Annotated in this window: 216 protein-coding genes, 2 tRNA genes, 1 other RNA gene and 4 pseudogenes (2 of these 223 running past the window's edge); 101 read left to right on the plus strand and 122 right to left on the minus strand. The window is 55.2% G+C overall.

What is annotated here, in order from left to right; translation table 11 throughout:
• The 9 genes from recC to rppH form a co-directional block, all read right to left on the minus strand.
• A protein-coding gene (gene recC / locus U9O48_RS17890) for an exodeoxyribonuclease V subunit gamma (protein WP_285143755.1) crosses the window boundary here: on the minus strand, nucleotides 1-731 show its start. 2,644 nt of this gene lie to the left of the window's left edge; the window shows 731 of its 3,375 coding nt (coding positions 1-731); the start codon lies at nucleotides 729-731; its stop codon lies beyond the left edge, outside the window.
• A gap of 12 nt (nucleotides 732-743) precedes the next feature.
• Nucleotides 744-1,067, minus strand: coding sequence for a prepilin-type N-terminal cleavage/methylation domain-containing protein (locus tag U9O48_RS17895; protein WP_285150885.1), 324 nt, complete (start codon nucleotides 1,065-1,067; stop codon nucleotides 744-746).
• Nucleotides 1,052-1,453 carry a DUF2509 family protein gene (locus tag U9O48_RS17900; RefSeq protein ID WP_324722907.1) on the minus strand — a complete coding sequence of 134 codons (402 nt, stop codon included), beginning with the start codon at nucleotides 1,451-1,453 and terminating at the stop codon, nucleotides 1,052-1,054. Before U9O48_RS17900 ends, U9O48_RS17895 begins: the two co-directional genes overlap by 16 nt.
• Nucleotides 1,450-2,010 (minus strand): prepilin peptidase-dependent protein, encoded by a 561-nt coding sequence (locus U9O48_RS17905; RefSeq protein WP_324722908.1) that lies wholly within the window; start codon nucleotides 2,008-2,010, stop codon nucleotides 1,450-1,452. The genes U9O48_RS17900 and U9O48_RS17905 overlap by 4 nt, the downstream gene beginning before the upstream one ends.
• Nucleotides 2,004-2,465, minus strand: coding sequence for a prepilin peptidase-dependent protein (locus U9O48_RS17910; protein WP_324722909.1), 462 nt, complete (start codon nucleotides 2,463-2,465; stop codon nucleotides 2,004-2,006). The genes U9O48_RS17905 and U9O48_RS17910 overlap by 7 nt, the downstream gene beginning before the upstream one ends.
• A gap of 184 nt (nucleotides 2,466-2,649) precedes the next feature.
• Nucleotides 2,650-3,444, minus strand: a complete 795-nt coding sequence (gene thyA, locus U9O48_RS17915; protein ID WP_282494484.1) for a thymidylate synthase — start codon at nucleotides 3,442-3,444, stop codon at nucleotides 2,650-2,652.
• A gap of 6 nt (nucleotides 3,445-3,450) precedes the next feature.
• Nucleotides 3,451-4,326: a prolipoprotein diacylglyceryl transferase gene (gene lgt / locus U9O48_RS17920; RefSeq protein ID WP_285143760.1), complete on the minus strand. Its 876-nt coding sequence runs from the start codon at nucleotides 4,324-4,326 to the stop codon at nucleotides 3,451-3,453.
• 155 nt (nucleotides 4,327-4,481) lie between these two features.
• Nucleotides 4,482-6,728: a phosphoenolpyruvate--protein phosphotransferase gene (gene ptsP / locus U9O48_RS17925; protein ID WP_282494482.1), complete on the minus strand. Its 2,247-nt coding sequence runs from the start codon at nucleotides 6,726-6,728 to the stop codon at nucleotides 4,482-4,484.
• A 12-nt stretch (nucleotides 6,729-6,740) separates the two neighbouring features.
• Nucleotides 6,741-7,271, minus strand: a complete 531-nt coding sequence (gene rppH, locus U9O48_RS17930; RefSeq protein ID WP_095283210.1) for an RNA pyrophosphohydrolase — start codon at nucleotides 7,269-7,271, stop codon at nucleotides 6,741-6,743.
• 454 nt (nucleotides 7,272-7,725) lie between these two features.
• Here rppH and U9O48_RS17935 point away from each other — a divergent pair.
• The 4 genes and pseudogenes from U9O48_RS17935 to U9O48_RS17950 form a co-directional block, all read left to right on the plus strand.
• Nucleotides 7,726-7,803 (plus strand): annotated as a pseudogene (locus U9O48_RS17935) (hypothetical protein); the annotation flags it as partial.
• A gap of 152 nt (nucleotides 7,804-7,955) precedes the next feature.
• Entirely contained in the window at nucleotides 7,956-8,642 is a 687-nt protein-coding gene (gene mutH / locus U9O48_RS17940) for a DNA mismatch repair endonuclease MutH (RefSeq protein WP_282494481.1), read from the plus strand.
• 134 nt (nucleotides 8,643-8,776) lie between these two features.
• Complete coding sequence (gene ygdR / locus U9O48_RS17945; protein WP_112009758.1) at nucleotides 8,777-8,995, plus strand: lipoprotein YgdR; 219 nt, start codon at nucleotides 8,777-8,779, stop codon at nucleotides 8,993-8,995.
• Between the two features lie 133 nt (nucleotides 8,996-9,128).
• Nucleotides 9,129-10,169, plus strand: coding sequence for an NADP(H)-dependent aldo-keto reductase (locus U9O48_RS17950; RefSeq protein ID WP_282494480.1), 1,041 nt, complete (start codon nucleotides 9,129-9,131; stop codon nucleotides 10,167-10,169).
• An 80-nt stretch (nucleotides 10,170-10,249) separates the two neighbouring features.
• On the opposite strand, the gene lplT is transcribed toward U9O48_RS17950, so the two are convergent.
• Both lplT and aas read right to left on the minus strand, forming a co-directional pair.
• Entirely contained in the window at nucleotides 10,250-11,443 is a 1,194-nt protein-coding gene (gene lplT / locus U9O48_RS17955; RefSeq protein ID WP_324722912.1) for a lysophospholipid transporter LplT, read from the minus strand.
• Nucleotides 11,436-13,595, minus strand: coding sequence for a bifunctional acyl-ACP--phospholipid O-acyltransferase/long-chain-fatty-acid--ACP ligase (aas, locus tag U9O48_RS17960; protein ID WP_285154009.1), 2,160 nt, complete (start codon nucleotides 13,593-13,595; stop codon nucleotides 11,436-11,438). The genes lplT and aas overlap by 8 nt, the downstream gene beginning before the upstream one ends.
• Before the next feature lie 625 nt (nucleotides 13,596-14,220).
• Between aas and galR the strand changes: the two genes are divergently transcribed.
• The gene (gene galR, locus U9O48_RS17965; RefSeq protein WP_324722913.1) at nucleotides 14,221-15,237 is read left to right on the plus strand and encodes an HTH-type transcriptional regulator GalR; all 1,017 of its coding nucleotides are present in this window, start codon (nucleotides 14,221-14,223) and stop codon (nucleotides 15,235-15,237) included.
• Here galR and U9O48_RS17970 read toward each other — a convergent pair.
• The 4 genes from U9O48_RS17970 to U9O48_RS17985 all read right to left on the minus strand — a co-directional run bounded on the left by U9O48_RS17970 (nucleotide 15,198) and on the right by U9O48_RS17985 (nucleotide 19,314).
• Nucleotides 15,198-15,674 (minus strand): GNAT family N-acetyltransferase, encoded by a 477-nt coding sequence (locus U9O48_RS17970; RefSeq protein ID WP_285157487.1) that lies wholly within the window; start codon nucleotides 15,672-15,674, stop codon nucleotides 15,198-15,200. The two genes, galR and U9O48_RS17970, sit on opposite strands and share 40 nt — an antisense overlap.
• Entirely contained in the window at nucleotides 15,671-16,444 is a 774-nt protein-coding gene (locus U9O48_RS17975) for a GntR family transcriptional regulator (RefSeq protein WP_324722915.1), read from the minus strand. Before U9O48_RS17975 ends, U9O48_RS17970 begins: the two co-directional genes overlap by 4 nt.
• Before the next feature lie 97 nt (nucleotides 16,445-16,541).
• Nucleotides 16,542-17,969: a glycoside hydrolase family 1 protein gene (locus tag U9O48_RS17980; RefSeq protein ID WP_324722916.1), complete on the minus strand. Its 1,428-nt coding sequence runs from the start codon at nucleotides 17,967-17,969 to the stop codon at nucleotides 16,542-16,544.
• A gap of 7 nt (nucleotides 17,970-17,976) precedes the next feature.
• On the minus strand, nucleotides 17,977-19,314 hold the full coding sequence (locus U9O48_RS17985) for a PTS sugar transporter subunit IIC (RefSeq protein WP_282494474.1): 1,338 nt from the start codon (nucleotides 19,312-19,314) through the stop codon (nucleotides 17,977-17,979).
• Between the two features lie 283 nt (nucleotides 19,315-19,597).
• Here U9O48_RS17985 and U9O48_RS17990 point away from each other — a divergent pair, with 283 nt between their 5' ends.
• A complete protein-coding gene (locus U9O48_RS17990; protein ID WP_282494473.1) occupies nucleotides 19,598-20,614 on the plus strand; it encodes a LacI family DNA-binding transcriptional regulator in 1,017 nt (338 codons plus the stop codon).
• Here U9O48_RS17990 and lysA read toward each other — a convergent pair.
• Nucleotides 20,606-21,868, minus strand: coding sequence for a diaminopimelate decarboxylase (gene lysA / locus U9O48_RS17995; RefSeq protein WP_285150894.1), 1,263 nt, complete (start codon nucleotides 21,866-21,868; stop codon nucleotides 20,606-20,608). The genes U9O48_RS17990 and lysA overlap by 9 nt on opposite strands.
• A gap of 123 nt (nucleotides 21,869-21,991) precedes the next feature.
• On the opposite strand from lysA, the gene U9O48_RS18000 reads away from it, so the two are divergent.
• The gene (locus tag U9O48_RS18000; RefSeq protein ID WP_324722917.1) at nucleotides 21,992-22,912 is read left to right on the plus strand and encodes a LysR family transcriptional regulator; all 921 of its coding nucleotides are present in this window, start codon (nucleotides 21,992-21,994) and stop codon (nucleotides 22,910-22,912) included.
• A 4-nt stretch (nucleotides 22,913-22,916) separates the two neighbouring features.
• Here the strand turns inward: U9O48_RS18000 and U9O48_RS18005 are convergent, their stop codons facing one another.
• The gene (locus U9O48_RS18005; RefSeq protein WP_324722918.1) at nucleotides 22,917-23,609 is read right to left on the minus strand and encodes an aspartate/glutamate racemase; all 693 of its coding nucleotides are present in this window, start codon (nucleotides 23,607-23,609) and stop codon (nucleotides 22,917-22,919) included.
• Nucleotides 23,610-23,745: 136 nt separating this feature from the next.
• Here U9O48_RS18005 and U9O48_RS18010 point away from each other — a divergent pair, with 136 nt between their 5' ends.
• Nucleotides 23,746-24,069, plus strand: coding sequence for a cupin domain-containing protein (locus U9O48_RS18010; protein WP_324722919.1), 324 nt, complete (start codon nucleotides 23,746-23,748; stop codon nucleotides 24,067-24,069).
• A gap of 47 nt (nucleotides 24,070-24,116) precedes the next feature.
• Here the strand turns inward: U9O48_RS18010 and wzz(fepE) are convergent, their stop codons facing one another.
• Complete coding sequence (wzz(fepE), locus tag U9O48_RS18015; RefSeq protein WP_282494468.1) at nucleotides 24,117-25,238, minus strand: LPS O-antigen length regulator Wzz(fepE); 1,122 nt, start codon at nucleotides 25,236-25,238, stop codon at nucleotides 24,117-24,119.
• A gap of 557 nt (nucleotides 25,239-25,795) precedes the next feature.
• Between wzz(fepE) and U9O48_RS18020 the strand changes: the two genes are divergently transcribed.
• The 5 genes from U9O48_RS18020 (at nucleotide 25,796) to U9O48_RS18040 (ending at nucleotide 31,217) form a co-directional block, all read left to right on the plus strand.
• Entirely contained in the window at nucleotides 25,796-26,686 is an 891-nt protein-coding gene (locus U9O48_RS18020) for a carbohydrate ABC transporter permease (RefSeq protein WP_095283226.1), read from the plus strand.
• Nucleotides 26,679-27,581, plus strand: a complete 903-nt coding sequence (locus U9O48_RS18025) for a carbohydrate ABC transporter permease (protein WP_282494467.1) — start codon at nucleotides 26,679-26,681, stop codon at nucleotides 27,579-27,581. Before U9O48_RS18020 ends, U9O48_RS18025 begins: the two co-directional genes overlap by 8 nt.
• Before the next feature lie 12 nt (nucleotides 27,582-27,593).
• A complete protein-coding gene (locus U9O48_RS18030) occupies nucleotides 27,594-28,721 on the plus strand; it encodes an ABC transporter ATP-binding protein (RefSeq protein ID WP_324722921.1) in 1,128 nt (375 codons plus the stop codon).
• Between the two features lie 15 nt (nucleotides 28,722-28,736).
• Complete coding sequence (locus U9O48_RS18035; RefSeq protein WP_282494465.1) at nucleotides 28,737-30,023, plus strand: ABC transporter substrate-binding protein; 1,287 nt, start codon at nucleotides 28,737-28,739, stop codon at nucleotides 30,021-30,023.
• Nucleotides 30,024-30,089: 66 nt separating this feature from the next.
• Complete coding sequence (locus U9O48_RS18040) at nucleotides 30,090-31,217, plus strand: oligogalacturonate lyase family protein (protein WP_324722922.1); 1,128 nt, start codon at nucleotides 30,090-30,092, stop codon at nucleotides 31,215-31,217.
• 82 nt (nucleotides 31,218-31,299) lie between these two features.
• On the opposite strand, the gene U9O48_RS18045 is transcribed toward U9O48_RS18040, so the two are convergent.
• The 3 genes from U9O48_RS18045 to kduI form a co-directional block, all read right to left on the minus strand.
• The gene (locus U9O48_RS18045; RefSeq protein WP_282494507.1) at nucleotides 31,300-32,733 is read right to left on the minus strand and encodes a sugar porter family MFS transporter; all 1,434 of its coding nucleotides are present in this window, start codon (nucleotides 32,731-32,733) and stop codon (nucleotides 31,300-31,302) included.
• A gap of 294 nt (nucleotides 32,734-33,027) precedes the next feature.
• The gene (kduD, locus tag U9O48_RS18050) at nucleotides 33,028-33,789 is read right to left on the minus strand and encodes a 2-dehydro-3-deoxy-D-gluconate 5-dehydrogenase KduD (protein ID WP_324722923.1); all 762 of its coding nucleotides are present in this window, start codon (nucleotides 33,787-33,789) and stop codon (nucleotides 33,028-33,030) included.
• Between the two features lie 63 nt (nucleotides 33,790-33,852).
• On the minus strand, nucleotides 33,853-34,689 hold the full coding sequence (kduI, locus tag U9O48_RS18055; protein WP_282494462.1) for a 5-dehydro-4-deoxy-D-glucuronate isomerase: 837 nt from the start codon (nucleotides 34,687-34,689) through the stop codon (nucleotides 33,853-33,855).
• A 417-nt stretch (nucleotides 34,690-35,106) separates the two neighbouring features.
• Here kduI and U9O48_RS18060 point away from each other — a divergent pair, with 417 nt between their 5' ends.
• Nucleotides 35,107-36,282 carry an oligogalacturonate lyase family protein gene (locus U9O48_RS18060; protein WP_285143770.1) on the plus strand — a complete coding sequence of 392 codons (1,176 nt, stop codon included), beginning with the start codon at nucleotides 35,107-35,109 and terminating at the stop codon, nucleotides 36,280-36,282.
• Nucleotides 36,283-36,496: 214 nt separating this feature from the next.
• On the opposite strand, the gene U9O48_RS18065 is transcribed toward U9O48_RS18060, so the two are convergent.
• From U9O48_RS18065 to U9O48_RS18075, 3 genes are all read right to left on the minus strand, one after another.
• The gene (locus tag U9O48_RS18065; protein ID WP_282494460.1) at nucleotides 36,497-37,180 is read right to left on the minus strand and encodes an oligogalacturonate-specific porin KdgM family protein; all 684 of its coding nucleotides are present in this window, start codon (nucleotides 37,178-37,180) and stop codon (nucleotides 36,497-36,499) included.
• Nucleotides 37,181-37,507: 327 nt separating this feature from the next.
• Nucleotides 37,508-38,686, minus strand: a complete 1,179-nt coding sequence (locus U9O48_RS18070) for an acetyl-CoA C-acetyltransferase (protein ID WP_282494459.1) — start codon at nucleotides 38,684-38,686, stop codon at nucleotides 37,508-37,510.
• Between the two features lie 94 nt (nucleotides 38,687-38,780).
• Nucleotides 38,781-39,647, minus strand: coding sequence for a LysR family transcriptional regulator (locus U9O48_RS18075; protein ID WP_282494458.1), 867 nt, complete (start codon nucleotides 39,645-39,647; stop codon nucleotides 38,781-38,783).
• A 103-nt stretch (nucleotides 39,648-39,750) separates the two neighbouring features.
• Here U9O48_RS18075 and U9O48_RS18080 point away from each other — a divergent pair, with 103 nt between their 5' ends.
• Together U9O48_RS18080 and U9O48_RS18085 are read left to right on the plus strand one after the other, a co-directional pair.
• Nucleotides 39,751-40,209: a multidrug/biocide efflux PACE transporter gene (locus tag U9O48_RS18080; protein WP_324722926.1), complete on the plus strand. Its 459-nt coding sequence runs from the start codon at nucleotides 39,751-39,753 to the stop codon at nucleotides 40,207-40,209.
• 119 nt (nucleotides 40,210-40,328) lie between these two features.
• A complete protein-coding gene (locus tag U9O48_RS18085; RefSeq protein WP_285150902.1) occupies nucleotides 40,329-41,558 on the plus strand; it encodes an amino acid permease in 1,230 nt (409 codons plus the stop codon).
• Nucleotides 41,559-41,627: 69 nt separating this feature from the next.
• On the opposite strand, the gene U9O48_RS18090 is transcribed toward U9O48_RS18085, so the two are convergent.
• The 3 genes from U9O48_RS18090 to yjdI are packed head-to-tail and all read right to left on the minus strand — an operon-like array spanning nucleotide 41,628 to nucleotide 42,670.
• Nucleotides 41,628-42,173: a GNAT family N-acetyltransferase gene (locus tag U9O48_RS18090; protein ID WP_324722928.1), complete on the minus strand. Its 546-nt coding sequence runs from the start codon at nucleotides 42,171-42,173 to the stop codon at nucleotides 41,628-41,630.
• The gene (locus U9O48_RS18095) at nucleotides 42,157-42,429 is read right to left on the minus strand and encodes a GNAT family N-acetyltransferase (RefSeq protein ID WP_324722929.1); all 273 of its coding nucleotides are present in this window, start codon (nucleotides 42,427-42,429) and stop codon (nucleotides 42,157-42,159) included. The genes U9O48_RS18090 and U9O48_RS18095 overlap by 17 nt, the downstream gene beginning before the upstream one ends.
• 10 nt (nucleotides 42,430-42,439) lie before the next feature.
• Nucleotides 42,440-42,670: a 4Fe-4S mono-cluster protein YjdI gene (yjdI, locus tag U9O48_RS18100; protein WP_285143774.1), complete on the minus strand. Its 231-nt coding sequence runs from the start codon at nucleotides 42,668-42,670 to the stop codon at nucleotides 42,440-42,442.
• A 675-nt stretch (nucleotides 42,671-43,345) separates the two neighbouring features.
• Here yjdI and U9O48_RS18105 point away from each other — a divergent pair.
• The 9 genes from U9O48_RS18105 to U9O48_RS18145 all read left to right on the plus strand — a co-directional run bounded on the left by U9O48_RS18105 (nucleotide 43,346) and on the right by U9O48_RS18145 (nucleotide 58,095).
• Nucleotides 43,346-47,029 (plus strand): Ig-like domain-containing protein, encoded by a 3,684-nt coding sequence (locus U9O48_RS18105; protein WP_324722930.1) that lies wholly within the window; start codon nucleotides 43,346-43,348, stop codon nucleotides 47,027-47,029.
• A 68-nt stretch (nucleotides 47,030-47,097) separates the two neighbouring features.
• On the plus strand, nucleotides 47,098-49,197 hold the full coding sequence (locus U9O48_RS18110; protein ID WP_324722931.1) for a type I secretion system permease/ATPase: 2,100 nt from the start codon (nucleotides 47,098-47,100) through the stop codon (nucleotides 49,195-49,197).
• Nucleotides 49,197-50,447: an HlyD family efflux transporter periplasmic adaptor subunit gene (locus U9O48_RS18115; protein WP_282494450.1), complete on the plus strand. Its 1,251-nt coding sequence runs from the start codon at nucleotides 49,197-49,199 to the stop codon at nucleotides 50,445-50,447. Before U9O48_RS18110 ends, U9O48_RS18115 begins: the two co-directional genes overlap by 1 nt.
• Entirely contained in the window at nucleotides 50,447-51,958 is a 1,512-nt protein-coding gene (locus U9O48_RS18120) for a TolC family protein (RefSeq protein WP_324722933.1), read from the plus strand. The genes U9O48_RS18115 and U9O48_RS18120 overlap by 1 nt, the downstream gene beginning before the upstream one ends.
• A 107-nt stretch (nucleotides 51,959-52,065) precedes the next feature.
• Complete coding sequence (locus tag U9O48_RS18125; protein WP_282494448.1) at nucleotides 52,066-52,608, plus strand: response regulator transcription factor; 543 nt, start codon at nucleotides 52,066-52,068, stop codon at nucleotides 52,606-52,608.
• A gap of 54 nt (nucleotides 52,609-52,662) precedes the next feature.
• Nucleotides 52,663-53,940: an HlyD family efflux transporter periplasmic adaptor subunit gene (locus U9O48_RS18130; RefSeq protein WP_324722934.1), complete on the plus strand. Its 1,278-nt coding sequence runs from the start codon at nucleotides 52,663-52,665 to the stop codon at nucleotides 53,938-53,940.
• Nucleotides 53,930-56,086: a peptidase domain-containing ABC transporter gene (locus U9O48_RS18135; RefSeq protein WP_324722935.1), complete on the plus strand. Its 2,157-nt coding sequence runs from the start codon at nucleotides 53,930-53,932 to the stop codon at nucleotides 56,084-56,086. Before U9O48_RS18130 ends, U9O48_RS18135 begins: the two co-directional genes overlap by 11 nt.
• The gene (locus tag U9O48_RS18140) at nucleotides 56,083-57,624 is read left to right on the plus strand and encodes a TolC family protein (protein ID WP_324722937.1); all 1,542 of its coding nucleotides are present in this window, start codon (nucleotides 56,083-56,085) and stop codon (nucleotides 57,622-57,624) included. The genes U9O48_RS18135 and U9O48_RS18140 overlap by 4 nt, the downstream gene beginning before the upstream one ends.
• 174 nt (nucleotides 57,625-57,798) lie before the next feature.
• Entirely contained in the window at nucleotides 57,799-58,095 is a 297-nt protein-coding gene (locus U9O48_RS18145) for a hypothetical protein (RefSeq protein ID WP_282494444.1), read from the plus strand.
• 182 nt (nucleotides 58,096-58,277) lie between these two features.
• Here the strand turns inward: U9O48_RS18145 and U9O48_RS18150 are convergent, their stop codons facing one another.
• The 6 genes from U9O48_RS18150 to U9O48_RS18175 form a co-directional block, all read right to left on the minus strand.
• Nucleotides 58,278-58,931: a helix-turn-helix domain-containing protein gene (locus tag U9O48_RS18150; RefSeq protein WP_282494443.1), complete on the minus strand. Its 654-nt coding sequence runs from the start codon at nucleotides 58,929-58,931 to the stop codon at nucleotides 58,278-58,280.
• Nucleotides 58,932-59,073: 142 nt separating this feature from the next.
• A complete protein-coding gene (locus tag U9O48_RS18155; RefSeq protein WP_324722938.1) occupies nucleotides 59,074-60,150 on the minus strand; it encodes a type 1 fimbrial protein in 1,077 nt (358 codons plus the stop codon).
• Nucleotides 60,151-60,234: 84 nt separating this feature from the next.
• Nucleotides 60,235-60,798, minus strand: a complete 564-nt coding sequence (locus U9O48_RS18160) for a fimbrial protein (protein ID WP_324722939.1) — start codon at nucleotides 60,796-60,798, stop codon at nucleotides 60,235-60,237.
• Entirely contained in the window at nucleotides 60,782-63,367 is a 2,586-nt protein-coding gene (locus U9O48_RS18165) for a fimbria/pilus outer membrane usher protein (RefSeq protein WP_416382094.1), read from the minus strand. The genes U9O48_RS18160 and U9O48_RS18165 overlap by 17 nt, the downstream gene beginning before the upstream one ends.
• Nucleotides 63,345-64,031: a fimbrial assembly chaperone gene (locus tag U9O48_RS18170; RefSeq protein ID WP_285143785.1), complete on the minus strand. Its 687-nt coding sequence runs from the start codon at nucleotides 64,029-64,031 to the stop codon at nucleotides 63,345-63,347. The genes U9O48_RS18165 and U9O48_RS18170 overlap by 23 nt, the downstream gene beginning before the upstream one ends.
• A gap of 53 nt (nucleotides 64,032-64,084) precedes the next feature.
• Nucleotides 64,085-64,624, minus strand: a complete 540-nt coding sequence (locus U9O48_RS18175) for a fimbrial protein (protein WP_324722941.1) — start codon at nucleotides 64,622-64,624, stop codon at nucleotides 64,085-64,087.
• A 378-nt stretch (nucleotides 64,625-65,002) separates the two neighbouring features.
• Here U9O48_RS18175 and U9O48_RS18180 point away from each other — a divergent pair, with 378 nt between their 5' ends.
• The 8 genes from U9O48_RS18180 to U9O48_RS18215 all read left to right on the plus strand — a co-directional run bounded on the left by U9O48_RS18180 (nucleotide 65,003) and on the right by U9O48_RS18215 (nucleotide 71,301).
• Nucleotides 65,003-65,263: a hypothetical protein gene (locus tag U9O48_RS18180; protein WP_282494438.1), complete on the plus strand. Its 261-nt coding sequence runs from the start codon at nucleotides 65,003-65,005 to the stop codon at nucleotides 65,261-65,263.
• Nucleotides 65,264-65,414: 151 nt separating this feature from the next.
• Nucleotides 65,415-66,593: a site-specific integrase gene (locus U9O48_RS18185; protein ID WP_043876088.1), complete on the plus strand. Its 1,179-nt coding sequence runs from the start codon at nucleotides 65,415-65,417 to the stop codon at nucleotides 66,591-66,593.
• A 1,110-nt stretch (nucleotides 66,594-67,703) separates the two neighbouring features.
• Nucleotides 67,704-68,078 (plus strand): hypothetical protein, encoded by a 375-nt coding sequence (locus U9O48_RS18190; RefSeq protein ID WP_043876086.1) that lies wholly within the window; start codon nucleotides 67,704-67,706, stop codon nucleotides 68,076-68,078.
• On the plus strand, nucleotides 68,071-68,535 hold the full coding sequence (locus U9O48_RS18195; RefSeq protein ID WP_324722942.1) for a hypothetical protein: 465 nt from the start codon (nucleotides 68,071-68,073) through the stop codon (nucleotides 68,533-68,535). Before U9O48_RS18190 ends, U9O48_RS18195 begins: the two co-directional genes overlap by 8 nt.
• A gap of 10 nt (nucleotides 68,536-68,545) precedes the next feature.
• Nucleotides 68,546-68,980 carry an endonuclease domain-containing protein gene (locus U9O48_RS18200; RefSeq protein ID WP_043876084.1) on the plus strand — a complete coding sequence of 145 codons (435 nt, stop codon included), beginning with the start codon at nucleotides 68,546-68,548 and terminating at the stop codon, nucleotides 68,978-68,980.
• The gene (locus tag U9O48_RS18205; RefSeq protein WP_043876083.1) at nucleotides 68,977-69,183 is read left to right on the plus strand and encodes a hypothetical protein; all 207 of its coding nucleotides are present in this window, start codon (nucleotides 68,977-68,979) and stop codon (nucleotides 69,181-69,183) included. Before U9O48_RS18200 ends, U9O48_RS18205 begins: the two co-directional genes overlap by 4 nt.
• 117 nt (nucleotides 69,184-69,300) lie before the next feature.
• Nucleotides 69,301-70,524 carry a primase-helicase family protein gene (locus tag U9O48_RS18210; protein ID WP_324722944.1) on the plus strand — a complete coding sequence of 408 codons (1,224 nt, stop codon included), beginning with the start codon at nucleotides 69,301-69,303 and terminating at the stop codon, nucleotides 70,522-70,524.
• 390 nt (nucleotides 70,525-70,914) lie between these two features.
• Nucleotides 70,915-71,301, plus strand: a complete 387-nt coding sequence (locus U9O48_RS18215; protein ID WP_043876081.1) for a hypothetical protein — start codon at nucleotides 70,915-70,917, stop codon at nucleotides 71,299-71,301.
• A 4-nt stretch (nucleotides 71,302-71,305) separates the two neighbouring features.
• Here U9O48_RS18215 and U9O48_RS18220 read toward each other — a convergent pair whose 3' ends face one another.
• Nucleotides 71,306-71,767 carry a helix-turn-helix domain-containing protein gene (locus tag U9O48_RS18220; RefSeq protein ID WP_015386388.1) on the minus strand — a complete coding sequence of 154 codons (462 nt, stop codon included), beginning with the start codon at nucleotides 71,765-71,767 and terminating at the stop codon, nucleotides 71,306-71,308.
• A 108-nt stretch (nucleotides 71,768-71,875) separates the two neighbouring features.
• Here U9O48_RS18220 and U9O48_RS18225 point away from each other — a divergent pair, with 108 nt between their 5' ends.
• The gene (locus U9O48_RS18225; RefSeq protein WP_015386387.1) at nucleotides 71,876-72,190 is read left to right on the plus strand and encodes a hypothetical protein; all 315 of its coding nucleotides are present in this window, start codon (nucleotides 71,876-71,878) and stop codon (nucleotides 72,188-72,190) included.
• A 177-nt stretch (nucleotides 72,191-72,367) separates the two neighbouring features.
• Nucleotides 72,368-72,979 (plus strand): recombinase family protein, encoded by a 612-nt coding sequence (locus U9O48_RS18230; RefSeq protein ID WP_180240729.1) that lies wholly within the window; start codon nucleotides 72,368-72,370, stop codon nucleotides 72,977-72,979.
• 153 nt (nucleotides 72,980-73,132) lie between these two features.
• Here U9O48_RS18230 and U9O48_RS18235 read toward each other — a convergent pair whose 3' ends face one another.
• The 5 genes from U9O48_RS18235 to actS all read right to left on the minus strand — a co-directional run bounded on the left by U9O48_RS18235 (nucleotide 73,133) and on the right by actS (nucleotide 76,537).
• Nucleotides 73,133-73,540 carry a hypothetical protein gene (locus tag U9O48_RS18235; protein ID WP_155006780.1) on the minus strand — a complete coding sequence of 136 codons (408 nt, stop codon included), beginning with the start codon at nucleotides 73,538-73,540 and terminating at the stop codon, nucleotides 73,133-73,135.
• A 48-nt stretch (nucleotides 73,541-73,588) separates the two neighbouring features.
• The gene (locus tag U9O48_RS18240) at nucleotides 73,589-74,140 is read right to left on the minus strand and encodes a hypothetical protein (protein WP_180240730.1); all 552 of its coding nucleotides are present in this window, start codon (nucleotides 74,138-74,140) and stop codon (nucleotides 73,589-73,591) included.
• Between the two features lie 435 nt (nucleotides 74,141-74,575).
• A complete protein-coding gene (locus U9O48_RS18245; protein WP_180240731.1) occupies nucleotides 74,576-75,124 on the minus strand; it encodes an AAA family ATPase in 549 nt (182 codons plus the stop codon).
• 515 nt (nucleotides 75,125-75,639) lie between these two features.
• Nucleotides 75,640-75,713: transfer RNA gene (locus U9O48_RS18250), tRNA-Gly, on the minus strand.
• Between the two features lie 80 nt (nucleotides 75,714-75,793).
• Nucleotides 75,794-76,537, minus strand: coding sequence for an amidase activator ActS (actS, locus tag U9O48_RS18255; protein WP_324722947.1), 744 nt, complete (start codon nucleotides 76,535-76,537; stop codon nucleotides 75,794-75,796).
• A 158-nt stretch (nucleotides 76,538-76,695) separates the two neighbouring features.
• Between actS and idi the strand changes: the two genes are divergently transcribed.
• Nucleotides 76,696-77,247 (plus strand): isopentenyl-diphosphate Delta-isomerase, encoded by a 552-nt coding sequence (gene idi / locus U9O48_RS18260; protein ID WP_324722948.1) that lies wholly within the window; start codon nucleotides 76,696-76,698, stop codon nucleotides 77,245-77,247.
• 48 nt (nucleotides 77,248-77,295) lie between these two features.
• Here idi and lysS read toward each other — a convergent pair whose 3' ends face one another.
• From lysS to xerD, 5 genes are all read right to left on the minus strand, one after another.
• The gene (gene lysS, locus U9O48_RS18265; RefSeq protein WP_282494435.1) at nucleotides 77,296-78,813 is read right to left on the minus strand and encodes a lysine--tRNA ligase; all 1,518 of its coding nucleotides are present in this window, start codon (nucleotides 78,811-78,813) and stop codon (nucleotides 77,296-77,298) included.
• Between the two features lie 9 nt (nucleotides 78,814-78,822).
• Nucleotides 78,823-79,921 (minus strand): peptide chain release factor 2 gene (gene prfB, locus U9O48_RS18270; RefSeq protein WP_282494434.1). Its coding sequence is split into 2 segments (ribosomal slippage): nucleotides 78,823-79,845 and nucleotides 79,847-79,921, totalling 1,098 coding nucleotides; the frame shifts between segments, so codons are not numbered across the junction.
• Nucleotides 79,922-80,011: 90 nt separating this feature from the next.
• Nucleotides 80,012-81,745, minus strand: a complete 1,734-nt coding sequence (gene recJ, locus U9O48_RS18275) for a single-stranded-DNA-specific exonuclease RecJ (RefSeq protein ID WP_285143790.1) — start codon at nucleotides 81,743-81,745, stop codon at nucleotides 80,012-80,014.
• Between the two features lie 5 nt (nucleotides 81,746-81,750).
• The gene (dsbC, locus tag U9O48_RS18280) at nucleotides 81,751-82,464 is read right to left on the minus strand and encodes a bifunctional protein-disulfide isomerase/oxidoreductase DsbC (RefSeq protein WP_282494432.1); all 714 of its coding nucleotides are present in this window, start codon (nucleotides 82,462-82,464) and stop codon (nucleotides 81,751-81,753) included.
• Nucleotides 82,465-82,492: 28 nt separating this feature from the next.
• On the minus strand, nucleotides 82,493-83,389 hold the full coding sequence (gene xerD, locus U9O48_RS18285; RefSeq protein ID WP_282494431.1) for a site-specific tyrosine recombinase XerD: 897 nt from the start codon (nucleotides 83,387-83,389) through the stop codon (nucleotides 82,493-82,495).
• 100 nt (nucleotides 83,390-83,489) lie between these two features.
• Between xerD and fldB the strand changes: the two genes are divergently transcribed.
• Nucleotides 83,490-84,011 carry a flavodoxin FldB gene (gene fldB / locus U9O48_RS18290; protein WP_285157468.1) on the plus strand — a complete coding sequence of 174 codons (522 nt, stop codon included), beginning with the start codon at nucleotides 83,490-83,492 and terminating at the stop codon, nucleotides 84,009-84,011.
• 10 nt (nucleotides 84,012-84,021) lie between these two features.
• On the opposite strand, the gene U9O48_RS18295 is transcribed toward fldB, so the two are convergent.
• Together U9O48_RS18295 and sdhE are read right to left on the minus strand one after the other, a co-directional pair.
• Nucleotides 84,022-84,432, minus strand: a complete 411-nt coding sequence (locus tag U9O48_RS18295) for a protein YgfX (protein WP_282494429.1) — start codon at nucleotides 84,430-84,432, stop codon at nucleotides 84,022-84,024.
• Nucleotides 84,413-84,679: an FAD assembly factor SdhE gene (gene sdhE, locus U9O48_RS18300; protein ID WP_095283258.1), complete on the minus strand. Its 267-nt coding sequence runs from the start codon at nucleotides 84,677-84,679 to the stop codon at nucleotides 84,413-84,415. Before sdhE ends, U9O48_RS18295 begins: the two co-directional genes overlap by 20 nt.
• A gap of 266 nt (nucleotides 84,680-84,945) precedes the next feature.
• Between sdhE and ygfZ the strand changes: the two genes are divergently transcribed.
• Complete coding sequence (gene ygfZ, locus U9O48_RS18305; RefSeq protein WP_282494428.1) at nucleotides 84,946-85,926, plus strand: tRNA-modifying protein YgfZ; 981 nt, start codon at nucleotides 84,946-84,948, stop codon at nucleotides 85,924-85,926.
• 132 nt (nucleotides 85,927-86,058) lie between these two features.
• Here ygfZ and trhA read toward each other — a convergent pair whose 3' ends face one another.
• Complete coding sequence (gene trhA / locus U9O48_RS18310) at nucleotides 86,059-86,718, minus strand: PAQR family membrane homeostasis protein TrhA (RefSeq protein WP_103946619.1); 660 nt, start codon at nucleotides 86,716-86,718, stop codon at nucleotides 86,059-86,061.
• A gap of 154 nt (nucleotides 86,719-86,872) precedes the next feature.
• Nucleotides 86,873-87,193, minus strand: a complete 321-nt coding sequence (gene yqfB, locus U9O48_RS18315) for a N(4)-acetylcytidine aminohydrolase (protein ID WP_285150925.1) — start codon at nucleotides 87,191-87,193, stop codon at nucleotides 86,873-86,875.
• Between the two features lie 52 nt (nucleotides 87,194-87,245).
• On the opposite strand from yqfB, the gene U9O48_RS18320 reads away from it, so the two are divergent.
• A complete protein-coding gene (locus U9O48_RS18320; protein WP_282494505.1) occupies nucleotides 87,246-87,977 on the plus strand; it encodes a MurR/RpiR family transcriptional regulator in 732 nt (243 codons plus the stop codon).
• Between the two features lie 116 nt (nucleotides 87,978-88,093).
• Nucleotides 88,094-89,527 (plus strand): 6-phospho-beta-glucosidase BglA, encoded by a 1,434-nt coding sequence (gene bglA / locus U9O48_RS18325; RefSeq protein ID WP_285150926.1) that lies wholly within the window; start codon nucleotides 88,094-88,096, stop codon nucleotides 89,525-89,527.
• An 81-nt stretch (nucleotides 89,528-89,608) separates the two neighbouring features.
• On the opposite strand, the gene U9O48_RS18330 is transcribed toward bglA, so the two are convergent.
• The 8 genes from U9O48_RS18330 to U9O48_RS18365 all read right to left on the minus strand — a co-directional run bounded on the left by U9O48_RS18330 (nucleotide 89,609) and on the right by U9O48_RS18365 (nucleotide 99,685).
• Nucleotides 89,609-90,352, minus strand: coding sequence for an SDR family oxidoreductase (locus U9O48_RS18330; protein ID WP_285150928.1), 744 nt, complete (start codon nucleotides 90,350-90,352; stop codon nucleotides 89,609-89,611).
• A 70-nt stretch (nucleotides 90,353-90,422) separates the two neighbouring features.
• Nucleotides 90,423-93,296: an aminomethyl-transferring glycine dehydrogenase gene (gene gcvP, locus U9O48_RS18335; protein ID WP_285150930.1), complete on the minus strand. Its 2,874-nt coding sequence runs from the start codon at nucleotides 93,294-93,296 to the stop codon at nucleotides 90,423-90,425.
• Between the two features lie 127 nt (nucleotides 93,297-93,423).
• Nucleotides 93,424-93,813 (minus strand): glycine cleavage system protein GcvH, encoded by a 390-nt coding sequence (gcvH, locus tag U9O48_RS18340; RefSeq protein WP_100779029.1) that lies wholly within the window; start codon nucleotides 93,811-93,813, stop codon nucleotides 93,424-93,426.
• A gap of 23 nt (nucleotides 93,814-93,836) precedes the next feature.
• A complete protein-coding gene (gene gcvT / locus U9O48_RS18345; protein ID WP_285150931.1) occupies nucleotides 93,837-94,931 on the minus strand; it encodes a glycine cleavage system aminomethyltransferase GcvT in 1,095 nt (364 codons plus the stop codon).
• Between the two features lie 447 nt (nucleotides 94,932-95,378).
• Nucleotides 95,379-96,581, minus strand: coding sequence for an FAD-dependent 2-octaprenylphenol hydroxylase (gene ubiI, locus U9O48_RS18350; protein ID WP_285150933.1), 1,203 nt, complete (start codon nucleotides 96,579-96,581; stop codon nucleotides 95,379-95,381).
• An 11-nt stretch (nucleotides 96,582-96,592) separates the two neighbouring features.
• Nucleotides 96,593-97,771, minus strand: a complete 1,179-nt coding sequence (gene ubiH / locus U9O48_RS18355; RefSeq protein WP_324722949.1) for a 2-octaprenyl-6-methoxyphenyl hydroxylase — start codon at nucleotides 97,769-97,771, stop codon at nucleotides 96,593-96,595.
• Nucleotides 97,768-99,081, minus strand: a complete 1,314-nt coding sequence (pepP, locus tag U9O48_RS18360) for a Xaa-Pro aminopeptidase (protein ID WP_285150935.1) — start codon at nucleotides 99,079-99,081, stop codon at nucleotides 97,768-97,770. The genes ubiH and pepP overlap by 4 nt, the downstream gene beginning before the upstream one ends.
• 25 nt (nucleotides 99,082-99,106) lie before the next feature.
• Complete coding sequence (locus U9O48_RS18365; protein WP_123428885.1) at nucleotides 99,107-99,685, minus strand: YecA family protein; 579 nt, start codon at nucleotides 99,683-99,685, stop codon at nucleotides 99,107-99,109.
• A gap of 166 nt (nucleotides 99,686-99,851) precedes the next feature.
• Here U9O48_RS18365 and zapA point away from each other — a divergent pair, with 166 nt between their 5' ends.
• The 3 genes from zapA (at nucleotide 99,852) to U9O48_RS18380 (ending at nucleotide 101,027) form a co-directional block, all read left to right on the plus strand.
• A complete protein-coding gene (zapA, locus tag U9O48_RS18370) occupies nucleotides 99,852-100,181 on the plus strand; it encodes a cell division protein ZapA (protein WP_282494419.1) in 330 nt (109 codons plus the stop codon).
• A gap of 41 nt (nucleotides 100,182-100,222) precedes the next feature.
• Nucleotides 100,223-100,406, plus strand: a non-coding RNA gene (gene ssrS / locus U9O48_RS18375) — 6S RNA.
• Nucleotides 100,407-100,430: 24 nt separating this feature from the next.
• Entirely contained in the window at nucleotides 100,431-101,027 is a 597-nt protein-coding gene (locus tag U9O48_RS18380; protein WP_285150936.1) for a 5-formyltetrahydrofolate cyclo-ligase, read from the plus strand.
• 104 nt (nucleotides 101,028-101,131) lie between these two features.
• On the opposite strand, the gene serA is transcribed toward U9O48_RS18380, so the two are convergent.
• Both serA and rpiA read right to left on the minus strand, forming a co-directional pair.
• Nucleotides 101,132-102,364 (minus strand): phosphoglycerate dehydrogenase, encoded by a 1,233-nt coding sequence (gene serA, locus U9O48_RS18385; protein WP_285143801.1) that lies wholly within the window; start codon nucleotides 102,362-102,364, stop codon nucleotides 101,132-101,134.
• A gap of 264 nt (nucleotides 102,365-102,628) precedes the next feature.
• Nucleotides 102,629-103,288, minus strand: a complete 660-nt coding sequence (rpiA, locus tag U9O48_RS18390; RefSeq protein WP_285150937.1) for a ribose-5-phosphate isomerase RpiA — start codon at nucleotides 103,286-103,288, stop codon at nucleotides 102,629-102,631.
• A gap of 189 nt (nucleotides 103,289-103,477) precedes the next feature.
• Between rpiA and argP the strand changes: the two genes are divergently transcribed.
• Entirely contained in the window at nucleotides 103,478-104,371 is an 894-nt protein-coding gene (gene argP / locus U9O48_RS18395; protein WP_282494415.1) for a DNA-binding transcriptional regulator ArgP, read from the plus strand.
• Nucleotides 104,372-104,398: 27 nt separating this feature from the next.
• Here the strand turns inward: argP and U9O48_RS18400 are convergent, their stop codons facing one another.
• The gene (locus U9O48_RS18400) at nucleotides 104,399-105,148 is read right to left on the minus strand and encodes an oxidative stress defense protein (RefSeq protein ID WP_324722950.1); all 750 of its coding nucleotides are present in this window, start codon (nucleotides 105,146-105,148) and stop codon (nucleotides 104,399-104,401) included.
• An 88-nt stretch (nucleotides 105,149-105,236) separates the two neighbouring features.
• A complete protein-coding gene (gene argO / locus U9O48_RS18405) occupies nucleotides 105,237-105,872 on the minus strand; it encodes an arginine exporter ArgO (protein WP_285150938.1) in 636 nt (211 codons plus the stop codon).
• A gap of 184 nt (nucleotides 105,873-106,056) precedes the next feature.
• Here argO and dctP point away from each other — a divergent pair, with 184 nt between their 5' ends.
• Entirely contained in the window at nucleotides 106,057-107,106 is a 1,050-nt protein-coding gene (gene dctP, locus U9O48_RS18410) for a TRAP transporter substrate-binding protein DctP (protein WP_324722951.1), read from the plus strand.
• 48 nt (nucleotides 107,107-107,154) lie between these two features.
• Here dctP and U9O48_RS18415 read toward each other — a convergent pair whose 3' ends face one another.
• From U9O48_RS18415 to tkt, 11 genes are all read right to left on the minus strand, one after another.
• Entirely contained in the window at nucleotides 107,155-108,015 is an 861-nt protein-coding gene (locus tag U9O48_RS18415; protein WP_282494411.1) for a small-conductance mechanosensitive channel MscS, read from the minus strand.
• Nucleotides 108,016-108,203: 188 nt separating this feature from the next.
• Nucleotides 108,204-109,283, minus strand: coding sequence for a class II fructose-bisphosphate aldolase (gene fbaA, locus U9O48_RS18420; RefSeq protein ID WP_095283281.1), 1,080 nt, complete (start codon nucleotides 109,281-109,283; stop codon nucleotides 108,204-108,206).
• Between the two features lie 92 nt (nucleotides 109,284-109,375).
• Nucleotides 109,376-110,539: a phosphoglycerate kinase gene (pgk, locus tag U9O48_RS18425; RefSeq protein WP_282494410.1), complete on the minus strand. Its 1,164-nt coding sequence runs from the start codon at nucleotides 110,537-110,539 to the stop codon at nucleotides 109,376-109,378.
• Between the two features lie 49 nt (nucleotides 110,540-110,588).
• Entirely contained in the window at nucleotides 110,589-111,608 is a 1,020-nt protein-coding gene (gene epd / locus U9O48_RS18430) for an erythrose-4-phosphate dehydrogenase (protein WP_285143807.1), read from the minus strand.
• Nucleotides 111,609-111,852: 244 nt separating this feature from the next.
• Nucleotides 111,853-112,563: a nucleoside/nucleotide kinase family protein gene (locus U9O48_RS18435; protein ID WP_324722952.1), complete on the minus strand. Its 711-nt coding sequence runs from the start codon at nucleotides 112,561-112,563 to the stop codon at nucleotides 111,853-111,855.
• Nucleotides 112,560-113,069 (minus strand): MltR family transcriptional regulator, encoded by a 510-nt coding sequence (locus U9O48_RS18440; protein ID WP_285153973.1) that lies wholly within the window; start codon nucleotides 113,067-113,069, stop codon nucleotides 112,560-112,562. Before U9O48_RS18440 ends, U9O48_RS18435 begins: the two co-directional genes overlap by 4 nt.
• 15 nt (nucleotides 113,070-113,084) lie before the next feature.
• Nucleotides 113,085-114,056: a class II fructose-bisphosphatase gene (gene glpX, locus U9O48_RS18445; protein WP_324722953.1), complete on the minus strand. Its 972-nt coding sequence runs from the start codon at nucleotides 114,054-114,056 to the stop codon at nucleotides 113,085-113,087.
• Nucleotides 114,053-115,330, minus strand: a complete 1,278-nt coding sequence (locus tag U9O48_RS18450; RefSeq protein ID WP_324722954.1) for a zinc-binding dehydrogenase — start codon at nucleotides 115,328-115,330, stop codon at nucleotides 114,053-114,055. The genes glpX and U9O48_RS18450 overlap by 4 nt, the downstream gene beginning before the upstream one ends.
• A gap of 21 nt (nucleotides 115,331-115,351) precedes the next feature.
• Nucleotides 115,352-116,734: a PTS mannitol transporter subunit IICB gene (locus U9O48_RS18455; protein ID WP_282494404.1), complete on the minus strand. Its 1,383-nt coding sequence runs from the start codon at nucleotides 116,732-116,734 to the stop codon at nucleotides 115,352-115,354.
• Between the two features lie 27 nt (nucleotides 116,735-116,761).
• The gene (gene cmtB, locus U9O48_RS18460; RefSeq protein ID WP_285148373.1) at nucleotides 116,762-117,205 is read right to left on the minus strand and encodes a PTS mannitol transporter subunit IIA; all 444 of its coding nucleotides are present in this window, start codon (nucleotides 117,203-117,205) and stop codon (nucleotides 116,762-116,764) included.
• Between the two features lie 347 nt (nucleotides 117,206-117,552).
• Nucleotides 117,553-119,547, minus strand: coding sequence for a transketolase (gene tkt / locus U9O48_RS18465; RefSeq protein WP_095283284.1), 1,995 nt, complete (start codon nucleotides 119,545-119,547; stop codon nucleotides 117,553-117,555).
• A 271-nt stretch (nucleotides 119,548-119,818) separates the two neighbouring features.
• Here tkt and U9O48_RS18470 point away from each other — a divergent pair, with 271 nt between their 5' ends.
• Nucleotides 119,819-120,577: a M48 family metallopeptidase gene (locus U9O48_RS18470; RefSeq protein ID WP_095283285.1), complete on the plus strand. Its 759-nt coding sequence runs from the start codon at nucleotides 119,819-119,821 to the stop codon at nucleotides 120,575-120,577.
• Nucleotides 120,578-120,654: 77 nt separating this feature from the next.
• On the opposite strand, the gene speB is transcribed toward U9O48_RS18470, so the two are convergent.
• The 3 genes from speB to yqgB form a co-directional block, all read right to left on the minus strand.
• The gene (speB, locus tag U9O48_RS18475; protein ID WP_324722955.1) at nucleotides 120,655-121,575 is read right to left on the minus strand and encodes an agmatinase; all 921 of its coding nucleotides are present in this window, start codon (nucleotides 121,573-121,575) and stop codon (nucleotides 120,655-120,657) included.
• A 184-nt stretch (nucleotides 121,576-121,759) separates the two neighbouring features.
• Complete coding sequence (gene speA, locus U9O48_RS18480; protein WP_282494402.1) at nucleotides 121,760-123,736, minus strand: biosynthetic arginine decarboxylase; 1,977 nt, start codon at nucleotides 123,734-123,736, stop codon at nucleotides 121,760-121,762.
• A gap of 8 nt (nucleotides 123,737-123,744) precedes the next feature.
• Complete coding sequence (yqgB, locus tag U9O48_RS18485; protein ID WP_285143996.1) at nucleotides 123,745-123,876, minus strand: acid stress response protein YqgB; 132 nt, start codon at nucleotides 123,874-123,876, stop codon at nucleotides 123,745-123,747.
• Between the two features lie 231 nt (nucleotides 123,877-124,107).
• Between yqgB and yqgC the strand changes: the two genes are divergently transcribed.
• The 9 genes from yqgC (at nucleotide 124,108) to ruvX (ending at nucleotide 131,726) form a co-directional block, all read left to right on the plus strand.
• Complete coding sequence (gene yqgC, locus U9O48_RS18490) at nucleotides 124,108-124,392, plus strand: protein YqgC (protein ID WP_285143812.1); 285 nt, start codon at nucleotides 124,108-124,110, stop codon at nucleotides 124,390-124,392.
• 147 nt (nucleotides 124,393-124,539) lie between these two features.
• On the plus strand, nucleotides 124,540-125,694 hold the full coding sequence (gene metK / locus U9O48_RS18495) for a methionine adenosyltransferase (RefSeq protein ID WP_095283288.1): 1,155 nt from the start codon (nucleotides 124,540-124,542) through the stop codon (nucleotides 125,692-125,694).
• Nucleotides 125,695-126,129: 435 nt separating this feature from the next.
• Nucleotides 126,130-127,527: a sugar porter family MFS transporter gene (locus U9O48_RS18500; RefSeq protein ID WP_282494399.1), complete on the plus strand. Its 1,398-nt coding sequence runs from the start codon at nucleotides 126,130-126,132 to the stop codon at nucleotides 127,525-127,527.
• A gap of 81 nt (nucleotides 127,528-127,608) precedes the next feature.
• A complete protein-coding gene (locus tag U9O48_RS18505) occupies nucleotides 127,609-128,106 on the plus strand; it encodes a SprT family zinc-dependent metalloprotease (RefSeq protein ID WP_324722956.1) in 498 nt (165 codons plus the stop codon).
• Between the two features lie 94 nt (nucleotides 128,107-128,200).
• Nucleotides 128,201-128,908 carry a deoxyribonuclease I gene (endA, locus tag U9O48_RS18510; RefSeq protein ID WP_324722957.1) on the plus strand — a complete coding sequence of 236 codons (708 nt, stop codon included), beginning with the start codon at nucleotides 128,201-128,203 and terminating at the stop codon, nucleotides 128,906-128,908.
• 51 nt (nucleotides 128,909-128,959) lie between these two features.
• Nucleotides 128,960-129,691 carry a 16S rRNA (uracil(1498)-N(3))-methyltransferase gene (gene rsmE, locus U9O48_RS18515; RefSeq protein ID WP_282494396.1) on the plus strand — a complete coding sequence of 244 codons (732 nt, stop codon included), beginning with the start codon at nucleotides 128,960-128,962 and terminating at the stop codon, nucleotides 129,689-129,691.
• A gap of 20 nt (nucleotides 129,692-129,711) precedes the next feature.
• The gene (gene gshB / locus U9O48_RS18520; protein WP_282494395.1) at nucleotides 129,712-130,659 is read left to right on the plus strand and encodes a glutathione synthase; all 948 of its coding nucleotides are present in this window, start codon (nucleotides 129,712-129,714) and stop codon (nucleotides 130,657-130,659) included.
• A gap of 90 nt (nucleotides 130,660-130,749) precedes the next feature.
• Nucleotides 130,750-131,310 carry a YqgE/AlgH family protein gene (locus tag U9O48_RS18525; protein WP_103946638.1) on the plus strand — a complete coding sequence of 187 codons (561 nt, stop codon included), beginning with the start codon at nucleotides 130,750-130,752 and terminating at the stop codon, nucleotides 131,308-131,310.
• Entirely contained in the window at nucleotides 131,310-131,726 is a 417-nt protein-coding gene (ruvX, locus tag U9O48_RS18530; RefSeq protein ID WP_285143815.1) for a Holliday junction resolvase RuvX, read from the plus strand. The genes U9O48_RS18525 and ruvX overlap by 1 nt, the downstream gene beginning before the upstream one ends.
• A gap of 5 nt (nucleotides 131,727-131,731) precedes the next feature.
• Here the strand turns inward: ruvX and U9O48_RS18535 are convergent, their stop codons facing one another.
• Entirely contained in the window at nucleotides 131,732-132,712 is a 981-nt protein-coding gene (locus U9O48_RS18535; RefSeq protein WP_324722958.1) for a type IV pilus twitching motility protein PilT, read from the minus strand.
• An 18-nt stretch (nucleotides 132,713-132,730) separates the two neighbouring features.
• Between U9O48_RS18535 and U9O48_RS18540 the strand changes: the two genes are divergently transcribed.
• The 6 genes from U9O48_RS18540 to U9O48_RS18565 all read left to right on the plus strand — a co-directional run bounded on the left by U9O48_RS18540 (nucleotide 132,731) and on the right by U9O48_RS18565 (nucleotide 136,474).
• A complete protein-coding gene (locus U9O48_RS18540; protein ID WP_285157794.1) occupies nucleotides 132,731-133,435 on the plus strand; it encodes a YggS family pyridoxal phosphate-dependent enzyme in 705 nt (234 codons plus the stop codon).
• 18 nt (nucleotides 133,436-133,453) lie between these two features.
• Nucleotides 133,454-134,020 (plus strand): YggT family protein, encoded by a 567-nt coding sequence (locus tag U9O48_RS18545; protein WP_095283298.1) that lies wholly within the window; start codon nucleotides 133,454-133,456, stop codon nucleotides 134,018-134,020.
• Complete coding sequence (gene yggU / locus U9O48_RS18550; protein ID WP_285143818.1) at nucleotides 134,017-134,313, plus strand: DUF167 family protein YggU; 297 nt, start codon at nucleotides 134,017-134,019, stop codon at nucleotides 134,311-134,313. Before U9O48_RS18545 ends, yggU begins: the two co-directional genes overlap by 4 nt.
• A 3-nt stretch (nucleotides 134,314-134,316) precedes the next feature.
• Nucleotides 134,317-134,910 carry an XTP/dITP diphosphatase gene (locus U9O48_RS18555; RefSeq protein ID WP_095283300.1) on the plus strand — a complete coding sequence of 198 codons (594 nt, stop codon included), beginning with the start codon at nucleotides 134,317-134,319 and terminating at the stop codon, nucleotides 134,908-134,910.
• Nucleotides 134,903-136,045 (plus strand): radical SAM family heme chaperone HemW, encoded by a 1,143-nt coding sequence (gene hemW, locus U9O48_RS18560; protein ID WP_324722959.1) that lies wholly within the window; start codon nucleotides 134,903-134,905, stop codon nucleotides 136,043-136,045. The genes U9O48_RS18555 and hemW overlap by 8 nt, the downstream gene beginning before the upstream one ends.
• A gap of 63 nt (nucleotides 136,046-136,108) precedes the next feature.
• Nucleotides 136,109-136,474: an endonuclease domain-containing protein gene (locus U9O48_RS18565; RefSeq protein ID WP_285143820.1), complete on the plus strand. Its 366-nt coding sequence runs from the start codon at nucleotides 136,109-136,111 to the stop codon at nucleotides 136,472-136,474.
• Between the two features lie 102 nt (nucleotides 136,475-136,576).
• On the opposite strand, the gene U9O48_RS18570 is transcribed toward U9O48_RS18565, so the two are convergent.
• From U9O48_RS18570 to trmB, 3 genes are read right to left on the minus strand one after another with little or no spacing between them, the layout of a single operon-like run.
• Complete coding sequence (locus U9O48_RS18570) at nucleotides 136,577-137,296, minus strand: DUF2884 domain-containing protein (RefSeq protein WP_103946645.1); 720 nt, start codon at nucleotides 137,294-137,296, stop codon at nucleotides 136,577-136,579.
• A gap of 49 nt (nucleotides 137,297-137,345) precedes the next feature.
• Nucleotides 137,346-137,672, minus strand: a complete 327-nt coding sequence (locus U9O48_RS18575; protein WP_095283305.1) for a YggL family protein — start codon at nucleotides 137,670-137,672, stop codon at nucleotides 137,346-137,348.
• A complete protein-coding gene (gene trmB, locus U9O48_RS18580; protein ID WP_282494387.1) occupies nucleotides 137,669-138,388 on the minus strand; it encodes a tRNA (guanosine(46)-N7)-methyltransferase TrmB in 720 nt (239 codons plus the stop codon). Before trmB ends, U9O48_RS18575 begins: the two co-directional genes overlap by 4 nt.
• 144 nt (nucleotides 138,389-138,532) lie before the next feature.
• On the opposite strand from trmB, the gene mutY reads away from it, so the two are divergent.
• The 4 genes from mutY (at nucleotide 138,533) to U9O48_RS18600 (ending at nucleotide 142,659) form a co-directional block, all read left to right on the plus strand.
• Nucleotides 138,533-139,585, plus strand: coding sequence for an A/G-specific adenine glycosylase (mutY, locus tag U9O48_RS18585; RefSeq protein ID WP_416382095.1), 1,053 nt, complete (start codon nucleotides 138,533-138,535; stop codon nucleotides 139,583-139,585).
• A gap of 26 nt (nucleotides 139,586-139,611) precedes the next feature.
• Entirely contained in the window at nucleotides 139,612-139,884 is a 273-nt protein-coding gene (locus U9O48_RS18590) for an oxidative damage protection protein (protein ID WP_100778991.1), read from the plus strand.
• Nucleotides 139,885-140,006: 122 nt separating this feature from the next.
• Complete coding sequence (gene mltC, locus U9O48_RS18595) at nucleotides 140,007-141,083, plus strand: membrane-bound lytic murein transglycosylase MltC (RefSeq protein ID WP_285143822.1); 1,077 nt, start codon at nucleotides 140,007-140,009, stop codon at nucleotides 141,081-141,083.
• A gap of 319 nt (nucleotides 141,084-141,402) precedes the next feature.
• The gene (locus tag U9O48_RS18600; protein ID WP_282494385.1) at nucleotides 141,403-142,659 is read left to right on the plus strand and encodes a nucleoside permease; all 1,257 of its coding nucleotides are present in this window, start codon (nucleotides 141,403-141,405) and stop codon (nucleotides 142,657-142,659) included.
• 44 nt (nucleotides 142,660-142,703) lie between these two features.
• Here the strand turns inward: U9O48_RS18600 and citG are convergent, their stop codons facing one another.
• Genes citG through U9O48_RS18640 form a run of 8 tightly spaced genes read right to left on the minus strand, consistent with a single transcriptional unit; the run spans nucleotide 142,704 to nucleotide 150,057 of the window.
• Nucleotides 142,704-143,543, minus strand: coding sequence for a triphosphoribosyl-dephospho-CoA synthase CitG (gene citG / locus U9O48_RS18605; RefSeq protein ID WP_324722961.1), 840 nt, complete (start codon nucleotides 143,541-143,543; stop codon nucleotides 142,704-142,706).
• Nucleotides 143,521-144,060, minus strand: coding sequence for a citrate lyase holo-[acyl-carrier protein] synthase (gene citX, locus U9O48_RS18610; RefSeq protein WP_324722962.1), 540 nt, complete (start codon nucleotides 144,058-144,060; stop codon nucleotides 143,521-143,523). The genes citG and citX overlap by 23 nt, the downstream gene beginning before the upstream one ends.
• Before the next feature lie 2 nt (nucleotides 144,061-144,062).
• Complete coding sequence (citF, locus tag U9O48_RS18615; RefSeq protein WP_324722963.1) at nucleotides 144,063-145,583, minus strand: citrate lyase subunit alpha; 1,521 nt, start codon at nucleotides 145,581-145,583, stop codon at nucleotides 144,063-144,065.
• 10 nt (nucleotides 145,584-145,593) lie between these two features.
• Nucleotides 145,594-146,469, minus strand: a complete 876-nt coding sequence (gene citE, locus U9O48_RS18620; RefSeq protein ID WP_103948147.1) for a citrate (pro-3S)-lyase subunit beta — start codon at nucleotides 146,467-146,469, stop codon at nucleotides 145,594-145,596.
• The gene (citD, locus tag U9O48_RS18625; protein ID WP_285143827.1) at nucleotides 146,466-146,759 is read right to left on the minus strand and encodes a citrate lyase acyl carrier protein; all 294 of its coding nucleotides are present in this window, start codon (nucleotides 146,757-146,759) and stop codon (nucleotides 146,466-146,468) included. The genes citE and citD overlap by 4 nt, the downstream gene beginning before the upstream one ends.
• Before the next feature lie 16 nt (nucleotides 146,760-146,775).
• Entirely contained in the window at nucleotides 146,776-147,801 is a 1,026-nt protein-coding gene (gene citC / locus U9O48_RS18630) for a [citrate (pro-3S)-lyase] ligase (RefSeq protein ID WP_324722964.1), read from the minus strand.
• A gap of 13 nt (nucleotides 147,802-147,814) precedes the next feature.
• Nucleotides 147,815-148,678, minus strand: a complete 864-nt coding sequence (locus U9O48_RS18635) for a fumarylacetoacetate hydrolase family protein (protein WP_324722966.1) — start codon at nucleotides 148,676-148,678, stop codon at nucleotides 147,815-147,817.
• A gap of 17 nt (nucleotides 148,679-148,695) precedes the next feature.
• Nucleotides 148,696-150,057 carry a 2-hydroxycarboxylate transporter family protein gene (locus tag U9O48_RS18640; protein WP_324722967.1) on the minus strand — a complete coding sequence of 454 codons (1,362 nt, stop codon included), beginning with the start codon at nucleotides 150,055-150,057 and terminating at the stop codon, nucleotides 148,696-148,698.
• A 345-nt stretch (nucleotides 150,058-150,402) separates the two neighbouring features.
• Here U9O48_RS18640 and U9O48_RS18645 point away from each other — a divergent pair, with 345 nt between their 5' ends.
• Both U9O48_RS18645 and U9O48_RS18650 read left to right on the plus strand, forming a co-directional pair.
• Nucleotides 150,403-152,040 (plus strand): sensor histidine kinase, encoded by a 1,638-nt coding sequence (locus tag U9O48_RS18645; RefSeq protein ID WP_324722968.1) that lies wholly within the window; start codon nucleotides 150,403-150,405, stop codon nucleotides 152,038-152,040.
• The gene (locus U9O48_RS18650) at nucleotides 152,030-152,722 is read left to right on the plus strand and encodes a response regulator (protein WP_285153955.1); all 693 of its coding nucleotides are present in this window, start codon (nucleotides 152,030-152,032) and stop codon (nucleotides 152,720-152,722) included. The genes U9O48_RS18645 and U9O48_RS18650 overlap by 11 nt, the downstream gene beginning before the upstream one ends.
• Nucleotides 152,723-152,806: 84 nt before the next feature.
• Here U9O48_RS18650 and U9O48_RS18655 read toward each other — a convergent pair whose 3' ends face one another.
• A complete protein-coding gene (locus U9O48_RS18655) occupies nucleotides 152,807-154,942 on the minus strand; it encodes an ornithine decarboxylase (RefSeq protein WP_324722970.1) in 2,136 nt (711 codons plus the stop codon).
• A 190-nt stretch (nucleotides 154,943-155,132) separates the two neighbouring features.
• Here U9O48_RS18655 and U9O48_RS18660 point away from each other — a divergent pair, with 190 nt between their 5' ends.
• From U9O48_RS18660 to U9O48_RS18670, 3 genes are all read left to right on the plus strand, one after another.
• Nucleotides 155,133-155,846: a DUF554 domain-containing protein gene (locus U9O48_RS18660; RefSeq protein ID WP_282494373.1), complete on the plus strand. Its 714-nt coding sequence runs from the start codon at nucleotides 155,133-155,135 to the stop codon at nucleotides 155,844-155,846.
• Nucleotides 155,847-155,941: 95 nt separating this feature from the next.
• A tRNA-Phe gene (locus U9O48_RS18665) sits at nucleotides 155,942-156,017 on the plus strand.
• A gap of 295 nt (nucleotides 156,018-156,312) precedes the next feature.
• Nucleotides 156,313-157,086, plus strand: a complete 774-nt coding sequence (locus U9O48_RS18670) for a hypothetical protein (protein ID WP_324722971.1) — start codon at nucleotides 156,313-156,315, stop codon at nucleotides 157,084-157,086.
• Between the two features lie 150 nt (nucleotides 157,087-157,236).
• Here U9O48_RS18670 and U9O48_RS18675 read toward each other — a convergent pair whose 3' ends face one another.
• The 3 genes and pseudogenes from U9O48_RS18675 to tssM form a co-directional block, all read right to left on the minus strand.
• Nucleotides 157,237-157,716 carry an Hcp family type VI secretion system effector gene (locus U9O48_RS18675; protein ID WP_103948140.1) on the minus strand — a complete coding sequence of 160 codons (480 nt, stop codon included), beginning with the start codon at nucleotides 157,714-157,716 and terminating at the stop codon, nucleotides 157,237-157,239.
• Between the two features lie 21 nt (nucleotides 157,717-157,737).
• Nucleotides 157,738-159,078 (minus strand): type VI secretion system ImpA family N-terminal domain-containing protein, encoded by a 1,341-nt coding sequence (locus tag U9O48_RS18680; RefSeq protein WP_324722972.1) that lies wholly within the window; start codon nucleotides 159,076-159,078, stop codon nucleotides 157,738-157,740.
• A 10-nt stretch (nucleotides 159,079-159,088) separates the two neighbouring features.
• Nucleotides 159,089-161,995 (minus strand): annotated as a pseudogene (gene tssM / locus U9O48_RS18685) (type VI secretion system membrane subunit TssM); the annotation flags it as partial.
• On the opposite strand from tssM, the pseudogene U9O48_RS18690 reads away from it, so the two are divergent.
• The 6 genes and pseudogenes from U9O48_RS18690 to U9O48_RS18715 form a co-directional block, all read left to right on the plus strand.
• Nucleotides 161,977-162,912: pseudogene (locus U9O48_RS18690) on the plus strand (type VI secretion system Vgr family protein); the annotation flags it as partial. The pseudogenes tssM and U9O48_RS18690 sit on opposite strands and share 19 nt — an antisense overlap.
• 10 nt (nucleotides 162,913-162,922) lie before the next feature.
• Nucleotides 162,923-164,113 (plus strand): DUF2169 family type VI secretion system accessory protein, encoded by a 1,191-nt coding sequence (locus U9O48_RS18695; protein ID WP_285148324.1) that lies wholly within the window; start codon nucleotides 162,923-162,925, stop codon nucleotides 164,111-164,113.
• On the plus strand, nucleotides 164,104-168,450 hold the full coding sequence (locus U9O48_RS18700; protein ID WP_285148323.1) for a PAAR-like domain-containing protein: 4,347 nt from the start codon (nucleotides 164,104-164,106) through the stop codon (nucleotides 168,448-168,450). The genes U9O48_RS18695 and U9O48_RS18700 overlap by 10 nt, the downstream gene beginning before the upstream one ends.
• Nucleotides 168,447-168,878 carry a type IV secretion protein Rhs gene (locus tag U9O48_RS18705; protein ID WP_285148322.1) on the plus strand — a complete coding sequence of 144 codons (432 nt, stop codon included), beginning with the start codon at nucleotides 168,447-168,449 and terminating at the stop codon, nucleotides 168,876-168,878. The genes U9O48_RS18700 and U9O48_RS18705 overlap by 4 nt, the downstream gene beginning before the upstream one ends.
• 275 nt (nucleotides 168,879-169,153) lie before the next feature.
• Nucleotides 169,154-169,423: an RHS repeat domain-containing protein gene (locus U9O48_RS18710; RefSeq protein WP_285148321.1), complete on the plus strand. Its 270-nt coding sequence runs from the start codon at nucleotides 169,154-169,156 to the stop codon at nucleotides 169,421-169,423.
• Between the two features lie 384 nt (nucleotides 169,424-169,807).
• Nucleotides 169,808-170,047: a hypothetical protein gene (locus tag U9O48_RS18715; RefSeq protein WP_285148320.1), complete on the plus strand. Its 240-nt coding sequence runs from the start codon at nucleotides 169,808-169,810 to the stop codon at nucleotides 170,045-170,047.
• Nucleotides 170,048-170,052: 5 nt separating this feature from the next.
• Here the strand turns inward: U9O48_RS18715 and U9O48_RS18720 are convergent, their stop codons facing one another.
• On the minus strand, nucleotides 170,053-170,238 hold the full coding sequence (locus tag U9O48_RS18720; RefSeq protein ID WP_324722974.1) for a hypothetical protein: 186 nt from the start codon (nucleotides 170,236-170,238) through the stop codon (nucleotides 170,053-170,055).
• Nucleotides 170,239-170,434: 196 nt separating this feature from the next.
• Between U9O48_RS18720 and U9O48_RS18725 the strand changes: the two genes are divergently transcribed.
• The 9 genes and pseudogenes from U9O48_RS18725 to U9O48_RS18765 all read left to right on the plus strand — a co-directional run bounded on the left by U9O48_RS18725 (nucleotide 170,435) and on the right by U9O48_RS18765 (nucleotide 180,037).
• The gene (locus U9O48_RS18725; protein ID WP_285143935.1) at nucleotides 170,435-171,166 is read left to right on the plus strand and encodes a FadR/GntR family transcriptional regulator; all 732 of its coding nucleotides are present in this window, start codon (nucleotides 170,435-170,437) and stop codon (nucleotides 171,164-171,166) included.
• Between the two features lie 98 nt (nucleotides 171,167-171,264).
• Entirely contained in the window at nucleotides 171,265-172,164 is a 900-nt protein-coding gene (locus tag U9O48_RS18730; protein WP_285148319.1) for a 2-dehydro-3-deoxygalactonokinase, read from the plus strand.
• Nucleotides 172,164-172,811 carry a 2-dehydro-3-deoxy-6-phosphogalactonate aldolase gene (locus U9O48_RS18735; protein WP_324722975.1) on the plus strand — a complete coding sequence of 216 codons (648 nt, stop codon included), beginning with the start codon at nucleotides 172,164-172,166 and terminating at the stop codon, nucleotides 172,809-172,811. The genes U9O48_RS18730 and U9O48_RS18735 overlap by 1 nt, the downstream gene beginning before the upstream one ends.
• Before the next feature lie 5 nt (nucleotides 172,812-172,816).
• Nucleotides 172,817-173,686 carry an SMP-30/gluconolactonase/LRE family protein gene (locus U9O48_RS18740; protein ID WP_285148317.1) on the plus strand — a complete coding sequence of 290 codons (870 nt, stop codon included), beginning with the start codon at nucleotides 172,817-172,819 and terminating at the stop codon, nucleotides 173,684-173,686.
• Between the two features lie 15 nt (nucleotides 173,687-173,701).
• Nucleotides 173,702-175,141, plus strand: a pseudogene (locus tag U9O48_RS18745) (sugar porter family MFS transporter); the annotation flags it as partial.
• Between the two features lie 52 nt (nucleotides 175,142-175,193).
• Entirely contained in the window at nucleotides 175,194-176,582 is a 1,389-nt protein-coding gene (locus tag U9O48_RS18750; RefSeq protein ID WP_324722976.1) for an MFS transporter, read from the plus strand.
• Nucleotides 176,583-176,602: 20 nt separating this feature from the next.
• The gene (gene ilvD / locus U9O48_RS18755) at nucleotides 176,603-178,309 is read left to right on the plus strand and encodes a dihydroxy-acid dehydratase (RefSeq protein ID WP_282494348.1); all 1,707 of its coding nucleotides are present in this window, start codon (nucleotides 176,603-176,605) and stop codon (nucleotides 178,307-178,309) included.
• Nucleotides 178,309-179,211, plus strand: a complete 903-nt coding sequence (locus tag U9O48_RS18760) for a dihydrodipicolinate synthase family protein (RefSeq protein ID WP_324722977.1) — start codon at nucleotides 178,309-178,311, stop codon at nucleotides 179,209-179,211. Before ilvD ends, U9O48_RS18760 begins: the two co-directional genes overlap by 1 nt.
• Before the next feature lie 43 nt (nucleotides 179,212-179,254).
• A complete protein-coding gene (locus U9O48_RS18765; protein WP_285143942.1) occupies nucleotides 179,255-180,037 on the plus strand; it encodes an SDR family NAD(P)-dependent oxidoreductase in 783 nt (260 codons plus the stop codon).
• Nucleotides 180,038-180,046: 9 nt separating this feature from the next.
• On the opposite strand, the gene U9O48_RS18770 is transcribed toward U9O48_RS18765, so the two are convergent.
• On the minus strand, nucleotides 180,047-180,886 hold the full coding sequence (locus U9O48_RS18770) for an alpha/beta fold hydrolase (RefSeq protein ID WP_285143943.1): 840 nt from the start codon (nucleotides 180,884-180,886) through the stop codon (nucleotides 180,047-180,049).
• 190 nt (nucleotides 180,887-181,076) lie between these two features.
• On the opposite strand from U9O48_RS18770, the gene U9O48_RS18775 reads away from it, so the two are divergent.
• Nucleotides 181,077-183,908, plus strand: a complete 2,832-nt coding sequence (locus tag U9O48_RS18775) for an autotransporter outer membrane beta-barrel domain-containing protein (RefSeq protein ID WP_324722978.1) — start codon at nucleotides 181,077-181,079, stop codon at nucleotides 183,906-183,908.
• A gap of 706 nt (nucleotides 183,909-184,614) precedes the next feature.
• Here U9O48_RS18775 and U9O48_RS18780 read toward each other — a convergent pair.
• The 9 genes from U9O48_RS18780 to U9O48_RS18820 form a co-directional block, all read right to left on the minus strand.
• Nucleotides 184,615-185,247: a DUF1109 domain-containing protein gene (locus U9O48_RS18780; protein ID WP_324722979.1), complete on the minus strand. Its 633-nt coding sequence runs from the start codon at nucleotides 185,245-185,247 to the stop codon at nucleotides 184,615-184,617.
• Entirely contained in the window at nucleotides 185,234-185,794 is a 561-nt protein-coding gene (locus U9O48_RS18785) for a sigma-70 family RNA polymerase sigma factor (protein WP_324722980.1), read from the minus strand. The genes U9O48_RS18780 and U9O48_RS18785 overlap by 14 nt, the downstream gene beginning before the upstream one ends.
• Before the next feature lie 20 nt (nucleotides 185,795-185,814).
• The gene (locus U9O48_RS18790) at nucleotides 185,815-187,047 is read right to left on the minus strand and encodes a protein-disulfide reductase DsbD family protein (RefSeq protein WP_324722981.1); all 1,233 of its coding nucleotides are present in this window, start codon (nucleotides 187,045-187,047) and stop codon (nucleotides 185,815-185,817) included.
• Nucleotides 187,048-187,078: 31 nt separating this feature from the next.
• Nucleotides 187,079-187,630, minus strand: coding sequence for a peroxiredoxin (locus U9O48_RS18795; protein WP_390888254.1), 552 nt, complete (start codon nucleotides 187,628-187,630; stop codon nucleotides 187,079-187,081).
• Nucleotides 187,631-187,798: 168 nt separating this feature from the next.
• Nucleotides 187,799-188,143 (minus strand): phage holin family protein, encoded by a 345-nt coding sequence (locus U9O48_RS18800; protein ID WP_285143949.1) that lies wholly within the window; start codon nucleotides 188,141-188,143, stop codon nucleotides 187,799-187,801.
• 190 nt (nucleotides 188,144-188,333) lie between these two features.
• Nucleotides 188,334-190,103: a glycoside hydrolase family 19 protein gene (locus U9O48_RS18805; RefSeq protein ID WP_324722982.1), complete on the minus strand. Its 1,770-nt coding sequence runs from the start codon at nucleotides 190,101-190,103 to the stop codon at nucleotides 188,334-188,336.
• A 206-nt stretch (nucleotides 190,104-190,309) separates the two neighbouring features.
• Nucleotides 190,310-191,290: a LysR family transcriptional regulator gene (locus U9O48_RS18810; protein ID WP_285143951.1), complete on the minus strand. Its 981-nt coding sequence runs from the start codon at nucleotides 191,288-191,290 to the stop codon at nucleotides 190,310-190,312.
• A 121-nt stretch (nucleotides 191,291-191,411) separates the two neighbouring features.
• Nucleotides 191,412-191,948 (minus strand): glycoside hydrolase family 108 protein, encoded by a 537-nt coding sequence (locus U9O48_RS18815; RefSeq protein ID WP_324722984.1) that lies wholly within the window; start codon nucleotides 191,946-191,948, stop codon nucleotides 191,412-191,414.
• An 18-nt stretch (nucleotides 191,949-191,966) separates the two neighbouring features.
• A complete protein-coding gene (locus tag U9O48_RS18820) occupies nucleotides 191,967-192,410 on the minus strand; it encodes a winged helix-turn-helix domain-containing protein (RefSeq protein WP_285143953.1) in 444 nt (147 codons plus the stop codon).
• Nucleotides 192,411-192,876: 466 nt separating this feature from the next.
• Here U9O48_RS18820 and U9O48_RS18825 point away from each other — a divergent pair, with 466 nt between their 5' ends.
• Nucleotides 192,877-194,937 (plus strand): glycosyl hydrolase family 18 protein, encoded by a 2,061-nt coding sequence (locus tag U9O48_RS18825; protein ID WP_324722985.1) that lies wholly within the window; start codon nucleotides 192,877-192,879, stop codon nucleotides 194,935-194,937.
• A gap of 76 nt (nucleotides 194,938-195,013) precedes the next feature.
• Here U9O48_RS18825 and gss read toward each other — a convergent pair whose 3' ends face one another.
• The 6 genes from gss to U9O48_RS18855 all read right to left on the minus strand — a co-directional run bounded on the left by gss (nucleotide 195,014) and on the right by U9O48_RS18855 (nucleotide 202,474).
• On the minus strand, nucleotides 195,014-196,879 hold the full coding sequence (gss, locus tag U9O48_RS18830; RefSeq protein ID WP_324722986.1) for a bifunctional glutathionylspermidine amidase/synthase: 1,866 nt from the start codon (nucleotides 196,877-196,879) through the stop codon (nucleotides 195,014-195,016).
• 209 nt (nucleotides 196,880-197,088) lie between these two features.
• Nucleotides 197,089-198,066, minus strand: a complete 978-nt coding sequence (locus U9O48_RS18835) for an ABC transporter ATP-binding protein (protein ID WP_324722987.1) — start codon at nucleotides 198,064-198,066, stop codon at nucleotides 197,089-197,091.
• Complete coding sequence (locus U9O48_RS18840) at nucleotides 198,063-199,040, minus strand: ABC transporter ATP-binding protein (RefSeq protein ID WP_324722988.1); 978 nt, start codon at nucleotides 199,038-199,040, stop codon at nucleotides 198,063-198,065. The genes U9O48_RS18835 and U9O48_RS18840 overlap by 4 nt, the downstream gene beginning before the upstream one ends.
• Nucleotides 199,033-199,878, minus strand: coding sequence for an ABC transporter permease (locus tag U9O48_RS18845; protein WP_282494334.1), 846 nt, complete (start codon nucleotides 199,876-199,878; stop codon nucleotides 199,033-199,035). Before U9O48_RS18845 ends, U9O48_RS18840 begins: the two co-directional genes overlap by 8 nt.
• 6 nt (nucleotides 199,879-199,884) lie before the next feature.
• Entirely contained in the window at nucleotides 199,885-200,838 is a 954-nt protein-coding gene (locus U9O48_RS18850; RefSeq protein ID WP_095283355.1) for an ABC transporter permease, read from the minus strand.
• A gap of 46 nt (nucleotides 200,839-200,884) precedes the next feature.
• Nucleotides 200,885-202,474 (minus strand): ABC transporter substrate-binding protein, encoded by a 1,590-nt coding sequence (locus U9O48_RS18855; protein ID WP_324722989.1) that lies wholly within the window; start codon nucleotides 202,472-202,474, stop codon nucleotides 200,885-200,887.
• A gap of 247 nt (nucleotides 202,475-202,721) precedes the next feature.
• Here U9O48_RS18855 and yghU point away from each other — a divergent pair, with 247 nt between their 5' ends.
• Nucleotides 202,722-203,591, plus strand: coding sequence for a glutathione-dependent disulfide-bond oxidoreductase (gene yghU, locus U9O48_RS18860; RefSeq protein ID WP_285148292.1), 870 nt, complete (start codon nucleotides 202,722-202,724; stop codon nucleotides 203,589-203,591).
• 79 nt (nucleotides 203,592-203,670) lie between these two features.
• Here yghU and U9O48_RS18865 read toward each other — a convergent pair whose 3' ends face one another.
• Both U9O48_RS18865 and U9O48_RS18870 read right to left on the minus strand, forming a co-directional pair.
• Nucleotides 203,671-204,354 carry a molybdate ABC transporter substrate-binding protein gene (locus tag U9O48_RS18865; protein WP_324722991.1) on the minus strand — a complete coding sequence of 228 codons (684 nt, stop codon included), beginning with the start codon at nucleotides 204,352-204,354 and terminating at the stop codon, nucleotides 203,671-203,673.
• Nucleotides 204,354-205,406 carry an ABC transporter substrate-binding protein gene (locus U9O48_RS18870; protein ID WP_324722992.1) on the minus strand — a complete coding sequence of 351 codons (1,053 nt, stop codon included), beginning with the start codon at nucleotides 205,404-205,406 and terminating at the stop codon, nucleotides 204,354-204,356. The genes U9O48_RS18865 and U9O48_RS18870 overlap by 1 nt, the downstream gene beginning before the upstream one ends.
• Before the next feature lie 203 nt (nucleotides 205,407-205,609).
• Here U9O48_RS18870 and mscS point away from each other — a divergent pair, with 203 nt between their 5' ends.
• The 3 genes from mscS to U9O48_RS18885 are packed head-to-tail and all read left to right on the plus strand — an operon-like array spanning nucleotide 205,610 to nucleotide 207,889.
• A complete protein-coding gene (gene mscS / locus U9O48_RS18875; RefSeq protein ID WP_324722993.1) occupies nucleotides 205,610-206,485 on the plus strand; it encodes a small-conductance mechanosensitive channel MscS in 876 nt (291 codons plus the stop codon).
• On the plus strand, nucleotides 206,482-207,543 hold the full coding sequence (ydiK, locus tag U9O48_RS18880) for an AI-2E family transporter YdiK (protein ID WP_285143965.1): 1,062 nt from the start codon (nucleotides 206,482-206,484) through the stop codon (nucleotides 207,541-207,543). Before mscS ends, ydiK begins: the two co-directional genes overlap by 4 nt.
• 13 nt (nucleotides 207,544-207,556) lie before the next feature.
• Nucleotides 207,557-207,889: a glycine zipper domain-containing protein gene (locus tag U9O48_RS18885; RefSeq protein WP_282494500.1), complete on the plus strand. Its 333-nt coding sequence runs from the start codon at nucleotides 207,557-207,559 to the stop codon at nucleotides 207,887-207,889.
• Nucleotides 207,890-207,957: 68 nt separating this feature from the next.
• Here the strand turns inward: U9O48_RS18885 and U9O48_RS18890 are convergent, their stop codons facing one another.
• Both U9O48_RS18890 and U9O48_RS18895 read right to left on the minus strand, forming a co-directional pair.
• Nucleotides 207,958-208,581 carry a helix-turn-helix domain-containing protein gene (locus U9O48_RS18890; RefSeq protein WP_285143966.1) on the minus strand — a complete coding sequence of 208 codons (624 nt, stop codon included), beginning with the start codon at nucleotides 208,579-208,581 and terminating at the stop codon, nucleotides 207,958-207,960.
• An 8-nt stretch (nucleotides 208,582-208,589) separates the two neighbouring features.
• A complete protein-coding gene (locus U9O48_RS18895; protein ID WP_285143967.1) occupies nucleotides 208,590-209,240 on the minus strand; it encodes a hypothetical protein in 651 nt (216 codons plus the stop codon).
• Between the two features lie 201 nt (nucleotides 209,241-209,441).
• Between U9O48_RS18895 and U9O48_RS18900 the strand changes: the two genes are divergently transcribed.
• Both U9O48_RS18900 and fucR read left to right on the plus strand, forming a co-directional pair.
• Nucleotides 209,442-210,425 (plus strand): sensor domain-containing diguanylate cyclase, encoded by a 984-nt coding sequence (locus U9O48_RS18900; protein WP_324722996.1) that lies wholly within the window; start codon nucleotides 209,442-209,444, stop codon nucleotides 210,423-210,425.
• Nucleotides 210,422-211,138: an L-fucose operon activator gene (fucR, locus tag U9O48_RS18905; protein ID WP_324722997.1), complete on the plus strand. Its 717-nt coding sequence runs from the start codon at nucleotides 210,422-210,424 to the stop codon at nucleotides 211,136-211,138. Before U9O48_RS18900 ends, fucR begins: the two co-directional genes overlap by 4 nt.
• Here the strand turns inward: fucR and U9O48_RS18910 are convergent.
• From U9O48_RS18910 to yghX, 3 genes are all read right to left on the minus strand, one after another.
• The gene (locus U9O48_RS18910) at nucleotides 211,120-211,407 is read right to left on the minus strand and encodes a DUF2623 family protein (protein ID WP_282494323.1); all 288 of its coding nucleotides are present in this window, start codon (nucleotides 211,405-211,407) and stop codon (nucleotides 211,120-211,122) included. The two genes, fucR and U9O48_RS18910, sit on opposite strands and share 19 nt — an antisense overlap.
• A 180-nt stretch (nucleotides 211,408-211,587) precedes the next feature.
• Complete coding sequence (locus U9O48_RS18915; RefSeq protein WP_324722999.1) at nucleotides 211,588-213,144, minus strand: methyl-accepting chemotaxis protein; 1,557 nt, start codon at nucleotides 213,142-213,144, stop codon at nucleotides 211,588-211,590.
• 211 nt (nucleotides 213,145-213,355) lie between these two features.
• The gene (yghX, locus tag U9O48_RS18920) at nucleotides 213,356-214,243 is read right to left on the minus strand and encodes a YghX family hydrolase (protein WP_282494321.1); all 888 of its coding nucleotides are present in this window, start codon (nucleotides 214,241-214,243) and stop codon (nucleotides 213,356-213,358) included.
• Nucleotides 214,244-214,323: 80 nt separating this feature from the next.
• On the opposite strand from yghX, the gene U9O48_RS18925 reads away from it, so the two are divergent.
• Complete coding sequence (locus U9O48_RS18925; RefSeq protein WP_324723001.1) at nucleotides 214,324-215,364, plus strand: aldo/keto reductase; 1,041 nt, start codon at nucleotides 214,324-214,326, stop codon at nucleotides 215,362-215,364.
• Between the two features lie 107 nt (nucleotides 215,365-215,471).
• Here U9O48_RS18925 and U9O48_RS18930 read toward each other — a convergent pair whose 3' ends face one another.
• Complete coding sequence (locus U9O48_RS18930) at nucleotides 215,472-215,975, minus strand: ESA_00282 family adhesion-associated protein (RefSeq protein ID WP_285143970.1); 504 nt, start codon at nucleotides 215,973-215,975, stop codon at nucleotides 215,472-215,474.
• Nucleotides 215,976-216,077: 102 nt separating this feature from the next.
• Between U9O48_RS18930 and U9O48_RS18935 the strand changes: the two genes are divergently transcribed.
• From U9O48_RS18935 to U9O48_RS18945, 3 genes are all read left to right on the plus strand, one after another.
• Nucleotides 216,078-216,482, plus strand: a complete 405-nt coding sequence (locus U9O48_RS18935) for a hypothetical protein (protein ID WP_095283367.1) — start codon at nucleotides 216,078-216,080, stop codon at nucleotides 216,480-216,482.
• The gene (locus tag U9O48_RS18940; RefSeq protein WP_324723002.1) at nucleotides 216,475-216,939 is read left to right on the plus strand and encodes a cytoplasmic protein; all 465 of its coding nucleotides are present in this window, start codon (nucleotides 216,475-216,477) and stop codon (nucleotides 216,937-216,939) included. Before U9O48_RS18935 ends, U9O48_RS18940 begins: the two co-directional genes overlap by 8 nt.
• Nucleotides 216,940-217,034: 95 nt before the next feature.
• Nucleotides 217,035-217,931: an SDR family oxidoreductase gene (locus U9O48_RS18945; RefSeq protein WP_285158772.1), complete on the plus strand. Its 897-nt coding sequence runs from the start codon at nucleotides 217,035-217,037 to the stop codon at nucleotides 217,929-217,931.
• A 93-nt stretch (nucleotides 217,932-218,024) separates the two neighbouring features.
• On the opposite strand, the gene exbD is transcribed toward U9O48_RS18945, so the two are convergent.
• On the minus strand, nucleotides 218,025-218,450 hold the full coding sequence (exbD, locus tag U9O48_RS18950) for a TonB system transport protein ExbD (protein WP_324723004.1): 426 nt from the start codon (nucleotides 218,448-218,450) through the stop codon (nucleotides 218,025-218,027).
• Nucleotides 218,451-218,456: 6 nt separating this feature from the next.
• Nucleotides 218,457-219,188, minus strand: coding sequence for a tol-pal system-associated acyl-CoA thioesterase (gene exbB, locus U9O48_RS18955; protein ID WP_282494315.1), 732 nt, complete (start codon nucleotides 219,186-219,188; stop codon nucleotides 218,457-218,459).
• Between the two features lie 250 nt (nucleotides 219,189-219,438).
• On the opposite strand from exbB, the gene metC reads away from it, so the two are divergent.
• Both metC and yghB read left to right on the plus strand, forming a co-directional pair.
• Nucleotides 219,439-220,626 carry a cystathionine beta-lyase gene (metC, locus tag U9O48_RS18960; protein ID WP_285158774.1) on the plus strand — a complete coding sequence of 396 codons (1,188 nt, stop codon included), beginning with the start codon at nucleotides 219,439-219,441 and terminating at the stop codon, nucleotides 220,624-220,626.
• A 142-nt stretch (nucleotides 220,627-220,768) separates the two neighbouring features.
• Nucleotides 220,769-221,428: a DedA family general envelope maintenance protein YghB gene (gene yghB / locus U9O48_RS18965; RefSeq protein ID WP_324723005.1), complete on the plus strand. Its 660-nt coding sequence runs from the start codon at nucleotides 220,769-220,771 to the stop codon at nucleotides 221,426-221,428.
• A 50-nt stretch (nucleotides 221,429-221,478) separates the two neighbouring features.
• Here the strand turns inward: yghB and U9O48_RS18970 are convergent, their stop codons facing one another.
• Nucleotides 221,479-222,378: an AraC family transcriptional regulator gene (locus U9O48_RS18970; protein WP_282494312.1), complete on the minus strand. Its 900-nt coding sequence runs from the start codon at nucleotides 222,376-222,378 to the stop codon at nucleotides 221,479-221,481.
• Between the two features lie 195 nt (nucleotides 222,379-222,573).
• Between U9O48_RS18970 and yqhD the strand changes: the two genes are divergently transcribed.
• Both yqhD and dkgA read left to right on the plus strand, forming a co-directional pair.
• Complete coding sequence (gene yqhD / locus U9O48_RS18975) at nucleotides 222,574-223,737, plus strand: alcohol dehydrogenase (RefSeq protein ID WP_324723006.1); 1,164 nt, start codon at nucleotides 222,574-222,576, stop codon at nucleotides 223,735-223,737.
• Nucleotides 223,738-223,841: 104 nt separating this feature from the next.
• The gene (gene dkgA / locus U9O48_RS18980) at nucleotides 223,842-224,669 is read left to right on the plus strand and encodes a 2,5-didehydrogluconate reductase DkgA (protein WP_282494310.1); all 828 of its coding nucleotides are present in this window, start codon (nucleotides 223,842-223,844) and stop codon (nucleotides 224,667-224,669) included.
• A 99-nt stretch (nucleotides 224,670-224,768) separates the two neighbouring features.
• Here the strand turns inward: dkgA and U9O48_RS18985 are convergent, their stop codons facing one another.
• The 4 genes from U9O48_RS18985 to parC form a co-directional block, all read right to left on the minus strand.
• The gene (locus tag U9O48_RS18985) at nucleotides 224,769-226,940 is read right to left on the minus strand and encodes a YgiQ family radical SAM protein (RefSeq protein ID WP_282494309.1); all 2,172 of its coding nucleotides are present in this window, start codon (nucleotides 226,938-226,940) and stop codon (nucleotides 224,769-224,771) included.
• A gap of 166 nt (nucleotides 226,941-227,106) precedes the next feature.
• Nucleotides 227,107-228,519 (minus strand): cell division protein FtsP, encoded by a 1,413-nt coding sequence (ftsP, locus tag U9O48_RS18990; RefSeq protein WP_282494308.1) that lies wholly within the window; start codon nucleotides 228,517-228,519, stop codon nucleotides 227,107-227,109.
• Nucleotides 228,520-228,577: 58 nt separating this feature from the next.
• Complete coding sequence (plsC, locus tag U9O48_RS18995; protein WP_282494307.1) at nucleotides 228,578-229,315, minus strand: 1-acylglycerol-3-phosphate O-acyltransferase; 738 nt, start codon at nucleotides 229,313-229,315, stop codon at nucleotides 228,578-228,580.
• 124 nt (nucleotides 229,316-229,439) lie between these two features.
• Nucleotides 229,440-230,011: the final stretch of a DNA topoisomerase IV subunit A gene (gene parC / locus U9O48_RS19000; RefSeq protein ID WP_282494306.1), read on the minus strand. It continues 1,687 nt past the right edge of the window; 572 of the gene's 2,259 nt are visible here — the last part of the coding sequence; its start codon lies off the right edge, out of view; it ends in the stop codon at nucleotides 229,440-229,442.

Consider the following 230,011-nt stretch of genomic DNA (forward strand, 5'->3'; position numbering starts at 1 on the left):
CAGGGGTTGGTAAACAGAATGTGGATATCGACGTGTTTCCCGAGTGCTTTTAGGGCATTCAGGTAGACCGGCGGTAAGGCTGAAATCCCACAGATAAACACCCGCGACGGCAAGCCGACAGGCGGTTCAGAGGCCGTTTCCAGCGTCGAGATAAAACGCTCATACAGGTTGGCGCGGTGCCACTGCGGTTGCCCTAGTTTTTCCGTGTGTTCCACCAGCGCTTTCCACAGCGGAGCCTGCCAGATTTGCGCCTCCGGCAGGCCGTCAACCAGCTCTCCGGCTTCCCAGCGCGTCAGCCAGTCGGGGCGATAAACCAGATACTGGTCATACAGATCGGCGGTTCGCGAGGCCAGCTGGAACAGCTTACGTTTGTCGGTATCGTCGCTGAGGTAGTGGCGCAGCATGGCGAACTCATCGCTCGCCAGCATATCCGGCAACAGCGACATCAGCTTCCAGCTCATGCTCTGCTTGTTGAATTCACTTTTTTTGGGGATTTCCGGCAGGACACGGACAAACATCTCCCAGATGAAACTTGCCGGAAGCGGGAACTCGATATTGGCCGCGATGCCAAACTTTTGCGCCAGGGACATCTGAAGCCACTGGGCCATACCGGTGCTTTGCACCAGCACCATTTCTGGCTCAAAAGGGTCGGCAGGATGCTCACGCTCGACGATAAACTCCATCAGCGCTTCCAGCACATCCAGACGATTTGAGTGGTAGACCCTTAACATAGACGCTCCCGACTACTGGCTAAGCGGGCAATGCAGGCGTGTCATCTGACCCTGCCGCCCCAATGGCGAAATAAGTGTGACCGTGATGCTGACACATCCGGCCTGTGTTGTCTGCCCCCGGTTTATCCGCCAGCCAGCAGGTAAGGTCTCCTGCGATAGCTGGGACTCATTCCAGGCATAGTGCCAGAGCTGGCGATACTGATTAAACATCATAAAACGCGCCGCCAGCGCCCGATGATAGCCCGACAGCGCGGTGATGACGATGACCAGCAGCATCATGGCCAACAGGACTTCCACTATGCTAAATCCCTTTTGCCTCGCTAAGGTAACTGACATAACGCGGTCTCCTTCAGCGGGCAGAAATCGCTCCAGCCGTGGGGTGACAACACCACGCGGTTGTCCTGAATGGTGCCGCCACGCCACAGCAACAGTTCGCCGCTGCCGGCAATGAGCAGGACTCTGTCTCCACTCAAGACCCGCAGACAGACGCGGCCCGGCGGCCCGTTTCGGCACTGAACGTCCGGTGCCGCCGACCAGAGCTGACTTTTGCCCCACTCCAGCGCCGACTGTGCCTCCGCCTGCTGTACAATCGCCCCGCGCTCATTGCTGACGATTTGCGTAAAAACGTCGAGCCGTTGGTTGAGACCGGTCAGGATCAGGCTACCCATTACCAGTAGCAGCAGGACCAGCGCGAGGGATGACATCCCTTGCTGGCGCTTCACAGGTTGAACCCCGTGACTCGCCACCTTGCCTGAAATGACTCTGTCAATCGCCCTGCGCGCGCAGCATCCAGCGCTATATTCAGCTCAGGGGCAAAGCCGGGGTGATCGGTTTTGCTCACTGTGAACTGAGTCACCCAGATGCTTTCAGGCTCAGTCAGTTTTTCCCAGCCTTTTCCTTCGCAGTTCGTGGCTCCGCGCTGCGTCTCCAGCGCGCCTGCTTCCAGGCGATAACCCGTTTGCTCGGCATCCGTCGAGGGTGAGTTTTCCCAACGACCGTTGCTGTTGGCATCCCATTGCACAATCACACAGTGCCCGTCGCGACCCAGGGTCAGCGCCTGTCCCTGGCAGAGTCCGGCGCAATATCCGGCTCTCTGCAGCTGTTTGCCGATGGCGGTCGCTCTCTGCCAGATCGCTTCCTCCAGCTCCTGCTGTTGCTCCTGCATCAGGATCGCCCGCTGCAACCCCGGCAAAAAACGCGCGGTGCACAGGAGTAAAATACTGCCAATCGCCATGGCGATGAGCACCTCTGTCAGCGAGAACCCGCGTTGATTTAGCATGTCCCTTTCCCCGTGCTGTTGCACATTCTGATGCGCCCGGTGTTCGACACGATAACGAGCCACTCACCCGCAGAACTTTTGACGCGTATTCGCCCAGGCCAGGCGGTATCCCGTAGCCCATAAAAACCCAGGGAAGGCGTCAGCTCCGCGAGGGTCACTTCCGGCCAGTATGAGTTGAGCACCCGACGATCCCGGGACTGACAATCCACCATTTTGGTCGTCAACAGACACCAGCTCTCACCGTCCTTTTTGGCGATGATGAGATGATCCCGGTTGTAGCCGTTCGCGTCGTTGCGCAGCTGCACCAGGTAATCTCTTACCTGATGTGCGGTTTGCCACAGACGCTGCTGGTGCTGCCAGTTTTGCCAGCCGGACAGGCCCGTGGCGCTGAGAATGACGACCAGCGCGATGGCAAACAGGGTTTCGATAAGCGTAAAGCCGCGTTCTTTTTTCATGCTCGCAGTGTGACGAGAGCGGGCAATAAAAACGACTGGAGAAAGTGAAGGTTACGAGGCGCTTTCCGCGAAAACTCATCCGTTGCATTGCGTTGCAAAAACGCTGGAAAGCGCCTCGTAAAAGCGAAATCAGGGCAAAAAAAACCGGCGCTCAAGAGCACCGGTTGTGTGAGGATAGTCGTTATCAGATAGCGACAGGGGCTTTGATGCCAGGGTGCGGATCGTAGCCTTCAATCTCGAAATCGTCGAAGCGATAGTCGAAGATGGATTCCGGCTTACGCTTGATAACCAGCTTCGGCAGCGCGCGCGGTTCGCGGCTCAGCTGCAGATGCGTCTGTTCCATGTGGTTGCTGTAGAGGTGCGTATCGCCACCGGTCCAGACAAAGTCACCGACTTCGAGGTCGCACTGCTGCGCCATCATATGCACCAGTAAGGCGTAGCTGGCGATATTGAACGGCAGACCGAGGAACACGTCGCAAGAGCGCTGATACAGCTGGCAGGAGAGCTTGCCGTCAGCGACATAGAACTGGAAGAAGGCGTGGCAAGGTGCCAGCGCCATTTTGTCCAGCTCACCGACGTTCCAGGCTGAAACGATGATACGACGCGAATCGGGATCGTTTTTCAGCTGGTTCAGAACGGTGGTGATCTGGTCGATATGACGGCCATCAGGCGTTGGCCACGCCCGCCACTGCTTGCCGTAGACCGGGCCCAGGTTGCCGTTTTCATCTGCCCACTCGTCCCAGATCGAGACGTTGTTTTCGTGCAGGTACGCCACATTGGTATCGCCTTGCAGGAACCAGAGCAGTTCATGAATGATCGAGCGCAAATGGCAGCGCTTAGTCGTCACCAGCGGAAAACCTTCCTGCAGGTTAAAGCGCATCTGGTGGCCAAAAATGGAGAGCGTTCCGGTACCGGTGCGATCGTTTTTCGGCGTGCCCTCATCGAGCACTTTTTTCATCAGTTCAAGATACTGTTTCATGGTTCCTCAGGAAAGCTGTTGCTGTGGACGACGACGGTACGCCCAAATCATCATAATGATACCCGCGACAATCATCGGGATAGAGAGAATCTGCCCCATGCTGATGTACTGAACCCACTCACCGGTGAACTGCTGATCCGGCTGGCGGAAGAATTCAACGATGATACGGAACGCGCCGTAACCAATCAGGAACAGACCGGAGACAGAGCCCATTGGGCGTGGTTTGCGGATAAACAGATTCAGGATGATAAACAGCACCACGCCTTCGAGCGCCAACTCATACAGCTGAGACATATGGCGCGGCAGTGAGCCGTAGGTGTCGAAGATAGACTGCCATTCAGGGTGCGACGGCAGCAGCGCGATATCTTCTGCACGAGAGTTCGGGAACAGCATCGTCCAGGAGACGCTCGGGTCCACACGGCCCCACAGCTCGCCGTTGATGAAGTTACCCAGACGCCCGGCGCCAAGGCCAAACGGGATCAGAGGAGCAATGAAATCAGCCACCTGGAAGAAGTTGCGTTTGGTGCGTTTAGCGAAGATCACCATCACCAGAATCACACCAATCAGGCCGCCGTGGAAGGACATGCCGCCGTCCCAGACGCGGAACAGATAGAGTGGATCGCTCAGGAAGATTGGGAAGTTGTAGAACAGCACATAGCCGATACGCCCACCGAGGAACACCCCGAGGAAGCCTGCGTAAAGCAGGTTTTCAACTTCGTTTTTGGTCCATCCGCTGCCCGGACGACCGGCGCGACGGCCCGCAAGCCACATGGCAAAAATGAAACCCACCAGATACATAAGACCGTACCAGTGAAGCGCAACGGGACCAACTGAGAAAATGACCGGATCAAATTCCGGAAAATGCAGATAACCACTGTTCATCTGTCACCACAAGATGTTGTTATTCCGCTGAAAGTGGACAGCGAAAAATAGACGCGCGCAGGGTTAACCAACGCTCCAAAGTTGCGAATCATAGCACAAGGCAGGCGCAGAGGATGCGCCCGAGATGTAAAAGATGTGTATACGAAAAGAGAGTGCTAACGGCCGCCGCGGATCAAACCACCCATGCCGCGACGCTCCATAAAGGCCGCCACCTGATGACGAACTTCCGTCGCCAGCTGCGCCTCGAGGCTGCGTTTTGCCAGCTCCTGCGCGTCTTCAATCTCGATATGGCGCAAAAGGTATTTCACGCGCGCTACCGAGCGGCCGTTCATCGACAGATGACGGAAGCCAAGGCCTATCAGAATTGCTACGCACATGGAATCACCGGCCATTTCACCACACAGGCGCAGGTCGATTCCGTACTGCTCGGCGTCACGCGCAATCATCGCCAGCGCCCGCAGCATCCCAGGGTGCAGGCTGTCGTAAATGCTCGCTACGCGGGTGTTGTTGCGATCGACGGCCAGAATGTACTGCGTCAGGTCGTTGGTGCCGACGGAGATGAAATCCACGCGGGTCGCCAGCTGCGGCAGCATAAAGACCATTGAAGGGACTTCGAGCATCACGCCCAGACGCGGTTTAGGGATCGCATACCCGATCATCTCTTCCACTTCACGGCCCGCACGTTCAATGAGTCGACGCGCTTCGTCGATTTCATCGAGGCTGGTGACCATCGGCAGAAGAATGCTGAGATTGCCGGTAGCCGCGTTGGCACGCAGCATGGCGCGCACCTGCACCAGGAAGATCTCCGGCTGGTCGAGCGTAATGCGGATCCCGCGCCAGCCCAGGCACGGGTTCTCTTCGCTGATCGGCATGTAGGGCAGCTGTTTATCGGCCCCGACGTCCAGCGTGCGCAGGGTGACGGGTTTGTCGTTAAACATCTGCAGCATCCCCTGATACTGCGCCACCTGCTCCTCCTCGGAAGGGAAGCCGCTTTGCAGCATGAAAGGAATTTCCGTGCGGTACAGACCGATGCCGTCGATGCGGCTGCCGAGCTTCTCTTCGTGGGCCGGACTCAGGCCTGCGTTGAGCATCACCTTGACCCGCTCGCCGCTTTTCAGCTGTGCGGGCAGATCGACGTCGTCTTCGGCCAGGCGGCTGAGTTCGTTTTCTTCGCTGATTAAGCGTTGATATTCCTGCAGCAGCACCGGCTCAGGATCGACCAGCAGTTCGCCGCGATAACCGTCCACTACCAGGGTGCGACGTTGCAGCACCGAAGGCTGAATATCCGCGCCCATAACGGTAGGGATTCCCAGCGCGCGCACCATAATGGCCGCGTGGGAGTTGGCCGCACCGTCGCGTACCACCACACCCGCCAGACGATCGTGCGGCAGCTCAGCAAGCGTGGTAGCCGACAGTTCATCGGCGACCAGCACAAAGCGTTTCGGCCAGGCGTTTTCGCCCTGAATGGTATCGTCGAGATGGAACAGCAGACGCTGGCCCAGGCTTCGCAGATCGCCCGCACGCTCTTTCAGATAACCATCCGTCAGGGCGGCAAACTGCTCGGCAAAACGTTCGATAACCTTTTTAACCGCCCACTCGGCCACCGATCCTTTGTCCACTTCGGCGAAGAGTTCGCGGCGCAGACGGGCATCGGAGAGCAGGTGTGAATAGAGGTCAAAAATCGCCGCCGTCTCTTTTTGAGCACCGGCGGCAAATCGCTTGCTGTAGCGACGAAATTCGTTAGAGGCCTCTTCCAGCGCGCCGGTCAGGCGTTCGCGTTCAAGGGCTGCATCGAGGGTAGAGGCTTCGTACACCTGCTCCATCAGCGGCAGCGTGGCGTCCATCCAGCCTTCGGCGATAGCAACACCCGGCGATGCAGGCAGCGCGCGGATACGCGTCTGGCGATACTGACCAAACAGGGCGGCTAACTGAGACTGGGAGAGGATCGCGGCCATTTGCGTGGCCAGCGTAACGAGGAAAGACTCTTCGCTTTCGTCGAACTGACGCAGTTCGCGCTGCTGGACCACCAGCACACCAAGAAGCTGGCGGCGCTGAATGATCGGCACGCCGAGGAACGCGCGAAAGCGCTCTTCCTTCACCGACGGGATGTATTTAAAGCTGGGGTGTTTTTGCGCGTCGGCGAGGTTGATCGGTTCCGCCAGCCGTCCAACCAGGCCGACGATCCCTTCATCAAACGCGAGCGCAACGGTGCGGCCGCGCGGTTTTTTCAACCCGCGGGTCGCCATCAGGTAATAACAGCGCCGATCGTGGTCGGCCAGATACACCGAACAAACTTCGGTTTCCATCGCAAGACAGATGTCGGTGACCAGAATGTCCAGCGCCTCATTGAGGCGCGGGGCACTGGCAACCTTTTCGACTATTTCTCGCAAGCGGGTGAGCATGATTTGCGTTGCTTAACCTCTTTTACGTCGCCAGGCAGGTGTGCTTTGCGGCTTAGGAGGGGCCTCCTGAAACGCAATGACCACACTTGCAAACTCTTTCATCACCCTACGGTAAACATCGCGTTTAAATGAGACGACCTGACGAACGGGATACCAGTAACTCACCCAGCGCCAGCCATCGAACTCCGGCGTACTGCTGGTTTGCATATTGATTTCCGAGTCGTTACTCACCAATTGCAGAAGAAACCACTTTTGTTTCTGGCCGATACAAACCGGCTTTGTGTCCCAACGCACCAAACGTTTCGGTAACTTGTAACGCAACCAGTTGCGGGTCGAAGCCAGGATGCGAACATCTTTTCGGCTTAAGCCGACTTCTTCGAACAGCTCCCGATACATCGCTTGTTCTGGGGACTCTCCTGGGTTGATCCCACCTTGCGGGAACTGCCAGGAGTGCTGACCATACCGTCTTGCCCACATAACCTGGCCCTGACGATTACAAATTACGATACCTACGTTCGGGCGGTAGCCATCGTCATCAATCACCGGACTACCTCAAACTAAACCTTATATATGATCGATTGTTTCACACTCCAGTGAGGCGGTAAACCACTCTCTTACAGGGCTGCGAAGGAATAACATTTGAATAACTCACAATTTTCACTCGAGTTATAAACAGATGAGGCCGCCAGAAGGCCATTTTATTCACTTTTTCTGTGGATATAGTTGTGAAGAAGTATGGAATTACCGCTGGACAACATTCCCGGTGGATAATCTCACCCAGAAAGAGGATAACAATAACTCTCTATTTTTCATTCGGTTAAATACAAACAATGCTCGGGTGCACGCCATAACGTGACGATCATCACATCAGGGATCGTCGTGCTGATGAAAGATCGAACAGCGTCGGTTTTATCCACAGATTGTGCCAATAACTTAGGCACTATTTGTGTGAAAATTCGATTTTCGTCGCACGTCAAGGCTGTAAATCGAAACAGTAGTGGGGGTTATTCCCAGTTATCCCACTTTTCTGTGGATAACATGGTGTAAGATCCTGTTCATTGTCAGTGACCAGTTTTGAACAACCTGTTTTTGCCCTTTTCAAACGCAGGCAGATTCATCCTAAAAACGTCGATAAATCATAAGCCTGCCAATACGCCGCAGAAATAGTTAAACTCTATCCACAAGGTCTGTTTTTACGGTTCATTTTTTAATCAAAGGCTTATATTTATGCTTCCGCTCGTCCCACTGACTTCTCCTCCTGCAACAGAAGCGCAACTCTTGCACCAGGCGCAACGCGTCGCGGGCTATTCGCTTGGAGAACTGGCGGCGATGGCGGGCTTGCCGATACCCAAGGATCTGAAACGGGATAAAGGCTGGATCGGCGTGCTGCTGGAGCGCTGGCTGGGTGCAAGCGCGGGCAGCAAACCCGAGCAGGATTTTGCCGCGCTGGGCGTTGAGCTCAAAACCATCCCCATTGATAGCCAGGGAAGACCGCTCGAAACCACCTTTGTCTGCGTCGCCCCCTTAACCGGGAATACGGGCGTCACCTGGGAAATGAGCCACGTGCGCCATAAGCTCAAGCGGGTGCTGTGGGTGCCTATTGAAGGTGACCGGGCAATTCCTCTCGCTGACCGCCGCGTAGGCGCACCGCTGCTCTGGAGCCCCAACGAAGAGGAAGAACGCCAGCTTTCGCAGGACTGGGAAGAGTTAATGGATATGATCGTGCTGGGCCAGGTGGAGCGCATCACGGCGCGCCACGGTGAAGTGATGCAGCTTCGCCCCAAAGCGGCAAACAGCAAGGCGCTGACCGAGGCCATCGGTGCCCACGGCGAGCCCATCCTGACGTTGCCGCGCGGCTTTTACTTAAAAAAGAATTTCACCGGAGCCCTGTTGGCTCGACACTTTTTTGCGTAAAGGCTGATTTATGAGAAGTTTGAACTGAATCAAACATAATCCACTCCCAATTAAGATTTTACTGCTTCCTCCTGACGCATTCTCAGGTTATTACTACACTATGATGTGATACGAGACAGGTGAGGATGATAACGATGAAAAAATGGGCAGTGATAATCTCAGCGGTCGGTTTAGCGTTTGCTGTTTCAGGTTGTAGTAGTGATTACGTCATGGCGACAAAAGATGGTCGAATGATCCTGACTGACGGCAAACCCGAAGTCGATGACGATACCGGTCTGGTCAGCTATCACGATCAGCAGGGTAATAAAATGCAGATCAATCGCGACGAAGTTTCGCAAATCATCGAAAGATAACCCGTTCAAGGTCAGTTGCTTACTGGCCTTTTTGATTTTTTTCTTCCCCTTTTGCTTCCCCTCTGCCATGTTTATAGTCCTTCGTCGGGCAGGTTCCTGACGCCGTCATTTTTCACAGTAAAGGAAGCCGGCTATGCATTATCACCGTATCCCCCACAGCACTCTGGAGATCAGCCAACTGGGGTTGGGCACGATGACATTCGGTGAACAAAACAGCGAAGCCGATGCCCATGCGCAACTCGATTACGCCGTCAGCCAGGGAATCAACCTGATTGACGTGGCGGAGATGTATCCGGTGCCGCCGCGCCCGGAGACCCAGGGATTAACTGAAACCTACGTTGGCAACTGGCTGGCGAAAAGCGGCAATCGCGAAAAGCTGGTGCTGGCGTCGAAAGTTAGCGGCCCGTCGCGCAATAACGACGCGGGCATTCGTCCGAATCAGATTCTGGATCGCAAAAATATCCGCGCCGCGCTGGATGCCAGCCTGCAACGCCTCCAGACCGATTATCTCGATTTATACCAGGTTCACTGGCCGCAGCGTCCGACCAACTGCTTCGGTAAGCTCGGCTATACCTGGAGCGACAGCGCGCCGGTGGTGACGCTGCTCGAAACCCTGGAAGCGCTGACCGAGTGCCAGCGAGCCGGGAAGATTCGCTACATTGGCGTCTCGAACGAAACGGCGTTTGGCGTGATGCGTTATCTGCATCTGGCGGATAAGCACGATCTGCCGCGCATTGTGACGATTCAAAACCCGTACAGCTTAGTGAACCGCAGCTATGAAGTGGGTCTGGCGGAAGTCAGTCAATACGAAGGTGTGGAACTGCTGGCTTATTCCTGCCTGGCCTTTGGTACGCTGACCGGCAAGTACCTGAACGGAGCCAAACCGGCGGGTGCGCGTAATACGCTGTTCAGCCGTTTCACCCGTTACAGCGGCGAGCAGACGCAGAAAGCGGTCGCGGCGTATGTGGATATCGCGAAACGCCACGGTCTGGACCCGGCGCAGATGGCTCTGGCGTTTGTACGGCGTCAGCCGTTCGTGGCCAGCACCCTGCTGGGTGCCACGACGATGGAGCAGCTGAAGACGAACGTTGAAAGCTTCCATCTGGAGTTGAGCGAAGAGGTGTTAGCGGAGATTGAAGCGGTGCATCAGGTTTATACCTACCCGGCACCGTAACGCGCTGTTATGCCCGGTGGCGCTGCGCTTACCGGGCCTACAATGTGTGAATGCTGTGATTTTCGCCACCCGGCAATCCGTTACCGGCGACGCTGCCAGAGCCACAGCCCGGCAATCGCCAGCGCGAATAACCCGCCGAACCCGACACCGATTCCTACCACCGGTAATCCCGCTTTCACGGCCAGCGAATAAAGCCCCAGCATTAGCAGCATGGCGGTGTTTTCGCCGAGGTTCTGCACCGCAATCGCGTTACCCGCGCCCACCGTCTGTTTGCCACGCTCCTGCAGGAGCGCGTTCAGCGGCACCACGAAGAAACCACCGAGCATACCGATCAGGATCAGCAGCACGTAAGCCGGGAGCAGCGCATGTTGCAGGGAGAAAAACAGCACCCCGACGCCAATCAAAATCCCCGCCGGCATACAGCGCGCGACGGTCTCCAGGGTGACCAGCTTCGCTGCCGCCCCCGCCCCCACCACAATCCCGACGGCCACCATGGCGTTGAGATAGGTTGGCGTGGCGTTATCGGTGATCCCGAGCGCCGTCGGCACCCAGAGTACCAGCAGGAAGCGCAGCGTCACGCCCGCGCCCCAAAACATACTGGTTCCCATCAGGGAGAAACGCGTTTCGCCGTTGCGCCATAGCACGCGGCAGGCATTGAAGAAGCTGGCCGTCATTGGCGTAAAGCGCCAGGACTGCCCCGGACGCGCCACCGGCAGCGTCGGGATAAACAGGTTTGCCACGACCGCCCCGGCGTACACCAGCGCACACACGCCAAGCGCTGCCAGCACGTGCCAGTCCGCCAGCACACCGCCCGCGACGGAGCCGAGCAAAATAGCGGCAATCGTCGAGGACTCCATCAGACCGTTGGCTTTCACCAGTTTGTCGCCGGTGGTCAGCTCGCCCAGAATGCCGTACTTCGCCGGGGAATAGGCCGCCGCGCCAATCCCCACCAGCGTGTAGCCGATAAAGGGATTAAAACCAAAACAGATGCTCGCCGCCCCTAACAGCTTGAGGCTGTTGGCAAACATCATCACCCGGCCTTTAGGGAAGCTGTCCGCCACCTGTCCGACAAAGGGGGCGAAAATGATGTAAGCACCCACAAACACCATCTGCAGGATCGGCTGACTCCAGTCCGGGTAAAACTCGGCTTTGAGCAGCGCCAGCGTGGCAAACAGCAGCGCGTTGTCGCCGAAGGCCGAAAGGAACTGGGCGCTGGTCACCGCCATCATGCCCTTCGACCACAGGGAGGTGTTAGTGTGTACTGACTCACGCATTATGCTGTTCCGCCTCATCAACCATGCCTTTCAGCGCGACAAAATCAGGTTTACCGCTGCCGAGCACCGGTAGCTGTTTGAGATAACGAATATCGCGCGGCACAGCGAGCTCTGGAACACCCTGCTCGCGAGCGTAATGCAGAAGCTGTTCGCGTTTGAGTTCGCTGTCGGTGGTAAACAGCACCAGCGCTTCGCCTTTGCTGGCGTCGCTCTTGATCGCCGTAGCGTGCATTTTGTCGGCCGAGACCGCCGTCGCCAGCTGCTCCACCATCTCCAGAGAAACCATCTCCCCGGCGATTTTGGCGAAGCGTTTGGCGCGGCCTTTGATCTGCACAAAGCCCTGCTCGTCAAAGCGCACGATATCGCCCGTGTCATACCAGCCGGTTTCCACTTCGCCCTGCGCATTTTCCGCCGTCGGTGCTTCAAGCACACCTGGGTTTTCCACGCGCAAGTAGCCGTTCATCACGTTTGGCCCTTTGAGCTGCAGCCGACCACCGTCTTCAATGCCCGGCACCGCCAGCAGACGCGCGTCCATCCCCGGCAAAATGCGCCCAACCGTATTGGGCTTCGCCGCCATCGGCACGTTGATCGACACCACCGGCGCGCATTCCGTCACGCCGTAGCCCTCAAGGATGCGCAGGCCAAACTTGTCCTGCCAGATTTGCCGGGTGCTGTCCTGCAGTTTTTCCGCCCCCGCCACCACGTAACGCACGCGGAAGAAATCATAGGGATTGGCGAAGCGCGCGTAGTTGCCAAGGAAGGTTGAAGTCCCGAACAGCACCGTACAGTTGCGGTCATAGACCAGCTCCGGCACGACCCGGTAATGCAGCGGGCTCGGATAGAGGAACACCTCCGCGCCCGTGAACAGCGGTGTGAACAGCCCAACCGTCAGGCCAAAGGAGTGGAACAGCGGCAGCGCCGACATAAAGCGGTCGTTGGCGGTGAAATCAGCGATAGTTTTGATCTGCTCGACGTTCGCCAGAATGCTTTTATGAGAGTGAACAACGCCCTTCGGATGGCCTTCTGAGCCCGAGGTAAACAGAATAATGGCCGCATCTTCCGGCTGCTGTTTGACCTGCGCCAGATGCGGTGCCAGCAGATGGGCAAAAATCCACAGCTTATCGGCGAGGGTAACGTCGGCTTTCAGATCTTCGAGGAAGACCCAGCGCACCTGCTTGAGCTGTTCCGGCAGGTGCCAGAGCTTGCCCTTATCGAGGAACTGGCGCGAGGTGAAGACGGTTTTGATCTCCGCGGCGGTGATGGCGCTGGTCAGCCCTTTAACGCCCGCCGTGTAGTTCATCATCGCCGGAATACGCCCGCGCGATACCGCCCCGAAAATTACCGCCGCGCTGATCCCGGCGTTCGGCAGCATCAGACCAATTTTTTCACCCTGCTGGCTGTATTTTTCCAGAATACGGCCGACAAACAGCGTCTTGGTCAGCAGCTTGCGGTAGGTATCGGGGGTAAAGTTGATGTCTTCGACGCAATTTTTCTTGTCGCCAAAACGGTGCTGAGCCGAGAGGAGCGCCTCATATAAGGTTTCGCGCGGGCGCACGGCCATGCGCGCCTCCATCATGATTTGATGGAGCATTTCGCCCGCTATCTTGCGGCGATCCCGCGCGCGCGGCGCGTCAGGCATTGGTAGCGTCGTTGGCGGCAGAATATGCAGGGTGATTTGCGGGAACAGGCGCTGCTTCACCAGCCCTTTCAGACGACTGAAGTAGGTGAGTTCCGCCCCTTCAATGCGCAGCGGCACCACGGTGGCTTTCGATTTCGCCGCCACAAACCCCGCGCCGTCGTAGATTTTCATCAGCGAGCCGGTCACGGTGAGTCGCCCTTCCGGGAAGATCACCACCGGACGCCCCTGCTCAATAAGGCGCACCAGATGTTTGATCATCATCGGTTTGGTCGGGTCGAGCGGGACAAAGTCAATCAGCGGCGCAAGGCCCCGCATAAACCACTTCTGGCTGATGGAGCTGTAAACCGCAAACACCGGGCGTCCCGGCAGGAAAAGTGCCAGCAACACGCCGTCGATAAAGGAGACATGGTTTGGGGTGATGAGCACACGCTCGCCGCGCAGTGACTGAGTGTCACCCGTCAGGCGGACGCGAAAGAGGATACGAAACAAGGTACGGAAAAACCCAAATAGCATTTCAACTCCCTTTGCCTGTCAAATTTTAGGGTTACGCTAAATTGTGGCAGATTACACGAGAAGTGCAGGCGGGAGGAGTGATAGCGTATTTCAGGCGAAAAAAAACCTGCGCATCCGCGCAGGCTGGTGCAAGAGATGAGTACGAAACCGTACCAAGAATTCTCACCAATCAATACCTCTGGGATCTTGATTGTGGCTGTTGGCCCCTCGCTTCGCCAGCAGGAAAACGCAAGGGAATGAGCCTAAGTGCAACCAGGTGTGAATATTCTCGATTGCTGTTACAGATTGAAGTTACAGGCAAAAAAAACCTGCGTATGGACGCAGGTTGGTGTAATTCGTGTTAATCAACCGGAGCTGATTTCACCTATCAATACCTCTGGGATCTCGACTGTAGCAATCTGTTCACATTCTCCACCAGCGGACAATCGCAACAGCCTGCGGCAAAGTGTAACCAAAGGTTCGGTTTGACATTATTCTGACACGCTTGCCCGTGTAACGATTACACTGTTTTCCCATGTCCTCCATCACGTTTGCGAGCGGCTTTCCGGCGCAGGCCTTGAATGCACCTCACTTTTCCGCAACACTATTGTGTGTGTAAACGCTTACCCCCTAAAGAAGGTATTAAATGGCGACAATTAAGGATGTGGCTCGTCTGTCGGGTGTTTCTGTGGCGACCGTTTCTCGCGTCATTAACAACTCCCCCAAAGCCAGCGATGCTTCCCGTCAGGCCGTGCAGAGCGCCATGGAAACCCTGAATTATCATCCCAACGCCAACGCCCGCGCCCTGGCGCAGCAGTCGACGGAAACCGTCGGGCTGGTGGTCGGCGACGTCTCCGATCCCTTTTTCGGCGCGATGGTTAAAGCGGTGGAACAGGTGGCCTACCAGACCGGTAATTTTCTGCTGATCGGCAACGGCTACCACAACGAACAAAAAGAGCGTCAGGCCATCGAACAGCTGATTCGCCATCGCTGCGCGGCGCTGGTGGTTCACGCCAAAGTGCTTCCCGACGAAGAGCTGCTCCATCTGATGAAGCAGATCCCCGGCATGGTCTTGATTAACCGTATTATTCCGGGCTATGAAAAGCGCTGCGTGGCGCTGGACGATCGCTACGGCGCCTGGCTTGCCACCCGCCATCTGATTCAGCAGGGACACACGCGCATCGGCTATCTCTGCTCAAACCACCAGATTTCTGACGCCGAAGACCGCCTGCGCGGCTATTACGATGCCCTGCGCGAAAGTGGTCTGCCGTGCAACGATCGTCTGGTGACCTACGGCGAACCGGACGAGAGCGGCGGCGAGCAGGCGATGACCGAGCTGCTAGGACGTGGACGGAATTTCACTGCGGTAGCCTGCTATAACGACTCCATGGCCGCGGGTGCGATGGGTGTGCTGAACGATAACGGCATCGACGTGCCTGCCGAAATTTCACTGATTGGTTTTGATGATGTGTTAGTCGCGCGCTATGTGCGCCCGCGCCTGACCACCGTGCGCTACCCGATTGTGACGATGGCGACCCAGGCCGCCGAACTGGCGCTGGCTCTCGCGGAAAAACGCCCGCCGCCGGACATCACTCATTTGTTCAGCCCGACGCTGGTACGCCGTCACTCGGTGGTGGCACCCGCGGATCCGGTCAGCGAATAGCGATAGAGATGGACCGTTTTATTCGGGTATTCCAGCCCATCGCCGATGTACTGCCAGCCGTAGCGTTCGTAAAAGTCGCGGCAGGCGGACCAGAGATGTAGCTCGGAATATCCGGCTTTCGCGGCGTAGCCCATCACATGCTCCTGCAGTTGCCCCGCCAGCCCTTTCCCGCGCGCGGCTTCGTCTACGTACAGCGCCGCCAGCCACGGAAAAAGATCCTGACGCGTAATCAAATCACAGCGCCATAATCCTACGGTGCCCAGCAGCTGTTCGCCGTCGACCGCCACAAAGGTCATGGGCAGCGCGCCCGGCGTCTGGCTGTGTTCGATGACGCTGGCTAAAAATTCGCGCGGTAATCCGTCGCCAAATTCCTGCCACAGCCAGTCGGTGACGCGCTCCGCGTGGTGTGGAACGCAATGCAAGGGCAGGATGTTCATACCAGTTTCCCCTGGAAGAGCGGAACCGACTCAAAAAGATAGCCGTCGAAATCCGGCGCATCTTCATCGGATAACTCAAGCAGACTTTTTTTGACGTTCTCCAGGTGCTGGAACATGGCCTGCCATGCGCCCATCACGTCGCGTCGACGCAGGGCGGCCAGGATGGTCTGGCGGTCGCCCAGCCATTTCAGGCGGTACGCCCGGCTGGCGATGTGAACGTTAAACTGCTGCCACAGCGGGCTGCTGTCCATGTGGTGCCAGACGCTCTCGACGGTCGCGAGCAGCATCTGGTTTTGCGTCGCTCCCGCCAGCACCAGATGGAACATCTTGTTGTTATCCTGACTGTTATCGTCGGCGGCAATCGCGAGCTGCTCCTGCTCGATGATGCGACGCAGATTGTCGATATCCGCGCGGGTCGCCATTTTGGCGGCGAAGGCGGCGATGTTGCTTTCGAGCAGCTGGCGCGCCTGCAAAATCTCAAACGGGCCGACGTCGCTGTTTAAGAAGCGCTCTTCCTCGTTTTCATGCTCTTCCGGAATGCGCATCACGTAGACGCCGGAGCCCTGGCGGATATCCACCGTGCCCTGCAGCTCCAGCATGAGTAACGCTTCGCGCACGATGGTGCGGCTGACGCCGTAAGTCTCGGCAATATTGCGCTCAGGCGGCAGACGGGATCCCACAGGATAGTGGCCTTCGATGATTTGCGTGCGCAGATCATCGCCAATCTCCTGATACTGTTTTTTCTCTGGCGGAACGACGGCCTTCTCCACGATTTCACCTGCGCTGACGGTTGAGTTGACGCTCGGGCCGGGCATCCTCCCCCGGCCAGTTGGCGGCTATTTTACCAGAACCTGCGGCGTGTTTAGCCTATTTCCATTCATCATCGACGCTGAGCGTCAGCGTGCGCTCATCGCGCAGCTGGCGGAACCACGCCGCCGACTTTTTCGCCCGACGAGCGCGGTTATCGGCCAGATCGATTTCGATTAGCCCATAGCGATTTTTAAAGGCGTTCATCGGCGAGACGTTATCGGTAAACGCCCACAGCATATAGCCGTGGCAGTTCGCCCCCTCTTCGCGCGCCAGCAGCGTGTAGTAGAGGTGTTCGCTGATAAAATGGATGCGGTAATCGTCGGCAATGACGCCGTCGTTGCCCCTGAACTGCCCTTCGTTTTCCACGCCCATGCCGCTTTCCGCCACAAACCACGGGATGTTGCGATACTCATTTTTAATGCGCATCGCCATGTCATAGATGATCTTCGGGTAGATTTCCCAGCCGCGAGAGGCGTTCATTTTACGCCCCGGCAGCTCGAAAGGTTCGTAGTAGTACGCCGGATGGAATGGCGTTTGTGGGTGCCAGGCCCGCGACGGGGCTTTTACCCGGTGCGGGTAATAGAGGTTGATCCCCAGCTCGTCGACAGGGTTTTCAGCAATCAGCGCTAGCTCCTCTGCGCTGTACTCCCACGCCACCTGATGCTGCTCCAGCAGGGTAAACAACTCTTGCGGATAGCGCCCGTGAACCAGCGGGTCGAGGAATACGCGGTTGTAGAACAGGTCGTAGATCTCGGCGGCGCGCACATCGTGCGGGGCTTTCGAGCGCGGATAGGTCACTTCGGGATTCAGAATACAGCCCACGGTTCCCCGGTAGCCCTTCTCGTGGAACAGCTTCACCACTTTCGCCGTCGCCAGCACTTTGTGATGATTCCACTGCATCCAGGTGCTGGTGTTCTGCTCGTACGGCCAGCGCAGGGCGTCGAGATAAACGCGGGTTTGCACCACAATCGGCTCGTTGAAGGTAAACCAGCGCGTCACTTTCCCGTGGTAACGTTCAAATACCTTTTCGGCGTAGCGCACAAACAACTCAACCACATGCTTCGAGGCCCAGCCGCCATAGGTTTCCAGCAGCACGCCCGGCAACTCGTAGTGCTCGAGGCAGATCATCGGCTCGATGCCCTGCCGCTGCATCTCGTCGAACAGCGCGTCGTAATAGGCCGCGTACTCTTCATCGACGGTCGCGTTTTCATAATCGATCAAAAACCGCGACCAGTTGATGGAGGTGCGGTAGTGCGTCAGTCCCGCCTGTTTCATCAGCGCCACGTCTTCGCGGAAGCGGTTGATGAAATCCGTCGCCACCGCCGGGCCGTAGCCGTTATGCCAGACGTGACGATCGTTTTTGTACCAGAGGTCGATCCACGAATCCTGCCCCTCTTTTTTCCCGCTCCAGCCTTCCGTTTGCCAGGCCGACGCGGCGGCCCCCAGAATAAAATCCTGCGGGATCGCAATCTGTTTTGTGCTCATAACATCCTCATGCGTTGTTAGCGGCCTGCTGGCTCTGCGCCTGAAGGGCGGCCTGTTCCGCGCGGCGTGAGGCAATTTTCACGAACGGCAGATAGATAAGAACAGCGGTCAGAATACAAATCCCCTGAGTGATCACCGCGCCCATAGAGCCCGCCGTCGACAGCCAGGCGTTAATCAACGGCGGCGTGGTCCAGGGCACCATTACCACCGCTTTACCGGCAAAACCAGTCACCGTGGCGAAATAGCCAATCGAGCCAGTCACCAGCGGAGTGATGATGAAGGGGATCGCCAGGATCGGGTTGAGCATGATTGGCATACCGAAGATCACCGGTTCGTTAATGTTGAACAGCCCCGGCCCGATGGAGAGTTTGGCGATCTCGCGCATCTCTTTGCGTTTGGTGCCAATCATCACCGCGATCAGCAGGCCAATGGTCAAACCCGACCCGCCGATGCTCATGTACACATCCCAGAACGGCATGGTGATGATGTTGGGGATCTCTTTCCCCTGCTCGAAGGCGCTCATATTGACGGTAATTGCGCCGAGCAGCAGCGGCTCGCGGATCGGCTTGATCATCTGGTTGCCGTGGATACCGATCACCCAGAAAAGCTGCGCGACAAACATCAGCAGCAGAATACCCGGCAGGCTCTGCACCACGCGCTCGAGCGGCTGCTGCACCACCTGATAGACCGCATCATACAGGTACATGCCGGTCAGCTGATGGAAGATAAAACCGAAGGTCGCGATGGCGGTGGTGGTAATAATCGCCGGGATCAGCGCCGAGAAGGACGCAGCGACGTTGGGCGGCACCGTATCGGGCATTTTGATTTTCAGCCCAGGGCGATTCTCCAGCCAGCAGTAAATCTCCACGGACAGAATGGCGATAAACATGCCGAGGAACAGGCTGCGGGTGTCGGAGAACTGGCGCAGCAGCACATCTTTCACCACGTGCATCTGCCCGTCGACCATCATTTCAACGGTGGTCGGCGTGACGCAGATAAAGCAGATCACCGCCAGCAGCCCCGGAAATAGCGACTTGATGCCGTTGATGCGCCCGAGCTCAATGCCGATTAAAAACACCGCGCCAATGTTGAGGAAGTTCAGCGTGGCGTAGTTAATCGCGCTGGTGATCGGCTTCAGCGCGGCCAGAAACGAGAGGGATTCAAAGCTCGCGAGGCCATTTTTGGGGTCCAGCACCATGTTGGAAATCAGCACCGAAAAGGCGCCCACAATGATGACCGGCATTAAGGTAATGAAGGCGGACTTAATCGCCATGATGTAGCGATAGCTGTTGAATTTGGTGGCGAAACTGCCCAGAGAGTCGATCAGTTTTTCCTGTAATGCCATTAGGTATTACCTCAGTAAAAGGGCTTTTATCTGTCGAATAAGGTGGATAGCCGAATACTATTGGCATACCAAAAATAGCTTCTGGTGATTTATTGTTCTGTGACTGAACTCTCAGTGCGGCCAGAGGTATTCCAAATCATGATTTTTCACCACTTTGGTATGCCACTTACCCCGTTTTATGCTGAACCGTGATCCCGACAGGGATTTTCCGCTTCCCGCCTCGCTTATGCGCCTGAGGGTCTGTGATAAACTGCGGGCGATTACGTGAATGCAGGAATGTCTAATGGCAACAATGCTGGATGTCTCATTACGCGCGGGCGTGTCGAAAGCCACCGTGTCGCGCGTGCTGAATGGCACAGGTCAGGTGAAAGAGAGTACGCGGCAGCAGGTGTTTAACGCGATGGAAGAGCTGGGGTATCGCCCGAATTTTCTCGCGCAATCGCTGGCGAACCAGACCAGCAACAGCATTGGTCTGGTGGTCTCAACCTTTGACGGTTTTTACTTTGGTCGTCTGTTACAACAGGCCTCGCGCCAGACCGAAACCCACGGCAAGCAGCTGATTGTGACCGATGGTCACGACGCGCCCGAGCGTGAAGAGCAAGCGGTGCAGATGCTGGCCGACCGCCAGTGCGACGCCATCGTGCTCTACACGCGCTATATGAGTGAAAAGGCGATCATGAAGCTCATCAACAGCGTGAAAATGCCGCTGGTGGTGATTAACCGTGACGTCAGCCTGGCGCGCGATCGCTGCGTGTTCTTCGAGCAGCAGGACTCTGCGTTTAAAGCCGTGGATTATCTGATTAGCCAGGGCCACCGGGAGATCGCCTGTATTACGGTCCCGATCCATACGCCAACGGGCAAAGCGCGCCTGATGGGCTATCGCCAGGCGCTGGAAAAACACGGCATTGCCTGGGACGACAGGCGGGTGAAATATGGCGATGCGGGAATGACGCGGGGCTATGAGCTGTGCAACGAGCTGCTGAAAGAAAAGGTTCCGTTCACCGCCCTGTTTGCCTGTAACGATGATATGGCGCTCGGGTCGTCCAAAGCGATGCATCAGGCCGGGCTGCGTATTCCGCAGGATATTTCGCTGTTTGGCTTTGACGATGCGCCAAGCGCAAAATGGCTGGAGCCCGCCCTCTCCACCGTCTATCTGCCGATCGATAATATGATCGTCACGGCAATCGATCAGGCGGTTCGGCTGGCGAACAACCAGCCGATCGAGACGATCCCGCCGTTTACCGGTACGCTGATGATCCGCGATTCGATAACGACAGGCCCGTACTACGCATCAAAATAGTTCGAGCGCGAGCAGCTCTTCGATGGTCTGGCGACGGCGAATCAGTCGCGCCACGCCGTGGTCAAACAGCACTTCCGGCAGCAGCGGGCGGCTGTTGTAGTTCGACGACATCGACGCCCCGTACGCGCCCGTATCGTGCAGCACCAGATAGTCACCAGGCTGGACGGCAGGCAGCGCGCGGGTTTCCACTTTGCCGCCCTCCTGCTGAGTAAACACATCGCCCGACTCACACAGCGGACCGGCAACCACGGTTTCTACCCTTGGCGCCTGCGTTAAATCACGACCGTCCGCCGCCAGGGCCGTAATGTGGTGATAGCTCCCGTACATCGCCGGGCGCATCAGATCGTTAAAGCCTGCATCGACCAGCACGAAGTGACGGCTGCCCATCGCTTTCACACTGCGCACCTGCGTCACCAGCACGCCGGATTCCGCCACCAGGAAGCGTCCCGGTTCGATTTCCAGTTTGACCGCATGTCCCAGATGGGCGGCAATTTTGTCGCGCGCCGCGCTCCACAGGCCGTAGTAGTGATCGGTGTCGATCGCCTCTTCCCCTTCGCGATACGGGATCGACAGACCGCCACCGGCGGATATCGCCTCCAGATCCTGACCAAATTCAATCACCTGGCGCACCATCGCGCCGCACACCTGCTCAAGATGACCATAATCCACGCCAGAACCGATGTGCATGTGGATGCCTACCAGCGTCAGGTTGTAGCGTTGCAAGACTTCCAGCGCGGCTGGCAGATCGGCATACCAGATGCCGTGTTTGCTGTTCTCTCCGCCGGTATTGGTTTTCTGGCTGTGGCCGTGACCAAAGCCAGGATTCACGCGCAGCCACACGCGGTGGCCGGGTGAGACTTGCCCCAGCTGTTCCAGCATATCCACGGAACCGGCGTTTACCGGAATTTGCAGTTCATGCACGCGGGTGAGCGTCGCGCTATCGATCAGGTCGGCGGTAAAGACAATTGCATCGCTGTCGGTTTTCGGGTCGTACCCGGCCGCCAGCGCGCGTTCGATTTCACCCAGCGAAACGGAATCCACTTTAACGCCCTGCTCGCGCATCAGACGCAAAATATGGATGTTCGAACAGGCCTTCTGGGCGAAACGCACCACGTCAAACTGATGCAGCGCCGCAATCTTTTCGCGAACGATCTGCGCGTCGTAAACCCAGACCGGGCAACCAAACTCGGCGGGTAAGCGCAGCAGGTTTTCGGCGTTCAGATCGGTATCAGTACTGTTCAGCGGGCGTGGCATGGTGTTCTCCGGGTGACGTCATTTTTTAGCATTACGCCACAGCGTGATGAGAATAAAAAATATCGTTTTATCCTGAGTCTATGCAAAAATGATATGGTTTACCGATAACAAAACAGGTGTCCTATGCCCGCCGTTAACCTACGTCATATCGAGATTTTTCACGCGGTGATGACCACCGGCAATCTGACGGAAGCCGCGCAGATGCTGCACACCTCGCAGCCGACGGTCAGCCGCGAACTGGCGCGGTTTGAAAAAGTGTTGGGTTTGACGCTGTTCGCGCGCACGCGCGGGCGATTACATCCGACGGTGCAGGGTTTGCGGTTGTTCGAGGAAGTTCAGCGTTCGTGGTACGGCCTGGACCGCATCGTCAGCGCGGCAGAGAGCCTGCGGGAGTTCCGCCAGGGCGAACTGTCGATTGTCTGCCTGCCGGTCTTTTCGCAGTCGTTCCTGCCCCAGCTGCTTCAGCCGTTTCTCGCCCGCTATCCCGACGTCAATCTCACTATCGTGCCGCAGGAATCGCCCCTGCTTGAAGAGTGGCTTTCCGCCCAGCGGCATGATTTAGGTCTGACCGAAACACTCGCCACGCCAGCGGGAACCGAGCGCACCGAGCTGCTGTCGCTGGATGAAGTCTGCGTATTGCCTGAGAGCCATCACCTCGCCAGCAAAAGCGTATTAACGCCTGCGGATTTTCACGGCGAAAACTATATCAGCCTGTCGCAAACCGACAGCTACCGGCAGCTACTGGATACGTTGTTCCTGGAACATCAGGTAAAACGGCGCATGGTGGTAGAGACGCACAGCGCGGCGTCCATCTGCGCGATGGTGCGCGCGGGCGTGGGGATTGCGGTGGTGAATCCGCTCACGGCGCTGGACTACGCTGGCAGCGGAATTGTGATCCGCCGCTTCAGCATTTCCGTCCCTTTCACCGTGAGCCTGATTCGCCCGCTGCATCGCCCGGTATCGGCGCTGGTTGAGGCATTTACAGAGCATTTAGTGGCCCATTCCCGCCAGATCGCCCAGCGTTTGCCGGACCTGGAAAGCTAAGGCATCACGAGAGCATAAATTCGACCGCATCGACGGCATGGATCGCCGTGGTATCAAACACCGGGAGCGCGCTTTCATCGGCCGGCACCAGCAGGCCAATCTCCGTGCAGCCGAAGATCACCCCTTGTGCGCCCTGCTTCGCCAGTTTATCAATCACGCCGAGATAGTAGTGGCGCGAAGCGTCGCTGAACGTCCCGAGGCACAGCTCCTCAAAGATGATCTGGTTGATGCGCGCCCGGTCGGCTTCATCCGGGACCAGGCTTTCAATGCCGAACTGTGATTCCAGCCGCCCGCGATAGAAATCCTGCTCCATGGTGTAGCGCGTGCCCAGCAGCGCGACGCGTTTCATCCCGCTGGCGGCAATGGCGCGGCCGGTGGCATCGGCGATGTGCAGGAACGGCAGCGAGCAACTCTCCTCAATCTGTGACGCCACTTTGTGCATGGTGTTGGTACAGAGCAAAATGCCTTCCGCCCCCGCGCGCTCCAGGCCCAGCGCCGCCTGCGCCAGAATCTCACCCGCTTTTTCCCATTCCCCGCTCGCCTGACAGGCTTCAATCTCGTGGAAATCGACGCTGTGCAGTAAAAGGCTCGCGGAATGCAGGCCGCCGAGACGCTGTTTCATACCTTCGTTAATCAGGCGGTAATAAGGGATGGTCGATTCCCAGCTCATTCCGCCCAGCAGACCGATCGTTTTCATCTTCTCTCCTTTTCTCTTTCCCCCAGTGAAGCAAACTTGTGATCCTGTTTCCAGTTATTTGGCTTGCCGTTTCCTTTTCAGTTGCAGTGGGATAAATTAATTAAAACAATGTTTCACTATAAGGACAAAAACGACGATGTTTATTTTCCACAAAGAGACACGGCTTGAGGATCTGGGCAATGGCGTGACGCGTCGTATTCTGGCGCATGACGGCAAAATGATGGCGGTGGAGGTCAATTTTGAACAGGGCGCGATCGGCCCGATGCACAACCATCCGCACGAACAGCTGACCTACGTGCTGTCCGGCGAATTTGAATTCACCATTGGCGATGAGAAGCACGTGGTGACGGCGGGCGATACCCTTTATAAAGAACCGCACATGATGCACGGCTGCGTGTGCCTGAAACCCGGCACGCTGCTGGATACCTTCACGCCGGTGCGCGAAGATTTTCTGCAATAAATAAAAAAGGGCGGTTTTTCATCCGCCCTCCTCGTCATAGCTAAAACTTAATTCGTCGCCAGCTCAGGCTCTGGCATCGGTGAGCGCGCAAGCATGGCTTCACGCACCAGGATGCTCCCGCAGGCGAGGATCCCGCCGACCAGAGCGGCCAGAATGACAATCAGGGATTTACCCGGACCGTCTTTCTTCACCGGTATCGACGGCGAAAGCTGATACTTGAACGGTTCGAAATTCACATCGTTGATGGAGAGCTTTTCGAGCTGCGCCAGGTGATATTCGCGGTTCTGGAAATCGGCATTCAGCTCGGCCACATCTTTCAGGGATTTCTCAATCTGCAGCTTCTGCGCGATACCGTCTGCGCCCAGCGCAACGGAGTAATCCGGATCGTCTTTAACCGCCTGACCGTTGCTGTAGACCGGCTTTTTGATTCCGGCGGCGTTCGCCACTTCCAGCGAATAGTTGAGACGCTGAACGTTGGTGTTATGGATCGTCGTCAGGCGAACCCGATCCAGCTCCAGACGCTCTTTTTCCATCTGCGTTTTCAGCGCCAGGGCGTTTCGCACGTTGAGCATCGTCTCTTGCTCAACGATGGCGGAGATGTAGTCGATATACCCTTTCAGCACAATCTGAGCATCTTCTGCCGTCGGGGCGCTAAAGCTCAATGTCCAGGAGGTGTACGGCGCTTTCTCGGCATTTTTGCCCGCCGCGTTGTCGATAGCGGTCATACGCTCAGCAATATTGACCGCCGCGCGGTGTAAGTCCTGCGGATCGATGTCGGCGTCTTTCAGCTGCGCCATCACGAACGGTGAGCTCTTGAGATACTCTTCCAGCAGCGACTGGGACTGAAACTTTTTGATAAACAGGTTAAAGATGTCCGAGCGCTTCACGCTGATATCCACGTCCAGCACCTGCAGCGCGACGAGCATTCTCTGCACTTCACTCCACTGTGTTTGTTCTGCGGCCGTGACCACCGCTTTACTGGTCCACTTTTGCGGCATCAGGAAGGATGCGATGAGACCCACCATAGCGAAGGCAAAAACTACGGCGATAATCCGCTTTCTGGCGGCAAATAAGATGTCGAACAGACCCAGCAGGTCAATTTCTTTCTGGGCAACGACCGGGGGAGGATAACTGGCAAAATGCAGCTCCGTGCTTTTTTTGATATCCATAGCAGACTTGCTCATTCTTTTGGTTAAGTTGCAGTGAAATTCTGCCAATGACAGTTAGGAAAAAGGGATGATACCCGAAAGTAAGAATCATCTGAATGTTAGTTTGCAAAAAATGAGGAATGTGCTACGAAATTTGGTAGTTAGTCTCAGCCAGTTATTGAATGTTACAAAGACACCTGTCTGACCCATCACCGCTCTTCTCTCCTTCGGCTTTTCTTCTCCAGTAAAGTCAAAATTGCCAGCCACCTCACCTTATTGAAACAGCGTTTCGACCGCGATCACATTTCCACCATTTATCGAATGACGCAGAAACAAATCGCAATAAAATAAATTAAAACGATGTTTTACAAATTAAGGACAGCGGTTCGTCAGTTTTTGAAACCCTGAAAGATCGCGAACAAGGGTAACAAGAAAACATCTTACAAATCAGAAGGTAAATGGAGTAACACTCGTGCAACGCACAGCGAACACACGTTTTCCCGTCTCGTAAAAGAGACGCGGGAAGCAGCACCACCAGCAGATTCCGTTTTAAACCATTGATTGCCAGGTAGGTATGTATGAATGAAAACAAAATGCTGGGGCTAGCGTGGATATCACCCTACATTATCGGGTTGATAATCTTTACCGCGTTTCCCTTTGTCTCATCGTTCTTTCTCAGTTTTACGGATTACGATCTGATGAGCCCGCCGGTTTTTAACGGCATTGAGAATTACCGCTACATGTTTACAGAAGATACGCTCTTCTGGAAATCCATGGGCGTGACCTTTGCGTATGTATTTTTGACCATCCCGCTTAAGCTTGCCTTTGCGCTTGGGATTGCATTTGTCCTGAACTTCAAATTACGCGGCATAGGATTCTTCCGAACCGCCTATTATATTCCGTCCATTCTCGGCAGCTCCGTCGCCATTGCTGTTTTGTGGCGTGCGCTGTTTGCAATTGATGGCCTGCTGAACAGCTTTATCGGCGTATTTGGCCTCGACCCGGTGAACTGGCTCGGCGAGCCTTCTCTGGCGCTGATGTCCGTGACCTTACTGCGCGTCTGGCAGTTCGGTTCTGCGATGGTCATCTTCCTGGCCGCCCTGCAAAACGTGCCGCAGTCTCAGTATGAAGCGGCAATGATCGACGGTGCGTCTAAATGGCAGATGTTCATGAAAGTGACCGTGCCGCTGATTACGCCGGTGATCTTCTTCAACTTCATCATGCAGACCACCCAGGCGTTCCAGGAATTTACCGGACCGTACGTGATAACGGGCGGTGGACCAACCTACTCGACCTATCTGTTCTCACTCTACATCTACGACACCGCCTTCAAATACTTTGATATGGGCTACGGCGCGGCACTGGCCTGGGTTCTGTTCCTGGTCGTCGCGGTCTTCGCCGCTATCGCCTTTAAGTCTTCGAAATACTGGGTGTTCTACTCCGCCGATAAGGGAGGCAAAAATGGCTGATATTCAGGAACTCTCCACGGCGAGAAGCATCGCGGAACGCGAAGTGGCTCGCACGCTGCGCAAAGAGAAGATCAACGCCAGCATTCGCTACGTGATCCTGCTGTTTGTCGGCCTGCTGATGCTCTATCCGCTGGTGTGGATGTTCTCGGCGTCGTTCAAACCGAACCACGAGATCTTCACCACCCTGAGCCTGTGGCCCGCCCACGCCACCTGGGACGGCTTCGTCAACGGCTGGAAAACCGGTACCGAATACAACTTTGGTCATTACATGCTGAACACCTTTAAGTATGTGATCCCGAAAGTGATTCTGACCATTATCTCCTCCACCATCGTGGCGTACGGCTTTGCCCGCTTCGAGATCCCGTGGAAGAAATTCTGGTTCGCCACGCTCATCACCACCATGCTGCTGCCGAGCACGGTCCTGCTGATCCCGCAGTACCTGATGTTCCGCGAAATGGGCATGCTGAACAGCTATATGCCGCTGTACCTGCCGCTGGCATTTGCCACTCAGGGGTTCTTCGTCTTCATGCTGATTCAGTTCCTGCGCGGGGTGCCGCGTGACATGGAAGAGGCGGCGCAGATCGACGGCTGTAACTCCATTCAGGTGCTCTGGTACGTGGTAGTACCGATTCTGAAACCGGCCATTATCTCCGTCGCCCTGTTCCAGTTCATGTGGTCAATGAACGACTTTATCGGGCCGCTGATTTACGTCTACAGCGTGGACAAATACCCGATTGCACTGGCTCTGAAAATGTCCATCGACGTCACCGAAGGTGCGCCGTGGAACGAAATTCTGGCAATGGCGAGCATCTCCATTCTGCCATCCATCATTGTCTTCTTCCTGGCACAGCGCTACTTCGTACAGGGCGTAACCAGCAGCGGAATTAAAGGTTAAGAGGGAAATATCATGGCTGAAGTTATTTTCAACAAACTGGAAAAGGTCTACTCCAACGGCTTCAAAGCGGTACATGCTATCGACCTGAAAATCGCTGAGGGGGAATTCATGGTGATCGTCGGGCCATCCGGCTGCGCCAAATCCACCACCCTGCGTATGCTGGCGGGTCTGGAAACCATCAGCGGCGGCGAAGTGCGCATCGGCGAGAAGATCGTCAACAACCTCGCGCCAAAAGAGCGCGGAATTGCGATGGTGTTCCAGAACTACGCGCTCTATCCGCACATGACCGTACGCGAAAACCTGGCCTTCGGTCTGAAGCTGAGCAAAATGCCGAAAGATCAGATTGAGTCCCAGGTGAACGAAGCGGCGAAAATCCTCGAACTGGAAGAGCTGCTGGATCGTCTGCCGCGTCAGCTCTCTGGCGGTCAGGCACAGCGCGTGGCCGTGGGCCGTGCGATTGTGAAAAAGCCGGACGTGTTCCTGTTCGATGAACCGCTCTCTAACCTCGACGCCAAGCTGCGCGCCTCGATGCGCATCCGTATCTCTGACCTGCACAAGCAGCTGAAGAAATCCGGCAAACCGGCGACCACCGTCTACGTGACGCACGATCAGACGGAAGCGATGACAATGGGCGACCGCATCTGCGTGATGAAGCTCGGCCACATCATGCAGGTGGACACCCCGGACAACCTCTACCACAAGCCGAAAAACATGTTCGTGGCGGGCTTTATCGGCGCGCCTGAGATGAACATCCGAGCCACCCGTCTGGTCGATCAGCAGGGCCGTCTGGCGCTGAGCATCGGCAGCGAAACCATGCCGTTAAGCGAAACCCTGCACGACAAAGTGGTCAGCCATCAGGCCCAGGACACTTTCTACGGCATTCGCCCGGAATTCGTCTCGGTCTCTGACGAGCCGTTCGCCGAAGGCGGCTGCAGCGGTGAGCTGGTGCGTGTGGAGAACATGGGTCACGAGTTCTTCGTCTACCTGAAAGTGTCCGATTACGAACTGACCGCCCGAATTCCTTCCGATGACGCTAAACCGATGATTGATAAAGGCCTTCATCGTCAGGTGTATTTCAAGTTTGATATGAATAAGTGCCACATTTTTGATGCAAAAACTGAACTGAACATCTCAATCTAACTGGAGTTTATAAGAATGAAAAAAGTGCTTTTAAGCGCAGCAATCTCCGCTACCCTGGGTCTTACTGCCCTGCCAACGATGGCGCAAGATGTTGATTTACGTATGTCCTGGTGGGGCGGCAACGGTCGCCATCAGGTCACCCTGAAAGCGTTAGAAGAGTTCCACAAACAAAATCCGGACATCACCGTCAAAGCCGAATACACCGGCTGGGACGGCCACCTGTCGCGTCTGACCACCCAGATTGCGGGCGGCACTGAGCCTGACGTGATGCAGACCAACTGGAACTGGCTGCCGATCTTCTCGAAAACCGGCGACGGCTTCTACGATCTGAACAAAATGAAGGACGTGATCGACCTGTCTCAGTTCGATCCGAAAGAGCTGCAGTCCACCACCGTTGACGGCAAGCTGAACGGTATTCCGATCTCCGTCACCGCACGCGTGTTCTATTTTAACGATGAGACCTGGAAAAAAGCGGGCGTTGAGTACCCGAAAACCTGGGACGAACTGAAAGCGGCGGGTAAAGCTTTTGAGAGCAAGCTGGGTAAACAGTATTACCCGGTGGTTCTGGAACATCAGGACACCCTGGCGCTGCTGAATTCCTACATGATTCAGAAATACAACATCCCGGCGGTGGATGAAAAAGCCAAGAAATTCTCCTACAGCAAAGAGCAGTGGGTGGAATTCTTCCAGACTTACAAAGATCTGGTGGATAGCCACGTGATGCCTGATACCAAGTACTATGCGTCATTCGGCAAGAGCAACATGTACGAAATGAAGCCGTGGATCCAGGGCGAATGGGGCGGCACCTACATGTGGAACTCCACCATCAACAAATACTCCGACAACCTGAAGCCACCGGCAAAACTGGAGCTGGGTAACTACCCAATGCTGCCAGGCGCAACGGATGCGGGCCTGTTCTTCAAACCGGCACAGATGCTCTCCATCGGTAAGTCGAGCAAAAACCCGGAAGCGGCGGCGAAAGTCATTAACTTCCTGCTGAACAGCAAAGAGGGCGTGGATACGCTAGGTCTGGAGCGCGGCGTGCCGCTGAGCAAAGTGGCGGTGAAATACCTGACGGAAGACGGCACCATCAAAGAGAACGATCCGGCGGTCGCGGGCCTGCGTCTGGCGCAGTCTCTGCCAGCCAAACTCTCCGTGTCACCATACTTTGACGATCCGCAGATCGTGGCACAGTTCGGCACCTCTCTGCAGTACATCGACTACGGCCAGAAATCCGTTGAAGAGACCGCAACCGACTTCCAGCGTCAGGCGGAACGCATCCTGAAACGCGCGATGCGCTAATTCCATTGCCCTACCCTGCCCTGTCACTTCCGGTGGCAGGGTATTTTTTTATCCGGAGAATTTCCTATGAAAGGCAAAATCATCCCGCTGAATTTTCGCACGCGCCTGGACAGTCAAACGGGGCACGAAGTGATACGGATGACGCCCCCGCACATCATTTGTCATCGCAACTACTTCTACCAAAAGTGCTTTACTCAGGACGGCAGCAAGCTAATTTTTGGCGGCGCGTTCGAGGGGCACTGGAATTACTACCTGCTGGATATCGCCAGACAGCAAGCCACCCAGCTCACCGACGGGGCGGGCGATAACACCTTTGGCGGATTTTTATCGGCTGACGACCAGTCTCTGTGGTACGTGAAAAACAGCCGCGAACTGCGGCGCGTCTGCCTCGAGAGCTTCGAAGAGCAGATTGTGTATGACGTGGATGAAGAGTGGGTGGCATACGGCACCTGGGTCGCCAATTCCGACTGCACAAAACTGGTTGGGATCGAAATCAAAAAGCGCGACTGGCAGCCCCTGACCGACTGGAGCAAATTCCGCGCGTTTTACTTCACTCAGCCTGAGTGCCGCCTGATCAATATCGATCTGCGCACCGGTGAGCAGCAGGTGATTTTGCAGGAGAAACGCTGGCTCGGGCACCCGATCTACCGTCCGTTTGACGACAGCACCGTGGCGTTTTGCCACGAAGGGCCGCGCGATGCGATCGACGCCCGCATGTGGCTCATCAACCCCGATGGCAGCAACCTGCGTAAGGTGCGCCAGCACGCGGCGGGTGAAAGTTTTACCCATGAGTTTTGGGTGCCGGATGGTTCGGCGCTCTATTACGTCGCGCATAAAGAGAACGATCCGCAGCGCTATCTTTGCAGCGCCGATCCGCTGACGCTGGAAAATCGGCAGCTGATGGCGATCCCGCCCTGTTCGCATCTGATGAGCAACCACGACGGCTCGCTGATCGTCGGCGACGGCGCACCGCATAACACGGGCGATATCAGTCTGAACGACCCGTTTATCTGGGTATTTGATATTAACGCCGGAACGCAAAAGGCGATTTGCCAGCACAACACCAGCTGGAAAGTGCTCGACGGCGACCGTCAGGTGACGCATCCGCACCCGTCGTTTTCGCCGGACAATCAGTGGGTGTTGTATACGTCGGATGAGGAAGGGATGCCGGCGCTTTATCTGTCGCGGGTGTAAAAAAAGCCGGGTGGCGGCTACGCCTTACCCGGCCTACTCAGTACCGTAGGCCCGGCAAGCGCAGCGCCGCCGGGCAATAAAATTACACACCAATGTTTCTTAACTTCTCCCCCGCCATCAGCCTGCGTTCAATATGTTCCAGAGTGACGTTTTTGGTTTCAGGAATCAGCCAGAACGTGATGCCGATAAACGCCACATTCAGCACCGTATAGAGCCAAAATGTTCCCGCAGCCCCGATGGAGTCGAGTAGCGTCAGGAAGGTCGCGCCGATAATCATGTTCGACACCCAGTTGGTGGTGGTGGAACAGGTGATACCAAAGTCGCGGCATTTCAGGGGCTGGATCTCCGAGCACAGGATCCACACCACCGGTGCGGCACTCATCGCATATCCCGCAATACACATCATCGTCATCCCGACGGAAAGCCACGAAAGACTGCTGGACGCCGTGCCGTTATCGAACTGCATCAGGCAGTACCCGAGGATCAGCGTCCCGAGCGCCATCACGCTAAAGCCGATTTTCAGCGCCGGTTTGCGCCCCGCTTTATCGACGGTAAACACCGCGATAAAGGTGGCGAACATAAAGGTCAAGCCCACCACCAGCGTGGCGATCATCTGCTGTTCGGTGGTGGTAAACCCGGCCATTTTGAAGATCCGCGGGGCGTAATACATGATGATGTTCATCCCGGTGAACTGCTGCATCGCCTGCAGCAACATCCCAAGGAACACCGCCCGGCGCACGTTGCGGTTGGCTTTAAACAGCGACCAGCCGCCCTGCTTCAGCTTCAGGCTTTCGCGGATTTCATTCAGCTCTTCGCGCGCTTTTTCCGAGGTGTCTCGCAGCATGCGCAGCACCTCTTCCGCCTCAACGTGACGCCCTTTTTGCGCCAGCCAGCGCGGGCTGTTCGGCAGAAAAATCACCAATACCATCAGCAACACGGCAGGCAGGGCCAGCACGCCGAGCATCGCCCGCCAGTTGCCGCTGTAGCTGAAATACGTGTCCGACAGGAACGCCAGCACGATCCCCAGCGTCACCATCAGCTGATACATGCTGATCATTTTCCCGCGTACGTTTTCGCTCGCCATTTCAGAGAGATAGAGCGGCGCGGTGTAGGATGCAATCCCCACCGCCACACCCAACAGCACGCGGGAGAGCAGCAAAGCCTCGACGCCCGTCGCAAACGCGGAACCGAGCGAACCGGCGACAAACAGCACTGCGCCGACCATCAGGCTGTACTTGCGCCCGAGCCGGAACGAGAGCCAGCCGTTGAACAGCGCACCCAGCGCCGCCCCGAGCATCATGCTGCTTACCACCCACTCCTGCAGACGGCTGCTGAGGGTAAAGTGGTCGGTAATAAACGGCAGCGCACCGGCGATCACGCCGATATCCAGGCCAAACAGCAAACCGGCCACCGCCGCCGAAACGGAAACAAACAGATTCATTCTGCGGGTATCGCGCAGGGCGCGGGGCATTAAGGTCGAGTCATTAATTGAGGTCATCATTTCCTGCCTGAACAGCGTTAAGACGTTAACTGAAATTACGAGAAAGCCAGCAAAAGTGTCAGGCCGTAAAACGTGAAGTTATGGATTATCTGGCTGGGCAGTAGCGATCTGTGATGGACATTACAATTTCAACTCAGAGTAATTAATCACCATTTATTGTTAATGCGTTAATTTATAAGCCATAAAGTTGTGATACATCTCCATATGGGCTTTTCACTATGGATTTTATGACTTTATGAATATGGACAAGGCGATTTTTGGCCAAAAAAAACCTCCGCACCAGGCAGAGGTTTCTTCGCAGGGCGAGAATTAACGCGCCAGCCAGCCGCCGTCGACCGCAACGGTGTAGCCGTTGATGTAGTCAGATGCAGGCGATGCCAGGAACACAATCGGCCCCATCAGATCGCTCGGCAAGCCCCAGCGGCCCGCCGGGATGCGATCCAGAATTTCCGCGCTACGCGCTTCGTCCGCACGCAGCTGCTGGGTGTTGTTGGTCGCCATGTAGCCCGGCGCAATCGCGTTGACGTTGATGTTGTGCTTCGCCCACTCGTTCGCCAGCAGACGGGTCACACCCATCACCGCACTTTTAGAGGCGGTGTAAGACGGAACCCGGATGCCGCCCTGGAAGGAGAGCATCGAGGCGATATTGATGATCTTGCCGCCCTTACCCTGGGCGATAAAGTGCTTCGCCGCTGCCTGAGACATGAAGAACACGCTCTTAATGTTCAGGTTCATGACGTCATCCCAGTCGCGCTCGCTGAAGTTGATCGCGTCTTCACGACGAATCAGACCGGCGTTGTTCACCAGCACATCGATATGACCAAATTCAGCCACCGCGCGGTCCAGCAGCTCAGGGATCACGTCGATTTTACGCAGGTCAGCCGTCAGGCTCAGGAAGCGACGGCCCAGCGCGGTAACGCGCTCGATAGTTTCAGTAGGTTCAACAATGTTGATCCCCACGATGTCGCAGCCCGCTTCCGCCAGACCCAGCGCCATACCCTGGCCCAGACCGGTGTCACACCCGGTCACGACCGCTACTTTACCCTGCAGAGAAAATGCATCCAGAATCATGTTTGTTCCTTAATCTTTCAGAGCCTGTCACGAACAGGCAGGTTTATGCTCAACTGCCCGCGACTAGCGCAGATCCTTAACAGCGACGTGGTCCATGTCATCGAAGACCTGGTTTTCACCGACCATACCCCAGATGAAGGTATAGGCTTTGGTGCCAACACCGGAGTGAATGGACCAGCTCGGCGAAATCACCGCCTGCTCGTTTTGCATCACGATATGGCGCGTCTCTTGCGGCTGCCCCATCATGTGGAACACGCAGGCGTCTTCGTCCATGTTGAAATAGAAGTACACTTCCATGCGGCGCTCATGGGTATGGCACGGCATGGTGTTCCACAGATTGCCTGGGTCGAGTTCGGTCAGGCCCATGCTGAGCTGGCAGGTTTCCAGCACATCGGGAACGAAGTATTTGTTGATGGTGCGGCGGTTGCTGGTGAGGTTGTCGCCGAGGGTGACCGGCGCGACGTCCGCTGGCGTCACTTTTTTGGTCGGGTAGGCCGTGTGAGCCGGAGCGCAATTGTAGTAGAACTTCGCCGGTTTGCTGCTATCGATGCTCGCGAACACCACTTCCTGCGCGCCTTTGCCGACATACAGGGCATCACGATGGCCAATTTCAAAGCACTTGCCGTCAACGGTGATAGTGCCCGGCCCGCCGATGTTGATCACACCCAGCTCGCGGCGCTCGAGGAAATAGCTCACGCCCAGCTGTTTACCCACTTCGCCGCCCACAGAGACGGTTTTGCTGGCTGGCATAATGCCGCCGACGATGATGCGGTCGATGTGGCTGTACACCATGGTGTACTCATCAGCAACAAACACCTTCTCAACTAAAAACTCATCGCGCAGCCCCTGAGTATCCAGCGTCTTAGCGTGCGCGCTGTGGATGCTTTGTCTGACGTCCACATTTACCTCCAGAATTGATCGTGCCCGAGGGCCAGGATAATTAACGAAACAACGTTCCGTTTTCTCGATGGGGACATAGTATCCGCTGCGAAATGGGTTTTCAATTACATTTAAAACGTTGTTTCACTTTTTCTGCATGTTATTGGCAGAAGTGTAGTTTGGATCACGATTGTTGAGAGTTGACGCGGCTTGAGATGTGTTCGAAGGGAAAACAGGACAGAACATTTATCATAGTAAACAATAAATTATAAAACCTTTAAGTTTTGACAGCAGAGAAAACATTCGCTGTTCAAAATCAAAGATACTCATCACTGCCGACAATTAATCTTACAAAGTGCGCCATCAGTCACACACATTGAAACGATGTTTTGATAATTTAATACTCAGTTTTTAACTTATCGCTTGAAGGAGCACATCATGGCTAAAGGTATGCGGGTCACGCTGAACTATGACGTCAGCCAGGATCCGGATACGGGCGTGGAAATCACCCGCCTGACCCCACCGGAAATCACCTGTCATCGAAACTACTTTTATCAGAAGTGCTTCTTTAATGATGGCAGCCACCTGCTGTTCGCCGGGGAGTTCGACGGCCACTGGAACTACTACCTGCTGGATCTGAAAAAAGCCGAAGCGGTGCAGCTGACGGAAGGCGCGGGGGATAACACCTTCGGCGGTTTTCTGTCGCCGGACGATAAGTCCCTCTATTACGTCAAAAACGATCGCACCCTGCTGGAAGTGAATCTTGAGACGCTGGTCGAGCGCGAAGTCTATCGCGTCTCCGACGAGTGGGTCGGCTACGGCACCTGGGTTGCCAACAGCGATTGCACCAAACTGGTCGGAATCGAGATCGCAAAAAGTGACTGGACGCCGCTCAACGACTGGAAAATTTTCCACGACTTTTTCCACAAAGGGCCGCACTGCCGCCTGCTGCGCGTGGATCTGAAAACCGGCGAAAGCGCGACCATTCATGAAGAGAAAAACTGGCTCGGCCACCCCATCTATCGCCCGTTCGACGACAACACCGTCGCCTTCTGCCACGAAGGGCCGCACGACCTGGTCGATGCGCGGATGTGGATGGTGAATGAAGACGGGAGCAACGTGCGCAAAGTGAAAGAGCACGCCGAAGGCGAGAGCTGCACCCATGAATTCTGGGTGCCGAACGGCTCCGCGCTGGTGTATGTCTCCTATCTGAAGGGCCAGCAGGGCCGCACCATTTACAGCTTCAACCCGGACACCGGCGTTAACGAAGCGGTGATGCAGATGCCCGCTTGCTCCCATTTGATGAGTAACTTCGACGGCACGCTGCTGGTCGGCGACGGCTCCGGCACGCCGGTGGATGTGAAAGACACCAGCGGGTATACCATCGATAACGATCCTTATCTTTATGCTTTTGACGTGGCGAAGAAAGCGCACTTCCGCATCGCCCGGCATGACACCTCCTGGGCCACCGTGGCGAACAGCCGTCAGGTGACTCACCCGCATCCATCCTTTACCCCGGATGATAAAGCGGTACTGTTCAGTTCCGATAAAGACGGCAAACCGGCCCTCTATATCGCGAAACTCCCCGAGCAACCTGAAATGTTGCATGCATGATTAGTTAGTGTTTCTGTAACTGGCCTTGCCCTCCTCCTGGAGGGCTTTTTTTTGGTGTTTGTTGTTTTTCGTAGGCCGGTGCAAGCGAAGCGCCGCCCGGCAAAAACGCCCGGTGGCGCTGCGCTTACCGGGCCTACAAAACCACGGAATCGAAATGCAAAAAGCCGGCTCACAATGGAGTCGGCTTTTTCCCGGAGGTACTGCTTATTATTTTTTAGAAGGAATACGCCACACCTAAACGGAAACGGGTCTGACGCTCGTCGGTATCTTTCACGCCCACGTTGCCCACTTCCACATACGGCGCCCAGTTTTTATCCCATTTGTAAGCCAGCTTGGCATTATATTCGTTAGAATAATCTTTATTGTTATTACGAATCATCCCTTCTGAACTCTTCGCATAAACATAATTCAGCTCGGTACGGAAATCGCCCATCACCCAACCCACCCACGCATCGCCACGATTCACTTTATCGTCGTCTTTATTTGAGCTGGATGGGTAGCGGGTATATTCATAACGATAACGGGCAGCCACGTAGAATCCGCTGTCGAAACTGTATTGCAAATGCAGATTCGGTTTATAGATGGTACGGCTGTCATTACTTTCAATAGTAAATGCTGGTGTCAGCGCAATATTGTCGGTGGCTTTCCAGCGCCAGCTAATCTGGTCTTCATGGCCGTTACCCACGACATCAGCAAACGGCTGATCCGCTTTGTCGCCGCCGGATTTCCACTTCGCTTCCACGGAGAAACCTAAGCCATTGGCGAAGCGGTGTGACACGGAGACACGGTCGGCGTTAGAGCCGCTATCGATATATTCGTGACGTAAGTCAACGGTCACAGCCTGAGCTGCAAAAGACGCACCAACGAGAGAAGCAAGGACCAGAGATTTCTTAAACATGCAAAAACCCTCAAGTAAATAAAATGATGTTTCGTTTTTATGAAATTGCATTTTATTTTTTAACCAACGGTATTTTAGTGATAGAGATCGTAATTATTTGTTTCACTTTTTTTGGCAAAGATCGACGTGACAGCCATCAACAAACGCAGGGCATTAAAAGGGAATTTCAGGTTTAAGATCACACAATGAGGGTATTTGATCAGAACACGAAGCTTTTGGATTTAACCGGAGCCTTTAGAATCATCTCATAAGGGTAAAAATAGATTTCAGACGGATACAAAAAAGCCTCCAATAAGGAGGCTTCGCAAAAATGTTATTTTCTGCGGACTATCTTTCGATGGCTAGCGCCACGCCCTGCCCGCCGCCAATACACAGGGTGGCTAACCCTTTGCGCGCGTTGCGCTTGGTCATCTCATGCACCAGCGAGACCAAAATACGGCAGCCGGACGCACCAATCGGGTGGCCGAGCGCAATCGCCCCGCCGTTGACGTTCACCCGGCTCGGATCCCACTCCAGCATTTTCCCGACCGAGATCGCCTGGGCAGCAAAGGCTTCGTTCACTTCGATCAGATCCACATCGCCGAGCTGCCAGCCCGCACGCTCCAGACAGCGACGCGTGGCGTACACCGGCGCGATCCCCATCAGGGCAGGATCGACGCCCACGCTGGCAAAGGCTTTGATGCGCGCCAGCACCGGAAGATTCAACTCTTCGGCTTTGCTTTCGCTCATCATCATCACCGCCGCCGCGCCGTCGTTGATCGACGAGGCGTTACCCGCCGTTACCGAGCCGAGCGTTTCAAAGGCGGGATTGAGCATCGCCAGCCCTTCGGCGCTGGCGTCCGTGCGCGGCTGTTCGTCGGTGTCGACAATCAGCAGTTGACCGTTTTGATGCAGCGTATTCACCGGCACGATTTCATCGCGAAAACGCCCGGAATCGATGGCGGCGCGCGCTTTTTGCTGCGAACTGAGGGCGTAGGCATCCTGCAGCTCACGGCTGATGCCATACTCCCGCGCCAGATTTTCCGCCGTCACGCCCATATGATAATCGTTGAACGCATCCCACAGGCCGTCGTGTACCAGGCTGTCGAGCAGCTGGCTGTTGCCAAGCTGTGCGCCGGTTCGACTGTCGGTCAGGACGTGCGGCGCGCGGCTCATGTTCTCCTGGCCGCCGGCGATGATCACGTCGGCCTCTCCGCACTGGATCGCCTGAGTCGCAAGATGCAGCGCTTTCAGCCCCGAGCCGCAGACGTCGTTGATGGTGATCGCCGAGACCGTATTCGGCAGCCCGCCTTTCAGCGCCGCCTGACGCGCAGGGTTCTGCCCGGCGCCCGCCGTCAGCACCTGGCCCAGGATCACTTCATCAATTTCATGGGCGGCAATCCCACTGCGTTCGACCAGGGCTTTCACGACCACGCTCCCCAGTTCAACCGCCGAGTGGCGTGCCAGCGCGCCCTGAAAACAGCCGATAGCCGTACGCAACGCACCCACTATCACGACATCTTTCATCTCTACCTCTGCGCAAAATGACACCGCTGATAGTAGATGCATTGTTATCAACAATTAACGTAATTGTTTAAAAAAAGTGAGTTTTGTCACAGGATTAGCGCGCGTCCTGCAGATACTGGCGCAGCCAGCTTCCGGCGACGCCTGGCGGGCTGCGTTTGTTCCACAGAAGATCGATGGCGACCGAGCGCGGCCAGCCGGGAACGCTGATTTGCACCAGACTTTTGGCGGCGGCGAACTCCTCCACCAGCGCACAGGGCAGCGCGCACCAGCCGAAGCCCTGCACCGCCATGCTCAGCAGCAACAGATAGTTGGGCGCAGACCAGATCGGGCCGCGCACCTGGGGGGTTTCGCGTTCCAGATAGGTGCTGAGCTGAAGTTCGCGCCAGCCGTGCAGTTCATCGACTTCCACCCGGCCCTGCGCCGCGAGCGGATGGGTGGTCGAGACATAGATCGCCATCTGGGTTTGCATCGGCAGGCGGATCACCCCGATCCCGGTGGGATAAACGTCGCGCGCCTCCGTGAGGCCAATCTGCGCGCGCTCTTTTTGCAGGAGATCGATCACGTCTTCCTCCTCGCCAATCAGACACTCAAACTCCGTGTGCGGAAAGCGCCTGTCGAACTGGATCATCAGATCCTCCAGCACGTCCGGGTTGAGCGTGTCCGAGAGCACAAAGGTCAGCCGGGCTTCGGTCTGCGCCGTCAGGGAAACTGCCAGCTCATCCAGACGCGCGCTGGCAGCCAGAATCGACTGCACGTAGCCCAACACCTGTTCGCCCTGCTCGGTTAAAACCGGCTGGCGCGCGGAGCGGTCAAACAGCGCGAAACCGAGATCGGCTTCCAGATTGGCAATTGCGGTGCTGACAGTGGACTGGCTTTTACGCAGGCGTCGCGCCGCCGCGGAGAACGAGCCAGTGGCGACGGTTTCAACGAAGGCGTTTAGAGCTTCAGGGGAGTAGCGCATGAAGTATCTATTTTATCGATGGATAGTATCTTTTATATATCACAAATAACGATAAAAATAGCTCGCATCAACGCCCATTCCGGCGAATTCATGAGGTCAGGTTATGCAACACGATGTACAAAAACGAAAACTGCCGGAGCGCGTCTTCCACGCGGTGTGCTTCGAGGGGATTGCGACGGCGATCCTGGCGCCGACCGCTGCCTGGCTAATGCAGCGGTCGGTGATGGAGATGGGCGGGCTCACCATTATCCTGGCGACGACGGCGATGATCTGGAACATCATCTATAACTTCGGCTTCGACCGCTTCTGGCCAGTTCACCGCGTTACCCGTACCGCGAAAGTCCGCGCCCTCCATGCCCTGGGCTTTGAGTGTGGCTTTATCGTGATCGGGGTATCGATCGTTTCAGCGGTGCTCGGCGTGACGCTGCTACAGGCATTCACCCTGGAAATAGGTTTCTTCCTGTTCTTCCTGCCGTACACCATGTTCTATAACTGGGCGTACGACACACTGCGCGATAAATTTATTAAGCGACGCCAGCAACGACGCGCCCTGGCGAACTGATCCCCACCAGGCCGGAGGCCCCTTCCGGCCTCTCCCCGCGACGTCAACTACGCCTTCCATCCATAATTATGGTAAATTACGCTTCTTTTTGTTCGTTTTATAGTTGATACGTTGCTCTAATGTCGAAAATTTGGTCAAAAGAAGAGACTCTCTGGAGTTTCGCCCTCTATGGCACTGCCGTGGGCGCAGGAACCCTGTTCTTGCCCATTCAGCTCGGCTCCGCAGGCGCGATTGTCCTGCTAATTACCGCCCTCGTGGCTTATCCATTAACCTACTGGCCGCATAAAGCGCTGGCCCAGTTCATCCTGTCGTCGAACGCCAAAGGCAGCGAAGGGATCACCAGTGCGGTGACGCACTACTACGGTAAAAAGATCGGCAATCTGATCACCACGCTCTACTTTGTCGCCTTCTTTGTGGTGGTATTGATTTACGCCGTGGCGATCACCAACTCGATCACCGAACAGCTGGCGAAGCATCTGACCGTCGACACCACCGTGCGCGTGCTGGTGAGTCTCGGGGTGGTGATGGTGCTGAATCTGATCTTCTTAACGGGCCGCCACGTCACCATCAAAGTGATGGGGTTCCTGGTCTTCCCGCTGATCGCCTACTTCCTGTTTGTGTCGTTGTACCTCACCACCCGCTGGCAGCCGTCGCTGTTAACCAGCCAGATGGCGTTCGATCAGCACACCCTGCACCAGGTATGGATTTCTATTCCAGTGATGGTTTTCGCTTTTAGCCATACGCCGATCATCTCTACCTTTGCCGTCGACAGACGCGAAAAGTACGGCGATGCGGCAATGGGTAAATGCAAAAAAATCATGAAGGTCGCGTACCTGATCATTTGCCTGAGCGTGCTGTTCTTTGTCTTCAGCTGCCTGCTGTCGATTCCGCCGTCGTATATCGTGGCGGCCAAAGAGGAAGGGGTGACGATTCTTTCTGCGCTCTCGATGATGCCGTCATCCCCGGCCTGGCTGGGTATTTCGGGTATCGCGGTGGCGATTGTGGCGATGTCGAAATCCTTCCTCGGCACCTATTTTGGGGTGATTGAAGGGGCGACGGAGATCGTTAAGTCGTCGCTGAATCAAGTGGGGATTAAGAAGAGCCGCGCCTTTAACCGCGCCCTGTCGATCATGGCGGTGTCGTTCATTACCTTTGTGGTGTGCTGCATCAACCCGAATGCGATTTCGATGATCTACGCCATCAGCGGGCCGCTGATCGCCATGATTTTGTTCATCATGCCGACGCTTTCGACCTACCTCATTCCGGCGCTTAAACCGTACCGCTCTTTCGGCAATCTGCTGACGCTGATTGTCGGCGTGCTGTGCGTGTCGGTGATGTTTGTCGGGTAGCATTGATGTAGGCCGGGCAAGCGCAGCGCCCCCGGCAAAAAGCGCCCGATGGCGCTTCGCTTATCGGGCCTACACATTCCGCATTTTACGATAGAGCACATGCTCCGCCAGACGATGATCGGGCGGGAGTGCCGGATGTAAAAACTCCTCTGCTCTGATCATCCCCAGCCGTTTCATCAAACTCTCAGACGGCGTATTCAGCACCGAAGTAAACGAGACCACCTCACCCAGCGCCAGCGTATCAAAGCCAAACTCCAGCGCCGCCGCAGCCGCCTCGTGCGCCAGCCCCTGATGCCAGAAGGCTTTCGCCAGACGCCAGCCAATTTCGGTACAAGGCGAAAAGGCAAAACGATCGGGCTGAGGATGCAAACCGACGCAGCCGACAAACTCACCGCTCTCTTTTGCCTCAACGGCCCAAAATCCCCAGCCACGCTCGGCAATGCCCTCGCGGAATCGCCCGGCGAGAGTATCGCTCTCTTCGCGCGTTAAGGGCGCGGGGAAAAATCGCATCACCTCGGGATCGCCGTTCAGCGCCGCGAAAGGGGCCAGATCGGCGGGCGTCCACTGGCGGAGGAGCAGTCGGGGTGTCTCAATCTTCTCAGGCACGGATATCATCGTATTCCCGCGTCTTATCAAACTCGTGTTTGGCGAACGGACAGAGCGGGATAACCTTGCGATTTTCCGCCCGCATCTTTTCAACGACTTTCGCCACCAGCTGTTTGCCCACGCCCAGCCCTTTCAGGCTGGCGTCGACATCCGTGTGCTCGATGATGCTCAGGTGTTCTCCCGTCGGGACAAACACAATTTCGGCAACCTGATTACCCTGCGCATCGTTGACGTAAAACTTGTTATGGCCTTCCAGAATATCCATGGTTCCTCGCTTATTTCTGGCGGTACTTCAGCGCACCGCTCGGGCAGGTATCAATCACGCTCTTGACCGTTTCAACGTCCACTTCATCCGGAATGATCCACGGCTTACGCTTCAGATTAAACAGCTTGCTGCTGCCGCGCACGCAGTTTCCCGAGTGCTGACACATTCCCGTATTGAAGTAGACATCAATTTTCTCACCGGTATACGCCCGGTATCCCGCTTCCAGTAAATCCTTATCCACGACAGTCTCTCCGTTATTGTTATAGGTTCGGGATAAGCATAGCGCCGATAAAGACGAATGTATTGGGTAACAGTCTCATTGAGTTTCTACCTGGTAGCCGAATCACCTGTCGTTAAGCCATTACCGCATCCGCCTTTTTTTAGGTTAGCTGGATTAAACTTATTATCAAATTATCCCCACGCTTTATTTCAAGGCAAGAATACTCAATAGCATCCCATTTTATATTTATAACGGCTTTTGCATCATGAATGATTCATGCGTTATCTATTCATGATAAATATTAATTAATGAAAAACTATTGTAAAACACAAACTTAACCCCCTCACTTTATTTACCCTTATGCTATAGCGATGTCAACTCGCTTTATGTCTTTTATCGGGCCATTCATGTTCCTCCAGTACCTTATGCGACCCAATTTATTTCTTGATCTTTTGAAGCCACTACTATAATTGTAGCCTTTAAAAGTTTTCGCCAAAAAGTAAATAGTATTTACCCCGTTCCATCACGATATTTACGAAATAAGAGGATAAGATTCACCCTGTAAATTTCACTGTTATGCACTCTGTCTCGAATATATAGTACCCAGCGTCAAAAAGGCGTAACTGGATAATTTCTGGCAAAAGACTCTTACTTCAAAGTAACTCGACAGAAACATAGCAATGGATGGAATGAAAAATGACGTTTAAACTTTTGATGCAGCAAACCGGACAACATGCGCATGAAATAGCCCTGTCGCAAAATAACAACACCACGTTCGTATCCGCCATGCCGGGGTCACGTTTTTCAATTGAAAAACAGGCAGGCGATATTCAGAACATGACGCGAAACGGGGAGCAGTTAGTGATCAACAGTGCCGATGGAAAATCCGTTGTGATTGACCATTTCTTTGGCCCTGCAAATAAAGATATGAAATCCCTGACCATGAATGACGTTGGCACCGGACATAAAGAATATGTTCTGGGTGATGAACATATTTATGCCAACGGTCAGCCCGTGGTTTCTTATCCTCCGGAACAATTACGGCAAATGGTGTCCGGCCAGGAATATTATTCGCACCAGGCAGGTGAAGCCGCCGCGGCGGGGACGGGTGAACAAGAGGGTAAATCGGAAGTCGACCCGCTGTGGGTGGCGCTGGGTCTGGGTGGCATCGCTCTGATTGCCGGGACCATCGCCCTGCTGGCGAATAACGATGACGACGATGATGACCACCACAGCGACAGCAATGGTGGCGGCGGTGACGACGACAACGGCGGCGACACGCCGGTTCCGCCCGATCCTGATGCCAACAAAGGCTACGCCCATGCGGTAACGATGGATGTCTCCAATGGCTCTTCGCTGCATGGCACCACGGACACCCCCAACGCCAAAATCATGATCGACACCAACGGTGACGGGAAACCCGATTATACCGCCACCAGCGATGCGAAAGGCAGCTGGAGCGTGCCGTCGTGCGAGCCGCATCTGGCGGATAATCAGAGCGTCACCGCCTGGGTCGTCGACGAAAACGGTGCTAAAAACCAAACCTCCATTACCGTCGATTTCCACGCGCCGGACGTGGTGTCGCTGGATGTCACCACCGACCTGACGGCGTTGTCTGGCGTCACGGAAGCGAATGCGGTGGTTAGTCTTGATGTGGATGGCGACGGCAAAGCCGACTACTCCATCAAAGCCGACGCCCAGGGGAAATACAGCTTTGCTCTGGTCGATCAGGTCCTGATTCCGGGCACCTCGGTGCTGACCATCACCGACACCGCCGGGAACAGCACCACGGTACACCTGCCGCTGAACGCCGCGCCAACCATTCTCGGCATCAGCGATACGCCTGACGGCACCATCGAGATGACCAACAGCACGCTCAGCACCTCCCCGACGGTGCACGGGATGGGCGAGCCTGGCAGCGAAATTGACGTCGTGGACAGCAACGGCAACGTCGTCGCCACCACCCAGGTCGGCGCCGACGGCCAGTGGCAGATCACCCTCGATAATTTAGCGCAGGGCAGCAACACCTTCTCCGCCGTAACCCACGCGAGCGCCGAAGCGACCTCGTCATGCGATAACCAGACCTCTGCGATCACCGTTAACTACATCAGCGGTCAGGGCAATCTGAACGTGATCACCCCGAATGACGTGATCCACACGGTGGAAACCGATAACGGAATCAACACCACGCAGAGCATTACGCGCGCCATGCCTGGCGGCGGATATTTGATTGCCTGGGCCCAGCCGGAAAGCGCGGGCTCCGAATATTACGATATCAAAATCAATATCTACGATGATAAAGGCCAGGTGGTGAACACCCTGACAGTCGGTCAGGAAAACACCATGGACGGCTACACGACGACAGACGGCCTGCAGGGGCTGAACAACTTTGACGTGTCCGTCTCCCCTGTCGACGGCTCCATCACCGTGTTCTACGCCGAAGGCACCCCGGGCGATCTGGGCTACACCGGCACCACAGCCGTTTACGAGCGTTTCACCGCCGACGGCACGCCGATCACCGATGGTCCGCAGACCGTCGTGGCCACGGAAGATCAAGGCGGCCTGAACGGTCTGCTGGATTCGATTCTCGGCCAGCACATTGCCGATGCGATCAACGGCGCCGTGGATGTCGTCTGGAACGCCATCGATAAAGTGATTCAGCCGATCGGCGAGATTTTTGGCGTCGATATTGATGGGCTGGAAAAAACCCTGGTCGATGGCCTGAGCGATCGTCTCGCCAGCCTGCTCTACGGTTCGGGTACTTTTGGCGCGAACATTATCCAGATGGATGATGGCAGCGTGGTCTTTGTCGGCTCGCGTTATTCCGAAGGGCTGGATAGCGGCACCCTGATCGATCGTCTTGATATCAGCGGCTTTATCCACGATTTCTGCGATGACCTCGGGATGAGCAGCATCGGTGACTTCCTGTGCAAAGTGCTGGTTGAACCGATCGAGAACGTGGTCGACAGCATTCTTGAATGGGTGGATATCAGCACCGGCAGCGCCGGTAGCCTGGTCTGGGGCGTGGAATTTGCGCCGGACGAAAATGGCAACCTGGTGCAAACCACGGACTTCCAGTACGACCAGGTACGCAATATTGTCTCTGGCCTGGATGAAAACGGCTTTATCTCCGGGAGCGATCATAACGGCACGATCAACCAGATTGCCCAGTGGATCTTTGGCACCAATGGGGACTCCGTCGGCGCAAGCATCGGTCTGGACGGCACCCAGTGCGGGGAGAATACCTACGCGGTGATCTGGCAGTCGATGGGCAAAAACGCCGAGATGTCAGACACCACCACGCCGGAAATCAAAATCACGCTGGTGGACGCGACGACAGGCAAGCACATCACCAGTGACGTGGTGCTCTCGCATTCCGGTCTCGATCCCAAAATCGTGACGCTCGACGACGGCTCGCTGGTGGCGACTTACGTCAGCCTTAACCCGCAGGATCACGGCGATATTTACGCCCAGCATCTTAGCGTCTCTAACGGGCAGTTTATCGCGCTCGGCAACCCGCAGTGCGTGAACACCGTCACCGAGGGGACCCAGGGTCTGATCGACGGCACCTTTAAAGAGGCCTACGACGTCAGTGCGCTTGATAACGGCGGCTTTATCGTCACCTGGACCTCAACCGCCGCCGACGGCAAAGAGCATCTGGAAGCGCAGCTGTTCGATATGGACTGCGTGAAAGTGGGCTCGGAAATGCAGATTGATTCCGGCCACGGAAACGCCATCAACGACTCCAGCGTCACGGCTCTCGATGACGGCGGCTACGTGGTGAACTGGAGCGAAAGCAACCTGACCGACAACACCAGCACGGTGATGTACGCGATCTATAACGACGATGGCTCTTTACGCACCTCCGGGGCAGAGAGCGCCACGCCGGACAACGGGTCGGAATACCATCTGGCACCAGAGACCACGACCTTCACCGGCAGCGATGGCTCAGACGTTATTGACGCCCATCTGGCCTCCGCGACCGTCAACGGCGGCAACGGTGACGACCGTATTATGGTCGACAGCAACACCATTGCTCACGTGGACGGCGGCGCAGGCAACGATACGGTCGTTATCGCCAACGACGGCAACGTGAACAGCGACGCGCTGGCGAAATTCAGCCATATCGAAACCATCGATTTGAATGCCAGCAACGGGGCAAACACCTTAACGCTCTCCATCGACGACGTGCTTAAAACCACCTCGGGCGGCGATAAATTGTTTATTACCGGCGGGGCAAACGACACGGTGGATCTTGACCAGGAGAAATGGACGATGACCGCCACCGGGTGCAAAGACGGGCAATCTTACAATCTTTACACCTACGACGATGACCACCACACCCAGGTCTGGGTGCAGAACAACATGCAAATTGCGTAATCACGTTATCTGAAGCCTGAGCGTAGAGAAGCGATTTTCTCTACGCTCTCAATCACAGGTCAAAATGGATGTTATTGTCTCGATGGAGTGCCGGGCTGGCGATTGCAGCGCGGGAACTGAGCCTAAACGTTAGCGAAGATAATCTGGTCCACCTGGTTAAGCAGGGCCACGATGACGTTTCGCTTTTTAAAGCGATGGCAGAATATCTGGGGCTACAGTATCAGGAATGTCATCTTAAACTCACGGCCCTACCGGGAGCGTTATTTCCGCTCTGCATGCCGTTGCAGAATAATAAAATGGTGGTCGTCCACAGCGTTGAGCAGGATAAAGCGCTGGTCACTTTTGTGGAAACGCCAAAAATAAAAGTCGAGATCGCCCTCGATACCCTCGAATCCCAGCGGGAAGGCAGCGTCTGGATTGTTAAACGCACGCCCTTGTCGCAGGGATATAAATTACGCACTGCGGCCTATTCTGATAACACGCACTGGCTGTGGAAATTAATTCAAAAAGATCTTCGCTTTTATGTGCTGATTACCGTCAGCGCCCTGTTTGGCAATATCTTAACGCTCGGCAGTTCCCTGTTTTCCATGCAGGTTTATGACCGCGTCATTCCTGCGCAATCGTTCTCTACCCTGTGGGTGCTGTTTGGTGGTGTGATCATCGCCCTGCTCTGCGACATGCTGCTGCGGCTGGCGCGCAGCAAACTGGCGGATGCCATCGGCAAACGGGCGGATATCTCCATGTCCTCGCTCTTCTACGCCCGCGCCATGAGCATTAAGAACAGCGCCACGCCGGAATCCACCGGCGGGTTTATTGCCCAGATCCGTGAAATCGAACACGTGCGGGAACTGCTCACCTCGACCACGGTGCTGGCGATTGTCGATATGCCGTTTATCACCCTGTTCCTCGGTCTGATCTGGATGATCGGCGGCTGGCTGGTACTGCCGACACTGCTGGCGATCCCGCTGATTGTGGTGCCAGGCATTATCATTCAGTGGCCGCTGGCACGCCTGTCCGGGAAAGGCCACGAAGAGAGCGCCCAGCGTAACGCCATGCTGGTGGAGACCATTCAGGGTCTGGAAGATATCAAACTGACTCAGTCCGAAGACCGCTTTATCGGCCTCTGGGAGCACTGCGTCAGCACCGCCTCGCAAATCTCCCTCGAGCAGCGCCGCTGGGGACACCGGCTCAGCAACTGGTGTCAGTTCGTGCAGCAAAGCGTCTACTCCTGCGTGATTGCCCTCGGGGTGTATCTGGTGATCGACAATACCATCACCACCGGTACGCTCATCGCCTGCTCGATCCTCTCTTCGCGCACCGTGGGGCCGCTGGGACAAATTGCCGGGGTGCTGACCCGCTGGCAGCAGGCGCGTATCTCCCTGCGCGGGCTGAATGATTTTCTCGAGCGCCCTCTCGAACAGCGCGCCTTCACGGAATCCACCCACCTGCCGACCATCCACGGCAATTATGAACTCGCGAACACGCGTTTTCGCTTCCAGCCCGACACCCAATGGTCGGTGGATATCGAAAAACTCTCCATCAAAGCCGGGGAGAAGATTGCCATTATCGGCAGCATCGGCGCGGGAAAATCGACGCTGCTGCGCGTGTTGTCAGGCATGGCGGATAACGCCGAAGGAGAAATCGCCCTCGACGGCGTGTCGATGAGCAACCTCTCCGTCAACGATCTGCGCAACGGCATGAGCTACCTGCAGCAGGATGCCCAGCTGTTTCGCGGAACGGTGCGGGATAACGTGCTGCTGGGAAATCCGCATGCCAGCGCGGAGGAGATCGTCAAGAGCCTGACGCTCTCAGGCGCGGCCGGGGTGTTACGCAACAATCGCGGGCTGGACCTGCCTATCTCCGAAGGGGGAAAAGGGTTGTCCGGCGGTCAGCGTCAGGCGCTGCTGCTGGCCAGAACACTCATTCAGAACGGCAATGTATTACTGCTGGACGAACCCACGGCGTCGATGGACGAAGTCACCGAAATGCACGTGGTGAATGCCCTGCAAAAACATTGTCAGGCCAAAACTCTGGTGGTGGTGACCCATCGCCACGCGCCGTTAAAACTGGTGGATCGGATTATCGTCATGGACCGCGGAAAAATCGTTGCGGATGGCCCCAAAGAACGGGTGCTCCAGCAGCTGAATTCGAACAAAAGGATTGCCTGATGAGCTTCTCTTCTCAGACCCCGATCAGGGACAGCTATTACGCCCAGATTAAGGGCAGCATCATGGTGATTGCCATTATCGTGCTGACCATCACCGCGCTGCTCATCTGGAGCAAATTCGCGCTGCTCGATGAGGTGACCACCGGACAAGGTAAAGTCATAACCTGGAGCCGCTCGCAGGTGATCCAGTCCCGCGACGGGGGCGTGATCCGCGCCCTGCTGGTGCGTGAAGGCGACCACGTCAACGCCGGGCAGCGCATCGCGGTTCTCGATTCCACCCGTTTTCAGGCCGGTTTTAATGAAATTGGCTCGCGGGTCAAAGCCCTCGCCGTGGCGGTCGCCCGATTACAGGCCGAAATATCCGGCATTGACGGTCAGGCGGTCACGCCCGACTATGTGGATATCCTCAGAAAATATAACGTCGCCGAAAAAGACGCTCATCAATTATCTGATGAGGATATTCTGGCGGCCAACAAAGATATTATTACCCACGAGTCGTCTCTGTATACAATGCGCCACAAAGCGCTGCTCGAATCCATTACGGGCATGGAAAGAAGCCGCCAGCTGGCGCAAAACGAGTTGAATATGACATTACCTCTGGTGGCAAAAGGCGCCGTTTCAGAGGTGGAAGAATTACGCCTGCGTCGTGAAGTTTCCGATCTGGTAAATAAAATTAACGAGACGCGCAACAGCTGGTATGAACAAAGCAAAGCCGAGCTGGTAAAACAAAAAACCGAGCTCGACTCGCTTTATTATCAGCTATTACAGCGCGGCGATCAGCTATCGGGAACGACTATTTATTCGCCGGTGAAAGGCGTGGTGAAAGATGTGCAAATCACCACCGTGGGCGGCGTGCTGGAGCCGGGCGGGAAATTACTTGAGGTGGTGCCGTCCGAAGATCAGTTACTGATTGAGGTGAAAATAAACCCTCGCGATATCGCGTTTATCCATCCGGGTCAGAAAGCGGTGGTGAAAATCAGCGCCTATGAGTCCTCAATTTACGGGACCATGAAAGCCGTCGTGGACCGTATTTCCCCGGACACGCTGGCCGACGAAACCCATCGGGACCAGTTTTATTATCAGATTGACGTCCGCACTGCGCAGTCATCCCTGTTTAGCAAAGACGGAAAGGCCCATGAAATATCGCCCGGCATGATCGCCACGGCCGATATTTCGACGGGACAAAAAACAGTCTTCGATTATCTGGTAAAACCATTAAACAAAGCTAAAGAAGCTTTAAGAGAACGCTAATGAAAAAATGGATTGTATCATTATGTGGTCTGTTCTCTGGCATTGCCTCGCAACCGGCTACTGCCGAATCGCTGGTGCAGGCATTGCAGCAAGGGATTTCCCGTTCGCCTTCTTTGCAATATTCCTTAAGCCAAATCTCCGCCAGCGAAAGTTCTGTTAATCAGGCCCGCAGCGGGTGGCTGCCAAATATCAGCGTCTCCGCGGGGCAACAGGCGACGGGAGAAACATCTGATACCGGGGATAATCAGTATGCGCTGACGGTCCAGCAAAATTTATTCGATTTTGGCCGCACCGGCGACCGGGTGGATAACGCGAAATACAACAAAGGCTCGCAGATCTGGAAAGCGATTGACGATGCTGAAACCGTCTCCTCAAAGGTGGCGGAGAGTTATTTCAATATCCTGAAGGGCCAGCACCTGCTGCAAAACAATATCGCCGAAATGGTCGAGCATAAAAGGATCCTTGAGCTTGCCGTGGCGCGCGCCGAAGGCGGCGTAGATAACCAGGGCGACGTGCGTCAGGTCGAGGTGAGGATCCGCGGCCTGGAGGCGAGCGCCGAGAGCATTCAGGCCCAGCTGCAGGCAGCGGAAAACGAGTACCAGATTCTGGTCGGCGCGCCGTCCGGCGTGCTGGAAGACACGGACCTGACCTTTCTCGATCGGGAAATCAGCAAAGACCTGCGGGAGCTGATCAGGGTTTCGCCGCAGATCCGGGCGCTGCAGATGGAGCAGGCGGCTGTCAGCTCGCAGTATCAGTACGTGCGCAAAAGCTGGCTGCCTCAGCTCTCGGTCTCCCTGTCGCAGGGCAAAACATCCATTTATGGCGCGAATGATACTCAGGTGATGATCAACGTCACCAGCAATGTGTTCGACGGCGGGAATACCTTCTTCCAGGCGGAGAACGCGGCAAAACAGGTGGAATCTGCGCGCTGGAACGTGCAGAAATCGATGGAAGATAACGCCACCAACGTGTCCGAAAGTTTTCAGCAGGCGTTGGGCTATAAACAAGAAGCGGCTATCTACAAGGTGCGTGAAACCCAGTCGAAACAGGTGATGTCTCTGTATAACGTTCAATATCGCGTTAACCGCCGCTCGGTTCTGGATCTGTTAAATGCCGCTCAGGAGTATTACCAGACCATCGACAGCCAGATAAACAGCATGGCGAGTTACCAGATCACGATGCTCAGGGCGGTCGCAAAGCTTGGGAAAATAAACCAGGCCTTTGGCATTCATGTGGCAATAGATAAAGATCAGGATATTGAGTCTGCGCTGAACGATCAGCCTGATATCGTTGACAATCAAGAGACAGAATCGACGATTCCGCAAAACATCGTGGATAGCGCCCCGCCTTCTTTACCTGCGGTAACAGATCAGGTTGATACCTCCGCTGCAATGGAAAGCAGCGGACTTTCTGTTCCCACGACTCCGCCCGTTAGTGCGGTAAAAAATCAATCCGCCGCCTCCGGCGCGATAAAAGATATAGAAGATCCTTTAGCTATGTTGTCCCCCTAATGTAATTCACCATATTTTTATAGCGAGAATGGATAATGGAACTGTCTAAAAAGAAGATCTTTGTGTACTCGTCGAATAATTTTATAACCTTCACTATTAAGGAGATTTTGTCGAAAAATTTTGACTACGAAGCCATTTGTATGCCGTTGCCAAAAGAGAACGTCGCCGACATTCTTCATGACAACGCATGCGAGACGATTATATTTGATTCGTCGTTGCTGTTTGATACGACCTTCAGGAAAGATTTACATTCTCGTACCCATCTGAAAGCGATTATTTTAGTGAATGGCGAAGTGGATTATAGCCTGCGACAAATCATCAGCAGCCACGCGGACGGCATGATTGATTGCACCTTCGATATGGATATTATCGTGCTGATCATTACGGCGGTGATGAAAGGATTCCAGTGTCTGCCAAAATCTCCGCTTAAAGACGTCAATCTGAATTCACAGCTTTCACTTCTGACCCAGCGGGAAAGAGAAGTTCTGCATTTTGTTTCGCAGGGCGTTTCCAATAAGTCTATCGCTGACTTTCTGGGTGTGAGTTACAAAACCGTGTGCGTTCATCGCTATAACATTATGTACAAACTCAAAGTGGATAAACTCTCCGCCGTCTCCAGTACGGACAAATTAAGCAAACCTGCCGCTTAATTGCAGCGGGTTGAGAATCAACCTACGGATTCACTGTTTTATAAAGAAGGAACTATGGGATTATTTCGTCAGGAAGTGACTGAATCCAGAAGACGTCACTGGCTGGGAGAGGTGATTATTGCCTCTCCGCCATCGTTACGCCTGAGCGCGTATATTGCGCTGGGCATTGTCTTTGTGCTGATTTTATTTATCTACTTTTTTTCCTATACCCGAAAGCAGCAGGTTTCCGGGGTATTAATGCCGGATAAAGGGATTATCCGCATCTATAGCCCGCAGGCGGGATCCGTCAAAAACGTCTTCGTTAGAGAAGGGGACAAAGTCACGCTGGGGGAGCCTCTTTTCGTCCTTTCAAGCGACCGCTCCCTTGAGGGAAAAGATGCCACCCAGGAGACCATCAGCGAGCAAATCCGCACCCGGCTGAAACTGTTCAATAACACCCTGCGTGAAGTGGAGGGCAGCTGGATCACCGATAAAACGGCCTCCGAGCGCCAGATCCAGCAGTTGACCGAGCAGGTCAAACTCCAGGAGCAAGAGAGCAATAATCAGCTGATGCTTTCGCAGCTCCTCAATAAACGGGTCGCGCAATATCAGGAGCTGTGGGGGAAAGAGTATGTCTCGCTGGAGCAATTTCAGCGCGTCAAAGAGGAGAGCCTGCGCCAGAACGGCGCGCTTGAGACCAGCCGCAGCGCGCTGATTAATAGCCGCCGTGAATTAATTCAGCGCACCAACGAGCAGCTCCAGCTGGAGAGCAACTATCAGAAACAGCGCAATGACATCGCCAGCAAGATCGCCTCCACCGATCAAGAGCTGACGGAGAGCGAGTCCAAAAGGGAGATTATTATTCGCGCCACCAAGCCAGGCACAGTCACCGCACTGACCGCGACCGCAGGGCAATATTTTGATGGCCACGCCCCGCTATTAAGCATCATCCCGCAGGACTCCCAGCTGCTGGCGTATCTCTACGCGCCGAGCTACGCCGTCGGGTTTATTCGCCCCCACAGCGACGTCTGGCTGCGCTACCCCGCCTGGCCGTGGCAAAAATTCGGTCAATATCATGGCGTGGTGGTGAGCGTCTCAAAAGTCGCGCTGACGCAAAACGAAATGGATCTCTTTGAAAACAAAGAGGCGGGCGCCCCGCTCTATCGCATCGTGGTCCAGCCGGACGCGCATTACGTCAATGTCTACGGTCAGAAAATGGAGCTGCAGGCCGGCATGCAGCTCGAAGCCGACGTGGTGCGCGAAAACCGACGCTTATATGAATGGATATTTGAACCGTTGCTCAAAATGGCACCGTCAGAGTTAGTGAGTCAGGGGAAAGGGAATGCTCAGTAAATTACAGGCCATCAACTTTGGCTTTCGCAGCAAAGCACTGCCCATGGTGCTGCAAACCGAGGCCGCAGAATGTGGCCTCGCGTGCCTGTGCATGGTGTCGGCGTGGCATAACAACGTGCTGGATCTGCGTCAGATGCGCCGCGAGCATGGCGTCTCGCAAAAAGGGTTAACGCTCAATCAGCTGGTGAATGTGGCGCGCGACCATCAGCTTGCCAGCCGCTCGCTGCGCCTGGATATGGCCGAGCTGAGCCAGCTCCGGCTGCCCTGCGTATTGCACTGGGACATGGTGCATTTTGTCGTCCTGAAAGAGGTGGGAAGCAAACACTGCGTGATCCACGATCCGGCTATCGGCCCGCGCGTGGTCTCCCTGGCGGACGTGTCGGCCTCTTTTACCGGCGTGGCGCTGGAGCTGTGGCCGGACAAAGATTTCACCCATACCGCGCCGCCGCTGAAAGTGAAGTTTGGTCAGCTGATTGGCCGCATCGTCGGGCTGAAATCCAGCGCGGCTTACGTCATCGCGCTGGGGCTTGCCATTGAGTTTATTACCCTGCTGCTGCCGCTCTTTTCCCAGTGGACGATTGATGATGCGATCGTCTCGAGCGATCGCCATCTGCTGCTGGTTCTGATGCTGGGATACGCCCTGACGCTGCTGATCAAACAGGTGATGTCGATGATCCGCGCGTGGGTGATGATCTACATCACCACCTCAATCCGCGTGCAGTGGCAGGGCAGCGTGTTTCACCATCTGCTGAGACTCCCGGTCGCCTTTTTCGAGCGCCGACATCTGGGGGATCTGGTCTCGCGTTTTGGCGCGGTGGAAGCCATCCAGGGAACCCTCTCCTCCTCGTTCCTGGTCGCTGTGCTCGACGGCCTGCTCAGTATTATCACGCTGGTGATGATGCTGCTTTACAGCCCCATGCTGACACTAATCCCTTTGCTGGTGATCGGTGCCTATCTGTTGGGTCGTCTGATCTGGTATCGGCCGCTGCGCAATGCGTCTCAGGAGCAGATTATCCACGCCGCAAAGCAGAACTCGCACTTTCTGGAAACCCTGCGCGGCGTCAAAACGCTCAAGCTGTATCAGAAAACGACCCTGCGTTCCGACGAATGGTTAACCCTGCTGGTCAATCAGCTCAACGCGGGCGTGAGAACCCAGAAGCTGCAGATTTACTATCAGCAGCTGAACAGCATTCTTTTCTCACTCGATAATCTTCTGGTGCTGGGAATTGGCGCGTCGATGGTGATCGACCAGGTCTTCACCGTCGGTTTGCTGATGGCGTTTATCTCCTACAAGGGCCAGTTTCTCGAGCGCGTGCGCAATCTGATCGACAACGCCTTTGCCCTGCGCATGCTCTCGATTCAGACAGAGCGGCTGGCGGATATCGTGCTCAGTGACCCGGAAGAGAGCGAAATCAGCCACGTCGGGCTGCCAGTGGATCGCAGCGCCCCGGCGCTGACCTTTAGCGCCCTCTCCTTCCAGTACGCCCCGCAGGAGCCGCTGGTACTGGATGAGGTCTCATTCACGGTGGCAGCCGGAGAGTGTGTGGCGATCATGGGGACATCGGGCTGCGGGAAAACCACGCTCGGACAGCTTGCCCTCGGCTGCCTTCAGCCTACGCAGGGCGAGATCCTGATCGACGGCGTGCCGCTGCCCAAGTTTGGCGTGGAATCCCTGCGCAGTATCAGCGCCGCGGTGCTGCAGGACGACGTTCTGTTTGCGGGCACCATCATCGACAATATCACCTTTGGCGATGCCAGTGACGACATGGCCTTTGCCGTCCAGTGCGCGGAAATGGCGGCCATTCATCACGACATCATGGCGATGCCGATGAAGTACAACACCCTGGTCGGCGACATGGGGGCCGCGCTTTCCGGCGGGCAAAAACAGCGCCTGTTTTTAGCCCGCGCCTTATACCGCAGGCCCGCGTTTTTACTGCTCGACGAAGCGACCAGCCATCTCGACCTGTTCCTGGAGAAAAAGGTCAACGACGCCCTGCGCGAGCTGCGCATCACCCGGCTGATGATTGCGCACCGACCGCAGACGCTGATGATGGCCGACCGGGTCATCGTTATGGAGGCAGGCCGCGTGACCGGCGACAAAACCCCGGCAGACATTTTCAACCTGACGCAGGGAGAACGCCCATGATGCGCCTGTTTTCATTCGTGGCGCTGATGCTGGCTGGCGTCATCAGCGCGTTCGCCATCGCAGAGGATAACCTGCAGCAGCTTCTGGACAGCGGCGAGCAAAGACCCACCGCGACGAATGCCCAGACCACCTCGCCGGAAACCCTGGCGCTGCTGGATAAGCTCCAGCTGGAAAGTACCGATCGCGCGGCGCCGGTCGCCAAAGAGATCGCCATGCCCTCTCCGGTCAAAGCCCCGGAGTGGCTGCTGAACGAGGAGAATGATATCGAAGAGGCCTGCAACATCACCTCGACAACCAGCGTGAAGCATTTTGCCCAGGCCCTGACCCTGGCCCTGTGTCAGGACCCCGGCATGCGCAGCCTGGCGCTGAACATGCGCCACTATCTGTATGACTACAAAATGAGTCAGGCGAGCTGGATGCCGGATATCAACGCCATTTTCAGCTCCGCCAGCGAAAGCGACAGCTACGCTTTCCAGCATTCGGGCAGCCAAAAGCAGACCGACCGGACGATGAACTCCGGGGTGGAGCTCAACTGGCTGCTGTTTGATTTCGGCAAACGCGAAGCGCTGATCAGCCAAAAGCAGGATCTGTGGCTGAGCAATCGCTATCAGGCGCTGTCGGGCCTGCAGGATTTTGTCATCTCTTTTGCGCAGACTTATTACCAGGTACTGGCGAAGCGCACCATCCTCTCTGCCGCGAAGCAGAACGAGATGATTGCGCGCAAAACCTGGGACACCACGCAAAACAAATACCGCTCCGGCGTGGGCGTGCTGGCGGATGCATTGCAGGCGGAAAACGTGTTGCTCTCTGCCACCCAGGACCGGGTGCAAAGTGAGGGGGATTACCAGCAGTCCATTGGTCAGCTCGCCAGCGCGTTAAACTTCCCCGTCGACAGCCAGATCCATCCGGAAGATAACCTCGAGGTGCCGTCGGACACGCAGATGATGGCCCTGAAGCCGCTGCTGGACGAAGCGGTAAAACAGCACCCGATGATCCTCGCCGCCAGGAAAAACATCGAAGCCGCGGACGAACAGCTGAATCAGGCGCAGCGGGATTTTCTGCCGTCCATTTCGCTTCAGGCCGGGGTTAACCGGGAAGTGTCGTCGCTGGACCAGAACCGATACGAGCCGCTCAACCGAACCGACTCGATGTTTGTCGGCCTGAACGTCTCGGTTCCGCTGTTCTCGGGTTTTCGCCGCTATAACCAGCTGCAGGACGCCCACGTTCAGCAGGCGTTATCCCAAGAGGATTATCAGCGTGTAGTGAATGATGTCGGGTTGAAAACCTGGAACGCCTGGCAAAAACTGAATACCACTAACCACAACCTGCGGTTGATTTCCCAGCGCCTGAAAACGGCGCGCAGGGCCTACGATATTGCCAACGGGCGTTATTTAACCGGCGTGGGATCGATTATTGAACTTCTGAATACCCAGCAGCAATTATCGACAACCGAAATCGACGAAGCGAATATTCGTATCGCCTGGTATCTCCAGCGACTTTCGCTTTTATCGGCTGTGGGTAAATTAACTTTATATTGATAACTTACGCGCTAAATTAAAGGCAATGAAATATTCAGCCATGCGCCCCGAAATAATAAATACCTGTGAATTTGCCTATACAATATTTTTGATTTAGCGATAATTGCTCCTGTCATTCAAATACACGAATGACAGGTATTTACTGGCAATGGATATTATAAGGACATTAAAGAAATGCGTGAATTGAATCAAGCTGAAGTCGAAATGGTAAACGGTGCATGGGCATCTTCTCTTGGCGATGCGATTGAAGGTGCTGTATATGGCGCAGGTGCAGGTTTTTGTACCGGTCTGGCATTAGGTGGCATCAACACCAAATCCGATGGTCTGGGCTTTGGCGTGATCGCTCAAGGCGTTGGCGCGGTTGTCGGTAGCGTGGTCGGCACCGTTGTCGGTGGCGTGGGCGGCTTCCTGTATGGCAAAGACGACATCACCACTTTCGTTGACGGTTACACCGATCAGATTGGTGGCTAAGACCGCCTGACAGAATGGCGATTCTGGCCGCCATTCTGCGGGTGATGCTTAGGGAGGTGGCTTAATCAGCCACCTCCTTTTGTGTAGCCCCATAAAAAAGGGTCTCTGACCGAATAACCGAATCAGAGACCCTTTATTTTGTACACTAAACATAATGACGTTTGACCTCTTAATACCTTACCTTATTCGTTATCTTCCAGACCCTCGACTTTTATCAGTACTTTGTCATCCAGCACTATTTTCCCTTGGGCCTTCAGCTCTGCGACAATTTTCATGACGTAGCTACGCGACAATAAGGTTCGGTCAAGAATATAGTTCGTCAGCCCCACCTTCCTGCGTACTTCAATGGGCTCATCCATTAACGCATAAATCTGTTTGCAGATAATACTGAGCCCAGAACGGGCGGTCAGTTTGACATTGTGATCATTTAAACGGTAAGCGGTATACCCTATTAGGGTGGCTAAATGCTGCCACAAATTATTGTCACTAATGATCTGTCGCGCAGCGCTGGCATCTAACTTCATTGCGATACAATCGGTTTCTGGACGCCAGTAATATTCTTCATTCAGTGGAAACAGAATACTGGTGAGCCCCACAATCATCGGCGCTCGCGAGGTCGTGAGCACCAGATTATCCCGGTTTCGGCAAATTAACCCACGCCCTTCAAATACCAGATAGCAGACGGGTTTCCCGGACTGAACGAGCATTAACTTTTTATTTTTTGTACAGTCAAAGAAAGTCGCAAACGGCGCTAAAGCTTCCATGATCACCTGGTAATCATGTACAGGTTTTTTAATTAACTCAAATTTAGAAAAAACATAAGATTTATCGCACATAGTCAACTCATTTATATAAGTTTTTTAAGAGAGAGTGCGTAAATTAAGGAGCGTTACGCATATTTATTATAATTGAATTCCTCCATAAAACGAATATGGATCAAATTTTGTTTTAAGAACGAAACCAGTAAAGTGAGCATAATCAATTATAGGTCAGTGTCAGCGTCGCGGTTGCATTCGCATTTCCGGCAATCACGGTTGCAGCCGTTTTATAATAGACGGCGCTAAAGATGAGCTCTTCATGGGTCTGCGTACCACCACTGACATATTCGCTTCCGCTTCGGGTTGAACTGACAACGGCAACGTTTTTATTTAAAGGCAAACCGTCGCTTCCGCTATCATAGGTGCGGGTTTTCAGCCCCAGCTGCACACCGATGCCGGACGCAACATCGCTATTGCCAGCACCGGTCAACGCCATCACCGTATGGTTGGCATTGTCACCTGAGGCCTCCACGGCGGTGACCGAAAGGGACACATTCGTGCCAATCTCACACGAGAGATCCACCCCCTGGTCCGGCGCAGAGCCCGCCTTTGTTTGTGCATCAAAATCCGTTACGTTTAAGGTATTAAAATTAAAATTAATTTGCGACGTATCTGCGTTGCAGCCAACGGCTTTGATCACGATCTGCGTATTCTGTAACACGATATTCGACGCAATATCACCATCTGCACTGTGACTGGCGCTTTCACGGAATTCAACCTGTGCCAGCGTGCCGGTGACCTGCAGCGTTCCAGGGGTGATAGGCCCACCGGTGGCCACAAGTTCAACCAAATACTGAGAGTTACGCAGCGTGTGATCATCTTTTGTGCCGCTGCCGGAGTGCCAGTTGTTATCCACTACCGTCGCACCGTCATTGGGGCCCGCCTGGTTCATCGTCGTGACACGCACGCCCAGGCCATTGATATTGGTGGGCATAATTTGTGTTCCCGCCGCGGCATCCACCTGAGGCGAACCGAGATAAAAAAAGCCGACAACATAGGATCTGCCGCATCCCTGGATAGTCAGCTGATCGTTGTTGCCCGGGGACCAACCTGTAGTCGCAATCACCGTACCGGCAGTGTAATTATCATTCGTGATGACAATACTCGGCGGAAGACTCGCGAACGATGTTGAAATATCTTTATCATCGAAGAGCCCGCCCCCGCGCTTGCAGGCGGCGTGGCCAACCGTTGAGAAAAACAGCGCCAACGTCAGCACCAGAAATAATTTTATGTTCATAAATAAACGATTCTTCATAAGAGGGGAAGCAGATTTAACTTAAGCCGTCAGAAATACAGTTTTGTTAAACACTACAGTTATGCGTTACTGATACGTAAAGTTTACCGTTACCGCGGATTTAAAATCACCGGCCGTCGGAGTACCGTGAGGCGTATACATTCTGGCACCCATGGAAAATATTCCTGCATGGGTATCCGTCTGCACCGGGAATGAATATTCCACACCATTTGCCAGATTGACCAGCGCCTTTCCATCCAGATTAAAAAGCTGCAAACCGATATCCGTCGCACCGCCGGAGGCTTCATTGGCATATATCGCGCTCGAAAAAGCCGGGTCGGCGGTATAAGGTGAACCGGTAAAACTCACCGTGGCCTGGGAGACCTGCGGTGAGCACTGTGAAAGTTTTAGCAGCACGACCATGGTGCCGCTATTCCCGCCCGCCACGGAGAGATCCTGACGCGATATCTGGCCAAGATCCACATTCTGAGGAATATCGACCTGACAGGATGCCGCAATTATCTTTCCTGTTACCTGTATCTGGACGGTATCCGTAGAGCCATAGGCAAATAACGAGCCCGTCATTAAAATGGCGAACCAGACAAGGCCGAAAATAGACGTCCACCCAGGATTATTAATGACATTTTTCATGCAGGATAGTGACTCCGGATACTGTTTTCTGTTTCGGCAATGTGTAATTCACCACACACTGATTTTGGTTTCCCTCTCCCCAGCGCGCCAATACTGTGCCTTGTTCTGCCATGCCGGTTAAATAGACCAGCCCGCCGTCACCGACAATCCCGCTGTGGGGATCGTTAATGCCCTGACTATTATCCGGCTGGCTCACCGTTGCGCCAAAAGGCACCGGCTGATTGTTCTCTTTTAACAACGTGAGTAATACACGATTGCCCAGGCTGGTGTTATATCCCGCCTCAACCACCGCGCCGCGCGTTGGGATCACGCTCTTACTGGTCTCTTGTAATTCAACGTCATCACTTTCAAGATTTTCTGTATCCAGAGAAACGACATTTTTATGGTACGGGTTAGCGTAAGTCACGACGGCAAAGCCCTGTTTGTCGGTCTTGACGCCCGTCTGGCTGGAGACAGGCACATCCGCCGCGCCATGCGTATTCACCAGCACCACGGTATCGTTAAAGGGCTGGGAAAGGGTCACGCCCTGTTTGTGGACTAACACCCCGCCCTGAATACCGTAGTTCACGCGCTGGGAATTATTGTCATAAGAATATCCGCCATTCACCTGAGCATAGCGGCCTTTATAACCTGCGAAGGCGTTGCCATTGGTTTGATGCTCCGCATCGGAATAGCCCTCCTGGACGCTCCAGTTCAGGGAGCGGTCATCCAGCGAGGTGCCGGAGGCATTCACGTTATAGGTGGTTGGCCCACCTTTAGCACTGTTCATGCTGTAGCTGACGCTTGCCCCCGGCAGATATTTATCCAGCGGCACGCTGATATTAAACGACAGCTGCTGGTCGTTTTTATCATTAAGGCTTTGACCTTCCTGGCTGGATTGCTGGTTTAAATTATAAATATAGTTAAACCCGTAGCTGATCCCATTCCAGTTATTGTTGTAACTGAGACTCAGGGACGAGGTTCTGCTGTTATCCCAGTAGTTTTCATTAATATAACTGACCGAGACGGATCCATAGACAATATCCTGCGACAATGACAGCTCAGTACGGTTGCGTCGACGATCGCTCATCGATTCGCTATTATAAGAATCCAGGGTATCGCTCAGAGAATAATACCCTTTGGTGGAATAGCGATAACCCGCCACGGTCAGATTGGTGCCGGTATCCAAAAAGTTTTTGCTGTATCGCAGGCGCAGCGACTGGCCGTTCTGGTCTGTCAGCGTCTGCGCGCCGGTCGACGTCTCGGTGCTGCGCACTCTGGCCCAGGCCTGAGTGATATCCGTCGAGATAGCGCCGATATCGCCGAGGTTGATGCCAAGCCCCATGGAGGCCGCGGAATACCCGACATTGGCCTCCTGCAGCCCGCCATAGACCGTGAAACCATGCGGCAGGCCATATACCGCCGTCACCTGGCTAAAGTTCGCCTCTTTGCTGCCGTCGGTTCGGGTTTTGCCCCCGGTCACGCTGTACTCGAAGCTGCCTTCGCGGTGCAACACCGGCAACGACGCGTAGGGAACCACCATAGTCTGAACGCTGCCGTCGGACTCTTTGACGGTCACTTCCATATCCCCACCGCCGCCGGTCGGATACATGTCATCAATGACAAATGCCCCCGGCGCGACGTTGGTTTTATAGATACTGTGGCCGTTCTGAGAAACGGTCACTTCAGCGTTGGTGCGGGCAATACCATGGATCACCGGCGCGTAGCCCTTCAGGCTGTCCGGCGTCATGTTCTCGTCAGACGCCAGCTGCGCGCCGCGAAATGCGATGCTGTCGAAAACATCGCTCTGGGTATTGCTGTCCCCCACCGTCAGCTGGCTTTGCAGCGCCTTTATATCACGGGAAACGTAGTTGTAGACGGAGTCCCACTGGTTCTGGCCCTGATTGTCATGATTCCACGTCGAGTAATTACGAATTCGCCACGGCCCAATATTCAGCCCGGGACGAAAGTTCCCGTACTGACTATTAACGGTTTGTTGTCCGGATTGGCGTGGCATCGTCGTTGACCCGTTCAGGTTATAATTCAATAAAAAGGCATTAATGCCTTCGTCCCATTTTTCAGGCGGAATATAGTCGCGCGCGCGATTAAGTAATGCAGATTGCGGAATGCTTAAATTTAATCTCTGGACGTTAAATTTAAACTCAGCGGCAGCATCACGAATGGCAAGAAGATTGACGCACTGACTTCCTTCTATCGACAGTTCCGGATAGTTGTCGGTATTGACTCCCCAGCTTTTAAGCTGTTCAAGAGACAAGCACGGCATAAGCGCGTCGGCAGCATTAGGGTCATGACTATGATCAAATACAATCTCCAGGGAATCTACCTGTTGATTATTGACGAACACATCAACGCGATATTTCCCGGGTGCCTGTTTGCCATTTTCGAATGCCGACAAATCCGCAGTGGCTAACACGGAATCGGTCATCTCCAGCAAGGCGGGGTTAAAATATTCCCGGGACAAGGCGTATCCGCTATAAATCAGAACCAGCGGTACCATCCATGGTACGGAATGAAAAAAACGCGTGCGACTGTGGATCGTGTAGAAATTAAATCGATGATTGATGCTCATCCCCGGCCATTCCAAAGTCGTTATAAATTCTCCAGGTTAATTTCCCGTCCCCAATGCCAACAGGTAAAACAAAGCTGGCGTCAGAATTTGGGCCCACCCAGGTCGCGCTCTCCACACTTTTTCCGTTGATCTTCACGGTGGCAAAATTCATGTAATAGGGCGTGGGGTTATTCACCACCACCTTGTTACCCGCCATGTGCCAGCTCAATTTTTGCGTCTGCTGTTCGGGATAGGTTCCCGCCAGTTTCGCCGGGCGATAAATTAATTTAATCCGTGAGTTAACGGCGATCTGAATGCTGTTGCTGGCGGCGTTTTCGTTCGCGGCAGCAATACCTTTCACGTTCAGCCAGTACATGCTTTCGTGGTCTTCCGGCATCGGTAAACCCGAGCGCGCAATGCGCAGGACATTTTTATCCCCGGCATCGAGGCGGAATAAAGGCGGCGTAATAATCAGCGCATCTTTCGCGGGCGTGGCGGCGTCTGCGGGGGTGATCCAGGACTGCACCAGGTTCGCGACTTTATCTTTATTTTCGACGGACAAAGAGGTTTCTTTCTTCGTCCCGTCGAATACAACGCGCGTTCCACCCACGGTGACGCTGGCCATCGCGTGCGTGACAGAGAGTGTCGCAAGCAGTATTGCAACAGAGGTATTCACTATTTTCATTCGGGAATTCACAAAGTTGAAGGAGTGCCAGAGGACTCTGGCACTCAACGGCATTATTCGTAGCTGACGGTGTAGGTCACAGCGGAAGAAACATCCCCTTTGGTTGGGGCTGCTGCGCTGGCGACCAGGCTTGCGGTGTAATCAAGGTCTACCGCGCCACCGGTAGGCGGTAAAGTAATCGCGGTGTTGCCGTCGTTATTAATGATGGCGGTGTTTTTGGCGTCTTTAATCAAAATAGCGACGTTGGTCGCCGCGTTGGCACCCGACAGATCGTTTTTAAAATAGGTATCGTCGCCGTCAGTGGTGCCGCTGAATTTAATATAGGCTTTAGTCGGTACGCCTGTAGCTGCTACCGGGCATGAACCCAGAGAGATATTAAAGCTCTTAGGTGCGCCGGTTTGCCCTTTTGCCGCGATATCTGCAGCAGAGGTTTCGCCCAGATCCAGAGTCGCCACGCCGCCATTCACGCTAATGGTACAGGCGGAATCAATGACCTTTCCGGTAAAGGTAATTTTATTGTCAGCATGAGCAGCTAAAGAGGTTGCCAGGGATAAAGCACAGACGAATACCGCTTTATTGAATTTAGAATTCATTGAAATACGACTCCAGATATAAATTTATTTGGCTAATAATATAAATGGGAGATTTACTTCCCGCTGAAGTTACTTTACCAAAGTCTCTGAGCCATTCAGAAGCAGCATATCCTCCTATAAAAGACATGCAGTTACAAATGAGTCCATTTTTGGACAAAATATTGCTAACTTAATGAATTTAAAGCAGTAAGAAAATCATAAGACATGAGCGCCCCTGTAGTTTACACCCTTAAAAAAAAGTAAATATCACTGTTTGATATTAAATTATTTATATCGCTCTTTTCCTGGACGATAAAAGAGTTATAAAAAACAGGTTTTGATGTAATACTATGGGCACTTAATGATAATAGATAATACTAGATAAAAGAGGAGGTTTATATGCGGAATTTTACCATCAATGATTCGCTGACATTTGATCGATGCGGTGAGGTGGTGATCTTAAATAATTATTCCGAATATAAAAACTGGTATCTGTCACGCTATGACCTGAGCATGTTTGCGCCAGATGAAATCGCTGCCCTGCTTGAGGATGAACAACCCGACAGCTACCCCTGCATTCCCTACATCACCGAGAACTACGACAGCATTTGTTATTTCTGTCTGGATCTCATCAAGTTACTGAGCGTCGCAGTCCACTAAATCAGATTGTTTCACAGGAAAGAGACAAGGAAGTCAGATGTTACCAGAGGTAAAGATGGAGCGGGCGAAGGGAATCGAACAACCTCCCTTAACAGCCTTGAAAGATCTCAAAACTGGTAGTTGATGACGGAGATTGTAGAGGAAAAATCTCATGTCTATCAAGGCCCAATCTTATTTATATCCTACTGCTGACGGCGTTTGGATGTTCCAGATCTTCATTCCGGTGTACATGCGCCACATCTTCGGAGGGAAACGCCTGTACCGGAAATCTACAGGCACCAGGGATCTGACAGCAGCAAAACATTTCCGTAATCACATGCTGATCGAGTGGAAAACTCTGAAAGAACAGTATTCCCCGGATACGGAGGAAAGGCGCATACAACACGCCATCGCAGGACTGCATAAGCAAGCCACATTACGCGCCCCACTCCAAACAGTACCGACACTAACCACTATCCGCGATCAATACGCGGACAAATACAGAGACAAGCGCTCATTCTCGACGCTGGCTAAATCTGCTCGCGCCGTCGAGGTGTTTCTCGCATCGCTGGATCGGGTAGATGTTAAAATCACTGAGATCAGACGGTCACAAGTGACGATGTTCATCAACCAGCAGGGCAAGAAAGCCCCTCAAACCGTCCAGAACTGGCTAACGTGCCTGGGGAGCCTGTACGAGTATGCTCGGAGAAGTCATGACGACATAGCGCCGGATAACCCGTTTCACGGCATGAACCTCGAAGCGAGGGCGACGATTGAAAGTTATCAGCCGTTCGATCCTGACCAGATGCAAAAGCTACTGGATTCAGCAGAGCCAGAGATCAGGAACATTATCACTATGGGACTCTTTTCAGGATGCCGCCTTGATGAACTGGCAAGCCTCAAGAAGTCAGAGATCCAAACGGTGGAAGGTGTACGCTGTTTCTACATCTCGAAGTCAAAGACCAAAGCGGGGATCAGGCATGTCCCTATTCACTCCCGGCTATCTGAGATTGTCGATGACTATTTGAGTCACGCTTACGGCGAATACCTGTTTCCACAGGCTAACAGGATTAACCGGAAGGACGGCAAGAAAGGCCCCTTCTACTCTCAAGCGTTCACCAGACTACGCCGTCGTGTGCTTCCTACAGCCACAGACCGCCAATGCTTCCACAGCTTGCGCGGTATGTTCATAACCTGCTTAGACCGTGCAGGAGTACCAGAACAGCGGATCGGAGCCATAACGGGACACACAGACCAGAAATCGAAGACGGAAGCCTTCCGCACCTATTCCCAGGGCGCGAGCATGGAGGAGCTAAAAAAACATGTGGAAATCGTTAATTTTTTATGGTAATGGCTTGACTTTCAGTAAGGAAATGTGCTACCCTACACACGAAGTTCGCGAGCGAAGCGAGGGAGGTTTGTTATCCCGAAGGGATAGAGCTACCTTTGTACAATAGTATTCTTTCATGTTAGTCATGAAAGAGAGAGTATGTCTGTTCCTGTGTATCAATCACTACTCAGGTGTACTCTCTACCTCCGATCTGAATTAACCATTAGCCTACCCTGATAATAATCTGTTCTTGTTACTACCTGATGTAGCTACGTAGGTATGAGTAATCCGAAGTCATGCACTGATCCAACTATCATAAACTTAACCTTTATAATAATCCCTTCCTGTTACTCACCGATAACCACCACCAGAGATCCATCTCGATGAGATTCCAGAGTATGCTGGAGAGTCGTCTCGATGATTACCGTCTTCATTTAACCACGTCCACCAGCAGCCCCTGAACGCATTACAGCCTGTCTCCCTGACGTTCACCCATCCTTTGAGAGAAAGCAGCACACAACGCAGCAGACGAAGCGAGAGCAGCGCCCAAACTGGCACATCGTGCAGCCGTCGCCCTTCTCACTGGTGCAACATCCAGAAGATGATTCCCAGAGCCACCAGCGGCGCTACCTGACGTTGTGGAGAGTGGAAGCCCCCCGATCAAATGCCTACGCTCTAATGAGTGCTCCGGGCCGTTCTCTCTGACAGCTTCACTGTATTCCCACTATCCACTTCCGACCATGCAGATCCAGACAATACAACTCTCAAATCACATTTAAATACAAAAGTCAACAAAAACAACTTGACAAAAAGTGCTTTTTCCTGTATTATAAATCATATAGGGAAGCAATGTTGAAACGGTGCTCATTCGTCACATGGTATGAGCGTACCCCATCGGGGAATACACGCGAGATCTCGCCGCCTTTTATAGAATCTACTCCCCTAACGCTATTCCCATAGTAGCAAGCATGACCGTGCGCAACGTCGTACACTCTCCGCAGAATAAAGCCTCCAGGTTGCCGAATGTTTTTCTCCTTAGCCCAGAACCCGATCTGGGTGGTTGTGTTGGACATTTGGATCAATCCTTCCTGGGGGCTTTCCTGCATTTGAACATAAGGAAAATCATTACAGTTGAAAAGTCAGACATTAAAAACCATTGCCGAATGGCTCCCCCGCTTTGAGTTCCACGTTTACCGCGACAGGCTACGCCAGTACGGAATGCCAACCACCCCGCAGCGAGTAGCGTTTATGTATTGGGCTGAGGAAGTGATGCAACATTGCTTCACCTTCGAGGACTTCGTAAACGAGTGGAGCAATGGCAACGATCACCGCGAAATCAACAGATGGTTGCAATCCTGCTACATCGGCATGGAGTTTTACCAGGGCAAAACGTATTACGTAACGTCTTACCTCGTCGGTGGGAAGAGTCCGTTTTATTGCCCACGCTGCAACCGCATCAACATCAAACGACTATTAGAAATCAAGGAGAAACAAAAGCGTGACTAAACTACCAGCCGCATTAATGCGTGAAGTAAAAGCAGAATTTAAGGCCCAGCGCGAAAGTTACATTTCAGGATACATTGAAGCCCATCTGTCTGATGTGTTCAGCATCTCAGACTTCTACCCTGTGATCCTCACCACGCTACAGCAAGCTATCCTCGACGGGTACACCATAGCCGACTATAACCGTCAGCCGTTCTATAACGCCGGGGAACCTGCAATTCGCATTGTGTTGAACCGCAAGCAAGATGAAATCGAGGCTGACCGTACTGCCCTCACCACAGAGGCAGAAGCCCAGCTTATGGCGTCCCTGATGGCTCAAGCAGAAGAATATTACACCCAAGCCGTAGCCGAAGAGGAACGCCGCCAACATGCAGAAGCAGCCGCGCAAGCCGCAGCAGCAGCCGAGGCCCAGACGTTCGCCTGCCGTTTACGTGTCGCCCTCGTGGACACTGCGAGGTAAGGGACAGGTTATGTTCATTCACTATGCTCAGAAGAGAAACCCGGCGAAGCTCTCTCAGAAAAGCGCCAGCGCCTATCGCCAGATGATGACCGCCGAACAGGGCGGGAAAGATTTCATAACAGGCTCGCCACTGACAGATCCAGTTATTGACCACGACCACAGAACAGGGCATTGCCGCCTTATCCTGAACCGTGTAACGAATGCCATTGAAGGCGATTTCAATCGCATCTTGTCTCGCATTGCCTACCGTGAAGACTTCACACCGCTCTTGTGGGAAGTTTATTTCGGTCATCATAGCGATCTGTACGATGAGTTATACGACGCAGCGCTCGACCGCAGGAACGGCTTTCTCAAAGAAGATGACTTCGGATTTATCTTAAAACAGTTTGCGGTGTATTACGCCGTCCGCTTTGACCAACTTCACCACCTGGAGTATTACCGATGACCAAAAACCCGCAACAATCCTTAGCCTGGTTAAAGCACTATTGGAGCCACCAGCAACAGGACATGCAGAAATCAGAAATCAAGCTCGAACCACTGAACAAGCCAGAGTTATTCGACAAAGCAGTAGATAAAATCACCATTGGTCAGTTCTATCAGTGGTTACTTTCCGAAGGCTACATCTTCAAAACTAAGGATAACAAATAATGTTGAAACTCATTATTGCACGCGACGTGCTCAGCTGGATTGATGCAAATAAGGGCGAGGACAGCCGCCCAACATTCATTATTAAAACTTTACGAAATGCTATGAACGAGGGCACTGATGACAGAAAAGCAACAAATAAGACCACTGATTGACCATTTACAAGCAGAAAAGTACGGGTTTATCAGCGCTCAAGGTAAAATACTCCTCCACCACATCCCCACGAATACAAATCACTGTCTGGACATTCTCGAAAGGGAATACCATTTATCAACTGGTAGAAAGTGGCGGCGGGATTATTTAAACCTTCTTTGGGATCACATTCCATTCATCAAAGTTTGCGATTTCAACCCGGCGAAGCCATACGGTATCGATCAGAATGGAACCCTGAATACGTTCAGGCGCTGGCACAGCGACAAGACACCAGCCGCAGATCTGACTCTCTGGCTTGAGTATCTGGCGAGGCTCTTCCCTGACCAGGCAGACCGCGACACAGTGAGCGCATACATGGCGCACATGTTCCAGCACCCGGAACAGCGCCCAAGCTGGCACATCGTTATTCCGAGTGATACCGGGACAGGCAAAGGTTTTTTGTTCAATCAAATCCTCTCGCCGCTCCTGATGCACCAGACAACGCTTTACTCCAACTACGGCACCCTGACGGGCGTCCACAATGATGCGATGGCCCGTACAATCCTGATCCTGTTCGATGACCCACCGCCAGCCAGACGTAACATGGCAGATCGGTTAAAAAGCATCCAGACTGAACCGATGATCGAGATTAACAGGAAGTATGAGCAGCCTCGAAAGGTAGCCACTTACACCCGGTTTTTCACGTTCAGCAACAGTGAGAGTCCGATTGAAGTGGAGGCGAATGATCGCCGCCATTACTGCACCCATTACATACGCCACCGGGCGAATAGGGAAGAAACAGCAGAGTTTATTGCCCGTCTTGCTGATTGGCTCGCCGTGGGCGGTCTGGAAGCCGTACACGCCTGGCTAATGGCTTACCCGTTGGAATCCTTCAATCCGTATCGCCCACCTTTCAGTTTGGCACTTGAGCGCATGAAACAAGCCAGCATCACGGAAGAGCAGAACGAAGCGGAGATCTTCACCGGAGAAAATCCGGCGTTTGCATTCCAGGCATTTCATGACGCTTGCCCATCATTCCCACGACCACAGGATGCGAGTCAATGGCTACGTGATAACGGGTACATGAGCGCCAGAGTGAGCACTCGCGCAGGGCTTAAATCAGTCTGGTATCAAGCGCCGCAGGACGGCAGCAGCAAGATCCCGGAGAGTGTTCTCTCCTGGTTTGTTGATAAGTATTACCCGGCCCAGTGATCAGGGCTACAGGGCTATGGTTTTAGCCCTGTATTTTGAAATCCGCGCCGCCACTGGCCTGATCAGGGCTACAAGGCTAACAGGGCTATTTATCAAGTATTCTTAGATCTTTATCGACTTCACCGTTTTTATAACGGGGAGAGGAGACTCCCGCCAGAGTTTCCCGCAAGGCATTAGCCGCCCCATTTCCGCCGCTCGCCGTGACGTTCGTCATGGTGTAGCGATCTGCTGAACAAGTATTAAAAAGCAAATCTTTAAATCACTCATACAGCGAGTCTGTACTTGCGCCCCATCCGGGCGGCGAGGGTAGCCGCACACATTCCCGCCCAGAAAGTGCCAGCGCACAGCCAGGGCATCAAAACAAATCACTTTTATTCAGGAGGCCATGTAATGGCACGACGCAGCAAAGCTGTATACGAAGAATTTTTCCAAAATGGGCGCAAGGCACAGCGCATAGAAGAAGTTGAGCGCCAGCTTATGAACACAGACCACCAGAACCACCGTCAGCTTGAAGCGGAGGAACTCAGCACGGAAAACATGGAAGACCATTTCCCTCGTGTTATTCCAAACACGCCAATCATCGAGTGGTTGCCGGGATACTACATCCATCGCCTTGAGTGGGAAGCGTACCGCGACGGGCGCAGCGTGATAGACGCGCAAGAACCGCGCCAGACGGTTGACCCGGAGCTAATCTCGTACCAGTGGAATCACTTTGTAGTTAACTCACGCTTTCCGTGGAAGCTGGAAGATCACGCCATCGTTTACACCTTCGTTTAGCGTTTTACTTTTCGAGAGAGTCCCAGCGAACCGCAGAAACTATCCCCCAGTTGCCGTTTGCATTTGGTCGCTTCCATTTCGCAGTCTCCATCTTACGCAGGTAGTCTAAAGCCTCTTCGAAAATTAGAAACCTCTTAAGGTTATCAGCCTCGCCAACGACATAAGACCGATCCCGATTACTCGCAAGCCCCGGATTAAAACAAGTGCCGTCCTTCGCATACGGAACAATCACAATCTCTGTATTTTCAGTTTGATTAGATGCAAAGAGTTGCCATGCTTCAACCCCAAGCGCACGAGCCAATGTCTCAATAGCATCAAGCGACGCATTTGACGTCCCTCGTTCAATCCTGCTCATGTAGCTACGAGCAAACCCACAGCGATCAGCAAATGCTTCCTGGCTAAGACCAGAAGCAATGCGAAGCTGTTTAACTCTTTGTCCAAACAAGGCTCTTAGATTCTTTTGCATCTGCTAAAGATGCAAGTTTAGACCTCTAATCAGCCACGCTCTAATCGTGACATTTCGAACTAATGTTGTATGATTTGCTCCTTCCACAGAACACAAACCAGGAACATTATGAAAAAGATTCTTATGGCGGCAGTATTGATTGCGACGGCGACTAACGCTTACGCGTTGAGCCACGGGGATAGAGCCACCCTAAAAGAAGGAACATTTAACTGTAAGAAGCTGACCGATTTTTACGAGATGATCAGTAACATTCAGGACAAAGACCAGCAAGGTATGATTGGTCTCATTACTTCCGGTAAATGCCGTCTCCTAAAAGAATCGATGACAGTTGAGATTCAGAACGTAGACGAAAAGGGTTTTGTTTCCTTCATCACTCCAGGTGGTCACGGTGGCTGGGCTGTTCAACAGTTTTTTGAAGAGTAATCCCCTTCTATCTCTTAATGGCGTGAATACTCACGCCATCACACAAGCGTAGCATTTGAGTATACATTAACACTACGCAATAAAAGTGGCTTAAAGGGCGTAGCTTAAATAGTGTTTGACTACTTAAACACTACATGTGATTATACTACAACCCAAACGCTACATTAGGACTACCTGATGACCACCAGCCGAGTTTATGCCTATCTCCGCGCCTCCACCAAAGAGCAGGACGCTACACGCGCCAAAACAGCATTGGCAGAGTTCGCTACCGCTCACAATCTGGGCCACGTCACCTACTTCATTGAGAACGTGAGCGGAGCCAGCTTACAGCGCCCGGAGCTGATGCGTCTGATCGACATAGCCGCACCCGGTGACATTCTGTTAGTGGAACAAGTAGACCGCCTGAGCCGACTCAATGCTGAGGACTGGGAAACGCTGAAAACCCAAATCGGTAGTAAAGGCTTGCGAGTGGTTGCTCTCGACCTGCCTACCAGTCATGTAGTGTTAGCCGCACACGGTGAGTTTATGCAATCCATGATGAAAGCTATCAACGGTATGATGTTAGAAATGCTGGCAGCAATCGCCCGTAAAGACTACACAGACCGCCGCCGCCGTCAGGCTGAGGGTATCAGCAAGGCGAAAGCTGAGGGCGCTTACAAGGGCCGCCCAGTGAACGACAAGCTACACGAACAGATCCGCGCATTTCATGAAGCAGGTAAGACTAAGAGCGAGATCCATCGCCTCACAGGTGCAGCCCGAACCACCATTAACAAAGTGCTTGTGGCGTAAGCCACTGCCTAACAAGACTCCTTCCAGGGCTTGGTACGCCCTGCCAACCCACCACCAGCCCCCTGATATTTGGGCGGGATGGGCGTGAGAAATGGATACGTCACGAAAACGATGCTGAACAGTCCAAGTAACCGCGCAGCGGCTCTTCAACAATCAAGTAGAAAAACTACAGTTACGGCAAAACCAGTAATTATCGCTCATTTCATCACGAGCTGAAAATAGTTTCATGTGTGTTTTGATTTGTTTAACCTCATAACATTGAGGACAAAATGGAATCTGATCGCCTTCCTTCCACCACAAACCATGCTTGAAGGTATAAGTCGATTTATCTTTTAAATCATCTTCAAGTACTTTGATTTTTTGCTCTGCGTCGAACAATAGAGTCTGTATTGCCACGGTTTCGATCTTGGCATTGGCAAGTTCAACCACCAGGTTCGCCAGCTCAAGTTTTAACTTTGCCTTGTCCAGTTCATCGCTGTTATTCGCCAGTTTCTGGGTGATGCTAACCGCTTTATCAAGAATCCCTATAGCCGCCGCCGTGCTTGCTAATACTCCTGCCATACTGGCTAACCTCCTATTATCAAAATACAGACGGAATAATCGCGCTCTTTACTGGCAATGTTTGTCAAACCACTGGCGGATTTTATCGGTGTTGGTACCCTCCTCGTGTTTGGCAACAGCCCACGAAGCAAAGTTATTTTGATACTTCTCGTAAAAACCACCAACGGGGTATTCAATCCCTTTTGCTACAAAAGCCTTAACAAACTTTTGCTCTGCTACTTGTTTCTGACGGTTTGAAAAATCTACAGAATAGCGAGGCGCGTTAACAATGAAATGGCAATAAACCCCACTCAGTATGTCGGTATCATTTAACATTGGGGGAGTCTGGCAAGCCCAAACTTCTTGAATAATGGATGTGTTGCCAGCAGTCGTCTTATAGAGAGTCGCCTCCTTCCCTTTGCTCCTGCAAAAGTCTCCAACCAATGACATCACAATTTCTGCATTTTCTGCATCCCGGTATCGAGCAGTCACTAACCACCCCAGGGCCTGATCATAGCTCTCCGAGTAGGTCGGCACATCTAAGTGCTCTTGTCGCTGCGAGTACCCATTACAACCGATGCAAACAGCACAGAAAAAAAGAGATAACTCCTTAATACGCATGATCCACCGTCAATGGTTTGTTTTTCAAGCTATCTTAGCGGTCAGATTGTTCCTGGACAAGAATGAACGCACAGGTTAAATGCTGACAATTCTTTACAAATTCAAAACGCGAAGCGCAACTCAAATAACACATTGTTTTTTAACGAAATAAAATAAATTGCAACTTATTTGTTTACCCCTCAGGTAATTAGTGTATAATTATAAAGATTTTGTTGTTGCCTCACGACGCCGCAAAAGTGTATCTTTTCTTCAATCATTGGAGGAAATACCTATGCGTGTCAGTTTGCTAATAATTATCTTCTTTCTCAGCGCCTTGATTATCGTTCAATTTGCATTGAAGCCAGATACTACAGCCCTCTCATTGGCAACTTTAGTCGGTTCATTGACTGCATTCTTGAAGTTAATCGAACCCCATTTAGCACAGTAAATTTGGCATTAGAGGTTTAACTGCGAAAGAATGAAATCAGCCCTTTCCTCTATAGGCAAACAAGGCAACTCCAGCAACTTATAACCATACCGCTGGTATGTTTCGACCATAGAATGGTAAGTAAGCACAGCATCCTCGAAAGATTGCTTTCGCTCGGCATCCTGCACATAGATTTCACGCCAGGGTGGCGCGATAAACACAGTGCGATTATAACGAAACTCAGCAATGGCACTTTTCAAGTGCTTTGGGGTTGGAAGTTCAGAGAGATACAAGTAACCAGCAACATCTGGAACCCCACGGTCATAGAAACAAGGTTCTGTTAACTCTTCAACCTCATGCCACGAGCGCATTTCCCAGCAGAGCATAAGCTCCGCAAATGCAGTTTGATCAGCCCACGGCAATGCACCGCCGCCAATCCTCACCTGATCTTGTATCACTGCCCTACCCGCCTCCGTAGAACACCAATACCCTCGTTTATTGAGTTCATCAATCACGGTGCTTTTACCTGAACCAGGACCACCAGTGATGATAATACGTTGCAGTTGTTTCGAAGACATAGATTCTCCTACGAGTGATTATGAGATTTTAGACAATAGAAGCCATAAAGCCCCGTTAGTGGTAAGGAGACAAGCGGAGCGTAGCGACTTCATCAGATTGTCAAAAGGATCACACCTTATCAGGGTGCTCGTGTACCGTTAGGAGCGTGAGCGAAGCGCTGGCAGAGCCGGATCTGTAGCTACCGGAGCAATACCACTATTCACCTGTTTACGCAGCCACAAGGCCGCACATCGGGCTTAAAATGCGTATGATCAGTCTGGTGTAAGAGACAATGCCCGGACCAGGCTTTTCCTTCACGTTGTGCTATCGCGGTGTGAGGTTGGAACTGCCGCCGTCGAATAGTTATACTCTTACTTCCATAGTAACTATCCGTGACAACTAACAGTGTACCTCTTGTTGGTAGATCGTCGTTCAATGGTAGAACGATCATAGACAACTTATGTTAAGTAAGTTGTTGATAGCGAAACACATTTAAGCCAGTAGCTGGCGGTGTTTTGCAACAAGGGGAGAGATCTGGAGCGGGCGAAGGGAATCGAACCCTCGTATAGAGCTTGGGAAGCTCTCGTTCTACCATTGAACTACGCCCGCTTTGAGGTGCGTAAAGCATTATAGACCTTACGCCTGTCTGCACAAGCCTCATCGCTGCTAACCGGTGATTAATTAACCATTTAGCACTTCGTTTTGCTGCCCTGCTTCGGAAGATAACGCTGTGGATCGATTGCCGTTGCCCGGTAACGGATCTGGAAATGCAGCGCAACAGAGCTCGCCCCCGTACTCCCCATCGTCGCAATCTTCTGTCCGGCCTTCACATTTTGCCCGTTATTCACCAGCAGCGTGTCGTTATGCGCATACGCGGTGATGTAATCTTCCCCGTGCTTAATCATGATCAGGTTGCCGTAACCGCGCAGCTGATCGCCCACATAAACCACCTTCCCTGCACCCGACGCATACACCGGTGTCCCGCGCGCATTCGCGATATCAATCCCTTTATTGCCGCCCTCGGAGGTGGAATACGGGGTGATCACTTTCCCGCTGGCAGGCCACACCCAGCAGCGCTGTCCGACAGGTGGCCATGAGGATTGCGGCACGGCGTACGACGGCGTCACTTTGGCCGTTTTGCCTTTGGATGAGGATTTTTTGCCTGACGAGCTGCTGCCGTTAACCTTGAGCTTTTGCCCGATCTCAATGGTGTACGGCGGCGAGATGCCGTTCATGCTGGCCAGATCGCGCACGCTGGTGCCGGTCATGCGGGAAATTTTGGAGAGCGTATCCCCGCGCTGAACGGTATAGACCGAGCCGCTGTAGCTTCCGTCAGAGCCTGATTTACTGCCCGAGCACCCTGCCAACATTAACGTCAGCATCAGGCAGATCAGGGCAATCAGGGGATTTCTTGTCAGGCTTCCTGCAAACAAAGCGGCTCCTCGGTCAGCGTAAATGGCGTCCTATGATAGCAGCCTGAATTCTGTTGCCAATCTTTGCTGCAAGATGCTTTCCGCCACCGGGAGCCAACCCGTCCGTGAAAGAGTGCGATATAATGTCAGCATCCCGTCGTTCGGGTACTGGAGTCGGAATGAGCATACAAGAACACGTCATTTTGGTTAATGACCAGGGAGAGGTCATCGGCACGCAGGAAAAGTACGCCGCCCATACATCGCACACCCCACTGCATCTGGCGTTCTCAACATGGTTGTTTAACGACCAGGGAGAATGCCTCGTCACCCGCCGCGCACTGAGCAAAAAAGCCTGGCCCGGCGTCTGGACGAACTCCGTCTGTGGGCACCCACAAACCGGCGAAAGTACCGAGCACGCGCTGATTCGCCGCTGCCGCTACGAAATTGGTGCCGAAATCGCCCACCTGACGCCCGTCGCAGTCGATTTCCGCTACTGTGAAACCGACCCTTCCGGGATCGTCGAAAACGAAATCTGCCCGGTGTTTGCGGCAAAGCTCGTCGGCACGATCACGCTCAACCCTGATGAAGTGATGGCGGTGCAGTGGGTTGAACTGGAATCCCTGCTGTGCGCAATCAACGCAACGCCCTGGGCGTTCAGCCCGTGGATGGTGTCGCAGGTGGCTATCGCCCAAGAGAAGCTCAGGCAGTTCGCCGCCGACTTGCAGCCATAAAAAAAGCCCCGACGCGATAAACGTCGGGGCTTTTTGCCACTCAGTGACTTATTTAACCGGACGCATCGCCGGGAACAGGATCACGTCGCGGATGGTGTGGCTGTTGGTGAACAGCATCACCATACGGTCAATACCAATGCCCAGACCTGCGGTCGGTGGCAGGCCGTGCTCCAGCGCGGTGACGTAGTCTTCGTCGAAGAACATCGCTTCGTCGTCGCCCGCTTCTTTCGCGTTAACCTGATCCTGGAAGCGCTGCGCCTGATCCTGCGCATCGTTCAGCTCGCTAAAGCCGTTACCGATTTCGCGACCACCGATGAAGAATTCAAAGCGGTCGGTGATTTCCGGGTTTTCGTCGTTACGACGCGCCAGCGGAGACACTTCTGCCGGGTATTCGGTGATGAAGGTTGGCTGAATCAGGTGCGCTTCGGCCACTTCTTCGAAGATCTCGGTCACGATGCGGCCCAGACCCCAGCTCTTCTCAACTTTGATGCCGATGCTGGTCGCGATGGCTTTCGCCGAGTCGAAGTTATCCAGGTCAGCCATGTTGGTCTCTGGACGATACTTCTTGATCGCTTCGCGCATGGTCAGTTTGACGAATGGCTTACCAAAGTCGAACACCTCTTCGCCGTAAGGCACTTCAGTGGTGCCGAGAATATCCTGCGCCAGGGTGCGGAACAGAGACTCGGTCAGTTCGATCAGGTCTTTGTAATCTGCATACGCCATATAGAGTTCCATCATGGTGAACTCTGGGTTATGACGTACGGAGATGCCTTCGTTACGGAAGTTACGGTTGATTTCGAACACGCGTTCAAAACCGCCAACCACCAGACGTTTCAGGTACAGTTCCGGCGCGATACGCAGGTACATGTCCAGATCCAGCGCGTTGTGATGGGTGATGAACGGACGGGCAGACGCGCCGCCTGGGATCACCTGCATCATTGGCGTTTCGACTTCCATAAAATCACGGCCAACCATGAACTGACGGATACCCGCCATAATCTGGGAACGGATTTTGAAGGTTTTGCGGGATTCATCGTTAGAGATGAGATCCAGGTAGCGCTGACGATAGCGCGCTTCCTGATCCTGCAGGCCGTGGAATTTATCCGGCAGCGGACGCAGTGCTTTCGTCAGCAGACGCAGTTCGGTGCAGTGGATGGACAGCTCGCCGGTCTTGGTCTTGAACAGCTTGCCTTTCGCGCCCAGGATATCGCCCAGGTCCCACTTCTTGAACTGCTCGTTGTAGATGCCTTCTGGCAGATCGTCACGGGAAACGTACAGCTGAATACGGCCACCGACGTCCTGTAACGTCACGAAAGACGCTTTACCCATCACGCGACGGGTCATCATGCGGCCTGCAACGGACACTTCAACGTTCAGCGCTTCCAGCTCTTCGTTTTCTTTCGCGTCGAAGTCAGCGTGCAGCTGGTCTGAGGTATGATCGCGACGGAAATCGTTCGGGAATGGGATACCCTGCTCACGCAGTGCAGCCAGCTTTTCGCGACGGGTTTTCAGTTCGTTATTAAGATCGACTACCGCGTCAGTGCCCTGTGCTTGTTGTTCAGACATGTTGGTTCCTCATAACCCTGCTTTCAAACTTGCTTCGATAAATTGGTCCAGGCTGCCGTCCAGCACCGCCTGCGTGTTACGGGTTTCAACCCCGGTACGCAAGTCTTTGATACGGGAGTCATCAAGGACGTAAGAACGAATCTGGCTGCCCCAGCCGATGTCAGATTTGTTATCTTCCATCACCTGTTTCTCAGCATTCTTCTTCTGCATTTCCAGTTCATAAAGCTTCGCTTTCATCTGCTTCATGGCCTGGTCTTTGTTCTTATGCTGCGAACGGTCGTTCTGGCACTGCGTCACCGTGTTGGTCGGGAGGTGGGTAATACGCACTGCCGATTCCGTACGGTTAACGTGCTGACCACCCGCACCGGATGCGCGGTAAACGTCGATACGCAGGTCCGCCGGATTGATTTCGATATCGATATCTTCATCCACTTCCGGATAGACAAACGCAGAGCTAAAAGAGGTGTGACGACGGCCGCCGGAATCGAACGGGCTCTTACGCACCAGGCGGTGAACGCCCGTTTCGGTACGCAGCCAGCCGTAGGCGTAATCACCAATGATCTTGATGGTGATGGATTTAAGACCCGCCACTTCACCTTCAGACTCTTCAATGATTTCGGTTTTGAAGCCGCGCGCTTCTGCCCAACGCAGATACATACGCGCCAGCATGCTCGCCCAGTCCTGTGCTTCTGTCCCGCCAGAACCGGCCTGGATATCGAGATAGCAGTCAGCGCTGTCGTACTCGCCAGAGAACATACGGCGGAATTCGAGCTGCGCCAGTTTCTCTTCCAGCACGTCGAGTTCAGCGATGGTTTCGTTAAAGGTCTCTTCGTCGTCGGCTTCGACGGCGAGTTCCAGCAGACCGGAAACATCTTCCAGCCCCTGTGTCATTTGATCCAGCGTTTCAACGATGGCTTCGAGGGAGGAACGCTCTTTACCCAGCGCCTGTGCGCGTTCAGGTTGGTTCCAGACGTCGGGCTGTTCCAGCTCGGCGTTTACTTCTTCAAGACGCTCTTTCTTGGCATCGTAGTCAAAGATACCCCCGAAGAACGCTAGAACGTTCCGTGAGGTCTTGAATGCGGTTTTTTACCGGATTAATTTCAAACATGGTCTGTTTTCTTTATTGGACTAGTCAAAATGCGGTGATAAGAGCGGGATTGTACCGAATCCACGCTCTTTTTTATAGAGAATAGTGCCGCTAAATTGGCCAGATATGATCGATGATAATCTGCAAACTGCGATTACCGCGAAACTCGTTAATATCGAGTTTGTAAGCCAGTTCGACTTCGCGCACGCCGTTATCGGGCCAGACGGCGGTATCGACGTTAAAGGCGATGCCATCCAGCAGCGGGCCACCGTTCACCGGCTCGACCATCACTTTGAGATGACGCTCGCCCACCAGACGCTGTTGCAGCAGGCGAAAACGCCCGTCAAACAGTGGCTCCGGGAACATCTGCCCCCACGGACCGGCGTCGCGCAGCATCTGCGCCACTTCCATGGTCATCTCCGCGCCGGACAGCGCACCGTCAGAGACCACTTCGCCCTGCAGCAAGGCCGGGTCCAGCCAGTCGGTGACCAACTCGCCGAAGAGCCGCTGGAACTCGTCGAACTTCGCCTCTTCCAGGGATAACCCCGCCGCCATCGCGTGGCCGCCGAATTTGATCATCAGCCCAGGATGAAGCGTGTCCAGACGCTCCAGCGCATCGCGCATGTGCAGCCCCTGAATGGAACGGCCCGAGCCTTTCAGCGTGCCGTCGCCCGCAGGCGCAAAGGCGATCACCGGACGGTGGAAACGCTCTTTGATGCGCGAGGCCAGAATTCCGACCACGCCCTGGTGCCACTCCGGGTGGTACATCGCGAGTCCACCGGGCAGCGTGTCGGTGCTACGCTCGAGTTTTTCGCACAGGGTCAGGGCTTCGGCCTGCATCCCCTGCTCGATCTCTTTGCGCGTCTGGTTCAGCGCGTCGAGTTCATTGGCCAGAACGCGGGCTTCGCCGATGTTGTCGCAGAGCAGCAGCGCCACGCCAACGGACATATCATCCAGTCGCCCTGCCGCATTCAGACGCGGCCCGAGGGCAAACCCGAGATCGCTTGCCGCCAGCTTCAGCGGATCGCGATTGGAAATTTCGAGCAGGGCTTTAATCCCCGGACGACATTTCCCCGCCCGGATGCGGCCCAGCCCCTGCCAGGTCAGAATACGGTTGTTGGTATCGAGCGGCACCACGTCCGCCACCGTACCGAGGGCAACTAAATCGAGATACTCGGCCAGATTTGGGATCGCAATGCCGCGCGCCTCAAACCAGCCTTTATCCCGCAGCAATGCACGCAGGGCCAGCATCAGGTAAAACGCCACGCCCACGCCCGCCAGCGATTTCGACGGGAAGTCGCAGTCGCGCAGGTTCGGGTTAATGATGGCTTCGGCTGCCGGGAGGGTTTCACCCGGCAGGTGGTGATCGGTGACCACGACCGGGATCCCCAGATCGTGCGCGCGATCGACGCCGGCATGGGAGGAGATCCCGTTATCGACGGTCAGGATCATTTGCGCCCCGCGAGCGTGAGCCTGATCGACCACTTCCGGGCTGAGGCCGTAACCGTCTTCAAAACGGTTCGGCACCAGATAAGTGACGTTATCGCAGCCCAGCGCGCGCAGGCTGAGGACGCTCAGGGCGGTGCTGGTCGCGCCATCGGCATCGAAATCGCCGACGACGACAATCCGCGTCCCTTCGCGCAGGGCGTCATAAAGGATCTCTGTCGCTTTTTCGATGCCGCTGAGCTGCTGCCAGGGCAGCATCCCTTTGACACTGCGCTCCAGTTCCGTGGCCGCGCGAACGCCGCGCCCGGCGTATAAACGGCGCAGGAGCGGTGAGAGATCGGCGGGTAACTCAATACTTTCATCCACCTCACGGCGGCGCAATTTTGTTTGGGCTTTCACGCGAATTATTTACCGCCAGTCTGTTTCTGGTGCGCGTCGAGGAACTCTTTCATCTCTTTCGGCCCCTGGTAGCCCGGCACGACGTAGCCGTTGCTCAGCACGATGGCCGGGGTCCCGGTCACACCAAACTGCACGCCCAGCGCGTAGTGGTTAGCGATGTCGATATCACAGGAGGCTGGAGTGACGCCCTTGCCGTTCATCGCGTCATCAAAGGCTTTATTGCGGTCTTTGGCACACCAGATGGCTTTCATGTCCTGCTCTGGCTGGCTCTGCACGCCTGCGCGCGGGAACGCCAGATAACGCACGGTGATGCCGAGCGCGTTGTAGTCTTTCATCTCTTCATGCAGCTTGTGGCAGTAGCCGCAGGTGATATCGGTGAACACGGTAATCACGTGTTTTTCCTGCGCGGCTTTGTAGACGATCATCTCTTTTTCCAGCGCGTTCAGATTTTTCATCAGCAGCTGGTTGGTGACGTTCACCGGCTGCGCGCCGCTGACGTCGTACAGTGGACCCTGGATGAAGTGCTTGCCGTCTTCGGTCACGTACAGCACGCCGCTGCTGGTCAGCACGGTTTTCATTCCGGCCACCGGCGCAGGCTGGATTTCGCTGCTGGTCACGCCGAGTTTCGCCAGCGACTGTTTGATCGCTGCGTCATCAGCATGGGCAAAACCGGTAAAAGAGGCGGCCAGCAGGGAGAACAGCACTAAAGATTTTTTCATTTTCAATCCTATCACTATGGGTCGGCACTCACGCTCGTGGGTGGTGCTGTTGGTGTAGCTGCCGCAGGCGTTCTGTTGCTACATGGGTGTAGATCTGCGTCGTGGAAAGATCGCTGTGCCCAAGCAGCATCTGCACCACGCGTAAATCCGCGCCATGGTTTAGCAAATGCGTCGCGAAGGCGTGACGCAGAACGTGCGGCGAAAGTTTTTCACTGTCGATGCCCGCCAGTGTGGCGTAATGTTTAATGCGATGCCAGAAGGTTTGACGCGTCATCTGCTGCGCGCGCTGGCTCGGGAACAGCACATCAATCGACACGCCGTTCAGCAGCCACGGACGCCCGTGCTCCAGGTAGTTTTCCACCCAGTAGACCGCCTCTTCGCCAAGCGGCACCAGCCGCTCTTTGTTCCCTTTACCAATTACCCGCACCACGCCCTGGCGCAGGCTGATGTCGCTCATCGTTAAACCGACCAGCTCCGACACGCGCAGCCCGGTGGCATACAACACCTCAAGCATGGCTTTATCGCGTAACTCCAGCGGCAGGTCAACCGCCGGGGACTGCAACAGGCGATCGACCTGCGCTTCGCTAAGATCTTTCGGCAAACGCTGCGGCAGCTTGGGCGACGCCAGCAGCGCGCTCGGGTCGTCGGCTCGCAGCTTCTCGCGATACATATGCTGGAACAGCCGCCGCATCGCACTCAACAACCGCGCGGAACTGGTGGCTTTGTAGCCGCCGTCCATGCGTTCAGCCAGCAGCGCCTGCAGATCGTCGCTTTGTGCCTGCTCAAGAGACAAGTTGCGATGCGCCAGCCACTCCACCAGCATGGTCAAATCGCGGCGATAAGCGCTGAGCGTATTCTCCGCCAGATTCTTTTCCAGCCAGAGCGCATCGAGAAATTGTTCGATGAGGGCGAGATCCTTTTCCACGTCTGCTCCTGTGATTCTGCCATCGGCCATTATGACGTAATGGTACAGGTTTCTGGTACACTACGCCTAAAGTCAAAGCAAGTATTGAGAAGTTTACGCGATGAATATTGGTCTGTTTTATGGTTCCAGCACCTGCTACACCGAGATGGCCGCGGAGAAAATTCGCGACATTATTGGCCCGGAACTGGTGACTCTGCACAATCTGAAAGACGACGCGCCCACCGAGATGGAGCAGTACGACGTTCTGATTCTTGGCATTCCGACCTGGGATTTTGGTGAATTACAGGAAGACTGGGAAGCCATCTGGGATCAGCTCGACTCGCTTAATCTTGAGGGCAAAATCATTGCGCTGTACGGCATGGGCGACCAGCTGGGCTATGGCGAATGGTTCCTCGACGCGCTCGGTATGCTGCACGATAAACTCTCCCCAAAAGGCGTTACCTTTATTGGCTACTGGCCGACGGAAGGCTACGAGTTTACAAGCCAAAAACCGATCATCGCAGATGGCCAGCTGTTTGTCGGACTGGCGCTGGATGAAACCAACCAGTACGACTTAAGCGATGAGCGTCTGCAAAACTGGTGCGAGCAAATTCTGGGCGAAATGGCCGAGAAGTTTAGCTAGTTCCCTGGCATTACGGCGTCGGCTGCTGCTGCAAAACCATCCGACGCAAATCTCGCCATTCGCTGGCATCCATACTGTCGGCTGACAGCCACAGATGCTGGCATCGCGCCCCTTCCTCTTTGCGCAGACGGAACATCATCCCGGAGTTCAACATCCAGGGCGTGCCGACGATCTCCCACTCTTTGCCCTGCCAGCGCAGGCGCGAATCCATCAGCAGTTTGATCTCACCCTGACGGGAATTGATACGCCGCTGGCTGCGGACGCTATCGAACACCACCAGCGACAATAACAGCATCCAGAGCGGAGTATAGCTGAGCGGCCACGGCATCAGCAGAATAAAGGCTGCGACAACGCCGTGGAGCAAAAGGGACATCCACTGTGAGCGCCAGGAGACGCGCAGATCAGATTGCCACAGGACCACGTTCCCGATTCCGTGTTTGAATTAATTGCACCATCCGCTGCAACTCGGTGTCGGCGGGTTTGCCATGATTCATCAGCCAGTTGAATAAATCAGGATCGTCACTCTCCAGCAGGCGGATAAACAGGCGTTTATCATCATCGCTTAAGCTGTCGTACTCATACTCGAAGAAGGGCATGACGGAAATATCAAGTTCACGCATGCCGCGACGGCACGCCCAGTGAATACGGGCCTTGTTGTTAATGTCCATGTCGATTTCCTGCTTAACGTTTCTTCTACCTCTAAGAGGGACGATTTCTAGTGTAACGTGTTTTTTGCTGTTTCATTACTGGAATATCGCTAACTGGAAGCACGCTTCCAGAAAAAACCCTGCAATGTAAGCGGATTACTCTGTTCTGCGTGGCGCTACGCAGAACGGCGATAAGGCACAATTGGGCTGCTGAAAGCGCTTGCAATGACTACAGTCTCTTTTACCATTAGGCATTACCGAAGCGTTATGCAATTCAGGACATCATTATGGCTTTTACTCCATTTCCTCCTCGCCAGCCCGTCGCCTCCGCGCGTCTGCCGCTGACGCTGATCTCTCTTGATGACTGGGCGCTGGCGACCCTCACCGGCGCGGATGCCGAGAAGTATCTGCAGGGCCAGGTGACCGCCGACGTGGGCCAGATGACTGAGCACCAGCATCTGCTGGCGGCGCATTGCGATCCTAAAGGGAAGATGTGGAGCAATCTGCGTCTGTTCCGCCGTCAGGACGGGTTCGCCCTGATTGAACGCCGCAGCCTGCGCGACGCTCAGTTGACTGAACTGAAGAAGTACGCCGTATTTTCTAAGGTCACTATCGCCGCGGATGACGAACACGTTCTGCTGGGTGTAGCCGGTTTCCAGGCGCGAGCCGCGCTGAACAATCTGTTCAGCGAACTGCCGGATGCCGAGAAACAGCTGGTCAGCGAAGGCGCGACCTCGATTCTGTGGTTTGAACATCCTGCCGAGCGTTTCCTGCTGGTGACCGATGCGGCGACCGCTGAACGCGTGACCGAAGCCCTGCGCGGCGAAGCGCAGTTGAACAACAGTCAGCAGTGGTTGGCTCTCAACATTGAAGCCGGATTAGCGGTTATCGATGCGGCCAACAGCGCGCAGTTTATCCCGCAGGCGACAAACCTGCAGGCGCTGGGCGGCATCAGCTTTAAGAAAGGCTGCTACACCGGTCAGGAGATGGTGGCGCGGGCGAAATTCCGTGGGGCCAACAAACGCGCCCTGTGGTATCTGGCAGGCCATGCCAGCCGCGTACCGGAAGCCGGTGAAGATCTCGAACTGAAGATGGGCGACAACTGGCGTCGTACCGGCACCGTTTTAGCTGCCGTTCAGCTGGACGACGGTCGTCTGCTGGTGCAGGTAGTGATGAACAACGATATGGAGCCGGACAGCGTGTTCCGCGTGCGTGACGATGCCAGCACGTTGAGCATTGAGCCGTTGCCGTATTCGTTAGAAGAGTAGTTTTAGTCGGTGGGAATCGCCGGGTGGCGGAAGGTAAAAGCAAAACGGTAACCCTTGGGTTACCGTTTTTAGTTTTTGCGCCCTCTCCCCGTGGGAGAGGGTTGGGGTGAGGGCATCAGGCCGCACCCGCTATCAAACCTGCCCAACATACAAATAAATCGCCAGGAAATGACACACACTGCCGCCTAACACAAAGCCGTGCCAGATGGCATGGTTATACGGAATGCGTTTGCAGACGTAAAAAATCACGCCAAGGGAATAGACAATCCCGCCTACCGCCAGCAGCGTCACTCCGCCCGCCGCCAGTTTCACCGCCAGCTGATAGACCACAATCAGCGACAACCAGCCCATCGTCAGATAGGTCACCAGCGACAGCACCTTAAAGCGATGCGCGATGGTGAGCTTGAACAAGATCCCGAGCAGCGCCAGGCTCCAGATGACAATCATCAGCCCGCGCGACAGCGGTGAGTTTAATCCCACCAGTAAAAACGGGGTGTAAGTCCCGGCAATCAGCAGATAGATAGCGCAGTGGTCGAATTTCTTCAGCCATCGTTTTGCCCGCTGATGCGGAATGGCGTGGTACAGGGTGGAGGCGAGGAACAGCAGGATCATACTCCCGCCGTACAAGCTGTAACTGGTAATCGCCATCGCATTCGCGTTGGTGTCTATCGCCTGAACCAGCAGCAACACCAGGCCCACGATGCCAAAAACAAGGCCGATACCGTGGCTGATACTGTTGGCTACTTCCTCGGCCAGTGAATATCCCTGCGCAGTAAATGGTTTGCTAACCATAGGAGGACTCCGGGAGAACGTAAGATCATGATGTATCACCTGACTATGCTAACTGAGAATGATTCCAGTGAACACCTGTTAGCTAAAATAAATCTCACTTCAGGATTAGTCCTTATAAATCATAATTTTGAATTCAATTTTCAACTAACAGATGTTAGTCCGAACTAAGGCATTTAAAATCAATCACATAAAATTGCGACTGATTCGGGTAGATCTCCGCAATCACCTCTTTGAGCGCTGCAAGGGTCATATTCTCCTGCTGGGCGTGCTTTTCCGTCAGGGTGTCCAGAGTCACCGTCGAGGTTCCCACCACTTCGATGGTGCAAAAATACGCATCGTCCTCAAAGCGCCCGACGCGCAAAATATCGCCGGTTTTAAAATGCGCTTCGGATTCATCACGGATGGTAATGGTTTTACGCCCGGCCAGAATGTCATCCTGAAAGCGCTGAAAAAAAGTGATGTCGTTAGGCTGCATGTTATTATTCCCTGTAGATGAAGTCTGATGAGTGAGTTTAGCCCCTGTGAGCATGTTCTCCCATTCCGCCATTGCCAGTCTCAACAATCTCGAGATGATGGTCTACAACTATGTCATTAAAAACCGTGACAAAGTGACCTACATGACTATCCGTGAACTGGCGGATGCGGCGGGCGTGTCCACCACCACGGTGCTGCGCTTTTGCCGTAAGCTTAACTGCGATGGCTATTCCGAATTCCGGGTGCGCTTTAAATTATATCTGGAACAAAACGAACCCCAGCAGGCGAATTTCGGCACCAGTGAAATTATTAGCTTTTTCAAAAGCGTCAACAATGAAGAGTTTGATACGTTATTAGAGCAGGCGGTTGATATTATATTATCGTCTGAGCGTATTATTTTTGTCGGTGCTGGCACTTCCGGATCGCTGGCAAAATATGGTGCGCGATTTTTCTCAAATATCGGGAAATTTAGTAACCATATCGACGACCCTTATTTCCCGGTGACCAACGATATGGCGAAAAATGCACTGGCGATCGTGCTCTCCGTTTCGGGTGAGACGGAAGAGATCCTGCGCTTCGCCAGCCAGTTCAGCCTGCATCACTGCAAGGTGCTCTCTATCACCAGCCACGAGCACTCCCGCCTGGCGAAACTGGCGGACTTTAATCTCTCCTGGCATGTCCCACAAACCCGTATTGCGGGTGTTTACGATATTACGACACAGATTCCGGTTATTTATATTCTCGAATCCATCGGCCGGAAACTGGCGAAGAAACTGGCGGAATAAAACGCCCTGTTTTTTTGATGTAACATATTACATTACCAGCTAATTGTTATATCGTGACATTTAATTCTGCTTTGCTAGACTCGAAAACAATAGATCCTAAGACGAGATTAGCAAACATGAAAAAACTCACCTTACCGAAAGATTTTTTATGGGGCGGCGCGGTGGCGGCGCACCAGGTTGAAGGCGGCTGGAATAAAGGCGGCAAAGGCCCAAGCATTTGTGACGTCCTGACCGGCGGCGCGCACGGCGTTCCGCGTGAAATCACCCAGGAAGTGGTGCCGGGCAAATACTATCCCAACCACGAAGCCATCGACTTCCACGGCCATTACAAAGAAGACATCAAGCTGTTCGCCGAGATGGGCTTCAAATGTTTCCGCACCTCCATCGCCTGGACGCGCATCTTCCCGAAAGGCGACGAAACTCAGCCGAATGAAGAAGGGCTGAAATTCTACGACGACATGTTCGATGAGCTGCTGAAGTACAACATCGAGCCGGTGATCACCCTCTCCCATTTCGAAATGCCGCTGCACCTGGTGCAGGAGTACGGCGGCTGGACCAACCGTAAAGTGGTGGATTTCTTCGTCCGTTTCTCTGAAGTGGTTTTCGAGCGTTACAAGAGCAAGGTCAAATACTGGATGACCTTCAACGAAATCAACAACCAGCGTAACTGGCGCGCGCCACTGTTCGGGTATTGCTGCTCCGGCGTGGTCTATACCGAGCATGAAAATCCGGAAGAGACCATGTACCAGGTGCTGCATCACCAGTTCGTTGCCAGCGCCCTGGCGGTGAAAGCCGCGCGTCGCATCAACCCGGAAATGAAAGTCGGCTGCATGCTGGCGATGGTCGCGCTCTATCCGTTCTCCTGTAAGCCAGAAGACGTGATGTTTGCCCAGGAATCCATGCGTGAGCGTTATGTCTTTACCGATGTTCAGCTGCGCGGCTACTACCCAAGCTACGTCCTGAACGAGTGGGAACGCCGTGGCTTTACTATCAACATGGAAGCGGGCGACGAGCAGATCCTGCGTGAAGGCACCTGCGATTATCTCGGTTTCAGCTACTACATGACCAACGCCGTCAAAGCTGAAGGCGGCACCGGTGACGCGATTTCTGGCTTTGAAGGCAGCGTGCCGAACCCGCACGTCAAAGCTTCCGACTGGGGCTGGCAGATTGACCCGGTTGGCCTGCGCTATGCCCTGTGCGAACTGTATGAGCGCTATCAGAAGCCGCTGTTTATCGTGGAAAACGGCTTCGGCGCTTACGATAAAGTCGAAGAAGACGGCAGCATTAACGACGACTACCGTATCGATTATCTGCGTGCCCACGTGGAAGAGATGATGAAAGCGGTCACCTATGATGGTGTGGATCTGATGGGATACACCCCGTGGGGCTGCATCGACTGCGTCTCGTTCACCACCGGCCAGTACAGCAAACGCTACGGCTTTATCTATGTGAACAAGCACGACGACGGTACGGGCGATATGTCCCGCTCCCGCAAGAAGAGCTTTGAGTGGTACAAAGAAGTGATCGCCAGCAACGGCGAGAACATTTAAACATCATGCCGGGCGGCGCTTCGCTTGCACCGGCCTTCAGTTTCGTAGGCCCGGTAAGCGCAGCGCCACCGGGCATTAACACTATTTCCCGCCCGCCAATTCAAGAAAACTGCCCGTCACATACGACGCTTTCTCACTTAGCAACCAGACGATCGCCTGCGCGACCTCTTCCGGCTGTCCGCCGCGCTGCATCGGCAACATCGATTTCACCCGGTCCACTCGCCCTGGCTCACCGCCGGAGGCATGGATATCGGTGTAAATCAGCCCAGGACGCACGCCGTTGACCCGAATGCCACATGCCGCGACTTCCAGCGCCAGGCCGGTCGTGAGTGAATCCACCGCCCCTTTCGATGCCGCATAATCAACGTATTCCCCCGGCGCGCCCAGACGTGATGCCGCCGACGAGACGTTCACAATCGCCCCGCCCTTGCCGTTGTGTTTGAAGGACATACGTTTTACCGCCTCGCGACAGCAGAGGAAATAGCCTGTGACGTTGGTGGCCAGCACGCGGTTGATACGCTCGGCGGAGAGATTCTCAATCGTGCTCTGTTCAAACAAAATCCCGGCGTTGTTAACCAGTGCCGTCAGCGACTCGCCTTCGCGGTCGATGCTGTCAAACATCGCCAGCACCTGAGATTCTTCGCTGATGTCGGCGCGCACGGCGAAGGCTTTGCCGCCCGCCTCGGCGATCTGATTGATCACATCCGTTGCGGCCTTGATGTTGTGGTGATAGTTCACCGCCACCGTATAACCTTCACGCGCCAGCTGCAGCGCCGTCGCTTTGCCAATGCCCCGGCTGGCGCCGGTGACCAGTGCGATTGCCATTTCCTTTCTCCCAATAAAAAGGCCGGGTAGCGGCTACGCCTCACCCGGCCTACAGTTCAGAGCTTAAGTATTACTGATAATCGCTCATTGGCACGCAAGAACAGAACAAATTACGGTCGCCGTAAACGTCATCGAGACGCTTCACGGTCGGCCAGTACTTGTTCGCCACACCAGCCGGGAAGACCGCCAGCTCGCGGGTATAGCCGTGATTCCACTCCGCCACCAGCTCGTTCTGGGTGTGCGGCGCGTTCACCAGCGGGTTATCTTCCAGCGGCCATTCGCCCTGTTTAACGCGGTCAATTTCACCGCGGATCGCCAGCATCGCATCGATAAAGCGGTCCAGCTCGACTTTGCTTTCCGATTCGGTCGGCTCCACCATCAGCGTACCCGCCACCGGGAAGGACATGGTTGGCGCGTGGAAACCATAGTCGATCAGGCGTTTGGCGATATCCAGCTCGCTGATGCCGGTTTCGTCTTTCAGCGGACGAATATCGAGAATACATTCGTGCGCCACGCGGCCATCACGGCCGGTGTAGAGCACCGGATAGGCGTTTTTGAGGCGTGTCGCGATGTAGTTCGCATTGAGGATCGCCACCTGGCTCGCCTGTTTCAGCCCTTCAGCGCCCATCATGCGGATGTACATCCAGCTGATTGGCAGAATAGAGGCGCTGCCGAACGGTGCCGCAGACACTGCGCCCTGACGGGTCAGCATGCCTTCGATCTGCACCACGCTGTGGCCCGGAACAAACGGAGCCAGATGCGCTTTCACACCGATTGGGCCCATACCCGGGCCGCCACCGCCGTGCGGAATGCAGAAGGTTTTGTGAAGGTTCAGGTGCGAGACGTCCGCGCCGATAAAGCCCGGAGAGGTAATGCCCACCTGGGCGTTCATGTTCGCGCCGTCGAGATAAACCTGACCGCCGAACTGATGCACCACTTCGCACACTTCGCGGATCGTCTCTTCATAGACGCCGTGAGTGGACGGATAGGTCACCATGATGCAGGAGAGTTTTTCGCCCGCCTGCTCGGCTTTCGCACGCAGATCGGCGAGGTCAATGTTACCGTTCTTATCGCAGGCCACGACCACCACTTCCATCCCCGCCATCTGCGCAGACGCCGGGTTGGTGCCGTGGGCAGAGCTTGGGATCAGGCAGATATCGCGATGCCCTTCGTTGCGGCTTTCGTGATAGTGACGAATCGCCAGCAGGCCCGCATATTCCCCCTGCGCGCCAGAGTTCGGCTGCATGCAGAGCGCGTCGTAACCGGTCAGTTTCACCAGCCAGTCGGAGAGCTGACCGATCATCTGATGGTAACCTTCCGCCTGATCTGCCGGGCAGAACGGGTGAAGTTCAGAGAATTCAGGCCAGGTAATCGGGATCATTTCCGCGGCAGCGTTGAGCTTCATGGTGCAGGAGCCGAGCGGGATCATCGCCTGGTTCAGCGCCAGATCTTTGCGCTCCAGAGAGTGCATGTAACGCATCATCTCGGTTTCGCTGTGATAGCGGTTAAACACCGGATGGGTCAGGATCGCGTCGTCGCGCAGCATGCTTTCCTGAATGGAGCGGCTATCGTGCGCCACATCTTTATCCAGGGCATCCACGTCCAGACCGTGGGCATCGCCCAGCAGAACGGTGAACAGCGCCTGAATATCTTCGCGGGACGTGGTTTCGTTCAGGGTGATGCCAACCGCGTTCAGGATATCGCTGCGCAGGTTAATTTCAGCGGCTTCGGCGCGCGCCAGCACGCCCGCTTTATCGGCCACTTCCACACACAGGGTGTCGAAGTAGTGGGCATGACGCAGCTTCAGCCCTTTCTGCTGCAAGCCCGCCGCCAGAATATCGGCAAAGCGGTGAATGCGGGAGGCGATACGTTTCAGGCCGACCGGGCCGTGGAACACGGCGTAGAGGCTGGCGATGTTGGCCAGCAGCACCTGAGAAGTACAGATGTTGGAGTTCGCTTTCTCGCGGCGGATATGCTGCTCGCGAGTCTGCATCGCCATGCGCAGCGCAGTGTTACCGGCGGCGTCTTTCGACACGCCGATAATACGGCCAGGCATGGAGCGTTTGAATTCGTCTTTCGCCGCGAAGAAGGCCGCGTGCGGGCCGCCGTAGCCCATCGGTACGCCAAAGCGTTGTGCAGAGCCGAAGACAATGTCTGCGCCCTGTTTGCCTGGAGCGGTGAGCAGTACCAGCGCCATAAAATCAGCGGCGACGCTGACCACAATTTTGCGGGATTTCAGCTCAGCGATCAGGCTGGTGTAGTCGTGGACTTCACCGGTGGTGCCGACCTGCTGCAACAGCACGCCGAACACATCCTGATGATCCAGCACTTTTTCAGCGTCGTCGACAATCACGTCAAAGCCGAAGGTTTCCGCGCGAGTGCGGACTACGTCCAGCGTCTGCGGATGGATATCGGCAGCGACGAAGAAGCGGTTCGCGTTTTTCAGTTTGCTGACGCGTTTTGCCATCGCCATCGCTTCGGCGGCGGCGGTCGCTTCATCAAGCAGAGAGGCGGAGGCGATATCCAGACCGGTCAGATCCAGCGTCACCTGCTGGAAGTTCAGCAGCGCTTCCAGACGTCCCTGAGAGACTTCCGGCTGATAAGGGGTATAGGCGGTGTACCAGCCTGGATTTTCCAGCATGTTGCGCAGGATCACCGGCGGTAACTGCACAGGGGTGTAGCCCATGCCAATGTAAGACTTAAAGCGCTTGTTGAGGCCGGCAATTGCCTTCAGCTCTGCCAGCGCGGCGTATTCAGTGGTCGCGTCACCCACCTGCGGCGGCGTGGCAAGCTGAATGTCTTTGGGCACGATCTGGCCGATCAGTGCGTTTAACGAATCCGCGCCAACTGTCTTCAGCATCTCCTGCTGTTGCTGAGCATCCGGCCCAATGTGACGTTCAATGAAAGCGCCACGGTTTTCAAGCTGGCTTAAAGTCTGTGTCATGAGCGATGGTTCCTGAAACGTGCAGTGAATCGTATATGTCTCGAACTTTTTTGCCCGGTGGCGCTGGCGCTTACCGGGCCTACGTTGCTCTGTAGGCCGGATAAACGCAGTGCCATCCGGCACAACGTTACTCGTCTTCTAACAGGGCTGCGTACGCGGTCGCATCCAGCAGCGCTTCAACTTCTGCTTCGTCGTTGGCTTTGATTTTGAAGATCCAGCCGCCGGTGTACGGCTCGCTGTTGACCAGCTCCGGGGAGTCGCTCAGCGCGTCGTTGACGGCCACGATTTCGCCGCCCACTGGCGCGTAAATGTCAGACGCGGCTTTCACCGACTCCGCCACGGCGCAGTCGTCTCCCGCGCTCACGGTCGCACCGACGTCCGGCAGGTCCACGAAGACCATGTCACCCAGCAGCTCTTGCGCGTGCTCGGTGATGCCTACCGTGTAAGTGCCGTCGGCTTCTTTGCGCAGCCATTCGTGTTCTTTGCTGTATTTCAGTTCTGCTGGCACATTGCTCATTGGAATTCTCCTGATAAAAATGATTAGGCGACCGGCTTACCGGCGCGAACAAAAATCGGTTTAGTCACGCTGACCGGCATTTCGCGGTTGCGGATCTGCACCACGGCAGTCTCGCCAATCCCGGCCGGGACGCGCGCCAGCGCAATGCTGTAGCCCAGCGTCGGTGAGAAGGTCCCGCTGGTGATAACGCCTTCGTGAAGATTGCCGCTGGCATCGGTGAAACGCACTGGCAGTTCGTTACGCAGCACCCCTTTCTCTTTCATCACCAGGCCGACCAGCTGCTCGGTGCCTTTCTCGCGCTGCGACTCCAGGGCTTCGCGACCAATGAAATCACGGTCAGCCGGTTCCCATGCGATGGTCCAGCCCATATTGGCCGCCAGCGGAGAGATCCCTTCGTCCATCTCCTGACCGTAGAGGTTCATCCCGGCTTCGAGACGCAGCGTATCGCGCGCGCCCAGACCGGCAGGTTTAACACCGGCTTCGACCAGCGCGCGCCAGAAATCGGCCGCTTTCTCGTTCGGCATCGCAATTTCGTAGCCCGCTTCCCCGGTGTAACCGGTGGTCGCAATAAACAGATCGCCTGCCTGCACGCCGAAGAACGGCTTCATGCCTTCCACGGCTTTACGCTGCTCATCGCTGAACAGGGAAGCGGATTTGGCCTGCGCGTTCGGCCCCTGCACGGCGATCAGGGAAAGATCGTCGCGAACGGTGATATCGATGGCGAATTTGGCGGCGTGTTCGGAAATCCAGGAGAGGTCTTTTTCGCGGGTGGCGGAGTTAACAACGAGGCGGAAGAAATCTTCAGTGAAGTAATAGACGATCAGGTCATCAATCACGCCGCCGGAGGCGTTTAGCATCCCGGTATAGAGCGCTTTGCCTGGTGTTTTGAGTTTGGCGACGTCGTTCGCCAACAGATAACGCAGAAACTCCCGGGTGCGACTGCCGCGCAAATCGACGATGGTCATGTGGGAGACATCGAACATCCCGGCATCGGTGCGCACCGCGTGGTGCTCATCGATCTGCGAGCCGTAGTGCAACGGCATCATCCAGCCATGGAAATCGACCATGCGCGCGCCGCATAACGTGTGTTGTTCGTACAAAGGAGTCTGTTGAGCCATCTTGTCCTCGTTGAATGATCAGAGCAGGGCAATCTTGCGTTTCGCGCGAAATTTCTCACCACGAAACCCGGCGTCGGCATCACTCCAGGACGTCGACGCAAACGTTCTCTTTTCCCTGAAGTTACCACCGAAACCGGCGATTAACCATAAGGTAAAACGGGTCATCACATTAGCTTATGACCAAAAAACGCTGAAAAGCCTACAGAGTTATTCACTGGCAAAATGCGATTTACCCCGCATAAAATTAACTTAAATTTCACAAAATTGAGCACAGGCTGATATTTCCTGCGGAAAAACGCGCCTATTTTCCGTCATGAAAAAAACGCGACATTAGATAATCTAATGCGAAAAGAGGAGTGGAATTAGAATATTTCAAACGAGGGAAACATCCCGGCACAAAGGCCGGGAGAGGAAAGTGTGATGGGGGTCTAATTTAACGTTTTGTGCTTAACGCAGCCACTCGGGGAGATCGTTTAAGCCCATCGCCTGACGCAGAAGTTGCGGTTTGACGCCGGGAAGCGTGTCCGCCAGTTTGAGGCCAACGTCGCGCAGCAGTTTTTTCGCCGGATTGTTACCGGCAAAGAGCTCGCGGAAGCCCTGCATCCCCGCCAGCATCATCGCCGCGCTGTGTTTGCGGCTGCGCTCGTAGCGGCGCAGGTACATGTGCTGACCAATATCTTTGCCTTCGCGATGCAGACGACGCAGCTCGTCAATCAGCTCCGCGGCATCCATAAAGCCCAGATTCACGCCCTGACCGGCCAGCGGATGAATGGTGTGCGCCGCATCGCCGACCAGCGCCATTCGGTGCGAGGCAAACTGACGCGCGTAGCGGCCGGTCAGCGGGAAGAGCTGGCGCTCACTTTCAAGCGTACACAGCCCGAGACGATTATCAAAAGCCATGCACAGCGCCTGATTGAACTCGTCCGGCGTGGCGGCTTCCATCTGCTGCGCTTTCTCCGGCACCAGCGACCAGACGATGGAGCACAGATGCGGATCGCTTAACGGCAGAAACGCCAGAATACCGTCGTTGTGGAAAATCTGACGCGCCACGCCGCCGTGCGGCTCTGCGGTGCGGATCGTCGCCACCAGCGCGTGATGGCGGTAATCCCAGAAGGTGAGCGGAATATCGGCTTTGTTACGCAGCCAGGAGTTGGCGCCATCGGCACCCACCACCAGCCGGGCGGTCAGCATATCGCCGCTTTGCAGCGTCAGGAAAGCTTCGTTTTCGCCCCAGGCAATCTGTTGCACCTGGGCGGGTGCCATCAGGGTGACGTCGGAGCAGCTCTGCGCTTTACGCCACAGGGCGTGGTGGATCACCGAATTTTCAACAATGTGGCCCAGATGGCTGTAGCCCATGCTTTCGTCGTCAAAAGCAATATGACCGAAGCTGTCTTTATCCCACACTTCCATGCCGTGATAGCAGCTGGCGCGAAACGCCGTGATATCAGACCAGACGCCGAGATGCGTTAACAGCTTTTCGCTGGCGGCGTTAATGGCCGACACGCGCAGCTCTGGCGCTGAGTCCTGCGCAACGGGCTGCGGCGGTTTATTCTCAAGCACCGCCACACGCAGGCCGCTGCCCTGTAAACCGCAGGCCAGCGCCAGCCCCACCATTCCGCCGCCAACAATGGCAACATCAACATTCTGCACTTAGTAACTCCTTAACGAGCGACCCAACCGAGAGTTCGCTGCGCCAGCACGTCGCGTGCCGGAATGAATAGTTCCATCGCCATCAGCCCCGCGTTGCGCCCGGCCACCAGTGGTGCCCAGCGATTCGCGAAAAGATGCACCAGCCCATCGGTCACGCCGATGGTGGCCTCTTTATCTGCCTGACGACGTTTCTGATACTGACAAAGCACGGAATACGCGCCGCAATCTTCACTGTCCTGCCAGGCCTGCGCCAGCGTCTCGGCCAGGCTCATGACGTCGCGCAAACCTAAATTAAACCCCTGTCCGGCAATCGGATGCAGCGTCTGCGCCGCATTCCCGACTAACGCCACGCGATGAGAAACCGACTGCGACGCGGTGGTCAGCGCCAGCGGATACGCCGCGCGCTTTCCGGCGTGGGTGATGCGCCCTAAACGCCAGCCGAAGGCTTTTTGCAGCTCGTCGCAAAAACGCCTATCTGACCAGGCCATGACGTCATCCATCGCGTCTACGGCGTGGCACCAGACCAGCGAACTGCGACCATGAGACATCGGCAGCATCGCCAGCGGACCGTGCTCGGTAAAACGTTCAAAGGCGCGGCCCTGATGGGCAACCGCGGTCGAAACGTTGGCAATTACCGCCGCCTGACCGTAAGGCTGCTGCTGCCAGGCGATACCACACTGGGTCGCCAGCGCGGAGCGGGAACCGTCTGCGGCGACCAGCAGTTTGCCCTCCAGCACATCGCCGTTATCCAGCGTCACGCTCACGCCCTCTTCACTACGGGTGAAACTGGCGACGCGCGCCGGACAGTGGAGCGTCACACCGGGTGCGTCCTGTAGTAAGCGGAACAGGCGCTGACCGACGTCGTGCAGTTCGACCACCTGCCCGAGGGCATCAATGTGGTAATCCTGCGCATCGAGGGTGACAAAACCGGCGTGGCCGCGATCGCTGACGTGAACGGTATTAATAGACGTGGCGCACTCAGCAATCGCCTGCCAGATCCCCAGGCGCGACAGGTGCTGACAGGTGCCCTGCGCCAGCGCAATCGCGCGGGAGTCAAAGCCCGGATGTTCCGTTGTCTGTGGCGCGACGGCCTCGACCAGATGAACCGGGAGCTGGCCGCGCGTCAGCTGTGAAATCGCCAGGGCGAGCGTCGCGCCCGCCATGCCGCCGCCAACGATTACCACGCTCATGCGCGTGCCGCCGCCATCAGGGCTTCGATCTCATCGGCTTTTTTGACGACAGACGCCGTCAGGTTTTCGTTGCCGTTTTCGGTGATCACAATATCGTCTTCGATACGAATCCCAATCCCGCGATACTCGGCAGGGACATCCGCGTCCGGCGCGATGTACAGGCCCGGCTCGACGGTTAACACCATTCCCGGCTCAAGCGTGCGGGAACGATCTGTGCCGTAGACGCCGACATCGTGCACATCCAGCCCCAGCCAGTGGCTGAGACCGTGCATAAAGAACGCGCGATGGGCGTTGTCGGCAATCAGCTCTTCCACATCGCCCTTCAGTACGCCGAGTTTCACCAGGCCGTTGACCATGATGCGGATCACCGAGCCGGTCACTTCCTGAATGGAAGTGCCAGGGCGGAACAAGGTCAGCGCGGTTTCCAGAGACTCAAGAACGATGTCGTAAACCGCGCGCTGGGCTGGCGTGAATTTGCCGTTCACCGGGAAGGTGCGGGTGATGTCACCGGCGTAACCGCGATATTCACACCCCGCGTCGATCAGCACCAGATCGCCGTCGCGCAGTTCACTTTCGTTTTCGGTGTAGTGCAGGATGCAGCCGTTTTCGCCGCCGCCGACAATGGTGTTGTAGGACGGGAAGCGCGCGCCGTGGCGGTTGAACTCATGCAGGATTTCGCCTTCGAGCTGATACTCGAACATCCCCGGACGGCATTTTTCCATCGCACGGGTGTGGGCGAGCGCGCTGATTTCACCCGCGCGGCGCATCACATCCAGCTCTTCCGGCGATTTAAACAGGCGCATTTCATGCACGATCGGACGCCAGTCGGTGATGGACGCAGGCGCGGAGAGATTCTGACGCGAGCCTTTACGCAGTTTATCCAGCGCGGCAAACACCAGCTCATCGGCGTAGGCGTATTCGCCCTGAGCGTGGTAGACCACGTCCAGACCGTTCAGCAGCTGATAGAGCTGTTCGTTGATTTCGCTAAAGGCCAGCGCGCGTTCGACGCCGAGTTTCTCCGGCGCGGCGTCTTGCCCTAAGCGGCGGCCAAACCAGATTTCGGCGGTGAGATCGCGAACGCGGTTAAAGAGAACGCTGTGGTTGTGGGTGTCATCGCTTTTGATCAGCACCAGCACCGCTTCGGGCTCGTTAAAGCCGGTGAAGTACCAGAAATCGCTGCTCTGGCGATAGGGATATTCGCTGTCATTGCTGCGCGTGGCTTCCGGTGCGGCAAAGATCAGCGCCGCGCTGCCCGGCTGCATGTTGGCTAACAGCGCCTGACGGCGGCGAAGATACTCCTGCTGAGTCATGACACCCTCCTGTGCGTTCTTTTTTTTAATGTAAGGTCGGTTTGCGTACTTCCGGTGCGGTCGGCTGTGAGCGCGTAAAGGTGTCGTGGCACAGCAGCGCCGCTACACGAACGTACTCGATAATCTCTTCGACGGACATTTCCAGCTCTTCCTGGTCTTCGTCTTCGTCGTAGCCCAGCTGCGCGATGTTACGCAGATCGTCGATCGCTTCACCCGCTTCGCCGGTGACTTTATCGAGCTTCGGCTGCGTGACGCCCAGACCCAGCAGATAGTGGTTTACCCAGCCCGCCAGGGCATCGGCGCGGTCGAAAACGCTGACGTCATCGCCATCAGGCAGATAAAGCTGAAAAAGGAAGCCGTCGTCCTCCAGGGAGTCGCTGGTCGCGGAGTGCATTTTACGCAGCGCTTCCGCCAGTTCGTGACCAAAGGCCAGACCTTCGTTCGTCAGGTCGTGAAGCAGCGGCTGCCATGAGCTGTCGCTGTTTCCGCCGCACAGCATGCCACTGATCAGACCGTGCATTTCAGCAGGGGTCAAACCCACGCCCTGCTGGTTAAGTAACTGGCTTACTTCGTTGTAACCAGGCATTTCGTTCTGTATAGACATGCGCATTCGTCATCGTTGGAGGAATATTCATGATATGCTACCACTTTGGACCCTGGAGATACCAGAAAAGGGCTTGTATCTTCATATCAGGGTAGCTATAGTGTCGCCCCTTCGCAGCCCCCGGGCCGAGTGCGAAGGTCGCGCAGTCAATCAGCAGGAAGGTGGCATGTCTGCACAACCCGTCGATCTCCAGATTTTTGGCCGTTCGCTGCGAGTGAATTGTCCGCCTGAACAAAGGGATGCTTTGAGTCAGGCTGCGGACGACTTGAATCAGCGGTTGCAAGATCTAAAAGAACGCACTAGAGTCACAAATACTGAGCAGCTGGTTTTCATCGCCGCGTTGAACATCAGCTATGAATTAACTCAGGAAAAAGCGAAGACCCGCGACTACGCGGCGAGCATGGAGCAACGCATTAAAATGCTCCAGCAGACCATTGAACAAGCGTTGCTTGATCAGGGTCGCACTCCCGAAAGGCCAGTGCAAAAGTTTGAATAACACTTCGCAGTTGACTATGGTAGAGTGACTGTGAAGACAAAATTTCTCTGAGATGTTCGCAAGCGGGCCAGTCCCCTGAGCCGATATTTCATACCACAAGAATGTGGCGCTCCATGGTCGGTGAGCATGCTCGGTTCGTCCGAGAAGCCTTAAGACTATGACGACACATTCACCTTGAACCAAGGGTTCAAGGGTTACAGCCTGCGGCGGCATCTCGGAGATTCCCCTTCTTTACTACCTTCAAGCATCATGACTCAATTTCCTGAAGTCCCTGCTTCCCGACAAGCTATCCGTCAGTTAATCCGCAAACACCGTCGAGCGCTTTCGCCCGAACAACAAGCTCATTTTGCCCAGCAAGCTGCCGCGCGCATGATGGCGTATCCGCCCGTTGTGATGGCGCATACGGTCGCCCTGTTTCTGTCGTTTGACGGCGAGCTTGATACTCAACCGCTGATCGAACAACTCTGGCGCGCCGGGAAAAAGGTTTATCTGCCGGTGCTGCATCCGTTCAGTCCGGGCAATCTGCTGTTCTTGCACTACCATCCGCAAAGCGAACTGGTGGTGAACCGTCTGAAAATCACCGAACCGAAACTCGACGTGCGCGATGTGCTGCCGTTGCAGGATTTGGATGTGCTGATTACGCCACTGGTGGCTTTCGATGAGAGCGGTCAGCGTCTGGGGATGGGCGGCGGATTTTACGATCGCACGCTGCAGAACTGGCAGCAGTATGGTTTGCAGCCGGTGGGTTATGCCCATGATTGTCAGGGCGTGAAAGCGCTGCCGGTGGAGAAATGGGATGTACCGCTGCCTGCGGTGGTGACGCCTTCGAAATTGTGGGAGTGGTGAAATAACAAAGCCGGGTGGCGGCTACGCCTTACCCGGCCTACAAAACCACGATTAACCCGTAGGTCGGGTAAGCGCAAGCGCCACCCGACACAGCAAACCGCAGATTAGTACAACAGACGCGCGCGAATCGTGCCTGGAATCGCCTTCATGCTCAGCAATGCTTTCTCCGCCACTTCATCATCTGCTTCGATATCAATGACTACATAGCCCATCTGCGAGTTAGTTTGCAGGTACTGCGCCGCAATGTTGACGCTCTGCTCGGCGAAGATCTGGTTAATCGCGGTCAGCACGCCAGGACGATTCTCGTGAATGTGCAGCAAACGGCGCCCGCCATGTAATGGCAGAGACACTTCCGGGAAGTTCACCGCCGACAGCGTAGAGCCGTTATCGGAATACTTACTCAGTTTGCCCGCCACTTCCAGACCGATGTTTTCCTGCGCTTCCTGAGTCGAGCCGCCAATGTGCGGCGTCAGGATCACGTTGTCGAATTCACACAGCGGAGAGGTGAACGGATCGGTGTTGGTCGCCGGTTCCGTCGGGAAGACATCGATAGCCGCGCCCGCCAGATGCTTACTGCGCAGGGCCTCGCACAGGGCAGGAATATCTACCACTGTACCGCGCGCGGCGTTAATCAGCAGAGAACCCGGCTTCATCAGCGCCAGCTCTTCCGCGCCCATCATGTTTTTGGTGGAGGCGTTTTCCGGCACATGCAGGCTCACCACGTCGCTCATGTTGAGCAGATCGGAAAGATGCTGCACCTGAGTTGCATTACCCAGCGGGAGTTTGTTTTCGATATCGTAGAAGAAGACGTTCATCCCGAGAGATTCCGCCAGAATCCCGAGCTGCGTACCGATATGGCCGTAGCCGATGATCCCCAGCTTTTTACCACGCGCTTCAAACGAGCCAGAGGCCAGTTTGTTCCACACGCCACGGTGCGCTTTGGCGTTGGCTTCAGGAATGCCGCGCAGCAGGAGCAGCAGCTCGCCAATCACTAACTCCGCCACGGAACGGGTGTTGGAGAAAGGAGCGTTAAAGACCGGCACGCCGCGTTTAGCCGCTGCATTCAGATCCACCTGGTTGGTACCGATACAGAAACAGCCAATCGCCACCAGCTTCTCAGCGCAGGCAATAACCTCTTCAGTCAGATGGGTACGGGATCGCAGGCCGATGAAATGGGCATCACGGATGGATTCTTTCAGCTGCTCAGTATCCAGCGCGCCTTTGTGGAATTCGATGTTGGTGTAACCTGCTGCACGAAGGTTATCCAGTGCTTTCTGATGCACTCCTTCGACGAGCAGAAACTTAATCTTGTCTTTTTCCAGTGATACCTTTGCCATTTACCCGACCCTGTTTTGTCTGAACTGATGTTGTGCTGGATTTAAATCCGCTCCAGCCAACATATCAAAAAAAACTATTGCAGCAATATGAACGTTTGCGTCGGCACTCTGAAGAAAAGTCATCCAGAGCGAAATGTCAGAGGAAAATGCTGTGGTTAATCGGGAAAGCGGCAGGATCGTCAGAACAGGTGAAAAAACGTGACACAAGTCACCGAATTTGGCTTTTGAAAAATATTTAGCGGGGGGAGAGCTCCCCCCGTCAGATCATTTTACGATGGTTTTCACGCCATCGGCGGTGCCGATCAGCGCCACATCCGCGCCACGGTTGGCGAATAACCCTACGGTCACTACGCCTGGAATCGCGTTAATCGCATTTTCCATCGCCACCGCGTCCATGATCTCCAGATTGTGCACATCGAGGATCACGTTACCGTTGTCCGTCACCACACCCTGGCGATATTCCGGACGGCCGCCCAGCTTAACCAGCTGGCGAGCAACTGCGCTGCGCGCCATCGGGATCACTTCCACCGGCAGCGGGAAGTTGCCGAGAATATCCACCTGCTTGGAAGCGTCCGCGATGCAGATGAACTTATCCGCCACGGAGGCAATGATCTTTTCACGGGTCAGCGCCGCGCCGCCGCCTTTGATCATCTGCATGTGGCCGTTGATCTCGTCGGCACCATCCACGTAGATCCCCAGACGATCCACTTCGTTCAGATCGAAGACCGTAATGCCGAGACTTTTCAGCTTTTCCGTGGAAGCATCGGAGCTGGATACCGCGCCCTCGATTTGCCCTTTCATCGTGCCGAGCGCATCAATAAAATGTGCGGCGGTCGAGCCCGTCCCTACGCCAACAATAGTGCCGGGTTGTACATACTGGAGAGCGGCCCATCCTACTGCTTTTTTCAGTTCATCCTGCGTCATGATCGTTCTGCCTGTGGTGTGAAAACTCAGGGCGCATTATAGAACATGCGGGCGGGGAATGTCCCTGTGACCGGTGTCACATTAACGAGCAAAGCTCTGACAGATCCGATGTGGTCGGAATTGGTCTGTCACAAAGGTAAATTTGTGTCATAGTGCAGAATCAGCAAAATTCAGGAGTACTGCCCCGCAATGAAACGTCCGGACTACAGAACACTACAGGCGCTTGATGCCGTCATTCGTGAACGAGGTTTTGAGCGCGCGGCGCAAAAGCTGTGCATCACTCAATCCGCCGTATCACAGCGAATCAAACAGCTTGAGAATATGTTCGGACAACCGCTGCTGGTGCGTACGGTTCCACCACGTCCGACGGAGCAAGGGCAGAAGCTGCTCGCCCTGCTGCGTCAGGTTGAGCTGCTGGAAGAGGAGTGGCTGGGCGATGAACAGACCGGATCCACGCCGCTGCTGCTGTCGCTGGCGGTCAACGCCGACAGTCTGGCTACCTGGCTGTTGCCTGCCCTCTCCACCGTGCTGGCCGACTCACCGATCCGTCTCAATTTGCAGGTGGAAGATGAAACCCGTACTCAGGAACGTCTGCGTCGCGGCGAAGTGGTCGGGGCCGTCAGTATTCAGCCGCAGGCGCTGCCAAGCTGCCTGGTCGATCAACTCGGCGCGCTGGACTACCTGTTTGTCGGCTCCAGAGAGTTTGCGGATCGCTACTTCCCGAACGGCGTCACCCGCGCCGCGCTGCTGAAAGCGCCCGCCGTGGCGTTCGACCATCTCGACGATATGCACCAGGCGTTTTTACAGCAAAACTTCGACCTGCCGCCGGGCAGCGTGCCCTGTCATATCGTGAACTCGTCGGAAGCCTTCGTGCAGCTGGCGCGTCAGGGAACCACCTGCTGCATGATCCCGCATCTGCAGATTGAGAAAGAGTTGAAGAGCGGTGAGCTCATCGACTTAACGCCAGGGCTGTATCAGCGTCGGATGTTGTACTGGCACCGGTTTGCGCCGGAAAGCCGAATGATGCGCAACGTTACCGATGCACTGCTGGCTTATGGGCATAAGGTGTTGAGGCAGGATTAAAAAAGCCGGGTTACCCCGGCTTTTTTATTATTGTTGTGCTGGTGCAGCGGCTGGTGCCGTCTGCTGACCCTGTGCCGGTTCAAGCTGGAACACCACATCGACCTGATCGTCGAACTGAATAGTCGGCTGTTCGTAAGTTTCCTGCGCAGAAGCCGGGGCGGCATCTGCCTTCATCATGCGAACCATCGGGCTCGGCTGATAGTTAGAGACGTGGTAACGCACGCTATACACCGGGCCAAGCTTCGATTTGAAGCCAGACGCCAGCTGCTCTGCCTGACGCACAGCGTCATCAATTGCCGCTTTACGCGCTTCGTCTTTGTATTTCTCTGGTTGCGCAACGCCCAGCGACACGGAACGAATTTCGTTCAGCCCCGCTTTCAGCGCGCCATCCAGCAGCGAGTTCAGCTTGTCCAGCTGACGCAAGGTCACTTCAACAGTACGTACCGCGCGGTAGCCTTTCAGAATGCTTTTGCCATTCTGATAGTCGTAATCGGGCTGGGTGCGCAGATTCGCCGAGTTAATGTCTTTTTTCGCGACGCCATTCTGCTCAAGGAAAGAGAGATATTGCGCAACGCGATCGTCAGCCTGTTTCTTGGCGGACGCCGCATCTTTTGCCGCGACGTTCACTTCAATCGCAAGCGTTGCAACATCAGGAACCGCGTCCACGCTTGCGGTACCGGAAGTGACAATGTGCGGTCCATTTGGCAATTCGTTTGCCTGTACCGACACTGCGCCTAAACCTACTAATGCCGCCAGGGCCATCACTTTAAACTTCACTGTTATTCCTCCATGTTGCGAAGTGCCCACCGAAGGGCGCATGCCAGCAAGCTTAGCGCGTCTGTTTCAGTTGTCCATAAGACAACGCTTAGTTGAACAATACCTGCACGTGATTAATCCCCTCTTTCGCCAGCTGGAAGGCGATAACCCACATCACCACGCCGACCAGAATATTAATGATGCGCTGTGCTTTGGCGGTGCGTAAACGCGGGGCGAGCCAGGCGGCCAGTATCGCAAGGCCAAAGAACCACAGGAAGGAGGCACTCACCGTCCCCAGCGCGAACCAGCGTTTGGGTTCCACATCCAACTGACCGCCCAGGCTGCCCAGTACCACGAAGGTATCCAGATAGACGTGCGGATTGAGCCAGGTGACCGCCAGCATGGTGGCGATAATCTTCCAGCGCCCCTGCTTCATCACCTCGGCGCTGGCCAGTTCGAGATTGCTGCTCATGGCGGTTTTCAGCGCGCCAAAGCCGTACCACAGCAGGAACGCCACGCCGCCCCAGGTCACCAGCGCCAGCAGCCACGGGGATTGCATCAGCAGTGCGCTGCCGCCAAAAATTCCGGCGCAAATCAGCACTAAATCGCTGACGGCACAGAGCATCGCAATCATTAAATGATATTGCCTGCGGATCCCCTGATTCATGACAAACGCATTCTGAGGACCGAGAGGAAGGATCATGGCCGCGCCAAGCACAAGGCCTTGAAAATAATAAGATAACATGCAAAATAATCTCACAGGATTGTCGTTACGGCAGACTATACTGCGAGATCGTCATTAGAGGAAATTGATAATTTTAATCCCTAATAAGTGTGACTAATAATCGCGGATTGGGATTACGACAAACGTTTTCATTGAGGATTTAGCGTATGCTGAAGGTACCAGCAACCGTACCAAAGGAATGGATATGAAGCATAACGCGAAGGCTTTACTCTTCTGTGCCGGATGGGTCGTTGCCAGTGTGTGGGCCGCCACCGCCAGCGCGACCACAACGTTGCGCTATACGGATCATGAACCGTACGGAAACATGCGCACCCGGCTCATCAAAGAGACCTTTTTTAGAGCAATTGAGACCGAATCGATCGGCCGCCTGAAAATCGAGGCGCACTGGAACGGCGAGCTTTCTACCAGCTACGACGCCCTGAAGACCCTCAGCCGGGGCGATGTCGCAGATATCGGGATTGTGGTTCCCGAATACACGCCGGATCTGCTCCCGCGACACCAGATATTTAAGAGCTTCCCCCTCGGGCCCGCCAGCGGCAATGCCCAGGTGGCAACTTTTCGACGCATCTTCAGCGAGTATCGCCAGTTCGGGAACGAGCTGGAAAAAAATAACCTCGTGAACCTGCAATTTTTCCTCAGCTATCCGGTCGGTTTTTTCACCACCCAACCCAACGTCAAACTGGATCAGCTAAACGGCAGCAAATGGCGTACCGCCAGCTTTTGGCACCAGTCCTTTTTACGCAACGCGGGTGGCGTGCCGGTGAGTATGCCGTGGAATGACAACATCACCAACGCGCTGGCGGACGGGCAGCTTGACGGCCTGATGGTTAACCTCGACAGCGGATACGATATTCATGCCGAGCGTGCAGCCCCTCATATTCAGCTTTCCCCTTCCCTGTGGCTCGGCCATGTGTATCTGCTGGTGATGAATAAAACGGTCTGGGATGGTCTCGACGTGAAGGATCGCGGTGCCATCAGACGGGCCGCTGCCGCGACGCAAAGACGTCTCGGGCCAGCGCAAGACGCGAATCTGCTTGAGATGGTTAACAGGATGAAAAAAGAGGGCGCATCCATTCACTACCTGACGAACCAGGAGCTGGAGGCCTGGCAAACCGCCACCGGATATCAGCAGGTTCAGGCTGAATGGGTGACTGAGCAGGAAGATAAAGGGATAACGGATGCAGGCCTGCTGATGAAGGGTGTCAGCGCTATTGTTAACGACGTCATAAGATAAAAAAAGCCCGCCGGGATCCCCCAGCGGGCATGGTCTTTCCGGGCGGATTTACTCGCTCGCACCTTCTTTCACGCGTTTGAAGTTCACGTCCATCTGCGGATACGGGAAGCTAATGCCGTTGGCGTCAAATTCACGTTTGATGCGCTCCAGCACGTCCCAGTACACGTTCTGCAGGTCGCCGCTTTTGCTCCAGATACGCACCACGAAATTGATCGATGACGCCCCCAGTTCGTTCAGGCGCACGGTCATTTCGCGGTCTTTGATGATGCGCTCATCCGACTCAATGATGCGGGTAAGCAGCGCTTTCACCTGATCGATATCAGAATCGTACGCCACGCTGATCAACAGCTCGTTACGACGCACCGGCTCGCGGGAGAAGTTAATGATGTTCCCGGCGATGATTTTCCCGTTTGGTACTACCACGATACGCCCATCAACGGTGCGCAGGGTGGTGGAGAAAATCTGCACCTGCAGCACGGTCCCGGCGATGCCGCCTAAATCGACATACTCACCGGAGCGGAACGGACGGAAGGTTACCAGCAGCACGCCTGCCGCCAGGTTTGAGAGGGAACCCTGCAGGGCCAGACCGATAGCCAGACCGGCAGCACCGAGTACCGCGATGACGGACGCCGTCTGCACCCCGACGCGCCCCAGCGCAGCAATCAGCGTAAAGGCAATAATGCCGTAGCGCACCAGCGCCGAGAGGAAATCTGCTACCGTGGCGTCAATCTGACGCGCGCGCATCACGCGGTTGATCGCATTGGACACCACGCGTGCCACGATCATCCCGACGATAATAATCGCAATTGCTGCCACGATGTTTACCGCATAACTCAGCAGCAGCGCCTGGTTGCGCACCAGCCAGGTGCCCGCATTGTTAATGCCATCGACTACACCGAGATCATCCATTCATTCTTCCTTTTCTAATCCAGACAAAAAAAATCCATCTCACTTGGGAGACAGGCAGGTTAGTAAAGGGTAAACAAAAAGCGCGGATTATGCCAAACAGATCACAAATTTCGCCGATGCAGCCCGTTGAAAAGGCATAAAAAAAGGCCCGCAGTGCGGGCCTCTTTAACGCTTTTCAGCAACTCAAATTACAGAACGTCAACCGCGTTCAGCTCTTTGAATGCCTGCTCCAGACGGGTGATCATAGAGGTCTGGGCAGAACGCAGCCATACGCGTGGATCATAGTATTTCTTGTTCGGCTGGTCTTCGCCTTTCGGGTTGCCCAGTTGGCCTTGCAGGTAAGCTTCGTTGGTTTTGTAGTACTGCAGGATGCCGTCCCAGGTTGCCCATTGGGTATCGGTATCGATGTTCATTTTGACTACACCGTAGCTTACGGAATCTTTGATTTCCTGAGCAGAAGAACCGGAACCGCCGTGGAAGACAAAGTTCAGGCTGTTGTGCGGCAGGTTGTGTTTCTTAGAAACGTATTCCTGAGAATCGCGCAGGATAGTCGGGGTCAGAACCACGTTACCTGGCTTGTAAACGCCGTGTACGTTACCGAAAGATGCCGCGATGGTGAAACGTGGGCTGATTTTGCTCAGCTCGGTGTACGCGTAATCAACATCTTCTGGCTGAGTGTACAGTGCAGAAGCGTCCATGTGGCTATTGTCCACGCCGTCTTCTTCACCGCCGGTGCAACCCAGTTCGATTTCCAGGGTCATGTCCATTTTGGACATACGCGCCAGGTATTTGGAGCAGATTTCGATGTTTTCGTGCAGTGACTCTTCAGACAGGTCGATCATGTGAGAAGAGAACAGTGGCTTACCGGTCGCTGCGAAGTGTTTTTCACCCGCGTCCAGCAGACCGTCGATCCACGGCAGCAGTTTCTTCGCGCAGTGGTCAGTGTGGAGGATAACGGGAACACCGTAGTGCTCAGCCATCTGGTGTACGTGGTGCGCACCAGAGATTGCGCCCAGGATTGCTGCGCCCTGAGGAACGTCAGTTTTCACGCCTTTACCGGCGATGAATGCTGCGCCACCGTTAGAGAACTGTACGATAACCGGCGCTTTCACTTTTGCAGCGGTTTCCAGTACGGCGTTAATGGAGTCGGTACCCACGCAGTTAACTGCCGGCAGAGCAAAGTTGTTTTCTTTAGCTACCTGGAACACTTTCTGAACGTCATCACCAGTGATCACGCCAGGTTTTACGAAATCAAAAATTTTAGACATGTTACGTAGTCCTGTATCTTCGGCCGTTAGAAAAGGTGCGAGCTCTAAAAAGCACGCTGAAATTTGGGCAGGTTTCCCTGCCCATGAATGGCTTACTTCTTAGCGCGCTCTTCGAGCATTGCTACTGCTGGCAGAACTTTGCCTTCCACGAATTCGAGGAATGCGCCGCCACCAGTGGAGATGTAGGAGATTTTGTCGGAAATACCGAACAGGTCGATAGCCGCCAGAGTATCGCCGCCGCCTGCGATGGAGAACGCTTCGCTGTCTGCGATTGCGTTAGCCACGATTTCAGTCCCTTTACGGAAGTTAGGGAATTCGAACACGCCAACCGGGCCATTCCACAGAATGGTTTTCGCGTTTTTCAGGATGTCGGCCAGTTTCTGTGCAGACACGTCGCCCAGGTCCAGGATCTGCTCTTCATCTTTGATGTCGTTAACAGATTTCAGGGTCGCGGTCGCGGTTTCAGAGAACTCGGTTGCCACGCGAACGTCCGTTGGGACCGGGATATCGCAGGTAGTCAGCAGACGTTTTGCTTCGTCAACCAGGTCCGCTTCGTACAGGGATTTACCCACGTTGTGGCCTTGAGCAGCAACGAAGGTGTTCGCGATACCACCGCCAACGATCAGCTGGTCAGCGATTTTAGACAGGGAATCCAGAACGGTCAGTTTGGTAGACACTTTAGAACCGCCAACGATAGCGACCATTGGACGTGCTGGTTCTTTCAGTGCTTTACCCAGTGCTTCCAGTTCGTCAGCCAGCAGTGGACCTGCACACGCGACGTCTGCGAATTTACCGATACCGTGAGTAGAAGCCTGCGCACGGTGAGCGGTACCGAATGCATCCATCACGAATACGTCGCACAGGGCAGCGTATTTCTTGGACAGCGCTTCGTCGTCTTTCTTCTCGCCTTTGTTGAAGCGAACGTTTTCCAGAACAACCAGTTCACCTGCAGCCACTTCCACGCCGTCCAGGTAATCTTTCACCAGACGTACCGGGTTAGACAGTTTGTCTTTCAGGTAGTTAACAACTGGCAGCAGAGAGAATTCTTCGTTGTACTCGCCTTCGGTCGGACGACCCAGGTGAGAGGTTACCATCACTTTCGCACCCTGTTTCAGTGCCAGTTCGATGGTTGGCAGAGAAGCACGAATACGCGCATCGCTGGTCACTTTGCCATCTTTAACAGGTACGTTCAGATCGGCACGGATGAAAACGCGTTTACCTGCCAGATCCAGATCGGTCATCTTAATTACAGACATGGTGAATCCTCTCGTTGATTCTTAAAGTTTTGCATGCGCACTTTGCGCCCTACCTGAAACCTTGTGCGGCCATGGCTAACGTGGTGTCGAGCATCCTGTTAGCAAAGCCCCATTCATTATCGCACCACACCAGCGTTTTGATGAGGTGAGCACCGCTGACCCGCGTCTGTGTGCCATCAACAATGGCACTGTGCGGATCGTGGTTAAAATCTACTGAGACCAACGGTAATTCCGTATAGTCAACTATACCATGAAATGCTCCCTGTGCTGCTTTTTGCAGCAACAGGTTGACTTCATTAGCTTTTACCGGTTTCTTCACGGTAACACTGAGGTCAATCGCGGTGACATTTATGGTCGGCACGCGAACCGCAATGGCTTCAAAACGATCGTTAAACTGGGGGAAAATACGGGTAATCCCCGCCGCCAGTTTCGTATCCACCGGAATGATGGACTGACTCGCCGCGCGCGTGCGACGAAGGTCCGGGTGATACGCGTCGATAACCTGCTGGTCGTGCATGGCGGAGTGGATCGTGGTGACTGTACCCGACTCAATGCCATACGCGTCGTCTAACAGTTTGATGACCGGAATAATGCAGTTTGTGGTGCAGGAGGCATTGGAGACAATACGGTGTTCGGCTTGCAGCTCGAGATGGTTCACGCCGTAGACGACGGTTGCGTCAAGATCGTGACCACCGGGATGGGAAAACAGCACTTTCTTCGCGCCTGCTGCCAGATGCGCCTCGCCGTGTTCGCGATTGCCGTACACGCCGGTGCAGTCCAGCACCACATCCACACCCAACTCACGCCACGGCAGCGCTTCAATGCTGCGCTCATGCAGGACGCGAATCACATCATCGCCGACGAACAGTTGCTCTCTTTCCTGGCGAACGTCCCAGGCAAAGCGCCCATGGCTGGTATCGTATTTCAACAAATGCGCCATACCCGCCGCGTCTGCCAGTTCATTGACAGCCACTACGGTGATTTCCGCCCGACGCCCGGATTCATATAAAGCACGAACCACGTTACGTCCGATGCGACCAAAGCCATTAATCGCTACGCGTACGGTCATAGGTCTCCTGCAAGGCTATCCCTGAATTGAAGTGGCTGAAAGAGTAATCCAGCTACGCTCGGAGGGGAATCCTTGCCTGTCACAAACTGCGACTGATTGGTCAATTGTCGAACATTTAATCGACTGAAACGCTTCAGCAAGAATAAGCGAAACGGGGAATAAAAGGAACGTTCACCCCGAGAGATTCGCCATTTATCTGACTTGCGTCACATTTCTTCGCCCATTTACGCTGGAATTATTCCACTCAGGCGAAAACATATTCGCCCTCTGCCGTCATCTGCAACGTCAGATCCGCCGGATGACTATGGCAAAGAACACGTTCGACGTTTGGACCGTCTGTGCGCAGGTAAAAAGCCTCGGCATCTGCCTGAGATAAACCGCCCGCCCGCTTGCGCTGGACCAGACGTTCACGCAGGGCAGCAGCAGGTGCGCTGATAAACAGGGAAAAATCACAGAACTCACCCAAAGCGCGCCACTTATCGTCATCCAGCAGCAGCCAGTTGCCTTCCACAATCACCACGGGTGCCGTCACCCTGATGGCCGACTCCACCGGGTCGTGTTTTTGCCGACTGTACTGGGGCCAGTCGCCGTCCCCGTCGCGGATCTGACGCAAATTTGCCGCCAGCTTGTCGACGTCAAAGGTCTCGGGAGCGCCTTTAAAAGGCCGCAGATTGTGCGCATCCAGCCAGGCGTTGTAGTGGTGAAAACCATCCATCGGCAGCGTCTGGATTTCCGGTAAATCCGGGTCCTGACGGGAGAGCGTTTCCCAGAACGTGGTCAGAGTCGACTTCCCCGTTCCCGGCGGTGCGCTCAGGAAAACAAGGGTTCGACGATGAGGGGTTAAAGCGTGGCGCTTCGCAATCTGTTGCAGCAGCGGGATATGAACGTTTTGAATCTCATGGTCTGAATAATACGCATCAATCTGTAATCCATTCACCATCTGGCCGATTTTCACGGGGTTAATTCCTTTATTATCGTCGTTATCGCCAGCGTTAATGCCGTCTTCACCATGGCGGTAAATCGAACTTCAGACCAGGCGGCAAAGTCGGCAAATTTCATTGCGTTGAGCGCATTGAATAACGTTGCGTTGCGGGTGATGGTGTTAACGTTGCTGATAAAATCCCAGGTAATATCATCCGCAAAACCCGGGATCTCATCCTGCTCTCTGAGATACTGATAAAACTGGGAAAAATGGGTGATATCCGCATACAGCCATTTATCCATTTTCCCCAGCGCATAAATCAGACGCAAAGCAACATCAATATCATCCAGCGGCCCGCTTTGGGCGAGTAACGGCTTCACTGCATATTCGAGGATTTCTTCATCATTATTCACGAACAGCGACGGCAGGAAGTGCTTTATACTTCGCAGCAAAATGTCATTTGCCGTCGTCATAAACGAAAGTAAATTATCCTGAGCGTCCAGTTGCTCAAGCACATCATCTTCTGTCAGCGTCGTCATTCGTTTCTCGATAAATCACCATGAATGCAGAGAGTCTATTATATTACACGTTCGATCTGCGCCACCGATCAGTAAAGTTTGCGTGCGCACGCCGTTCGTGACCTGTTGAATACCGCTAACGAGATCGCCCCCTGTCACGCCGGTGGCTGAGAAGATGACGTCCTCCCCTTTCACCAGCTCGCCAAGGGAATAGACGCGGTTGATCTCAACGCCCATCGCCTTACAGCGGGTGCGTTCCTCCTCCGCTACCCGACGGTGTTCCGCCGACTCGCCTTTCGCCTGACAAAAATCGATCAGCTCCGCCTGCATATCTCCACCTAATGCTTTGACGGCACAGGCCGAGATCACCCCTTCCGGCGCACCGCCGACGGTGTACATTAAGTCATACTGATTGTCCTGCAGACAGGTCAGCACGCTGGCCGCCACGTCACCGTCCGGCAGAGCGAAGACTTTCACGCCAAGCCGTGTCGCCTCATTAATCGCCTCGCGCGATCGCGGCTTATCCAGCGTCACCATGCGCAGACGTTCCAGAGGCCTACCCAGCGCCAGCGCGACGTTACGCAGGTTGTCCGCCAGCGGGAGGGCAAGATTAATCGCCCCCTTCGCCAGCCGGTTAACCACCAGCTTTTTCATGTACATATCGGGAGCGTGGAGCAAACTGCCCTGCGGGGCAAAGGCCATGACGGCCAGGGCGTTGCTCTGCCCCATCGCCACCATGCGCGTGCCTTCAATCGGGTCCACGGCGATATCCACGTGAGGCCCGGCCCCCTGCCCGACCTCTTCGCCAATCCACAGCATCGGCGCGCGGTCGATTTCGCCTTCACCGATGACAATGCGCCCGCGAATGTCCATCTGATTGAGCGCCTGGCGCATCGCGGAAACCGCCAGCCCGTCGATTTTGTTTTTATCGCCGCAACCGATTTGCGGCCAGGCCGCCAGCGCGGCCTGTTCCGTGGTACGAAAGAGCGGCCATGCAAGTGACATCATGCCACCGCCTCCCCTGTATCTACGCCGAAGTGGGCCAGCAGATATTTCTCGGCCTGCTCGTTCCAGATGCCGTGGGTCTCGGCGACCAGCAGCGCGAGCTGTTTAAACAGCGGATCGGTTTTCCCTTTTTCGGCAAAATCAGCAATCGCCGTGAGGGGCATGGTGACGCCGTTGTAGATGAGCTTCTTGCCGCCGGGAATGTTGGGCAGGTTCAGCACAGTTTCTGGCACCGCATCCAGCCCGCCGATGTGGGTGACCATGAATGAAGGCTGCAGTTTTCCGGAGGCACTGAGCGCAATCGCCTCTTTCATGTCGTCCGTGGAGCCGCCGGAAGTGCCGACAACGTGGGTGCTGTTGTAGTGCACATTGTAGAAGTTAAAGGGCACCTTGAAGTTTTTATCCGTCGGTCCGGCGAAAAAGTTCAGGCAGCCATCTTCCGCCAGCAGCTCATCGGCCATCTCCACCACCGCCGGAACCGCGGCGTAGACAAAGACGTCGTCGAAACCGGCATCATCCGTGAGGGCGCGCAGCTCGGCTGTCGGGTCCTTCATATTCGCAGTGTTCACATAGATAAGCTCAATCCCCCTGGCCGCCGCCAGCTCAACGGGCAACAGTTTGCTCGCCTGCGCCAGTCGGGCTTCATCAATATCCACCACCACGATGCGCGAAGGCTGGATCCCGCCGTTGATGGCGTAATCAATCGCGCCAATGCCCATCGGCCCGGCGCACGCCAGCAGCGCCAGATTCCCGCCGGGCTTTATTCCCATGCGATGTTCATACACATACTGGGTGGTGTGATAATTGGCGTTGTACGCGCCAATTATGCAGCACGTCGGTTCTGCCAGCGACGCGGCGGCAAAATAAGAACCGTGATAGGGCAAAACACAGCCCATATTAACAGCCACTTCCGGAATAATCATATAAGTCGCATTGCCGCCAAAATATTCATAGCTGTAGCCTGCGGAATAACCTGTCGGTAATCCCATGGCTGGCTGCAATACAAATCGCTGCCCTTTTTTATATTGTCCCGTGAGGTTTTTTCCCACTTCAACAATCACACCCGCACATTCATGCCCGGTTATCACCGGATGGTTTTCTAAATCATCCGGCACGCGTTTGTGTTCGCTGCCTAATAATGCTGCTTTCCAGGTGGACAGGCAGACGCTGTCAGAAATCACACTCACCAGTAATTCATTATCGGTTATCGCGGGCAATTCGAATTCACGCAGACGTACATCGCCCTTGCCGTATATTGCAGCAACTTTCGTTTTCATAGTAAACCTCTACAACAGACGTTAAATTTCAGCGGTCAGTTTTTTAAATAAAATGTCGAGCTGCGGGTCGCCGATATAATTATTTATCAGCACCAGCGGTTTTTCACAGACGCGTTTTACTCGTCCTTCCAGACTGGAATGTGTCACCACAATATCGGCATCATCCGGAACATTCTCGATGGCATAATGTTTAACGTCGATGGCAAGGCCGCTTTTCTCAAGGCGCTTACGAAACGTCGTCGCGCCCATCGCACTGGAGCCCATACCCGCATCACAGACAAACGCGATGCGTTGAACATGGCGCAGGGAAAACGCGCCCTCCTGCTTCATGTTTTTTACCGCTTTGGCAGACTCGGCAAACTGATCTTCACTTTCCGTTTCGACCGTTTTTTCCATTTTCAAAATTAACGCTGTGACAGCAAAGGTCACGAGGGTTCCGACCGTCACACCGGCAATGGTGGCTAAAAACGATCCCTTCGGCGTCAAGGCGAGATAGGCAAAGATAGACCCCGGACTCGGACCGGCCACCAGCCCGCCGCCCAGCAGATTGAAGGTCCAGGTTCCGCACATCCCGCCCGCAATCATCCCGATCAGGGTGAGCGGCTTCATCAGCACATACGGGAAGTAGAGTTCATGAATCCCGCCTAAGAAGTGGATAATCATCGCGCCCGGCGCGGAGCGTTTACTCATCCCTTTGCCAAAAAGGCTAAACGCCAGCAGCAACCCCAAGCCCGGCCCGGGGTTTGACGCCACCATAAAGAAGATCGATTTCCCGTCCACAGAGGCCTGCTGCATGCCCAGCGGATAATACACGCCCTGATCGATGGCATTGTTGAGGAACAGAATTTTGGCCGGTTCATTGATGACCGAGAGCAGCGGCAAATAACCCGCGTGGACCAGCGCCTCAATGCACTCTTTCACGAAGTTGTTGGCAATCAGCACGGCCGGGCCAATCACTTCAAACCCCAGCAGGCACAGCAACATACCGGCGATACCGAGCGAGAAGTTATTGATCACCATCTCAAACCCGGCGGGAATACGTTTTTCCAGCACCCGGTCGATATGTTTGATGATCAGGCCACCCAGCGGCCCCATGATCATCGATCCCAAAAACATAGGAATATCAGCACCGATGATCACGCCAATGGTGCCGATACCGCCCATCACCGCACCGCGTTTACCACCAATGAGATGACCCCCGGTCGAACCAATCATCACCGGCAGCAAATAGGTGATCATAGGGCCGACGATTTTGGCGAAATGCTCATTCGGCAGCCAGCCGGTGGGAATAAATAACGCCGTAATTAAACCCCAGGCAATAAAGGCACCGATATTGGGGATGACCATTGCGGTCAAAAAGCCCCCAAAAGCCTGGACTTTTGCGCGAGCAGACTTATTTTCCATGATGTTATCCTGTGAAGGAAAGTAGGATTATGCGTGAGCGATAATATCCGCGAGCTGTTTTTCGGTATGACATTCTAACAGTGCGGCTAACTGATCATCTTCCGATAACAGTTCGCTGAGCGCCTGAATGGCACCAATATGTGAATCCGCGTCCGCAGCAGATAAACCAATTAAGAGTTTTACCGGCTCATTGGTTTCACTAAAAAAGACACCTTCCTGTAATAAGGTAAGGGACATGCCTGTTTTTAATGCGCCATATTCTGGCCTGGCATGGGGCATTGCCACGCCCGGAGCCAGAATATAATAAGGGCCATTATTCAACGTGGATTCTTTAATAGCGTCAATATACTGTGCATTAACATAATTTTGTTTCAGCAGCGGAGCCATGGATAAATCAATCGCCTCCTGCCAGTCTCGCGCCGCCTTTTTTACCGTGATAGATGCTTCAGGGAAATAATTGATTAGTCGCATGAGCACTCTCTTATTTTTAGGTACTGTAGGGTCTAAAAATAAAATACTCGCGCAAAAGGGTGAAAGCAAACAGGCGGGAATGGGGATACTGCTCGAAATCTTAATTTTGAAACTTGATAGATAACAATGCGTTATTTACTTAAATAAAAAATGCAACCCTATAAATGAGATCTGAATTACAAATACCACAAAAAGTCATTATATCAATTTGTGATACTAATCACTTTTAATCTCTTGCCAGATTGAAATTAAGTGATCGCGCTCATAAAAAAACCAGGTGATATTTCTATGCACCTGGCCTTGTTCCGTCGGCCCGGCTAACGAAATGCCGCCGGGCATGACTGCGATTACAGCAGTTCTTTCGCTTTCGCGACTACGTTCTCAACGGTGAAGCCGAACTCTTCGAACAGCAGTTCTGCAGGTGCAGACTCGCCGAAGGTGGTCATCCCGACGATAGCGCCGTTCAGGCCCACGTATTTGAACCAGTAGTCAGCGATACCCGCTTCTACGGCAACGCGCGCAGAAACCGCTTTTGGCAGTACGGATTCACGGTAAGCGGCATCCTGCTTGTCGAACGCGTCGGTAGACGGCATGGAAACCACGCGCGCTTTCACGCCTTCGGCAGACAGTTTGTCCCACGCAGCAACCGCCAGTTCAACTTCAGAACCGGTAGCGATGATGATCAGCTGCGGCTGCGAACCTGCGCAATCTTTCAGCACGTAACCTCCGCGAGCGATGTTAGCCAGCTGCTCTTCGGTACGATCCTGCTGTGCCAGGTTCTGACGGGAGAGGATCAGCGCGGTAGGACCGTCCTGACGCTCAACGCCATATTTCCACGCTACCGCGGACTCAACCTGGTCACATGGACGCCATGTGGACATGTTCGGGGTCACACGCAGAGACGCGACCTGCTCAACCGGCTGGTGAGTCGGGCCATCTTCGCCCAGACCGATAGAGTCGTGGGTGTAGACCATCACCTGACGCTGTTTCATCAGCGCAGCCATACGCACGGCGTTACGCGCATATTCCACGAACATCAGGAAGGTGGAGGTGTACGGCAGGAAACCGCCGTGCAGGGAAATACCGTTCGCAATCGCGGTCATACCGAATTCACGCACACCGTAATGGATGTAGTTACCGGCGGTATCTTCGTTGATCGCTTTAGAGCCAGACCAGATGGTCAGGTTAGACGGTGCCAGGTCAGCAGAGCCGCCGAGGAATTCTGGCAGCAGCGGACCGAAAGCTTCGATCGCATTCTGAGACGCTTTACGGCTGGCGATTTTCGCCGGGTTAGCCTGCAGTTTGGCGATGATTTCGTTCGCTTTCGCTGCGAAATCTTCCGGCATGTCACCTTTCATACGACGGGTGAATTCAGCCGCTTCCTGAGGGAAGGCTTTGGCGTAGGCCGCGAACTTCTCGTTCCAGACGGACTCTTTCGCCTGGCCTGCTTCTTTCGCGTCCCACTGAGCATAGATCTCAGACGGGATTTCGAATGGCGCATATTTCCAGCCCAGCTGTTCGCGGGTCAGCGCGATTTCTGCGTCGCCCAGCGGTGCGCCGTGGGAATCGTGGGTACCGGCTTTGTTTGGCGAACCGAAACCGATGATGGTTTTGCACATCAGCAGGGACGGTTTGTCAGTGACCGCACGCGCTTCTTCTACTGCGCGTTTGATCGCCGCTGCGTCGTGGCCATCAACGCCACGCACCACGTGCCAGCCGTAGGCTTCGAAACGTTTAGCGGTGTCGTCAGTGAACCAGCCTTCAACGTGACCATCGATGGAGATGCCGTTGTCATCGTAGAACGCTACCAGTTTGCCCAGTTTCAGGGTACCAGCCAGGGAGCACACTTCGTGAGAAATGCCTTCCATCATGCAGCCGTCGCCCATGAAGGCGTAGGTGAAGTGGTCAACGATGTCGTGGCCCGGACGGTTGAACTGCGCCGCCAGGGTTTTCTCAGCAATCGCCATACCCACCGCATTCGCAATACCCTGGCCCAGCGGACCGGTAGTGGTCTCAACGCCAGCGGTGTAACCCACTTCCGGGTGACCTGGGGTTTTGGAGTGCAGCTGACGGAAGTTCTTCAGCTCTTCGATTGGCAGCGCATAACCTGTGAGGTGCAACAGGCTATAGATCAGCATAGAGCCGTGGCCGTTGGACAGTACGAAACGGTCACGGTCAGCCCAGGACGGGTTCTGAGGGTTATGGTTCAGGAAATCACGCCACAGGACTTCGGCAATGTCAGCCATACCCATAGGGGCACCCGGGTGACCGGATTTGGCTTTCTGTACTGCGTCCATGCTCAGCGCACGAATAGCATTAGCAAGCTCTTTACGTGAGGACATTTTAACTCCAGATCGGACTGTTAAAGGCCGTGCCCTTGACGACAGCGCGTTTTGGGCTATGCCAGAAAAAAGTGCCAACAATGTAACCCAAGCGACAAAGCATGTACATGGAGCATTCTTTTGCCCTTTAAGAAATCTCTGGATCATGCTCGCATGTTGCGCAATCTACTCGCCCGGGCCTCCAGATATTCCTTATACTTAGCTCGACTGCGGCTTCGCTGCCGGAGCATTTTTCAGACTTTTTTCAGTTAACGAGTACGGAAGCAACATCATGAAAATGCGTGCAATAGTGCTGGCCCTGGGTACGACGCTGCTGCTGAGCGGCTGTCAAAATATGGATTCAAACGGTCTGATGAGTTCTGGTGCAGAGGCTTTCCAGGCCTATTCCCTGAGCGATGCGCAGGTCAAAGCCTTGAGCGATCAGGCGTGCAAAGACATGGACGCCAAAGCGACCATCGCCCCCGCCAGTAGCACGTACGCACAGCGTCTGAATAAGATTGCCGCCGCGCTGGGCGATAACATCAACGGTCAGCCGGTGAACTACAAAGTCTACATGGCGAAAGACGTGAACGCGTTTGCGATGGCGAACGGCTGTATCCGCGTCTACAGCGGCCTGATGGATATGATGACGGACAACGAAGTCGAAGCGGTGATCGGCCATGAAATGGGCCACGTCGCACTCGGTCACGTGAAGAAAGGGATGCAGGTAGCGCTCGGCACCAACGCCGTGCGTGCAGCGGCAGCCTCTGCGGGCGGGATCGTCGGTAGTCTGTCTCAGTCCCAGCTCGGCGACGTGGGTGAAAAACTGGTCAATTCCCAGTTCTCCCAGCGTCAGGAATCCGAAGCGGATGACTACTCTTACGATCTGTTGCGCAAACGCGGGATCAATCCGTCAGGGTTAGCCACCAGCTTTGAGAAACTGGCCAAACTGGAAGAAGGCCGTCAAAGCTCAATGTTTGACGATCACCCGGCTTCAGCCGAACGCGCGCAGCACATTCGCGATCGCATGGCGGCAGACGGCATTAAATAAAAAAAGCCGGGTGGCGGCTACGCCTTACCCGGCCTACAAAGGCCCGGTAAGCGCTGCGCCACCGGGCGATTTCTTGATTACTCGCCTTTCTTCGCCGCCTGGATGTAGAGCATTTCCAGCGCCAGCGTTGCCGCCGCCAGAGCGGTGATTTCAGACTGATCGTAAGCTGGCGCCACTTCCACGACGTCCATCCCCACGATATTCAGATCTTTCAGACCGCGAACCAGTTTGATTGCACGATCAGACGTCAGACCGCCGATCACCGGCGTACCGGTACCCGGTGCAAACGCAGGGTCCAGACAGTCGATGTCAAAGGTGAGATATACCGGCATATCGCCCACAATCTGCTTCACCTGAGCGATGATATCGTCCACGCCGCGATCGTTCACCTGGCAGGCGTCCAGCACGGTGAAGCCGTTGTCTTTGTCGAACTCAGTACGAATACCGATCTGCACAGAGTGGTTCGGATCGATCAGTCCTTCGTTCGGCGCAGTGTAGAACATGGTGCCGTGGTCAAACTCGCAGCCGTTCGCGTAGGTGTCGGAGTGGGCATCGAAATGGACCAGCGCCATTTTACCGAAATGCTTGGCGTGAGCACGCAGCAGCGGCAGCGTCACGAAGTGGTCACCGCCGAAAGAGAGCATACGCTTGCCGGCAGCCAGCAGTTTCTCGGCGTGCGCCTGTAGTTTTTCGCTCATCTCACGCGCGTCGCCGAAGGCATACACCAGGTCGCCGCAGTCGACGACATTCAGGCGTTCGCGCATATCGAAGTTCCACGGGAAGCGGTTGTGCTCCCAGGCCAGGTTGGTGGAAACCTGACGGATCGCCGCCGGGCCGTGACGGCCACCGGCACGACCGGAAGTCGCCATATCAAACGGAACGCCGGTGATGACCCAGTCAGCGTCGCTGTCGTACGGCTGGAAGTTCATCGGAAGACGTAAAAAACCAAACGCGTTAGATACCAGAGAGTTGTCGTACTGATGACCTAAAGTGCTCATGTCCTGACCTCGTGTAGAGTCGATACAAGAAAATAGATGAAAAAAAATCCCCTCCGCGTCGTTAAACCCGACGAGGAAGGGATTGATTCGGAAACTGCATATTGGGGCGAATTATCGCCGTTAATTCGTACAGGTTCAAGTATCCCGTAGGCCCGGTAAGCGCAGCGCCACCGGGCATGAGCGGTTACTCGTCTTCCAGATAGGTGTACCCGTACAGACCCGCTTCAAACTCTTCCAGGAACTGCTGCTGTAGCGCGGCGTCCAGGTCGGTGTTTTTCACCTGATCGCGGAACTGAGTCAGCAGTTTTTTCGGATCCAGCTGCACGTATTCCAGCATATCCGCCACAGTGTCGCCCTCGTCGGAAAGCTCCACTTCAACGTTGCCGTCAGGGAAGACAAACACGTCAACCGCTTCGGTATCACCGAACAGGTTATGCATGTTGCCCAAAATTTCCTGATACGCGCCGACCATAAAGAAGCCCAGCATTGGCGGGTTCTCTGGATCGTACTCCGGCATCGGCATGGTGGTGGCGATCCCGTCGCCGTCCACGTAGTGATCGATAGCGCCGTCGGAGTCGCAGGTGATATCCAGCAGCACCGCGCGGCGTTCCGGCGCGTGATTCAGCCCTTCCAGCGGCAGAACCGGGAACAGCTGATCGATACCCCAGGCATCCGGCATCGACTGGAACAGGGAGAAGTTGACGTAAATCTTATCCGCCATACGTTCCTGGAGTTCGTCGATAATCGGACGGTGCGCACGGTTGCTCGGGTCGAGCTGTTTCTGCACTTCGTGACACATGTTCAGATACAGCTGCTCGGCCCAGGCACGCTCCTGCAGGCTGAAAGTGCCGGATGAATAGCCGACGTGAATGTCGTGCAGATCCATCTGGCTGTCGTGCAGCCATTCGCGCAGGGAGCGACGGTTGCCCGGCTCATGCATCTCCTGCCAGGTTTCCCACATGTTTTGCAGGGCACGCGGCGCATCGTCCTGCGGCGGAGTCGCTTCGGTATTTTCGCTGCGCTCCACGCCGATGATGTTGGAGACCAGCACCGTGTGGTGCGCAGTCACCGCGCGACCAGACTCGGTGATCACCGTTGGATGCGGCAAACCGTTCTCTTCGCAGGCATCGCCGATCGCCCAGATAATGTTGTTGGCGTATTCGTTCAGGCCGTAGTTCACGGAGCAGTCAGACTGCGAGCGCGTGCCTTCATAGTCCACGCCCAGACCGCCGCCCACATCGAAGCATTCGATGTTCACGCCAAGCTTATGCAGCTCAACGTAGAAACGCGCGGATTCACGTACGCCCGTGGCGATATCACGAATGTTGGCCATCTGCGACCCGAGGTGGAAGTGCAGCAGCTGGATGCTGTCCAGACGACCGCGCTCGCGCAGCATTTCCACCAGCTGCAGAACCTGCCCTGCCGCCAGACCGAATTTGGATTTTTCGCCGCCCGAGGACTGCCATTTACCGGAGCCCTGGGACGCCAGACGCGCACGCACGCCGAGGCGCGGCACCACGTTCAGACGCTCGGCTTCTTCCAGCACGATGGCGATTTCCGTCATCTTCTCGATAACCAGATAGACCTTGTGGCCCATCTTCTCGCCAATCAGCGCCAGACGAATGTATTCGCGGTCTTTATAGCCGTTACAGACGATCACCGAGCGCGTCATACCGGCGTGCGCCAGTACCGCCATCAGTTCCGCTTTAGAACCGGCTTCCAGACCCAGTGGTTCACCGGAGTGGATCAGGGATTCAATGACGCGACGATGCTGGTTCACCTTAATCGGATAGACCAGGAAGTAGTCGCCCTTGTAACCATAGGACTCACGCGCACGCTTGAACGCGGCGTTAATGGAGCGCAAACGGTGTTGCAGGATCTGCGGGAAGCAGAACAGTGCAGGCAGACGTTGGCCTTGCGCTTCGCGCGCTTTCACCAGTTTGGCGAGATCCACACGAGCTTCCGGTACGTCAGGATCCGGGCAAACGCTGATATGGCCCAGTTCGTTGACGTCGTAGTAGTTATTACCCCACCAGGCAATATTGTATGTGCGCAGCATCTTGCTGGCCTCTTCGGAGCTCATCGCAACCTCCTGCATAGAACGTAGTACACCCTGTTCGCCCGCTGACGAAGGCGAAACCGAAGACATGTCGTCAGACATAGCGAACCTCAACTCTTTGTATTAAGTGTAAAACAGTTGACTACTATCGCAGTGTCACACCGCGATAACAACCCATAAACGGCCCCGTCTTCCAGCAGAGTGTGCTGAAATCCAGACCGTGCGACCGGTTTCTTATTCATATCATTGTAAAACACGTAACCGAACTCTGTATGACAAGGTTCGGAGAAACCACGAGATAACTCCTGAATTAACAAGAGCGCCCTTGTTCAGTTTTCACAAAGCGGATGGCCGGCCCTGGAATCCTGAGAAGCACCGAAATGGGTATAACATCGGCAGGTTTGCAGAATAGAAATGCGAGTGGCGGGAAACAGACGTACGCCAGAACGGCGTAACTGAGTTAGCGGAAAACGATGGTTCATTATCGGGTATCACCTCCACGGCCGCCTTCAGAAGACGAACCTCAAGCCAAAGCTAAGTATTCACTGCTCAACCCGGCTGGAAGTGGCGACACGATGAAATCATCGAGCGCTTTTTTGTATGAGCCGCGCGCCGCGTTTTATACCGATAAGAGGGGCAAAATGCAAAACATTAATGCGCACCTTGCCAGCACCGTCAGGAAAAATTTCCACCTGCGATTTCAGCACAATGAGAGCGGGGTCAAAAAAAACTGGAAATCGGGCGAAGAAGTGACCTAAAATAGCCGTCCAGATGTTAATCCATCTATACTGATTAACACTCAGACTGCCGGTGTTATTTACCTGCAGGTCTTGGTAGAATCGTCTTCTACGGCCATTGCGCACAGCAGTTTGAGCTTACCAAATACTCCTTAGGTGAAATATAACATGGCAAAACACCTGTTTACGTCCGAGTCTGTATCAGAAGGGCATCCTGATAAAATCGCTGACCAAATCTCCGATGCAGTGCTGGATGCGATCCTGGAACAGGATCCTAAAGCGCGCGTGGCGTGCGAAACCTATGTCAAAACGGGCATGGTTCTGGTTGGTGGTGAGATCACCACCAGTGCATGGGTTGATATCGAAGAGATCACCCGTAACACCGTGCGTGAAATCGGCTACGTGCATTCTGATATGGGCTTTGATGCCAACTCTTGCGCCGTTTTGAGCGCGATTGGCAAACAGTCCCCGGACATCAACCAGGGCGTTGACCGTACCGACCCGCTCGAGCAGGGTGCTGGCGACCAGGGCCTGATGTTTGGCTACGCAACCAACGAAACTGACGTGCTGATGCCTGCGCCAATCACTTACGCTCACCGTCTGGTGCAGCGTCAGGCTGAAGTGCGTAAAAACGGCACGCTGCCGTGGCTGCGCCCGGATGCAAAAAGCCAGATCACTTTCCAGTATGACGACGGCAAAATCGTCGGCATCGACGCGGTTGTTCTGTCGACTCAGCACTCCGAAGACGTTGCGCTTAAAACGCTGCAGGAAGCGGTAATGGAAGAGATCATTAAGCCGGTTCTGCCTGCAGAATGGCTGAATGCCTCGACCAAATACCACATCAACCCGACTGGCCGTTTTGTTATCGGTGGCCCAATGGGCGACTGCGGTCTGACCGGTCGTAAGATCATCGTTGATACCTACGGCGGCATGGCTCGTCACGGTGGCGGCGCGTTCTCCGGTAAAGATCCGTCTAAAGTTGACCGTTCTGCGGCGTACGCGGCACGTTATGTGGCGAAAAACATCGTTGCTGCGGGCCTGGCCGATCGCTGTGAGATTCAGGTTTCCTACGCCATCGGCGTGGCAGAACCGACCTCCATCATGGTCGAAACCTTCGGTACTGAGAAGATCTCTACCGAACAGCTGACCCTGCTGGTGCGCGAGTTCTTCGACCTGCGTCCATACGGCCTGATCCAGATGCTGGATCTGCTGCACCCAATCTACAAAGAAACCGCTGCATACGGTCACTTTGGTCGCGAACATTTCCCATGGGAAAAAACCGACAAAGCCGCCCTGCTGCGTGAAGCTGCCGGTCTGAAGTAATCGACCGATAGCGTTTGAAAAGGCCAGCCTTGTGCTGGCCTTTTGCATTTGTGCGTGCTGCCTTTGTCGGGTGGCGCTGCGCTTACCCGACCTACGAGCTATGGTTTTGTAGGTCGGGTAAGGCGTAGCCGCCACCCGACAATAAACCACCTAATGAAACCGATTACACCACCCTCTACAACCCTTCATTTCAGATTAATCTCTTTGCATGTTCTGCCTTCATCTGCTGTTACATTTCATTTCAGTTAAGTCTGAAACTGTCCCAAACGGGATGCACATCAACAGAATTAACACTATATTTTCATAGCTTTAATAATACTGACAGTTTGCATCGAGTGTAACCGATTACACCAACGTGAGATATGTCACATATTTTTACGTCGTACTCACCTACCCTTTACATTGATAAAATTGATAACCCAACTGGAGGGCATAATGCCTGACAATAAAAAACAGGGGCGTACGTCCAACAAGGCGATGACATTCTTTGTCTGCTTCCTCGCAGCCCTGGCAGGACTTCTTTTCGGCCTGGATATCGGCGTCATTGCCGGTGCTTTACCCTTCATCACCGATGAATTCCAGATTAGCCCGCACACCCAGGAATGGGTGGTGAGCTCCATGATGTTCGGTGCTGCCGTCGGTGCCGTCGGCAGCGGCTGGCTCTCCTATCGCCTCGGGCGAAAAAAGAGCCTGATGATCGGCGCGATTCTGTTTGTCGCCGGTTCGCTCTGCTCTGCCGCCGCGCCTAACGTCGAAGTGCTGATTATCTCTCGCGTACTGCTCGGCCTGGCGGTCGGCGTGGCGTCGTATACCGCCCCGCTCTACCTGTCGGAAATTGCGCCGGAGAAAATTCGCGGCAGCATGATCTCCATGTACCAGCTGATGATCACCATCGGTATCCTCGGCGCGTACCTGTCTGATACCGCGTTCAGCTACAGCGGCGCATGGCGCTGGATGCTGGGTGTGATTATCATCCCGGCGATTCTGCTGCTGATTGGCGTCTTCTTCCTGCCGGATAGCCCGCGCTGGTATGCCGCTAAGCGCCGCTTCCACGACGCGGAACGTGTGCTGATGCGCCTGCGTGATACCAGCGCAGAAGCCAAACATGAACTCGATGAAATCCGCGAAAGCCTGAAGGTCAAACAGACCGGCTGGGCGCTGTTTAAAGAGAACAGCAACTTCCGTCGCGCGGTGTTCCTCGGCGTGCTGCTGCAGGTGATGCAACAGTTCACCGGGATGAACGTCATCATGTACTACGCGCCAAAAATCTTTGAACTGGCGGGCTACACCAACACCACCGAACAGATGTGGGGAACCGTGATCGTCGGTCTGACCAACGTGCTGGCGACCTTTATCGCCATCGGCCTGGTGGACCGCTGGGGCCGTAAACCGACGCTGACCTTAGGCTTCCTGGTGATGGCAGTCGGCATGGGCGTGCTGGGGACCATGATGCATGTGGGCATTCACTCCGCGACCGCGCAGTACTTTGCCGTGGGGATGCTGCTGATGTTTATCGTCGGGTTTGCGATGAGTGCCGGTCCGCTGATTTGGGTCCTGTGTTCCGAAATCCAGCCGCTGAAAGGGCGTGATTTCGGTATCACCTGCTCAACCGCCACCAACTGGATCGCCAACATGATCGTCGGCGCAACCTTCCTGACCATGCTCAATACGCTCGGCAACGCCAACACCTTCTGGGTGTACGGCGGTCTGAACCTGTTCTTTATTGTTCTGACCCTGTGGCTGGTTCCTGAAACCAAACACGTTTCCCTGGAACATATCGAACGTAACCTGATGAAAGGTCGTCCGCTGCGCGAGATTGGCGCCAGCAACTAAGAACCCTGCCCGGCGGCGCAAGCTTGCCGGGCGAAACCTCCTCTTGCACCCGCCCTGTCTCCCGTTTTATCCTCTGCCCCTATGAAAACCCCACGCCTTCCCATTGCCCTCCAGCAAGCCGTCATGCACGCATTGCGGGATAAACTCGCGCAAGCCAACCTTAAACTCGGGCGCAACTATCCTGAACCCAAACTGGTCTATCAGCAGCGTGGTACCTCGGCGGGCACCGCCTGGCTTGAATCCTATGAGATCCGCCTGAATCCGGTGCTGATGATGGAAAACGAGCAGGCGTTTATCGAGGAAGTGGTCCCGCACGAACTGGCGCACTTGCTGGTGTGGAAACACTTTGGCCGCGTGGCCCCGCACGGCAAAGAGTGGAAGTGGATGATGGAAGCCGTGCTCGGCGTTCCCGCCCGGCGCACGCACCAGTTCGAGCTGGAATCAGTACGGCGTAACACCTTCCCCTATCGCTGCCAGTGCCAGCAGCATCAGCTGACCGTCCGGCGTCATAATCGCGTGGTGCGCGGCGAAGCCACCTACCGCTGTGTCAAATGCGGTGAACCGCTGGTCGCAGAATAATCAATTGAACAATCAGGAACTTTCCTGATCTGACTGATTGCATACTGGAACATCTTTAGCTACGTTGCGGGCTCGTTTTGACACGGAGTTTGAGATGTCCCGTAATTATTCTTTCGCTGTTGCCCTTCTGGCGACAGTGCTCACAGGCCCTGCGCTGGCCGACGGTATCAACAATTTTTCTCAGGCCAAAGCCGCAGGCGTCAAGGTGAACGCCGATGCACCGGGTGATTTCTACTGCGGCTGCAAAATTAACTGGCAGGGTAAAAAAGGGGTCGTTGACCTCGAGTCGTGCGGTTACAAAGTGCGTAAAAACGAAAACCGCGCCAACCGAATCGAATGGGAACATGTGGTTCCGGCATGGCAATTTGGCCACCAGCGTCAGTGCTGGCAGGACGGCGGGCGTAAAAACTGCGCCAAAGATCCGGTCTATCGCCAGATCGAAAGTGATATGCACAACCTGCAACCGGCCGTGGGCGAAGTGAATGGCGACCGCGCCAACTTCATGTACAGCCAGTGGAACGGCGGCGAGGGCCAGTACGGCCAGTGCGGAATGAAGGTCGATTTCAAAGAGAAAGTCGCCGAGCCGCCGGCCCGCGCGCGCGGCAGCATCGCCCGCACCTACTTCTATATGCGCGATCGCTACGAGCTGAATCTCTCCCGCCAGCAAACTCAGCTGTTCAACGCCTGGGATAAGCAGTATCCGGTCACCGACTGGGAGTGCGAGCGCGATAACCGCATCGCCAAAGTCCAGGGGAATCACAACCCGTACGTGCAGCGCGCTTGCCAGGCGCAAAAGAGCTAACCTACACTAGCGGCAATTGATTCATACCGTACTCATATGGAACTTCTGACTATGCGCATCCCCCGCATTTATCACCCGGAACTGATTGCCGCTGGCAGTGAAATTGCTCTTTCCGACGAAGCCGCCAACCATGTTGGCCGCGTACTGCGCATGGGCGCGGGCCAGGCCGTGCAGCTTTTCGACGGCAGCAACCAGGTTTTCGACGCCGAAATCACCCGCGCCGATAAAAAGAGCGTGCAGGTTAACGTCCTGCGCGGCGAAGTGGATGACCGGGAATCCCCGCTGCATATCCATCTGGGCCAGGTGATGTCGCGCGGTGAAAAGATGGAATTCACCATCCAGAAATCGATCGAACTGGGTGTAAGCCTCATTACGCCACTTTTTTCTGAGCGCTGTGGCGTTAAACTGGATGCTGAACGTCTGAACAAAAAGATTCAGCAGTGGCAGAAGATCGCCATCGCCGCGTGCGAACAGTGCGGCCGCAACCGCATTCCGGAGATCCGCCCGCCGATGGATTTAGAGGCGTGGTGCGCCGAAGAAGAGAGCGGCCTGAAGCTCAACCTGCACCCGCGCGCCAGCGCCAGCATCAACACGCTGCCGCTGCCGGTCGAGCGCGTACGACTGCTGATTGGCCCGGAAGGCGGGCTGTCGGCGGACGAAATTGCCATGACCGCACGTTATCAATTTACTGATATTCTGTTGGGACCTCGCGTTCTACGTACTGAGACGACTGCACTCACAGCCATCACCGCACTGCAGGTGCGTTTTGGCGATCTGGGTTGAAGCATTAACGGAGAAGAACAATGATCAAGCTCGGCATCGTGATGGACCCCATCGCAAGCATTAACATCAAGAAAGATTCCAGCTTCGCAATGCTGCTGGAAGCACAGCGTCGCGGCTACCAGCTCCATTACATGGAGATGGCCGATCTTTACCTGAACAATGGTGAAGCCCGCGCCCGCACGCGCATCGTTAACGTCGAGCAAAATTACGATAAATGGTACGAGTTCGGTTCTGAGCAGGACATCCCCCTCGCAGAACTCGACGTGATCCTGATGCGTAAAGATCCTCCGTTCGACACCGAATTCATTTACTGCACCTATATCCTTGAGCGTGCTGAAGAGAAAGGCACGCTGATCGTCAACAAACCGCAGAGTCTGCGCGACTGTAACGAGAAGCTGTATACCGCCTGGTTCTCCGATCTGACACCAGAGACCCTGGTCACCCGCAACAAAGCGCAGCTGAAAGCCTTCTGGCAGAAGCACGGCGATATCATCCTCAAGCCGCTGGACGGCATGGGCGGTGCGTCGATCTTCCGCGTCAAAGAGGGTGACCCGAACCTTGGCGTGATCGCAGAAACCCTGACCGAGCACGGCACCCGCTACTGCATGGCGCAGAACTACATTCCGGCCATCGTGGATGGCGACAAACGCGTGCTGGTGGTTGACGGCGAGCCGGTGCCTTACTGCCTGGCGCGTATTCCGCAGGGCGGCGAAACCCGTGGTAACCTGGCCGCCGGTGGCCGTGGCGAACCGCGTCCCCTGACCGACAGCGACTGGGAAATCGCCCGCCGCGTCGGCCCGATGCTGAAAGCCAAAGGGCTGATTTTCGTCGGCCTGGATATCATCGGCGACCGCCTGACGGAAGTGAATGTCACAAGCCCAACCTGTATCCGCGAAATCGAAGCCGAGTTCCCGGTCTCCATTACCGGCATGCTGATGGACGCGATCGAAAAACGTCTGAAGCAGTAACTCGCTTAACGGCGAAGTATATACAAGGCCCAGGTTTCTCCGCATACTGGGCCTTGTCGCTTTTTAAACCAGGAATCAGAACCTCTGACAATGAATTTACAGCATCACTTTCTTATTGCCATGCCTGCTCTCCAGGACCCGATTTTCCGTCGCTCGGTCGTTTATATCTGCGAATACAGCGAAGACGGCGCGATGGGGATTATCATCAACAAACCGCTGGAAAATCTGCAAATCGAGGGCATTCTTGAAAAACTCAAGATCACCCCTGAAGATCGCGCCCCGGAGATCCGCCTTGATAAGCCGGTGATGCTCGGCGGCCCGCTGGCAGAAGATCGTGGCTTTATTCTGCACACCCCTCCGGGTTTCTCCTCCAGCATTCGCGTTTCCGATAATACGGTTATCACCACCTCACGCGACGTGCTGGAAACCCTGGGCACACACAATCAGCCTTCCGAAGTGCTGGTCGCGCTGGGCTACTCCTCCTGGGAGAAAGGCCAGCTGGAGCAGGAGATCCTCGACAACGCGTGGCTCACCGCCCCGGCCGACCTGAATATTCTGTTTAAAACTCCGATCGCCGATCGCTGGCGTGAAGCGGCGAAACTCATTGGTATCGACATCCAGACCATGCCTGGCGTAGCGGGGCACGCATAATGAGCGGAACCCTTCTTGGCTTTGATTTCGGCACCCGAAGTATCGGCGTGGCGATCGGCCAGCGCATTACCGGCACCGCGCGTCCGCTAACGGCGATAAAAGCCCAGGACGGCACGCCCGACTGGAACATCATCGAGCGCCTGCTGAAAGAGTGGCAACCCGAAGCCGTTATCGTCGGCCTGCCGCTCAACATGGATGGCACCGAGCAGCCGCTCACCGCCCGCGCGCGTAAATTTGCCAATAAGATCCATGGCCGCTTTGGCGTCGTGGTTAAGCTGCACGATGAACGCCTGAGCACCGTTGAAGCCCGCGCCGGTCTGTTTGAGCACGGCGGCTTCCGTGCCCTGAACAAAGGCAGCGTCGATTCTGCCTCGGCGGTGATCATCCTCGAAAGCTTCTTCGAGCAAGGGTTTTAACGTCGCTAAAGCCTTCCCTGCGCTTTGCGCTCGGCGAGACTCTGGTCAAAGTTCTGCATGCCCGCCTGCTGCCCGGTCTGAATCACGCCGGGCAACTGCCAGGTTTTCCCCTCGCGAATCAAGTTTGCCGAAGCCGGTGTGTTGACCAGCATCTCGAACAGCGCCACGCGCCCGCCCTGAACGTCCCGCATCAGCTTTTGCGCCAGTACTGCACGTAAACTTCCTGCCAGCTGATTACGCACCGGATCTTTCTCTCCGGCCGGGAAAGTGTCCACCAGCCGTTCAATGGCCTGCGATGCTCCGCGCGTATGCAGCGTCGCCAGCACCAGATGCCCGGTCTCCGCCGCCGTGAGTGCCAGGCGGATCGTTTCGCTGTCGCGCAGTTCGCCCAGAAGAATGACATCAGGATCTTCGCGCAGCGCCGCCCGTAGCGCCTGCGCAAATGTCGGGCAGTGCAGGCCGATCTCACGCTGCTGGATCAGACAGCGGTGGCTTTGATAGACATACTCCACAGGATCTTCCAGCGTCAGAATATGCCCGTCGCAGTGGTGGTTGAGATAATCCACCATTGCCGCCAGCGTGGTGGATTTGCCGCTGCCGGTCGCTCCCGTGACCAGAATCAGGCCATTGTCACTGGAGAGCAGATCGGGAATGACGCGCGGTACGCCGAGCGTCGAGAGCTGCGGGCACTCCACCGGCAGGAGCCTCAGCGTGAGCGAGACGCCATGAATATGCACAAACGCGCTGGCGCGTAATCGCTGACCACCGAGCAACGTCACCGCAAAATCCACGTGACCGTTCGCCCACCAGGCGCCCTGCTGTTCGTCATTCAGCCAGGACTTTAACAGCAGCGCAACATCGGGCGGGGGAAACGGCGCTGGTTCGAGTTTGCCTAATCTACGCCAGCGCGGCGGGGAATCGCTGCACAGGTGTAGATCCGAGACATTATGCTTTACACTAAGGGCCACAATTTCTTCCATATCCATACAACCATCCTCGGACTCATGAACGACATTGCGCATAACCTGGCACAGGTCAGGGACAAAATCTCAGCCGCTGCAACGCGTTGCGGCCGTGCTTCAGAAGAAGTTTCGTTGCTTGCAGTGAGTAAAACCAAGCCTGCGAGCGCCATCGCAGAAGCCATCGACGCCGGGCAGCGTGCTTTTGGTGAAAACTACGTTCAGGAGGGTGTGGACAAAATTCGCTATTTCCAGCAAGCCGGGAAGGCGAGCCTACAATGGCACTTTATCGGCCCGCTGCAGTCGAACAAAAGTCGGCTGGTCGCAGAGCATTTCGACTGGTGTCATACGGTCGACCGCCTGCGTATCGCGACGCGGTTGAGCGACCAACGCCCTGCCGGGATGGCTCCACTTAACATCCTGATTCAAATCAATATTAGTGATGAGAACAGTAAGTCAGGTATCACTCTGGCTGAGCTGGATGCGCTGGCCGAACAGGTGGCGGAACTGCCCGGTCTGACGTTGCGTGGACTGATGGCGATTCCGGCACCCGAAACGAGTTACGACAGGCAGTTTGCCGTAGCACAGCAAATGGCTGTAGCATTTGAGGCGCTTAAAGCGCGCTACACCACCGTAGACACGCTTTCACTGGGCATGTCAGACGATATGGAAGCCGCCATCGCGGCAGGCAGCACTATGGTGCGCATCGGCACAGCTATTTTCGGTGCGCGCGATTACACCCCAAAATAAGGAAACCTGAGGAACGCCATGAAGACGTTGACTTTCCTGCTCTCAACGGTCATTGAGCTGTATACGATGGCGCTGCTGTTGCGCGTCTGGATGCAGTGGGCCCGCTGTGATTTTTATAACCCCTTCTCGCAGTTTGTCGTGAAAATCACGCAGCCTGTGATTGGGCCGCTGCGCCGCGTGATCCCGCCGATGGGGCCAATCGACAGCGCCTCCCTGCTGGTGGCGTTTGTGCTCAGTATCATCAAAGCCATCGTGCTGTTTATGGTGGTCACCTTCCAGCCGATCATCTGGATCGCCGCCGTATTAATCCTGCTGAAAACCATCGGCCTGCTGATTTTCTGGGTGCTGCTGGTGATGGCGGTAATGAGCTGGGTCAGCCGCGGCCGTAGTCCGGTCGAGTACGCCATGATTCAGCTGACCGAGCCGCTCCTGCGCCCGATCCGCAATCTGCTGCCAGCCATGGGCGGGATCGATTTTTCGCCGATGATTCTGGTTCTGCTGCTGTATGTCCTGAACATGGGCATCGCTGAACTGTTACAGTCAACGGGCAACATGCTGCTGCCGGGGCTGTGGATGGCGCTATGAGTGCCGTCAGCTCCTGCGTCGACGGGCTGGTTTTACGGCTGTATATTCAGCCGAAAGCCAGCCGCGACAGCATTGTCGGATTACATGGCGACGAATTAAAAGTCGCCATTACCGCTCCTCCCGTGGACGGCCAGGCGAACGCGCATTTGACCAAATATCTGGCAAAACAGTTTCGCGTCGCCAAAAGCCAGGTCATCATTGAAAAGGGTGAACTGGGACGTCATAAACAGGTAAAAATCCTCAACCCGCAAAACATCCCGACGGAAGTCGCGGCACTGTCACAACAGGATTAAATTATGCAGAAAGTTGTTCTCGCCACCGGTAACGCCGGTAAAGTGCGCGAGCTGGCCTCGCTATTAAATGATTTTGGTCTGGACGTGGTCGCGCAGACCGAGCTGGGCGTGGATTCGGCGGAAGAGACTGGCCTGACGTTTATCGAAAATGCGATCCTGAAAGCGCGTCACGCGGCACAGGTGACCGGTCTTCCGGCGATTGCGGATGATTCAGGCCTGGCGGTAGATGCTCTGGGCGGTGCACCGGGTATTTACTCTGCGCGCTACTCCGGCGTGGATGCGACCGATCAGCAGAACCTGGAAAAGCTGCTGGAAACCCTGAAAGACGTACCGGACGCACAGCGTCAGGCGCAGTTCCACTGCGTGCTGGTCTATATGCGTCATGCAGAAGACCCGACGCCGATCGTCTGCCACGGCAGCTGGCCGGGCGTGATTGCTCGCGAATCGGCGGGTAACGGCGGCTTTGGCTACGATCCGATTTTCTTTGTCCCTTCTGAGGGCAAAACCGCCGCGGAACTGACCCGCGAAGAAAAAAGCGCGATTTCCCATCGTGGGCGCGCGTTGAAACTGTTACTGGAAGCATTACGTAATGGCTAATTTGCCACCTCTGAGTCTTTATATTCACATCCCGTGGTGCGTGCAGAAATGCCCGTACTGCGATTTCAATTCGCACGCGCTGAAAGGCGAAGTGCCGCATGACGACTACGTTCAGCATCTGTTAACCGATCTGGATGCCGACGTACCTTACGCACAGGGACGTGAAGTTAAGACCATTTTTATTGGTGGCGGTACGCCGAGCCTGCTCTCTGGCCCGGCGATGCAAACGCTGCTGGACGGCGTGCGAGCGCGCCTGAATCTGGCAGCCGATGCGGAAATTACGATGGAAGCCAACCCTGGCACCGTTGAGGCCGACCGTTTTGTCGAGTATCAGCGCGCCGGGGTGAACCGTATTTCGATTGGCGTCCAGAGTTTTAGCGAACCTAAACTCAAGCGACTGGGGCGTATCCACGGTCCGGAAGAGGCGAAGCGCGCGGCGCACCTGGCAACCGGCCTGGGGCTGCGCAGCTTTAACCTCGATTTGATGCACGGTCTGCCCGACCAGTCTCTGGAAGAGGCGCTGGACGATCTGCGCCAGGCCATCGAGCTGAACCCGCCGCATCTCTCCTGGTATCAGCTGACGATTGAGCCGAACACGCTGTTTGGTTCGCGCCCGCCGGTCCTGCCCGACGACGACGCCCTGTGGGATATTTTCGAACAAGGTCATCAGTTGCTGACAGCGGCGGGTTATCAGCAGTACGAAACCTCCGCCTACGCGAAGCCGGGCTATCAGTGTCAGCACAACCTCAACTACTGGCGTTTTGGTGATTACTTAGGGATTGGCTGCGGCGCGCACGGCAAAGTGACCTTCCCCAATGGGCGCATTCTGCGTACCGCCAAAACCCGTCATCCGCGAGGGTATATGGAAGGGCGTTATCTGGAGCGTCAGCACGACGTGGAAGTGGAGGATAAACCCTTCGAGTTCTTCATGAACCGCTTCCGCCTGCTGGAAGCCGCGCCGCGCGCGGAGTTTGCGCTCTACACCGGCTTGCCGGAATCGGTGATTCGCCCGCAGATTGATGAAGCGCTGGCGAAAGGGTATCTGACGGAGTGCGACGCATTCTGGCAGATCACCGAACACGGGAAGTTGTTCCTTAACTCCCTGCTTGAGCTGTTCCTCGCCGAAGAGTCCTGAAGACGGCTTCAGGATTTTGCATCCCGTTCTGCTGGCCGAGGGAAAGGCTGGCAGAGTGTGGGGATGGAAAAATCTAAACAACTCCGCAAAGGTATGACTCCCGAAGAACTTCACCTCTGGTATTTACTCCGGGGGCGTCGTTTTTACGGGTTCAAGTTTCGTCGCCAGATGCCCATAGGGTCATACATTGTGGATTTTGCCTGCTTTGAGGCAAGGTTGATTGTCGAGCTTGATGGCGGCCAGCATCAGGATGATTATGAGTATGACTTACGCAGGACTGCGTTTTTGAACGCCAGCGGCTGGCGAGTGATTCGTTTCTGGAATAATGAATTCAGGACGAATGAGGAAGGGGTTTTGGGTGCCATTTTGGACGGTTTGAATCGTCTGGTCCCCTCACCCCAGCCCTCTCCCAAAGGGAGAGGGAGCTAAAACCGCACCTGACCGATCCCCTCTCCCCGCGGGAGAGGACCGCACCTGACAGATCCCCTCTCCCGTGGGAGAGGGTTAGGGTGAGGGCAACAAACCGCACCCTTACTTAAGCGTCCCCACCAGCGCCTTCCGGCTATCTTCCAGCGTCACGACGCGCTGGCACACGTCTTTACCAAACTTCTGGAAATCCGCTTCCTGATTCTTCCATTCGTTCTGAATCGAAGTCTGCAATCCGCCCAGGCTGCCTAATACGCCCTGCAGTGGATTACCGCCGCCTTTCAGCACGGCTTTCGCACCCATCTCATTGATGCTGTCCTGCAGGATGCCGCCCATCGCCTGGTTCACCAGGTTCTGGCCGTCGGCACGGACCTGATCGATAGCCTTATAGTGGAACGTCAGGCCATCCGTACGGTGCTCAATGATGCGGTTCATCTGCTCTTTCAGCTGGGCGTCCAGCTTGGTCAGGCGGGTGCGCATATTGCTGCTCTCACCCACCTCTTTAGCGATGATCTTATCCAGCGCCACGCGGCCTTTCTCGACGCGCGTCAAAGCGCCTTCGTCGATCCACGGCAGCGCCGAGCGGAGATCCGCCTGATAATCTTTCGCCTGCTCGCGTTGGGCCGCGCTCAGGGTATATTGTTTGCCGTTGTACATCACGTTGCCATCAGGCGTGATCACCAGATTACCGTTCTCACCTTTTACCTGAACGGTTTGCGGGCTGAGAATCACATCGTCGCGCGGTGTGACTTCACATTTGTATTCCGCATGGGCAGTTAACGCGGTGGTCATCAATGCCACAGCCAGCAGCGTTTTGCGCATCATATTTATCCCTCAAGACAAAACGGGCCGGCATTTGCCGGCCCTTTGCTAGTTAGTCCCACCAAATGTCGAAAAGTTCGCTAACGCGGACCTCTTCGAATTTGCGGTCTTCCAGCCATTTGCGCACGAGTGCCTGCTGTTCTTCGGTGCACTTACCGATCTCTTGCTTGCAGATCAGGCCTTCCCAGGAGAGATAGCCGCTGCCATCAAACGCCAGTTTGTTCGGCTCGATCACTTCATCGATAAAGGCGTCAACTTCCTTATCAATGGTTTCTACGCTCGTCCCTTCCGGGAAACGCCATGCGACGGAAAAACCGACTTCCTGGAATTCCTCGATGTGCATCTTTTTACGCAGACGACGGCTACGGTTTGCCATTATTTAACCCTCTCGAACATTAAGTCCCATACACCGTGACCAAGACGATGGCCACGCTGTTCAAATTTCGTTACCGGACGTGAATCCGGTCGCGGTACGTAGTCGTTGCTCTGTGACTGGTTTTTATACCCGTCGAGTGACGACATCACTTCCAGCATGTGTTCCGCGTAAGGTTCCCAGTCGGTGGCCATATGGAAGACACCGCCCAGTTTTAGCTTACTTTTCACAAGCTCAGCAAATTCTGCCTGAACGATACGGCGTTTATTATGACGTGCTTTGTGCCACGGGTCAGGGAAAAAGAGTTGAACCATGTTCAAAGAATTGTCAGGAATCATTTTGTGCAGCACTTCGACCGCATCGTGGCACATGACGCGCAGGTTCTCGACGCCCTCTTCGTGCGCGGTGGCAAGGCATGCGCCCACGCCCGGTGAGTGCACTTCGATGCCGAGGAAATTCTGCTCCGGACGCGCTTTCGCCATCGTCACCAGTGAAGAACCCATACCGAAACCGATCTCCAGGGTGATCGGCGCATCGCGACCAAACAGTTCGGCGAAGTCGACTGGCTGTTCGCTGAACTCAACGCCCATCACCGGCCAGTAGTTATCCAGCGCATGTTGCTGCCCTTTTGTCAGGCGCCCCTGACGGCGGACAAAGCTGCGAATACGGCGCAGCGGGCGACCGTTTTCATCAAATTCCGGTGAAATGACGTCGTTTTTCATAAAAGAGTAGTCTGCTTGTGAGATTGTTCGGGAAACGGGCATTATCCAAAGTTAAGCCCTGTATGCAAGCATGGGAAAGATCCGGTTTACAGTCGCAAGGCGCTGTGCTGCAATCTGCGTCCCTGATTATGCGAATCGATACTCATGCAAGCCTCTCAATTTTCAGCCCAGGTGCTGGACTGGTACGACAAATACGGGCGTAAAACCCTGCCCTGGCAAATTGAAAAAACGCCGTACAAAGTATGGCTCTCCGAGGTGATGTTGCAACAAACTCAGGTCGCGACGGTTATTCCCTACTTCGAGCGTTTTATGGCGCGATTCCCGACGATCACCGATCTCGCCAACGCGCCGCTCGATGAAGTGCTGCACCTGTGGACCGGGCTTGGCTATTACGCCCGCGCGCGCAATCTGCATAAAGCGGCGCAGCAGGTGGCGACGTTGCATAAGGGTAAGTTCCCGGAAACCTTCGATGAAGTGGCTGCCCTGCCTGGCGTCGGTCGTTCCACGGCGGGCGCGGTGCTTTCTCTCTCACTCGGTAAACATTTCCCCATTCTCGACGGCAACGTGAAACGCGTGCTGGCGCGCTGTTACGCAGTGGACGGCTGGCCGGGCAAGAAGGATATTGAGAAACGCCTGTGGGAGATCAGCGAAGCGGTGACGCCCGCGAAAGGCGTTGAGCGCTTCAACCAGGCGATGATGGATTTGGGGGCGATCGTCTGCACTCGCTCCAAACCGAAATGCGAGCTCTGCCCGGTGAACAACATCTGCGTGGCCTATGCGAATCACTCCTGGGCGCAGTATCCGGGCAAAAAACCGAAGCAGACGATCCCTGAACGCACGGGCTTTATGTTGTTAATGCAGCACGGCGATGAGGTGTTTCTTGCCCAGCGTCCGCCGAGCGGCTTATGGGGCGGACTGTACTGTTTTCCGCAGTTTGACAGCGAAGAGGGTCTGCGGGAGTGGCTGGCACAGCGGCATATCAACGCCGATAAACTCCAGCAGCTGACGGCGTTTCGCCACACCTTTAGCCATTTCCATCTGGATATTGTGCCAATGTGGCTTCCCGTGTCCTCCTTCGCCTCTTGCATGGATGAAGGCGTGGCTCTCTGGTATAACTTAGCGCAACCGCCATCCGTCGGGCTGGCAGCTCCCGTGGAGCGCCTGTTACAGCAATTACGTGCCGGAGCAGTGGTTTAGCTTCGACAAGACAACGAGGAATAAGAATGGCCAGAACAATTTTTTGTACCTATCTGCAGCGCGACGCCGAAGGGCAGGATTTCCAGCTCTATCCGGGCGAACTGGGTAAGCGCATCTATAACGAAATCTCCAAAGAGGCATGGGCGCAGTGGCAGCAGAAGCAGACCATGCTCATCAACGAGAAAAAACTCACCATGATGAACCCGGAACACCGCAAGCTGCTGGAGCAGGAGATGGTGAACTTCCTGTTTGAAGGCAAAGATGTGCACATTGAAGGCTACACGCCGCCGGAAAAATAACCGCGCGGGCTGATGCCCGGCGGCGCTTCGCTTGCACGGGCCTACGGACGGTAGGCCGGGTCAGCGCAGCGCCACCCGGCAACGGTCGCGACAAAGCAAACACAACACGCAATCCCGGAATGATGAAAAAATTATTAGCGCTAGCCCTTGTTGCGCCGTTGCTTGTGTCTTGTTCCAGTAAAAAAGGCGATAGCTATAACGAAGCCTGGGTAAAGGACACGAACGGTTTTGACATTCTGATGGGGCAGTTTGCCCACAACATCGAGAATATTTGGGGATTTAACGAAGTTCTGATCGCGGGACCGAAGGACTACGTTAAATATACCGACGCCTACCAGACTCGTAGCCATATCAACTTTGATGAAGGTACGATCACGATCGAGACCATCGCGGGAACGGAGCCTGCGGCGCGCTTACGCCAGGCGATCGTCAAAACCCTACTGATGGGTGACGATCCCGGCTCAATCGACCTCTATTCCGACGCTGACGATATCACCATTTCCAAAGAGCCGTTCCTCTACGGACAGGTTGTTGACCAGACCGGTCAGGCGATCCGCTGGGAAGGACGCGCCACCGCCTTCGCCGACTATCTGCTGAAAACGCGTCTGAAAAGCCGCAGCAACGGCCTGAAAATTATCTACAGCGTGACCATCAATCTGGTGCCGAACCACCTCGACAAGCGTGCGCATAAGTACGTGGGCATGGTGCGTCAGGCGTCGCGCAAATACGGCGTGGATGAGTCGCTGATCCTGGCGATTATGCAGACCGAGTCGTCGTTTAACCCGTACGCGGTGAGTCGTTCCGACGCGTTAGGGCTGATGCAGGTTGTCCAGCACAGCGCCGGGAAGGACGTGTTCCGTTCGCAGGGTAAATCCGGTACGCCGAGCCGCAGCTTCCTGTTCGATCCGGCCAGCAACATTGATACCGGTACCGCCTACCTGGCGATGCTGAGCAATGTCTATCTGGGTGGCATTGATAACCCGACGTCGCGTCGTTATGCGGTGATCACCGCGTACAACGGCGGCGCGGGCAGCGTACTGCGCGTGTTCTCGAACGATAAAATCCAGGCCGCAAACATCATCAACAGCATGGCGCCAGGGGATGTTTACTCAACCCTGACCACCCGCCACCCTTCCGCCGAATCTCGTCGTTATCTTTATAAGGTGAATACGGCGCAGAAGAATTATCGTCGTAGGTAGGTTTTACTTCACCCCTCACCCTAACCCTCTCCCAAAGGGAGAGGGGACGGTCCGGTGTTCTCCCTCCCCCGCTGAGGACGGTTTTTCTCCCTCTCCCTGCGGGAGAGGGCCGGGGTGAGGGCAACAGACCGCACCAGCCACACCCCATCCATACGAAAATGTTATTTGCATCACAATCTAAACTGCAAATTAATGAGGATTGCATTTTTTTGCGGGAGGTAACAAAACATAACCTCGCCTGCTGATAGAATTGCATCAAATAACAACCCTGAATGTTCCCATAACAACATATCTCCCGCTCAATTGTGAGGAAAGTAACATGAACCTTAAGCTGCAGCTTAAAATCTTGTCGTTTCTGCAGTTCTGTCTGTGGGGTAGCTGGCTAACCACGCTCGGCTCCTACATGTTTGTGACGCTCAAGTTCGACGGTGCGTCTATCGGTGCCGTATATAGCTCGCTGGGTATTGCAGCGGTCTTTATGCCAACGCTTCTGGGGATCGTGGCGGACAAATGGATTAGCGCAAAATGGCTCTACGCGCTTTGTCACCTGGTGGGGGCAGGAACGCTGTTTATGGCAGCCGGGGTGACCACGCCGGGGGCGATGTTTATGGTGATCCTCCTGAACTCGCTGGCCTATATGCCAACGCTGGGGCTTATCAACACAATCTCCTACTACCGCATTAAATCTGCGGGCATGGACATCGTGACGGACTTCCCGCCAATCCGTATCTGGGGCACCATCGGCTTTATCATGGCGATGTGGGGCGTGAGCTTCGCAGGCTTTGAGCTGAGCCACATGCAGCTCTATATCGGTGCTGGCCTGTCCGTTCTGCTGGCCCTGTTCACGCTGACCCTGCCGCACATTCCGGTGTCTAATCAGCAGCAGAAACAGAGCTGGAGCTCCATGCTCGGTCTGGATGCGTTCGCGCTGTTCAAAAACAAACGCATGGCGATCTTCTTTATCTTCTCCATGCTGTTGGGCGCTGAGCTGCAAATCACCAACATGTTCGGGAACACCTTCCTGCACAGCTTCGATAACAACCCGCTGTTCTCCGGTAGCTTTATCGTTGAGCACGCGTCGGTGATGATGTCGATTTCGCAGATCTCTGAAACCCTGTTCATCCTGACCATCCCGTTCTTCCTGAGCCGCTACGGCATCAAGAACGTGATGCTGATCAGTATCTTCGCGTGGATGCTGCGCTTCGGTCTGTTCGCCTACGGCGACCCAACGCCGTTCGGCACCGTGCTGCTGGTTCTGTCGATGATTGTTTACGGCTGCGCCTTCGACTTCTTCAACATCTCCGGTTCGGTGTTTGTCGAAAAAGAAGTTAAGCCTGAAATCCGCGCCAGTGCTCAGGGTATGTTCCTGATGATGACCAACGGTTTCGGCTGTATTCTCGGCGGCATCGTGAGCGGTAAAGTCGTGGAAATGTATACCACCAACGGGATCACCGACTGGCAGCCAGTGTGGCTGATCTTCGCCGGTTACTCGCTGGTGCTGTTCTTCGCCTTCATCGCCCTGTTCAAATACAAACACGTCCGTGTTCCGAATGGCGCACAGCCAATCGCACATTAAGATGTGATGCTCTTGTGCCGGGTGGCGGCTTCGCCTTACCCGGCCTAAGGCTTTTGTAGGCCCGGCAAGCCTAGCGCCGCCGGGCAACATTCCGCCAGCACAATCCCCACCGACAGCAAATCCGCACTGCCTCCCGGGCTTAAGTTTCGCGCAATCAGCGCATTATCCATCTCCGCCAGCGCCGCCCGATCCCAGCCATGAGCCACGAGGTTCTGAGCGTATCGCTGCACATAGCGCAGCCCTTCCATCCCGCCGCGCGACACCAGATTACTGTCCTGATTCACCGCCATTAAGCGCAACAGCAAATCATGCAGCGACTGACGATTCCACTGCGCCAGCACCTTTCTTACCGTCGTAAACCCGCTCTCCGCTTCGCCGCGCGCCCCCGTTAGACCATAATCCTGATATTGACGTTCACCGGCGGTTGCCCTGCCCGAACGGTCCACCAGCTCGCGATCCACCAGCCCGCGGCACATGTTACTTACCTCACAACAGAGTGTGTGTGCATTCACATTCAGCACCCGCCCGGCGGCATAACAGAGCAACCCCAGCGCAAAAATCCCGCCTTTGTGGGTATTGATCCCTCCCGTTGCGGCGTACATCGCCTGCTCGCAGGCCATCCCCATCGGACGAATCAGGCGCAGTTGTTCTGAGGCCGGTTTCGCGGCATGTTCCGCGCCCAACTCCGCAAAGCGCGAAAACCACGGCGCGATGGCCGTGATGCTGCGGACAAACAGCCCGTGATCCATATCGCGATGCGAACCGCTATTGAGCTTGTCCACCAGCCCCGGCTTCGGTGTGAGCTCCAGCTCCAGCCACAGAGCCTCTTCGGCGAGCTGTGGCACATCTATGATGCGCGGTTTAGTCGCGAGCGAACCAGGCATCGATCATCTTCTCCACGCGGGCGACAACCTGCTCGACCGGATGCTGACGCGAGCGGGAACAGGCGTGAGCGGGTTCGTCACAGATCAGGCAGCGACGCATGTTCTCACCCAGCGAACGCCGCCCGACGTGCCCGACGCTCGGACAAATCACGTCCATATCCCACAGCCGCCCAAGCGGATGCGTCTGTTCCAGCTCGGCGCAGTGGGCTTTGATTTCCGGTGCCTGATGGGCCACGCACCACATGGCTTCCGGCCCCGTCGGCAGCCACAAAACCTGACGATCGAGCACCTGCCAGCGGTGTTCCCACAGTAGCTGATCGCACATCTGCAACGCCACACCCATGGTATTGCGATAGCGCAGGCTGTCTTTGATTTCACCGGGCGTCACCAGGGTCAGGGAAATCACCGGTTGTTGATAGTGCGTAAGCCAGTCAGCCTGACGCGCCGCACGGCTCTCTTTCGCCGCCAGCATCTGCGTAAGGCTGACACCCGTTTGCACGGGTGTCGCGGTTGTCATGATTATGACTCCTTAACCTGTCGGACGGTGTCGATCACGCTGCCGTCACGGTAGCGGATCACGCCGACGATTTTGTTGGTAAATTCAATAGGTTTTGGCTCGCCGGTGAGCGAAATTGCTCGCGCATATAGAGCCTCGATATCAACAACTTTTAGCCCGGCCGCTTCCAGCCGCTCGCGGATCTCCGGGCGTGCTGGATTGACGGCGATACCGTGATCGGTCACCAGCACGTCGATACTTTCCCCTGGCGTTAAGCGCGTGGTCACACGTTTCACCACCGTCGGGATACGGCTGCGCAGCAGCGGTGCGACGACAATCGTCAGGTTCGCGGCGGCCGCCACATCGCAGTGCCCGCCCGATGCCCCGCGCATCACTCCGTCGGAGCCGGTAATGACGTTAACGTTGAAATCGACGTCAATTTCCAGCGCGCTGAGGATCACAACGTCGAGCTGATCGCAGCTCGCCGCTTTGCTGCCCGGATTGGCGTAGACGTTGGTGGAGATCTCCACGTGATTCGGATTGCGCGCCAGCGAGGCCGCGGCCTGTCCGTCAAAACATTGAGTATCGAGCAGTTTTTCAATCAGCCCTTTCTCATGCAGATCGACCAGGCTGCCGGTGATCCCGCCCAGCGCGAAGCGCGCCTTCACGCCGCTGCGCTCCATTTTTTCGCCCATAAAGCGCGTACAGGCGGTGGCCGCTGCGCCGGAGCCGGTTTGCATCGAGAAACCGTTTTTGAAATAGCCGGAGTGTTCAATCACATCTGCCGCATAGCGGGCAATCATCAGCTCTCGCGGATTACTGGTGACACGCGCCGCGCCGACGCTGATCTTCGCCGGATCGCCCACGCTCTCGACCTGCACGACATAGTCCACGCGATCCTGCACCAGGCTGGCGGGCATGTTCGGGAACGGCACCAGCTCCTCCGTGAGCAGCACCACTTTGCGGGCAAAATGGGCATCGACCATCGCATAGCCCAGCGAGCCGCAGCAAGATTTGCCCTGAGTGCCGTTGGCGTTACCAAACTCATCGCTGCACGGCACGCCGAGGAACGCGACGTCGATGTTCAGCTCGCCGTCCTGCAGAAGTTTGACGCGTCCGCCGTGGGAGTGGATCTGCACTGGCTCGTCCATCAGCCCGTGAGAGATGGCGTCCGCCAGTTTGCCGCGCATCCCGGAGGTGTAGATCCGGGTGATCACACCGCTCTGAATATGTTCGATCAGCGCATCGTTGCAGGTCATCAGCGAGCTGGACGCCAGGGTCAGATTTTTAAAGCCCATTTTAGCCAGCAGCGCGACAACGTTATTAATCACCCGGTCGCCTTCGCGAAACGCATGATGAAACGAAATGGTCATCCCGTCCTGCAGGCCGCTGCGCTTCACCGCCTCTTCCAGGCTTTCACACAGCTTGCGGTGATGTTTGGCGTCGACGTCGGCCAGCCACGGCGTGGCGCTGTGGGCCGTATCAAAGGGTTTGAGTTCCCGCAGATGGGGGAAATTCAGGTGGAGCAATTCTGTCTGATTCATTGTGTCATCCTTAGCGACGCACGCCGGAGGCAGCGGCGCGTTCCAGCACCCTCTGCGCGTGGTCAATAATCGGCGCATCGACCATTTTGCCGTTGAGCGACACCACGCCCAGGCCGTTGCGTTCGCCCTCTTCTGCCGCTTCGATCACTAACTTCGCGTGATCCACTTCCTGCTGAGTCGGCGCGTAGGCGTTGTGCAGCAGGTCGATCTGGCGCGGGTTGATCAGCGATTTGCCGTTGAAGCCCATCTTGCGGATCAGGTTAACTTCGCGCAGGAACCCGGCTTCGTCGTTGACGTCTGACCACACCACGTCGAAGGCGTCGATCCCGGCGGCGCGCGCCGCGTGCAGCACGGCGCAGCGGGCATAGAACAGCTCGGTGCCGTCGCCGCGTTCGGTTTGCATATCCATCACGTAGTCAAACGCCGCCAGGGCGATACCGATCAGGCGCGGGGAACTGCGGGCAATCGCCACGGCGTTAATCACGCCAATCGCCGATTCAATCGCCGCCATTACGCGCGTTGAGCCGACTTCGCGGCCACACTCGCGCTCAATGCGCTCCAGATGGCCTTCCAGCTCGAAGATATCTTCCGGGGTGTCGGTTTTCGGCAGACGGATCACGTCCACGCCCGCGCGCACCGCCGCTTCGAGATCCAGCAGACCAAACGGCGTGCTCAGCGGATTGATGCGGACCACGGTTTCGATATCCTGATACATCGGGTGCTGCAGCGCGTGGAAGACCAGCAGGCGTGCGGTGTCTTTCTCGCGCAGGGCCACGGCGTCTTCGAGGTCAAACATGATGGAGTCAGGGCGATAGATAAACGCGGTAGAGAGCATGGCGGCGTTGGCACCCGGTAAAAACAGCATACTGCGACGGAGTTTATTCATGACATTTTGCTCCAGTCGATCTGCTGCGTTTCTGAGGCGCGGATCAGCGCACTTTGCAGGCGGGCGCGGATCACACAGTCCAGCGCCCCTTTGTCTTCAACGATAATCAGCCCCTGGCGCACGTCCATGGCGCGCAGAGTTTCATCGACCACCTGGCGGATCTGCTCGCCAAACTGCTTAATCACTTCACTGTGGATGACAATCTCCAGCTCGCCGTGGGCGGGGGCGATTTTCACCATCAGGTCGCTGGACTCCTGCGTTCCGGCCAGCGCCTCCCTTACAATATTCATGATAAATTCCTGATAGTTATGCGACTTCCGCGCTCGCGCTGTAGTGCGCTTCGAGATGCGCGAAAGTGGACTCCGGGACAATTTCCCGAATGCGGGAAAACTGCTGTGTCTTGAGTAAACGGCGCACTTCTGACGCCGAAATAGCGTTTCCTGTCGCCTTGATGCGCGGCATTTCCACCACCTCGATTTCCGCTGCGAGGAGCTGATGCAGCGTCTGGTTGTACTGACGGGTGATGTCGCAAAACGGCTCCGAGCCGATAAAGCGATGGGTGATCCCAAGCGCGGGGGCGATAAAGTCGCGGAAAATCAGTACGTCGATTTCGCTCCACGCCTGCTGCACCTTCCCGGTCTCTTTGAGGAAATAGGCCGGGAAGGTGGCGCGGGAGATGATGTACTGCGACCCTTCTTGCACCGAGACATTTGGCAGATGTGCCACACCCGCGCGGACCATCTCCAGACGGTCGCAAAACGGGAAGAACGACGCATCTTCGCGCACCACGAACAGGTGCAGCCAGTCGCACTGGTTCGCCGCCTGCTCCACGAGATGTCGATGCCCGAGGGTGAACGGATTGGCGTTCATCACTATCGCGCCGATTTTTTCCCCGCACTTGCGGCTACGTTGCAGCGAGCGACAGTAACGCTCGATACCCTGCGGCGTGTTTTCCAGCAGCACCGCGTTGTTGCCGCTCTGGGCAATCGGCCAGAAACCGCTGCGGGCGAAGCGCTCTTTGTTGCACGGGCGGGTGCAGAGAAAGAGGTGAAAATGGCCGCGCGCCAGCGCAGCGTTTTCCACTTCGGCCAGCAGACGAGCGCTGAGATTCGCGCCCCTTAGCTTTTCATCGACCGCCACGCACTTGATGACATTGGCAGCGAGCCCTGCGCATCCCACTAACTGCGTGCCGGACCAGGCCTCCACAAACAGCGTGATGTCGTTGTCCAGCCCCAGGCCGCTGTCCGCCAGCAGATAGCGAATCTGGCTTAAGCGTTCCGGGTGTTGCGCGACAATCGTATGGCGAAAGTCGATAGGGAGTTGCGAGTGCATGCTGCCGCCTTAATCAGTGCGCTGCCGCCAGGGTTTGCGCGGGTGCTTCCATGATCACATTGCTCAGATGACCGATATTTTCGATCTCCACCTCAATACGATCGCCCTCTTTCATAAACAGTGGCGGGTTGCGTTTCTTACCCACGCCGCCCGGCGATCCGGTGATGATCACGTCGCCTGGGCTGAGGCGGGTAAAGGTACTGATGTATTCGATCAGCTCCGCGACCTTGTGGATCATGCTGCTGGTGTTGTCTTCCTGCACCATGCGGCCATTGAGCCAGGTGCGGATCGCCAGACTGTGCGGGTCCGGTATCTCATCGGCGGTGGCCATCCACGGGCCGAACGCGCCGGTCTGCCGCCAGTTTTTTCCGGCGGTGAACCAGGTGTGCTGCCAGTCGCGGGCGGAACCGTCCATGTAGCAGCTGTAGCCGCCGACGTGGCGCAGGGCGTCTTCACGGCGGATGTTCTCGCCGCCTTTACCGATGATCACCGCCAGCTCGCCTTCGTAGTCAAATTCACAGGAGTGGCGCGGTTTGAGCACCGGCGAATTGTGCCCGGTCTGTGAATCCGCAAAGCGAACGAACAGCGTCGGGGCCGGGTTGTGCTGGTCAAACTCTTTGCGTTTGTCGGCGTAGTTCATGCCCACGCAGAGGATTTTTTCCGGCTGCTCAATCACCGGCAAAAAGGTGATGGCGCTCATCGGAATATCCACGGCGTCGCTGAGATAACGCGTGGCATCCGCCAGGCCGTTACCCTGCAATAGCGCTTTGAGGTCGCTGTAGCGATCGCCCAGACGGCGACCTAAATCCACCACTCCGTCGGCCTGCACGATGCCGTAGCTGCGTTTACCCTGATACAGAAAACTTGCGAGTTTCATTATTCTTTCCTGAAGACTTAGACGAGGAAGTTGCCCAGAACCAGCAGCGAGACGGAGACGTTAATCGCGCCGCCAATTCGGGTAGCAATTTGGGCGAACGGCATCAGGCTCATACGGTTGCCTGCGGTCAAAATCGCCACGTCGCCAGTACCGCCCTGCCCGCTCTGACAGCAGGAGACGATGGCGACATCAATCGGGTGCATACCAATCTTTTTACCGACGAAGAACCCGGTCGCCACCAGCGCGGAGACGGTGCTGACAATCACCAGCAGATTGCTGACGGTGAAGGCATTGACCAGTTCCTGCCATGGGGTGATCGCCACGCCAACGGCAAACAGAATTGGGTAGGTCACGGAGGTCTGGAAGAATTTGTACACCACCTGAGAACCTTCCAGCAGGCGTGGAGACGCGCCGTTGCAGAGCTTCACCAGCACCGCCACAAACAGCATGCCAACCGGAGCAGGCAGGCCAATCAGCTTGTGACCGAGCATCCCCAGCATGTAGAGCAGCACCGCCAGCAGTGCGCCGGAGGCAATGGTGGTCACGTCCGCTTTGCCGGAGAAGGCCGGTTGTGACACGCTGGCGTCGGCATTAGCGCGGTTTGGCATCAGCTGACCTTCGCCGGTCAGGTGCGGATAGCGTTTGCCCAGCTGGTTCAGGCAGCCGGAGATAATAATGGCGGTTAAGCCACCCAGCATCACCATCGGCAGAACGCGACCGAGGGCCACGCCCTGATCCATGTGCAGCAGCGTGGCATAGCCGATGGAGAGCGGAATCGCCCCTTCGCCTACCCCGCCCGCCATGATCGGCAGAATAATAAAGAAGAAGATCTGGAACGGCTCAAGACCGAGCGCCATGCCGACGCCCATCCCGACGATCATGCCGACGATTTCGCCGCACAGCATCGGGAAGAAAATGCGCAAGAAGCCCTGAATCAGCACCGTGCGGTTCATGCTCATGATGCTGCCGACAATGATGCAGCAGATGTAGAGATAGAGAATGTTGGTAGATTTGTAGAACTTGGTGGTGGACTCGACCACCACGTCCGGCAGCAGGCCGTAATAGACCATCGCCGACGGGATAAAGGTGGCGCAAATTGCCGCCGCACCGAGTTTGCCGACAATCGGTAGGCGCTTGCCGAACTCGCCGCAGGCAAAACCGAAGAACGCGAGGGTGGCGACCATCACCACGATGTCGCTCGGCAGCTTACCGCCCAGGCAATCAATGGCGATCAACGCACCGGCTAACACAAACAGCGGCAAAGGAATGATCCCGACTTTCCAGGTATCCATAATGTGCCACCAGCGCTCTTTGAGCGACGGCCGCTGAATATCAATCGGGTCGTGGGTAACAGAGAAAGAATCGTCAGTAGTGCTCATAATTAAGCCTCTTGGTTATTTGTCCGTTAAGCGTAGAGTCGCAAAGGCTTACTTAATGTGAGGAAAGGCATATTAAAACCGAAGTTTTAATGGCCTCTATGGTTTTAATGGTTTCTTTTATTTAATGTGATTAATGCCGTAATTATTGCCGTGGTTTTTATGGTTTCTTTTCCAGATTGTACAAACAAATAACATTGTTAAATTAGCATTAGGACACGCCTGAATTTTCTATTTTTGTTTTGCGATCAGCGCTGTGGAAATGATCACAAGTTTCAGGCAAAGCCCGTGGTTAGCGGGAAAAAGATGATATATTGGCACTCCCTGTTGATACCGTGCGTGATAGTCATGAAAGTGTCGTTTCAGATTAAGCTCTTTATTTCGCTGGTCGTCTTTTTCTCAGTGCTCTTTGCATTACTGGGTGGATATTATTATGTCGACGTCGGCAGGCAGCTTTATCAGGAGATGAGCACGCGCGCCAAAATACAGGCGGAGGAGATTGCGATTATTCCCACCTTGCGCAAAGAGGTGGAAAAAAAGGATATCAAAGCCATTCGTGAATTTATGTTCAAAATAGCGGTGCGCAGCGATGCCAGCTTTATTGTCATTGGTGACAATAAAGGTCTGCACCTGTTCCATTCTGCGTTTGCAGATCGTATCGGTAAAACGCTGGTCGGCGGGGATAACGAGGAGGTGCTGCACGGGAAAAGCACCACCACCATCCGCAAGGGGGGGTTGGGGATTTCGTTGCGCAGCAAAGCGCCGATTTTCAACGATGCGGGAGAAGTGGTAGGGATTGTCTCTGTCGGGTATCTCACCAGCTATCTCGATACCATTACCGTCAGCAAAGTGGTGAACATTATGATTGCCGCGGTGCTGCTGCTGATTGCCCTGTTTGTCTTCTCGTGGTTTTTCACCCGCAGTATCAAGAAACAGATCTTCTCCCTCGAACCGCGCGAGATTGGCTTACTGGTACGACAGCAAAAAGCGATGATGGAGTCGATCTACGAAGGGGTGATCGCTATCGATGATAACTACCGGATCGAAGTGATCAACCAGGCGGCGCGTAATTTACTTGGTTTGCTGCAACCCGCACGGGAACTGCGCGGGCAGCCGATTAGCCAGGTCATCGCTCCGGTGCCGTTCTTTGCACCGCAGACCATGCTGGCGAAAGATACGCACGATGAGATCTGCCGCTTTAACGATCTGACGGTGATCGGAAGCCGCGTGCGGATCATGCTCGAGGACTCCCTGCAAGGCTGGGTGATCACCTTCCGCGATCGCAACGAGATCGACTCTCTGAGCGCCCAGCTCAGCCAGGTTAAACGCTACGTCGATAACCTGCGCATCATGCGCCACGAGCAGTTGAATCGTATGACGACGCTGTCAGGATTGCTGCATATGGGGCGCTACGAAGAGGCGATTGGCTTTATTCAGGCGCAATCGGAACACGCCCAGGAGCTGCTGGACTTTATCTCCTCGCGCTTTAGCTCGCCGACGCTGTGCGGCCTGCTGCTGGGGAAAGCGGCCCGAGCGCGCGAGAAAGGCGTTGAACTGAACTTCGATCCCGCCTGTCGGATGGACAAGTCTTTTGCTCCGCTGCTCGAAGCGGAACTGATTTCCATCATTGGGAATTTACTGGATAACGCTATCGAAGCCACCCAGCGCGCACCGCATCCCCATGAACCGGTGGAAGTGCTGATCAAGCTCAACGATCGGGAGCTGATTATTGAAGTGGCAGATCATGGCGTCGGCATTAAGCCCGAGATCCGCGAGCGGATCTTTGAGCGCGGCATCACCACCAAAACGCGTGGCGATCACGGTATCGGCCTGTACCTGATCGAAAGCTATGTCACCCAGGCTGGCGGCTCCGTTGAGGTTGCCGATAACTCGCCTCGGGGCGCGATTTTCTCGCTGTTTATTCCCGCCACGGGAACTCCGCCGCGCCCCGTTCAGGAACTGGAAGAGACTGACTATGCAACATGAACATATCGACGTATTGATCGTTGAAGATGAGAACGAACTGGCACAACTTCACGCGGAACTGATTAGCAAACATCCGCGCCTGCGGCTGGTGGGGATCGCCTCTTCTCTCGCCGAGGCTCAGACCCTGCTTTCCAGCCTGCAACCGCAGCTGGTTTTGCTCGATAACTATTTGCCGGACGGCAAAGGCATCACCCTGATCAGCAACCCGTTGCTGGTGCATGCCAACTGCTCGGTGATTTTTATCACCGCCGCCAGCGACATGGACACCTGTAGCCTGGCGATCCGCAACGGCGCATTCGACTACATTCTGAAACCTGTTTCCTGGAAACGGCTCAGCCAGTCGCTGGAGCGCTTCGTGCAGTTCGCGGAGCAGCAGCGGGTATGGAAGATTGTCGATCAGCAAAACGTGGATTCGCTGTATCAGCTGCAGGCGAAAAACTACCGCCTGGACAGCGGGAGCAAAGGGATCGAAGAGAACACGCTGGCGCGGGTGCAAACCCTGTTCAACGACAAGGCGACGCACTGTTTTTCCGTGGATGAAGTGGTAAACGAAACAGGGCTGAGCAAAACCACGACCCGGCGCTATCTGGAGCACTGCGTGGATGCGGGGTTTTTAAGCGTGGAGATGCTGTACGGGAAGATTGGTCATCCGCGGCGGATGTATCGGCGGAGTGCGGAGTGAAAAAAGCCGGGTGGCGGCTGCGCCTTACCCGGCCTACGGTCATGGTCCCCTCTCCTTTTGGAGAGGGTTAGGGTGAGGGGAAAACTACCTCAAAACATACCCATACAACCGCTTAATCCCGTCCGCATCTTTCTCGCTGTACACGCCCTGCAACTCAGGCGAGAAGCCCGGCAGCAGATTCACGCCCTCTTCCAGCGCCAGGAAATAGCGCTGCACCGCGCCGCCCCAGACTTCTCCCGGCACCACGCACAGCACGCCCGGCGGATATGGCAGCGCGCCTTCGGCCGCAATGCGCCCTTCGGCTTCGCTGATACGCACCAGCTCCACGTCACCGCGAATATAGGCCTGATTCGCATCCTGCGGATTCATCACCACCGCAGGCAAACTCGCTTTGCGGAACATCGCTTTCTGCAGATCTTTCACGTTAAAGCTGACGTACAGATCGTGCATCTCCTGGCACAGGTCGCGAATCGTATAGTCGCGATAGCGCACCGGGTACTTATTGAAGATGGTTGGCAGCACCTCGGCGAGCGGCGTGTCGTCTTCGATGTGCTGCTCAAACTGCCCGAGCATCGCCACCAGCTGTGCCATTTTCTCGGCGCTTTCTGCGGGCGTCAGCAGGAACAGAATGGAGTTCAGATCGCACTTCTCAGGTACGATGCCGTTCTCACGCAGGTAATGGGCGAGGATCGTCGCAGGAATGCCAAAACCCGTGTAATCGCCCGTTTCCGCGTCAATGCCCGGCGTGGTCAGCAAGAGCTTGCAGGGATCGACAAAATACTGCTCGTCAGCGTAACCCTCAAAGCCGTGCCACTTCGCGCCCGGCTCAAAGCTGAAGAAACGACGCTCGCTGGCAATCGCATGCGTCGGGTGATCCTGCCACGGCCGCCCCGCCACCACCGGCGGAATGAAGGGTTTGATCATCTTGCAATTGGCGATGATCGCTTTGCGCGCCTCAATACCGAGCTCGACGCACTCCGCCCACAGCCTGCGCCCGCTCTCCCCTTCATGGATTTTGGCGTTGATATCCAGCGCGGCGAATAACGGATAAAACGGGCTGGTGGAAGCGTGGAGCATGAAGGCATTATTCAGACGCTTGTGCGGGCAGAACCGCGCCTGACCGCGAATGTGGTTGTCCTTTTTATGGATCTGCGACGTTTGCGAGAACCCGGCCTGCTGCTTATGCACCGATTGGGTCACAAAAATTCCCGGATCGTTCTCGTTGAGTTCCAGTAACAGCGGTGAGCTATCGGCCATCATCGGGATAAACTGCTCGTAACCGACCCACGCGGAGTCAAACAGGATGTAATCGCACAGGTGGCCAATCTTGTCGATCACCTGACGGGCGTTGTAGATCGTGCCGTCGTAAGTGCCGAGCTGGATCACCGCAAGGCGGAACGGTCGAGCTTCAGCGGCTTTTTCCGGCGCCACTTCGCGGATCATCTCGCTCAGATATGCATCGTCAAAACAGTTTTCGTCGATACCGCCGATAAAGCCAAACGGATTACGCGCCGCCTCCAGATAAACCGGCGTGGCCCCCGCCTGAATCAGCGCCCCGTGGTGGTTGGATTTGTGGTTATTGCGGTCAAACAGCACCAGATCGCCGCGCGTCAGCAGTGCATTGGTCACGACCTTGTTGGCCGCGGACGTTCCGTTAAGCACAAAGTAGGTCTTATCCGCGTTAAACACTTTCGCCGCGAACTTTTGCGCATCTTTGGCGGAACCCTCGTGGATCAACAGATCCCCGAGTTTGACGTCTGCATTACACATATCCGCACGAAAAACGTTTTCGCCAAAAAAGTCGAAGAACTGACGCCCCGCCGGATGCTTTTTGAAGAAGGCTCCGTGCTGATGGCCAGGGCAGGCAAAAGTGCTGTTGTTCATCGCCACATACTGGCTCAGGGTGTCAAAAAAAGGTGGCAGTAAGTTCTCTTCATAGCGACAGGCTGCCGCTTCCAGTTCCAGGAACTCTTGCGCTTTACCGCTGATGACTGCCATGACGCCTTCTGGCGCAACATCTGTCTCCTGCGAGAAGATAAACACCGGGAGCTGGAACCCTGTGCGTTTCAGTAACGCGAGAATGCCGCTGCGGCTCTCGGCCAGGGTAATGACGACTGCCGCCACATCCGTAAAATCGGTACTGTCCAGCGCCACCACTTCACGGTGCGTGGACAGAGTGGAAATCAGCTCATGGCTGACGGCAATTTTTAGTGATTTCATAGGCGTAGAGACCCGTTTCAAGGGGAGAAGAGATCCAGACAGGAGGAGAAAATTCGCGCAATAATGTCACCTTTTATTTTGAGGTGCAAGACAGAAACTTTATGCATTTCAGGCAGCGAAAGCTACCCGTTCTCCGCCTTCCTCATGTAATAATAATGCAATATCAATGATTAAATAGCGGGAGTGTATTTTGGTTATTGGACCCTTTATTAATGCCGGTGCCGTACTACTCGGTGGCGTGCTCGGCGCGGTATTAAGCCAGAGATTACCTGAACGTATTCGCACTTCCATGCCCTCGATCTTTGGGCTGGCGTCACTCGGCATCGGCATTTTGCTGGTCATCAAATGCGCCAATCTGCCGGTGATGGTGCTTGCAACCCTGCTCGGCGCACTGATCGGTGAGTTTTGTTACCTCGAGAAAGGCATCAACGGCGCGGTCAGTAAGGCCAAAAACCTTATCTCTCGCCCAGGAAAAGCCGCAAGCGGAACGCATGAGACCTTTATTCAGAACTATGTGGCCATCATCATCCTGTTTTGCGCTAGCGGGACGGGGATATTTGGCTCGATGCAGGAAGGGATGACCGGCGACCCCAGCATTCTGATTGCTAAGGCGTTTCTTGATTTCTTCACCGCCACCATTTTCGCCACCACGTTAGGCATTGCCGTCGCGGCGATTTGCGTGCCGATGCTAATGATTCAGCTGGCGCTCGCCACCTGTGCCACGCTGATATTGCCGCTCACCACACCGGCGATGATGGCAGACTTCACCGCCGTGGGCGGCCTGTTGCTCCTGGCAACAGGACTTCGAATCTGCGGAATTAAAATGTTTGCGGTGGTGAATATGCTGCCCGCACTGGTGCTCGCGATGCCGCTCTCAGCCCTGTGGACGCACTTTTTCGCCTAAGTTGTCATCAAAGTGGTGAGAGAGTGTGCACTCCGTTGCGAAATCGACAAATTTCGTTGACGCCGGATGCCCAATCGGGTTTAATGCGCCCCGTTGCCCGGATAGCTCAGTCGGTAGAGCAGGGGATTGAAAATCCCCGTGTCCTTGGTTCGATTCCGAGTCCGGGCACCACTATTTAAAGAACCCGCCCTCGTGGCGGGTTTTTGCTTTTGGGATTCTGAGGTTCTTCAGACCTGTCCAGGCCCTTATCCTTAGCCCCACTCTCCTCGATTAAACCAGAGCCGTTTTATGTAAGGCTGAAAACGAAGTGCTATTAAAATAGACACCCCCCAAACACACTCCTATTAAATGCATTGAGCAAATGAATATATTTATTCCATTTTGCCAACGCCAGATGCAGGTATATAATCAACACAACATATAAAATATCAGCGGAATAATTTAATTATCATTCAGGGAGCGAATTATGAATTTCAGGTCAATAGCATTGCTATATATGTCAGCACTTTTACTCACAGGATGCGCAGTCCACTCCCCTATTGACGCGAAAAAAACAGGTGTGTCAGGTACGGAGAGTAACGTCAATAAAAACGCTTCTGTCCAATTAACGGATAAAGATATTTTTGGCAACGAAACCACACTGGCAGTGACTGAAGAGGATATTCAGGCAGCACTCGAAGAAGACGAATTCCATGTGCCACTAAATTCAAAAATCATTTTGGTACAATCCGGTAGTCGCGCACCCGAGACGCTTATGCAGCAGGAGATGAGTCAGTATTATTCCGTGGCAACGTTCTCAGGTATACCTGACCGACAGAAAGTGATTTCCTGTAACAAAGAAAAAGATGAAAACAATGAAGCTGTCATCGCAGAGAATATGAACTGGATGCAGGCTCTACGCTATGTGGCAGCAAAAGGCCATCAGAAAGCCATCATCGTTTATCAGGATTTACTGCAGTCGGGTAAATATGATCCCGCCACCAAAACCACTGTCTGGTCAGACTATAAAAATGAAAAGGTAACGAACACAGCCTCACTGCGTTACCTGGTGCGATTTACCCTTGTGGACGTGGCAACGGGCGAATGGGCAGCCTGGTCACCAGTGAACTACGAATATAAAGTGATGCCACCTCTTACGGATAAAAAAGTCAGTACGGATGCTATCGACCAGCAAATAACTCAGTTGAAGCAAAACACTTATGCATCTATGGTTAAGGATCTGGCGAATCGGTACAGGTAAATGCGTTTTTCATGTCGCCAGTAATTTAAACTCTCACAAAAAATTGGTTATAACTCCTCCGCGTCACAAACCGACGCGGGAGGATTTAGTTATACAAGATGATTTACACCCTCACACCACTCCTTTACGCCTCATCTCTTTAATTATTATTTAGAAAATTCGCTCTTCCCACAAACTGTATGCACTGGTTCCTGCGATGCAGTGTTCCTGGGTAATGCTTTCATAGGTGAACGATATTGTTTCTTCTGGCTGTCCCTGGCTGTTGGTGATCGTATGAGGCACATCAGTATGAATACTCGAGATACGAGCTTTAATCAGCTTCACTTTATAATAGAGTTCATTAATACCAAAACGGTTGGTTCGATAGTACTCAAAATCGCAGGTCAGGCACTCATTTTCAGTAATAGATTTGCTCAATAAAGGGGAAGATTTATCCACGGGTTTATGAATGCTCAGGGTCAGATGGTTAACATTCTGTGATCTTGTCAAACCATGGCTCAAAGCCAGCACCATAATCTGATCTGTATGCGCAATCTGCGCTTTATTACCAATAGAGTCCTGCGATGAACAGCCTGCCGAAATCAGTCCCTGCAGGTCACCGTTCAGTGTGAGATAAACAAGATTTGCCATAATAAACTCCTCCGGCCAGGGTTATTCCCCGGCACCTGTATTAGTCGTTGCCGCTTCCGGCTGGGAATGGGCTTTCAACAACAGCCAGCGGCTTAATATTCCATCCAGCCGCTCGTTGATTTGTTTTTCCAGCGTGTCGGTATTCTGGCCCTGCGCCTGCGCGTCCTGATATTGCGTTAACAGGGATTCTAGTGGGGTTTCCTGGCCTAACCCTCGCTCCGCCTGCCAGACCACGTTTTTGATATACGAAAGCGTCAGCCCCTCTTTTTCACGTCTCATTACCAGATCGGCAAAAGCGCGTAGATCCTGCCGCGTTTGCAACCAGCCCCTGAGCTGCGGGCTGTTTTGCGCGCGGGTTTTTAACGTCTCATTCCATCTGGCAGTCGCCTGCTGCTGTTGCTGACTTTCCGGCCATCGGCTATCTGCGGTGCGCATTATCTGCATCCCGATCTCCAGCGGCTGTAGCGAGGAGGATCCGAGCTGTTGCTCAAGTCTGCGTTGATAACTTCCCAGCTCTGGCGAGGCCAGCCAGACCGTCGCCGCACCCTGCACGCTGTCGTTGACCTGTGCGAGCACCTGCTGCGTGGGGTACACCTGCCACCACCAAAGTGCAGCAGCAATCGCGACGCTACTGGCCATACCCGCAATAAAGCCTTTGAAAGTACTGCCCTCTTTCACGCGCTTGCCGTCTGTCAGTCCGCGCACCTGCACCTTCATTTCAGGTAGATCGGGCAGTGGGGGAATGACCTCTGCCGTGGATGGCGCACTCTCTGGGGCATAAACCAGCGTTCTGACGGGGTTTTGTGCCGCTGTATCTGCACTGTGCCTGGGCTGTGGCTCGAACTTTTTGCGCGTGTTCTGCACAAAATACAGAAGGTTTTCCACACGCGGTTGCCGTTTGAGTTCCACCTGCTGAAGTTTGTCGCAAATAAGCTGCAATGCGCGTTCGGTGCGGTATAGCAGCGAAAGGTCAGACTCCGAAAAGGCGATTTGCTGACGCAGAATCGTGCCAGTGCGGATGTTGAGCCAGTCCAGCATCTCGGTGCGCGCCGGGCCGCTTTGCGGCCAAAAGGTCTCCCACTCATGGCTGATCATCGCCGCGAGCAACTCGACGCCTTCGCAGAAACCTGCCAGGCCCTGCGAGCGGGTCCGGGCCAGGGTGTAGTAAGTTGCGGTATGCAGATCCACCCCATTTGTTTTAAAGATCGACAGCGCCAGCGACTCCACCAGCTTCCAGTTCAGCTCCGGCTGCGACGGATGGTTGGCCTTGTTAATCTCCTCCCGAATGGCGCTGAACTCCGGCAGATCCCGCGGATCGCTGCCGGTCATGATGGTCTGTGTCAGTGCGTGATTGCTACTCATCCCTGCCTCCTCAGTACAGCGTGTCCGGCAGCCGGAACTGGCTGAAAAGCCCACCGGCAAACGGGTTGTCTTCCGTATCGGTATGCACCCGGTAAACCATCGCCCCGCCATCAACGTTGAAACGTACGCTGAATGTGCCGTCCTGAACGCCGGTTAACTGCCCCGCGCCCAGTAGCCTGAACTGTGCCCACGGCCCGCTGAAGCTGATACTGCGCGGCGAGTTTCCGCTGGTGCCAATCAGCGTCAGCTTACTTTCATTGCCTTCGCGCATATTGTTTGGCCATACCAGGTGCGCGGTGTAGTTGCGCCCCTGGCTGTAGTCGACTAACTGGCCGTCGAGATTCAGCACGCTCCGGCGTTTGTTGCCCGAAAGCGATACGGTTTCCACCGCAAACTGTGTCCCTAACCCATTCTGTTTGCTGAAGAAAATATTGCGGATTTTCTGCGCGGCATCCAGCTGTTGGCGGATGTCCTCGCGAATGATGACCGCATTGTCGCCGTCCTCCAGGCTAAGATCGTTTTCCATAAACAGGCGAAGGTTCTGCTGATAAAACGTATCCAGCACTCCATCCGGTTTAAAGAAGCGTTCAAACGCATCGAGGGATGCATCCTGCCTGGCGTCAGGGGTAAACGGATAGGCATTCGCCAGCTGCTCGTTAAAGGGTTTCACCACGGTGTCACGCCAGTCCATTTCCATATAGTGAACGGCTTCCACCATCACCACATGCCAGGCCTGGTCGGCGAGCTTACCCACCCAGCGATTGAGCGGTGCAGGCAGGGTTTTCGCCATCTGACGCGTGGCAAAAATTGGATCGCTGCTGTTCTGATCCAGCCTGATCTGTACTGCTTTCAGGGCGGATTTCCCCGGTACGGGTGCGTTCTGTATCGCCAGCAGATAACGATGTAACTCGGTTAACTGCTGATAAACCGCCTGCATCGTGTTTTCTTTATCTTTCTGCACGGCCAGTGCGCTGTTCTCCGGTGCAAATTCATGCCCGAGCCGGGTCAGCAGGCGATAGTCTGGTTCAGCCAGGGCCTCTTCGCGCGCCGAGTCTGAAAGTTTTTCCGACAGAACGATAGGCTGAGTGTTGTCACGCAGAGCGGTTAACGCCCGCTGGAGCGGCTGGTCGCCGCTAATCACTTGCTCCAGCGCGCCGGTCAACTGCGCGATGGACTCATAATCGCGGACGTTGAGATTGTCCATCCCGACTCGCCATGTGGCGGTGTAGTCGCTGAGATATTGCTCGGTGAGCTGACGCTGGATCTCCGTGCGATCGGCATCGCTGTACTTCACGCTGCGGGTCAGGTTCAGCACCCAACTGTCCATTGCGGTGAGTTCCACCAGTTCATCCCGCTGTTTTACAAAATAATTTTGCAGACCGTAGCGGGTGAGGAACTGAGGGACCACCAGTTTGTCATCCTCCGCAGAGGTAAATACCCGTTCAAAGCTCGGCCCGACCTGGTCGCGTAAGTTCAGGTCGGCAGGCAGCACTCCCAGGGCCCGCGTTTTCAGGCTCTGATAAACACGTTGGTAGACCGGTAATTTGCTGAGTTCTTTCTGAGCGGCAGCCACCGGGCTGTCGTAAGGCATCCAGCGGCTGATGGCGTCGCCGTCTCCCTCCTCGCGCTCGGCGTGCCAGTCGGTGTGCGCCAGCGCGTAATCGAGATGGGACATCAACTGGGCCTGGATATCACGCTGGCCGTGGAATTTTTCACTCCAGCGCTTCGCCATGTATTGCTTCACGACTTCATTGTTGCGTCCGCTTTTATCTTCGAGCATGCGAATCACGCGCAAAATAGCGAGTTTTTCCTCGCTCTCTGGCGGTGCCGCGTTCATATCCTTGACCAGTCCGTTGAGCAAGGATGGGAGATAACGCTGCTCCAGCAGTTGCAGGTAGGTTTGTTCTACGTACGGCCCGATGCGTCTGCCCTGGTATAACCCCAGATCGGCCAGACGACTGCGATCTCCCCAGTCGCCGTAGGCCAGAGTGGCTTCGCGGACCGGATTCAGCAGCGGCAACTGCAGATTGCCGTACTCATCCATGCCCTTCGGTGCCTGAACGGCCATAAAGGCGTTCGCCTGCTTCAACACCTGAATGCCCGATGCATAGTTGTCATTGTAATAATGGTGCCATCCGACGGTCAGCAGCACGACGACCATACCCGACGCAACCGAGAAGACCGTCAGGCGACGGCGGGCGTTAGTTAGCCAGGAATAGCTCTCGCCCGCCAGATTGGGTTCTGCGAGCAGTACCTGAGGAAACAGGTTACGCGTAAAATAGGGAGCCATATCCACCAGCGGCCAGGCCGCCAGCGGGCTGCTGCCAAGCCCATACTGACGGGCTGCAGACTGCATAAAAATGTCATCCATCTGGCCGCGCTGCAGCGATGACGTGAGATAGACGCCGCGCAGCATGACGTCCATGTTTTCGCCATCCAGCAGGCCGTTAAGCAGAGCCACCAGCGGCTCCCTGCTGCCCTGCATCTGACGGGCGAAACTGAACAGAGCACTGCGAGTGTGGTTCTGCGCCAGCATCAGGTCGGGCAGAGCATGGTTCAGCTGCTCGCTCCATGTCTGCCAGAAACTGTTCAGTTCGCCGCGCCAGTCATCATTCTCGTGGGCGCGACGGGTGAAGGTGACGCCAAGGATGGCGTCACGCCCCTGCTTATCCAGCGACTGAAATAACGCGGAAAATCCGTGCAACAAATCGAGCCGGGTCAGCACCACGTAGACGGGTAACTGGCAGTGAAGATGCTGGCGCACGTCCTGTAAACGGCTGCGCAGCATCTGTAGCAGGTACTCGCGGCGGCGTTTATCAGCCGTCAAAAGATCGGGGAAATCCAGAGTCAGGATGAGACCGTTCAGCGGCTGACGGGCGCGTTTCTGCACCAGCCACTCCAGCAGATGCTCCCACATCCCCCCTCCCTAAACCCAAAGTCGACGGTCCACAGAGCGCCATCGTCACCGGCCCTGCAGGAGAGGAAATCTTCTGCGACGAACATGGCCGCGTGCGTGTGCAGTTTCACTGGGACAGGTATAACCCGAAAGATGAGAGCAGTTCCTGCTGGGTGCGGGTATCGCAGGCGTGGGCAGGCGCAGGGTTTGGCAACCTGGCTATCCCGCGCATCAACCAGGAAGTGATTGTCGATTTCCTCAACGGAGACCCGGACCAGCCCATCATTATGGGGCGCACCTATCACGCGGATAATACCTCCCCCGGTGGCCTGCCCGGCACCAAAACCCAGATGACTATCCGCTCGAAAACTTACATGGGCAGTGGGTTTAACGAGCTTCGTTTTGAAGATGCGACCGGCAAAGAGCAGGTCTACATCCATGCCCAGAAGGACATGGAAACCGAGGTGCTGCATGACCGGAAGACGACGGTAGACCACGATCACACTGAAACAGTGAAGAACAATCAGGCGATTACGGTCATCGTCGGTCAGACAGTGAATGTCGGCAGCAAAAAAGAAGGCGGTCACGATCAGAAAGTCACCGTTGCCAATGATCAGACCATTACCGTGCAGAACAACCAGACGCTGGATGTCACTGAGAATCGCACGAAAACCGTTGGCGGCGATCAAGAGACCACGATCACCGGGAATGATACTGAAACCGTAATCAAGGATCAGCAAATCACCGTGAACAAGAGCTATTCACTCGACGTTACGAACGCCGCCACCGTCCATTCTGCCGAGAAAATCGAACTGACGTGTGGCGCCAGCTCTATCACGCTGGAGGCTGGAGGGAAGGTCACTATTACCGGGACAGCATTTGAATTTACGGCCAGCGGTCCGGCCACTATCAAAGGCAAAGACGTTCTCATTAACTAAGGCGTGAAAAATGGAATTTCGTAATCTGACGCCGTTTTCAGTAATGGAATACGCCATGGATGACCAACATAATGAGCGCCATCGTGTCGTTGTCATGAAAACCGGCTTCAAACTTAAGCAGGACGAGAGTGGACAATGGCAGCCACAACTGATGGAAAGTCCTCCATTACCTTTGTGCGTGGAGGATGAGTTCGTCGGGGAAATGAATAACTCCCCTGTGCTTCGTGAAAGCGACCTTGCCCCCTTTAAACCCGCCTGTGACATCATCATCAACGGAACCGCTTACACACCGGGCGGCGGCACAATACCAGAAATGACAGTGGGCGTGCTGATGCGTTCACCCACGGATGAAGTCATTCTGGACAAAAAATTACGGGTGATGGGTAAACGTTTTTACCAGCGTCAGGCACTCACGGGCCAGTGGAGTGAAACAGAACCCGAGCCGTTCACCTCCCTGCCACTGGATTACCGCCATGCCTTTGGCGGCGAATGTCGCGTGGTGGCTGACAGTAAGTATGCCAGCCGAATCCCTGAACAATACCGCCTTACCGAGGCCCAGCTCCGCGAACATCCTGACCAGGATCACCCGCCACTGGCGCACATCGCCTGCGAAGTGAATCCGCTGGGGCTGGGTTATACGCAGCCGTGGTACCTGAAAGCCTGTGACATTCACCAGGTTGAAGCGCCGCGAATTATCGCCACTGACAGCCCGTTCACTCTTGCTCATTTTTTTGCCTGCCTGGGCGGAAAAGCCGACTGGTCTGCGCCTCAATTTCAGCCTGCGGGTTTTGGCTGTATCAGCCGAACCTGGTTGCCGCGTCTGCCGCTGGCTGGCACTTATGACCGGGAATGGCTGGAAAACCGCCATCCCAACCTGCCTGATGATTTCAATTTTAGTTACTGGAACAGCGCACCGGGCAATCAGCAAATTCCCTTTCCTGAACCCAGTTCAACAATCACCCTTCAGGGGCTGCATCCTGATGGGGACATCACCTTCACGCTGCCCGCAAACCAGGCCGTTATTTTGCTGCGGACGAATACGGGGGCGTTAGCACCCCAGAAAATGTGGGTCGACACATTAGTCATTGATACCGATGCTCTCACGGTAGCGCTGACATGGCGTTATTTGCTGCCAGCCAATTCGCCAGTACGGGCAATGGAAGCACGCTACAGCATGGAAGGAGAATCAATATGGCGCTGAATTATATCGCACGTCAGGATGCGTCGTGGACGGTAGTCAGCACCACGCCGGACGTCTGTAAAACCCCGATGGGGCCAGCGACCCCGCCTGTCCCCTATCCGGTTACTGCCGATATGGTGAGTTCAGTGCTGACGGTACCTGACGTGCTGGCTAACGACTGCCCGGTACTGGTGCTGAATCAGAGCTTTATTCCCAAAACCAAAGGTGATGAACCGGGTGTCGCTAAGGGCATTAAAAGCGGCACCGTGGGTGATATCTGTGAGCCATTGGAATCTAGCACCACAGTGCATGTCGGAGGAAAACCGGTTCTGCGGCACCTCGATAAGTTCTGGATGAATGCCCGCAATACCACGGGCATTATTTTGGGTCAGCCTCCTGCCGCCAGCGTGCCAGCCAGTCAGGCCGATCCGGTTGTGGTGCCCGAAACAGCAGAAGAACAAAGCTACACAGACGGCCTGAAAAATCTCTATAAAAAACAAGCGGAGTCACAGCCTGACGACGAGCAGGCAAGGGAAGCCTTTAAGGATTTTACGACTGACCATACGCCAGACGGGGTGATGAACAGCCAGCAAATCGGTGCAATGCTCTATGCGTCCGGTTACTACAACACGACTCCGGAAGCTGCACGGAACGCGGCAGAACAGATTGGGGGGGAGGCTCTCGAGACCTATAATGCAGCGGATACCCCTCAAAACAGGGCATTGATGACTGTAGCACAAAGTCTGGTCATGGGCTTTGCGCTAAGAACAGCCGGTAGTGCAACAATGGACGGCGCCAATATCAGTGGGAAAATCAAAGTACTGGAAGGCGAAGGAGAAGGTGTTTTCAGCGGCATGTGCACCAAACCCGGTGACCCCGTCGATGCCGGAACCGGTGATTTTCTCCAGCATTTCAGCGTCCTTTCCCTGCCCGGTTCACTTCCCCTGTCACTTTCCCGCTTTTATCGCTCAAAGGCAAAAGGCAGCGGTATTTTCGGTCCTAAATGGACCGATGAGTGGTCATGCTCACTGACCCTGCACGGTGATAATCTGCACTTCACCGACGCCGAAGGCGTGGTGCTCTATTATCCCATTCCGCAGGACGGTATTTTCCGTGATGCAGTGAATGGCCGCCAGGCCCATTACCGACTTTCCGGCAGTCTGCACGACGGGCTGTCACTCTTCGACCGCCGTTCGCAGCTGACGCAACAGTTTACGCTGACGCAAAATAGCGCCTGTCGGCTCTCCGCCCTGCACGACCGTCACGGCAACCGGGCTGATTTCCTTTACACCGACGATTTGCTGACGGCCATCCACCACAGCGACGGCTATAGGCTCGAACTTGACTGGCAACAATCCCGGTTAATGAACATCGACCTCGCAACCCCGCAGCGCCAGCGCATGGTCACCTGCCAGTACGACGAGCAGGGTTTTCTCGCCGAATGTGAGACCTTCCAGTTTACCCATCTGTGGCATGAGTACTCGCCTGAAGGCTTTATGACGCGCTGGCGAGACACCGATAAAACCTGTGTCGATATTGGCTATGACGCACAGGGCCGGGCCATCAGCACGCTGTCAACGGAAGGCTACTACGATGACCGTTTCGTCTATGACGACGAAGAGCGCTGCACCACTTACCTTGATGCCGAAGGCGGCGAAACCCGCTACTGGTATAACGACGACGGACTCGTCACCCGCAGCATCGACCCGCTGGGGCGCGAAGAGCACTCCGTCTGGGACAACACCCAACTTCAGTCCCGCACCGACGCGCTCGGGCGCATCACAAAATATGATTACAACCGTGAAGGCGGCATCCGTCAGGTCGCCCTCCCGGGCGGATACAGTCTGTATTACGACTACAACGAAAACGGACAGCTGACCCGCCTGAGAGCCCCGGGCGACCAGGTGTGGCGGTGGGACTACGACGACAACGGCAGCGTGGTCACTCTCACCGACCCGCAGGGCCGCAAGCAGCAGTTCAGCCACAGCGCACAGGGCGACCTGCTGACCCATATGCTGCCCAATGGTGCCACCTGGGTATGGCATCATGATGCCCTGCATCAGGTTCAGGAAACCGTAGCCCCTGATGGCGGTGTCACTCACACCGAAACCGATTTTCTCGGCCGCCTGCTAAGCGTGAAAGACCCGCTGGGTTTCACCACACAGTTCCGTCACAGTAAAACCCACGCGGGGCCACAGGGCAGCGTTGAGGAAATCAACCGCCCCGACGGCGTACGCGAGCTGATGCGCCAGAACAGCGAGAAACTGCCGGAGAGCTTCACCGATGGTGAAGGGAAAATCACCCGATATGAATACGGTGCCTTTGACCTGCTGGCCGCCGTCATCCGCCCGGACGGCGAACGGCTGACATGTCGCTACGACAGGCTCACCCGTTTAACAGAAATCACCAGTGCAGCAGGCGAGCGCTACAGGCTGGAATACGACAAGGCCGGGCAGCAGACTGCCGAAACCGACTTCACCGGGCGCACGCTGCGCTATGAATATGATGCCGCTGGCCGCTGTATTCGCACCACTTTCCCTGATGGCACGCATCTCAACCGCCGCTATAACGTGACCGACCAGGTGACGGATGAGGAAGTCACGCAGGGCGACAGTGACCGCATCCTCAGCACCACCACCTTCCGCTATGACCCCCTGTGCCGTCTGGTGGAGGCTAAAAATGACGATGCCACCGTCACGTATGAGTATGACGACGCCAGCCACCTCATCGCCGAAACCCTGAACGGCAGGCGCACGGAGTACGGCTACGATGAACAACGTGATTTCGTCACACAGCGTACGACCGGCAGCATCACCGAGCGCTTCACCCGTGGTCTGATGGGTGAGCTGAAGGCATGGCAGCTCAACGACCACGCGCAGCTTACCTTTGAATATGACCTGCGCGGTCAGGAAACCGTCCGCCGCAGCGACGCCGGGTTCTGTCAGCAACAGGGTTACACGCCCACCGGCATGCTGACGCAGCAGAAAGCCGGAGACCACCGCGCCGGACCGCACGAGCGCAATAAAAGTCTGGCGCGGGAATGGCTGTACGACAAAGCGTTCAACATGACGATGATAACGGACTCCCTGCGCGGTACGGCCTTCAACACCCTGACAGCCAACGACCAGATAAGCCACGCCACCTGGACCGGCAACCGTCACATTCCGATGCGTGAGGAGCGCTTCACATACGACAAAAACCTCAACATCACCCGCCGACAGACCTGGGTCAATGAGGTTCTGGAGAGTGAAACCCATCTGCAGCAACGGCATGGCCGGGTGACATCCAGCGAACACCGGGGCTGGCGTCACTCGACATCCCGCATCAATCCGGATACCGGCAAACCAGAAGAAGGACACTTCGTCCGGGTGGTCAACGCTCACAACATCACCTGGAAATACGATGTTAACGGCCGTCTGGTGGAGAAGCTGGTTGATAAAGGCGGCTACCGCCCCCAGCAGTGGCGCTATCGCTGGGACGCCCGGAGCCAGCTCACGGGCCTCGAAACCCCGGACGGTGAACGCTGGGAATACCGGTACGACCCGTATGGCCGGCGCATCAGCAAACGCTGCACCAGCCACGCTAAACCAGGGATGGATTTTCACTGGAGCGGCGACCAGCTGACGGAAGAAATCCCGGTCGGTACTAACAGTCAGCCAGACCACGACAACGCCATTCGCTGGATATATGAGCCCGGTAGTTTCACTCCGTTTGCGCGCCATGAAAAGGGACAGCTGCACTATGCCGTCACGGATATCACCGGGCGTATCCAGGAGCTTCTGACCGAAGACGGGACCATTGTCTGGCAAGGCAGACAGCAGCTATGGGGGCGGGAGGAAGGCAGAAATCAGGACAATGCTCCCGCCTGCCGCCTGCGTTTTCCGGGGCAGTACGAGGACGAAGAATCAGGGTTGTACTACAACCGTTTCCGGTACTATGATGCGGAGACGGCGCAGTATCTGAGTCCGGACCCGATCGGGCTTTCGGGTGGAGTGAATCCATACGGGTATGTCAAAAATCCGTTGGGGTGGATAGATCCACTGGGACTAGTTTGTTGTAAGGAGTCATTTGAGCAAGCCATGAATAAAGCGTTACAATGGCTAGAGGCTAAAGATTTTAAAGCAGAGAGAGTTAATACTGGTAAATTTGGGGCCACTAAAGGAAAAGCTGTAGGGATGACAACTGCAGATGGAAAAACAGGTTTTAGGGTTGAATATGACGAGAGAAGTGGTGCACATATCAATGTGTTCAGTGGCAAAGAAAAAGGGGAACACTATCAATTTGATGCAACTGAACCGACAACGACAAAACATCAAGACCGGTATGATCACCCCACAAAGCCGAGGAGAGGTGAATGACTTTAAATGATGAAATTAGATTGCAAATTACAAAACTCCCGGATGCTCCAGAAATAATTGATAACTGGGAACCTATTGCTGATTCACTATCCGGAATGTTCAACTGGGTGGGTTCAAAAATCGATTGGAAAAAAACGACTAAACATATGCATCAAGAACTTGGGGAGGATAAAAAATGTTGGCCTTCCTTAGTTAAAAAATTCTCCTGTAAATATCTGAGGGATTTCATTTATAACTCAAAAAAAATCCATTACATCAATGATTCATCATTGGATTTTGCTCTGGCAATATCAGCCGATAAAATTGATACAATGTTTGATTTATTAATAGAGCATGTCCCTCAACATCATTACTTTTTTAATCTTGATACTAAATGGTGTTTTGTAATTAGCTCAGAAGGTTATTTGGATTTTGGATTTTCCAATTAGATTCATTAAATAATAACGAACAGCTTGCTGATAAATACGCAAGCTTAAACCCACACTATTGATATTCTCCAGCAAAAGCTGCAAAAGCTACAAAAGCTACAAAAGCTACAAAAGCAGTTAATTGGGAGTGGAATAACACTGTACGCAAACAGCCACGACGTATAAATAAAGCACCCATTGACTTTATGCTGTAGGACAGTTGAAGCTGATTACGTTATGAAATGTCACAACTACACTACACCGTGACCGACTTCACCGACTGTATTTAGGAACTATTGATCAAAGACGGAACCATTATCTGGCAGGGAAAACAGCAGCTCTGGGGCCGGGAAGAAGGCATCAACAAAGACGATGCGCCCGTCTGCCGCCTGCGTTTTCCGGGGCAGTATGAGGATGAAGAGTCCGGGTTGTACTACAACCGTTTTCGGTACTATGAAGAGGAGACTGGGGAGTACATTTCGGCCGACCCGATAGGGCTTGCGGGGGGAATGAGCCCCTATAGTTACGTTAATGATCCGCTGAAATTTTTGGACCCATTGGGGTAATGTAAAACGGATATCACTGACAAAGCTTCGAAGTGGCAAGGTAAAGGTGATTATCCTGGAGTTGATGATTGGCAAATTGCAAAAAGGCGATACTATCTACGGCGCCGTCCCGAGACAATCTGAATTTTATTTGTCAGGCGCTAGCTTAGAGATTGCTGGAGGTTAAAGAGTTGCTCTTGGAAAAATAACACAGGTTAAGCCTCATGATATCTATGGCTACATACCACAAGTGCAGACGTATGAGGTTTTACAGGATACTAAGATAGCTACTTCAACCGCTAAAGCTAACCCTCATTTTGGTGAAGGTGGGGCCACTCAGTATTTTGTAGAAGACTTCCCGTCAGTATTACGTCCAACTGAAAATCCAATAGGATTAGAGTAATCATGAGAATAGATGACATTGAGGTTTGTCAGCCAATAACTGAATTAGTTTCTTTTTTAATAAAGAATGATTTCACAATCATTGAACAAAAAATTGCTGATTATCATTTTCATGAAGTTATTATAAAAATGAAAAAAGACTCGTCACCTAAAGCATTGGACATTAGTATTGAAAAAATAAGCCAACCAAAACCGGGGACATTTTTCTGCGAATGTCACTGGTCTAGCTTAATAATTGAATGACTATCTTAAATGCATGGTAAAAAGCCGGAAAGATTATCAAACATCTCCAGCTTTATATTATCCCCATCCCGATAACCAACCAGTTTTTTCATCCCCTTAACCACTTGCTTAACCTGACAAAGCACAGCCCGTAGTTCCTGCACCTCGCTGCTGCCAGAAATAATCGTCAGACATTTCTTTAATCTTTTCATCGTCACCCAGTCCAGGTATCAAATCCCACTTAGTTCGGCCAGTAATCTTTAAAGGTGAAGCGAGAAATAACGCGTCTGGAAGGTGCGCAGATCGGCACCGCGCAAGGATATCCCGCCTCCCCCACCACACTCTCCATTTCCCCCCCCTCCCAATATCCCTTACTATACCCTCATAATTTATTGATCTCTGGATACCATGAGCCTACCGCAAACCACCCTTGCCGAATCCGTCACGCAGCATATTGCCTGTCGTATTCTTCACGGCGACCTCCATCCGGGGCGCTCGTTGCCCGGCGAAAATGAACTGGCGGGCGAATACGGGGTTTCGCGAACATCTGTGCGTAATGCGCTGCAGTTCCTGGCCGCCAAGGGGCTCATCACGATTCAGCCCAAAAAACGCACCACGGTGAATAACCGTGAGATGTGGAACCTGCTCGATGCCGATGTTCTGAACTGGCTGGCGGAAGGGGAAGTTGGGCCAGAGCTGGTCGAGCAGCTGATGGTGGCGCGACTCATTTTTGAACCTGACGTAGCGACCCTCGCCGCGCTGAACGCTACGGGCCACGATCTTGCCGCTCTGGAAGATGCGCTGAGCCTGATGCGCCGCGGGCAAACCGAAGCGGAACGGGCATTATTTGAAGAAGGCGATCTCGCTTTCCATCAGGCGCTGCTTCGCGCGACCCACAACCCTTTCCTCCTCGCACTCGGTAATGCACTCTCTGCGGCGATGGTGCTGTCATTCCGCCAGACGCTGGAAAAAGACGTTCGTGATTCCCACGCCGCCGTTGACGATCATTTTTTGTTGTTTGAAAACATTCGCTTAAAACAACCAGACGGCGCTCGTCAGCAGATGCGCACCATTCTGATCAACGCCGCCAGAAAGCATCTCTGGAAAGATCTGCCGGAACTCTTCAACTTCATCTCCTGATCATTCCTTAAAATAATTTCGATCTTCCTCACAGATCGTGGGGATTTTTTGCTCTAGCATTCTTGTATTACAAGATTGCATAGGTTGTATTACCTGATATGAGCAGATACTGGATTGCCATCGACTGGGGCACCACCAACTTCCGCGCGTTCCTGATGAACCAGGCGCAGCGGATAGATCAGATTAACCACCCTTGCGGGTTGTTATCGGTGGAAAACGCGCAGTTTGGCCCCACGCTTTACGCCATGCTCCAGCCGTGGCTTGAGCAATATGGAAAATTACCTGTCGTGATGGCAGGCATGGTGGGATCGCAGCAGGGCTGGCATGAAGTTCCGTATGCGCCGCAACCCTGCGGAGCCCGCGATCTGCTCGCACGCACTCACGCCTTCACCACATCCTGGGGCAGTCCGGCGTGGATCATTCCCGGCGTCAGCGGCACCAGCCATTTCGGTCAGCCGGACGTGATGCGCGGCGAAGAAGTGCAGCTTCTCGGTCTGTGCCAGTTACACCCCGCGACTCACCATTTTGCCCTGCTGCCCGGCACGCACAGCAAACATGCTCAGCTCGTTGAGGGAAAAATATCTGTCTTCTCAACGTTTATGACCGGCGAGATCTTCTCCCTTATGAGCCAGCGCTCTCTCCTCGGCAAAGATTTGCCAGAGCAGCAGGAAGACAACGCCGCATACCTGCTCGGTGTTCAAACTGCCCTTCGCGGCGCGCCCTTCACGCATCTTATTTTCTCTGCCCGCACGCGCCGTCTGGCAGGGGAAATCGCGACATCGCATGTCCACAGCTATCTCTCCGGTCTGACGATTGGTCACGAACTGCTGGCGATACCGGCCGGACAGCAGGCATGGGTTGTCGGCAGCCCTGCGCTCACCGCGCGTTATCAGCTGGCCGCCTCACTGATGGATCTGCAACTCACGCCGGTCAACGGTGACGACTGCTTTATCCGTGGCCTGAGCCACCTCTTCTCCCTGATTCAAGGAATCGCATAATGGATCCGAAGACGTTTTCGACCCGCTGGAAACAGGAGCCGCTGCCGCTGGTCGCCATCCTGCGCGGTATCACACCGGCACAGGCCTGCGAGGCAGCAGACATTTTACTGAGCTGCGGTTTTCACTGGCTGGAAGTCCCGCTGAATAGCCCTGAGCCGCTTGAATCTATCCGGCTGATGCGCAAAACCGTCGGCAGTGAGGGTTTTGTCGGCGCGGGTACGGTCCTCACCGTTGAGCAGGTCGATCAGGTTGCCGACTGCGGTGGTCAGCTGATCATCTCGCCAAATTGCGATCCCGAGGTCATTCGCCACTCGGTGAAACGCGGGTTGATCAGCATGCCGGGCGTGATGACACCGAGCGAGGCGTTTAGCGCTATCGCCAGCGGCGCCAGTGCGCTAAAACTGTTCCCCGCGGAACACGTCACCCCAGCGATCACCAAAGCCTTCCGCGCCGTGGTGCCTCATGACGTGGCCTGTCTGCCGGTGGGCGGTATTCAGCCGGATGCCGCACAGATGCGCAGCTATATCCAGGCTGGCGCGAACGGTTTTGGTCTCGGCGGCGGGCTGTATCAGGCCGGTATGAGTATGAATTTACTGCGTGAGCGCGCCCAGGCTTATCAGAAAGCCTGGCGTGAGTGCGCGGAGTAATCCCCATGAAACGCGTCGTCACCGGTCCTCTCAAAACCATCGGCCATTATCGCGCGCAGCTTGGTGAAACTCCGGTCTGGTGCGCCCGCAGCCAGTCGCTGCTGTGGGTGGATATCCTTGCTCAGCGTCTGCTGCGCTACTGGCCGGGAGAGAATGCAAGAACCCAGATCCACGCCATGCCGCCTTTTACCAGCGCGGTGCTGCTGACGACGCAGGAAGAGACATTTTTGACCGTCAGCCAGAGCGGAATCGCGTTGTACGACTACGCCCAGTCGCGCTTCGCCCCACTCTGCGATTACCCGGCTGACGCCATAGGTACGCGCCCAAACGAAGCCGCCATTGCCCCGGACGGGGCGCTGTGGTTCAGCACCATGGACCCAAAGGCCGAAAAGGCCATCGGCAGCTGGTATCGCTTTGCTTCTGGCGATAACGCCCCGCAGCGTCTGCTCGGCGACCAGCTGGTGCCGAACACCCTGCAGTGGCATGGCGACAAAATCTGGTTCGCCGACTCCCTGCTGCACCGTTTTTACTGCGCGCAGATGTCCCGGTCAGAAATTTTGGAACTGATGGCACACAGCGTGGACGGCATTCCGGACGGGTCTGCGCTTACCGCAACGGGTCAGCTGATCAACGCCCGCTGGGGACAGTCGCGCCTGGTGCGGTATCAACTCTGTGAGACGAACCTTGAGGAGCTGGACAGCCTGGCGCTCCCCGTCATGCAGCCGAGCAGCTGTACCTTCGGCGGTCCGGACCTTAATGAGCTGTACATCACCTCAGCCCGCGACGGGCTTGAGCGACCGAATGAAACGGAGGGTGCGCTGTTAAGCATCTCCACCACGTTAACCGGGCTGCCAGCCGGTCTTTTTCAGCTTTAAAAAAACGAAAACAATCAAGGTGTCATTATGAACACAGCATTGAACCCTACAAAAACTAACCGGCAAACGCTGCTTGTTTGCTTTCTTGCCGCCCTCGCTGGCCTGCTGTTTGGCCTCGATATGGGGGTGATTGCCGGGGCTTTACCCTTTATTGCCAATGAATTTGGCCTCAGCAGCCATCACCAGGAAATTGTGGTCAGCGTGATGATGTTCGGTGCCGCACTCGGCGCCCTGTGCAGCGGGCCGATGTCCTCCAGCCTTGGCCGCCGTAAAAGCCTGCTGCTCGGTGCCATTCTCTTCGTGATCGGCTCCGTGGGCTGCGCCTTTGCAGACAGCATGGCGGTGCTCTCCGTGTTCCGCTTTGTGCTCGGTCTGGCGGTGGGCGTGGCGTCCTTTACGGCTCCACTTTACCTGTCTGAAATCGCGCCGGAACGTATTCGCGGCAGCATGATTTCCCTCTATCAGCTGATGATCACCATCGGCATTCTCGCCGCCTTCCTGTCCGACACCGCCCTGAGCGCTGGCGGCCACTGGCGCTGGATGCTCGGGGTGATCACCTTCCCGGCCATCGTGCTGTTCCTCGGGGTGCTCACCCTGCCGGAAAGCCCGCGCTGGCTGGCGATGAAAGATCGCCACGCTCTGGCAGGTAAAGTGCTGAAGCTGCTGCGTAACTCCGATAAAGAAGCCCAGTACGAGCTGGATCAGATCCGTGAAAGCGTGAAGATGAAACAGCGCGGCTGGCAGCTGTTCCGCCACAACCCGCACTTCCGCCGCTCCACCTACATGGGCGTGCTGCTGCAGTTTATGCAGCAGTTCACCGGCATGACGGTGATCATGTACTACGCGCCAAAAATCTTCGAAATCGCCGGTTTCTCCACCACCCGCGAGCAGATGTGGGGCACGGTGATCGCCGGTCTGACTAACGTGCTGGCAACCTTTATCGCCATCGGTCTGGTCGACAGATGGGGACGTAAGCCGATCCTCAAGCTGGGCTTCGCCGGGATGGCGGTGTGCATGGGCATTCTCGGCTACATGTTCCACAGCGGCATCACCAATCCGACCGAGCAGTACACCGCCGTGATCGTGCTGCTGATCTTTATTACCGGTTTTGCGATGAGCGCGGGCCCGCTGATCTGGGTGCTGTGCTCGGAGATCCAGCCGCTGGCAGGACGCGATTTTGGCGTCACCTGCTCCACGATGGCCAACTGGATCGCCAACATGATCATCGGCGCAACCTTCCTGACGCTGATCGACACCATCGGCAGCCCAAACACCTTCTGGCTGTACGGCGTGCTGAACGTGGCGTGCATCGTGCTGACCATCCTGTTTGTGCCTGAAACCAAAAATATTTCGCTGGAAAACATCGAGCGCAACCTGATGAACGGCGAAGCGCTGCGCAATATCGGACAGACAAAACACCACGCCCCGGCTGGCCAGAGTATCACGGCCAAATAAAAACGCAGGCGGCCTGCCACGTCGCAAGGCCGCCGCATCCTGGAGAGTCGTCATGAACAAGAGTCTTACAAAAGAGTCGTCAGGAAAGGCCGTCGAATCGCAGGTTTACGCGAAGATCACGCGCCGTCTGATCCCCTTTTTGATCCTCTGCTATTTCTTCGCCTACCTGGATCGCGTCAACGTCGGGTTCGCCAAGCTGCATATGCAGGATGCGCTGAACTTCAGCGACACGGTCTACGGCCTGGGCGCGGGCATTTTCTTCATCGGCTACTTCCTGTTTGAGATGCCGAGCAACCTGCTCATGCAGCGCTTCGGGCCACGGTTCTGGATCGCCCGCATCATGGCGACCTGGGCGGTGCTGTCGGCGGCGATGATTTTCATCACCACCCCCACGCAGTTTTACGTGGTGCGCTTTTTACTCGGCGTGGCGGAAGCGGGCTTTTTCCCTGGCATCGTGTTTTATCTCACCCTGTGGTTCCCGTCCTGGCGCTCCGCCCGCACCCTCGGGCTGTTTATTCTGGTGACGCCGCTCTCGACCATTATCGGCAGCCCGCTTTCCGGCCTGATCCTCAAACTGTTCGAAGGCGTCGACGGGCTGCATAACTGGCAGTGGCTATTCCTGGTCGAAGCGATTCCATCATTCCTGCTGGCCTTCGTGGTGCTGCGCTATCTGGATAACGACGTGAAGTCCGCCAGATGGCTGACCGACGCGGAAAAACAGGTGGTGGTGGACGATCTGGCGAAAGATGCCGCCAACCGCGAACGCGCTAACCAGGGCAAGGTCGACAGCACCCTGAGAGGGATGCTCAGCAACGGCTACGTCTGGCTGCTGGCGCTGGTCTTTTTCAGCTTCAACATTGGCTATTACGGGATCAACTTCTGGCTGCCGTCGATCATCAAAAGCTCCGGCGTGAGCGATGATTTCCACATCGGCCTGCTCGCCGCCCTGCCGTACGTCTTCGGCGCGTGCTTTATGGTGTGGAACAGCCGTCACTCGGATCTGAAACAGGAGCGCCGCTGGCACATTGCCATTCCGGCGATGATTGGCTGCGTCGGCCTTGCGCTCAGCGCGTATTGCAGCGGATCGACCTTCTGGATGATGGCGTGGATCTGCCTGGCGATGTCCGGCACCCTGGCGTTAATCCCCACTTACATTAGCCTGCCCGGCGCGCTGCTTTCCGGCACCGCCGCAGCGGCAGGTATCGCCTTCGTCAACTCCGTGGGCAACCTCGCCGGTTTCTTCGGCCCGACGGTGCTGGGCTGGCTGAAAGATGCCACCGGGCGCACCGACACCGGTTTGTACATTCTTGCCGGATTCCTGTTGCTGTGCGCTCCGCTGATCCTGACGCTGCCCGCCCGTCTGGCAAACCCGAAAAAAGTGATCCCTGAACCCGAACAGAGCGATGTGCAGTCTGAATCTGCGCATCACATCAGTCGTTAACGTAGAAAGAGATAAAGCATATGAGTGGATGTGGAGGATGTGCCAGCTGTGGCACGCATTTCAACCCAATCCTTGAAGGTGATGACGGCGCGCTGAAACGTGCGCTGTACAAATCGATGGGCCATACGGACGAACAACTGCGCCGCCCGGTGATTGCCGTGGTGAACAGCTATACCAATGCCACGGCGGGCCACGCCAATCTGAATGAACTGACGGCGAAAGTGCTGGAAGGCATTGAAGAGGCGGGCGGCGTCGGCATGGTGTTCGGCACCATCGCCCCGTGCGACGGCATCGCCGAGGGCCACCTCGGTATGCGCTATATTCTCGCCGCGCGCGAGGTGATTACCGCCTCCATCGAAGTGATGATGCGCGCCCACCGCTTCGATGGGATGGTGCTTCTCGGCTCGTGCGACAAAATTGTCCCGGCGATGCTGATGGCCGCCGCCCGACTCGATATCCCGGCCATTATGGTCAACGGCGGCCCGATGTACCCCGCGGAATACAAAGGCAAACACTGGGACGGCAACATCGTCACCGAAGCCATTGGCTGGAAAAAACGCGGTGAAATCAGCGAAGAAGAGTTCGCCCATATCGAGAACATCGCCGAGCCTGGCCCAGGCTCCTGCACCATGTACGGCACGGCGAATACCATGTGTTGCATCGGCGAAGTGCTCGGCATGAGCCTGCCGGGCAGCAGCACGCTGCCTGCGGTGTCTCAGGAGCGCCGCGACTGCGCAACCGAGACGGGCCGCCAGGCGGTGAAACTGGTGCAGAACGGCGTCAACGCTCGCCAAATTATCACCCCGGAATCGATCCGCAACGCGATGGTTTACCTGCTGGCGACCGGCGGTTCCACCAATGCCATTCTCCATCTGCAGGCGATCCATTACGAAGCCGAACTCGGCCATCTGCCGCTCTCCGCCTTCGACGAAATGAGCCACCACGTGCCGCTGGTCGCCTCGCTCTATCCGGCTTCGGAACACGACATGATCGACTTCTGGGAAGCGGGCGGCGTGCAGGCGGTGGAGAAAGAGATCAGCTCCCTGATGGATCTCAACGCCCTGACGGTGGCCGGGAAAACCAAAGGCGAACTGCTGGCGCAGGCCAAACGCAGCAGCCGTCCGGAGGTTGTCCACACCCTGGCGATCCCGGTACGTAACGAGGCGGGCGTGGCGGTGCTGCACGGCAACCTGTCGCCACTTGGCTGCGTGGTGAAACCGGCGGCGGTACCGGAAAACCTGATGGTGTTCCGCGGCCCGGCGGTGGTGTTCAACAGCGAACAGGAGTCCGTCGAAGCCATTATGTCCGGGGAAATTCAACCTGGCAGCGTGCTGGTGCTGCGCTACGAAGGGCCGAAAGGCGGGCCAGGCATGCCGGAAATGTACAAGCCGATGAAATCCCTCGAAGGCATGGGGCTGTCGGACAGCTGCGCGCTGATCACCGACGGACGTTTCTCCGGCTCCAACCGCGGCCTGTTTGTCGGCCATATTTCACCGGAAGCGGTGGATGGCGGCGAGCTGGGCCTGGTGGAAAACGGCGACGAGATCTCGATTGATATCCCGACCCGCACCCTGACGCTGCACGTGGCAGAAGAGGTACTCGCCACCCGCCGCGAAAGCTGGAAGCCGGTCAACAAAGAGGTGCCGCGCGGCTTCCTGCGCCTCTATCGCCGCTGGGCGTTGCCTGCTGCGCAAGGCGCTGTGCTGGCAGACCGGGAGGACGACTGATGACTCACTACACCGCGCAGCACATTGCTGGCGTTAACCCAATTGTCGCCATGCCCTTCACCGCCCACGGTGACGTGGATGAGAAAAGCATGGTCCGCCTGCTGGAGCACCTCGCCACCAGCGGCGCGCAGGGCACCACGCTGTTTGGCATCGCCAGCGAATTTCCTAAGCTCAACGATCACGAACGGGACCGTCTGGCGCAGCTGTTTGTCTCCACGCTCGACGGGAGCCCGCTCTATCGGGCGATGTCGGTCACGGACCACAGCACGGAACAGGCGGTAAAACGCGCTCGTGACTACGCGAAACTCGGCGTCGATGCCCTGATGCTGCTCCCGCCGTTCTTCCTGAGCCCGAGCCCGCAGGCAATTCAGGAACATATTTTTGCCGTCCTCGAAGCGGTAGATATTCCGGTGATGGTCCAGTACGCCCCGGGCGAAACCGGCCTGCCGATCACCCCTGAGCAGATGGCGGCGATCGCGGCCCGCTATCCCCATGCGGTGTTTAAAATCGAGTGCAATCCGCCGGTCGACTACACCCGCGAGTTTCTGGCGAAAGCCCCGCAGGCCAGCGTGCTGAACGGTTATGCCGGGCTGTACATGCTGCAAATGCTGGCTGCAGGCGGCAAAGGCGTGATGCCGGGCTGCTCGTTCACGGAAGTCTATGTGCGTATCTATCGCCACTGGCTGAACGACGAAATTCAGCAGGCCGAAGCGCTGCACCAGAGCCTGCAGCCGTACATCCAGCGCTGGATGAGCCACTGCGAATACATCATCCAGGTGGAAAAAACCATCCTCATGCGCCGGGGCATTATTGCCAGCGATTACTGTCGTCGTCCGGGATGGAAACTCACGCCGGAAGACGAGCAGCTCATTCACCAGTTTATTCACCAATTCCAGCTATGATCATAGGGCTGCGGCCAGCCCGCAGCCTGCAATGAGGTTCAACATGACCACGAAAACAACACCCCGTATTGTCATTGTCACCGGCACCAGCCAGGGTATCGGCCAGGCCATTGCGCAGACCTTTTTAGATAACGGCGATATTGTTATTGGCTGCGCCTTCTCCGCTCTGGAAAAAGCACCCGCCGCGCAGCAAATGCTGAGCGACTATCCGGATCGCTATTTCTATTTTTCCGTGGATGTCACCTGCACGGAGGCTATCCAGCAGTTTGTCGACAGCGCAGAAAAACTGTTCGGCAGAATCGATGTTGTGGTGTCGAATGCGGGGAAAAATGTCTTCAAAGGCATCGACTGCGAAGAGAGCGACTGGGAGCATAACTTCAGTCTGAATTTGCGCTCGCACTGGTATCTGGCGAAATGCGCCCGCCCGGCGCTGCGCAAAAGCCAGGGGACGATCATTATCATCACCTCAAACCATGCGTTTTCGACCATGCCGGGCTGCGCGCCGTATAACATCAGCAAACGCGCCCTGCTTTCCCTGGTGCAGAGCCTGACGATTGAATGGGGCCCGGAGATCCGCACCGTCGGCATCGCCCCCGGCTTTATTGATACTCTCGGCAACCAGGCGTGGTTTGATTCCCACCCCGACGCGCAAATCGCCCGCGACCGCACCATCAAAAAACACCCCGTTGGGCGCATCGGTCGCCCGGATGAAGTCGGCGAATTATGCCTGTTCCTCGCCAGCGATAAGGCGGGCTTTATTGCGGGGACCACTATCGTGATGGACGGTGGCCGCAGCGCCATAATGCAGGATGAAGAAGATCTTTAAGCTGTTCTGCTAACAGGCTGGCACGCCCTGTGCCAGCCATTGCGGCCAGATAGCGGCCCAGTCAGAGCCATGGCTCATCCCGCTTATCACGGCCGTGCGAATACAGTTTCCGCCAACCGCCTGTACAAAACGGCGGGCGACGTCCGGGGGAACGGTTTTGTCGGCCTCGCCGCTGAGATGAAGCTGCGGGATATGACGCAGCGCCTGAGCGCGATCGATGGCATTGATCGCACCGGGCATGGCGCTCACCTGATGCAGCGCATTCACATAAGCGACATCCAGATTCCCCGCCACCGTGCGTAGCGAGCGCACATCCGTTCGCCTTTCCGCCAGCAGCGCCGCGATATTTCCGCCGCCCGAATATCCCGTTAAATCAAGCTGAACGCCTGGGTAGCGCGCCACAAACCGATCGAGCGCCTCGTTCATTGACTCCAGTACAACGGGTGAAAAACGATCCTCCGTCCACCAGCGAACGCTGCACTCAGCGGGCAACGGCGGCCCGGCAAACTGGCAGGGCCTGGCGAGATACAGCACGCTGGCTTGCGTATCGGCAGCGGCCAGCGTCAGGCCGACCGGGTTATGGGGCGTTGGATCGTCCGAAGGCCGCGTGCGGCTTTGCCAGGCAAACCCATCCCCTTCGATGTAGACGTGTAATGACCTGACCGGCGGGGTCATTCGACTCCAGCTGGCAATCAGAAAGTCATTCGTCTGCACATTCTCTCTGGTAAGACCTGCCTGTTGCGCAATTTGGCTCGCCGTATTGCGCGGTTGTACTGCAGCACAGCCTGTAAATAAAAAAGATAAGCTAATCAATAAGACTGCGAAGAATATATTCTCTTTAACCCACATATCCGTGAATCACTTAAGTAAAATTAAAAACAACACTATTTCTATGGGAAAATTCCACCCAGAAATAATTAAGCAAAGCTTATTGTTTTTTGCAACAAATTGTATATTCTGCGCCCGAACAATATCGGATTAATCCGAAGTTTATTTATCTGCAATTTTTACAACAATCGCAACTTTGTGACGGCACACCATGAGAAAAAAATACCTAAGCCAGCTGATCTCTTTGCTGGTGGCTTCAACGGCGGCGCAGGGGCTGCTGACGACACACTCTATCGCTTCATCGGACGTTATCATTGATGCACCAATAACTGAATTCAGCAACACCGGAATCATTGAAAACCTCGATCCCTTCCGTACGGGCAGCATTGTGACAGTCACCCCCACCGGGGTTGTGGATAGTTTTATTAACCACGGCACCATCCAGAATATGCCGAATAATATATTTCTCGGCTCGAACAATACTGGCGCAGTGGGGAATAACGGTCACATCCTTAATCTGTTCAATACCAGCACAGGAACAATCACGGGCTATCGCGGGATTAATAACGCGGGCACCATTGATTATTTAACCAATGATGGCGTTATTACCGCCGCCAATAATAATATGATGCCGATGCCGGGACAAAATGGGGCCATTTACAACCAGGGTCTCATTGGCACGCTGCACAATACCGGAACGCTTCAGACCGGCACCCTCAATTTTTTCGGCAGTGCAGGTGTTGTGAACTGGGGAACGATCAATTCTGTTATTAACGATGGTTTAATTAGCGGCAGCGCGGACGGTATTACCAACCACGGCAGCATCGGCACTATCGAAAATAACAGCCGCATCGCCGGGATTAATAATGGCATCAATGCTAATAGTTCAAGCGGAAATTCCATCGCAGAGATCGTTAACAACGGTGAAATCACCGGCGGTTTGTACGGAATTTATCTCACAAGCTACAGCGATCAAAATCCCACCACCCTGATTACTAACAACGGTACGCTGAGCGGGGGAAGCACCGCCCTGTATGTATTTACCTATACCAATTCCAGCGCGGACGTCACGCTCACCAACAGCGGGACGGTTAAGGGGGATATTTTCTCCCAAAGTTCAACGCCGTTAACCATTAATGGCGGCATACATACCACAGGGACGCTAACCGGTCAGAATGGCATTGGTCAGATCACCAGCCAGAGCTCAGAGGTGATTTTTGGTACGGGTTCCCTGCTGCTGAACGATAACGTGAATGCTGCGACGGTACAGAACAATGGCGCAGCGCTGCAGGTGAACGGCGACATTTCGATTGTCGGGGATTATAACCAGAAAGCCGCCGCTACGCTTATCTCTGGTATCTCCGATCTGGCCACGCAAGACGGGTTTTTAACCGCCGACACCGGATATGGCCGCCTGAACGTCATCGGCAACGCCACGATTGACGCGGGTTCCAGCGTTAATCTACTGCGCACCGGTGCTACCTATCAGTTCGCTGAAGGCCAGCGTTATGTGGTGATCACTGCCACAGGCTCGGGGACGGAGTACAACGCGGATAAGCTTAACTATCAGGCGATTGGCTATCACGGCGCGGTGAATGGCTCAGTCTACGAGGACGGCGCGAATAGGGCGCTGGTGTTAACCGTCGGCGCGGAGCCAGTGGTGGTTCCACCGGTTGTGACGCCTCCGGTTGTCACGCCGCCAGTGGTGACTCCACCTGTGGTAACGCCTCCGGTTGTGACACCGCCTGTTGTCACTCCACCTGTGGTAACGCCTCCGGTCGTGACACCGCCTGTTGTCACTCCACCTGTGGTGACGCCTCCGGTTGTGACACCGCCTGTTGTCACTCCACCTGTGGTGACGCCTCCGGTTGTGACACCGCCGACTCAGCCAACGCCGAAACCTGGGCTGGCGACCATCCCAGGCGCCACCGCGGCACTGGGCGGTCTGGCGAGCTACACCGGTATCTCTTCTCCACAGCTGCTGGATCTGTACAACGCCTCACTGGCGATCAAAGGCAAAGACGAAGCCAACCGCGCGGGCGAGAAACTCTCTCCGGGTCAGAATCTCAACACCAGCTCAGCGGCTGCGGTAGCCACCTCCACCGCACAGGCTGTGGTCGGGGCGCACATTGATGCGGTGCGCAATCCGCACACCTCCGGCACCAGCGGCGTGGCGACCGGGGATGACTACGCCAGCAACTGGATCGTCTGGGGCCAGCCGTTTGGCGGCTATGCGCGTCAGGACAGCACGGCTGAAATCAGCGGCTATACGGCGAAATTTGGCGGACTGATCATGGGCGCTGACCGCTCGCTCGGCGACGACTGGCGTCTGGGCGCTGCCGTGAACTACAGCAACACCTCCGTTCACGGAAAAGGCAACCTGAGCGGTAACACCTCCACCGCAGATAACTACGGCATCATCGGTTACGCCGGTTACACGGGCTCGCCATGGTATCTGAACCTCTCAGCGGGTGTGAACCGCCAGAACTACAGCTCCGTTCGCCGCGCGGACTTCACCGGATTCTCCGGCGCTGCCCAGGGCAAGTTCAACGGTCAATCTGTCACCCTGCAAACGGAGTTCGGCTATCCGATCAAACTGCCAGCCGACGTGGTGATCACGCCGCTCGCCAGCCTGACCTATGGTTATCAACACGTTGATGACTATAGGGAAACCGGCGGCAACGGCATGGCGCTCGACGTGAGCAGCACGCATTCCCAGTCGGTCGTGAGCGACATCGGAGCCCGCGTCGAGAGAACCTTTGCGACGGGTCTCGGTAACCTGACGCCTTTCGCGCAGGTCTCCTGGATCCATCAGTACGATAACCGCCAGGTGAGCAGCCATGCGACCTATGCCGCCGACGCCGTGGGTGAAACCAGCTTTATCACCAAAGGCGCGTCGCCAGTGGAGGATATGGCGGGCGTTGCAGTCGGCAGCACGCTGTACGACGCGAACGACCTGAGCCTGGACGCGCGCTACGATCTGCAGGCGGGCGATCGCTATCAGGCGCACACCTTCAGCCTGCGACTGCGGAAGATGTTCTGATTGATGTGAGGGCTGCTGATCGCTGGACGCGTTCAAAAGCCCTTTGTAAAAGCAGTGGAATCGTTCCGTTCACTTTGGTTTCTCTGCTTCCTGTCCATTTCTCTGCGGTGAACGTGTTAAGGGGGCCGCCGCCCCCTTAACAATCCCGGCTCCCGGCAAAGAAAATCGCCGCTTCGCGGTGCCTTCAGCTTATTCCTTCCAGCTGACGGGGACGGGCGCAGGTAACATCCCTGTAAGTCGCGCCCTCGACGCACATCCCTGTGCGTCGCCCCTACCTCCAGTCAACGCCTCAGCGATTTTCAGCCGGACTCCCGCTCCCTCAACCTTCACAGCTGTCTGAATGTGGCACCGGTGTGGGTCCCCGCAGAAATCGGCGAACCGGAGGCCGGATGACAAGGGCTGGACGCCATGGATGGCGGCCAGAGGCGAAACGAGACAGGACAAAATTGCCAGGAGCAATTTTGAACAGCGCTTGCGCTGGCCCCGAAGGGGCGAGTCCCATGGATGGGACGAGTAATCACGAGTCGAGCCGACCGCAGGCAGCAGGCCGGGAGGTGAGCGCAGTGCGAAGCACCGATTTCATGGCGGGGCGCGGGGATTGACAAGGGGGCCGCGTAGCCCCCTTGTCACGTTCACAGGTGATACAGGTTTAATATTCTGCTGAACATAAGGTGAACGGAACACCCTCTAATGCCAGATAGAATCATCAAGGCAGTGGGATCGCCACCCACTTCCACCCCAGACCCACCGTGGCGACCACAATGGTGAAGATCGCCGCCAGATGCAGCGCAAAATCCAGCGGATGCACTTCGACCGGATGACAGAACGACAGCAAAGTTAGCGCCATGCAGGCCACGCCCGCCCCGGCAGTGGCGAGACTTTGCAGAGGATGCAGACTGCGGGTGCGCCGCAAATAACCGATCGCCAGCAGCATCATCGGCGCGCTGACGGTCATCATAAAGACGTAGCAATTCACCTCATCCCGGTGATGCGTCAGGGATGTCTGCCCCAGATTCGCCAGCACGCAGCCCAGCCACAGAACCAGCAGCGGCATAAACCCTTTCCAGCTCAGCGGGCGACGACCCGGAATGCTGAGTAAAAACGCGTTACGGATCGCCAGAACGCCCATCACAAACGTCAGTCCCAGCTGAAGCAGGGCCAAAAACGCCCCGGACTGCGCCCAGTCCGTCGCCACGCGCTGTAACAGCAAACTGCTCAGCCACCCGCTCGGGAGCGCCATCAGCGTCCACGCCAGCGCACGCCAGCCATCGGGCCACGGGCGTTTGACGGGCAGCGCCTGCTGACTCAGTTTTTCAATTAACAGCTCATGATCGGTCATGGTTCGCTCCCATCCGGCGAAGAGAGGTGATGGCCCTGTGCAGCAGGGATTTCACCGCCGGGATCGTCAAATTATATCGGCTTGCGGCCTGCGCAAGGGTCATTTCCTGCAGGTGAATATGCTCCACGATTTCCCGCTGGCGCGCGGGCAGTCTGTCGAGGATCAGCGTCAGCTCCTCCTGAACGTCCTGATGTTCCGCACTCTCCGTGGCTGCAACGTCCACCAGCGCCGCTTCCGTATCCGTCTCGCGGCGCAATGTCCGCCCTCGATGGCGCAAGGCATCGACCGTGCGGGCCTGGGTAATCGCCATCAGCCATGGCAAAAAGGGACAGCCCGGATCGTAGGTATGGCGCACCCGATGCACCGTCAGCAGCACATCCTGGATGACATCCTCCACCAGCACCGGGTCGGAGATCTGGCGGCGCACGAGGGTGCGAATCGCCGGGACAATCGCCCGCAACAGCTGGGTATAGGCATGACGATCCCCGGCCTGCGCTTTGGTCATCAGCTCAGGCCAGGCCTCGCGCGGGGCAAACCCGTTATCCATATTCCGCCATGACGGTTACCTCATGCTTTTTTGTCAGCAGCCTGATTCAGGGCGTTGACCACAATCGACGGCGTCAGCACCTGCGGGAGCACTTTCGGCGCGCTTCCGTCCGCCGGATAGACCACGTACAGCGGCAATCCACCCTGCCCGAAGGCGTTCATCGCGTCATCAATATCGGCGTTAAATTTGGTGGAATCCGCCACCATATAGACCGCGCCGGTGCGCGCCATCGCCTCTTTCACCGCCTGCGTGGAGAGCGAGGTGCGATCGTTCACCTGACAGGTGATGCACCATGACGCGGTGAAGTTCACAAAGATGGCTTTGCCGTGACCGCGCATCGCTTCCACGCTCTGCGGCGACCACTTCACCGGCGCGATATTTTCCGCCACCAGGTTAGCGGGCTGTGCCGATCCGGTGTTGATTGCCTTAGGCAACGGCGCAATCGCCACGACAAAAAACGCCACCGTGAACGCCAGCAGCACTCGATAAGACTGCCCAAGATAGCGTCGGCGTTGGGCGATGCCATACAGCCAGGCGGCAAAGCTCACCACCACGGCGCTCGCCAGCATCACCGCCAGCGCCGTAGTCCCGGCCTGCTGCGCCAGGACCCATACCAGCCAGGCAAAAGCGCCCAGCATCGGGAAGGACAGTCCGCGTTTCAGCACGTCCATCCACGCGCCGGGGCGCGGCAGTCGACGAGCTATCGCCGGGAACAGCGAGACGAGGGTAAAGGGCGCAGCAAAACCGAGCGCCAGAGCAAAGAAAATCGCCAGCGAAACCGCAGGCGGCTGAACCAGCGCGTAGCCTACCGCCCCCGCCATAAACGGCGCGGAGCACGGCGTGGCAACGATAATGGCCAGCGCGCCCGTCAGGGCCGAACGGACAAACGCCCCGCGACCGACGGAGATCTCCCCGGCCCGCTGGAGCGACAGCCCGACTTCAAACACTCCGAGCAGGTTGAGCGCGGCCCCGAGAATAATCAGCGCCAGCACGGCGATCACCAGCGGAGACTGCAGCTGGAAGCCCCATCCGACAGCCGTTCCCCCGGCGCGCAATGCCAGCAGCAGCGCCGCCAGCGCCATCATGGTAAAGATGACGCCGAGCAGAAACCCGAATCCTTCAGTCCGTGCGCTGGCGGTGTCGCCCTGATGGCGCATGATCCCCAGCGCTTTCAGGGAGATCACCGGAAAGACGCAGGGCATGAAATTCAGGATCACGCCGCCCAGAAAGGCGGCAAAAATGGCGGTTAACATAGCGAACCTCGAAGGCGAAAGTCGGCGTTAATTACGAGTGCGATTTCGCATAAAGCTTGACGGCATCCATCGTTTTCTGGATGTGCGCATCCGGGTTGCGGTCCGTGTAGCTGAGCAGGATTTTGCCGTCCGGCGCAATCACAAACGAGGTGCGATCCGAGAGCGTTTTGCCGTTCACTTTCATCAGGGTTTCATATTCGGTCGCCACTTTGGCACCGGGATCGGCAGCCACGGCGAACTTATCGCGGCACTCGAGTTTCGAAAACTCATCCACCTGATCGACATTCCCGGCGGTCACCCCCACCACCGTCGCGCCCAGTTTTTTGAAATCATCCGTCGCTTCCGCAAACGCGTGGGCCTCCAGCGTGCAGCCTTTGGTAAACGCCGCCGGGAAGAAATAGAGCACCACCGGCCCTTTTTGCAGCGCCTGCTGCAACGTAAAGGTCAGCGGTTTACCGCCCAGCGCGCCCTGCAGGGTAAAGTCTGGCGCTTTGGCTCCGGCTTCCAGCGCGGCCTGGGTGTTCATGGAAAAGAGTGAAAGCGTCAGTACGGCGGCGGCGGACAAGGTTTTCAAAGTTTTCATGGTCAACTCCATCGGGGAAAAGTGGGCTATCTGAATAATAGTTCGTTAGCCCGCGAACAAAAGTTTCGCCCGCCCATAAAAAAACATCCGCAAGGGGGGACTTGCGGATGCAGGGCTGGCGCTTCAACGAGGAGATGCCTCCAGCTTACCAGGCTCGAATATTGAAGATCATTTAACAGGAGAACCCGTCGCTTTATCGGCAAACTCAGCAATTTTCTTACCCAGGATGGTAATGATCGGCCCAGAAAACACGCCCCCTAACCCGGCGATCATCAACACTTTGTCGTTCTGTCCATTATGTGCCAGCACCACCACGCTTAATATAAAACCGCTGAAGCATGACATCACGATTTGGCACAGAATGCCGGGAAAATCACTGAAAGCGATGCGGCCATGTTTTAGCATGATAAAACGAACCACACCTCCCCATGCAGCCATCGCAAAGATGGATAAAATAACGGCACGATCGACGTTAATAATATCCCTGAATGTTGTTGTTGCTACGCTAACCATAAAAGACACCTCCGAACAGATGAAATCAATATCGTGAATAAGAAAAGAGTACCGGAGCGAAAATAAAGTTAAAAACCACGTTTTCACACTTCTGTTGATGAGAACTATCCTGATGAAATACCAAAATAAACAGCGGAGAAAATCATCTCTTCTCCGCTGTTATCCCTGTGATGATGTTCATCGCTGATAATTATTTACAGGCTTTGATCTCTTTCCATTGTGACCACTCGCCAGTAAAGTCTGGATTGCCCGGCTCATTGTCCTGTGTCCAGTAGTTGGCGCGATATTGTTTTCCCTTCCAGTTCACCTCTTCGCCGCCGTAGTAGATTTTTCCTGCATCCCAGCTATCGGCACAGGTTTTACCGGTATCCGGTGCAGGTAATGGCTGAACCTGCGGAATAACCGTTAAGGTGTAAGTGGCGACATCGCTTTTCTTCCCATCAGAGACCGTCAGAGTGAAGGTGTACTGCTTTTTGACGGTAACGACAGGAGCGACAAACGAGAGGCTGTCGCGATCGGTGCCCTCAAGCGTGGTTCCGTTCGGGAGTAGCCATGTGTAGGAAAGCTTATCGCCATTAGCATCACTTGAACTTGCCGCATTCAGCGTAACGTTCGCCTGACCTTCCACCTCACCAATCGGACCGGTCAATACTGCAACGGGTGCAATGTTGGTGTCGCCCGGTGCCGGGGTCGGTGTTGGTGTCGGAGTGACCGGCTCTTCTTTACCAGATTCATCGACGATTTTGACGTTGAAGAAGTGCTGTACGCAGCGCTGATAGTCACCCTCTTTGAAGGCAGAGAATGGTGTCTGATAACCCACTAACTGACAGGAATAGGTCTGCCCGGTCGGTGTCGTGGAATCCCAGCCCCAGTCCTGTTCCCAGTATTGCGGCAACGCACCAGAACCGCCCTCGTCAAACTGCTTCATATTCTTACAGCCCAGCACTTCATCTGCTGCAACGGGCACTTTCAAATAGTCCGCTTCACTTTTGTAGTAAGAGATACGGTTTTCACCCTGAGCGATTTCAGTCGGACCACCGCACTCCACACCACCGTTGATGATCTGAATGGTGACGCCAAACCCTGGAACCAGGCCATTCTCTTTGTCGTGCGCGTTAGGTTTCCAGGTGCCGTCAATCACGTGCAGCATACTTGGCTTCGGTGCCTGAGGCGTGACATAGAAGAACACCGCGCTGGCGAGGTTCAGCCAGGTATCGGCCACCAGTTCAGGTTTGTCGAGCAGGGTTCTTACCGTGCCAAACATAGCATCCGAGAACGGGCCATAGTTGTAGTTGTAGGAGAGCTGCTTGGCACCTCGTCCAAAGTAGCTGACGAAATCCCCGTCTTTATCCTTGCCGCACGGCCAGGTTTGCCCCTGCCACACATCAGGATTACATTCGCCGTTATAACCCCCTTTTTGCCCCTCTTCCCAACCCATTTCGCGCAACCAGGCCAGACCCTGGCGCCACTCGGCTTCAGGACGCCAGCTTTCATGCCCACCGGTTTCCTGCGCAAAGTGCGCAAACATGGTCGCCAGCCCCTTACGGCAGATCGCATCAGAATCTCTGCCGTCACTGTATGTGCCGCACACGGCCGGGAATTTTCCGATGGCTTTCAGGAAGTTTTCGTAGCTGTACTCTGGGGCGCGCAGCGGGAAAATATAATCCCACTGATCGCGGCTAAGGATTTTTTCGACACGCTTTACGTTGGCCGGGTTTTCTGTACGCCCCGGGGCAATTTTTTCAACCGAGTCGTTGTCCAGCGTTCGAATCGAAGCTTTCACCTCCTGCATTAACGGGTTTTGCGTTAATGAAGCTTCTTTTTTATTTAAATCGCTTTGTTTAATAACATAGGGTTCAGAGGCAGAAGGTGCCTCCTCAGCCAGAGTTATAACCGGGAAAGCTAATAAACAGGGCAGCGCAAAAGAATAGCGTTTTAGCCGCGAGTGAATTCTACTCATAATAAGCACCTTAATATAATGTCCTACAGAAAGACAGATTCTTTAAAAGAACCTGAGTCAAAACACAGGAATCACTCCTGAATCGATAGATTAGCAGTTGCCTGTATCGGCTATATTTAAAATAAAATCATTTATTCGTGAAAAGAGATAAAAATAACAAATGAACTATTTTCATTATGTTCATAAAGAAAACATATTTAAAAAGATTAATAGTCACTGAGTGAAAAATCGAAATGACAAAAATTCTCGGCACACTCTGGTTTTCGCATTGAAGCCACAATCTGTTTCATTCCACAGAGTTTATCTTTCTTCTTTTTGTAATTGGCATAAATAGAAACATCATTGCAGCACACTTCTTCAGGCAACTCCATCATCACAATTTTACTGTGATGCCAGGTAATATAATGCTCGACTATTTTGCGCGGTAAAATGGCTAGCATATCCCGATGTTCTACCGCGGAAATCACTCCATTAATGGATGACGAATGATAACCTACTTTTATCATATCGGTATTGCGCCCCCGCACAGTGGTGTGACCTTGACTCGTATAGTTGGCAATGGGTTCAGCGTTATAAGTGCACACGGCATGGGAAATCACATGATAATGGGCAAGAGTGACTTTACCAAGGCTCGCCAGCAAACTTGACTGGCTGATCACCACGACAAAATCATCGAGCGTATCGATTAATGTCGAGATCACTTTATCATTTCGCAGGGGGAAATCGCTGATGATCAAATCGCTGAAAGATTGCAGCAGGCAGTCTACGTACTGGTCATGGCTATTTTTAATATGGTGGCAAAAGCTAAACTGCGTTTCGCTAAAGCGATCCTGCTGATACAGATTCTGAAAGTAATAGTTTTCGATTAAATCCGGGCAAATAATATTCAATGAGGACTGACTTTTAGGATCGTCTGTTAATGTATGCAGGCCATCATTAATCAGATCAAGTGCGTGCAGAAAGAAGTGATTAATCTGTAACGCGCTATGGGTAGGTTTTAGACCCTGAGACGTTCGGACAAATAGCTCAACACCCAACTGGCGCTGCAACTTACTGATCGAAAGACTCACCGCTGAAATAGAAAGATTAAGATTCATTGCCGCACGTGAAAGATTACCTGAGGTGATAACCTCATTCATCGTCTTGATCAAATTATAGTCAAAATCATTCTGTTTATTGAAATTCATCCTTTTTCTCCATTAAAAAATGATAGCTATTTTGTTGCACACTTTTTCTTTTAAAGAAAGTAAAAAAAGCTCAACCATTCTCTTTGAAATATTCACTAACGGTTATTAAAAATAATAGTTATTAGACGCGCGCGCGAACCCATCCATATATAAAAGATTCATTAGCTTGATTGCTTTCAGCAAGCTCAAGATAACGTTGCCCCTGGCTACAATTGAGTGATATCAGCATCACCTTTTCGCCTTCGGTACCACGAATCTTTAAAAATGCAGCCAGGGCGCTTAAGGTTGCCGGTCCTATTTTCCCATCCAACGTAATATCGTTATAATCCGTCCCTTTGCGGTTATAAGCGTTTAACCAACGCTGCAACCACTTAATCCCCGTCGATGGCCCCATATTGGTTCCTGTGTCACAAAGCTCCATCGCCAACGCAAGTGAAAGCTGATTCACTTTGTCAAAACCGGGTTGAAACCAATAGTTTTTTTCCAGAATGGTATAGGCCTGATCGCGAGTGAAATCCTTCATATCTCCCGCATATCCATAGTTCCGGGCTGTTTTTTCCGTAATACCCCAATGCGTCGCACCGCCAGCATCGTCAGGATGATTAACGTACCCACCTTCATTTTTCAGAATTTCTTCAATAACACTATTTGTTGACATGACAGAGTCCTCATTGATTTATCTTTTTAGATAAAAGTAAACAGACGTAATAATAAGAATGAGTGAAATTGAAATACTGACCAGAAGAGGAACCCAGGATAACTGGGTGCGTTTGTGTTTGGATTTAATGGGTTCAATCGTGACCATCGCGTTCACTTTAATACCCGCCTTGGGGATGGTAACAAAAAAATCATTCACCCCTAATGATTTAAAATCACGTCTGATTAGATATAAAACCTGCGTCAGACTCGCCTCACTACTGTATTTACTTCTCTCCCCCCACAAGGCGGTAGAGAGTGCGGATTTCTCAATCACTTCATCAGCTGCATGCAGGACAATATAGCTTAAGCAACGCGCCTTCATTGATGTCATTTTTATTGCAGTATTGGTATCCAGATCTTTTAACTCTTTTGTATCCTCATTAAAAACACAATGCCCAGCGATAAGATAAGCACCCATCATTTATTTCTCTCCGGTTGAATTGATTGCACTGTATGACCACTGCCATCGACTGGAATAAGCGTACATCAATTTCTTTTATTCACCATGCGAATGGGGACATTTAATAGCTAATGTGAGTCTTCTCAGAAGAATACGAGCAATTCAAGCTATATTCAAAATCATATTTAATAAATCTAAAATGACCTACGCATTTGATTTTCTTTCTTTTAAAAATGATGTTTATTGAAATATTGTAAGAGTATTAAAAAATTAAGATGTTCGTTGCGTTCATATCACCACGGTTTAAATAATCACATCCCACATGTTAGAAAAATAAACCCCATCATAAAACCCAATAAATTAGAGATAAAATAAATAAACCAGTTTTCTTGATATTTAATGATTTGCCGATCTTGTTTGTGGGTCTAATGATTACAACGGTAATGCGACGAAGTGTCATTCTATTAATCACATACAGGAAATTAACATGACCACGAGCAAATTAGTCAAAACAGATTCACTGACAGAAGCCTCCTATAAGGCAGACGGTTTTGATGCCTCAAAAGAGACTAAAAAATACAGCTATACCTCGGCGCGAGTCGCCAAACCCGTTTACAACAAGTACAACACGGCGAATAAACCGAAAGTCTTTGGCTACTACACTGACTGGTCGCAATACGACAGCCGTCAGAGCGATGGTGACGACACGCCTGAAAACCGTGGTCGCGGCTACGATTTGGCAAACGTGAGCCCAACGGCGTACGACAAAATCATTCTGGGCTTTCTCGGTATCGTTGGCGACCAGGGTGAGAAAGCCGAAACCATCAACCGCGCAGCAGCAACGCTTGGAAAAACAAAAGATCAGGCAACCTTCCTTGATCCGTGGGGCGATTTCCAGACCAGCCGCAATGTCGGCCTGAAAGATACCGGCTGGGTTGAAATGGACCCGAGCACCGCCACGCAGGGAACCGTCAAAGGGATTGTCGGCGGTCTGCGCGATCTGCAAGCCAAAGCCAAAGCAGTGGGGCATACGCTGACGCTGTCGATGAGTATCGGCGGCTGGACCATGAGTAATGGTTTCCACATCATGTCAAAAACGGCAGCCAGCCGTACCACTTTTGCGAAAAGCGTCGCCAGTCTGTTTACCCGTTTCCCGATGTTTTCTGAAGTTGATATTGACTGGGAATACCCGGGCAATGCGGGCAACAATAACCCTTACGATGATTCCGATGGGCCAAACTATGCTCTGCTGCTGGCTGAATTGAGCAAGCAACTGAAAGCCATTAACCGTAGCGACGTCAAAATCAGTATTGCCAGCTCAGCCGTTGTCGCCATTCTGGAAAAATCGGATGTTAAAACGCTGCTGAATAACGGCCTGTATAGCATCAACGTCATGACCTATGACTTCTTCGGTACACCGTGGGCCACCCAGCTTGATCATCACACCAATTTGCACGCGCTAGTTGAAGGGGGCTGGGGCGTGGATACCATCGTGAACTATCTGATTGGTAAAGGCTTCCCTGCCGATCGTATCAATGTGGGGTATGCGGCATACTCGCGCAATGCGCAAAATGCGAAGCTGGACAGTTTCTCACCGCTGCGCGGGAGCTATCAGCCAGACAGCAACGCCACGACCACCGGGACTTTCGAAAGCGGCAGCACTGAATGGTACGACCTGATCAATACGTATCTGGATCTGGAAAACCAGAAGGGCCGCAATGGCTTTAGCATCTACACAGACCAGGTGGCCGATGCCGATTATCTGTACAACAAAGAGTCCAATCTCTTCATGTCCATCGAAACGCCACGTAGCGTACGAGCAAAAGGCCAGTATGTTCTTGAAAAAGGGCTGGGGGCACTATTTACCTGGACCATCGATCAGGACAATGGCGTGCTGGTCAACGCGGCGCGTGAAGGGTTAGGTTGCCCGATTGTTGAGCAGGTTATCGACATGAAACCTTTCTATTTTGACGGCGTTAATGTGTCGGGCGAAGTTCCCGAAGACGAACTGCCGGACAGCAACCCTGATACCAATACCGCACCAGTGGCCGATATTCAGCTTCAGGTGATCGGCGGCTCACGGGTACGCTTAAGCGGAGCAAACTCCAGCGATGCAGACAATGATGCGTTGACCTACAAATGGACAGTGCCGAACGGTATTTCCGTCAGCAATACCACGACATCGACCATCAGTTTCACCGCACCCGTTGTCGTCAGCCGGGCTGATTTCCAGTTTGGTCTGCTGGTGACCGATACCCATGGTGCAGTGTCAGCCAATAAACAGTTCACCCTGAGCGTCTTTGGTGAAGATGCGGTTGAACCGACCCCGATTCCGGACCCAATCCCAGAACCGACCCCGGAGCCAACGCCCGATCCAACCCCTGCGCCATCCGGTGATTACACCCAGTGGGAATCGAGCAAAATTTACAATACTGGCGACAAAGTGTCGTGGAAAGGTAAAAACTATACGGCTAACTACTGGACGCAAAATAATGAACCAGGCGATCCGCAGTTCACCGGCGAATGGGCTCAATGGAAGCTGCTTTAACGGGTAACATTTTTTTGGTGGTGCTATTTGCTCCGGCTTTGTACGCCGGAGCATTTTTGCTCTTGACCGGATACGGTTATTTATCTTTCACCACAATCAGCGGCTCGATGTCGCTCTCTTTCTTGATCACCAGCGAATCATCCCCGCGCAGACAGGTGCCGCCGTAGTTGCCGCCGACGGTAAAGGTGCAGACCTGAATGTATTTCCCGTCCACTTTCGGCAGACACCACAGCTGCTGATAGATGTTTTTGCGATCGACAAATTTGCCGCTGGATTTGTCCAGCAGCTCTTCTTCGGCGCTGATCAGATCGATATTGCTGCCGCAGCGACCGGCAATAGGTTTGACCGCGTAGCCGGTTTGGGTCAGCAGTTCGTTGACTTCAAAGTCGGTATCCAGCAGATAGCGATGGTTTGGGAACAGCTGCCACAGCACCGGCAGAATCGCTTTATTGCCGGGGATCACCGTCCACAGCGGTTCAAAGACCAGCACTTCCGGGCGCAGCAGGACGTCAATTAAACGCACTTCGTTCTGCGGATGCCCGGTGCGGATCGGCACCGCGGCGTATTCGGTTTCGCTGACTTCACGCACCTGCTCGATGGCCGTTTCCCACGCCCAGGTTTTCCACACGCAGTTCACCGGGCGACCTTCGTCATCCACCAGCTGTCCTGCTTTATCCCAGCTTAGCGCCTCAAGCCCGTGCAGGATTTTGGTCTCAAAACCGGCCTGCATCAGGGAGCGCTGGATAAAGAGCGCGTGGTAATCCTCTTCGATATCATTGTCTTGCATAATGTGTACGAACGGGCGCGCGTTGCTGTGCTTCCACGCGCCGGTCAGCTCTTCGAGCAGGCCTTCCGCCGGGTTGTGCCCGGTGCCGCGATAGCCGTTTTTCACCCACTCTTCGAGGATCAGGCCCCCTTCCGTATGGCAGGAGGCGGAATCGGCGTTGTATTCGTACACTTTCAGCCCGCGCTCATCCATACAAAAATCCATACGACCGGTGATCATATGGTGACGACGCCACTGCCAGGAGAGGCGCAGGCGCGGCCAGAGAATTTTCGGGATATCGAAAAGCGCGAGCAAGTTGTCGTCTTTCAGCACCTTATCCGTGGCGTGAAGATACATCAGATGCAGTTCGTTGGTGGCCTTGATCAGCTCCTGCTCGGCGCTTTCGCTGATGGTGAAATACTGGCAGGGATCTTTGTTGATCACATGGCCGTTGGCGCGAACATAGGCCTGCTGGAGGGCATCGTTTTCGTTAAGCCATTTGCCGTCGAACTGGCGTTTGTTGGCCAGACGCGCGCCGCTGATTTTCAGCTGTTCGCCACCAATTTCCGGCTGCGGCAGGCTGTGTTCGGTGTCGTCAGTCTGGATCATCCAGCCCAGAATGGTGGTATCCGTAAAGGTGTCGTGCAGGGTGTAGCAGCCGTTTTCCACCGACAGGCGCAGCTCGCGCGTCCACTGCTGGCCGACCGGCAGCGGCGAGTGGAGCACGTTCTGCTCGGCGATGCGGACCTTATCGCCCATCAGCTGCGTGATAACCGCCACGTGGCCGGTCTCATGAAACTCACCGCCCTTTTGCCAGATCAGCAGCGACCCGGCTTTTGGCGCGCGTTGCGAACCGTTGGCAAAGGCCTGCAGCGGCAGAATGGTGTCGTTGACCACGGCGCGCAGGAAGCGCAGGGAGAAGATTTCCCACGCCATGCCGACGTCGGTAAAGACCATGCCGTAGTTGAGGAACAGGAAGCGGCGCGCGAACTCGACGCACTGCCATTTGTGGCCCATGTATTCGTTGCCGATATAGCTACGAAACTCCGCGTCTTCGGGGTACTGGCGCGGATCAAGGCTGCTGTAATTCGAGGAGTAAATTGCCACGCCACCCGGCGCATAACCTAACAACGTCCCAAACGGAGCGTCACTGCTTAACTTTCCATTATTTCGCATGAATCCAACCTAAAAAGGCAGGCGGCAAGAGGATGACGGTTGTCGTCTGCGCGTTGACAGAAGGGGAATTATCATACACCTGGGAAAGCGCCGTGGTACAGAGTAGGCCCGGTAAGCGCAGCGCCACCGGGCTTTTTTTGGGGCCGCATCATCGGCCATTGCCGGGTGGCGGCTGCGCCTTACCCGGCCTACGGATTGATGGCGGTTCGTTACACTTTAAACAACCAACACGCTGCGAAATGTCCGGGGGAGATCTCCTGCATTGCGGGCTCCTGCGACCGGCAAGCGGGCATCACGTGCGGGCAGCGGCTGCAAAACTTACAGCCGGGAAGCACTGACGTGGGGCCGGGGATCTCTCCGCGCAGGGTGGCTTGTTCCAGGTGGCGGATGCGCGGGTCGGGCAGCGGAACGGCGGCCAACAGCGCGCGGGTGTAGGGGTGCGCCGGATGGGCATACAGCTCACCCGCCGGGGCCACTTCCACCAGCTTGCCGAGGTACATCACCCCGATACGGCTGGAGATATGACGCACCATCGACAGATCGTGGGCGATAAACAGATAGGTCAGCCCCAGCTCCTGCTGCAGGTCCTGCAAAATGTTCACCACCTGCGCCTGGACCGACACGTCCAGCGCCGAGAGCGGCTCATCGCACAGCACAAACTCCGGGCGCACCGACAACGCGCGCGCGATGCTGATGCGCTGACGCTGACCGCCGCTGAACTCGTGCGGGAAGCGCTGGAGATGTTCCTGTTTGAGCCCGACTTTATAGAGCAGAGTTTCCGTACGTTCCCGCTGCTCCTCGCGGCTGTAGCCGTGGATCTGCATCGGCTCGGCCACCAGCTGCTGTACAGTCATACCCGGATTGAGCGACGAGTACGGGTCCTGGAAAATAGCCTGCATGCGTTTGCGCAGCGGCTTGAGCTGTTTTTCGCTGGCCTGGGCGATCTCCTGCCCGTCAAAGTGGATCTCGCCGGAAGTGATATCAAACAGGCGCAGCATCGCCCGCCCGAGCGTTGATTTTCCGCAGCCAGATTCACCCACCAGACCAAAGGTTTCGCCGCGCTGAATATCGAAACTCACGCCGTCGACCGCTTTCACCGCCACGCCTTTGCGCAGCAGCCCACCCTGAACCCGATAGTGTTTTCGCAGTTCACGTACGCTCACTAAAGGACTGTTTTGCTCGCTCATGCCTGAACCTCCTTATCGGCCCATAACCAGCAGGCCGCACGGTGGCCCTCCCCGACGGAATAGAACGCGGGTTGGCGCTCACACTGCGGCATCCGTTTCGGACAGCGCTCGGCAAACGGGCAGCCCGGCGGTGGATTAAGCAAGCCAGGCGGCGTGCCTTCGATGGGTGACAGGCGCTGATTGGCCTCGTCCGGTCGCGGGAGCGACGCCAGCAAACCCTGAGTGTACGGGTGCGCCGGGCGATAAAAGATATCCTCCACGCTACCCTCCTCCATCACCTGCCCGCCGTACATTACCACCACGCGGCTGCATACCTGCGCCACCACGCCGAGATCGTGGGTGATCAGCAAAATGGCGGTCTGAGTCTGCTGCTGCAGACTTTTCAGCAGGCGTAGAATTTGCGCCTGAATGGTCACATCCAGCGCGGTGGTAGGTTCATCGGCAATCAGCAGTTTCGGGTTGCAGGAGAGCGCGATGGCAATCATCACGCGCTGGCGCATCCCGCCACTAAACTCGTGCGGGTACTGCTCGAAACGACGCTCAGCTTCGGCAATCCCCACCTGATCGAGCATGGCGATGGCCGCGGCTCTGGCCGCCTTTTTGGACAGCTCTTTGTTGCGCACCAGGATCTCCGTCATCTGCCTGCCGATGGTCACCACCGGGTTCAGGGCAGTCATCGGGTCCTGGAAGATCATCGCAATCTCGTTCCCGCGGATCTTGCGCATTTGCTCAGGGGTTTTGCGCGCCAGATCCTCATTCTGAAAACGGATGCTGCCGCCGGAGATGTGTCCGTTGCTGCCGAGCAGCTGAATAATCGATTTGCAGGTGACGCTTTTCCCGCAGCCGGATTCGCCGACGATGCCGACAAGTTCTCCCGCCTGCACATGAAAGCTCACGCCGCGCACCGCCTGCACCTCGCCGTCGCGGGTGCGAAATGCGGTGTGCAGGTTATCGAGTTCTAATAAGTTATTCATCGCGGTTCGCTCCCGGCTCAAAGGCGGTGCGGAACACATCGCCCAGCACGTTAAAACTGAACACCGTCAGCAAAATCAAAATACCGGGGAACATCGCCAGCCACGAGGCTTCGCCAATGTACGACTGGGCGTTGTTGAGCATACTCCCCCAGGACGCGGCAGGCGCCTGCACGCCGAGCCCGAGGAAGCTGAGGGTTGATTCCATCAGAATGGCGGAGGCGATATTCAGCGTCGCTGCCACGATAATCGTCGGCAGCACGCCGGGAATAATGTGACGCAGAATGATGCGCAGCGGATGCTCACCCGACGCGCGGGCATACAGAACATACTCGCGCTCTTTCACCGAAAGGGTTTCCGCGCGCACCAGCCGCGACATGCTCATCCACGTCAGCAGGCTGATAATGAAGATGATGTTATCCACGCCCGGCTTGAGATACGCATTGACCACCAGCAGCAGGAAAAACGCCGGGATCGCCATCAGGATATCGACGACGCGCATCATCAGGTTATCCAGCCAGCCGCCAAAATAGCCGCTGATGGTGCCCACCAGGGTGCCGATCAGCGTCGAAAAGAGCATTGCCAGGAAACCGACCATCAGGGAGATCTGCCCGCCGTACAGGGCGCGGGTGAAGTAGTCGCGCCCGTACTCGTCGGTGCCAAACCAGTGCGCAGCGTCAGGCGGCAGGGTACGCGCCCCGAGCGACATCTGATCCGGATCGTAAGGACTCAGCCCCGCGCACAGGGCCGCAACGATAAAAATAAACAGGACAAATAGGGAGAACTGCGCCGGACGATTGCGGCGCAGCTGGTGACGAACTTGTTGCCAGCGTCTGCTCATCCGGGGTTACCTCAGTGTACGAATGCGGGGATCGGCGAAGCGATAGAGCAGATCGGCGATCAGGTTGCCGACGATCAGCATCATCGATGAGAGCATGATGATCGCCATGATCAGCGGGTAATCCAGGGAGGTGATCGACTGGATCCCGAGCAAACCCATCCCTGGCCAGGAGAAGACGCTTTCGGTCACGTAGGCTCCGACCACTAGCTCGCCAAACGACAGGCCAAACAGGGTGATCACCGGCAGCAGCACGTTTTTCAGCACATGGCGGAACAGGATACTGGTGCGCGTGGCCCCGTACGCCAGCTGGGTCTGCACATAGTCGGCGGAGAGCTGCGAAATGGTGTTTGAGCGGATGTAGCGCACGTAGCTCGAGAGGTTATAGAAGGTCAGCGCGATGCACGGCAGCACGCCGTGGCGCACCACGTCGAGCCAGTTGTCGTCCATGCCGATGGTGCGCATCCCCATGCTGGGGAACCAGTTGAGCTGCACGGCGAAGACGGTGATCAGCAAAATGCCGAACCAAAAAATCGGCACGGAAATGCCGATATAGGCGAATAAGTTCAGGATGTGATCCAGCCAGCGGTGTTTGAATGCGCCAGCCAGCAGGCCGAGTGGGATCGCCAGCACAATCGCCATCAGCAGCGACGCGCCCATCAGCCCGAGGGTGGCCGGAATACGCTCGCCGATCATCTCCAGCACCGGGCGATGGTAAATCAACGAATAGCCCAGATCGCCCTGCAATACGTTTTTAAGCCACAGCACATATTGCGTCACTAATGGCTTATCCAGCCCCATGCTCTGGCGGATACGCTCGATATCCTCCGGAGCCATCCTCGGCGTGATATACGCCGCTACCGGATCGCCGGGCGCAAGTTTGACCAGCAAAAACGCCACCAGCGAAATAAAGAAAAGCATCGGCAGCAGCTGCAGCAACCGACGCGTCAGTAATGTGTTCACGACTTGCCCTTACAAAAAGCCCCGGTCGCAAAACCGGGGCAACCGCTTATTTTTGATAGATTTTAGAAAGATCCTGGAACATATAAACCGGTTTTGGCTCGGCTTCCTGAGTGCCGCCGAAGCGTTTATCCACCGCGACCGTCGCGTTGGTGTAGGCGATCGGGTAGTAGGTCATGTCGTTCGCCACGGTCTGCTGAATTTGCTTGTAGATATCCGCGCGTTTACCCGCGTCGGTCTCCACCGCGCCTTTGTCCCACAGGGCGTCAAACTGCGGATTTTTGTAGTGCGCGTAGTTGTAGGCTTCGTTGCTCATGAACAGGGATTTGTAGCCGTCCGGCTCCGCGCCCATGATGTAGCCGCCGAGGTTCAGCTCCCACGCGGTGTTGTTCATGTCCAGACTGCGCTGGGACATGGCGTTCGAATCCAGCGGCATCAGTTCGACGTTCACGCCGATGCCCTTCAGCTGCTGCTGAATGTAGAGCGCCATGCTCTCCTGGGTTTTGTTGGTGTTTACGTAGGCCAGACGCAGCTTGAGGTCGGCAGGCGCACCGGACGCTTTCAGCAGATCTTTGGCTTTCTGCTGATCGAATTTGTACTGCTCAACGTCGTTGGTCTGATAGAGCGTGTCCGGCGTCAGGAACGAGGTGGCCGGTTTGGCGTAGTCCAGCGAGGTGAACGCGGTTTGCGTCAGCTCGTCTTTGTTGATGGCATACGCAATCGCCTGACGCAGCTCTTTGCTCTTCATTACCGGGACGTTCTGGTTGAAGGTCATGTACGCCAGACGACCTTCCGGGTAGACCACAAAATCAAATTTCCCGGTATTTTTCAGGCGGCTGACGTCCTGCGGATCGACCATCTTGAGATTGATTTCGCCGTTTTGCAGGGCGAGGTTCGCCGAGTTGCTGTCTTTGGCAAAACGATAGGTCACGGAGTCGAGCTTCGCTTTGCCGTTCCAGTAATCGTCGAAACGGGTCAGAGAGTAGTATTGCCCGGCGCGATACTCTTTAAACTTGAACGGACCGGAACCGACCGGCGCATCGTTTTTGGTGCTCTTTTCCAGATCGTCCTCTTTTGCGAACACATGTTCCGGAATCGGATAGATCTGCACCAGGGTTCCGGCAAAGGCCGCGCTGACCTGCGGTAAGGTGAACTTAACGGTGCGCTCGTCGACCTTACTAACTTCTACTGGCTTACCGCCGTAGGTAAACATGCTGCGGAAGAAGCTGTGCTGTTTGGCTTCGAGGAGTTTATTGAAAGTGAACACCACGTCTTCGGCGGTCAGCGGCTGGCCATCCTGCCATTTCAGATTCGGTTTTAAGGTCAGGGTATAGCTGAGATTGTCGGCGGACGGCGTGAGGCTTTCGGCTAGGCCCCATTCGATTTTGCCGTCGTTAAAACTGTAGAGGGGAGCGTAAAGCGCCTGCATGATGGTCAGCGTGGTGCGGTCGCTGGCGTAAAGTGGGTTCACGGCCAGCGGGTCGCCGGAGGTGATACCGATAATCAGCGAGCCGCCCTCTTTTGGCGCGTCGCTTTTTGCTGCTGGCGCGTTCGCCGTTTCATTTTTTTTAGCATCGTCACAGCCCGCGGCGGCCAATGCCATAGACACCAGAACAGCAGATAACAGTAGCTTGCGCATATCTAACTAACTCCTTGCCTCAATAGTATTTTATATTGCCAACTTATATTTATTCGAGAGCATCATATGCAGCTTTGTCATATTGCGCATTAACAATGAAAATGCGATTTTCGATTAAGCTTATAACGAATTTGATATATATAAGCGCATTCGGGAATAGCGCATATCCTTATGCGCTCAGTTCGTTAAACCCTTCACGAATCTCCTGCTACACTGCCTCAACACATCACTCAAAAGGCAGATCAACATGTCCGACAACACTTACCAGCCACCGAAAGTGTGGGAATGGAAACAGAACAACAACGGCGGCGCGTTCGCTAATATCAATCGCCCGGTTTCTGGCGCTACGCATGAGAAAGAACTGCCGGTTGGCGCGCATCCGCTCCAGCTTTATTCCCTCGGCACGCCAAACGGCCAGAAAGTCACCATCATGCTGGAAGAGCTGCTGGCGCTCGGCGTGACGGGCGCAGAGTATGATGCCTGGCTGATCCGCATCGGCGAAGGCGATCAGTTCTCCAGCGGCTTTGTCGACGTGAACCCGAACTCGAAAATTCCGGCACTTCGTGACCACTCTGTGAACCCGCCGCTGCGCGTATTTGAATCCGGCAATATCCTGCTGTACCTGGCAGAGAAATTCGGCCATCTGCTGCCAAAAGATCCGGCGGGGCGCACCGAAACCTTGAACTGGCTGTTCTGGCTGCAGGGCTCAGCTCCGTTCCTCGGCGGCGGTTTCGGCCACTTCTTCAATTACGCGCCGGTGAAGATTGAGTATGCGATTGATCGTTTCACCATGGAGTCCAAACGCCTGCTCGACGTGCTGGATAAGCAGTTAGGCCGTGGCCGCTATGTGGCGGGAGATGAGTACAGCATCGCCGATATTGCCATCTGGCCGTGGTTCGGCAACGTGGTACTCGGCAACGTCTACAACGCCGCCGAGTTCCTGGATGCGGGCAGCTATAAGAACGTCCAGCGCTGGGCCAAAGAGGTAGCCGAGCGTCCGGCGGTGAAACGCGGGCGTATCGTCAACCGCACCTTTGGCGAGCCGAGCGAACAGCTGCATGAGCGCCATGCGGCGAGTGATTTCGAGACCAATACCGAAGATAAACGTCAGGCTTAATGCGCTGATAACGTGCCCGGTGGCGCTGCGCTTACCGGGCCTACAAAACCTGATATGGATGCCGGGTCACCCGGCTGATTTACACGCCGAACCCCGCCTGCTGCAATATCGCTTTGGCCTTTTCCGACTGTAAAAACTCCGCCAGATTCTCCGCCTTTGGCGTCATCACTGCGCAGGCATATTCCGCACGCGGGTTAAAAGGTGCCGGAATGTTCAGGACCTTTAACTCCGGAATCAGACGCAGTTTTGGCGCGTAACTCCCATAGCCGATAAACAGATCCGCCTGACCGCTCTGAATGATCCACTCCGCCGCCAGTTTTCCCGGCGGAACCGGCGCAGATTCCCGTCCGCCGACCAGGGCCAGCGCCCGCTCGCGCACGGCAACGCCCGCTTCCCCCATGCGCGTAAACAACTCCTGCGTGTAGTCGCCAGAAGGGTCACACCCGGCCGTGGAGGTCGCCAGGCGCAAATCGGGACGCGTGAGCAGCGAAAGCCAGTCGTCGCCCTCGCGCACGGCGTCACTGCGTGCGGTCAGACAGAGTGTGTTGCTGGCGAACACCGCCACGGAACGTGCTCGCCCGTTCTGGAGCAATGCCTGCGGATGCGCGACATTGGCCGAGGCAAACAGATCGCACGGCTCGCCCGCTTCAATCCGCTCCCGCAGCAGCCCGGCTGGGCCAAACTGAGTGTCGATCGGATGCGGGAATGGCGCCATCAGCTGCGGCCACACGCCGCGCAGGCTGCCCGCCGCCAGGACGCGCATCAGTCGATCCCCTGGTAGTGGGTGCGATAGAAACGCTGGTACCATTCGTCGGCGACCTGATGCATATCGATATCTTTAAACTTCTCCGGATAGAGTTTTTTCGCCATCCACAGCTCGCCGATACCCATCGCTTCCGGCATCGGGTAGCCCCAGGCTTTGGCGTAGTCCGGCATCAGGTAGACGCGGTGGTTTTTCACGGCGTCGATCACCTGCCACTGGGGTGAATGTTTAATTTCGTCGACCACGGACGGATAGCGATCCTGCACGAAAATCACCTGCGGGTTCCAGGCGATAACCTGCTCCATCGCCACGGTTTTGAAGCCCTGAATAGTCGCCGCCGCCACGTTGATAGCCCCCGCATGGGCCATCATCAGACCGGTGTATTTTCCGGAACCGTAGGTGGTGAGTTCCGGGTTAGCCATATAGGCGCGAATACGGTGCTCTGCCGGCATATCTTTCAGCCGATCGCTGACCATCTTGCGCCCCTTATCGGTGGCGGCGATCAGATCTTTGGCTTCCTGCGGTTTGTTAACGATCTCGCCGATCAAGGTGATCCCCTCGCGCAGCCCCAGATCGTAGGCTTTCTCTTCGTCGGCCATCGTCGGGTTCAGTTTTGCTTTTTCCCCTGGCGCGTCGTGGCGAAGGGAAATGGCGACCACCGGAATGCCCAGGCTGCTGATTTTGTCGATCATCTCCTGCGGCGCGTAGTTGGTGACAAACACCACCTGCGGATGCAGGGCAATCAGTTTTTCCGGATCCACATGGGTGAGATCGCCAAGCGTGGCTTTCTGGTTCAGCTCGGGTGCCAGGCGGGCGTAGCCGTCACCAAGCTGCTGTTTCCAGTTCGCCATCACGCCGACGATTTTGTCGCTGGCGTTCATTTGCACCAGTAAGTTCAGCGTCTGATGCTGAAGCACCACGACGCGATCGACTTTGTCAGGGATGGTGATCGTGCGGCCAATCTGGTCGGTTATCTGGCGGGACGCCTCGGACGATAACGGGAGTAAAAACAGTAAACTTAAGGTGACTGCCTGCCAAAAACGTGTGTTCATAATGCCCTCTCACTTTCGTTATGAAATGGATTATATAACGATTGAGAGAACGATTTGCCGCACTCTTTGTAGGTATACATGAAACAGTTGCGATAACAATGAGTTATCCAGATTTATTTACTCCAAAAAGAGACGAAATAGCGCTCCCGGACTTCTCCTCACCGCCATTAGACTGACGGATTTACTTGGCCAAGGAATACGAAATGAAGTTCGAGGCGTTCCCCGGGATCAGGCAGTTGATCCACTGGATTATCAATAATGAATCCACCATCGTTCAGGGTGTTTTCAATCTTATTGGTGCCGTTTTTTTATTGTGTGCCGGTGTCTTTATCGCGCGTATCGCCAGTGCGGGATTCAAACGGTTATTGCTGAGCCGTCAGGTCGATAAAACCGTCACGCAATTCTGTAGCGCCCTGTTGCGCTATGCGATGCTGGCCTTCGCCGTGGTGGCTGCGCTGGGTCGCCTTGGGGTGGAAACCTCATCGATCATCGCGGTGATTGGTGCCGCCGGGCTGGCGGTAGGTCTGGCGTTACAGGGATCGCTGTCCAACTTCGCAGCGGGTGTTTTACTGGTGACGTTGCGCCCGATCCGCGCCGGGGAATATGCCAGCGTGGGCGCGGTGGCAGGCACCATCGAAGAGGTGCATATTTTCTCCACCACGCTTCGCACTTCCGATAATAAAATGGTGGTGGTCCCGAACGGGAAAATCATCGCCAGCGAAATCACTAACTTTTCTCGCCAGCCGCATCGCCGGGTCGATATTACGTTAGGCGTGGCTTACACCACCTCCATTGAACATCTGAAAAGCGTCATTAAAACCGTCATTACCCTTGACCCGCGGATCTTGCATGACAAAGGGCAGGTCATTCGTTTAAACGAATTCGCGCCGTCGTCGCTGAATTTTGTGGTGCGCGTATGGACAGAAAATAAAAACTATTGGGACGTTTATTACGACCTGATGGAAAACATTAAGAACGCGCTGGATGCCAATCAGATCGCCATGCCTTACCCGCAAATGGATATCCATCTGAATGACCTGAGGCAGACCGCAAATGCGAAGGAGGTGACGCACTCATGATCGCTTCTCGCCCGCAGCGCGATGTGCCGCAGATCCTGTTCAGCGTGTTGTTGATTTTAACGATGCTCTGCTGCTGCGTCTGGATCGTGAAACCCTTTATTCTCAGCGTCATCTGGGCCGGATTGATTACCATTGCCACCTGGCCGCTGTTTACTCTGCTGCAGCGCAAAATCGTGCGCCGCAGAGGGGTGGCGATCCTGCTGATGATGCTGTTTTTGAGCGCTATTTTCCTGCTTCCGGTCATTTTGAGCGCCACGGCCTTTACCGTCATGGCGCAGGATGCCCTGCACTGGCTGATGCAGCTGGATATGGCTCATCTGCCGACCTGTGAGTTCCTCAACCGGATCCCCAAAATCGGCCCGCATCTGCATGACAAATGGCTGGGGCTGATTCACAGCGACAGCGCCGTGCTGTTTGGCACCTTAAAACCCTGGCTGATGAAATGCGCGACCCTGCTGATCAACGAGCTGACGCATATTGGCTCATTGCTGGTGAACGGCGTGCTGATGCTGGTCTCGTGCCTGGTGTTTTATCTGCACGGCGAGCGTATTGCGCGCGGTTTTCGACATTTCGCCAGACGTATTGCCCAGGGGCGCGGTGAAACCGCCGTGGTTCTGGCCGGTAAAACGATTCAGGTCGTGGCGATGGGGATTGTGCTGACGGCGGTGATTCAGTCGGCCTTTGCGGGTATCGGCTTGCTGATCTGCCAGATCCCGGCAGCCGCCCTGCTCACCGGCATGATCTTCGTCCTGTGCCTGATGCAGCTCGGCCCGGTGATCGTCATGTTGCCCGCCGTGGCGTGGTTATTCTGGAGCGGAATGCACGGAATGGCGTCGCTGCTGCTGGCCTGGACGGTCGTCGCGGGCGCGCTGGATAACTTTATTAAACCTCTGCTGATCAACCGTGGCGCAGACACGTCGGTGCTGCTGATTATGATCGGTGTGATCGGGGGGATGTTGGCGTGGGGCATGATTGGCCTATTTATTGGCCCCGTTTTACTGGCAGTATCCTGGCGTTTGCTCTCCACCTGGGTGAGCGAAGTGGATTTTAGAGCATAAGGAAATAAACATGATGAACTGCATGAAGGCAACGCTACTCATTGGTACCCTCCTCGTTTCCGCCTCAACGCTTGCGATCGATAAAACCGCCGCAGGTGCCGTTGCCGGTGCGGCTATCGGCGCAGCAACGGGCAAAAGCGTGAAATCCACCGTCGGCGGTGCCGTGGTGGGCGCAGGCACCGGAGCGATGTTCAAAAGCGGCGATAAAGGCAAAGCGGCACGCAAAGGCGGTGCCGTGGGCGCGGTGGTTGGCGCAGGTGCGGCGGCGATCACCGGCAAAAGCGTGCTGAAAGGCGCGGCCGTGGGCGCCGGTGCAGGCGGTCTGGTGGGCGAAGCCACTCACTAAGTTGCAGAAAAAAGGCCGGGCATCTTTTGGATTGCCCGGCCTTTTTATTGATATCCTCACCGCGATAATTAATTCACCACATCCATTTTCTTATTTTCATAGTGCTGGATGCATTTTCGCAGTTCCAGATCGGTGGTCACATTGAGCTTACGCATAATACTTCTCTTGTGCGTGCTGATGGTTTTTTCACTGCGGAACAGCACCTTCGAAATATCCACGCCGGAACGCCCCTGCCAGAGATAATCCAGAATCATGCTTTCCGCCCGCGTCAGCGCCACCGGCGATGTTGGCAACGTGATGGTCTGATGCCGGGTGGTCAGCACGCTGAGATAGCGCTTTTTCTTCATGACGGTATCAATCAGTTCACGCATGTTGAAATGCACTTCATCCACGCAAAGAATCGAGCAGCGGGAGCCCAGCACCAGCGCGGACATCAACTCTTTTTGCGCTGCCTTCAGCAGAATCAGCGAGCGCGGATGATCGGCGATGTCATGGCTGAGGAAGGACTCTTTTGTGAGGCACTCGGTCATATCAAAAATCGAAAAATGCGCCTCGTCCTGCGGGGAGGTATCCTTCGCTGTCAGCTGGTAGCCCCAGTGAGGATTGTGGCTGGCCAGTTTATCCAGGCTATTGCGGATCCCGGCAAGATATAATTCATTCCGGATTTGGTAATGAATCTGACAGATAAACATAAATATCCTTATTTACAGTAAGAAGAGAGTTGAGCCATTGCCGAGAGCAAATTCATCCAGCCCGCTTTGGTATCAATATCTAAGCGCAGTCGCGCATTGCGTTTAAAGGTAAATACCGTTTTATAATTGCAGTGCCGACGGGTCGCGATCTCCTGCGTTTGCAGACCGCTGGAATAATCCAGCAGGACATTCAGTTCCGAGAGGGAAAAATGTTTTCCGCGCACGGTTCGGAGAGAAACATCTTTAATCATGAGCGGCAATCTGCTGCCCAGCTCATCTTCTGTCAGACAATAGCTCGCTCCAGAGGCGATAAATAAACGCGTCAGCAGTTCCTCTTTTTGCGGAAGATAGACCACCGTTTTTAGCGACAGCGTTTTCGTAAAGTGTAACGTCCGAAGGATTTTTCCCAGCACGCCTTCCAGCCCTGCCGCCCCGACCAGCAGCACTTTGGCGGCATCTGACTGGCTACAAATCTCTTCGGTCAGTTGATCGGGAGACAGGCAGGCAATCACCTGATGCCCCAGCTCCTGAAGCTGTAGACAGAGGCCATGGCGTATAAGTACGCGTGGTTCATAAAGAATAATAAGAGGTAGGGAATCCATAGCATCCATTGCATCAAATAAAAATAGTGAATCCTCTACAAGATAATTCTCAGGCACCTATATTCATATGTAATTTAATTCCAAAAGTGGACTAAACGTTCAAAAATTCGTGTTTAATCGGACGCCGTCGCGCTGGCGATTGTTCCACATCTTTGAAAAAAGATGCACTTATCGCAAATCACCCTCTTTTTTCAACAGCATATTTACAACCGACGCTAAACTGGCAAGAATAATTCTTATTTTCCTAAGAAATTTCCTATGTCAGAACAGGCGCTAAGACAACAGATCCAGAATCTGAAAAAGCATAACGCCCGGCTTGCCAGGCTGGCACGCGACGCCCGGAGCAAGCTCAGCGCTGCGCTGGACGGCACGGGCCTGTGTCTGTGGCAGCTTGATGTGCCGACAGGGAAGTTGATTATCTACAATCGCCGCTGGGGGTCGATGCTCGGCTACCAGCCGAAAGAGCTGAGCGCGCAGTTCGACGTCTGGCGGGAACATCTTCACCCCGACGATAAACAGATGGTGCTGGATGCCTTCTATGACCATCTGCACGGCAAAACCGCCTTCTACGAAGCGCTGCACCGGATGCAGCATAAAAACGGCACCGTCAGCTGGGTGCTGGATCGCGGGCGCGTCAGCGAGTGGGACGAGGTCGGCAACCCGATCAAAGTGACCGGCACCCACATCGATATGACCAAAGAGAAGCAGTACGAGGAACAGCTCGCGCTGCTGGCAAATCACGATCCGCTTACCGGCCTCGCCAACCGCCATGCCCTCGTCAAACACTTCGGCGCGCTCAAAGCTCAGGGCCCGCTGTGCGTGGCCTTTATCGATCTCGATGATTTCAAAACGGTGAACGATACTTTCGGCCATCGCAGCGGCGATGAGCTGCTGATCCAGCTGAGCCAACGCCTGCGCGATACCTGTCCTCAGGGCTCGATTGTCGGTCGACTGAGCGGGGATGAGTTTGTCCTGCTGCTGCCCTTCCCGCTCTCAAGTCTGTGGGTGAACAGCACCGCGCATAGCTGTTTGCGCGCGGCGCTCACCCCCTTCGAGCTGGATAACGGCCAGGCGCAGGTGGGGGCGTCGATTGGGATTGATGAGGTGCAAACCCAGGATGATTTCGTCAACGCCCTGCGCCGTGCGGATCAGTCGATGTATCAGATCAAACACACCGGCAAGAACGGCGTGGCGATCGGCACGACGCTGATTTCCATTTCGCGCACCGGAACCGACGCGTGAAGGCCAACCGTCAGCAGACGATCATCCAGTTGCTGAGCGGCTGCGACGGCTTGACGACCGAGGCGCTGGCCGACCAGCTGGCCGTGAGTAAGGAGACCATCCGTCGCGATTTGAAAGGGTTGCAGCAGCAGGGGAAAATCGTGCGTCACCACGGTCGCGCGCGTGCCATTCATCCGGATAACCGCGACGGCGGCGAGCCGTTCGGCGCGCGTCTCAAAAGCCATTATGCCGATAAAGTGGATATCGCCCACCGCGCGCTGGACTGGGTCAGCCCTGGCATGACCCTCGCCCTCGACGCCAGCTCGACCTGTTTTCATCTCGCCCGCCAGCTTCCGGACATCGACCTGACGGTGGTCACCAACAGCCTGCCCATCTGCCATGAAATGGCGAAACGTGAGCGCATTAATTTGATCTGCACGGGCGGGATGCTGGATCGCAAATATCGCTTCTACGTTAACCCTGGGCTGGTGACGCTGCTGAAAGGGCTTGAGATCGACCTGTTTATCTTTTCCTGCGAAGGGGTGGATGAACAGGGTGATATATGGGACCCCGCCGAGCAAAACGCGGCCTTTAAGTCGCAGCTATTACGCCGCGCCAGCCAGTCTTTGTTATTGATTGATAAGAGTAAGTTCCAGCGTTCGAGCGAAGTCAAAATCGGCTCACTGTCCCAGGTCACGCAGATGATTACCGACGCTCACCCTTCCAGACGATAGCCCGCCATAAAGTAGCGCAGCGTGGTGCTGGACTGATTCTCTTTAAAGAAATCCATCACCATGTCGCGGTCCAGCCCGTAGCGGCGCGTCAGAATTCCCGCCTCCCATGCGCTAAGCTGGCGGTCGCCGGTTTTCTCAAACATCCGGTGCGAAAAGCCCAGCACAAACCCGCGTTTATAGTCGGAACAGAAATGCGCCACGTTGTGTGCGGTATCCGCCTGTGCCGCGCGCATCCCCGCCATCAACCCTTTGCCAAAATGGTTTTCCATCGCTCTACCCTCAATCGTTATATATCAAATTATATAGCGATATTTTGAGCGATGGCTAGTGGAAAATAAGGCCGCACGAGGCGGCCTTTACAGGATGAATCAGAACGAAACCCACTCATCGGGCACACCCGATGCTTTCGCCAGCGCTGGCGCTTTCGGCGAAACAGCAGGCGCACCGTTTTACGGCTCCTGCGCTGACAGGCGGAATTTCTGCACCGAGCGCTGCAGCTCTTCCGTCTGACGTTCCAGGGCCGAGGCAGCGGCGGAGACCTGCTCGACGAGCGAGGCGTTCTGCTGCGTCACGCCGTCCATCTGCGTAATCGCCACGCCGACCTGCGAAATCCCTTTGCTCTGCTCTTCCGACGCCGAAGCGATCTGCTTCATGATGGTCGTCACTTCGGTTACGGCGCGCAGGATCGCTTCCATGGTGGTGCCCGTGTCGCTGACGATCTTAGAACCCTGTTCGACGCGGGAGACGGAATCGGCGATCAGCCCTTCGATCTCCTTCGCTGCGTTGGCGCTTCGGCTCGCCAGGTTACGCACTTCCCCCGCGACAACGGCAAATCCACGGCCCTGCTCCCCGGCACGCGCCGCTTCAACCGCCGCGTTAAGCGCCAGAATATTGGTCTGGAAGGCGATGCTGTTGATCACCGTGGTGATCTCGGCGATTTTCTTCGAGCTGGTGGAGATCCCGCTCATGGTGGTGACGACGTCATCCACCAGCGAACCGCCGCGGCTCGCGGTGGTGGAGGCGACATCGGCCAACTGGCTGGCCTGACGCGCGTTTTCGGCGTTCAGTTTTACCGTGGCGGTAAGCTGTTCCATGCTGGCCGCCGTCTGTTCCAGCGCTGCGGCCTGCTCTTCCGTACGGGAGGAGAGATCGTTATTGCCGCTGGAGATTTCCGTCGCGCCGCGCCAGATATTCTCGCTGCCGGAGCGAATCGAACTGACCGCTTCGCGCAGGCTGTCCTGCATCGCGGTTAACAGCGGCACCAGTCGGCCCACGCAGTTGCGCCCAAACGGGGCAATGGGCTGGCTGAGGTCGCCCTGGGCGATCTGGCGGAAGTGCTCACGAATCCGATCCAGGGGTTTCACCAGCATGGCGACCAGATAACGGTCGGTGAAGAGCAGGATCAGCAGACCGATAATGGTCGCGGCGATGATCACCACGCGGGTCATGCGGGTCAGGCTGTCCACCACGTCACGGGTACTGTCGAGGGTGCTGGCCGCGGAGGTGTTAAATTTATCCGCCGCCGCGCCAAACGCGCGACTCAGGGGTGGTGTGACGTTATTCGCCTGCTGACGATATCCCTCGATCGTCCCCTGCTGCGCCTGCTGCATTTGCAGGGCAATCCCTTGATCCAGCAGCGCCTGCCAGCTGCTAATCACTTCCGCTGAGACGTTTTCGTCCATCGGTCCTGGCGAGATGGCCTTCATCTCGTTGAGCTTCTTGCTCATATTATCCAGCGCCTGCTGTGCGGAGGCTAAATCAGGATTGCCGCCTGCCGCTTTGGCTTCCATGGCGCGACTCAGGCGCGTGACGAAGCGGAAATATTGATCGTTACCCTGACTCAAAATCGTCATTTGTTTCACGATCTGGCGATCGATGTCGTTCCCGTCTGAAACCCTGGAAAGTGACCAGGTGCTGTAAAGCCCAACCCCTGCCCACATCAAACAAAAAATACCCAGAATCGTCAGCATGACGAACCGGATAGTAAAATTACGAAGCATTTGCATAAGAGTATCCTTGCCGTTAGGGAAAACTCGTCTAAGACGAGTCTTATCTTCGTTATCGGCAACGCATACACTTTAAGGAGTATTTTTATAAAAACTTACGCATCTTAATTTTTAAAAAAATAATATCGCCCAATACCCTTATAATTAGCGCGCAAATATAATAAAAAAGAGCCGGGATTTTCCGGCTCCTTTTTGAAACATTAAATTCATATTACTTCAAATATTTCTCAAACCATCCCAGCGTTCGTTTCCATGCCAGTTCGGCTGCGGCTTCGTCGTAACGCGGAGTCGAATCGTTATGGAAACCGTGATTCACGCCGGGGTAAATCCAGGCTTCATAGACTTTATTATTGGCTTTGAGTGCCGCTTCATAGGCGGGCCAGCCTTCGTTGATATTCTTATCAAGCTCTGCGTAATGCAGCAGCAGCGGCGCTTTAATACGTGGAACATCCGCCGCCGCGGGCTGGCGACCATAGAAGGGTACGGCGCAGTCCAGCTCAGGATAGGCCACCGCCGCGGCATTAGAGACGCCACCACCGTAGCAAAAACCGGTGATCCCGACTTTGCCGGTCGCATCGGGATGTTTTTTCATAAACTCGACGGCGGCAAAGAAATCGTTCATCAGTTTTGTCGGGTCGACTTTCTGTTGCAGTACTTTGCCCTCTTCATCATTGCCGGGATAACCGCCAACGGAGGTTAATCCGTCCGGTGCCAGGGCAATATATCCCGCTTTGGCGACCCGTCGGGCGACATCCTCAATATAGGGGTTCAGCCCCCGGTTTTCGTGGACCACCACCACGGCAGGCACTTTTCCGGTGGTCTTCGCGGGTTTCACCAGATAACCGCGCACGTCACCATTGCCGTTCGGCGACGGGTAATGAATGTATTCCGGCAGAATATCGGGATCGGTAAATTTCACCTGCTCGGCCAGCGCATAATTGGGTTTGAGCATATTGAATAACGCCAGCGCCGTGACGCCGCCCGCTGCATAGCGCGCTGCGAGGTTCAGGAACTCGCGTTTAGATATTTTGCCGTGGGCGTAATAGTCATAATAATCGAGCAATTCTTGCGGAAAATCTTTGGCGGTCAGGCGGGTCATCGCATATCTCCTCGAATTGTGATTTTATAATCATAGAATGAAAACGTTGTTTCGAAAATTCATCATAGAAAGGAGACATCATGACCTGGACCCCTTCCCCTGACCGCTACGAAAATATGCAGTACCGCTTCTGCGGTAAAAGCGGCCTGCGCCTGCCCGCCCTGTCGCTCGGGCTGTGGCACAGTTTCGGCCACGTACAGCCGCTGGACACTCAGCGCGCGCTGCTGCGCAAAGCCTTTGATTGCGGCATCACCCATTTCGACCTCGCCAACAACTACGGGCCACCTCCGGGCAGCGCGGAAGAGAACTTTGGCCGCCTGCTGCGCGAGGATTTTTCCGCGTATCGCGATGAGCTGATTATCTCCACCAAAGCCGGGTACGACATGTGGCCCGGTCCGTACGGCTCCGGCGGTTCGCGCAAGTATCTGCTCGCCAGCCTCGACCAGAGCCTGAAGCGCATGGGCGTGGAGTATGTCGATATCTTCTATTCCCATCGCGTGGATGAGAACACGCCGATGGAAGAGACCGCCGCCGCGCTGGCCCACGCCGTGCAGAGCGGTAAAGCGCTGTACGTCGGGATTTCGTCTTACTCCCCGGAACGCACGCAGAAGATGACCGAGCTGCTGCGCGAGTGGAAAATTCCGCTGCTGATCCATCAGCCGTCTTACAACCTGTTAAACCGCTGGGTAGACAAGAGCGGCCTGCTGGATACGCTGGTGGAAAATGGCACCGGCTGTATTGCCTTTACGCCGCTGGCGCAGGGCCTGTTGACCGGAAAATACCTGAACGGCATTCCGGACGGTTCGCGGATGCAGCGCGAGGGGAAAAAGGTGCGCGGGCTGACGGAGAAGATGCTGACGGATGCCAACATGAATAGTCTGCGTTTGCTCAATGAGATGGCGCAGGACCGCGGCCAGACAATGGCGCAGATGGCCCTGAGCTGGCTGCTGAAGGATGAGCGGGTGACGTCGGTGTTGATTGGGGCCAGCCGCCCGGAGCAGCTCGAAGAGAACGTTAAGGCGCTGGAGAATCTGCACTTTAGCGACGATGAGCTGAAAAGGATTGATCAGCATGTCGCGGACGGCGAATTGAATATGTGGCAGGCGTCGTCGGATAAGTAATGCGGTCTGGTGCCCTCACCCCGGCCCTCTCCCACAGGGAGAGGGAGTCGAAATCCCCTCTCCCTTTGGGAGAGGGTTAGGGTGAGGGGGAAAAACGGGCACATTCCCTAAACCGTCGCCGGATCCACCACCGGACGCTCATACTCCGGCCACACCAGCACCACCAGCTCCGGGTAGGCTTCGAGGCTAAATTCACGAAAACACTGGCGCAGATTCAGCACGTCGAGATCGGAATAAGAGACCTTCTCGCCGTTCAGGCAGCGCTTTTTGATATTGTCATAATATTTATAGACCGCCGAGTTCAGATCGCTGCAGCGACGCTGCGCTTCAAACAAACCGGGCCTGTCGTTTATTTCGGTCATCTTCATTCGCTTAATTGTCGCGTGAAGAAAGTCGATATATTCGTGATTCACTCGCCAGTACCAGACCGGCGTAATCGCATTCATCAGCAGCGAGAAATGGTCCTCGCCCTCTTCTTTGGTCATCAGAACCGGCTGAGATGACTCGCCAGTTTGCCGTAAGTCTTTCGTTTTATTGAACTCTCGCATCAATAAAAGAACACCAGCGGTAAGCAATAGTAAGGTAATGACAGAATAAAAAATGCTGTTCATGGGTTGGCTCCATTTTTTTTGATTTTAAATTTGCCTCATGTTATTGTCAACGAATCTCACGCCCTATTTGAACCTACCCTGTTGAAATTAAAGGATATTAAAATGCTGCCCGACAATCTTGTGCCGGTCAGGTACCACATCGCCTCTGTGGTCCCTAAATCGGCGGAAGCAGAAAGCAATGCTAATTTCACTCAGGGAAAAAGAAAGCTGTCAGATTTTGAGGCTGACATATTAATTGGTGTTACCCGTACCGGTAAATCACGTAATATGCTGCTGGAAGAGCACGACCGCCATATTAAAGACCGACTATTCCGCGTCGTGAAGATTGAAGCCTTTGCCCACCTGCTTAACGACCTGCAGGCCGAGGGTGAAATAGATGCCCAGACATTAAGTCAAATAATGGCTGAAAAAACCGAAGAAATAAATGAAGCGGGCAACGAAATTTGGCTTAATCTTATTACTCGCGAAAAAAACAACCCCATCTTTTATAAACTAGAGGATGATTAAGTTGAAAGAAGTTGAAGATAATAACGTTTATTTGACTTTAGATAACCATAAAAGCGATGAGTTTATCTTAAAGCAAAATCTCGACGCATTAATAACGCATAAAAACGACGAGATGACCCGCATTGCGCAAGACATGGTATCGATCCCGGCCGCGCTGGTGCGTCTGAAATGGGAAAATCGCCGTGAAATCTATTCTCTGCAGGTGAAAGAAGAGATTTATGGCGCGATGATCAATGCGGTGATGTCCCTCAAGCCCGAGCTGAAAGAAAAAATCATGGGGCGTCTTGAGAGCAATTATCAGCACCTGCTGTCCAGAGAAGTCTCCACGCTGCGTTTGACGCGCAAGCTGGCTGACGGCGGGTATCACACCTCGAACGTCACCGCCGTCGCCCTCGACGAAGAGGCGCTGGCCGCAAAAGCGGATGCCGCCTCCCCCGCGCCCGTCGACCCTGAATAGCCTCATCTCGCCAGTCAGATTCCCCTGAATACGGTCATCTCCTCCGCTCGCTCTTCTACACTTAATGGCCTAACTCACCCAGCAGGAGAGGCCTTATGTCAAAACATCCGACACAGCTCAAGGACCCAACCACCCAGTACCACACCGGCGAATACCCTAAGCAAAAGCAGCCAGCACCAGGCGTTCAGGCGAAAATGACGCCCGTGCCCGATTGCGGCGAGAAGAGCTACAAGGGCAGCGGCAGGCTCCAGGATCGTAAGGCACTGGTGACAGGCGGGGATTCCGGTATCGGGCGTGCCGCCGCCATTGCTTACGCGCGTGAAGGCGCTGACGTGGCGATTAACTATCTGCCTGCGGAAGAAGAGGACGCGCAGGAGGTCAAACAGCTGATCGAAGAGGCGGGCCGCAAAGCGGTGCTGATCCCAGGCGATTTGAGCGATGAATCCTTTGCCCGTTCGCTGGTGCATAAAGCGCGTGAAGCCCTGGGCGGGCTGGATACGCTGGCGCTGGTCGCGGGGAAACAGGTCGCCGTCGAGAAGATTGCCGACCTGACCACTGAACAGTTCAAGCAAACCTACGCGGTGAACGTTCTGGCGCTTTTCTGGATCACTCAGGAGGCGATTCCGATTCTGCCGGCCGGTTCCAGTATCGTGACCACCTCGTCGATTCAGGCCTATCAGCCGAGCGCGCATCTGCTCGATTACGCGTCCACTAAGGCGGCGATCCTGAACTACAGCCGAGGGCTGGCTAAACAGGTGGCAGAGAAAGGGATTCGGGTGAACGTGGTCGCACCGGGTCCTATCTGGACGGCGCTACAGATTTCTGGCGGACAGACGCAGGAGAAAATCCCGCAGTTTGGTCAGAAGACGCCGATGAAGCGCGCAGGGCAGCCTGCGGAGCTGGCCGGAGTGTATGTCTATCTGGCGAGTCAGGAGTCGAGTTACGTGACGGCAGAAGTGCACGGCGTTTGCGGCGGGGAGCATTTGGGATAGTGCTTTCAATCTGCCCGGTGGCGCTTCGCTTACCGGGCCTACTTTCCAGCCCGTAGGCCGGGTAAGGCGAAGCCGCCACCCGGCACAACGAACTTATTTTTGGACAGTTTTCTCTTCGCCGACCAGCCCGATTTTGAGATAGCCCGCCTGGTGCAGCGTATCCATCACTTTCATCATGGTTTCGTAGTCGACGGTTTTATCCGCGCGGAAGAAGACGGTGGTCTCTTTCTTGCCCTGTGTCAGCGCGTCGAGCGCCGGAACCACGGATTCATCGGTGACCGGGTCGTTGCCCAGGAACATCGACTTATCGGCTTTCACCGACAGGTAAATCGGTTTTTCCGGACGCGGCTGCGGCTGACTGGAAGAGGCCGGCAGATTGACCTTCACGTCCACCGTCGCCAGAGGCGCGGCCACCATGAAGATAATCAGCAGAACCAGCATCACGTCGATAAACGGCGTCACGTTGATTTCATGCATTTCGCCGTTATCGTCCAGATTTTCGTTAAGACGCATTGCCATGGCTTATCAACCTACACGCAGTTTCGAAGCAGAGTGGACCGGCTTAACGGAGCTGGCGCTGAGGTCGAGATCGCGGCTTTGCAGCAGCAGAACCTGGGCGGCAACATCACCGAGCGTGGCTTTGAAGCTGCCAATCATACGCGCGAAGATGTTATAGATAACCACCGCCGGGATAGCGGCAATCAGGCCGATAGCCGTTGCCAGCAGGGCTTCTGCGATACCCGGGGCGACAACCGCGAGGTTAGTGGTTTGCGTCTGCGCAATCCCGATGAAGCTGTTCATGATGCCCCACACGGTACCAAACAGACCGACGAACGGGGAGATCGCACCGATAGTCGCCAGGTAACCATTCCCGCGGCCCATGTGACGACCGACGGCGGCAACGCGACGCTCCAGGCGGAAGCCCGTACGCTCTTTAATGCCTTCGTTATCTTCACTGCCTGCGGAGAGTTCCAGCTCGTTCTGAGCTTCGTTGACTAATTGGGTGGTCAGGCTTTTCGCGTGGAACGCTGACGTGATGTCAGACGCCTGATTCAGAGAGCGGGCTTCCGCCAGCTGCTGCTGTTCGCGCTTGAGGCGGCGCTTTTGCGAAATCAGCTCGACGCTCTTGCTGAAGAAAATTGCCCAGGTGATCACGGACGCCAGAATCAGGCCGATCATCACAATCTTAACCACGATGTCAGCATGTTGGTACATGCCCCAAACGGAGAGGTCCGTCTGCATCAAATTATTACCCACTCTGTATCTCCAGGACGCAAATCACAAATTCTGAGCATAATAATATCAAAACCACGTCGAATTGATAGTAGTTCTCATTAGTATTTGCATAGTGCCGTAAATTTCGCTCATTTTCCTTGCGCTTACGCAGTAAAAATTTCTTATGCGTATTTTTCATAAAATATTGTGCTTATTCGCAAAGCTTGCGGGTGCAGATTTTCGCAATCGTGGTAGTCTGGACGTCCAGACGGATAAAACAGGTTTAGCGAACATGACAGAGAAGCATCTTGATACCACGCTCGTTCAGGCCGGACGCAGTAAAAAGTACACTCAGGGCTCGGTCAATAGCGTGATTCAGCGCGCCTCCTCGCTGGTCTTCGATACGGTTGAGGCCAAGAAACACGCCACCCGCAACCGGGCGAAAGGCGAACTTTTTTACGGACGTCGCGGTACGCTGACCCATTTCTCATTGCAGGAAGCGATGTGCGAGCTGGAAGGCGGCGTCGGCTGCGCCCTGTTCCCGTGCGGCGCGGCGGCGGTGGCGAACACCATTCTGGCGTTTGTTGAGCAGGGCGATCATATCCTGATGACCAACACCGCCTACGAACCGAGCCAGGATTTCTGCACCAAAATCCTCACCCGTCTGGGCGTCACCACCGGCTGGTTCGATCCGTTGATCGGCGAAGGCATTGCCGAACTTATTCAACCTAATACGCGCATCGTGTTTCTGGAATCTCCCGGCTCGATCACCATGGAAGTGCACGACGTCCCGGCGATTGTCCGCGCGGTGCGCCGCGTGGCGCCTGAGGCGATCATCATCATCGATAACACCTGGGCGGCGGGCGTGCTGTTTAAAGCCCTCGAGTTTGACATCGACATCTCGATTCAGGCGGCAACCAAATATCTCATCGGCCACTCAGACGGGATGATCGGTACGGCGGTGTCGAACGCCCGCTGCTGGGATCAGCTGCGCGAGAATGCTTACCTGATGGGGCAGATGGTCGACGCCGATACGGCATACATGACCAGCCGCGGCATTCGTACCCTGGGCGTGCGTCTACGTCAGCATCACGAAAGCAGCCTGAAAATTGCCGAATGGCTGGCGCAACATCCGCAGGTGGAACGCGTCAATCACCCGGCGCTGCCGGGCAGCAAAGGCCACGAGTTCTGGAAACGGGACTTTACGGGCAGCAGCGGGCTGTTCTCATTTGTGCTTAAAAAGCGCCTGAACAACGACGAGCTGGCGGCCTACCTGGATAACTTCTCGCTCTTCAGCATGGCCTACTCCTGGGGCGGCTTCGAATCACTGATTCTGCCGAATCAGCCCGAGCAACTGGCCGAGCTGCGTCCCGGCGGGGAAATCGACTTTACCGGCACCCTGATCCGCCTGCATATCGGTTTAGAAAATGTTGATGATCTGCTCGCGGATTTGTCGGCAGGTTTTGCACGTATCGTGTAGAGTGCAGGCTGTAAACGTACTCCCGGACGGTTTTACAGACACTGACAGCAGAAAAGTCTGCGTTTGTTGCGTCCGCGATCAACCCAAGCCGGGTAAATCAGGAGTACAATAGCCGCATATCCGTTGTTCCACAGGAAAGTCCATGGCTGTCATTCAAGATATTATCGCTGCGCTCTGGCAACACGATTTTGCCGCGCTGGCGGACCCGCACGTTGTGGGTGTTGTTTATTTCGTTATGTTTGCCACGCTATTTCTGGAAAACGGTCTGCTGCCTGCCTCGTTTCTCCCTGGCGACAGCCTGCTGTTATTAGCGGGTGCGTTAATCGGTAAAGGCGTTATGGACTTCGCCCCGACGGTCGTGATTTTAACCTCCGCCGCCAGCCTCGGCTGCTGGCTGAGCTATTTGCAGGGCCGCTGGCTCGGGAATACCCGCGTGGTGAAAGGCTGGCTGGCACAGCTGCCGGTCAAATACCATGAAAGAGCCACCTGCATGTTCGACCGCCACGGTCTGCTGGCACTGCTGGCCGGGCGTTTTCTGGCATTTATTCGCACCCTGCTGCCGACCATGGCCGGGATTTCTGGCCTGTCGAACCGTCGCTTCCAGTTCTTTAACTGGCTGAGCGCTGTGCTGTGGGTCGGCGTGGTGACCTCCCTGGGTTATGCCATCAGCATGATCCCGTTTGTGAAACGCCACGAAGATCAGGTGATGACCTTCCTGATGATCCTGCCGATGTTCCTGCTGGTCGCGGGTCTGGTCGGGACGCTGGTCGTCGTGATTAAGAAGAAATACTGCAGCGACTGATTTTGCTGCTTCGCCGGGCGGCGCTGCGCTTGCCCGGCCTATAATCCCCTTTAAACGCCCTGCATCATCCTGATACGTGCGGCATCTTCCCCCGGCGTCACGCCAAAATAGCGTTTAAACTCACGGCTGAACTGCGACGCGCTTTCATAGCCGACGCGCATCGCCGCGGCGCTGGCTTTCATACCGTCGTGGATCATCAGCATCCGCGCTTTGTGCAGGCGATAGCTTTTCAGATACTGCAGCGGCGAGGTGCTGGTGACCGATTTGAAGTTATGGTGAAACGCCGAAACGCTCATGTTGGCTTCTGACGCCAGTTCATCGACGCTCAGGTTTTCCGTGTACTGACTTTCAATGCGTTTCAGCACGCGGCTGATCAGGCTGAAATGGGTCTGACGGCTCACCAGCGCCAGCAGCGCCCCGCCGCCCGGTCCCATCAGCACGTGATAGAGGATCTCGCGGATAATCTGCTTACCGAGAATGCGCGCGTCGAGCGGGCGCTCCATCACATCCAGCAGACGCTCAATGGCGCAGAGGATCTCGTCCGAAAGCGTCGCGGAGTTGATCCCGCTTGCCGCCATCGCGGGCTGGAACAGTTCGTCTTCGCCGATATCCATCAGCAGCTCCTGAAGCTGAAGAATATCCACATTCACGCGAATACCGGCCAGCGGAACCGCCTCTGTCGCGAAAGTTTCACATTCAAAGGGTAAAGGTACTGTCAGGAGCAGGTATTCATTGGTGTCGTAGCGGAACACGCGTTCGTTGATATAGCCAATTTTATGACCCGAAAAGAGAAATACGATGCCAGGCTGATACATCACCGGCGTGCGCGTCCCGGGCTGTGTACCGTACAACAGACGGATATCCGGCAGCAGCTCAGTGAGGTTATTTTCTTTATCTTTCAGTCTATTAATTTGACCTGTCAATTGCAGGCAAATCTCATCGCGGTTCATTTTGGTTCGCTCCGGCCAGGGTTTCCACTGATGCCAGTTTGCGCATCTTTTTCCCTTTTCTCCAGCCCTCTGTAGAAATGGGCAAGACAACGGCAGGAATGTGCATTGAGAGGCGGGCGTCCGATGTCCACAATGGGCACCATCAGGCAGCCATCGACGCCGCCACGTTTTTCACCCACCTAAAGGGCACGAGCAATGAATAATTTTAACCTGCACACCCCAACCCGCATTCTGTTTGGCAAAGACGCCATCGCCGATCTGCGCGACCAGATCCCAGCTGGCGCACGTGTACTGATCACCTACGGCGGCGGCAGCGTCAAGAAAACCGGCGTTCTGGACCAGGTTTACAGCGCGCTGGAAGGCGTGGACGTTCGTGAGTTCGGCGGCATCGAGCCAAACCCGTCTTACGAAACGCTGATGAACGCGGTCAAAATCGCCCGCGATGAGAAGATCACTTTCCTGCTGGCGGTCGGCGGCGGTTCGGTTCTCGACGGCACGAAATTTATCGCCGCAGCTGCACACTATGCTGACGGCGTGGATCCGTGGGAAATTCTGCAAACCGGCGGGAGCAAAATCACCAGCGCGATCCCGATGGGTTCCGTGCTGACCTTGCCAGCGACCGGTTCTGAGTCCAACAAAGGCGCGGTCATCTCGCGCAAAACCACCGGTGACAAACAGGCGTTCATGAATGAGCACGTTCAGCCGGTGTTTGCGGTTCTCGACCCGGTTTACACCTACACCCTGCCGCCGCGTCAGGTCGCAAACGGCGTGGTGGATGCTTTTGTTCACACCGTTGAGCAGTACGTGACTTACCCGGTGAACGGCAAAATTCAGGATCGTTTCGCGGAAGGCATTCTGCTGACCCTGGTTGAAGATGGCCCGAAAGCCCTGCAAGAGCCGGAAAACTACGACGTGCGTGCCAACGTGATGTGGGCCGCGACTCAGGCGCTGAACGGTCTGATTGGCGCAGGCGTGCCGCAGGACTGGGCCACCCACATGCTGGGCCACGAGCTGACGGCGATGCACGGTCTGGATCACGCCCAGACGCTGGCGGTGGTTCTGCCTGCGTTGTGGAATGAAAAACGCGATACCAAACGTGAAAAACTGCTGCAATACGGCGAGCGCGTCTGGAATATCACCACCGGTTCTGACGACGAGCGTATCGATGCGGCTATCGCGGCGACGCGCAACTTCTTCGAATCGCTGGGCGTGCCAACTCGTTTGTCTGGTTACGGACTTGACGGCAGCTCCATCCCTGCCCTGCTGGCTAAACTCGAAGAGCACGGTATGACGCAACTGGGCGAAAAACACGACATTACGCTGGACGTCAGCCGTCGCATTTACGAAGCGGCCCGCTAAGCGTTTTTGTCATCCCGCCTTTCGTTTTTTGACATTTCGTCCAGACTTAATGCACACCACATCACCGGGGACACCCCCGGTGATGAGCAAATGGAGGAGGAAAAATGGCAAACCAAACCCTAATCAAGCTTCAGGACGGCAACGTCATGCCCCAGCTGGGGCTCGGCGTCTGGAAAGCCGGCAATGACGAGGTCGTTTCCGCCATTCACAAAGCACTGGAAGTCGGCTATCGGTCTATCGATACCGCCGCCGCATACAAAAATGAAGACGGCGTGGGCAAAGCCTTGTCCAGCGCTGACATCTCTCGCGATGAGTTATTCATCACCACCAAACTGTGGAACGACGACCAGAAACGCCCGCGCGAAGCCCTGCTGGAAAGCCTGGAAAAACTCCAGCTCGATTTCGTCGATCTCTATCTGATGCACTGGCCCGTTCCGGCCATCGATCACTACGTTGAGGCCTGGAAAGGGCTGATCGACCTGCAACAAGAGGGGCTGGTGAAGAGCATCGGCGTCTGTAATTTCCAGATCCATCATCTGCAGCGTCTGATTGATGAAACGGGCGTCGCGCCGGTGATTAATCAGATCGAGCTGCACCCGCTGATGCAACAGCGTCAGCTGCACTCGTGGAACGCCACCCACAAAATTCAGACCGAATCCTGGAGCCCGCTGGCTCAGGGCGGCGAAGGCGTGTTCGACCAGAAAATCATTCGGGATCTTGCTGAGAAGTACGGCAAAACTGCCGCGCAGATCGTCATTCGCTGGCACCTGGACAGCGGCCTGGTGGTGATCCCGAAATCGGTCACTCCGTCGCGCATCGCCGAGAACTTCGACGTCTGGGATTTCCGTCTGGATAAAGAGGAGTTGAGCGAGATAGCGAAGCTGGATCAGGGCAAGCGGTTGGGGCCGGATCCGGATCAGTTCGGAGGTTAACGCAGTCAAAAAAGCCGGGTGGCGGCTTCGCCTTACCCGGCCTACAAAATCTACAAAATCGTAGGCCCGGTAAGCGCAGCGCCACCGGGCAATCCAGGCTTAACGCCCCGCCACTTTCCCACGTTTTTTGTTCGCCGCCGGCGTCTGACGCTGATGCGCCACCGGCGTATGCTTGGTCAATGCCGGGCGCGTATGGCGGTTCTGACGACGCGCTTCGCGCATCTCATCCAGCGTTGGCGCAGGCACCAGGCACTCGCGGCGCGAACCAATCAGATGCTTTTTACCCATATCTTCCAGCGCCTGACGGATCAGCGGCCAGTTCGCCGGATCGTGATAGCGCAGCAGGGCCTTATGCAGACGACGCTGTTTGTCGCCCTTCGGCACCACCACATCTTCACTCTTATAGCCAATCTTACTCAGCGGGTTCTTGCCGGTGTAATACATGGTCGTCGAGTTCGCGAGCGGCGACGGATAGAAGTTCTGCACCTGGTCGAGGCGGAAACGGCGCTGCTTCAGCCACAGGGCCAGATTCACCATGTCCTCATCGCGCGTACCGGGGTGCGCGGAGATGAAGTACGGGATCAGGTACTGCTCTTTGCCCGCCTGTTTTGAATAGGTATCAAACAGCTCTTTGAATCGGTCGTAGCTGCCCATGCCCGGCTTCATCATCTTCGACAGCGGGCCCTCTTCCGTGTGCTCAGGGGCGATCTTCAGATAGCCGCCAACGTGGTGGGTCGCCAGCTCTTTGATGTAACGCGGATCTTCCACGGCGATGTCATAGCGCACGCCGGAGGCGATCAGGATCTTCTTGATGCCTTTGAGATCGCGAGCGCGGCGGTAGAGGTTGATCGTCGGCTCGTGGTTGGTGTCCATATGCTGACAGATGTCAGGATAGACACACGACAGACGGCGGCAGGTTTGCTCCGCGCGCGGGGATTTGCAGCGCAGCATATACATGTTGGCCGTTGGGCCACCGAGATCGGAGATCACGCCGGTAAAGCCCGGAACCGAGTCGCGAATGGCTTCGATCTCGTTAACGATCGAATCCTCCGAACGGCTCTGGATAATGCGCCCTTCGTGCTCGGTGATCGAACAGAACGAACACCCGCCGAAGCAGCCGCGCATGATGTTAATCGAGAAGCGGATCATCTCGTACGCCGGAATGCGGCTGTTGCCATACGCCGGGTGCGGAATACGTTTGTACGGCAGGGCAAAAACGCTGTCCATCTCTTCGGTGGAGAGCGGGATCGCCGGCGGGTTGACCCAGATATAGCGCTCGCCGTGCTTTTGCATCAGCGCACGCGCGCAGCCTGGGTTGGTTTCATGGTGCAGAATGCGTGACGCGTGGGCGTACAGCACTTTATCCGCTTTCACTTTCTCGAAGGAAGGCAGCAGCACGTAGGTTTTTTCCCAGGGTTTTGGACGCGGGGGCTGCACAACAACGGCTTTGGCTTCGGCCTTCTTCGGTTCGACCGGTTTGTTGTCGGCACACGGCAGATCTTCGCCGTACGGATGTGGGATCGGGTCGATTTTGCCCGGCATATCGATGATGCGGGAATCCACTCCGCTCCAGCCCGGCAGCGCCTCTTTCACCATGATCGCGGTGTTACGCACGTCGCGGATATTGCCCACCGGTTCGCCCTGCGCCAGACGGTGCGCCACTTCCACCAGCGGGCGCTCGCCGTTGCCGAAGATCAGCATGTCGGCTTTGGAATCCACCAGCACCGAACGGCGCACGGTATCAGACCAGTAATCGTAATGCGCGGTACGGCGCAGGCTCGCTTCGATCCCACCCAGGATAACCGGCACGTCTTTCCATGCTTCTTTGCAACGCTGGGTGTAAACCAAAGTAGCGCGATCCGGACGCTTACCCGCGACGTTATCGGCGGTGTAAGCATCGTCGTGGCGCAGTTTGCGATCGGCGGTGTAGCGGTTGATCATCGAGTCCATGTTCCCGGCGGTGACGCCGAAGAACAGGTTCGGTTTGCCGAGGCTCATGAACGCCTCTTTGCTGTTCCAGTCTGGCTGGGAGATGATCCCCACGCGGAAGCCCTGCGCCTCCAGCATACGGCCACAGATCGCCATGCCGAAGCTCGGGTGATCGACGTAGGCATCGCCTGTCACCAGAATAATGTCGCAGCTGTCCCAGCCCAGTTGGTCCATCTCTTCGCGGGACATCGGCAGGAATGGCGCCGGTCCGAAGCAGGCCGCCCAGTACTGGGGCCAGGAGAAGAGGTCTCGATCCGGCTGGATCAGGGATATTGCGCTCATAATGCTTCCGAAGAAAAAATAAACAAAGGGCGGGGATTATACGCTGGATTTATACGTGAAATGAAGGGTATTGTGCGGGGTTTTGCCCTCACCCCAGCCCTCTCCCACGGGGAGAGGGTGTATAAGTCCCCTCTCCCTTTGGGAGAGGGTTAGGGTGAGGGGGAAATCACACCAGCGGATTCACCAGCAGCTGCCCCACCGAACCGCGATCCGCCATCTCCAGCGTCTGGCTGTGGAACAGGAACGGGAAGTGCGGCCACGAAGGCTGCCCGTAGTAGACCAGCAGTTCGACCTGCCCGTCGACCCAGACCGTATCTTTCCAGCCCCTGTCTTCCGGGAATGGCATCGCGCCGTTGACGTTGCGGATCAGGAAGCTCACCCCTTCGATGTGGAACGCCTGCGGCATTTCCGCGCGCACGGTCCAGCGCTCCCAGGAGCCCTGCTGGGCGGTGATATCAATGCGGTTCACATCCCACAGCGCGCCGTTGATGCCCGGATCGTCGCCGAGACTGATGTCGCGGCTGCGCACCGGCGTTCCGCTCATGATCTCGTCCGGCAGCAGGCGCATCGGCAGGCTGTCCGTCACCAGCGGCAACAGGCCGGTCGGGCGCAGGGTTAACACCAGCGTAGAGACCAGAATACTGGACGGTTCGAAGAAGCCGCGAATACGGTCGACGATGCTCGCCGCCTCGCCGCAGGTAATCGACACTTCATCCCCGTTGGTCATATCCACGAGGATTTCACGCCGTTCGCCCGGGGCCAGCGCCAGCTGTTTAACGGAAACGGGCGCAGGTAAAAAGCCCTGATCGCCGGAGATCACATGCAGCGCGCGGCCATCGCTCATCTGCAGCTGATAGCGACGCGAGTTGGAGGCATTCAGCAGACGCAGACGCACCCAGCCGCGGGACACTTCGACGTACGGGCTTTGCGCGCCGTTGACCATCAGCGTATCGCCGACAAAACCGCCGCTGCCCGGCTCGCTGTACTCCGGCGAGCCAAAGTTATCGAGGCGTTTGTCCTGAATAATCACCGGGAAATCATCGACGCCATAATGGTTCGGGATTGGCAGCGATTTACTCACTTCGTCTTCCACCAGCCACATCCCCGCGAGACCGTTATAGACCTGCTGCGCGGTGCGGTTTGGCGTATTGGCGTGATACCACAAGGTCGCGGCACTCTGGCGAATCGGCAGCACCGGCGCCCAGTCGGCGCTCGGGGTCATCATACGCGCCGCGCCGCCCATTAGCGGGCCTGGCACCTGCAAACCGCTGATGGTCATGGCGACGTTTTCAGCCAGGCGGTTGCTGTAGATCAGCTTCACGTCATCCCCGCTCCAGACGCGGATCGTCGGCCCAAGATAGCGGCCATTCACGCCCCAGATCGACGCGCGCGTGCCCTGGGTAAAGCTCCAGTGGCTGCGCTGCATGGTCAGGAACAGCGGTTGCCCGCGACGGGACTCCAGTAACGGCGGAATGGGCAGCGGCTGTTGCTGCCCGGCGGCGTTGGCTGTCAGCGGAACCGCGCCAGCACAAAGGGCGATTCCCGAAGCCTGAATAAACTGACGCCGACTGAGTGACATATTTGCTCCATGTGAAACGACGATAAAACCCGGGAATTCATTTCCCTGTAACTCCGGCTTAGATCTTGCCGGAGGCTTCTCTCTCTGCGACTTCTTTGTCGAGCACTTCGATTTGACGCGCCATCAGCTCGCGGCAATGGGCAGCCAGTTCACGAACCTGGTCTTTACCGTATTTGCTGGTGTCGACCGGCGGCAACATTTCCACAATCACCAGCCCGTTTTTCAGGCGGTTAAGATTAATCTTATTCGAAGTATTGGAAACACACACAGGAATAATCGGAACGCCTGCTGCAATTGCGGCGTGAAACGCGCCAGTTTTAAACGGCAGCAGACCGCGACCACGGCTGCGCGTCCCTTCCGGGAACATCCAGATAGAGATTTTGCGTTTCTTAAAGTGATTCACCACTTCGGCGATGGTGCTGTGCGCTTTAGCGCGGTTGTTACGGTCGATCAGCAGGTTGCCGGTGAGCCAGTACAGCAGGCCGAAGAACGGCACCCACAGCAGGCTTTTTTTACCGACGGTGACCGTCGGCGGCAGCACGATGTTCGCGGCGGTGACCATATCGTAGTTGTTCTGATGATTGGCGATATAGATAGCGTTGCCGAAGTTTTCCGCCCCTTCCGGCAGGCGGGTTTCGACCTTCAGGCCATACATCGGTGCCAGTCGGCCAAACATACGACCAAAAGTGGAAACATGCTTCGGGTTACGCGGGCTGAACAGGCAGTAGATGCAGCCGAACACGCAGACCAGAATGCAGTAGATAACGGTGAGAATTGAACGAACAATGAATAGCATAGCGACCTCAGAAGCCCTGACCGCTGACAATTATATACTCCAATGTCAGTCAGGTAAGGACTTTATATAAAGACAGAAATTTTTTAGCGAGAACCCCCTCCGGAACGGAGGGGGAGAGGCGAGATTACTCTTCGCTATCGCCCGATTTCGCGCGCAGTGGTGAGTCGATCTCCACGCGGTCAATACGCTGCAGACCGCGCATCAGCGAGCCACGACGACCGCGCTCACCCACCACTTTCTGTAACTCTTCCGGACGCAGTTTGATCTTACGTTTGCCGACATGAATGGTCAGCGTGCTTTGCGGCGGCAGAATAAAGAGATGCGCCAGCCCGTCTTCGCCTTTCGCCGCTTCCGCCGACGGAATGTTGATGATCTTGTTGCCCTTGCCTTTCGACAGCTGCGGCAGGTCGCTGACCGGGAACATCAGCATGCGTCCGGCATGGGTGATCGCCAGCAGCATATCGCTGTCGTTCTCAATCACCATTGGCGGCATCACGTGCGCGTTATCCGGGAGGCTGATCATCGCTTTACCCGCGCGGTTGCGGGCAATCAGATCGTTGAAGGTACAGATGAAACCGTACCCGGCGTCGGAGGCCATCAGCAGCTTCTGCTCTTCGCCTTCCATCAGCATATGATCCACGGTCGCACCCGGCGGCAGCGTCAGCTTGCCGGTGATCGGCTCGCCCTGCCCGCGCG

The sequence above is a fragment of the Lelliottia sp. JS-SCA-14 genome (assembly GCF_035593345.1).
Classification (GTDB): Bacteria; Pseudomonadota; Gammaproteobacteria; order Enterobacterales; family Enterobacteriaceae; genus Enterobacter; species Enterobacter wanjuensis.

Coding starts and splice junctions, on each gene's coding strand:
- kduD (WP_324722923.1), bottom strand. CDS start 33,789: ATGATTCTGGATGCATTTTCTCTGCAGGGTAAAGTAGCGGTCGTGACC.
- U9O48_RS18090 (WP_324722928.1), bottom strand. CDS start 42,173: ATGATATCCGTGCCTGAGAAGATTGAGACACCCCGACTGCTCCTCCGC.
- yggU (WP_285143818.1), top strand. CDS start 134,017: ATGAGTGCCGTCAGCTCCTGCGTCGACGGGCTGGTTTTACGGCTGTAT.
- U9O48_RS18160 (WP_324722939.1), bottom strand. CDS start 60,798: ATGAAAAATGTCATTAATAATCCTGGGTGGACGTCTATTTTCGGCCTT.
- U9O48_RS18110 (WP_324722931.1), top strand. CDS start 47,098: ATGTTATTGTCTCGATGGAGTGCCGGGCTGGCGATTGCAGCGCGGGAA.
- U9O48_RS18030 (WP_324722921.1), top strand. CDS start 27,594: ATGGCTGAAGTTATTTTCAACAAACTGGAAAAGGTCTACTCCAACGGC.
- U9O48_RS18670 (WP_324722971.1), top strand. CDS start 156,313: ATGAATTTCAGGTCAATAGCATTGCTATATATGTCAGCACTTTTACTC.
- mutY (WP_416382095.1), top strand. CDS start 138,533: ATGCAAGCCTCTCAATTTTCAGCCCAGGTGCTGGACTGGTACGACAAA.
- gss (WP_324722986.1), bottom strand. CDS start 196,879: ATGCGAAATAATGGAAAGTTAAGCAGTGACGCTCCGTTTGGGACGTTG.
- U9O48_RS18085 (WP_285150902.1), top strand. CDS start 40,329: ATGTCGAAAATTTGGTCAAAAGAAGAGACTCTCTGGAGTTTCGCCCTC.
- lgt (WP_285143760.1), bottom strand. CDS start 4,326: ATGAACAGTGGTTATCTGCATTTTCCGGAATTTGATCCGGTCATTTTC.
- U9O48_RS18180 (WP_282494438.1), top strand. CDS start 65,003: ATGCGGAATTTTACCATCAATGATTCGCTGACATTTGATCGATGCGGT.
- U9O48_RS18205 (WP_043876083.1), top strand. CDS start 68,977: ATGACCAAAAACCCGCAACAATCCTTAGCCTGGTTAAAGCACTATTGG.
- U9O48_RS17985 (WP_282494474.1), bottom strand. CDS start 19,314: ATGGCATTACAGGAAAAACTGATCGACTCTCTGGGCAGTTTCGCCACC.
- U9O48_RS18165 (WP_416382094.1), bottom strand. CDS start 63,367: ATGAGCATCAATCATCGATTTAATTTCTACACGATCCACAGTCGCACG.
- mscS (WP_324722993.1), top strand. CDS start 205,610: ATGAAGTTCGAGGCGTTCCCCGGGATCAGGCAGTTGATCCACTGGATT.
- U9O48_RS18645 (WP_324722968.1), top strand. CDS start 150,403: ATGAAAGTGTCGTTTCAGATTAAGCTCTTTATTTCGCTGGTCGTCTTT.
- U9O48_RS18235 (WP_155006780.1), bottom strand. CDS start 73,540: ATGGCAGGAGTATTAGCAAGCACGGCGGCGGCTATAGGGATTCTTGAT.
- exbD (WP_324723004.1), bottom strand. CDS start 218,450: ATGGCAATGCGTCTTAACGAAAATCTGGACGATAACGGCGAAATGCAT.
- U9O48_RS18970 (WP_282494312.1), bottom strand. CDS start 222,378: ATGAACCGCGATGAGATTTGCCTGCAATTGACAGGTCAAATTAATAGA.
- U9O48_RS18885 (WP_282494500.1), top strand. CDS start 207,557: ATGAACTGCATGAAGGCAACGCTACTCATTGGTACCCTCCTCGTTTCC.
- U9O48_RS18215 (WP_043876081.1), top strand. CDS start 70,915: ATGGCACGACGCAGCAAAGCTGTATACGAAGAATTTTTCCAAAATGGG.
- U9O48_RS18455 (WP_282494404.1), bottom strand. CDS start 116,734: ATGGAAAATAAGTCTGCTCGCGCAAAAGTCCAGGCTTTTGGGGGCTTT.
- U9O48_RS18635 (WP_324722966.1), bottom strand. CDS start 148,678: ATGAAACTCGCAAGTTTTCTGTATCAGGGTAAACGCAGCTACGGCATC.
- U9O48_RS18130 (WP_324722934.1), top strand. CDS start 52,663: ATGGGATTATTTCGTCAGGAAGTGACTGAATCCAGAAGACGTCACTGG.
- U9O48_RS18890 (WP_285143966.1), bottom strand. CDS start 208,581: ATGTTTATCTGTCAGATTCATTACCAAATCCGGAATGAATTATATCTT.
- U9O48_RS18320 (WP_282494505.1), top strand. CDS start 87,246: ATGTTCTCCCATTCCGCCATTGCCAGTCTCAACAATCTCGAGATGATG.
- U9O48_RS18105 (WP_324722930.1), top strand. CDS start 43,346: ATGACGTTTAAACTTTTGATGCAGCAAACCGGACAACATGCGCATGAA.
- U9O48_RS18565 (WP_285143820.1), top strand. CDS start 136,109: ATGGAAAAATCTAAACAACTCCGCAAAGGTATGACTCCCGAAGAACTT.
- trhA (WP_103946619.1), bottom strand. CDS start 86,718: ATGGTTAGCAAACCATTTACTGCGCAGGGATATTCACTGGCCGAGGAA.
- U9O48_RS18680 (WP_324722972.1), bottom strand. CDS start 159,078: ATGAGTAGCAATCACGCACTGACACAGACCATCATGACCGGCAGCGAT.
- dctP (WP_324722951.1), top strand. CDS start 106,057: ATGAAGCATAACGCGAAGGCTTTACTCTTCTGTGCCGGATGGGTCGTT.
- U9O48_RS18570 (WP_103946645.1), bottom strand. CDS start 137,296: ATGATGCGCAAAACGCTGCTGGCTGTGGCATTGATGACCACCGCGTTA.
- mltC (WP_285143822.1), top strand. CDS start 140,007: ATGAAAAAATTATTAGCGCTAGCCCTTGTTGCGCCGTTGCTTGTGTCT.
- mutH (WP_282494481.1), top strand. CDS start 7,956: ATGCTTCCGCTCGTCCCACTGACTTCTCCTCCTGCAACAGAAGCGCAA.
- U9O48_RS18245 (WP_180240731.1), bottom strand. CDS start 75,124: ATGTCTTCGAAACAACTGCAACGTATTATCATCACTGGTGGTCCTGGT.
- U9O48_RS18810 (WP_285143951.1), bottom strand. CDS start 191,290: ATGAATTTCAATAAACAGAATGATTTTGACTATAATTTGATCAAGACG.
- U9O48_RS18695 (WP_285148324.1), top strand. CDS start 162,923: ATGGAATTTCGTAATCTGACGCCGTTTTCAGTAATGGAATACGCCATG.
- U9O48_RS18220 (WP_015386388.1), bottom strand. CDS start 71,767: ATGCAAAAGAATCTAAGAGCCTTGTTTGGACAAAGAGTTAAACAGCTT.
- U9O48_RS18720 (WP_324722974.1), bottom strand. CDS start 170,238: ATGAAAAGATTAAAGAAATGTCTGACGATTATTTCTGGCAGCAGCGAG.
- U9O48_RS18060 (WP_285143770.1), top strand. CDS start 35,107: ATGGCTAAAGGTATGCGGGTCACGCTGAACTATGACGTCAGCCAGGAT.
- U9O48_RS18070 (WP_282494459.1), bottom strand. CDS start 38,686: ATGAAAGATGTCGTGATAGTGGGTGCGTTGCGTACGGCTATCGGCTGT.
- U9O48_RS18170 (WP_285143785.1), bottom strand. CDS start 64,031: ATGAAAATAGTGAATACCTCTGTTGCAATACTGCTTGCGACACTCTCT.
- zapA (WP_282494419.1), top strand. CDS start 99,852: ATGTCTGCACAACCCGTCGATCTCCAGATTTTTGGCCGTTCGCTGCGA.
- U9O48_RS18135 (WP_324722935.1), top strand. CDS start 53,930: ATGCTCAGTAAATTACAGGCCATCAACTTTGGCTTTCGCAGCAAAGCA.
- pgk (WP_282494410.1), bottom strand. CDS start 110,539: ATGTCTGTAATTAAGATGACCGATCTGGATCTGGCAGGTAAACGCGTT.
- U9O48_RS18985 (WP_282494309.1), bottom strand. CDS start 226,940: ATGAGCGCAATATCCCTGATCCAGCCGGATCGAGACCTCTTCTCCTGG.
- citE (WP_103948147.1), bottom strand. CDS start 146,469: ATGAATAAACTCCGTCGCAGTATGCTGTTTTTACCGGGTGCCAACGCC.
- citD (WP_285143827.1), bottom strand. CDS start 146,759: ATGAATATTGTAAGGGAGGCGCTGGCCGGAACGCAGGAGTCCAGCGAC.
- fldB (WP_285157468.1), top strand. CDS start 83,490: ATGAATATTGGTCTGTTTTATGGTTCCAGCACCTGCTACACCGAGATG.
- U9O48_RS18590 (WP_100778991.1), top strand. CDS start 139,612: ATGGCCAGAACAATTTTTTGTACCTATCTGCAGCGCGACGCCGAAGGG.
- U9O48_RS18780 (WP_324722979.1), bottom strand. CDS start 185,247: ATGACCGATCATGAGCTGTTAATTGAAAAACTGAGTCAGCAGGCGCTG.
- fbaA (WP_095283281.1), bottom strand. CDS start 109,283: ATGTCTAAAATTTTTGATTTCGTAAAACCTGGCGTGATCACTGGTGAT.
- aas (WP_285154009.1), bottom strand. CDS start 13,595: ATGCTATTTGGGTTTTTCCGTACCTTGTTTCGTATCCTCTTTCGCGTC.
- U9O48_RS18820 (WP_285143953.1), bottom strand. CDS start 192,410: ATGATGGGTGCTTATCTTATCGCTGGGCATTGTGTTTTTAATGAGGAT.
- U9O48_RS18200 (WP_043876084.1), top strand. CDS start 68,546: ATGTTCATTCACTATGCTCAGAAGAGAAACCCGGCGAAGCTCTCTCAG.
- U9O48_RS18210 (WP_324722944.1), top strand. CDS start 69,301: ATGACAGAAAAGCAACAAATAAGACCACTGATTGACCATTTACAAGCA.
- dkgA (WP_282494310.1), top strand. CDS start 223,842: ATGGCAAACCAAACCCTAATCAAGCTTCAGGACGGCAACGTCATGCCC.
- U9O48_RS18865 (WP_324722991.1), bottom strand. CDS start 204,354: ATGCGCGTCCTGGCGGCGGGCAGCCTGCGCGGCGTGTGGCCGCAGCTG.
- U9O48_RS18840 (WP_324722988.1), bottom strand. CDS start 199,040: ATGAATAACTTATTAGAACTCGATAACCTGCACACCGCATTTCGCACC.
- U9O48_RS18535 (WP_324722958.1), bottom strand. CDS start 132,712: ATGGATATGGAAGAAATTGTGGCCCTTAGTGTAAAGCATAATGTCTCG.
- U9O48_RS18020 (WP_095283226.1), top strand. CDS start 25,796: ATGAATGAAAACAAAATGCTGGGGCTAGCGTGGATATCACCCTACATT.
- argO (WP_285150938.1), bottom strand. CDS start 105,872: ATGTTATCTTATTATTTTCAAGGCCTTGTGCTTGGCGCGGCCATGATC.
- U9O48_RS18940 (WP_324723002.1), top strand. CDS start 216,475: ATGATTAAGTTGAAAGAAGTTGAAGATAATAACGTTTATTTGACTTTA.
- U9O48_RS18450 (WP_324722954.1), bottom strand. CDS start 115,330: ATGAAAACGAAAGTTGCTGCAATATACGGCAAGGGCGATGTACGTCTG.
- U9O48_RS18330 (WP_285150928.1), bottom strand. CDS start 90,352: ATGGCAATCGCACTGGTCACCGGCGCCAGCCGGGGCATTGGCAAAGCG.
- U9O48_RS17980 (WP_324722916.1), bottom strand. CDS start 17,969: ATGAGCACAAAACAGATTGCGATCCCGCAGGATTTTATTCTGGGGGCC.
- U9O48_RS18005 (WP_324722918.1), bottom strand. CDS start 23,609: ATGAAAACGATCGGTCTGCTGGGCGGAATGAGCTGGGAATCGACCATC.
- U9O48_RS18795 (WP_390888254.1), bottom strand. CDS start 187,630: ATGAAAACTTTGAAAACCTTGTCCGCCGCCGCCGTACTGACGCTTTCA.
- U9O48_RS18500 (WP_282494399.1), top strand. CDS start 126,130: ATGCCTGACAATAAAAAACAGGGGCGTACGTCCAACAAGGCGATGACA.
- dsbC (WP_282494432.1), bottom strand. CDS start 82,464: ATGAAAAAATCTTTAGTGCTGTTCTCCCTGCTGGCCGCCTCTTTTACC.
- thyA (WP_282494484.1), bottom strand. CDS start 3,444: ATGAAACAGTATCTTGAACTGATGAAAAAAGTGCTCGATGAGGGCACG.
- gcvH (WP_100779029.1), bottom strand. CDS start 93,813: ATGAGCAATGTGCCAGCAGAACTGAAATACAGCAAAGAACACGAATGG.
- speA (WP_282494402.1), bottom strand. CDS start 123,736: ATGTCTGACGACATGTCTTCGGTTTCGCCTTCGTCAGCGGGCGAACAG.
- U9O48_RS18225 (WP_015386387.1), top strand. CDS start 71,876: ATGAAAAAGATTCTTATGGCGGCAGTATTGATTGCGACGGCGACTAAC.
- U9O48_RS17990 (WP_282494473.1), top strand. CDS start 19,598: ATGGCAACAATGCTGGATGTCTCATTACGCGCGGGCGTGTCGAAAGCC.
- gcvT (WP_285150931.1), bottom strand. CDS start 94,931: ATGGCTCAACAGACTCCTTTGTACGAACAACACACGTTATGCGGCGCG.
- citC (WP_324722964.1), bottom strand. CDS start 147,801: ATGCACTCGCAACTCCCTATCGACTTTCGCCATACGATTGTCGCGCAA.
- ydiK (WP_285143965.1), top strand. CDS start 206,482: ATGATCGCTTCTCGCCCGCAGCGCGATGTGCCGCAGATCCTGTTCAGC.
- U9O48_RS18380 (WP_285150936.1), top strand. CDS start 100,431: ATGACTCAATTTCCTGAAGTCCCTGCTTCCCGACAAGCTATCCGTCAG.
- metC (WP_285158774.1), top strand. CDS start 219,439: ATGACAGAGAAGCATCTTGATACCACGCTCGTTCAGGCCGGACGCAGT.
- U9O48_RS18910 (WP_282494323.1), bottom strand. CDS start 211,407: ATGGAAAACCATTTTGGCAAAGGGTTGATGGCGGGGATGCGCGCGGCA.
- tkt (WP_095283284.1), bottom strand. CDS start 119,547: ATGTCCTCACGTAAAGAGCTTGCTAATGCTATTCGTGCGCTGAGCATG.
- U9O48_RS18120 (WP_324722933.1), top strand. CDS start 50,447: ATGAAAAAATGGATTGTATCATTATGTGGTCTGTTCTCTGGCATTGCC.
- rpiA (WP_285150937.1), bottom strand. CDS start 103,288: ATGACGCAGGATGAACTGAAAAAAGCAGTAGGATGGGCCGCTCTCCAG.
- U9O48_RS18725 (WP_285143935.1), top strand. CDS start 170,435: ATGAGCCTACCGCAAACCACCCTTGCCGAATCCGTCACGCAGCATATT.
- U9O48_RS18935 (WP_095283367.1), top strand. CDS start 216,078: ATGCTGCCCGACAATCTTGTGCCGGTCAGGTACCACATCGCCTCTGTG.
- U9O48_RS18095 (WP_324722929.1), bottom strand. CDS start 42,429: ATGGATATTCTGGAAGGCCATAACAAGTTTTACGTCAACGATGCGCAG.
- U9O48_RS18925 (WP_324723001.1), top strand. CDS start 214,324: ATGACCTGGACCCCTTCCCCTGACCGCTACGAAAATATGCAGTACCGC.
- U9O48_RS17895 (WP_285150885.1), bottom strand. CDS start 1,067: ATGTCAGTTACCTTAGCGAGGCAAAAGGGATTTAGCATAGTGGAAGTC.
- lplT (WP_324722912.1), bottom strand. CDS start 11,443: ATGCGTGAGTCAGTACACACTAACACCTCCCTGTGGTCGAAGGGCATG.
- yghB (WP_324723005.1), top strand. CDS start 220,769: ATGGCTGTCATTCAAGATATTATCGCTGCGCTCTGGCAACACGATTTT.
- U9O48_RS18870 (WP_324722992.1), bottom strand. CDS start 205,406: ATGAACACACGTTTTTGGCAGGCAGTCACCTTAAGTTTACTGTTTTTA.
- ilvD (WP_282494348.1), top strand. CDS start 176,603: ATGAGTGGATGTGGAGGATGTGCCAGCTGTGGCACGCATTTCAACCCA.
- yghX (WP_282494321.1), bottom strand. CDS start 214,243: ATGACCCGCCTGACCGCCAAAGATTTTCCGCAAGAATTGCTCGATTAT.
- ftsP (WP_282494308.1), bottom strand. CDS start 228,519: ATGTCACTCAGTCGGCGTCAGTTTATTCAGGCTTCGGGAATCGCCCTT.
- ygfZ (WP_282494428.1), top strand. CDS start 84,946: ATGGCTTTTACTCCATTTCCTCCTCGCCAGCCCGTCGCCTCCGCGCGT.
- glpX (WP_324722953.1), bottom strand. CDS start 114,056: ATGATGTCACTTGCATGGCCGCTCTTTCGTACCACGGAACAGGCCGCG.
- U9O48_RS18505 (WP_324722956.1), top strand. CDS start 127,609: ATGAAAACCCCACGCCTTCCCATTGCCCTCCAGCAAGCCGTCATGCAC.
- gcvP (WP_285150930.1), bottom strand. CDS start 93,296: ATGACACAGACTTTAAGCCAGCTTGAAAACCGTGGCGCTTTCATTGAA.
- plsC (WP_282494307.1), bottom strand. CDS start 229,315: ATGCTATTCATTGTTCGTTCAATTCTCACCGTTATCTACTGCATTCTG.
- U9O48_RS18775 (WP_324722978.1), top strand. CDS start 181,077: ATGAGAAAAAAATACCTAAGCCAGCTGATCTCTTTGCTGGTGGCTTCA.
- U9O48_RS18770 (WP_285143943.1), bottom strand. CDS start 180,886: ATGTGGGTTAAAGAGAATATATTCTTCGCAGTCTTATTGATTAGCTTA.
- U9O48_RS18815 (WP_324722984.1), bottom strand. CDS start 191,948: ATGTCAACAAATAGTGTTATTGAAGAAATTCTGAAAAATGAAGGTGGG.
- U9O48_RS18035 (WP_282494465.1), top strand. CDS start 28,737: ATGAAAAAAGTGCTTTTAAGCGCAGCAATCTCCGCTACCCTGGGTCTT.
- bglA (WP_285150926.1), top strand. CDS start 88,094: ATGAAAAAACTCACCTTACCGAAAGATTTTTTATGGGGCGGCGCGGTG.
- U9O48_RS18735 (WP_324722975.1), top strand. CDS start 172,164: ATGGATCCGAAGACGTTTTCGACCCGCTGGAAACAGGAGCCGCTGCCG.
- U9O48_RS18525 (WP_103946638.1), top strand. CDS start 130,750: ATGAATTTACAGCATCACTTTCTTATTGCCATGCCTGCTCTCCAGGAC.
- U9O48_RS18000 (WP_324722917.1), top strand. CDS start 21,992: ATGCCCGCCGTTAACCTACGTCATATCGAGATTTTTCACGCGGTGATG.
- U9O48_RS18145 (WP_282494444.1), top strand. CDS start 57,799: ATGCGTGAATTGAATCAAGCTGAAGTCGAAATGGTAAACGGTGCATGG.
- U9O48_RS18900 (WP_324722996.1), top strand. CDS start 209,442: ATGTCAGAACAGGCGCTAAGACAACAGATCCAGAATCTGAAAAAGCAT.
- U9O48_RS18835 (WP_324722987.1), bottom strand. CDS start 198,066: ATGAGCGAGCAAAACAGTCCTTTAGTGAGCGTACGTGAACTGCGAAAA.
- yghU (WP_285148292.1), top strand. CDS start 202,722: ATGTCCGACAACACTTACCAGCCACCGAAAGTGTGGGAATGGAAACAG.
- U9O48_RS18915 (WP_324722999.1), bottom strand. CDS start 213,144: ATGCAAATGCTTCGTAATTTTACTATCCGGTTCGTCATGCTGACGATT.
- gshB (WP_282494395.1), top strand. CDS start 129,712: ATGATCAAGCTCGGCATCGTGATGGACCCCATCGCAAGCATTAACATC.
- U9O48_RS18415 (WP_282494411.1), bottom strand. CDS start 108,015: ATGGATGATCTCGGTGTAGTCGATGGCATTAACAATGCGGGCACCTGG.
- U9O48_RS18470 (WP_095283285.1), top strand. CDS start 119,819: ATGAAAATGCGTGCAATAGTGCTGGCCCTGGGTACGACGCTGCTGCTG.
- U9O48_RS18010 (WP_324722919.1), top strand. CDS start 23,746: ATGTTTATTTTCCACAAAGAGACACGGCTTGAGGATCTGGGCAATGGC.
- U9O48_RS18185 (WP_043876088.1), top strand. CDS start 65,415: ATGTCTATCAAGGCCCAATCTTATTTATATCCTACTGCTGACGGCGTT.
- U9O48_RS18790 (WP_324722981.1), bottom strand. CDS start 187,047: ATGTTAACCGCCATTTTTGCCGCCTTTCTGGGCGGCGTGATCCTGAAT.
- U9O48_RS18740 (WP_285148317.1), top strand. CDS start 172,817: ATGAAACGCGTCGTCACCGGTCCTCTCAAAACCATCGGCCATTATCGC.
- yqhD (WP_324723006.1), top strand. CDS start 222,574: ATGAATAATTTTAACCTGCACACCCCAACCCGCATTCTGTTTGGCAAA.
- ygdR (WP_112009758.1), top strand. CDS start 8,777: ATGAAAAAATGGGCAGTGATAATCTCAGCGGTCGGTTTAGCGTTTGCT.
- U9O48_RS18855 (WP_324722989.1), bottom strand. CDS start 202,474: ATGCGCAAGCTACTGTTATCTGCTGTTCTGGTGTCTATGGCATTGGCC.
- yqfB (WP_285150925.1), bottom strand. CDS start 87,193: ATGCAGCCTAACGACATCACTTTTTTTCAGCGCTTTCAGGATGACATT.
- U9O48_RS18730 (WP_285148319.1), top strand. CDS start 171,265: ATGAGCAGATACTGGATTGCCATCGACTGGGGCACCACCAACTTCCGC.
- U9O48_RS17905 (WP_324722908.1), bottom strand. CDS start 2,010: ATGCTAAATCAACGCGGGTTCTCGCTGACAGAGGTGCTCATCGCCATG.
- U9O48_RS18845 (WP_282494334.1), bottom strand. CDS start 199,878: ATGAGCAGACGCTGGCAACAAGTTCGTCACCAGCTGCGCCGCAATCGT.
- U9O48_RS18155 (WP_324722938.1), bottom strand. CDS start 60,150: ATGAACATAAAATTATTTCTGGTGCTGACGTTGGCGCTGTTTTTCTCA.
- ubiH (WP_324722949.1), bottom strand. CDS start 97,771: ATGAGCGTGGTAATCGTTGGCGGCGGCATGGCGGGCGCGACGCTCGCC.
- U9O48_RS18150 (WP_282494443.1), bottom strand. CDS start 58,931: ATGTGCGATAAATCTTATGTTTTTTCTAAATTTGAGTTAATTAAAAAA.
- citF (WP_324722963.1), bottom strand. CDS start 145,583: ATGAATCAGACAGAATTGCTCCACCTGAATTTCCCCCATCTGCGGGAA.
- U9O48_RS18065 (WP_282494460.1), bottom strand. CDS start 37,180: ATGTTTAAGAAATCTCTGGTCCTTGCTTCTCTCGTTGGTGCGTCTTTT.
- U9O48_RS18765 (WP_285143942.1), top strand. CDS start 179,255: ATGACCACGAAAACAACACCCCGTATTGTCATTGTCACCGGCACCAGC.
- U9O48_RS18675 (WP_103948140.1), bottom strand. CDS start 157,716: ATGGCAAATCTTGTTTATCTCACACTGAACGGTGACCTGCAGGGACTG.
- galR (WP_324722913.1), top strand. CDS start 14,221: ATGGCGACAATTAAGGATGTGGCTCGTCTGTCGGGTGTTTCTGTGGCG.
- U9O48_RS18540 (WP_285157794.1), top strand. CDS start 132,731: ATGAACGACATTGCGCATAACCTGGCACAGGTCAGGGACAAAATCTCA.
- U9O48_RS18040 (WP_324722922.1), top strand. CDS start 30,090: ATGAAAGGCAAAATCATCCCGCTGAATTTTCGCACGCGCCTGGACAGT.
- U9O48_RS17950 (WP_282494480.1), top strand. CDS start 9,129: ATGCATTATCACCGTATCCCCCACAGCACTCTGGAGATCAGCCAACTG.
- U9O48_RS18555 (WP_095283300.1), top strand. CDS start 134,317: ATGCAGAAAGTTGTTCTCGCCACCGGTAACGCCGGTAAAGTGCGCGAG.
- U9O48_RS18640 (WP_324722967.1), bottom strand. CDS start 150,057: ATGAGCACTACTGACGATTCTTTCTCTGTTACCCACGACCCGATTGAT.
- U9O48_RS18600 (WP_282494385.1), top strand. CDS start 141,403: ATGAACCTTAAGCTGCAGCTTAAAATCTTGTCGTTTCTGCAGTTCTGT.
- U9O48_RS18140 (WP_324722937.1), top strand. CDS start 56,083: ATGATGCGCCTGTTTTCATTCGTGGCGCTGATGCTGGCTGGCGTCATC.
- pepP (WP_285150935.1), bottom strand. CDS start 99,081: ATGACTCAGCAGGAGTATCTTCGCCGCCGTCAGGCGCTGTTAGCCAAC.
- U9O48_RS18800 (WP_285143949.1), bottom strand. CDS start 188,143: ATGGTTAGCGTAGCAACAACAACATTCAGGGATATTATTAACGTCGAT.
- U9O48_RS18650 (WP_285153955.1), top strand. CDS start 152,030: ATGCAACATGAACATATCGACGTATTGATCGTTGAAGATGAGAACGAA.
- lysS (WP_282494435.1), bottom strand. CDS start 78,813: ATGTCTGAACAACAAGCACAGGGCACTGACGCGGTAGTCGATCTTAAT.
- U9O48_RS18075 (WP_282494458.1), bottom strand. CDS start 39,647: ATGCGCTACTCCCCTGAAGCTCTAAACGCCTTCGTTGAAACCGTCGCC.
- metK (WP_095283288.1), top strand. CDS start 124,540: ATGGCAAAACACCTGTTTACGTCCGAGTCTGTATCAGAAGGGCATCCT.
- U9O48_RS18750 (WP_324722976.1), top strand. CDS start 175,194: ATGAACAAGAGTCTTACAAAAGAGTCGTCAGGAAAGGCCGTCGAATCG.
- U9O48_RS17910 (WP_324722909.1), bottom strand. CDS start 2,465: ATGAAAAAAGAACGCGGCTTTACGCTTATCGAAACCCTGTTTGCCATC.
- U9O48_RS18025 (WP_282494467.1), top strand. CDS start 26,679: ATGGCTGATATTCAGGAACTCTCCACGGCGAGAAGCATCGCGGAACGC.
- argP (WP_282494415.1), top strand. CDS start 103,478: ATGAAACGTCCGGACTACAGAACACTACAGGCGCTTGATGCCGTCATT.
- sdhE (WP_095283258.1), bottom strand. CDS start 84,679: ATGGACATTAACAACAAGGCCCGTATTCACTGGGCGTGCCGTCGCGGC.
- U9O48_RS18365 (WP_123428885.1), bottom strand. CDS start 99,685: ATGTCTATACAGAACGAAATGCCTGGTTACAACGAAGTAAGCCAGTTA.
- yqgB (WP_285143996.1), bottom strand. CDS start 123,876: ATGAATAAGAAACCGGTCGCACGGTCTGGATTTCAGCACACTCTGCTG.
- U9O48_RS18715 (WP_285148320.1), top strand. CDS start 169,808: ATGAGAATAGATGACATTGAGGTTTGTCAGCCAATAACTGAATTAGTT.
- U9O48_RS18115 (WP_282494450.1), top strand. CDS start 49,197: ATGAGCTTCTCTTCTCAGACCCCGATCAGGGACAGCTATTACGCCCAG.
- U9O48_RS18545 (WP_095283298.1), top strand. CDS start 133,454: ATGAAGACGTTGACTTTCCTGCTCTCAACGGTCATTGAGCTGTATACG.
- speB (WP_324722955.1), bottom strand. CDS start 121,575: ATGAGCACTTTAGGTCATCAGTACGACAACTCTCTGGTATCTAACGCG.
- U9O48_RS18825 (WP_324722985.1), top strand. CDS start 192,877: ATGACCACGAGCAAATTAGTCAAAACAGATTCACTGACAGAAGCCTCC.
- serA (WP_285143801.1), bottom strand. CDS start 102,364: ATGGCAAAGGTATCACTGGAAAAAGACAAGATTAAGTTTCTGCTCGTC.
- U9O48_RS18700 (WP_285148323.1), top strand. CDS start 164,104: ATGGCGCTGAATTATATCGCACGTCAGGATGCGTCGTGGACGGTAGTC.
- U9O48_RS18760 (WP_324722977.1), top strand. CDS start 178,309: ATGACTCACTACACCGCGCAGCACATTGCTGGCGTTAACCCAATTGTC.
- U9O48_RS17970 (WP_285157487.1), bottom strand. CDS start 15,674: ATGAACATCCTGCCCTTGCATTGCGTTCCACACCACGCGGAGCGCGTC.
- citX (WP_324722962.1), bottom strand. CDS start 144,060: ATGACAACCGCGACACCCGTGCAAACGGGTGTCAGCCTTACGCAGATG.
- U9O48_RS18230 (WP_180240729.1), top strand. CDS start 72,368: ATGACCACCAGCCGAGTTTATGCCTATCTCCGCGCCTCCACCAAAGAG.
- U9O48_RS18440 (WP_285153973.1), bottom strand. CDS start 113,069: ATGACGACGCTGACAGAAGATGATGTGCTTGAGCAACTGGACGCTCAG.
- idi (WP_324722948.1), top strand. CDS start 76,696: ATGAGCATACAAGAACACGTCATTTTGGTTAATGACCAGGGAGAGGTC.
- U9O48_RS18240 (WP_180240730.1), bottom strand. CDS start 74,140: ATGCGTATTAAGGAGTTATCTCTTTTTTTCTGTGCTGTTTGCATCGGT.
- lysA (WP_285150894.1), bottom strand. CDS start 21,868: ATGCCACGCCCGCTGAACAGTACTGATACCGATCTGAACGCCGAAAAC.
- U9O48_RS18655 (WP_324722970.1), bottom strand. CDS start 154,942: ATGAAATCACTAAAAATTGCCGTCAGCCATGAGCTGATTTCCACTCTG.
- cmtB (WP_285148373.1), bottom strand. CDS start 117,205: ATGCGACTAATCAATTATTTCCCTGAAGCATCTATCACGGTAAAAAAG.
- ptsP (WP_282494482.1), bottom strand. CDS start 6,728: ATGCTCACCCGCTTGCGAGAAATAGTCGAAAAGGTTGCCAGTGCCCCG.
- hemW (WP_324722959.1), top strand. CDS start 134,903: ATGGCTAATTTGCCACCTCTGAGTCTTTATATTCACATCCCGTGGTGC.
- trmB (WP_282494387.1), bottom strand. CDS start 138,388: ATGAAAAACGACGTCATTTCACCGGAATTTGATGAAAACGGTCGCCCG.
- yqgC (WP_285143812.1), top strand. CDS start 124,108: ATGGTTCATTATCGGGTATCACCTCCACGGCCGCCTTCAGAAGACGAA.
- U9O48_RS18930 (WP_285143970.1), bottom strand. CDS start 215,975: ATGAACAGCATTTTTTATTCTGTCATTACCTTACTATTGCTTACCGCT.
- endA (WP_324722957.1), top strand. CDS start 128,201: ATGTCCCGTAATTATTCTTTCGCTGTTGCCCTTCTGGCGACAGTGCTC.
- rsmE (WP_282494396.1), top strand. CDS start 128,960: ATGCGCATCCCCCGCATTTATCACCCGGAACTGATTGCCGCTGGCAGT.
- U9O48_RS18805 (WP_324722982.1), bottom strand. CDS start 190,103: ATGAGTAGAATTCACTCGCGGCTAAAACGCTATTCTTTTGCGCTGCCC.
- U9O48_RS18705 (WP_285148322.1), top strand. CDS start 168,447: ATGACTTTAAATGATGAAATTAGATTGCAAATTACAAAACTCCCGGAT.
- ruvX (WP_285143815.1), top strand. CDS start 131,310: ATGAGCGGAACCCTTCTTGGCTTTGATTTCGGCACCCGAAGTATCGGC.
- U9O48_RS18945 (WP_285158772.1), top strand. CDS start 217,035: ATGTCAAAACATCCGACACAGCTCAAGGACCCAACCACCCAGTACCAC.
- U9O48_RS18080 (WP_324722926.1), top strand. CDS start 39,751: ATGCAACACGATGTACAAAAACGAAAACTGCCGGAGCGCGTCTTCCAC.
- U9O48_RS18785 (WP_324722980.1), bottom strand. CDS start 185,794: ATGGATAACGGGTTTGCCCCGCGCGAGGCCTGGCCTGAGCTGATGACC.
- epd (WP_285143807.1), bottom strand. CDS start 111,608: ATGACCGTACGCGTAGCGATTAATGGCTTTGGTCGCATCGGACGTAAC.
- citG (WP_324722961.1), bottom strand. CDS start 143,543: ATGCCTGGTTCGCTCGCGACTAAACCGCGCATCATAGATGTGCCACAG.
- U9O48_RS18175 (WP_324722941.1), bottom strand. CDS start 64,624: ATGAATTCTAAATTCAATAAAGCGGTATTCGTCTGTGCTTTATCCCTG.